This is a genomic window from Cellulomonas xylanilytica (assembly GCF_007989805.1).
Taxonomy (GTDB): domain Bacteria; phylum Actinomycetota; class Actinomycetes; order Actinomycetales; family Cellulomonadaceae; genus Cellulomonas; species Cellulomonas xylanilytica.
The window spans coordinates 225,381-450,616 of record NZ_BJUB01000002.1 but is presented as its reverse complement, the minus strand read 5'-3'; the positions used below and the strand labels follow the sequence as shown (position 1 = coordinate 450,616).

Sequence of the window (225,236 nt, the reverse complement as noted above, 5' to 3'; positions counted from 1 at the left end):
TGTCCCGCACCTGGCGCGTCCTGTACCGGGCGATGGACGGGAAGGCCGGGATGGCCGGCGCCGCCGCCTGGGGGTTCGCCGAGGCCGTCAGCTGGCCGGTGACGATGGAGATGTACCTGGCTGTCGTCGCCGTCGCCAACCCGCGCCGGATCCTGCCCGCGGCCGCCTGGCTGACCGCAGGGTCGGTCGCCGGCGTCCTGGTCACGTCCGAGCTGACCCGGCGCGGCCTGCGACCGCCCGCACCGCTGACCACGAGCACGATGCGCGACGCGGCGGCCCAGCACATGGCTGCCGGCGCCCGCGGCGTCTGGAAGCAGGCGGCGAACGGTGTCCCCGTCAAGCTCTACGCCGCCGCAGCCGGGGACGCCGGCATCCCGCGGATCCCGCTCGCGGTGCACACGGCCGGTGCCCGCGGTGCGCGTGCGGTGGCGATGGGCGCCGCGATCGGGGGCGCCGCCGTGGTCGGGCACCCCGTCCTGCGACGGTTCTACGTGCCGTACCTCGGGGTGCTCGGCGTGACCTACGCGGCCGGGCTGGCGCTCGTGATCCGCTCCTGGCGGCGCAGGGCATCGGGCTGATCGTCCGGCCGGCCGTCGGGACCGCCGTCGGCCGGCAGCGGCCTGACCAGCGCCACCACGGTGTGCACCAGCAGCACCACGAGCGCGATGTTGCGGGCGGCCAGCGTCAGCGTGACGGCCGGTCCGCCGGAGATCACCTCGGGGTAGAACCAGGGGAACACCACCTGGGTCGCCGCCGCGGTGCCCAGCACCAGCCACGCCGTCGTGCGCCAGCCCGGCAGCCGCAGCGCCAGGGCCACCGCCACGGGCGGTGCGAGCCAGCCGATGTACTGCGGCGACCCCACCTTGTTGAACACCAGCATGGCCAGCGTCAGCAGCAGAGCCCCGCGGACCAGCAGCTCCGTGCGCGCGATCCCGCCGGACCACATCCGCGCACCGAGCTGCTCACGGCGCCACCACAGCAGCAGGGCCGCCGCGCCGAGCGCGAGGAAGAAGAGTGCACCGAGCACGTCCGCCGCGCCCTGGGTGCCCGGGCCCGTGATCTCCCACGTGACGATCGGCTGGTTCAGGTACCGCGTGATCGACTCCGAGAACAGCCCGGCGACCAGCCACGGCGTGGCCCCCGGTGACTCGATCTGCAGCCCGCGGTCCTCCTGCTCGGTGAGGAACGACGAGACGTGCGGCAGACCGCCCAGCGCTGCCACCGTGCCGACGACCACGACGCTAACGATCGCCGCGGGCACCACCACGCTGCGCCACGGTCGGCGCACCGCGACGAAGAGGGCGATCAGCAGCGCGCCGGGCGCCACCTTGACCCACGCGGCTGCCGTGAGGAGGGCGGAGGTGATCCGCGGGTGGTTCAGCGCGATCGACAGGGCGACGACCACCACGGGCGCGATGACGGCGTCGAGACGACCCATCGCGACCGGTCCGAGGAGGACGAGGAAGGCGAGCCACCACCAGGCGCCGAGGGCTGTCGGGGGCTCCTGCGGCCGGTCGGGCCGGCGCGTGTGCAGCAGGAACGCGACCGCGACCGCGTCGAGCACGGTGATCATCAGCGCCCACACCGCCGGGTACGCGGAGCCGCCGCCGGACCCGCCGACCGCGGCGGCCAGCATCGGGATGATGGCCCCGGCCGGGTACACCCACGAGCCGGAGAGCACGGGCCACTCGCCCCGGTTGATGCCGAGCCACATCCAGTAGCGGTACAGGTCGAGGTCCCAGAACGCCTCCTGGGGGATCAGGACCAGGCCGACGAGCGCGAGCCAGCCGTGCACGAGGACGAAGGCGACCCAGACGGCCGTGGTGGAGTGCAGCAGGCGGCGGAGCAGCGCGACCTCCGAGGCAGTGGCCGGACGCGGCCGACGAGCGGGCAGGAGATCAGGCTAGCCCGCTCGTCGGCCTCGTCGTGGTGCTCCTGGCTGTGAGAATCAGCCGGCGCGGCCCGGTGTGGGCGGCAGCGGCACGGGGGCTGCGCCGCCGTTGCCCGTCGCCGGGAGCACCGCACCGCGGTTCTCACCGTCGACGTACTCGTCACCGGCGGGCGGGTCGTCGGGTGCCGGCGGAGCCTCCGGGGCCGTCTTGCTCACGGGGTCGGGCGTGGTGTCTGACTCGGTCATCGTCGACCTCCCTCGTCGTTCCGTGGTCGGTGACCACGGCGGAGATCCACGGTCGCACGGCCGCCATCGCCGCGCACGGCGAGCATCAGCCGGCGGCGGGGGTCTCCGTCACGGGAGCGACGACCTCGTCGAACGGGGTGCAGCCCGGGGGCGCCGCGAGGGGGACCGCGGGGTCGAGCGCGACCGTGTCGAGCGGCTTGAGCTCGGCGAACTCGGCACCCAGCGCCAGGTCGACGCTCGCGTCCGCCCGCGGGTCCAGCACGAAGACCGCTCCGTCGATGTGCGCCGCGAGGGTGTACGCCTGGACTGCGCCGGGGACGCCGAAGATGATGCGTGCCGTGCCGTCGTAGGTGGCCGCGGCGTTCTCCGCGGACGGGACGGCGAAGCCGCGCTCGACCAGGGACGCCGCCGTCGCACCGGCGAGGCCGACGCGCGTGGTGGCGTTGAAGACCTTCACACTGATCTGGTTGGCGGCGATGGGCAGCGCCCCGGCCGGGGGGCACGGGAACGGGTCCTGCGACGCGGTCGGCGAGGGCACGGCCTTGAAGTCGCGCGCGAACACCGGCAGGTTCAGGCTGCCCGTGAACATCGCCGCGGCACCGAGGCCGGCGAGCGCGAGGACCGCGAGGAGCACCCCGAAGATCACGGCCTGGCGCTCGTGCATGTGCCGTCGGCGCAGCTGCCGGGCGCGGTCCTGCTCGGTCACTTGATCACCAGCACCCGGGCGTGCAGCAGCGCGCGCTGGTGCAGCGCAGCCCGGACGGCCCGGTGCAGACCGTCCTCCAGGTACATCACGCCGCGGTACTGCACGACGTGCGCGAAGAGGTCGCCGTAGAACGTGGAGTCCTCCGCGAGCAGCGCGTCGAGGTCGAGCGTGCGCTTCGTCGTCACCAGCTCGTCCAGCCGCACCTGGCGCGGCGGCACCTCGGCCCACTGCTTGGCCGTCTCCAGCCCGTGCTCAGGGTAGGGCCTGCCCTCGCCCACCGCCTTGAAGATCACGGAGGGAGTCTAGGTGACGGTCCCGCCCCGCCGTGCCGCCGACGCGGGTGAGGTGGCGACGTCGTGCGGAGCCGGGCGGCGCCGCTCCGAGGATGGCCTGCTCCGCCGACCCTCCCCGAGATCGTCGCATCGCCCCGAGATCGGGGATACGCACCGTCGATCTCGTGCCGGACCCACGATCTCGCGGCACCTGGCGCCGCGCCCGAGCTCACCTCGAGGACGGGATCGGCGGCCGACGGGCATCCGAGTCGGGGGAGTCTGGATAGCGGTTTCCGTCGGCGGGAGCGCTCCCGACGACGGTATCCGGCGAATGTCGCAGCAAGGGTTGACTCGGGTGATTCAGGCGATACGGTCGTGGGCGGTCGGGGTCAAAGGCGCCCCCGGCTTTCCTCATCGGGAGCCACCCCTTCACCCCGTGGGGACGCCTAGCCGATTGAAAGGATTCAAGGATGAGTCTGACGCAACGCCGAGGACGGACGATCACCGCGATCGCCGGGTCCGTGCTGCTCGTCGGCACGCTGGCGGCGACCCCCGCCACCGCCGCGACCGGGACCGCCCCCGCCACGCTGAGCGGGCACGGACCCAGCAAGGGTCCCGACGGACTGACCCTCGAGCGCCTGGACCGGGGGCTCGTGGCCGCCGCCACGTCGGAGGGTGTGTTCCTGTCCTGGCGGCTGCTGGCCGGCGAGGTCACGGGCGCCACCGCGACCGGGCTGACCGGCCCCGACTTCGCGGTCTACCGCGACGGCACCCTGCTCGGCACGGTCACCGACTCCACCAACTTCGTCGACCCCGCCGGGACCACGGCCTCCCGCTACCGGGTCGCCGCCGTGGTGGACGGCGCCGAGGTCGACGGTGCCGAGGCGACGCCCTGGGCGCAGGCGAGCCTCGACATCCCGCTGCACAAGCCGGCCGACGGCGTCACCCCCGTGGGCGAGGCGTACACGTACGCGGCCAACGACATGTCGGTGGCCGACGTCGACGGTGACGGCCAGTACGAGTACATCGTCAAGTGGGACCCGTCCAACTCGAAGGACGTCAGCCAGGTCGGCTACACCGGCAACGTGTTCGTCGACGCGTACGAGCAGGACGGCACGCAGCTGTGGCGGATCGACCTGGGCGTGAACATCCGCGCAGGCGCCCACTACACGCAGTTCCCCGTCTACGACTACGACGGCGACGGCAAGGCCGAGCTCATGATGAAGACGGCCCCCGGCAGCAGGATCACCCAGTACGCGCCGGACGGATCCGTGGTCAGCGAGAAGTACATCGGGCTGCCCAGGCGCGACCGCGCCGCGGGCGTCACGGACACGACCGACTACCGGCTGAGCAAGCAGGGCTACTTCGACCACCTGGTCACGCTGCTCCAGGGCTGGAGCAGCCACCCGGAGGTCGTGGCGGGCCGCTGGCCGTCCACGGTCGAGGCGGCACTCGGCATCGCGCCGCAGTACGCGTACCCGCTCTCGTCCGAGGACGCGACGGCGCTCGCCAACTCCTTCATCGACGTCTACGCGCCCAGCCGCAGCGCCCGCAACGTGCTGCGCAACTTCGAGGGCTTCATCCTCGACGGACCGGAGTACCTGACGGTGTTCGCCGGGGCCACCGGCAAGGAGCTCCAGACCATCGACTACAAGCCGGGTCGCGGCGACGACGGGCTGCTGTGGGGCGACTACGCCATGTCCCGCATCGAGCCGGGCAACCGCGTCGACCGCTTCCTCGCCGGTGTCGCGTACCTCGACGGGCAGACGCCGTCGGCGATCTTCGCCCGCGGCTACTACACGCGCACCACGCTCGTCGCGTACGACTGGGACGGCAAGAAGCTCAAGGAGCGCTGGTACGTCGACTCGGGTCACGTCCCGCTGACCAACCCGTTCAACGACGGCCCGCACGGCCGCGACGGCACCGACCCGGTGTACGGGAAGCTCACGACGCAGGGCTTCCACTCGCTCTCCGCGTCCGACGTCGACGGTGACGGCAAGCACGAGATCGTCTACGGCGCCGCGACGATCGACGACGACGGCTCCGTGCTGTACTCGTCATTCGACACGCTCCCGGCCGGCAGCGCCGCACCGGGCGAGGTCGTCCGCCTCGGTCACGGCGACGCCATGCACGTCACCGACATCGACCCGGACCGCCCCGGCCTGGAGATCTTCACCGCGCACGAGGGTGGGACCTTCGCGCCCTACGGCATGGCGATGCGCGACGCCGGGACCGGCGAGGTCCTGTTCGGCGTGTACTCCGGCAGGGACACCGGCCGGGCGATGATCGGCGACGTGCTGCCGTCGGTGCGCGGCCAGGAGGCCTGGGCGAGCCTGCCCGGCGGCACCGACTCGCTCGGGCTGTACTCCGCGGCGGGCGTCGTCACCCCGGGGCCCATCCCGGGCACCAACATGAGCATCCGGTGGCTGCCGGACGGCACCACGCAGATCGTCAACGGCTCTGCCGCCCAGGACGTCACCATCGACGACTGGACCCGCGGGAACCAGCTCACCGCCACGGGGACGCGCTCGAACAACGGCACCAAGGGCAACCCGTCCCTGGTCGCGGACGTCCTGGGCGACTCCCGCGAGGAGCTGCTGGTCCGCACCGAGGACTCGTCGGCGATCCGGCTGTTCACCAGCACCGGCCTGAGCCACACGAAGATGTACACCCTCATGCACGACCCGCAGTACCGGGTCGAGGTCGCCCGTCAGCAGACGACGTACAACCAGCCGTCGTACGTCGGCTTCTACCTCGCCTCGGACACCGACTACACGCAGGTGCCCGTGCCGTCGTTCTACGCGCCGGGCAGCATCGACGCCCTCCGGGACGCCACCAAGGCCCAGATCGCCGGCGGTGCGGTCAAGGGTCTGGCAGCCGCCGGGCTGCTCGCCGCGGTCGAGGTGGCAGACAAGGCCGCCGACGCCGGCAACGAGAAGGTCGCCGTGAAGTCGTTGAAGGCGTACGTGGAGCTCCTCACGCCACGGACACGCCTGTCCACCGTCACCCCGGCCGCCCGGGCGATCCTCGGGTACCAGGCCAAGCAGGTGATCGCGATGCTCGACTGACACGTCGAGCATCGAGGGGTCGCGAGGGCAAGCGCGACCCCCGGGGCGCCGGTCGGGGTCACTACCGACCGGCGCCCTTCTGCGTGTCGCCAGGGCGACCGGCCGCCCGGTGCGGCGGAGTCTGTCCTCTGGCGCGAACACGCCGTGCCTGACGCGACAGCGCGCCGTGGTGGCGGTCATGGCGTGCTCGTCGGCGGGATGGACCGTCTGACCCGGACCGCCGACGACGAAGCCCCCGCCGCCCTCACAGGGGCGACGGGGGCTTCGAGGAGCCGAGGGTCAGACGCGGTAGAGCGCCGTCATCGGGCAGTTGAACGGGTCGCGGTCCGACTTCCCGACGGTGTTCAGGTACTTGACGATGATCGCGTACGAGCGCGGCAGCGAGACCTGGACGTAGGGGATGTTGTGCTCGCGGCAGTACGCCTCGACGATCGGCTTCGCGCGGCGCAGCGACGGGCGCGGCATCGACGGGAACAGGTGGTGCTCGACCTGGTGGTTGAGCCCGCCCATGAGCACGTCGACCCACTTGCCGCCGCCGATGTTCCGGCTGGTCAGCACCTGACGGCGCAGGAAGTCGAGACGCGAGTCCTTCGGGATGAGCGGCATGCCCTTGTGGTTCGGGGCGAACGAGGCACCCATGTAGAACCCGAAGACGCCCATCTGCACAGCCAGGAAGACCAGCGCGATCGGCCAGGACATGGTCAGGAAGACGAGGGCGGTGCCGCCGACGAGCCGGATGGTCATCATGACGATCTCGGCTGCGCGGTGCTCCAGCTTGTCCCGCGACGAGAGGCGCTTGATCGCGGCGACGTGCAGCGCGACACCCTCGAGGAACAGCAGCGGGAAGAAGAACCAGCCCTGGTGGTTCAGGTACCAGACCGACAGCTTCGACGTCCGCTTCGCGGCCTGGTCCGGCGTGAACGCCAGCGCCTCGATCTCGATGTCGGGGTCGGTGTCGATCTTGTTCGGGTTGGCGTGGTGGCGCGTGTGCTTGCGCTGCCACCAGCCGTGGCTCAGGCCGACGAACAGGTCGGCCAGCACGAGGGACGTCCAGTTGTTGGCGCGTCCGTCGGCGAAGATCTGGCGGTGCGCGGCGTCGTGGCCGAGGAACGCGATCTGGGTGAGGATCACGGCGGCGACGAACGCGACGGCGATCTGCCACCAGGAGTCGCCGACCAGGATGATCGTGGCGATCAGCCCGAGGACGGCCACGACGGCGGCGGAGAGCCGCACGGCGTAGTGCGCGGGGCGGCGCTTCATCAGTCCGGCGGCCTGGATGGTGCGCGTCAGCTCGGTGAAGTCGCTGACCGCGCGGTCGCGCGGTCGGGTGGGGGTGGGCGTGAGCGTCGAAGAGCTCATGGACATCCGTCCTGTCGGGTCGTGCAGAGCGCGGCGCGAGTTCGGTCGGTCGATGAGCAGATCGGAGGCGCCTCGGTGGTGATGCGACGAGACCCCGGCCGTGAGGCCGGGGTCTCGCGCGATGGAGCTATGAGCTCAGATCAGCTCAGAGAGGCGTGATGTTCGACGCCTGCGGGCCCTTGGGGCCCTGCGTGACCTCGAACTGGACCTTCTGGTTCTCCTCGAGCGTGCGGTAGCCGCTCGTCGTGATGGCGCTGTAGTGCGCGAAGACGTCGGGTCCGCCGTCCTCGGGGGCGATGAAGCCGAAGCCCTTCTCGGCGTTGAACCACTTCACGGTGCCAACAGGCATGATGCTCTCTTCTCTCACGTGCGGTATGGACAACTCCCGGATGACCGGGACCGGTATTCACGGTGTTCGTCGTCCGTCTCCGAGGTGGTCCTCGAGAACGTCCTGCCGGGTCTCCCCTGGCCGTCATGACAAGCGATTCACTGCGACTACAGGGACAACCGTACGGCACGACTGGCCCGACGGGAACGGGAGTGACGGATTCGGCGTGCCGACGCCGCCCAGAGTTCTTGCTACGTTCGCCCCGACGACGGCGCCCGGAGGGTCGATGACCGAGCATGACGACCGCTGCCCCTGCGGCACGGGAGAGACGTACGGCGAGTGCTGCGGCCGCTACCTGGCCGACGGCCGCCGAGCCCCGACCGCCGAGGCCCTGATGCGCTCGCGGTACACCGCGTTCGCGACCGGGGCCGCCCACTACCTGCTGGTCACGTGGCACCCGAGCACCCGGCCCGACCTGCTGGAGCTCGACGACGAGATGGCGTGGCACCGGCTCGACGTGGTGCGCGCCGACGCCGGCGGGCCGTGGGACGACGCCGGCACGGTCGAGTTCGTCGCGCACTACCGGCTGGACGACGGGACGGCGATCGGGCAGCGCGGCCGGCTGCACGAGACCAGCCACTTCGTGCGCGAGGACGGTCGCTGGCTGTACGTGGACGGCGGCATCGGGGCGTAGCCCGGCGAGCGGGATGTCGGTGCCGGGCGGCAGGATGCAGGGATGCTGCTGGCCGACCTGGCGACGACGTCGTCCGCCCTCGCGACGACCAGGTCGCGGCTGGCCAAGCGCGCCCTCCTGGTCGACCTGCTGCGCCGGACGCCGCCCGAGGACGTCGGGATCGTCTCGCGGTACCTCGGAGGCCAGCTCCGCCAGCGGCGGACCGGGCTCGGGTGGCGCTCCCTCGGCTCGCTGCCCACCCCGGCGCCCGAACCGTCCCTGACCGTCGTGGGCGTCGACGCGGTGTTCGAGCGGATGTCGCAGCTGGAGGGTCCTGGGTCGGTCCTCGCCCGCAACGCGCTCGCCGCCGAGCTGTTCGGTGCGGCCACCTCCGACGAGCAGCGGCTGCTGGGCGGGCTGGTGACGGGCGAGCTGCGGCAGGGGTCGCTGGATGCGCTCCTCCTGGATGCCGTCGCCGAGGCTGCGGGGATCCCGCCGGAGACCGTGCGTCGCGCGGCGATGCTCGCCGGGGACACCGAGCCGGTCGCGGTCGCCGCGCTCACGTCACCCGACCCGGTCGCCGCGCTCGCAGACTTCACCCTGGTCGTCGGACGTCCCGTGCGGCCGATGCTGGCGCAGTCGGCGCCGGACGTCGACGGCGCGTGGGCGAGCCTCGGACCGGGTCCGGTGGTCGTCGACTCCAAGCTCGACGGCATCCGGATCCAGGTCCACCGGCAGGGCTCCGACGTGCGGGTGTACACCCGGAGCCTCGACGACATCACCTCCCGGGTGCCGGAGATCGTCGCGGCCGTCCTCCAGATGCCGGCGTCCCAGCTGGTGCTCGACGGCGAGGCCCTCGCCGTCGGCCCGGACGGACGGCCGCGGCCCTTCCAGGAGACCGCGGCACGCTCCGCCACCAAGGACGCCGAGGTCGCCGCCGTGACCACGCTGACCCCGTTCTTCTTCGACGCACTGCACGTCGACGGCGTCGACCTGCTCGACGCCCCGCTCCTGCGCCGTCTCGACGCGCTCGACGCCGTCGCGGGGCCGTCGGTGGTGCACCGGCTGGTCACCTCCGACGTCGACGCTGCCCGCGGCTACTTCGCCGACGTGGTGCGCGCCGGCCAGGAAGGGGTCGTCATCAAAGCGGCCGACGCCCCGTACGAGGCCGGTCGACGCGGGGCCGCGTGGATCAAGGTCAAGCCGCGCAACACCCTCGACCTGGTCGTCCTCGCGGTCGAGCGAGGCTCCGGCCGGCGGCAGGGGTTCCTCTCGAACATCCACCTGGGAGCCCGGGACGGGGACGGCTTCGTCATGCTCGGCAAGACGTTCAAGGGCATGACCGACGCGATGCTCGCGTGGCAGACCGAGCGGTTCACCGAGCTGATGACCGAGGACGACGGCTGGGTGGTCACCGTCCGGCCCGAGCAGGTGGTCGAGATCGCGTTCGACGGGCTGCAGCGGTCGACGCGGTACCCCGGCGGGCTCGCGCTCCGGTTCGCGCGCGTGCTGCGCTACCGCGACGACAAGACCGCCGCCGAGGCCGACACCATCGAGACGGTCCGTTCGCTGGCCGGTGGCTAGTGCGTGCCGTCTGACGCGTCGTCAGTGGTCGGCGGGGCCGGGGGGACGTGCGTCCCGACGATCCGGTCAGTCGTCGTCCTCCGCCAGCGCGGTGACCTGCCAGGGTTCGCCGGGTCCGGGTCGGCGTGCGAGGCTCCCCGGCGGCATCTGAGCCAGCCCAGCGATCGAGCTGTTCTGCGCGATGGCGTGCCAGATGTGGGTGGCCACCGCGGCGCCCGGCAGGTTGGGATCGGAGACGCCGTCCCCGATCGCCCACGACCCGTCGGAGAAGTGGACCACCTCACGAGCGGGTTCCGTGCCGTCGAGCACCGTGCGCTGCACGACGGCGCCGAGGGCGTCCGGGAACCGGTGACCGTCGAACGGGAACGGCAGGGTCCGGAACATCTCACCGTCGCTCACCATGCCGTCAGCATCCCAGGGGCGTCCCGCCTCGTCGTGGACGTAGGCGCTCGGAGCTGCCGGGGCGAGGGCGCGCGGAGGGGACCGACCGACGGGATGATGCTGACCATGCACAGCGGGGAGCTGCAGGTGTCGGACGGCGGACGGGTCGGGATGATGGCGGGACGGTCGTGAGCCTGTTCCGGCGGCGGGTCGCGTGGACGCTCGCCGATGCCGCCGCGAGGCATGCGGCTGCGCCGGACACCTTCCGGGTCCCGAGCGACGACGCGACCGCGGCCGTCCAGGTGGGCGACCGGGTCAAGCTCGTCGTCGAGCCGGAGACGGGCCTGGCCGAGCGCATGTGGGTCACCGTGACGGCGGTGGACGAGGAGTCGCTGGAGGGAGTCCTGGCGTCCGACCCGGCGGAGCTGCGCGGGCTGCACGCGGGGGACACCGTGTCGTTCGAGCGGCGGCACATCGTGGCGATCAGTCGTCGTCCGGCCGGATCCTGAACGTGCGTCGGCCGTACTCGAGCCACACACCGAGGTAGGCCAGACCGCACAGCACGCCGACGACGGCGACGAGGGCGGCGCTGCCGTCCGCGGCGTCGACGACGAGGGCGCCCAGGGTGCCCGCCACCAGGGCGTTCACCACGTTGACGAACATCGACGTGCTGCCCAGGACGTGGCTGAGCGTGGACCGCTGCAGACCCATCGTGTAGGTGCCCATGAGACCGGCCCGGCCACCCTCGAAGGACGTCACCAGGTAGTCGGCCACGCCGGGGTCGATCGCGACGTACGCCGCTCGGACGCGGTTCATGCCGAGGATGAGGGCGCTGTCGTCGTGGCTGGCGTTCATGACGCGGACGCCGGTGAGCGTGCCGAGGATCAGCGCCGCGGACGCCAGCCCGATGGACAGCACGGTGAACCGCGTGCCGAACCCGGAGGCTTGCGCGACGAGCGCCAGCACCACGAGCGACGCCGAGATGACGGTCAGGTGGATCGTGATCCTGCTCATGACCTCGGACCACATGGTGCTGCGGGTGCCCAGCAGGCTCCAGTGCTCGGTGGCGAGGATCTGGGCGCGGACCGCCGGCGAGAAGGTGGACCGAGGGTCGGGCGAGGACATGGGGGTCTCCTTGCGCAGGTGGTCACCACGCTAGGGCTCGGCATCGCGGCCCGGAAGCAGTTACGTTCGGCCGGTGCCGACCACCGCCGAGCGTCTCCGATGAGCGCGGCGACCGTCGTCGGGGGTGGCCCCGCCGGGTTGATGGCCGCCGAGGTGCTGGCGCGCGCGGGCGTCGCGGTCACCGTGCACGACCGCATGCCGTCGCCGGCCCGCAAGCTCCTGCTCGCCGGGCACGGTGGCCTGAACCTCACGCACAGCGAGGATCGCGACGCCTTCCTGCCCCGGTACGGCACCTCGGCCGAGCGGCTGGCGCCGATGCTCGAGGTGTTCGGCCCCGACGACCTGCGGGACTGGTGCGCCGGTCTGGGTGAGCCGACCTTCGTCGGGTCGAGCGGGCGGGTCTTCCCGCGGTCGTTCCGTGCCACCCCGCTGGTCCGGGCGTGGCTGTCACGTCTGGCGGACCTCGGTGTGCGGATCGAGCGCCGGAGCCGCTGGACGGGCTGGACCGACGAGAACCTGAGCCTGACGGACGTCGACGGACGGCAGGACGACGTCTCCAGCGACGTGACGGTCTTCGCGCTCGGCGGTGCGTCGTGGCCGAGGCTCGGCTCGGACGGCGGCTGGGTCGGGACGTTCTCCGACCGGGGCGTCACCGTGGCACCCCTGCGACCCGCGAACGTGGGGATGCGCGTCGGCTGGTCGGCCCGGTTCGCGGACCGGTTCGAGGGGACGCCGCTCAAGCACGTCGCGCTGTCGGTCCGAGGCGACGGAGGCCCCGCGGTGCCCGGCGACGCGATGGTCACGCGCGCGGGCATCGAGGGGGGTCCGGTCTACGCGATCGGTGCCGCGATCCGTGGCGCCCTCGACCACGCGGGGGAGTGCGTCCTCGAGGTCGACCTGCGTCCGGCGCTGACGGTCGGCCAGCTCACGGAACGGTTGGAGCGTCGCCGGCCGAAGGACTCGGTGTCGAGCTGGCTGCGTCGGACGATCGGTCTGGACCCGGTCGGCGTCGCCCTCCTGCGGGAGTCGCACGACGCCGCGCTCCCGGCCCACCCGGCGACGATGGCCACCCGCGTGAAGTCCGTGCCGGTGGTGGTGACCGGCACGATGCCGATCGAGAAGGCGATCTCGTCCGCCGGGGGCATCGCGTGGTCGGAGGTCGACGACACGCTGATGCTCCGTCGGCTGCCCGGCACGTTCGTCGCGGGGGAGATGCTCGACTGGGAGGCGCCGACGGGCGGCTACCTGCTGCAGGCGTCGTTCAGCACCGGGGTCGTCGCCGCGCAGGGTGCGCTGGCGTGGCTGGAGCGCTGAGCTCAGCCGCACTCGTCGCAGACGCCCGTCGCGGGCAGCGTCATGAAGCACGTGGGGCAGGTCGCCGACGGTGCCTCCCGCACGGCGGTCGCACGAGCGACGGGCGTCCGCGGAGCCCGCGGCGCTCGCGCGGCGCGCACCGGCGCGGGCCGGACCGCGACCGCGGGCTCGGTCACGTCGAAACCCCGCTTGCGCAGGATCGCGACGGCACTGGCCGTGCTGCTGGCGAACTCCTCGGACGTGGCCAGGCGGCCTGTCGCGAACCGGTGCGCGACACCGACGACAGCCCGCAGGTCGTAGCTGCGGCCCTCGTGCACGACCGCGTAGCCGGGGAACGGCTCGAAGCCGTAGACGTCGAGGAAGCCCGTGCTGCCCCGCGAGTCGTACTCGGCGATCGCCTGGAGGACGTTCTGTCTCGACACGGAGGAGAAGGTGGCCACGCGACGAGCCTACGGCGAGGCGCTGTGCCCGTGACGGCTGGGTCGCGCAGCCCGATGACGTGGGCCTGGCAGGCCTTGCGGAGGGTGGGGCGCCGGTGGGAGCCTCCGCCCCGGAGCCCACCCCGGAACCAGTGGACGGACACGCATGTACGAGACCCACCCCGCGCTGGTGATCGGCGTCAGCCGCGGCAGGGTGCGCGTCACCCTGTTCCTCCTCGGGGTCTTCGGGCTGCTCCTGACGGTCGGCTCGGCGGTGTTCCTGGTGCAGGAGCTCCTCGGTGGCCGCACGGGTGTCTCCGAGTACTGGGGGTTCCGGTTCCCTTCGTGGCTGGGCTTCGCCGGCGGTGTCGTCGTCGGGGTCGCGGTGGCGTGGGACTCCTTCGCCACGTGGCGGGCGGCCGGTCCTGCGCACGGCGTGCTGGACTACGTCCTCGAGCCGACCGGGCTCCGGCTCGTCCACCACCGGCGCCTGCTCCGACGCCAGGAGCTGCTCGTCGAACGGGGCCAGCACCTCGTGCTCGACGCGACCCTGCTCTCGAGCCGTCGGGGCGGTCTGGAACGGTCGTACCGCATCGTTGTGTCGGCGCCCGGGGGGTCGTTCGCCTTCACCCAGGACGGCTACATCGAGAAGCTCTCGCTCGCCCCGCTGGAGCAGGCCGCCCGGCAGCTGGGCATCGAGGTGGTCACGACGGGAGCGGCGACGGAGATCCAGCGCACAGCAGGAGTCGTCTGACCTTCTCCGGACCTGAGGCTACGACGACGGGCCCGTGACCACATCGCTGCGGTCACGGGCCCGTCGGCTGCGCGGAGGATGGGGGATTCGAACCCCCGAGGGCTTTCACCCAACACGCTTTCCAAGCGTGCGCCATAGGCCACTAGGCGAATCCTCCCGGCCGACAGAGGATACCGGAGGTTCGGGCCAGGCCCGAATCGTCGGTCGTGCGCGGTACCGGCTCGCGGCCAGTCGGGTGACATAAGGTCCTCGCTCCCGGTCACGGTGGGCCGGATCACTACCGTCAGCGCATGCGACACCCCCTTCCCGCGCTGCTCGTCGCCGCCTCGGCGGTGCTCGGCGGGTGCTCGGACCTGCCGGAGATGACGTTCGACGACTACTGCAAGGACCTCGCTCTGGCGCTCGTCGCCGATGTGGCGGCGGAGGAGGTCGACGGGGGTGTCGAGGTCTCGTGGACGGACCCCCTGGACACGGCCGGTCGTCCGGCGGAGGGGTCCAGCTACTCGGTGTACCGGCGGGCGACCGACCGCGACCCCTGGGGCGAGATCGGCCAGGCGGAGTCCTTCGCGAACGGCGTCCGGGTGTCGTACCTGGACGCGCCGGGCCTGGAGGGCGCCGCGACCGTGGAGTACGCCGTGACGATGGAGGGCTGCGGCGAGGTCGTCATCACCGAGGACACGTCGGCGAAGGTGGCCGCTGCCCGGGCGACGGGCTGAGGCTGCTCACCGTTCGTCGACGGCCCCGAGCACCGGCTTGATGTCGACGACGGGCGTCCCGTCGACCGCCTCGCAGCCGGACACGTGCAGGAGCAGCCCGTCGACGCGCAGGAGCCGGACCCGGTGCAGGCCGATCGGGTTGGGCCGGTCGGGGGAGCGGGTCGCGAACACTCCGGTCTGGGGTCGCGTGGTGTCGCTGCGGGGGTGGACGGCGAGCGTCGTGCGGTCGGCGAGGTGGAACCAGGTGAGCAGCAGCAGCTCGTCGCCCGGGTGCAGGTCGGCGGCTGCTGCGGCGACGGACGGGTCGAGCTCGACGACGACGTCGGGTGCGCCCTCGTCGCCCTGCCGGACGGCGTCGGACGGGTCGGCGACCGGGCTGCGGACCCAGCCCACCGGGCGGAGCTCGGCGGCGGTCACAGGCTGAACCGCGCGACCTGGCGGATCTTGTTCGTGGCGTCCAGCGCCGCGACCTTGTAGGCCTCGGACAGGGTCGGGTAGTTCAGGACGGTGTCGACGAGGTAGTCGACGGTTCCGCCGCACGCCATGATCGCCTGGCCGATGTGCACGAGGTCGGTGGCGGAGGTCCCGAAGATGTGGACGCCGAGCAGCTCACGGGTCTCGGTGTGGACGAGCAGCTTGAGCATCCCGTAGGAGTCGCCGACGATCTGCCCGCGGGCGAGCTCCCGGTACCGCGCGACGCCGACCTCGTAGGGGACCGCCTCCGTGGTGAGCTCGGCCTCGGTGCGGCCGCAGTAGGAGATCTCCGGGATCGTGTAGATGCCGATGGGCTGGACCGACTGGAGCTCGCGGGCCGGCTCGTCGAACGCGTGGTACGCCGCCAGCCGCCCCTGGTCCATGCTCGTCGCCGCGAGCGCGGGGAACCCGATGACGTCGCCCACCGCGAAGATGTGCGGCACGTCCGTGCGGTACTGCTCGTCGACGGAGATGCGTCCGCGCGAGTCGGCCGACAGGCCCGCCGCGGACAGGTTCAGCGCGTCCGTCTGGCCCTGCCGGCCCGCGGAGTACATGACGGCGTCGGCGGCGATCCGCTTGCCGGACGCCAGCCGGGTCACGGTCCCGTGCGTGTTGCTGTCGACGCCGGAGACCTCCTCGCCGAACCGGAACGACACCGACAGGTCCCGCAGGTGGAACTTCAGCGACTCGGCGACCTCGGGGTCGCACATCTCGAGCATGGAGGGGCGCTTGTCGATGACCGTGACCCGTGTGCCCAGCGCGGCGAACATCGACGCGTACTCGATGCCGATGATCCCCGCGCCGACGACCACCATCGAGTTCGGCACCCTCTCCAGGGCGAGCACGCCGTCGGAGTCGAGGACGGTGCGCTCGTCGAACTGGACCGTCGTCGGCCGGTGCGGCTTGGACCCCGTGGCGACGACGACGAATCGTGCCGTGACCTGGGTGCGCCGGATGCCGTCGTCGTCGAGGACGCCGAGCGTGTGCGGGTCGAGGAACGAGCCGGTGCCGCTGAGGATGTCGACGTGGTTGCGCAGCAGCTGGGCGCGGATGACCTCGTGCTCGCGCCCGATGACGTGCTGGGTGCGCGCGAACAGGTCCTCCATCGTGATGTCGGACTTCACGCGGTAGCTGGCGCCGTAGACCTCGCGCTGCGCCATGCCGGTCAGGTACATCACCGCTTCGCGCAGCGTCTTGCTGGGGATCGTCCCGGTGTTCGTCGAGACGCCGCCCATCATGTGCCGGCGCTCGATGATGGCGACCTTGTGGCCCAGCTTGGCGGCGGCGATCGCGGCCTTCTGCCCGCCCGGCCCGGTGCCGACGACCACGAGGTCGTAGTCGTAGCGCGCGTCGGTCGCCCCCTCGGGCGGGGTCGGGTTCTCACCGGGGACGCCGTCAGTCGCCATGGAGGCAGTCTGCCCATCGCACGGGTCGGGGGCATCACGAGCAGGTGAACAGGCGGCGCCCGTCAGACGCTGAGCGTGCGGGTGTCCGCAGGCGCCTCCGGTGCCGCCACGCTCGGCTCCGCGGTCAGCTCGGCGGCGAGCGCGGTGGCGTCCCTGACGGCCACGTCGACGGCGCGGTAGGCCTGCTCCCCGGCGGCGGTCGTCGCGACGAGGTGGGCGAGCCCGAGCCAGCGCTGCACCGGGCTCTGGGTGACGGTCGCGCCGGAGATGCCGCGGACCTCCAGCACGTCGGTGCGTCGGACCACCGCGCCGCGTCGCAGGTAGAGGTGGTCGTCGACCAGGGCGTGCCCGAGCGCGCGGTACGCCGCCCGGCCCGCGAGCACGCACCCGGGAAGGAGCGCGACGGGCACCGCGAGCAGCCACACCGGCCAGGACCAGAGGACGGCCCCGATCCCGAGGATCCCGGCGACGACCGCGTCGGCGATGACCCAGCGGGCCACCGCCCGCCGTCGGGCGGCGGGCGGGTGCGTCACGAGCCGGACGGTGCCGTCGTCGAGCGCCGCCAGGACCGGGGTGCCCAGCAGGGTGTCCCCGAGGCGGACCGCCTCGTCGCGCGACGTCGTCGGCAGCATCGCCGCCGACTCGTTCATCGTCTGCCGCAGGCTGATGCCCGTCATGACCGGGCGGGCGAGCGCGCCGCCGAGCAGGCGGACGAGCGGCGACGCCGACAGGGTGATGCCACGCATCCGGGCGCGGTCGGCGGTGAAGGACCGCGTGGTGAACAGGCCGCGGGTCGCGACGAAGGTGCCGCCGGGCTCGCGCGCGAGCCGGTACCCCCACCACCCGGTCACGAAGGTCGTCGCCCCGGCGATCGCGCCGACGACGAGGAACGCCACCAGCCCGACGACGGCGGCGAACACCCCGAGGGCCGCGGCGGCGACGGCGACGCCGTTGGTGAGCCAGTCCCCGCGACCGATCGCCGACGCCATCCCGAACAGCGTCCCACCCACGGACACGGCGCCGACGAGGAGCCAGACCCCCGACATCGCGTAGACGACCCAGCCCCAGCGCAGCTCGACGATCGTGCCGTCGTCCTGCACCGGCGCGGTCGCCGTGCTGGGCGCGCGCTCGACCTCGTCGGCGATTTCCGCCTCGCGCACCAGCCGCGACCGCAGCGACGCCGCGACGGGTGCGCGCAGGCCGGCCAGCGCGACGCCGGAGGTCGGGTCAGCCATCAGGTTGCTGCCCGTCCCGACGGTCAGCACGGCCAGCCCGAGCAGGCGGTGGATGAGCGGGGCGGTGATGTCGACGGTGCGGATCCGGTGCAGGGGCACGGCGTGGGCGGAGCGGACGGCGAGGCCCTTGCGCACCTGCAGCTCGGTCGGGGTGATCCGGTAGCGGACCTTCCAGTACTTCAGCGCCTCGTTGGCGGGGTGGACCAGCGCGATCGCGGCGAACAGGGCCACGGTCACGCGCGCGGCCGTGTCGGTCTGGTCGAACAGCCACCACGCGACGGCCGCGGGGACCAGCCGGACGAGCGCGCCCAGGAACGCGGCGAGGACGATCCGCGGGTCGAGTCGCTCCCACGGGACCTCGGACTGCTCGGTCACGTCGCGTCGCCCTGCGTCTGCTCGGTGGCCGTGGTGAGGGCCGCGACGAGGTCGTCGGCCACGGTGGCGTCGAGGCCGTCGATGACGATCGCGCCCTGGGCCGACGCGGTGGTCACCGAGACCGCGGCGAGCCCGAACGCCTGGTGCAGCACGTTGCGCTTGGCCTCGACGGTCTGCACCCGGGACAGGGGAGCGATCCGCCACTCGCGACCCCACCACCCGGTCCGCGAGTAGACGGCCGTGTCGGTCGCCTCCCAGCGGTGGGTGCGGTAGCGCAGCCACGGCGCGACGACGACGCGGGGCAGGACGAGCAGCGCGACCAGGGCGCCGATGCCGAGGAACCAGGGGCGCACCGGCTCCCAGAGGAGCGCCGGGACGACCGCGACCACCACGACGGTGACCAGGGAGATCAGGCCCGACGTGAGCCAGTAGCGGACCGCGCGCGGGTCGACCTGGTGACGGGGCGGACGGGGCGGGGTGCCGGCTGGCGTGGTCATCGGGGTCCTCGGGGTGGGGGCCATGACTTCCCCAACGTCAGCCGACCCGACCCGGTTCCGGGCACGAGCGAGGCTGGGTTAGGCTTTTCCCCGACCCCTCGTGCGGCGTCATCTCGCTGAACTCCCCCAGGGCCGGAAGGCAGCAAGGGCAGGTGAGCTCTGGCGGGTGTGCGGGGGGTCCTTCTATGCCCGCAGGGCGAGGCGCGTGAAGGTCTGGGCCGCGCCGGCCTCGCGCTTGAGGCGGCGCACCAGCTGGTCCAGCGCTGCGGGGTCCGCGACGACGGCGTGCAGCAGGTAGTCGTAGGACCCGGTGACGTGCACGGCGTCGAGCACCTGCCCGAACCCGCGGGTGAGCGCGGCCGTGAAGCTCTCGTTGGTGGTGCCGTCGGCGAGGCGCACCTCGATGAACACCTCCAGGCCTGAGGGCGGCCCACCCGACGCCGTCGCGGCCGTGACGACGGTGAACCCGCGGATGGTCCCGGTCTCGACCAGCCGGCGGACGCGCTGCGCCGCGGCGTTGGCGCTCAGCCCGACGCGGGCGCCGAGCTCGCGGTAGGGCAACCGCGCATCTGCGGTGAGCTCGCGAAGGATGGCATCGTCGATGGCGTCCACACGGCGATCATCGCAGCCGGACGGCGACATCCGCAGGACCGGCGTGACCCGGTCGTGCCCACCCCCGACGCTGGGCCGGTGTCGTCACCTCTCCTGCTCGGCGTGCTGGCCGGCCTCGCGGTGGCCGTGCCGGTGGGACCGGTCGGCGTCCTGCTGCTGCGCACCGGCGTGGTCGACGGCCTGCGGGTGGCGGTCGGCGCGGCGTTCGGCGTGGCCACGGTCGACCTCGCGTACGCCGTCGTGGCGGTCACCGTCGGCACGCCGGTCAGTCGCGCGCTGGCCGGGCACGCCGGGCTCGTGCGCGGCGTCGGCGCGGTCGTGCTGGTCGTCGTCGGCGGTGTCGGGCTCGTCGCCTCGCTCCGGGCCGCCCGTCTCCCGCCGTCGGACCTCCCGGCAGGCGGCGGCTGGTCACCCCTCGGTGCCTACGCGCGGTTCGTCGGGCTCACCGCGGTCAACCCGACGACCGCGGTCACGTTCACGACCGTGGCGATCGGGCTGGCCCTGGGGGTCACAGGGACGGCGTCGGTCGCCGCGTTCGTCGTGGGTGCGGGGGCCGCGTCGCTCGCGTGGCAGCTGCTGCTCGCGGTCGGCAGCAGCGTCGTCGGCCACCGCCTCCCACCCCGGGCGCGCGTGGTCGCCTCGGTGGTGGGGGCGGGCGCGGTCGTCCTGGCCGGCGTCGCGATGCTGGTCTGATCAGGCCGACGCGCCCACCGTGGCGGTGACCCGCGCCAGCACGCGGCCGAGCAGGACGAGGTTGACGTCCGGCGCGCAGGTCACCACCAGCACGTGCAGGTCGTCGAGAGGCTGCGCGACGACGGTCGCCTCCCGGCCGCGCACGGTGATGGCATCGATCGCCCCCGTCGCCAGCGCCGTGCCTGTCCGGCGGGCGTAGGACACCGTCCCCGCGACGGCGGCCGCCACGGCGTCGGGGCCCTCGCCGGCCGGGTCGTCGCCGGGGTCGTCGAAGAACGGACGGCCGTCGGTGCGGACGACGCTCACGCGACGGATGCCGTCCATGTCCCGACGGACGCTCGCGGCGATCTGCAGGGCGTGCTGCCGGACGATCACGGGGTGCCTCTTCGACGCTCGGGGACGAGATGTCCCGCGGTGCCCGCGCGGTCGGCGCGGGCAGACGCGGATCAGATGGTGAGCGTGCGCTCGAGGTTCGACAGCTGGCGGCGGGCCAGGGCGAGGTTGGCGCGGCCCTTGTCCAGCACCAGGTAGAGGAACAGCCCGTTGCCGTCCGCGCCCTGGAGCAGGCGGATCAGGTGGTACTGCTGCCCGAGCGTGATGAGGATGTCCTCGATGCGGTCGTCCAGGCCGAGCGCGGCCATCGTGCGCAGCTTGGCGCGGATGACCTCGGTGTTGCCGGCTGCGGCGACGTCGAGGTCGACACCGGTGCCCAGGTGCCCGAGGGACATGCCGCTCTCGTAGTCGACGAGGGCGACGGCGGTCGCGCCGTCGATCTCGAGCGCGGTGGCGAGGGTCTGGTCGAGGGTCGTGCTCATGGGTGGGCCTGCTTCCGGTCGGTCGGGGCGTGGTCGCTGCGCCGGGCTCCGTCGATCGGCTTGCCACGACCGTACGATCTGGTTGAACCTTCACTCATTCGAGATGCGGTCTTCGGGATGGTTCGCACGATGACTTCGCCCACCCCGTCACCCGTCCGGCGTAGACGGCCCGTGGGACGTCCGCCTCAGGGGGCACACGGCGACCGACCGGCAGAGCCCGGGGGCCGATGCCGGACCCCCGCCGCGCCGGGCAGCCTGGGCCCATGAACACCGCCACCCCACGCCTGTCCGCCCGCGGCCTGGTCAAGCGCTTCGGCCCGACCACCGCGCTCGCCGGGGTCGACGTCGACCTCGCCGACGGTGAGTCGCTCGCCGTCATGGGACCGTCCGGCTCCGGCAAGTCCACGCTGCTGCACTGCCTCGCGGGCATCCTGCTGCCCGACTCCGGCACGGTCGCCCTCGACGGCCGGGAGGTGGGCGGCCTGTCCGACCGGGACCGCTCTCTCCTGCGACGTCAGCACTACGGCTTCGTGTTCCAGTTCGGGCAGCTGCTCTCCGAGCTGCCCGCGATCGAGAACGTGGCGCTGCCGGCGATGCTCCTGGGCACCCCGCGGAGGGAGGCCACCGATCTGGCGGGACGGTGGCTGGGGTCGCTCGGGCTCGCGGGCATGGAGGGCCGACGGCCCGGTGAGCTGTCCGGTGGACAGGCCCAGCGCGTCGCCGTCGCGCGGGCGCTGATCACGCGGCCCGCGGTGGTCTTCGCCGACGAGCCGACGGGCGCCCTCGACCAGAGCACGGGCCACGACGTCATGCGCATCCTCACCGAGACCACCAAGGCCGCGGGGGCGTCGCTCGTCGTCGTGACCCACGACGCACAGGTCGCGGACTGGTGCGACCGCCGCATCGAGGTCCGCGACGGCCTGGTGCGCCACACGGAGGCCGCCCGATGAACGCGGTCCTCGCCCTGGCGCCCCGGCTCCGGCGCGCGGGCGGCCGCGACGCGCGGGTCACGACGAGCCTCGCGATCACCGCGTTCGCCGTGACGACCGGCCTCACGCTCAGCGTGGTCGGCGGCCTCATGGGGTTCACCGAGCGCGCGGAGGTACCCGTCCCGGAGGGCCAGGGCGACGACGCCGGCGTCTACGTGATCCTGGCGTGGATCGCCGTGGTCCTCCTCGTCGTCCCCCTCATCACGCTGGCCGGTGCCGCCGCCCGCCTCGGCGTCGCCCGTCGGGACGCGCGCCTGGCCACCCTGCGGCTCCTCGGCGCGACGCCGCGCGAGGTGGTCGGCCTGACCGTCGCCGAGACCGCGTGGCAGGGCCTCGTCGGCGCGGTCCTGGGCATCCTGCTGTACGCCGCCCTGCTGCCGCTGTGCGCGCTGCTGCCCTTCCAGGGCACCACCTTCACCGTCGGCGAGCTGTGGGTCGGCTGGCAGGGGCTCGCGATCGCCGTCGTGGGCGTGCCGCTGCTGGCCGCCGTGTCCGGTGCGGTGTCGCTGCGGCGCGTGACGGTCTCCCCGCTCGGGGTCGCGCGACGGGAGACGCCGAAGGGCATGACGTGGCTGCGCCTGGTCGTCGCCGTCGTCGGGATCGGCATCTTCATGGTGATCAGCGCTGCCGCGGGCTCCCTCGGCGCCGCCTCAGCAGCCGCGCTCATCGGGGCGATGGCCGTCGGCTTCGCGACCCTCAACGCCGTCGGGCCGTGGGTCCTCGGGCTCGTCGGCAAGGTGCAGCTGCGCCGCGCGCGGACCCCCGCCAGGCTGCTGGCCGCGCGCCGGCTCCTGGACGACCCGAAGGCCGCGTGGCGGGTGGTCGGCGGGCTGGGGCTCGCGGGGTTCGTGGCCGGGGCGCTCGCGGTGCTGCCGTCGATCGTCGCCGTCGACATGTCCGACGACCCGAAGGGCGCGATGCTCATGGACGACCTGGTGACCGGCGCGATGGTCACGCTCGTCGTGGCCTTCCTGCTCGCCGCCGTGTCCGCGGGGATCGCGCAGGCCGCGTCCGTGCTGGACCGGCGCCGGGAGATCGCCCTGCAGAACCTGGCGGGCACGCCCGTCGAGCTGCACGACGCCGTCCGTCGGCGGACCGTGCTGGTGCCGCTGCTGTTCGTCGCCGTCGGGTCGGCGCTGACCGCCCTGGTCATGTTCTACCCGCTGCTGGGGCTGGCAGCCGTCTCCTCGCCGCAGGGTCCGCTCATGCTCGCCGCGTTCCTGACGGGCGGCTGCGCGCTGGTCTTCGCCGCGACGGAGACCTCCCGGCCGCTGCTGCGCTCGGTGCTGGCGGAGACCGTGGTGCGCGCCGACTGAGCGGCGGTCCGGTGCCCGTCGGGGCAGGGTGCCCGTCGGTTCCTTGACGACGCGTCGGCCCGGCGATGCACTGAACGAGGTCGCGGTCTGGTCGCACGGCAGGGGGCCTCTCGACATGACGCAGACGACGAGCTCGGGGATCGGCGCGCGGCTGCGTGCGCAGGTGCGCGGTCCGGTGTGGCAGGAGCACGACGACGGGTACGACGACGCCCGGCGCGTGTGGAACGGTGCGGTCGACCGGCGTCCCGCGGTGGTCGTGCGGTGCGTCGACGCCGCCGACGTGCGGACGGCACTGCTCGTCGCGCGCGACCACGGCGTCCCGCTGTCGGTGCGCGGCGGCGGGCACGACTGGGCCGGGCGGGCGCTGACCGACGGCGGTGTGGTGCTCGACCTGTCCGCGCTGCGTGACGTCGAGATCGACGCGGGCGCCGGCGTGGCAGCCGCGCAGGGGGGCGCGCTCGTCGCGGACGTCGTGGACCCGGCGGACGCGGTCGGCCTGGGCACCGCGACGGCGGTCGTGCGGACGGTCGGGATGGCCGGGATGACCCTCGCCGGAGGCTACGGCGGCCTGGTCGGGCGGTTCGGGCTCGCGCTCGACAACCTGCTGTCGGCCGACGTGCTCCTCGCGGACGGGACCCAGGTCGTCGCCGGGCCCACCGGGGACCCCGAGCTGCTCTGGGCTCTGCGGGGCGGCGGCGGGAACGTCGGCATCGTGACCGCGGCCCGCTACCGGCTGCACCCGCTGGGCCCGGTGCTCGGCGGCATGGTCCTGTACCCGAAGGAGCAGGCCGTGGGTGTCCTGCGCGGCTACCGCGAGGTGCTCGCCACGGCTCCCGACGAGCTCACCGTGATGGCCGGCTTCGTCGGCGGACCGGACGGCGGGGCCGCCGTGTACGTCGCGCCGACCTGGAGCGGGGACCTCGCCGCGGGCGAGGCGGCGGTCGCCCCGCTGCTCCGGCTCGGCACGCCCGTCGCCGGGGGAGTCGGCCCGATGCCCTACCCCGAGCTCATCCGGATGTTCGAGGCGGGGGCGCAGCCCGGTCAGCACTACGCGCTGGGGACCCGGTGGCTGCCGACTCTCACCGACGACGCCATCGAGGCGCTCGCCGAGGGGGCAGCGAGCTGGCTGTCGCCGTCCTCGCTGCTGGCGCTGCACCACTTCCACGGCGCCGCCACCCGGGTCGCCCCGGACGCCACCGCCTTCGCGCTGCGCCAGGAGCACGTCCTCGCCGAGGTGATCGCCGCGTGGCGACCCGACCCGGCCGGGAGTGGTCCCGCCCCGCACCATGCCTGGGTCGAGGGGGTCGCGGAGGCTCTCGAGCCCGGCGCGCTGCCCGGTGGGTACCCGAACATCCTCGGACCGGCGGACGCGGACCGGGTGCGGCTCGGCTTCGGTGCGAACGCCGACCGCCTGCTGGCCGCGAAGCGGCGCTACGACCCGGACGGGGTGCTCACGGCGATCGCTGCGATGTCGCCCTGAGAGAGGCGCCGTCTGTCGGCGCGGGCGTCTAGGGTTCGTGGCGTGACGACAGCCCTGTACCGCCGCTACCGGCCCGAGAACTTCGCCGAGGTGATCGGTCAGGACCATGTCACTGCACCCCTGCGGCAGGCGCTGCGCAGCGGTCAGGTCAACCACGCGTACCTGTTCTCCGGGCCGCGCGGCTGCGGCAAGACGACGTCCGCGCGCATCCTGGCCCGCATCCTCAACTGCGCGCAGAACACCGAGGAGAACCCGACCGACACCCCGTGCGACGTGTGCGAGTCGTGCGTGGAGCTCGCCCGCGGGGGACCGGGCAGCCTCGACGTCGTCGAGATCGACGCGGCCAGCCACGGTGGTGTGGACGACGCCCGTGAGCTGCGGGAACGCGCCACGTTCGCGCCCGCGCGGGACCGCTACAAGGTCTTCATCCTCGACGAGGCCCACATGGTCTCGAACCAGGGCTTCAACGCGCTCCTGAAGATCGTCGAGGAGCCCCCGCCGCACATCAAGTTCATCTTCGCGACGACGGAGCCGGACAAGGTCATCGGCACCATCCGCTCGCGCACCCACCACTACCCGTTCCGGCTGGTCCCGCCCGACGTGCTGGTGCCGTACCTGCAGCAGCTGTGCGACGCCGAGGGCGTGCCCGTCGCGCCCGGCGTGCTGCCGCTCGTGGTGCGGGCGGGCGGGGGATCCGTCCGGGACACCCTCTCCGTGCTCGACCAGCTGATCGCCGGCTCCGGTGGCGGCGAGCTCGGGTACGAGGGCGCCGCCGCGCTCCTCGGGTACACGCAGGCCTCGCTCCTGGACGACCTCACCGAGGCCATCGCCGCCCGCGACGGGGCCTCCGCGTTCCGGGTGGTCGAGCGCGTGATCTCCACCGGCCACGAGCCCCGGCGCTTCGTCGAGGACCTGCTCGAGCGCCTGCGCGACCTCATCGTCATCGCGGCCTCCGGCGACGCTGCCGACGCCGCCCTGCGCGACGTCCCCAGCGACCAGCTCGACCGCATGCGCCTGCAGGCCCGGCACCTCGGCGCCTCCGAGCTGTCGCGGTCGGCCGACCTGTGCAACGCCGCGCTCACCGAGATGACCGGCGCGACGTCCCCCCGACTGCACCTCGAGCTGCTCATGGCGCGGCTCCTGCTGCCCGCGGTCGAGGACAGCCGGTCCGGCTTCGGCGCCCGCCTCGACCGGCTGGAGCGCGGTCTGCCTGCCGACGGTGCTGCCGCCGTCCGGGTCCCCGTCGCCGGTCCGCCCGCTGCGCCGGTCGCTGCCCCCGCGCCCGCTCCCGTCGGCGCACCTCCGGTCGCCGCCCCTCCGGCCGCGGCCGCGCCCGCTGCGCCGCAGGACGCTCCGCCGCCCCAGGCGGCCCGACCGGTGCCCTCGCCGGTCGCCGACCCGCCGTCGCGTCCTCAGCAGGCCGACCAGGGTGAGGCCCCCTCGCGTCCGACGAGCACGGCGGGCACCGAGACCGACGCGCCCCTGACAGCCGCGGCGCCGGGCACCGTCGACGACGACAGCCCACCGTGGGACGTCGTCGCGCCGCCGGCTGCAGCGGGCGAGCGTCCTGCGCCGGCCGCGCAGGAGCCGGCGGTCGCCGCGTCGGCGCCCTCGGCCCGGACGTCTGCGCCGTCACCCACCGCCGCCCCCGCTCCTGCGCCAGCAGCCGCCCCTGCGCCCGCAGCCGCCCCTGCGCCCGCAGCCGCCTCCGGCCGCGCGAGCGGCGGTCCCGACACCGAGGTGCTGCGTCGCCGGTGGCCCGAGGTGCTCGAGACCGTCAAGGGTCTGCGGCGCGTCACGTGGGCGCTCATCGACCCCCGCAACGCCCAGGTGGCGGAGCTGGACGCCACGACGCTGAGGATCGCGTTCGACAACCCGGCGCTCGCCACCACGTTCCGCAACGGCGCCCACGCGGACGTCGTCGCACGGGCCGTGCGGGAGACGCTCGGCTTCGACGTGCGGGTCGAGGGCATCCTCGCGGAGCAGGCGACGTCCGCCCCGGCGCCCGCTGCGGCTGCGCCCCGACCGGCCGCCGACGAGCGCAGCAACCCCCGCGCGGTGACCCCGGCGGAGGCTGCGGCGTCGTGGGACGACGAGCCCCCGATGCCCGAGCCGCCCGACGACGAGCCCGGGGAGCCCGCGGTGCCGGACGCGCCTCCGCAGGACATCGCCCCGCCGGCACCGGGGACCGCTCGCGAGCGCGGGATGGCTGCGGCGCGGGAGTCGGCGTCGCGGTCGAACCCGAACGTCCCCGACGACCCGTCGCCGGACGACCCGGACATCACGACGTCGAGCCTGATCGGCGCGCCGCTGGTCGCGCAGATGCTCGGCGGCACGGTCATCGACGAGCAGCTGGACGACGGCACCTCCTGACATCGGGCGGTCGGCCGGGGGTGGCGTCCCGCGGCAGCGGACCGGTGACCCCGTAGGCTGACGGGGTGTACGAAGGCGCGGTCCAGGACCTGATCGACGAGCTCGGGCGACTGCCCGGGGTCGGTCCCAAGAGCGCCCAGCGCATCGCGTTCCACATCCTCTCGGCGGACCCGGCGGACGTCCGCCGCCTGTCCGACGCGCTGACCGAGGTCAAGCTCCGCGTCCGGTTCTGCGAGATCTGCGGCAACGTCGCGCAGGAGCCGCAGTGCCGCATCTGCCGGGACCCGCGCCGCTCCCCGACGTCGATCTGCGTGGTCGAGGAGTCGAAGGACGTCGTCGCCATCGAGCGCACCCGCGAGTTCCGCGGCAAGTACCACGTGCTCGGCGGCGCCATCAACCCGATCGCGGGCGTCGGACCGGACGACCTGCGCATCGCCGGTCTGATGACGCGCCTCGCGGACGGCACGGTCACCGAGGTCATCCTGGCCACGGACCCGAACGTCGAGGGCGAGGCGACCGCCACGTACCTTGCCCGGCTGCTCGTCCCGATGGGACTCACGGTCAGCCGGCTGGCATCGGGCCTGCCGGTGGGCGGGGACCTCGAGTACGCCGACGAGGTCACCCTCGGGCGGGCCTTCGAGGGCCGTCGACGGATCAGCGCGTAAGGGGAGACCGATGAGCACCACGGCTGACGCGGACCTGCGGGACATCGCCGACGCGGTCGCGTCGGAGGCACGCAGCTACCTGACGACCGTCACGGAGGTCGCGTCGGGGGCCAACCCGGACGCGTCCCTGCCGCTGCTGCTGCTCGCCGTGAGCGACATGCTCGCGGCCGGTGCGCGGCTCGGTGCCACCACCGACGTGGTGCCGTCCGAGCGGTTCGAGCCGGACGTCGGCCCCGACCCGGACGTCGAGCCGCTGCGTGCCAACCTGGCCAACGTGTTCGAGGGCATCGACGAGTACGCCGAGGTCGTCGACCCGCTGCTGGGCGTCGACGTCCAGCCCGCCTCCGTGTCGGGGGACCTCGTCGCGATCGCCGGGGCGCTGGCCCAGGGACTGCGGCACTACGAGTCCGGCGGGGTGCTCGAGGCGTTGTGGTGGTGGCAGTTCTCCTACCTGTCCGACTGGGGCGAGCGCGCGTCCAGCGTCCTGCGCACCCTGCAGACGATGCTGGCGCACCTGCGACTGGACGTGGAGGACGACGTCGCTGCCGAGGCGGAGTACGACGCCCTCCAGCCTTGAGCCCCAGCCCGTGCTGCAGGCTCAGCAGCCGAGGCGGGCGGCTGCGACGGCGACGTCGTCGTACCAGAGCGTGTCGGCGCCCTCGCCGTAGCTCTCCCAGCCGAGCCGCAGGTCGGTGAGGCGCGGCGCCCACGACCGGGCGTACCACTGGCGGTCGACGTCGTGCGTCGCGGTGCCGTCGGCGACGAGCCCGGCGACGGTGGACCCGTCGACCCAGGTGGTCAGACGCCCGGAGCCCTCGACGAGCAGCTCGACGCAGTGCCACGAGCCTGTGGGGAGCGCGGTGCTCAGGGAGACGCCGACCGGGCTCTGCTCGGGCAGGGTGGCGTCGTCCGACGACCGGTTCCACTGGAGCGCGCCGTTCTGGCCGCCCATCCGCAGGTCGCGACCCCCGTCGGCGGAGTCCTTCATGGCGAGGAACGTGGTGTGCGAGGTCGGCTGGGCGGTGGTGTGCCGGACGTAGAAGCGCACGTAGTAGGACTGCGGGAGCGTCGACAGGTCCGCGGCGGCCTGGGCGAACACGTGGTTGCAGTAGCCGGCCGTGCCGACGACCTTGAGCGAGCGGGTGCCCGAGTGCGCGACGGTGCTGTCGACCGACGCGGTTCCGGTGCCCGAGCAGTCGGGGTGCGTGACGGTCCACGGGCTGCTCAGCGCGGTACCGGTCTGCGACTCGAGGCCGTCGCAGAAGAGCGCGGTGCCGCAGTCGGGGTTGGGCGGGACGGTCGGTGTCGGGGTGGGCGTCGGCGTGACCGTCGGAGTCGGAGTCGGCGTCGGGGTCGGGGTGACGGTCGGCGTGGGTGTCGGCGTCGACGTGGGCGGTGGTGTGGGGGAGGCCGTCGGGGTCCCGCCGTTGCACGCGACACCGTTGAGCACGAAGTCCGTCGGCGCCGTGTTCGTGCCGCTGAAGGTGCCCTGGAACCCGAACGACGTGCTGCCGCCGGCCGGGATCTCGCCGTTCCACGCCGCGTTCGTCGCGGTCACGCTGGACCCGGTCTGCACCACGTTGGCGTTCCAGCCCTGCGTCACGCGCTGCCCGGACGGGAACGCCCAGGTGAGCGTCCAGCCGCGTGCGGCCTCACCGGGGCTGACGCGCACGTCGGCCGTGAACCCCCCTGGCCAGGAGTTCGCCGTCCACGTGACCTGACAGCCCGCGGCGGCCTGGGCGGTCAGCCCGACGAGGGTGCCGACCGAGGCCAGCACGGCGACGACGAGGGCGGTGAGTGCAGCGCGGACGCGCATGGTGGGTCCTCTCGGTCGCGCACCCGGCCCCCTGCGGACGGGTGTCGCTCTGGCAGCGTGGCGGCCTGTGCCGCTCGGCGGGAGATTCCCAAACGCTTCAGATGGGCGACGGCGATCCGGCATCTGAAACTCGGTGACCACCTGGTGGGCACGCACGTACACTCGCCCGGACCTGTCCCGAGCCCGCGAAAGAGCTCTCCCGTGGCCCTGATCGTGCAGAAGTACGGCGGTTCCTCCGTCGCCGACGCCAGCAGCATCAAGCGCGTCGCCAAGCGCGTGGCCGAGGCCAAGCGCGCCGGTCACGACGTCGTCGTCGTGGTCAGCGCGATGGGCGACACGACGGACGAGCTCATCGACCTGGCCCAGCAGGTCACGCCGCTGCCGCCGCAGCGTGAGATGGACATCCTGCTGACGGCCGGCGAGCGCATCTCGATGTCGCTGCTGGCGATGGCGATCCACAACCTCGGCGTCGACGCGAAGTCGTTCACGGGTCAGCAGGCCGGGGTGATCACGGACGAGGCGTACGGCAAGGCGCGGATCATCGACGTCACGCCGAGCCGCATCCGGGACACGGTCGCGCGCGGCTCGGTAGCCATCGTCGCCGGCTTCCAGGGTGTCAACCCGTCGACCAACGACGTGACCACGCTCGGGCGCGGCGGGTCGGACACCACGGCCGTCGCGCTCGCCGCGTCGCTCAAGGCCGACGTCTGCGAGATCTACACCGACGTCGACGGCGTGTTCACCGCGGACCCCCGGATCGTCCCGAGCGCGCGCAAGCTGGACCGGGTCAGCTACGACGAGATGCTCGAGCTCGCGGCCAGCGGCGCCAAGGTGCTGGTGCTGCGCTGCGTGGAGTACGCGCGGCGGTACGGGGTACCGATCCACGTGCGCTCGTCGTTCACCACTCATACGGGCACGTTCGTGACCGACAAGCCCGCCGCCGAAGGAGAGATTGTGGAACAGCCGATCATCGCCGGCGTCGCGCACGACCGGAGCGAGGCCAAGATCACGGTCGTCGGCGTGCCCGACGTGCCGGGCAAGGCCGCACGCATCTTCGAGGTCGTCGCCAGCGCCGGCGTGAACATCGACATGATCGTGCAGAACGTCTCGGTCGCGGCGACGGGCCTGACGGACATCTCCTTCACGCTGCCCGCCACGGACGGCGCGGCCGGCACCGCGGCGCTCAGCGAGCACCAGCCGGACATCGGCTTCCAGTCGCTGCAGTACGACGACACGATCGGCAAGCTCTCGCTCATCGGCGCGGGCATGAAGTCGCACCCCGGGGTCTCGGCACGGCTGTTCGCCGCGCTGTCGGACGCGGGCATCAACATCGAGATGATCTCGACGTCGGAGATCCGGATCTCCGTGGTCACGCGCGCCGACTCGCTCGACGAGGCGGTCCGCGCGGTGCACACGGCGTTCGACCTGGACTCCACGGAAGACGAGGCCGTCGTGTACGGCGGGACGGGACGGTAGGGACATGGGACTGAACATCGCCGTGGTCGGTGCCACCGGCCAGGTCGGCAGCGTGATGCGCCGGCTGCTGGAGGAGCGCGACTTCCCGGTCGCCTCGATCCGCTACTTCGCGTCCGCGCGCTCCGCCGGCACGACGCTGCCCTGGAAGGGCGCCGACGTCGTCGTCGAGGACGTCGAGACCGACCACCTCTCCGGCATTGACGTCGCCCTGTTCTCCGCGGGCGGCGCAGCCTCCAAGGTGCACGCGCCCCGGTTCGCCGCCGCGGGTGCGCTGGTCATCGACAACTCGTCGGCCTGGCGTCGTGACCCCGAGGTCCCGCTCATCGTGTCCGAGGTCAACCCGGGCGCACTGTCCGGCGCCGTCAAGGGCATCATCGCCAACCCGAACTGCACCACCATGGCCGCGATGCCGGTGCTCAAGGTCCTGCACGACGAGGCCCAGCTGACCCGCCTCGTCGTCTCGACGTACCAGGCCGTCTCCGGGTCGGGCCTGGCAGGTGCCGACGAGCTCGACAGCCAGATCCGCGCCGCCGTCGAGCAGGACACGCTCGCGCTGGTGCACGACGGGTCCGCCGTGACGCTGCCCGCGCCGGTGAAGTACGTCGCGCCGATCGCGTTCGACGTCATCCCGCTGGCCGGCTCGATCGTCGACGACGGCCTGAACGAGACCGACGAGGAGCAGAAGCTGCGGCACGAGTCGCGCAAGATCCTCGACATCCCCGGTCTGCTGGTGTCCGGCACCTGCGTCCGCGTGCCGGTGTTCACCGGTCACTCGCTGTCGATCAACGCCGAGTTCGCCCGTCCGCTCAGCCCCGAGCGCGCGGCCGAGCTGCTCGCCGACGCCCCCGGGGTCCAGCTGACCGACGTCCCGACGCCGCTGCAGGCCGCCGGGCAGGACCCGTCGTTCGTCGGCCGCCTGCGCCAGGACGAGGGTGTCGAGGGCGGTCGCGGACTCGCGCTGTTCATCAGCAACGACAACCTCCGCAAGGGCGCCGCGCTGAACGCGGTCCAGATCGCCGAGCTGGTCGCCGCCCAGCGCCTCACCGCCGTCTGACGCACCGCAACGTCCGCACTCCGGGGGGCTCCAACCCTCCGGAGTGCGGACGTTGCTGTCATTGGCGGTGCTGCGTCCGCACTCGAGCGGGTTCCAGGGCTCACGAGTGCGGACGCTACGTCCGCAGCATCGCGCGCTCCGGCGACCGGATCTGCGGACGCAGGCGGTGGCGACCCGGGACGTCCGCAGGTTCGAGCGTCCCGGCGACCGGATGTGCGGACGCAGCCGCACTGGGTCAGGCCAGGGCGCCGACCACGCCCGCCGCGGTGAGCAGGTCCGTGATGCCGAAGTCGTCGTCGGTGCCGTAGGTCGGGGTCCAGTCCGGGTCCTGCGACAGGTACGACGACGGGTCGCCGTCGATGAGGCCGTGGAAGACCTCGGCGACGATCCGCCCCCCGACCGGGCCGAGGTGCTGACCGTCGGCGCGGACGTCGGCCTCCCGGAGCACGTAGAACCACAGCGGCGTCCGCTTGTGCAGGCCGAACGGCTCGAGGTCGGCCAGCTCGCTCTCGTGCAGCGGGGTCTCCTGCATGGCGGCGGCGACGCGCTGCCCGGAGGGGACCTCCATCGTCAGGCCGCGGATCAGGTTGCGGATGGCGAGCGAGTCGGGCTCGTCGGACGGCTGGCCCAGTAGGTGGAAGAGGGCCGTCGAGAGCTTGGTGTCGATCCGCTTGTTCTTGCGCACCTGGCCGCCGCCGAAGTCGAAGAACGTCTGCCAGTCGATGAACCGTCGCGGTGCCCGGCAGCCGCCGCGCAGGTCGGCGGGGTCGGTGCCGGTGGCGGTGTGGTCGAAGATGACCGCGAAGAACTGGAGGGTGCGGTCGGTGGCCGAGGTGCCGAAGTTCGCGCGGTAGCTGGGTCGCACCTGCGAGTGCCCGAACCGGTAGGCCGCGACGGAGAACTCCACCGGGATGTAGGGGGAGTTGCGCCAGTCGTAGAACCTGCGGCCGTTCGCCACGATGTCGGCGACGAGCGCGTCGCCACAGGTCAGCGGCAGGAACTCGTGCAGGATCATCCACTGGTAGTGCCACCGGACGATGCGCTGCGCCTCGGCGAACAGCTCGCCGGGAGTGGCCAGCGGGCCGAGGTCGCCGCGGACGTCAGAGACCACCCGGTTGTGGAAGCGCAGGAACGCCAGGTGCAGCTGGTCGACGATGAGGTTCTCGTCGTTGCGCGGGTCGCCGATGAGCGCGGTGCCCTGGGTGTTGCGCGGCACGTCGAAGCGCTGGACGCCGTCGATGCAGACGGCCTCGGAGCCGACGTTGGGCTCGACCAGCATCGTGGTGCGCCCGTGGTCGACGCTCTGGTCGTAGAGGTGCGGTGACACGCCGGGGCCGCCGCCGTAGACGCTGTCCAGGTCGAGCGCCGGGATGCGGAAGTTGCGGAGCGACTCGGGGTCCTGGGTGCGAGCCAGGCTCGACGTCGGGTCGAACGTCATGTCGTGGTCGAGGAACTGCCCGAGGAACGTCATGCCGGCCGTGAGGCGCGGGTTGTCCGGGTTGTCGACGCTGAGCGTCGGGTCGACGATCAGCGCGAACGGGTCGGCGGTCGGGCTCTCGTTGGTGTCCATGATCCCGCCGGGCCTGCCCAGCTCGACGAGCGCGGCCCGGACGGTCGCGGTGTCGGCGGCGAATCCCGGGAGCGCCGGGAACAGGCGGCCGAAGCGGCCCTGGTCGTAGAACGTGGACTTCGGTGTCCGAATGCCCTGGTCGGCATCTCCGTGCGGCATGGCTCCCCCTCAGGCGTCACTGGTGGTCGTTCGGGAAGAGCGGCGAACGAGGACCGTGATACCCCTTGCGGGCGGACGCGGTCCTATGGTTAGTTGGTCAAGTAACGAACCCAAGAACGGAGGCGCGCGATGTTCGACGGGCGTGACCCCCTGTACGTGCAGATCGCCGACCAGATCCGGTCGGACGTGCTGACCGGAGCCCTGCGAGCGGAGGAACAGGTCATGTCGACCACGCAGTACGCGACGACGTTCCGCATCAACCCGGCGACCGCCGCGAAGGCGTTCACCGAGCTGGTCGACGAGGGCGTCCTCTACAAGCGCCGCGGCATCGGCATGTTCGTCGCGGAGGGCGCCCGCGAGCAGCTGCTCGCGCAGCGCCGGGCCTCGTTCTTCGCCGAGGTGGTCGAGCCCATGCTCGAGCAGGCGCGCGTGCTGGACATCGGTGTCGACGAGATCGTCGACAAGCTTCGTGAGAAGGAGGGACCGCGATGAGCGGCTTCGGCGTCGAGGTCCGCGACCTCACCGCCCGGTACGACACGACGGTCGCGCTCGACGCGGTGTCGTTCACGATCCGTCCCGGCGTCATCACCGGCCTGCTCGGGCGCAACGGCTCGGGCAAGACGACCGCGCTGTCGGTGCTCGCCGCGTTCCGGCGCGCGACCTCCGGCACGGTGCTGGTCGACGGCGAGGACCCGTGGGAGAACGAGCGGGTGCTGTCGGGCACGTGCCTGGTGCGCGAGAGCGGCGACGTCGCACTCGACCAGAAGCTCAAGGAGACCCTCGACTTCCTCGGCGACCGTCGGCCGCTGTTCTCCCGCGAGCTGGCGGACACGCTGATGGACCGCTTCGAGCTCGACCCGCTCACCAAGCCCAACAAGCTGTCCCGCGGCAAGCGGTCGGCGTTCGGGGTCGTCGTGGGGCTCGCCAGCCGCACGCCGCTGACGCTGCTCGACGAGGTGCACCTCGGCATGGACGCCCCGTCGCGGTACGCGTTCTACGACGCCCTGCTGACCGACTGGCTGGAGCACCCCCGAACGATCGTCCTGTCCAGCCACCTGATCGGCGAGGTCGAGCGGCTGCTCGAGGACGTGGTGGTCCTCGACCGTGGCACGGTGCTGACCGCGTCGGACGCGGAGACGCTGCGCTCGGGCGGTGTCACGGTCACGGGGCCGGCGGAAGCGGTCGAGGCCTTCGTCGTCGGCCGCCAGGTCGTCGCGCGCCAGCAGCTGGGCCGGACCGCCCAGGCCACCCTCGTCGGCGCCCGGGACGACGACGCGAGCCGCGCCCGGCAGCACGGGCTCGAGCTGGGCCCCGTCGCGCTGCAGGACCTGTTCGTCCACCTGACCGACCGCCCCGTCCCGGCCATCCCGGAGGAGTCGCGATGAGCATCGACACGGCACGCCGTCCCACCACCAGCTCCGTGCGCGCCACCGCGTCCTGGCTGCTCTGGATGAACCTCTACCTGGCGGCGTGGTTCTGGATCCTCGCGATCGTCGCGGTGACCGTCGGCCTCGTGGTCATCAACCAGGTGGGCGAGGTCAACAACAGCGTCCTGGCGTTCGCCCGGCAGGGTGCCGTCTGGTTCCCGTTCTCCGTGCTGATCGCCACCACGGCGGCGTACCTGCCGGTGCACATCGCAGCCGGTCTCACCCGGCGCAGCCTGGCGCTGGGGTCGTTGGTCGCCGCGACGGGCACGGCCCTCGCGTACGGGCTGGTCTTCACCGGTCTGCTGCTCGTCGAGCGCGCGGTCTTCGATGCGCTCGGGTGGCAGTGGCGGATCCTCGAGGACCTCACCCCTGCCGAGACCGAGCCTCTGACGATGCTCGTGGGCACCACGCTCCTGTTCGTGGTCGCCTACGTGTCCGGCCTGCTGGTCGGGATCACGTACCAGCGTGCCGGCGGTTGGTGGGGGACGGTGTCCCTGCCGCTGACCGCCGGGCCGATCCTCCTGGTCTTCGCCCTGTTCGCGCAGGACGCGGGACCGTTCTCGACCTCCGAGTGGTTCGGCGGCGACCAGCCGCTCCTCGTCGCCTCCTTCGCGGCCCTGCTGATCGCGGGAGCCATGGCGTTCGCCTTCGACCGCCTGACACGCGGCGCATCCGTCCCCAACCGCACCGCCTGACACCCCATCCCCGCTCCGGGACCGGCTCCGTGCCGCTCCCGTGGCACCGCACACCCTCGGGAAGGAACGACCCATGTCCGTCATCCAGGTCCAGAACCTGCACAAGCGCTACGGCAGCAAGGTCGCCGTCGACGACGTCAGCCTCGAGGTCCACCGCGGCGAGATCTTCGGCATCCTCGGCCGCAACGGGGCCGGCAAGACCACCACCGTCGAGATCATCGGGGGTCTGCGCGACGCCGACGGCGGCACCGTCCGCGTGCTCGGCCTCGACCCGGCGCGCGACCGCACCCGGTTGCGCCAGGTGGTGGGGCTGCAGCTCCAGGAGAGCCAGGTGCAGCCCAAGCTGGGCGTCCGCGAGGCCCTCGACCTGTACGCGTCGTTCTACCCCGACCCGGCCGACCCGGCGCAGCTGCTCGACGAGCTGGGGCTGACGGAGCGGGCGGACGCACGCTTCGAGCAGCTGTCCGGCGGCCAGAAGCAGCGGCTCTCGGTCGCGCTCGCCCTCGTCGGCAACCCGCAGGTCGCCATCCTCGACGAGCTCACCACGGGCCTCGACCCGCACGCCCGCCGGGACACGTGGGAGGTCGTGGAGCGCATCCGCGACCGCGGCGTGACGATCGTGCTGGTCACGCACCTGATGGAGGAGGCCGAGCGGCTCTGCGACCGCATCGCGCTCATCAACGCGGGTCGCGTGGTGGCGACGGGCACCCCGGCGGAGCTGGTCGCACGCGCGGCCTCCGACCAGGTGCTGCGGTTCCGTCCGTCGGCTCCCGTGCCCGTCGGTCTGCTGGAGCAGGTGGCCAGCATCACGCACGCCGACGACGGCACCATCGAGGCCCGCGGTCACGAGAACGTCGTCCAGGACGTCCTCGTCGCGCTGGCCCAGCAGGGCATCCGCCCCGAGAACCTGCGCCTCGAGCAGAGCTCCCTCGAGGACGCGTTCGTCGCACTCACCACCCCCCTGGAGGTCTGACCATGTCCACCACGACCCTCACGCGGACCTCCGGGTCCGGTGCCCTGTCCCGGCTCACCGCCGTCGAGGCCCGGCTGTTCCTCCGCGAGCCGTCCGGCGCGTTCTTCGCGGTCCTCTTCCCGGCCGTCCTGCTCACGGTGCTCGGCCTCGTGATGCCGTGGGCCGACCTGCCGTTCAACGACCAGGACCCGATCCTCAAGCAGATCAACGGCATCACCGGGTACGCACCGACGGTCCTGGCGCTCGCGGTGGCGACGGTGGGCCTGTCCGCCTACCCGCAGACCATCGCCGGGTACCGCGGCCGCGGGGTCCTCAAGCGGATGTCCACCACCCCGGTGCCGCCGTCGCGCATCCTGGTCGCCCAGCTGGCGGTCAACCTGGTGGCTCTGCTGGTGGCGGCCGTGCTGATGTTCGCGGCCGGCGCCCTGGTGGTCGGGGTCGCCGCACCGGCGGAGCCCCTGGTCCTGCTCGGCGCGTTCCTGCTCAGCGTGCTCTCGGCGTTCGCGGTCGGCTCGGTGATCGCGGCCCTGGCCCCGAACGCCCCCGCGGCGACGGCGTGGGGGATGTCGGTGTACTTCGTCTCGCTGTTCTTCGCGGGCGTCTGGCTGCCCCTGCCGCTGATGCCCGACGTCATCCAGACGATCGCCGGGTACACGCCGCTGGGCGCGGCCAGCGAGGCCATGGCCGCCGCCTGGTACGGGCAGCCGTTCGACGTCGCGCCGTTCCTGGTCATGGCCGCCTGGACGCTCGTGGCACTGCCGGTGTCGGCCCGCTTCTTCCGGTGGTCCTGACGACCATGTGGTCGCGCTCCCACCAGAATCGTTTAGGACCCTGGACGCTGGCTGTGCACCGCCGGAAAGTGGGCGCCGACCCGGCCGTCATCTGCCCGGAGGTCCGCGCCGCTGCGGACCGAACCGGCACCGTCGGCCAGTTCCTTCGCGCACCTCCGTCACCGCTCCCGCACGCCTGCGTGCGGGGCGCCGGGACGCACCCGCGACGTCGCGGGTGCGTTCCCGACAGCCAGAAAGGTACGAGTAGATGTCCTCATCGACCCGACGGCGAACTGCCTGGGTGGCCACGGCCACCCTGAGCGCAGCCTCGCTGCTGGCCATCTGCGGGGTCTCTCCCGCGATGGCCGCCCCCGCACCGGCCACCGTGACGGTGCCCGCTGCTGCTCCCGTGAAGGCCGCCGTGCCGGACGGGGAGTACGCCGAGCGCTTCCTCGCCCAGTACGACAAGATCAAGGACCCCGCCAACGGCTACTTCAGCGCGCAGGGCATCCCGTACCACTCCGTCGAGACCCTGCTCGTCGAGGCCCCCGACTACGGGCACGAGACGACCTCCGAGGCGTACAGCTACTGGCTGTGGCTCGAGGCGCTCTACGGGCAGATGACGCAGGACTGGGCACCTCTGAACCACGCCTGGGACACCATGGAGAAGTACATGATCCCGGGCTCGGTCGACCAGCCGACCAGCTCCTTCTACAACCCGAACTCGCCGGCCACCTACGCGCCCGAGTTCAACCACCCGAGCGGCTACCCGTCGCAGCTCAACAGCGGCATCACGGGAGGCACCGACCCGATCGGCGCCGAGCTCAAGTCGACGTACGGCAACTCGGACGTCTACCAGATGCACTGGCTCGCGGACGTCGACAACGTCTATGGCTTCGGCGCCACACCTGGCCCTGGCTGCACGCTCGGCCCGACCGCGACCGGCTCGTCGTTCATCAACACGTTCCAGCGTGGTCCGCAGGAGTCGGTCTGGGAGACCGTCCCGCAGCCCTCGTGCGAGGAGTTCAAGTACGGCGGCCCCAACGGCTTCCTGGACCTGTTCACCAAGGACGCCTCGTACGCGAAGCAGTGGAAGTACACCTCGGCGTCCGACGCCGACGCCCGCGCCGTCGAGGCCATCTACTGGGCCAACAAGTGGGCCACCGAGCAGGGCAAGCAGGCGGACGTCGCCGCGACGGTCGCCAAGGCCGCCAAGATGGGCGACTACCTGCGGTACACGCTCTTCGACAAGTACTTCAAGAAGGTCGGCTGCACGTCGCCGTCGTGCCCTGCGGGCTCCGGGCGTGAGGCCGCGCACTACCTGCTCTCCTGGTACATGGCCTGGGGCGGCGCGACCGACTCGAGCGCCGGCTGGGCGTGGCGCATCGGCTCCTCGCACGCGCACTTCGGCTACCAGAACCCGCTCGCTGCGTACGCGCTGTCGACCGACCCGGCCCTGACGCCGAAGTCGCCCTCCGCCAAGGCGGACTGGGCCGCCTCGCTGCAGCGCCAGCTCGAGTTCTACACGTGGCTGCAGGCGTCCAACGGTGGCATCGCCGGTGGCGCGACCAACAGCTGGGACGGCGCGTACGCGACGCCTCCGGCCGGCACGCCCACGTTCTACGGCATGGGCTACACCGAGGCGCCCGTCTACGTCGACCCGCCGTCGAACCGCTGGTTCGGCATGCAGGCGTGGGGCGTCCAGCGCGTCGCCGAGCTGTACTACGCCTCGGGCGACCCGAAGGCCAAGGCGATCCTCGACAAGTGGGTCCCCTGGGTCATCGCGAACGTCAAGACTGACGGCGCGAACTGGAGCGTCCCGAACGAGCTCAAGTGGACCGGCAAGCCGGACACGTGGAACGCAGCCTCCCCCACAGGCAACCCCGGCCTGACGGTCACGGTGCAGAACTCGGGCCAGGACGTCGGCGTTGCCGGCGACACCGCCCGTGCGCTGATCTTCTACGCCGCCAAGTCCGGCAACGTCGCCGCCCGCGACACCGCCAAGAACCTCCTCGACGCGATCTGGGACAACAACCAGGACCCCCTGGGTGTCTCGACCATCGAGACCCGTGGCGACTTCAAGCGGTTCGACGACAAGTACGTCCCGAACGGTGACGGCATCTACATCCCCTCCGGCTGGACCGGCACGATGCCCAACGGCGACGTCATCAAGCCCGGCGTGTCCTTCCTGGACATCCGCAGCTTCTACAAGAACGACCCGAACTGGTCCAAGGTCCAGACCGCTCTCGACGGTGGTGCGGACCCGCAGTTCCGCTTCCACCGCTTCTGGTCGCAGACGGCCGTCGCCGGCGCTCTCGCCGACTACGCGCGGCTGTTCGAGGGCACGACGCCCCCGCCGGTCGACACCGTGGCGCCGTCCGTCCCGACGGGTCTGCTCGGTGGCACCACGACCGCGACGACGGCCACGATCTCGTGGACGGCCTCGACGGACAACACCGGTGGCTCGGGTGTGGCCGGGTACGACGTCTACCGCGGCACGACGAAGGTCGGCAGCTCGACCACCACGTCGTTCACGGAGACCGGTCTGACCCCGTCCACGGCGTACGCGTACACCGTGCGGGCCAAGGACGTCGCGGGCAACGTGTCCGCCGCGTCGTCGGCCGTCTCGGTCACCACCAAGGCCACGCCGTCCGACACGACCGCGCCGAGCGTCCCCACGGGCCTCGTCGCGAGCGCGGTCACGCAGAACAGCCTCACGCTGTCCTGGACGGCGTCGACCGACAACGCGGGCGGGTCCGGCCTGGCCGGGTACGACGTGTACCGGGGCACCACGCGCGTCGGCTCCACCACGACGACGTCGTACTCCGACACCGGTCTCACGGCTGCGACGGCGTACTCGTACACCGTCCGGGCGAAGGACGTGGCGGGCAACGTCTCCGCCGCGTCGACCGCCCTGTCGGTGACCACGCTGCCGGGCACCACGCAGGACACGATCGCCCCGTCGGTGCCTGCGGGCCTCGTCGCGACGACCGTGACCGACTTCAGCGTCGCCCTCACGTGGACCGCGTCCACGGACACGGGCGGCTCCGGCCTGGCCGGCTACGACGTCTACCGGGGGACCACCAAGGTCGGCACGCCGACCGCGGCCTCCTACACGGACAGCGGCCTCACGGCGGCGACGGCGTACCAGTACACCGTCCGGGCACGGGACGTCGCGGGCAACGTGTCCGCCGCGTCGTCGGCCCTGTCGGTGACGACGAAGCCCACCACGTCGACCAGCTCCTGCAAGGTGACCTACACCGCGAGCAGCTGGAACACGGGCTTCACGGCCTCCGTCAAGGTGACCAACACCGGCACGACGGCGCTGAACGGCTGGAGCCTCGGCTTCTCGTTCGCCAACGGCCAGAAGGTCACGCAGGGCTGGAGCGCCGACTGGTCGCAGTCCGGCACGGCGGTCACGGCCAAGAACGCCGCCTGGAACGGCACTCTCGGTGCCGGCCAGTCGACGGACATCGGGTTCAACGGCTCCCACTCGGGGACCAACACCAACCCGACGGCCTTCACGCTGAACGGCGCGACCTGCGCCATCGGCTAGTCGCCTGACGAACGGGCCGGTCCTCTCCGGAGGGCCGGCCCGTTCCGCTGTCCGGGGTAGGGCAGACCCCACCCTGCCCTCGTGGGTGGTCAGGCTGTCTGCGGATCGGCCCCGAGCCCTAGCGTCACTGTCATGACCTCACCGACACCTCCGAGCAGCGCGTCCGACGACATCCGCGTCGTCGCTCCCGCGTTCGCCGACCTGCGTGCGCTCGCCGCCGCACCCGTGTCCGTGGCGACGTGGCGGGGCATCTCGCAGATCGTCGTCGGCTCGTTCGTCCTCCTCGTCGCGGCGATCGCCTTCACCGTCGCGCTCTCGCTGTCCCTGTCGCTGCTCGTGCTGTTCGTGGGCATCCCGATGCTCGTCGCGACGCTGTGGGCGTGCCGGCCGTTCGCCGCCGTCGAGCGGGCCCGTCTGCACGCCCAGCTCGACGTCACCATCCCGGCGCCGACGTACCCGCGCCGCGACGGTGTGTGGGCCTCGTGGTGGGCCGTGCTGTCCGACGGCCGCACGTGGGCGCACGTGGCCTACCTGGTGGTCGCCGGGCTGCTGCTGACGGCCCAGGGCATCGCCGTGACGTTCGCCGCCGGCTTCGCGCTCGGCGGGCTCGTGTACCCCGTCGTCGCTCTGGCCGCGGGGCTGACCGGGCCGCCGATCCCGCTGGTGCTCATGGTCCCCGCCGCGCTCCTGTGCGCGTGGGTCGCGGCCATCACGGTCCAGGCGGGGTCGCTCGCGATCGTCCGCCTCGGGCGGTCGCTGCTCGGGTCGTCGCCCCGCGCCGAGGCGGTCGAGCTGGCGCGGCAGGCGCAGGCGCGCGCCGCGCAGGCCGAGGGGCGGGCGGTCCAGCTGACCGAGACCCGTACGGCCGCCGTGGGTGCCGCCGACGAGGAGCGCCGCCGCATCGAGCGGGACCTGCACGACGGTGCGCAGCAGCGGCTCGTCGCGCTCGGCGTGGAGCTGGGCTCCGCCCGGCGGAAGGCGTCGAGCGACCCCGAGGCGGCAGCCGCCCTGGAGCACGCGCACCGCGAGGTCAAGGAGACGCTCGCCGAGCTGCGCGACCTGGTCCGCGGCATCCACCCGGCGGTCCTCACCGACCGCGGTCTCGACGCCGCACTGTCCGCGCTGGCCGCCCGCAGCCCCGTCCCGGTCCGCGTCGACGTCCCTGAGCCGCCGTCGTTGAGCCGGGCCAGCACGGCCGCGCAGGCTGCCGCGTACTTCGTCGCCGCCGAGGCCCTCACCAACGCCGCCAAGCATGCGCAGGCCCAGGCGGTGACGGTCACGGCGACGGTCGCCGGAGAGAACCTGCGCCTCGTCGTCGCCGACGACGGCCGCGGGGGAGCTCGTGCGACGCCCGGCAGCGGGCTCGACGGACTGCGCAGCCGTGTCGCCGCCCTGGACGGCACGTTCGACCTGGACAGCCCGGCCGGAGCCGGCACACGACTGACCGTGGAGGTGCCGTGCGCATCGTGATCGCGGAGGACTCGGTCCTCCTGCTGGACGGCCTCACCCGGCTGCTCGCCGCCGAGGGGCACGACGTCACCGGCTACACCACCGCCGACGAGGTCGTCGCCGCACTCGGCCCGTCCGCCGCCGTCCCCGACATCCTGGTCACCGACGTCCGGATGCCCCCGTCGCACACCGACGAGGGCCTGCGCGCCGCGGTGCACCTGCGCAGCCTGCACCCCCGGCTGCCCGTGCTGGTCCTGTCGCAGTACGTGGAGCAGCGGTACGCCCGCGAGCTGTTCGCCAGCGACGTGCGCGGCCTCGGCTACGTGCTCAAGGACCGCGTGGCGGACGTGGACGAGTTCCTCGACGCCCTCGGCCGGGTGGCGGGCGGCGGCACCGTGATCGACCCCGAGGTCGTCGCCCAGATCCTCGCCCGGGCCCGACGGTCGGGCCTCGAGACCCTCACCCCGCGCGAGCGGGACGTGCTCGGCCTCATGGCGGAGGGCCGCTCCAACGCGGCGATCGCCGACCGCCTCGTCGTCGGGCTCCCCGCCGTCGAGAAGCACGTGACCTCGATCTTCACCAAGCTCGACCTCCCGCAGGCCGCCGACGACCACCGCCGCGTGCTCGCCGTCCTGCGCTGGCTCGAGCACGAACCCACGAACGGAGAACGACCATGACCGACACCCTGGAACGGCCGGTCGGCCCCCCGAACCCTGCGCCGAGCCCGACCCCGCGCGGCCCCGGCGCACGCGCCCTGACCTGGGTGGGCGGCATCGTGGGTGGCGTCCTGCTCCTGTCGGGTGCCTACAGCGCCGTGGACCTGCTCGCGATGGGGTCCGAGGGGGCCACGACCGTGGCCGAGTCGGCCACCTACGACGGTGCGCCCGTGGTCGAGCTCGTCGCCGACGGGCACGTCACGGTGACCACCGGCGGCGACCGCGTGGAGGTCGACCGGACGTCGCGGACGGTCCTGTCCACGGCGACCTACCGGGTCGACGAGTCCTCCGACCGCCTGCGCGTGAGCTACCGGTGCGAGTGGTGGCGGCCCGGCTTCTGCTCGGCGTCGCTCGACGTGACCGTCCCGGACGGCACCTCGGTGATCGTGCGTGCCCTCGACGGCACCGTGACCGCCACGTCGCTGCGCGGACCCCTGGACGTGCACGTCAGTGACGGCTCGGTGGACGTCTCCGAGATCGACGGCGACGTCACGGTCCGGTCGGCCGACGCCCGCACGTCGGTCAGGGACGTCCGCGGGACGGTGGACGTGAGCTCGGCCGACGGCCCCATCGAGATCTCCGACGTGTCCGGGGACGTCACCGCGCAGTCCAGCGACGGCCGGACCGAGATCTGGGACGCGCGGGCGAACATCGACGTCCGCTCGAGCGACGGGGGCGTCACCGTGCATGGCACGGGGAGGCCGGTCGCGCTCGACATCACCACCGCGGACGGCCGGCAGACGGTCGAGGGGGCCGTCGATCCCACCTCGCCGATCCACGTCCGGATCGACACGGTCGACGGGTACGTGGAGTACCTGGGCCCGCGCGGCTGACCGCACGAGAAAGGCCCCTGATCAGCAGATCTGCTGATCAGGGGCCTTTCTCGTCTGTCGGGGTGGCGGGATTCGAACCCACGACCTCTTCGTCCCGAACGAAGCGCGCTACCAAGCTGCGCCACACCCCGTGGAGCCTGGCAAGGATAGCCGACGACGGGGCGTGGGACGAAACTGGATCAGGGCGCGACGAGTGTGAGCAGCGTCGCCTCGGGGCGGCACGCGAACCGCACGGGGGCGTACGGCGACGTCCCGAGCCCTGCGGACACGTGCATCCAGGTCGAGCCGGCGCCCCCGGGCTGGTCCGGGCGCGGGCCGGGCCACCCGTGCAGACCCTTGGCCCGGCGGGTGTCGAGGTCGCAGTTGGTCACCAGGGCGCCCCAGAACGGCAGGGCCAGCTGGCCGCCGTGCGTGTGCCCGGCGATCGCCAGGTCGACGTCGTCCTCGTGCATCGCGTCGAGGACCCGCCGGTAGGGCGCATGCGTGATGCCCAGGTGCAGGTCGACGGGGGTCGGGCCGGTCCGCGCGTCGTCGGCGTCACCGGCGTCGGGGAACCGGTCGCGGTCCAGGTGCGCGTCGTCCGTGCCCACCAGGGACAGCACCCGGCCGTCGACCTTGAGCACGTCCCGGCGGTTGGTCAGGTCGATCCAGCCCGCCGACCGGAAGCGGGACGTCAGCTCGCGCCACGGCAGCTCCGGAGGGGTCTGCGCAGGACGTCGCCGGGCGTCCGGCAGGAGGTACCGGGCCGGGTTCTTGGGTGCCGGGGCGATGTAGTCGTTGGAGCCGAGCACGAACGCCCCGGGCACCGCGAGGTGCGGCTCCAGGGCCTCCAGCAGCGCCGGCATCGCCTCGAGGTGCGCCCAGTTGTCGCCCGTGTCGACGACCATGTGCGGGTCCAGCGAGGCCAGGTCCTTGACCCAGTCGACCTTCCGGCGCTGACCGGGCGTCAGGTGCAGGTCCGACAGGTGCAGGATGCGCAGCGGGTCCTGGCCGGCCGGGAGCACCGGCACGGTGACCTGCCGCAGCGTGTACCAGCGCACCTCCACCAGCGAGGCGTACGCGAGCGCGCCCGCGCCGGCGAGCGCGACCGCTCCCGCCGTGCGGGCGACGTCGGACGTCGAGATGCCCACTAACCGTTGCCGTTGTTGCCGTTGCCGTTACCGCGGCCACCGCCGTCGCCACCGCCGCCGCCGCCGCCACCCGGCCCGCCCGGAGCGGGCTGACCCTGGCCGGGGGCCGGACCGGCGGGCGCCTGACCGTTGGACAGCGTGAGGACGATGGTCGTGCCGCGCGTCGCGGTGCCCGACGAGCTCTGCGACACCACGTTCCCCGCGGGGAGGTTCGAGCCCACCTGGGTCGGGTCGATGCTGGAGCTGAAGCCGGCCTGCTGGAGGATCGCGCGTGCGTCACCCTCCGACCTGCCGACGACGGACGGCACGGGCACCCGCTCGCCGAAGACGAGCTTGTCGTCCGGAGCCCCGAAGCCGGGGTTCTCGACGCCGGCGAGGGCCTGGTCGGTGAACCGCTTCCAGGTCGGTGCCGCGATGGTGGACCCGAAGGTGTACCGGACGAACTTCCCGTTGATGGTCATGTTCTGCACCGGGGTGGGCGCCTGCGAGAAGCCCACCCACACCGCGGTCGCCAGCAGCGGCGTGTACCCGACGAACCAGGTGTCCTCGTTGCGGGTCGTCGTGCCCGTCTTGCCGGCGGACGGGTAGGACGGCGCGCCGACCGACTTGGCGGTGCCCTTCCACACGTTGCCCAGGGCGAAGTTCATGGTATTGGCGTACTTCGGCTCGATCGCCTGGGCGCAGTTGGCCTGCGGGATCGGCAGCTCGGCGCCGTCGGCGTTCTGCACGCTGGTGATCGCGATCGGCTTGCAGTAGACGCCGCCCGACGCGAAGGACGCGAAGGCCGCGGCCATCGAGAGGGGCGCCACGGAGTCGGTGCCGATGACGTTCGAGGGGTTGACCGACGGCGAGCTCGTGCCGTCCGCCTTCGGCTTGGCCGTGTGCATGCCCAGCGCCTCGGCGCCCTTCATGATGTTGCACATGTCGAGCTGCGTGGCCATGGTCAGGTAGGCGAGGTTCACGGAGTTCTGCGTGGCGTTGGCCACCGACATCATCCCGGAGCCGGGCTCGGAGTTCCCGACCTTCCACGGCACGTTCGGGCCCTTCTGGCCGCACGTGACGAACTGGTTCTCGTTCAGCGTGCGCTCGGTGCCGTTGACCTGGTCGTTGAGGCTGTGGCCCTGCTTGAGCCACTCGAGCAGGGTGAACGGCTTGAACGTCGAGCCGGGGGCGAACCCGCCCGAGCCGCCGTACGCGCCGTCGGTGTTGAAGTTGACGGACTCCTCACGCGACCCCGGCGTCGCCGCCGCGGCGTAGATCCGGTTCTGCGCCATCGCCAGGATCTTGCCGGTGCCCGGCTGCACGGTGACGATCGCGCTGGCGACACCCGACGGGTCGTCGACCGGGATGCCGTTCTTCACCTCGGTGTCGGCCAGCGTCTGCAGGTTCGGGTCCAGCGTCGTGGTGATGGTCAGACCGCCCTTGTACAGGAGCCCGACCCGCTCGTCCCGCGTGGCGCCGAAGGCCTCGTCGTTGGCGATGACCTTGGTGACGAAGTCGCAGAAGTAGCCGGAGCCGGCGATGACGTCACCGGCCGCGACGCAGCCCTGCTTCAGCGGCGTGATGCGCATGGTGTCCGGCAGGGGGGTCGCGATGCCGGCGGCGTACTCCTCGTCGGTGATGAAGCCCTGCTCGTTCATGAGCTTCAGCACGCGGTCCCGACGCGTCTGCGAGGCCTCGGGGTTGAGCACCGGGTCCCACTTGGTGGGGCTCTGGGTCACCCCGGCGATGGTCGCGGCCTCGATGTAGTTCAGGTCGAGCGCGGGCTTGCTGAAGTAGTACTGCGCAGCGGACTCGGCCCCGTACACCGACGCCCCGAACGGCGCGATGTTCAGGTACTTCTCGAGGATCTCTTCCTTGCTCATCCGCTTCTCGAGGGCGATGGCGAGCTTGGCCTCGCGCAGCTTGCGCGCGTACCCCTCGGTGCCGGTCGCCCCGCGGGCCGCCTGGAGGGCCTCGAGCTTCTCGGCCTCGGTCTCCTTGCTGAGCGCCTCCTCGATGAGGACGTTCTTGATGTACTGCTGCGTGAGCGTCGAGGCGCCCTCCTGGCCGCCGTCCTCGTCCGTCTGGTTCTTGACGAACGCGCGGAGCATGCCGGTGGGGTCGACGCCCACGTGCTGGTAGAAGCGCTTGTCCTCCGTCGCGATGACGGCCTGCTGCAGCAGGGGCGAGATCGACGCGAGCGGGACCACGACCCGGTTCTGCGTCCAGAACGTCGCCAGCAGGCGGCCGTCCGCCGCCTTGATGACCGACTTCTCGGGCAGCGCCTTCTCGGTCTCCGCGAGCTCGGTCGGCAGGTCGTCGAAGGCGGTGACGGTCATGTCCGTCACGCCGTTGGCAACAGCGACCCCGGGCAGGACGAGACCGGCGGCGAGCACCCCGGACACGCCCGCGACGAGCGCGAACGTGAGCAGGAGGGCGATCGCCTGGAAGACGTTGACCTGTCGGCCGCGCTGGCGCGCAGGGTTCGGCATGCCGTCAGGGTAGTCGGACGCCCTGTCAGCACCCCGCGGGAAGGGCTCGCGGCGCCCCGACCTGCACCGGACCTGCACATCGGGCTGGGCGGGCGCTGACCCGGTCATCCGTCCATCTGACGGAATGACCCGAACGGAGTCTCGCCAGGAAGGTGCTCCTACCAGTAGTTTCCCGGCAGGACTCGGGTGCGGATGCCACGGCACGCCCCCCTCGGCGTGCTCGGGAGGACATGAGTGACCACGGTCGCGCAGGACACGCACTGGACAGCGCTCGCAGCGTGCGGGACGGGCAAGGTCGCGCCCGACGCGCTCTTCGTCGAGGGCGCTGCCCAGCGTGAGGCGCGCACGGTGTGCACCGGCTGTCCCGTGCGGCTCTCCTGCCTCGCCGACGCGCTCGACAACCGGATGGACTTCGGCGTCTGGGGCGGGATGACCGAGCGTGAGCGCCGGGCCCTGCTCCGCCGGCGCCCCGAGGTGCGCTCCTGGCGCAACGAGCTCGTGGGGACGGACGTCGTCGAGGTTCTGTGAGAGCGCTCCGACGCGGCGCGGGGCTTTAAGGTGACCCCCATGGCCACACAGTGGGAGTACGCGACGATTCCGCTCATCATTCACGCCACGAAGGCGATCCTCGACCAGTGGGGCGCTGACGGCTGGGAGCTCGTCCAGGTGATCCAGGGACCCGACGCCGGCCTCGTGGCCTACCTCAAGCGGCCCAAGGAGTCCTGATGGGTGCCGCAGCGCGGCTCGCCGAGCTGGGGCTCGAGCTGCCCGAGGTGGCTCTTCCGCTGGCGGCGTACGTGCCGGCAGTCCGGTCCGGCGCCTACGTCTACACGTCCGGGCAGCTGCCGCTGGTCGGGGGTGTGCTCCAGGCCACCGGGAAGGTGGGCGTCGGCGACGGGCTGGTCACGCCGGACGACGCGGCCGGGTACGCGCGGACCTGCGCGCTGAACGCGCTGGCCGCGGTCGCCGCGGTGGTCGCCGCCGAGGGCGGACCGCAGGGCGCCGACGCGCTCGACCGGATCGTGCACGTCACCAAGGTCGTCGGCTTCGTGGCCAGCGACCCGGCGTTCACCGGTCAGCCCGCGGTGGTCAACGGCGCCAGCCTGCTGCTGCACGCCGTCCTGGGTGACGCGGGCGTGCACGCGCGCTCGGCCGTGGGCGTGGCCGTGCTGCCGATGGACGCACCGGTCGAGGTCGAGATCGTCGTCGAGACCGCCTAGCGGGCCCTGCGCTCCAGGCGCTCGACGTCCAGGAGCACGACCGCGCGGCCCTCGCGGCGCACCCAGCCGCGGGCGGCGAAGTCGGCGAGGGCCTTGTTCACGGTCTCCCGGGACGCGCCGACCAGCTGCGCGAGCTCCTCCTGCGTGAGGTCGTGCGCGACCCGGATCCCCTCGTCGACCTTCTCGCCGAAGCGGGTCGACAGGTCCAGCAGCGCCTTGGCGACGCGGCCGGGCACGTCCGAGAACACCAGGTCCGCGAGCGCCTCGTTGGTGCGGCGCAGCCGACGGGCCAGCGCCTGGAGCAGGTGCTGCGCGACGGTCGGCTTGTCCTGGAGCCAGCGGATCAGGTCGCCGTGCCCGAGCTCGAGCACCACGGCGTCGGCGACGACGGTCGCGGTCGCCGTGCGGGGGCCCGGGTCGAAGAGGCTCAGCTCGCCGAACATCTCGCCCGGCCCGAGGACGGCCAGCAGGTTCTCGCGGCCGTCGTTCGAGCGGCGGCCGAGCTTGATCTTGCCCTCGCGGACCACGTACAGCCGGTCGCCCGGCTCACCCTCCTGGAACAGGGCGTCGCCGCGCGCGATCTCGATCGGCTTCATCGTCGCGACGAGCGTCTCGGACGCCTCCGGGTCGAGCCCGGCGAACAGCGGCGCCGACAGCACGATGTCGTCCTCCACGGGGACACCTCACCTCTCTGGCCGCACCCGGTTCAGCCCGGTGGCGGCAACGTTCACGACGGAGTCGGTCGGACCGGACGCTGGTCAGCGACGTGATCCGCACCCAGTCTGCCCCATGGCGGGTGTCATCCGCGGCCCAGCGACTCCCGCAGACCGGTGACGACGACGCCGGGGTCCGCCGCGAGGCGGGCGATGAGCCGGTCGGTGGCCCGCGTGAGGGCGTCGTCCACGCCGGCCGCGTAGGTCGACAGCTGCTCGTCGAGGGCCCTCAGCTCGCCCAGGCTCCCCACCGCGTCCGTCCCCGCGTCGAGCACCGCGGCGAGGGCAGCGGGGCGCGGGACGTCGAGACCCACGTCGAGCGGGAGCTGGAAGGCCATCTCCTCGCCCAGCGTCTGCGGGCGGGCCGCCTGCGCGACGGCCAGGTCGAGGCGGGCGCGCACGAGCCGGCGCCACCAGGCGACCCGAGCACGCTCGGCGCGCAGCGCACGCCGGTCGAGGCGGAGATCGTTGACCCGTTGCTCGACGGGTGACGTCATGGGGCAGGTCCTCCTCGGACGGGCACCTCGAACGGGTGCCGTGGGTGGATTCGGCCCGGTACGGGTCGACCTTGAGCGGACCGGCCCGGCTGGCCCCGCAGATCACCCCAAGGGAGCAACGCCGCAGGTCAGAGGCACCCCGTACGGGTGTGGGCGACGCGTCGTAGGCTGCCACCCGTGACCCCAGCAGACAGCGTTCCGGACAGCGTGCCGGGCGACGAGTCGCCGCTCGCGCGCACGCGACGCGCCCGCCGGGTCGACCGCGCCCTGGCGGTGCGCTACCCCGACGCGCACTGCGAGCTGGACTTCACGTCCCCGTTCGAGCTGCTGGTCGCCACCGTGCTGTCGGCCCAGACCACGGACGTCCGCGTGAACCTGACGACGCCGATCCTCTTCGCGCGCTACCCGGACGCCGCGGCGCTCGCGGCCGCGAACCCCGAGGAGGTCGAGGAGATCCTGAAGCCCACCGGGTTCTTCCGGGCGAAGACCAGGTCGGTCATGGGGCTGTCGCAGGCCCTCGTCGAGCGCTTCGGTGGCGAGGTCCCGGGGCGGCTGAAGGACCTGGTGACCCTCCCGGGCGTGGGCCGCAAGACGGCCAACGTGGTGCTCGGCAACGCGTTCGGCATCCCCGGCATCACCACCGACACGCACGTCATGCGGCTCTCCAAGCGGCTCGGCTACACCACGAGCGACGACCCGCTGGTGGTCGAGCAGGAGCTCGGCGCGCTGCTGCCGCGCCGGGACTGGACCATGGCCTCGCACCGGCTGATCTTCCACGGGCGCCGGACGTGCTTCGCGCGCAAGCCGGCCTGCGGGGCGTGCCCGGTCGCGTCGCTGTGCCCGTCGGCGGGCATCGGGGAGATCGACCCGGTGAAGGCCGCGGCCATGGTGAAGCCCTGAGGGCTCAGAGCGGCTCGATCTCGCCCAGCCACGTCAGCAGCAGGTCGGTCACGCGCTCCGGGGCCTCCTCGGCGGGGTAGTGCCCGGCCTGCGGCAGCAGCTCGAACTGGTAGCGCGAGGCCACCAGCGCAGTCGTGTCCTTGGACAGTGCCGCCCGCGACGCGGGACGCAGCCCGTCCCGGCCGCCGTGCACCTGCAGCACGGGGACCGGCCGGGTGCGCTCCTGGAGAGCCGCGTGGTACCGGCGGCCGTCCGGACGGGGCATGGACCGGACCATCCAGCGCAGCTGCTCCATCTGGCTGTGGGCGGCGAAGGGCACGCGCGCCGCGGAGCTGTAGGTCGCCTCGGCACGGGCGTCGAGCCAGCCCGGTGCGCCGCCCCACTCGCGCAAGATCCGGGCCACCAGGTCGCCCTCCATCAGCGCCTGCTCCGGGAAGGACGGCAGCTGCACGAACGCCAGCCGCCGCAGCGCCGACGGGCGGACGGCCGCGCGGGGGTGCCCGCGGGTGTCCAGCGGGTGCGGCGCGGCCAGGGCGGCGACCGCACGGACCCGGTCGGGCTGCAGGCCGGCCATGGCCCACGCGATCTCGCCGCCGGTCCCGCTGCCGACGATCACCGCGTCCGCGGCGCCGAGGGACTGGATGACGCCGGCGACGTCCGCTGCCAGCGTCGGCACGTCGTACCCGACCGGAGGCTTGTCGGAGCCGCCGGTGCCACGCACGTCCATGGCGGCCACGCGGTAGCCCGCCTCGGCGAGCGCGGGCAGCTGGTGGCGCCACGCCCACCAGAACTGCGGGATGCCGTGCAGGAGGACGACCAAGGGGGCGTCGCGGTCGTCCGGGCCCGCGACGGCCACGTGGAACCGGGCGCCGTTCGCGGCCACGTACCGGTGCTCCCAGGGGCCGTCGATGAGGAGCGAGGCGGAGTCGACGGTGCTCATCGGAGCCGAACCTACCCGGTCTGGTCCGCCTCGCGTGAGGCCTCGCCCGCCACGCGGGCGTGATGTCGGTCGCGCTGGTTCAGGGCGACGCCGCCGAGGACGGCCGCGACGAGGGACGCGGCGAGCACCGAGACCACGACGTGCTCGTCGTGCACGCTGCCTGCGCCGAACGCCAGCTCGCCCACCAGCAGGGACACGGTGAACCCGATCCCGCCGAGCAGACCGACGGCTCCGACGTCCGCCCAGCCGAGACCGGGCGCGAGCGAGGCGCGCGTGAACCGGGCGACCAGCCACGTGGCGCCGAGGATGCCGAGGGGCTTGCCCACCACCAGGCCGAGGGCGACGCCCTGCGCCACCGGGTCCGCGAACGTGGTCTGCACGGTGCCGAGGCTGAGGGTCACGCCCGCGGCGAACAGCGCGAAGACGGGCACCGCGAAGCCGGCGGAGAGCGGCCGCCACACGTGCTCCCACCGCTCGGCGAGCGACTCCTCCGGCAGCGCGTCGAGCCGGAGGGCCCGCCGGGTGGCTTCCGGCGTGGCGGGGACGACGAGGCCGAGCGCGACGCCGGCGATGGTCGCGTGGACGCCGGACGCGTGCACGGCCGCCCACGCGATCACGCCGAGCGGCACCAGGAGCCACCCGCTGGCCCATCCCCGCCGGATCAGGAGCGCGAACACCACGACCGTCGCGGCGCCGACACCGAGCCACGGCAACGAGACCGACTCGGTGTAGACGGCGCCGATGACGATGATCGCGAGCAGGTCGTCGACCACTGCCAGGGTCAGCAGGAACGCGCGCAGCGCGTTGGGCAGGCTCCGCCCGACGATCGCGAGCACGGCCACCGCGAACGCGATGTCGGTCGCGGTCGGGACCGCCCACCCGCGCGCGTTCCCGTCGGGAGCGGTCAGGTTGACGGCGAGGTAGAAGGCGGCCGGGACGAGCATGCCGCCGACGGCCGCGACGATCGGCACCACGGCCGTGCTGAGGTTGCGCAGCTCACCGGCGACGATCTCGCGCTTGAGCTCGAGCCCGACGACGAAGAAGAAGATCGCCAGCAGCCCGTCGGTCGCCCACGCGGCCACGGTGAGGTCGAGGTGCAGGGCGGCGGGCCCGATGACCGTGTCCGAGACCGCGGTGTACGACGCCGGGGCGACGTTCGCCCAGAGGAGGGCGACGACCGTGCCCGCGAGCAGCAGGGCGCCCCCGACGCGCTCGCCGCGCAGGGTGTCGAGCAGGTTGCGCTCGGAGCCGGGGGACAGGGCCGAGAACAGGCGGCTGGTGGGCGTCGACATGGTGACCTTCCGGGCAGGCTGACGGGACTGCCGACCAGGCTTCCCGGCTCACCGGAGGACACGCTACGCGTCCGCGGGCTCCGGGACCTCGTTGCGTCCGTCCACCGCGCCGCGGCGGTCCTTCGGCGGGTCGAACCGGTAGCCGACGTTGCGCACCGTGCCGATGAGCTGCTCGTGCTCGGGCCCGAGCTTGGCGCGCAGGCGGCGCACGTGCACGTCGACCGTCCGGGTGCCCCCGTAGTAGTCGTAGCCCCAGACCTCCTGCAGCAGCTGGGCGCGCGTGAACACGCGCCCCGGGTGCTGAACCAGGTACTTGAGGAGCTCGAACTCCTTGTAGGTCAGGTCGAGCGGCCGACCGCGCAGCCGGGCCGTGTAGCCGCCGGCGTCGATGGTCAGCTCGCCGGAGGAGATCTCCTGCGGCGCGTCGTCGTACCCGGCGGTGGCCGCGCGCTCCATGACCAGCCGGAACCGCGTCTCCACCTCGGCCGGGTTGGCCGTCTCCAGGATGATGTCGTCCGCGCCCCACTCGGCCGTGACGACCGTGAGGCCGCCCTCGGTGAGCACCAGGATGAGCGGGACGGTCAGGCCGGTGGCGCGCAGCAGCCGACAGGTGGTCCGGGCGGTGACCAGGTCACGCCGGGCGTCGAGCACGACGATGTCCGCGTCCGGTGCGTCCACGAGAGCCGACGGTTCCACGGGAAGCACACGGACGCGGTGGGACAACAGACCGAGGGCCGGGAGCACCTGGGCGGAGCCCCCGGACGCTGGAGTGAGCAGCAGCAGATCTGCCACCTGGGACCTCCCCGCGTGCGAGTGGGGGCAACGGTACCGCGCGACCCGAGCAGGCTGCGCCCACGGGTCGGGTGATGGCACGGGCGACCACGGCGGGGGACGGGTTTGCGCCGGTCGGATCGCGTCGGGATGCGACAATCGGCGGCGTGCTCCTCCCCTCCCTGCCGACCGCTCGCGTGCGCATGTGCCCGGTGACCCCGGACGCGGGACGGTAGGAGGACCCATGCAGCTCGCCACCAGGGCGGTCGTCACGGCCGTCCTCGCCGCCGCCGTGGCCGTCGCCGGGTACCTCGGCGGCCTGCCGCTGAGCGCCACCGCGGCCGTGCTCGCGCTGCTGCTGGCCCTCGGCTGGCCGGCGCTCGCGGGCCTCCCGTTCAAGCCCGGCTCCGCCACGGTCGTGGCGCTGGGCGGCGTCGGGGCCGTCGCCGTCGTCCACCTCACCGAGACGCCGCCCTACCTGCGGTACCTGCCGGTCGTCTTCGCGGCCGCGATCCTGCTGGCGTTCGTCAACGAGCTCCTGCGCCGCGACGGCCGCACCCGGCTCGTCGAGTCGGTGTCCGGGACGGTCGCGGGCACGCTCGTCGCGGTCGCCGTGGCGGGCTGGGTCGCCATCGGCCGGACGCCCGGTGGTGAGCCGATCGTCGTCGTCGGCGCCCTCGCGCTCGCCGTCGGCTCCGTCGTGGTCGTGCTCCACCTGCGGCCGTGGGTCGGTGCGCTCGCCACCGCGGGAGCAGCGGCCGGCGCCGGTGCGCTCGGCGGGGTGCTGCTCCCGGCGATCGACCCGCTCGCGGGAGCCCTGCTCGGGCTCGCGGTGGGGGTGCTCGTCGCCACGCTGCACGCGCTCTTCGACCAGCTGCCCGCGCTCGAGCGTCGCTGGCCGTCGCTCGCGGCCGTGACGCTGCCCGTCACGGTCACGGGCATCCTCGTGTACGTCGTCGGCCGGGTGCTGGTGGGCTGAGGCGCGGACCGGGCAGCGGACTAGTAGACGAGCGCCTGGGCCCGTTCGGCCAGGGACTCCTCCACGAACACGGCCGCACCGGCGATCCGCACGCCCGGCAGCACGTGCTCCGGACCGATTCCCCGGCGCGCGGCGCACTGCGTGCACACCGTCACGCGGCCACCCTCGAGCACCACCTCCAGCAGCTCGCCCAGCGGGGTGGCGTGCTCGAGGACCAGGTCCGCCGCGCGCCCCGGCAGGGCGAACCACGCGGACTCGCCCGTGAGCCACAGGCTGACGTCCGCACCGGCCGCGACAGCCGCCGCCGCCACGGTGAACGCCTGGTTGGTGGCCTCCGGACGCTCGGTGCCGGACGTGGTCTTGATCACCAGGGGACGTGGCGTGGGACTCATCGGAACAGGTTAGGGGCCTCCGCTCGTTAGGATCGTCGGCATGACTGGGCTCGAGATCTTCTTCATCGGCCTGCTGGTCGCGGCGACTCTGGTGATCGGCTGGTTCTCCGTCTTCGTCGTGTACCGGCTCTACAAGGGCCAGCGCTGACGTCTTGCACTGAAGCTGGGAGGCTCCATGCCGTTCGTGCTCGACCCCGACGGTCTCGCTCCTGAGGTGTACCCGCTGGCCTGGCTGGTGGGTACGTGGCGCGGTGAGGGTGTCGTCGACTACCCCGGCATCGACGAGGCGACGTTCACGCAGGAGATCGTGATCGCCAGCGACGGCGGACCGTACCTGTCCTACACCTCGACCGTCCGGCTCGTCGTGGCGCCGACCAGCACGGCGGCGCTCGAGGACGAGCCCGAGGCGCCGGTCTGGCAGACCGAGTCCGGCTACTGGCGCATCCCGCCCGAGCGGCCCGCCGACTGGGGCCTGACCGAGGACCAGCACGCCGTCGAGCTCCTGGTCGCCGACCCGTCCGGGCACGTCGCCGTCTACATCGGCGCGGTGGGCAAGGGCCGCATCGACCTGGTCAGCGACGCCATCGTGCGCACCGCCTCCGGGGCCGACGTCAGCGCCGGCAAGCGCCTCTACGGCCTGGTCAACGGCGAGCTGATGTGGGCGCACGACATCGCCGCGTTCGGTCACCCCATGCAGTCCTACGCCTCCGGCCGCCTCGCGCGCGTCGAGGCCCTCACCGACGACGAGGCCTGATGACCACCGACGTCCCTGTCGAGGTGCCGGCTGCCCACGGCGAGCCCCCGCGGCACGTGAGTCCCCTGCTGGCCCGCCGCGGCGCGGTCCGGGGTGCGGGGCCCGACGACGGCGTCGCCTGGCACTACGGCGACCCGACGGCGGAGCAGCGCGCGCTGTCCCGCGGCGGTGCCGTGGTGGACCAGTCCCACCTGGGCGTCGTGACCGTCACCGGTCCCGACCGCCTCACGTGGCTGCACTCGATCACCACGCAGGAGCTGACCGCGCTGCCGCCGCGGACCTCGACCGAGCTCCTGGTGCTCAGCCCTCAGGGTCACGTCGAGCACGCGGCCGGGGTCGTCGACGACGGCGAGACCACCTGGCTGATCACCGAGACGCCGGTCGGGCTGGCCGCGTGGCTGAACCGGATGAAGTTCATGCTCCGCGTCGAGATCGTCGACGCGACGGACGACTGGGCCGCGATCGGCGAGCCGGTCGACGCGGAGGGCGCGCCCGACGAGCCGATCACCTGGCGGGACCCGTGGCCGACCACCGCGCCGGGCGGCACCCGGTACGGGCCGGCCGACGACGAGCACCCGGGCGCCGACCGCGACTGGCGGCTCGTCCTGGTCCCGCGCGACCGGCTGGTCGACGAGGTGCGCGCGCGGGAGGCCGCCGGCTGGCCGCTCGTCGGGACCTGGGCCAGCGAGGCCGCCCGCGTCGAGGCGTGGCGCCCGCGCGCGTCCCACGAGGCCGACCACCGGACCATCCCGCACGAGCTCGACTGGCTGCGGACCGCGGTGCACCTGACCAAGGGCTGCTACCGCGGGCAGGAGTCCGTGGCGCGCGTGCACAACCTGGGCCGGCCGCCGCGCCGCCTCGTGATGCTGCACCTCGACGGGTCCGGGCACCTGCTGCCCGAGCCCGGTTCCGCGGTGCACGACGTGGTCCGCGGCGCCGACTCGCAGGAGCCGGGCCGGGTGGTCGGGCACGTCACCACGGTCGCGCGCCACCACGAGCTGGGGCCGGTCGCCCTGGCGGTGGTGAAGCGCTCGGTGCCCGCCGACGGTGAGCTGGTGGTCGAGTCCGAGGCCGGTTCCGTCGCGGCCGGGCAGGAGCAGATCGTGCCGGGTGACGGGGTGTCCGTCGACCGGCCCGCCGCCCGTGGACCCCTGACCCGCGGCCTGGGGCAGCACCCGAGCCTGTGAGCAGCCCCGACTCCCGCCCTCGCGTGGTGGTCGAGGTGCGGGTCCGGCAGGGGCTGGCACGGGTCCGGGCGGCGTGGTTCCCGATCCTGCAGGCGTCGATCGCAGCGGCGATCGCGTTCGCGATCGCCAGGTACGCGTTCGGGCACCCGTACCCGTTCTTCGCGCCCGTCAGCGCCTGGGTCGCGCTGGGGTTCACCACAGACCGGTCGGTGCGGCGGGTCGCGGAGCTGGCCGTCGGCGTGGCGATCGGGGTGGCGCTGGGCGACCTGCTGGTCCACCTCATCGGCAACGGCGCCTGGCAGGTGGCCGTGGTCCTGTTCCTGGCGGCGATCATCGCGCGGTTCATCGACCGCGGGCAGATGCTCACCACGCAGGCGGGCGTGCAGGCGCTGGTCATCGTGGGACTGCCGGCGATCTCGGCGACCGGTGGACCCGTCGGCCGGTGGATCGACGCGGCCGTCGGCGGGGCGGTCGCGCTCGCGGTCGCGCTGCTGACCCCGCGCGACCCGCGCCGGCACACCCGGATGCTGGCCCAGGCCGCGGTGGAGGACCTCGCGGGGGTGCTCCGCATCCTGGCGCGCGGTCTGCGGACCGGGTCGACGGCCGACGTCGAGGACGCGCTGGTGCGCGGGCGGGCGTCGCAGCCCGCGCTCGACGAGTGGTCCGAGACGGCGACGAGCGCCGGCGAGCTGGCTCGCGTCTCGCCGACCATCCGCAAGCACCGCGAGGAGCTGGCGCGGCACGCCGCGACCGCGGTCCTGGTCGATCGGGCGATGCGCAACGCCCGCGTGCTGGCACGGCGGTGTCTCGCGGCCGTCGAGGCGCAGACGCACGACATGACGACGGTCGCCGAGCAGGTGGAGGCCACCGCGCGGGCGGTCGACGAGCTCGCCGCGGCCCTCGGCGCGGGCCGGGACCCGGAGCGTGCCCGGACGCTGCTCCTGGCGGTCTCCGGCGCCCTGGACCCCTTCCGGCTGGCCGCGCGCGACTGGCAGGTGCAGAGCCTGGTGCTGCTGCAGCGCTCGCTCGTCGTCGACCTGCTCGAGGCGGCCGGCGTCGACCCGCAGGACGCCCGGGAGTCCCTGCCGGAGATCTGACCTGCGGAGCCGCCCGGTTCGGTACGGTCGCTGCGTGGACGTCCCGGTCAGCGCCTTGCGCGCGGAGCTCAGGCAGTGGATCGAGGCCGCACGCGCCGGCGAGGACGTGGTGATTACCGAGCGCGGGATCCCCGTGGCCCGGCTGAGCGGCATCGAGGCCGCGGACCTGCTGACGCGCCTGGAGCGGGACGGGCTGCTCACGCCGGCCACCACGGCACGGCCGGCCGCACGGTCCACGGAGCGCGGCCCGGCGGCGGCCAAGGGCGGGGTCTCCGACCTGGTCCGCCGGCTGCGGCGCTGAGATGGCGGTCGTCTACCTCGACACCAGCGCGCTGGTGAAGCTGTGCGTCGCCGAGCCCGGGTCCGTGCTGGTGGCGGCCCTGTGGGACGGCGCCGACCTCGTGGTCACGTCCCGGCTGGCGGACGCGGAGGTGCGCGCGGTGCTCGCCGGGGGCAGGCGCGCGGGACGGCTCGACGAGGACGCCGCCGCGGACGCGCTCGCCGCGTGGGAGCGGCTGTGGCCCGGGCTGCACCTGCTCGAGCTGCGGGACGTCGTGACGGCGTCGGCCGCGGCGCTCGTCGGCCGGCACCCGCTGCGCGCCGCCGACGCCCTGCACCTCGCGTCCGCCCTGCAGCTGCGGTCGCCCGACCTCGTCGTCGCCGCCTGGGACGAGCACCTCGCCGCCGCGGCACGGGCCGAGGGCCTGCTCGTGGTCCCGTGATGTCTCGTAGGCTCACCCCGTGATCGCGAGCGCGCAGGTCGTCATCTTCTTCGTCTTCTACATCGCCATCTTCGGGCTGAGCCTGTGGGCTCTGATCGACCTGCTCCGGCGGCCGGCGAACGCGTTCCCGCAGGCGGGGAAGCGGACCAAGGGGTTCTGGGGTGCCATCGTCGGCGTCGCCACGGCGGTGTCGTTCAGCGTCATCCCGATCCCCGGCGTCCCGCACCTCCCGTCGTTCCTCGCGCTGCTCGCCGCGGTCGGCGCCATCGTGTACCTCGTGGACGTCAAGCCGGCCGTGACGCCGTACTCCGGCCGCCGCCGCGGACCCCGCGGACCGAGCGGCCCCTCCGGCGGCTGGTGACCGTGGCGGACATCGGCACCGCCGCCGTCCCGCTGGCGCGGGTTCAGCGCGGCGGCCTGGTGGAGTCCGTGCACCTCGGCCACGTCGTGGTGCTCGCACCGGACGGGTCGGAGCGGCTCGCTCTCGGGGACCCCGACGCCACGATCTGGGCGCGGTCGTCGCTCAAGCCGCTGCAGGCGGTCGCGATGCTGCGCGCCGGGCTGGACGTCGACGGCGCCGAGCTCGCCCTCGTGTGCGCCAGCCACAACGCCGAGCCCGCGCACCTCGACGTGGTCCGCGGGATCCTCGCGACCGCGGGCCTGGGTCCCGACGACCTGCGGAACACCCCCGACTGGCCCCTGGACCCCGACGCGTCGTGGCGCTGGCGTGCGGACGGGCACGGCACCGAGCCGCTCACCCAGAACTGCTCCGGCAAGCACGCGGGGATGCTCGCGACCTGCGTCGCCGCGGGCTGGTCGACGCGCGACTACCTCGACCCGGCGCACCCGCTGCAGTGCGCGACCCGGGAGGTCGTCGCCGAGCTCACCGGGGTACCCGTGGAGCTGGCGACCGTCGACGGCTGCGGTGCTCCGCTGTTCTCGACCACGCTGCGCGGGCTCGCCCGGTCGTTCGCGGGCCTCGCGTCCGGCACCGGGCCGTCACGTCGCGCGGGGCAGGCGATGGCGGCGCACCCGTGGCACGTCGCGGGCACCGGACGGGACGCCACGCGGTTCATGGAGGCGGTCCCGGGTCTCGTCGCCAAGGACGGTGCCGACGGCGTGTACGCCGCCGGGCTGCCGGACGGGGGAGCGGTCGCGCTGAAGATCGCCGACGGGTCGTCCCGGCCGCGGCCCGCGGTCCTCGCGGCGGCGCTCACCGTGGCGGGCGTCGACCCGGCTCTCGTCGAGGCCGTCGCCCTGACCCCGGTCCTCGGCCACGGTCGAGCCGTCGGCGAGGTCGTCGCGACCTTCGGCGCATGAGGGCCGTCGTCCAGCGCGTCACGCGCGCGTCCGTGACGGTCGACGGCGTCGTCGTCGGCGCGATCGACCGGCCGGGGCTGGTGGCGCTGGTCGGTGTCACCCCGGGCGACGGGGCCGCGCAGGTCGAGCTGGTGGCCCGCAAGATCGCCGAGCTGCGCATCCTGCGCGACGAGCAGTGCGCGGTGGACGTGGGCGCCCCGGTGCTCGTCGTCAGCCAGTTCACGCTCTACGCCGACACCCGCAAGGGCCGTCGGCCGACGTGGAACGCCGCGGCCCCCGGACCCGTCGCGCAGCCGCTGGTCGAGGCCGTGGTCGACGCGCTGCGCGCCCGCGGTCTCGAGGTGGCCACCGGCGTGTTCGGTGCCGACATGGCGGTGGAGCTGGTCAACGACGGACCCGTGACGATCCTGCTGGAGTTGGCGCCCGACGCCTAGGCGCGCTCGCAGCGGCTGGTCGAGACGCTCAGCACCTCCATGCCGGGCGGTGGCGTCGGCGGGTCCGCGATGATCGGGTCGGCGACGTCGGTCAGTCGGACACCGAAGTCGTCCCGGCAGTACGTGCCCGCGCCGAGCGACTCCCACCCGCGGACGACGAGCTCGGTGCCCACCTGGTCGCTCGCGGTGGCGGAGTCGAGCACCGCGTAGAGGTACGTCACCTGGGAGCACTCCTGCAGGCACAGGGTGTTCTCGACGCTGGACACGGTCAGCAGCTGGCCGCCGGTCGCCACGGGCAAGGACGCACCGACGCTGGTCATGCGAGCCAGGCTCGGTCCGCCCAGCCCGCCCAGGACGAACCCGACGACGACCAGGACCACCGTCGCGCCGGCCATGATCCACCGGCGGCCGGGGGCGCGGCGGACCAGGAACCAGGTGGGGAGCAGGGCGACCAGCATCGCCGCGATCGCGATCGCGGTGCTCGCGGCGGTCCCGGTCTCCCCGGTGACGAGCAGCGGAGCGCCCACCAGCACCGTCCACACGGTCCAGACGGCGAGCACGCCGACTCCGCGGAGCACCCACCTGCCGGCCGTCGCCCGCCGCTCGTCGCCGGCGGGCGGCGTCACCATCGTCGCCACCACGGCACTCCCTCCCCGGCCGCGACCGCGCGGCAGCACTGATGCCCGCCCGCGCGATCGGTGCTCCGCGGGCCCGACGGAACATACCGAACCAGGACGAACGCCGTGCCGGGTGCGACTCCGCAGCAAACCACCCGAAATGATTCAGCAGGGCGCGGATCCTGCTGCCTCCGCATCCGGGCGCCCGTGTGTGGCGTCGGGGTGAAGCCGAGGCCGCCGCCGCCCGCCGTTCGAGTGGTACGGGGGCGATGTCCGGCCATCGGGGGGTGGCTGCTGCTTCGGTGTGCACGCGCCCGTCACGACCTGACGCCGGTGCTCACGTCCGAGAGGGAGAAGTGATGACAACGACAACGGCGTCGGCTTCGCAGGTACGAGCGGGTGGCTGGGTGCTCCGCGGGGTGCTCGTGGTTCTCAGCTGGGCGGTGTGCGTGTTCGTGGTCGCGACCGTCGTGCAGTCGACCGGGACGGCCGGATCCGCCTCGGGCCGCTGGGTCAGCGCGCTCGCCGTCCTGGTCGCTCTGGTCCCGACGTGGTTCCTGGTGCGGCGTGCACGGGTGCGGTGGTGGCTGATGCTGGTCGCCGTGATCGTGCTCGTCGCGGCCGGTCTGGGCCTGGGGCGGTTGGCCGGACCGAGCCTGGCGCGGATGTCGAGCGTCGGGTCGTCGCTGCCGATGGCTGCCGGCGCTCAGCTGCTGACGACGTCGAGCTCGGAGCGGACGTGGTGTGCGGGGGAGTGCTCGAGGGTCACGTACGTGTACGCGGTGCCGGACTTCGACGCGGCGAACGTCGAGGTCGCGCAGGCGCTCGTCGCCGAGGGGTGGGCGCCCGGTGAGCCCGGTCGGTTCTGCCGGGACGGGCTCGGGGTGAATGTCACGCCGGATGACGGGCCGGACGTCGACCGAGCACCGGAGGTCCCGTCGGGGACGGCGCTGCTGAGCATGACCACGTCCGTCTGCGACGGCTGAACCGACGCGGAGAGGGCGACACGGAGAGGGCCCCTCGGAGTAAGCGTCCGAGGGGCCCTCTCGTGCGTCGCAGGTCTTCCGTCACCGGCGGACCGGTGACCGACGCCGCGCTGACGGTGCGGCTACGTCCCGGCACCCGGTTCGCCGCCGACACGGTCACCCCGAGGGGTTCCGGCACCGACGACCCGCCGCGAGCGGGACGACTGCGAGCTCCCGACCGGTTCCCTGACGTCCCCCGCGTCGTCATCCGCGGGTCGTCGTGTTGCCACGACGAGATGGTCGTCAGCTCTCCGTTCGGTCCGACATCCACAGCTCTGTCCCCACCGGCGCCACGCCCCGGAGGGTGCTTCTGCGCCGCCTGCTCGCCGCCCCGGAGGGCCTCGTGCGTCGAGGCTCCGGCCCTGTCCAAGTCGCCTCCACCCGGTCCACGCGATCTCCGAAGAGGCCACCTGACCTGCGGTTTCGGTCTCCCTGGGAGGGATCCTTCGCCTGCGGTTCTCGATCTGTCGATCTCGATGTGAGATTTCTAACCCTTGTCGGTAGGGGGCCACAAGGGCTTACCGGAGCTTTCTTTGTCCACCGCGTTGTCCACAGCGTCATCCACAGGTTCACCTGCGCAAACGTCCGGTGAACACAGGGGTGTGGACGAAAGATGTGGACGGCGCGCGCGTCGTTCACCCGTCCGGCTGCGGCGCCCTTGTACCCTGGGAACCGGTGAAGGCCCCTCGGAGTAAGCGTCCGAGGGGCCTTACCCATGTCCGTGGGTCACGATGGCTCGATGAAGCTCGAGGCCGTCCTCGGTGACATCACCACGCAGGACGTCGACGCCGTCGTCAACGCGGCGAACTCGTCCCTGCTCGGCGGCGGAGGGGTCGACGGTGCGATCCACGCGGCCGCGGGGCCGGAGCTGCTGGCGGCGTGCCGCGAGCTGCGCCGGACCGCGCTGCCGGACGGGCTGCCCGTCGGGGAGGCCGTCGCGACGCCCGGCTTCCGACTGCCCGCGCGCTGGGTGATCCACACGGTCGGCCCCAACCGGCACCGCGGGCAGACCGATCCCGCGCTCCTGTCCTCGTGCTTCACGCGGTCGCTCGACGTGGCCGACGGGCTCGGCGCGTCGAGCGTCGCGTTCCCCGCGGTCAGCGGCGGCGTCTACGGCTGGGCGATGGACGAGGTGGCGCGCATCGCGGTCGAGGCCGTCCGCGGCGGGGTGACCGGGATCGAGCGGGTCCGGTTCGTCCTGTTCTCGCCGGATTCGCTCGACGCCTTCCGGACGGAGCTGGACCGCGCGTAGCGTCACCGGCATGCCCGATCTGCTGCCGGCGCTGCCGGACTCCGAGTTCCGTCGTGTGCTGTGCGTCGTCGCCCACCCCGACGACGTGGAGTACGGCACGTCGTCCGCCGTCGCCGTGTGGACCGCGCGCGGCGTCGAGGTCGCCTACCTGGTGCTCACCCGTGGGGAGGCCGGCATGGACGCGTCCCCGCCGGACCGCACGCGCGAGATCCGCACGCGCGAGCAGATCACGGGGTCGGCCGCCGTCGGGGTCACCGACGTGCGGTTCCTGGAGCACCCCGACGGCGTGCTCGAGTACGGCCTGCCGCTGCGACGGGACATCGCCCGGCGGATCCGCGAGTACCGGCCCGACGTGGTGCTCACCGGGTCGTGGGAGATCGAGTTCGTCGCCGGGCTGAACATGGCCGACCACCGGGTGGCCGGGCTGGCGACGCTCGACGCGGTGCGCGACGCCGGCAACCGGTGGGTGTTCACCGAGCTCCTCGACGACGACGGCCTCGAACCGTGGCAGGTCCGCTGGTTCCTCGTCAGCGGCGACCCCCGGGCGACGCACGGGGTGGAGGTCACCGACGAGGCCCTGCAGGCCGGCGTCGCGTCGCTGGAGGCGCACGAGGAGTACCTCGCGGGACTGCCCGGGCACCCGGCGCCGAAGGACATGCTCCCGATGATCGCCGGCCTGCAGGGACGTGCCATGGGGGTCGAGCACGCGGTCCTGTTCCGCGCGTACGACCTCCAGGCCCCGCCGCCGCTGTTCGACTGACCTACGCGCGGGCGCGCGCCGGGCTCACCGCCTGCTGCGGGTCGAGGGTGACCTCCGTGGTCGCGCGGCGCCGCATGACCACCTTGTCCAGCTCCGCGACGAGCGGCAGCAGGAGCGCCAGGCCGATGCACGCCAGCCACTGCGGGCCGGACAGCGGCTGCGTGGTGAGCCAGCCCTGCAGGAAGCCCAGCTCGGTGGCCAGCACCAGGAGGATCACCGGGACCGAGAGCACCTTCACGGCGGTCAGCAGGGGAGCGGCGAGGCCGGACTCCGGCTCGCGCCGCAGCACGAGCCCCGACAGGACCGAGCCGAGCCCCATGACGACGAACGCCATCGTCATCGACGCGGTCGGGCGGTCCGCGGCGGGCGTGTCCGGGCCGAGCACCAGCGGGATCGCCGACGCGACGCACAGGACCAGGCCGTAGGCGATCCAGCGGCGCACCGCGTGCGGGTTGCTGATGCCCAGCTTCGGGTCGCGCGGTGCCCGGTCCATGATCCCCGGGCCCACCGGGTCGAGCATGATCGCGATCACCGGGAACACGCAGACGAAGAAGTTGAGGAACAGCACCATCATCGGCGTCATCGCGACGCCGTCGGCGATGTCGAACACGCTGGCCGCCAGGAACAGCACGACCAGGCCGATGAGCTGGCTCATCTGGAAGCGGATGTACGCGGTGATCTTCTGGTAGATGCTGCGGCCCAGCTCCACGGCGTGCACCAGGGTGCTGAAGTTGTCGTCGGTCAGCACCAGCCGGGCCGCCTGCTTGGTGACCTCGCTCCCGGAGCCCATGGCGACGCCGATGTCGGCCTGCTTGATCGCGGCGGCGTCGTTGACGGCGTCGCCGGTCATGGCGACCACGAGTCCCTGCTGCTGCATGAGCTGGACCAGCCGGAGCTTGTCCTCGGGCGTCACGCGGCCGAACACGTGCAGGTTCGGCAGCCGCTCGAGCAGCTCCTCGTCCGTGAGGGCCGCCAGCTCGGGTCCGCTGATCGCCCCCGGGCCCAGGCCCAGCTGCCGGCCGATCGCGCTCGCCGTCACCGCGTGGTCGCCGGTGATCATGCGGACCTCGATGCCCGCCTTCAGCGCGATCTCCACGGCCACCTTGGCGGTCGGGCGCAGGGGGTCGACGATGCCGACCAGGCCGACGAACACGAGCTTCTCGACGTAGGACATCGGGTCCGCCACCAGCGCCGACTCGTCGGCCGGCTCGAGGAACCTCGTCGCGAACGCGAGCGTGCGCAGGCCCTGGTCGGCGAGCCGCTCCATCTCGGCCTCGATGTCGGCGCGCATGTCCTCCAGCGGGACGGTCTGGCCGGGACCGGCGAGGGCGTGCGTGCAGCGCTGCAGCACCACGTCCGGGCCGCCCTTGACCACCTCGACCAGCGACCGGTCGCCACGCCAGGGGAGCCAGTGCGCGGTCGCCATGAACTTGTACGCCGAGTCGAACGGGACCTCCGCCACGCGCGGGTAGGTGCGGCGGCTCTCCTCCGCGTCGATGCCCAGCTTCGCGGCGAGCACCACCAGCGCGGCCTCCGTCGGGTCGCCGATGACGGCGCCGTCGTCGGACACGGTCGCGTCGCTGGCCAGGCACAGGCCGTACGCCAGGGGAGTCAGGTCCGGGACCTCGGTGCCGGCGGCCTGGAGGATCTGGCCGGTCTTCGCGTACCCGCTGCCCTCGACGGTGAAGTGCTGCCCCACCGTGTACAGCGCGGTGACCGTCATCTCGTTCAGGGTCAGCGTGCCGGTCTTGTCGGAGTTGATCGAGCTGGTCGCCCCGAGCGTCTCGACGTCGTTGAGGTTGGCGACGACGGCCTTCGCGTCGGCGAGCTGCCGTGCCCCGTACGCGAGCATCGCCTGCACGAACGTCGGCAGGCCGGTCGGGATGGCGGAGATGGCGACCGCGGTGGCCAGGAACAGCAGGTCGCTCGGGGACTGGCCGCGCGCGATGCCGATGACGACGATGACGGCGACCGCGCTCCACGCGATGATGCCGAGCACCTTGGTCAGCTTGTCGAGCTCGCGCTGCAGCGGGGACTTCGTCTTCTCCACCGACGAGAGCAGCGTGGCGATGTTGCCGATCTGCGTCGTCATGCCCGTCGCTGTCACGAGCATCGTGCCCGTGCCGCGCGTCACCGACGTGTTCTGGAACGCCATGTTGGCCCGGTCGCCGAGCGGCACGTCGTCGTCGGCCAGCGTGTGCACGTCCTTGCCGATCGGGGTGCTCTCGCCCGTCAGCGCCGCCTCCTGCGTCTCCATCGTGGCGGTGCGCAGCAGCCGACCGTCGGCGGGCACGATGTCGCCGGCCTCGAGCTCGACGATGTCGCCGGGCACCAGGTCGTGGGCGGGGATCTGCACCAGGGCGCCGTCGCGTCGCACGCGGGACTGCGGTTCCTGCATCGTCGCCAGCGCGTCGACGCTCTTGCGCGCGAGCATCTCCTGGCGGGCCCCGATGACGACGTTCACCACCACGAGGAACCCGACGATCAGCGCCGTCGACCCCTGGCCGATGGCCGCGCTCACCGCCGCGACGGCGATCAGCATGATGTTCATCGGGTCGCGCAGCTGCTCGAGGACCACGGACCACACGGACGGCGGCGCCTGCGCGGTGAGCGTGTTCGAGCCGTACCGCTCCCGTCGGGCCGAGACCTCGGCCGTCGACAGGCCCGTGGTCGGGTCGGTGCCGAGCTGTGCGGTGGCCGCCTCAGGGTCGAGCGCCCACCAGCGCGTGACCGGTGCGGTGGTGGACGGGGGTGCAGCGATCTGGGTCACGGGTGCTCCTGAGCCGCGTTCGGGTGCCCACCAGGGGCCCTTGGTCCGACGCTAGCGCGAGATGCCCGGATCGAGGACGATCCGGGCATCTCGTTTCTGACGTCAGGCCGCGGGGACCGGGACCTTCTCCTCCACGGGCGTCGGCTCCGGCTGCCTGCTCAGCGCGCTGGGCCACCACATCGCCTTGCCGATGTCGAGGTTCAGGGCCGTGACCAGCACGGACCTGACCACCAGGGTGTCCAGCAGCACCCCGAACGCGACCGCGAACCCGATCTCCGCGAACGCCACCAGGGGCAGCGTGCCGAGCACCGCGAACGTGCCCGCGAGGACCAGGCCGGCCGACGTGATCACCCCGCCGGTGGCCGCGAGGCCGACCAGCGAGCCGCGGTGGTGCCCGAGCCGGATCGCCTCCTCCCGCACGCGGGTCATGAGGAAGATGTTGTAGTCGATCCCCAGCGCGACGAGGAACACGAAGACGAACAGCGGGAAGGACGTGTCGGCACCGGCGTAGCCGAAGACGTACTTGAACACCAGGGCGCTGACGCCGATCGCCGCGCCGAACGAGAGCACGACCGTCCCCATGAGGACCAACGGGGCCAGGATCGACCGCAGCAGGACCACGAGGATGAGGAACACGACCAGCAGGATGATCGGGATGATCAGCCGGTTGTCGTCCGCCGACGCGCGCTGCACGTCGAGGTTGACCGCCGTGGTGCCGCCGACCAGCGCGTCCGCCCCGGGCACCGGGTGCACGGCGTCCCGCACGCGGTCGACCGTGTCGTACGCGTCGTCGCTGTCCGGCGCCGACGTCAGGGTGCCCTCGATGTAGGCGAGGCCGTCCTTCACGACGGGCTCCGTGATGCTCGTCGGGTCGATGCCCTCGACCTCGGCGAAGACCGACGCCACCTCGGTGGCCTGGTCCTCGTTCGCGATGACCGCCACGGGCGAGCCCGCGCCGCCGGGGAAGTGCGCCGAGAGCACCTTCTCGCCCTCGATCGACGGCTGCGTCCCGCGGAACGACTCCTCGGTGGTCAGGCCGGTCGCGTTGAGCGCGACGATCCCCAGGCACGCCACGGCGAGGATGGCCGACGTCCCGATCCAGGTCGCGCGGGGGCGACGCTCGATGCGACCGCCGACCCGGGCCCAGAAGCCGTGCTCGGACGGCTCGTCGTCGCCGAGCTTCGGGGTGCGCGGCCAGAAGATCCACCGGCCGCACGTGACCAGCAGCGCCGGCAGCAGGGTCAGCATGACGAGCACCGCGACGCCGACGCCGATGGCCGCGACCGGACCGAGGCCCGCGGTCGAGTTCATGGTCGCGAACAGCAGGCACAGCATGCCGATGGCGACCGTGGCGCCGGACGCGATGATCGCGGGGCTGGCGCGGTGCAGGGCCAGGGCCATGGCCTCGTGCCGGTCGCCGTGCTTGCGCAGCTCCTCCCGGTAGCGCGCGACGAGCAGCAGGGCGTAGTCCGTCCCCGCGCCGAACACGAGCACGGTCAGGATGCCGGCGCTCTGCGCGTTGACGGTGAGGTCGTAGTTGTCCGCGAGCAGGTAGATCAGTGCCTGCGAGACGGTGAGCGCGACGCCCGCCGAGAGGACCGGCAGGAGCCAGAGGATCGGGCTGCGGTACGTGATGAGCAGGATGACGATCACGACGGCCACGGCCGCGTACAGCAGGGTGCCGTCGATGCCCTCGAACGCGGCGGAGGAGTCGGCGGCGCTGCCGGCCGGTCCCGTGACGTAGACGTCGAGCCCGTCCGGGCCGTCCTCCGCGGTGGCGCGCAGGTCGTCGACCGCGTCGGCGGCGAGGTTCCAGCCGTCCGATCCGAGGTCCAGCGGGACGATGATCTGCACCGCCTCGCCGTCCTCCGACGGGATCGGGCCGATGACGTCACCGTCGAGGGTGTCGAGCGAGCCGAACTCCGCGGCGTCCGCCGCCACGGCCGCCAGGTCCTCGGGCGTGAGGCCGGCCGGGCGCTCGTAGACGATGACCGCGGGGATGGTGTTGGAGGACACGAAGCCCGTCGCGACGTCGAGCACCTCCGTGGACTCGGCGTTGGCGGGGAGCCAGGACTTCGCGTCGTTGTCCTGCGCACCCGTCAGCTTGCCCGCGAGCGGGCCCAGGAGTGCGACGACGACGAGCCAGAAGACGATGACGGCGAACTTGAGGTAGCGGTGGGTGATCCATCCGGCGACCTGAGACATGGGTGTGTCCTCATGTAGGGGTGTCGACGACGACAGGAAGGTGCGGCGGTCGCGACGGGAGATACATCGTCGGGAGCCGTGTCCGATATGTGAACGACCCTAGGATTCCGCCGTCGTCAGGCACAGGGATATAGGGGAGACCCCCGAGTCGTCCCTCAGGCTGCCCTCAGGTAGCACTCAGGGTGGCCACCGCACGGTCGACGTCGGCGGCGTCGTTCCAGACGTGGAACGCCAGGCGGACGCCGCCTCCTCGACCGGCCGCACGGGTGCCCTGCGCCGCGAGCAGCGCGCGCCGGGAGCCCGCCGGGTCGTCGGGCAGCCGGACGATCGCGCTGCCGCCCGGTGGCAGGCCGACGCCCGCCCGGAACGCGTCGGCGAGCCCGACCGTGTACCGGTGGACGTCGTGGACCGGCGCAGCCGCGAACAGCTCGAGCGCGGGCACCGTCCCCACCCAGCACAGCCACGCGGGGGAGACGTCGAGGCGCCTCGCGTCCGTCGCCAGTGCCATCCGCGGGCCGTACACCGACGACCAGATCTCGTGGCCCGCGTACCAGCCTGCGCTCGTCGGACGCAGCCGGTCCAGCACCTCGGGCCGGACGGTCTGGAAGGCGGTGCCGCGCGGGGCGGACAGCCACTTGTACGACGAGCACACCGTCACGTCGAACAGGGCCGCGTCCACCGGGAACCAGCCCGCCGCCTGCGTGACGTCGCAGACCGTCAGGCACCCGGCCGCGGTGGCCGCCGCGCGGACAGCCTCGACGTCGGCCACGCGTCCGTCCACCGACTGCACCAGCGAGAACGCGACGACGTCGGTCGACGGCCGGATCTCGTCGGCCAGGGACTCCAGCGGCACGGTCCGGACCGTCACCCCGCGGTCCGCGTGCGCCAGGAACGGGAACACGACCGACGCGAAGTCGCCGTCGACCGTCAGGACCTCGGCACTGTCCGGCACGCTCGCCGCGACCACCCCTACCAGCACCGACGCCTGCGAGCCGACCGCCACCCACGTCGGGTCCACCCCGACCAGCCGCGCGTACGCCGCGCGCGACGCCGTGACGGCCTCGTCATACACCGCGAGGTCCGCCCGGCCCGCCTGCCACGTGTCGAGCGCCGCGTGCATCGCCTCCGCGGTCGCTCGGGCCGGCAGCCCGCACGTGGCGGCGTCGAGGTAGCCGGGCACGGGGGAGAAGGCGGCGCGCAGCGTGTCGAGCGGGTCCATGGGGTCGATCGTCTCGCACCCGTCCGTGACCCGGCGTCAGCCGAGCGTGGTGATCCAGTCGCGGACCGCGTCGGCGACCGCGGCGGCGCTCGTCGGCAGGTGCGGGCCGGGCAGGAAGACGGTCGTGACCGGGCCGGGGACCGCGGCGAGGTGGGCGGTCAGCTCGTCCGGGGAGCCGAACGGGTCGGTCGAGCCGGAGACGGCCAGGAGCGGCACCCGGATGTCCGGCAGGTGCGCGATGCGGAGGGTGTCGGGGCGACCCGGCGGGTGCAGCGGGTAGGAGAGCAGGACCAGACCGGCAGCCGGCAGGCCCGCGGCGACGGCCATCGAGCACATCCGTCCGCCGAACGAGCGGCCGCCGAGCACCAGGGCGTCCGTGCCGACCCCCAGCGACTCCGCGAACGCCTCGGCCTGCGCCCGGACCTCCGCGATCGCCGGGGCCGCGGTCTTCGGCAGGTCGAGCCGGAGCACCGGCAGCGGCGCCACGGCCTTCTCGACGGCGACGAGCGGCGCGCCGTCGCGGCTCCCGCCGAAGCCGGGGGTCAGCAGCAGGCCGGCGACCATCAGGCGAGACCGAGGACCGAGCGGATGGTGCGGACCACGCCGTTGGCGTTGTTCGAGGGTGCGACGAACCGTGCGTGCGCCCGGACCTCGGGGTGCGCGTTGTCCATCGCGAACGAGAACGACGCCGCGTCCAGCATGCCGACGTCGTTGAAGTAGTCGCCGAACGCCATCGTCTGGTCGGCGGTGATCCCGAGCGCCTCCTGGACCGCGCGCAGGGCGTGCCCCTTGTCGGCCGTCGGGCTCATGACGTCGACCCAGTGCTCGCCCGACACCAGGGCGTCGAACCGCTGCAGCAGCGGACCGGCTCCCGTCGCGGCCGCGCCGAAGTCGTAGACCGCGACCTTGAGCACCTCGTCCTCGACCGTGGTCAGGTCGTCGACCACCGCGAGCCTCGCGTAGTACGGGCGCGCCTGGTCGAGGAAGGCGTCGTCCGTCCGCTCCACGTACGCCGACCGCTTGCCGCACAGCACCGTGCCCAGGTCGAGGTGGGTCGCCGAGCGGACCGTGGCCACGACGTCGCGCGCGGTGCCCAGGTCCAGCGCGTCGACGCTGAGCTCGTCGCCGTGCTGCACCACGTACGAGCCGTTCTCCGCGATGTAGACCAGCTCGTCCCGGCCCAGCTGGCGGTGCAGCGTCGCGTACTGCCGGCCGCTCGCCGGGCAGAGCAGGATGCCGCGGCCGGCCAGCTCGTCCAGCAGCGGCCAGAAGTCGTCGTGGATCCGCTTCTCGTCGTCCAGCAGCGAGCCGTCCATGTCCACCGCGATCAGCCGGATGTCGGGGACGGTGTCGAAGAGGGGAGGTTCCACAAGAACGATCTTCTCAGCCGGCCGCGGCGGGCGAGGTGCCGTCCGGGCTGCGTAGGAACAGCATGCCGACGCCCGTGACCGCAGTCATCGCCATGGCGCCGTGACCTCACCGGCCACGGCTGCGGGCACGGCCACGGGCACACCTGCGTCGCACGGATCAGCAGGTCGGCGGAACGGGAGGCCGGGCCGCTCCGCCCGACCTCCCGTCCGTGTGTCAGCGGTGACCGTGCTTCCGTTCGAGGTCGACCGTCCACACCTCCCCGCCGAGCGTGACCACGTACGCCTTGCCGCGAATCACCTGGAACGACACCGGCTGGTCCAACCCGTCGGCGACGACCTCGAGCGAACCGTGCCGGCCGACCGCGAGGAGCTGTCCGGTGTCGGGTGCGGCGGGGGACCCCTCAGGGCCACCCAGCGGCCAGACACCCTGGGCCAGCGCGTACAGCTGGTGCCCGCGACCGAGCTTGACGTCGACCATCAGCGGTGCCCCCGACGCGACGGTCGTCGCCGTCGTGGACCACGGCCCGAACGCGACGACCTTGCCGTCCGCGGGAAGGTGCGGGACCGGCCCGGCCTGAGCCATGAACACCGTCCGGCCGTGGACGGCCATCCCCGTCGGCACGATGTTCCCGAACGCGATCTGCACCGCGACCGACCCGTCGAGACCCACCCGGTAGACCCGGTTGTGGTGGCCGTCGGTGACGAGGAACCCACCCTTGTACGGCTCGAACGCGAACTGCACCCCGGTCGCGACGAAGAAGTCCGTGGTCGGCGGGTTCGCCACGACGAAGGCACTGAGGTCGGCGATCACTGTGAAGCTGCTCGGGCCGTCGACCCGGTAGATGCCGTTGACCGTCCCGGGGGCGCCCTGGACGTCCTCGGTGGCGAAGCCGACCAGCACGTACGCCGTGCCGCGCACGAAGGCCACGTCGTAGGCGCCTCCCCCCAGCGGCGTCGTGGGCAGACCGGACGCGACGACGGTCACCTCACCGGTGCGCGGGTCGATCCGCGAGACCTCACCGACCACCGGCTCGGTGACGTACAGCGCGCCGTCCGGCCCGACCGCGCTTCCCCAGGCGCCGGACAGGTCGCTGGTCAGCAGCCTCACCTCCGGCGTCGGTGGGGGTCGGTGCGCAGACGCCGCGGACGGTGTCAGCACCAGCAGCAGGACGGTGGACAGCAGGACAAGAGCTCGTCGGGGACCCATGGGACCCCTCCCCTCGACAACTTTCTCGGGACTCGTGCGTGTCGGGTCTGCTCGGGGCAGCGGCATGGTCGCCCCTGCGCGCCCGGATGCCCTCTCGGTGCTCATCGACGCTAGACCCGGGTGCCCGGGCGATCCATGACCCCGGGCAACCGGGGCGGTCGTCACGCCTGCGGCGAACACGGGCAGTCCAGGCACCACCCCGCAGTTAGCATCGAACAACGCCGCCCCGTCGACCCCCGGTGCGCCAGCCAGGGGAGCCGGCACGCAGCTCGTGAGGAGTGCACATGTTCGAGAGATTCACGGACCGAGCCCGTCGCGTGGTCGTCCTTGCCCAAGAAGAGGCACGGATGCTCAACCACAACTACATCGGGACGGAGCACATCCTCCTGGGCCTGATCCACGAGGGTGAGGGTGTCGCCGCCAAGGCTCTGGAGTCGCTCGGCATCTCGCTCGAGGCCGTCCGCGCCCAGGTGCAGGAGATCATCGGCGAGGGCCAGCAGGCTCCGTCGGGCCACATCCCCTTCACCCCGCGCGCCAAGAAGGTCCTCGAGCTGTCGCTGCGCGAGGCGCTCCAGCTGGGACACAACTACATCGGGACCGAGCACATCCTGCTGGGCCTCATCCGTGAGGGCGAGGGCGTCGCCGCCCAGGTCCTCAACAAGCTGGGCGCGGACCTGAACCGCGTGCGCCAGCAGGTCATCCAGCTCGTCTCCGGCTACCAGGGCAAGGAGCCCGTCGCCGCCGGCGGTCCGCAGGAGGGGCAGCCCTCGGGCAGCGCCGTCCTCGACCAGTTCGGCCGCAACCTCACGCAGGCTGCGCGCGACGGCAAGCTCGACCCGGTCATCGGGCGCGAGAAGGAGATCGAGCGGGTCATGCAGGTGCTGTCCCGCCGCACCAAGAACAACCCCGTCCTCATCGGGGAGCCCGGCGTCGGCAAGACCGCCGTCGTCGAGGGCCTCGCGCAGGACATCGTGCGCGGCGACGTGCCCGAGACGCTCAAGGACAAGCAGCTCTACACGCTGGACCTGGGCGCGCTCGTGGCGGGTTCCCGCTACCGCGGTGACTTCGAGGAGCGCCTGAAGAAGGTGCTCAAGGAGATCCGCACCCGCGGCGACATCATCCTGTTCATCGACGAGATCCACACCCTCGTCGGGGCAGGTGCCGCCGAGGGCGCCATCGACGCCGCGAGCATCCTCAAGCCGATGCTGGCGCGCGGCGAGCTGCAGACCATCGGTGCCACCACGCTCGACGAGTACCGCAAGTACGTCGAGAAGGACCCGGCCCTGGAGCGTCGCTTCCAGCCGATCCAGGTGGCCGAGCCCAACCTGCAGCACGCGATCGAGATCCTCAAGGGTCTGCGCGACCGGTACGAGGCGCACCACCGCGTGTCCATCACGGACGCCGCGCTGGTCGCCGCCGCCACCCTGGCGGACCGGTACGTCAACGACCGGTACCTGCCGGACAAGGCGATCGACCTGGTCGACGAGGCCGGCGCCCGCCTGCGCATCCGCCGCATGACGGCTCCCCCGGAGCTGCGCGAGCTCGACGAGCAGATCGCCGAGACGCGCCGCGACAAGGAGTCGGCGATCGACGAGCAGGACTTCGAGAAGGCAGCCCGTCTCCGCGACGCCGAGAAGCAGCTCGGTCTCAAGCGCGTGGAGAAGGAGAAGGCCTGGAAGTCCGGCGACCTCGACGCGGTCGCGGAGGTCGACGAGGAGCTCATCGCCGAGGTGCTGGCCATCGCCACGGGCATCCCGGTGTTCAAGCTCACCGAGGAGGAGTCCAGCCGCCTGCTCCACATGGAGGAGAACCTGCACAAGCGGGTCGTCGGCCAGGACGCCGCCATCAAGGCGCTCTCGCAGGCCATCCGTCGTACGCGTGCGGGCCTCAAGGACCCGAAGCGTCCCGGTGGGTCGTTCATCTTCGCCGGCCCCACGGGCGTCGGGAAGACCGAGCTGGCCAAGGCGCTCGCGGAGTTCCTCTTCGGCGACGAGGACGCGCTGATCCAGCTCGACATGTCCGAGTTCTCGGAGAAGCACACGGTCTCGCGGCTGTTCGGCTCGCCCCCCGGCTACGTCGGGTACGACGAGGGCGGTCAGCTCACGGAGAAGGTCCGTCGCAAGCCGTTCTCGGTGGTCCTCTTCGACGAGGTCGAGAAGGCGCACGCGGACATTTTCAACTCGCTGCTGCAGATCCTCGAGGACGGTCGCCTGACCGACTCGCAGGGCCGGGTGGTCGACTTCAAGAACACCGTCATCATCATGACCACGAACCTCGGCACCCGGGACATCGCCAAGGGCCTCATGACCGGCTTCCAGGCCGGCGGGGACCTGTCGACGTCGTACGAGCGCATGAAGTCCAAGGTCAACGACGAGCTCAAGCAGCACTTCCGGCCTGAGTTCCTCAACCGCGTGGACGACGTGGTCGTGTTCCCGCAGCTGTCCCAGCCGGAGATCTTCCAGATCGTCGACCTCATGGTCGCCAAGCTGGCCAAGCGTCTGCGGGACAAGGACATGGACATCGAGATCACGTCCGCGGCCAAGAAGCTGCTGTCGGAGAAGGGTTACGACCCGGTCCTGGGTGCTCGGCCGCTGCGCCGGGCCATCCAGCGGGACATCGAGGACGCACTGTCCGAGAAGATCCTGTTCGGCGAGCTCAAGGCCGGCCAGAAGGTGATCGTGGACGCCGAGGGCGAGGGTCTGCTCGGGGAGTTCATCTTCCGGGGCGTCCCCCGTGGGGCGCACCCCGCGGAGCCGGTCGCGGTCGGCGCGGCGTCGTCGTACGGCACGCCGAGCTCGGGCACCGACCTGCCCGCGGCGGGCCCGACCATCAGCGACGGCGGCACGGGCACCCTGCCCCAGGTGGGCTGACCCGCACAGCACGCGACGAACGCCCCGGCCCAGTGGACCGGGGCGTTCGTCGCGTCCGGGCGCGCGGAGACCTGCGCCCGGGACGAGCGCGTGGTGCGTCGAGCTCGTCACTGCCGAACGCGTCGATTGCCGCCGTACTGGTTGCCGGCAGCCTGGCGCGCCGCTCGCAGCCGAGCTCGTCATGTGCAGCCGAACTCGTCCATTGCAGCCGAACTCGTCCGTTGCAGCTGACGAGCTCGGCGCCGAGTGACGAGCTCGCGGCGGTGGCGCGCGGCGCGGGGCTGGTGGGGCGGGGGTGGGAGGCGGATGGCAGGGTGGGTGCATGCCTGGACGACGACGCCTGCCACGGTCCACCCCGGAGGAGCAGGGGGTCGACCCGCGGGCGCTCCTGCGGCTGGTCGAGGCCCTCGACGGCTGGCCGGAGCTGCACTCGGTGATGGTGGTGCGGCGCGGGTCGGTCGTCGCGGAGGGGTGGTCGGCGCCGTTCGGGCCCGAGCGGCTGCACGAGCTGTACTCCCTGAGCAAGAGCTTCACGTCCACGGCAGTCGGGTTCGCGGTCACCGAGGGCCTGGTCGGCGTGGACGACCTCGTCCTCGACCACTTCGCCGACGAGGCACCGGCTGACCCGGACGAGAACCTGCGGCGGATGCGGGTCAGGGACCTGCTGACGATGACCACGGGGCACGCGGACGACCCCACCCAGCGGGTGAACGCGACGGGCGACTGGGTGCGGGCGTTCCTGGCGGAGCCCGTGGAGCACGAGCCCGGCACGTTCTTCGTCTACAACACGGCGGGCACGCACATGCTCGCGGCCCTGGTGCAGAAGGTGACCGGCCAGCGTCTGCTCGACTACCTCGGCCCGCGGCTGCTCGAGCCGCTCGGCATCGAGGGGGCGACGTGGCTGCAGTCGCCGACGGGGGTCGACGCCGGGGGCACCGGGATGTCGGCGACCACCGAGGACATCGCGGTGTTCGGCCAGCTGTACCTGCAGGACGGGATCTGGGACGGGAGCCGGGTGCTCCCCGAGGGCTGGGTGGGCGAGGCGACGCGCGCTCAGGTGCCCAACGACACCAACCCGGACATCGACTGGGCGCAGGGCTACGGCTACCAGTTCTGGCGCGGGCGGCACGGCAGCTACCGGGGCGACGGCGCCTTCGGCCAGTTCTGCGTGGTGCTGCCCGAGCAGGACGTCGTGGTCGTGACGACGTCGGGGGTCGGCGACATGCACGGCCAGCTCGCGCTCGTCTGGGAGCACCTGCTGCCCGGCTTGTCCGAGGCTCCGCTCCCGGAGGACCCCGACGGTCGGCGCCTGCTGGCGGACCGGCTGGGGACGCTGCGTCTCGACCCCCCGCACGGCGCTCCGACCTCTCCCACGGGCAGTCGTCTGCACGGCCGGACCATCACGTTCGAGCCGAACACCCTCGGCATCCGCAACGCCGTCCTCGAGACGGCCGACGGGCACGACCGACTGACGGTCGACCACGAGGAGGAGACCGTGATCGTCTCGGTCGGGCACGCCGAACCGGTGCTGACCCGGACGACCGCGCGCCGCCGCATCCCGGAGGACGTGCTGGTCAGCGGCGCGTGGACGACGCCCGACACCTACGTGCTGACCGCCCGGTTCGTCGAGTCGCCGTTCGTCGTGACGCTCACGGCGACGGTCACCGACGACGACGTCGTGGTCGACGGCGGGTTCAACGTGGCGTTCGGGCCGACGGCCTTCCCGACGCTGGTCGGCAGCGTCGTGCCGGCCGAGGAGGTCTGGGTGGGCTAGCTCAGCTCGAGGACCGTCCACCAGTCGTTGACGTCGCGCTTGCGGAAGCCGGTGACCTCCTGCTGACCGGCGGTGAGCCGCGGGTCGGACGCCCGGTGGGAGTGCAGAGCCGTGTCCGTCGCGACGTGCACCAGGCGGACCCGGGCGCCGGCGGTCCACGGCCGGGCGTCGACGACCTCGACCCGCCAGTCCGCGGAGGCGTCGGCCGTGTCCGAGGCGCTGACCTGCTGCTGCTGCGAGAGCGGTGACCGCACCCCGGCGGTGCTGCGGAGCCACCGGCCGGTGGAGACGTGCCGCAGGCGGACGACCGACCCGTCGTGCAGGTCGGTGCCGGCGGGTGTGCCGGCGGTCCCGACCAGCAGCCACCGGTCGTTGTCGTCGGACCCGGCGAAGCAGGTGACCTGCTGGAGGCCGTCGGATCCGGGGTGGGTGTAGGGCAGGTCGTGGGAGTGCAGGGTCAGCCCGGTCCAGACGTGGGAGAGCTTGACGGTGTCACCGGTGGACACGGGGGCCTTGCCGTCGGGCGCCTTCTTGGTCAGGACGCGAGGCCGGCGCGGGGTGTAGTCCTGCAGGAAGAACCCCCGCCAGGTCGGGCCGTTGGATGCGGTCCAGTCGTGCTGGTCGGCCTCGGACGTGAGCGTCACCGCCTTGCGGGGCGAGTTGCTGTCGTGGATGAGCACCGTGGTGCGGCCGGTGGCGCGGTCCTGCTCGTAGCCGTACGCGACGACCTGGTGGTTGTCGCCGATCGCGGCGAGGTTGCGGGCGACGACCAGGCCGAGGACGACGGGCCGGCCGGCGTCGATCGAGGCGATGAGGCGGGGCAGCTCCTCCTCCTTGGTCCAGCGCGTCACGCCCTTGAACACCCACGTCTCGTCGTCGGAGTGCATGGACCACGTGACGAACTTGGCCGCGGAGCCGGTGAAGAACGAGTCCCGCAGGCGCTGGGTGAACAGCTGCGCCAGCCAGTGGCCGTCCGGCGGGACGCGGCTGGGAGCCCAGAGGTCGGAGCGCCACGTGGGGACGGGCTGACCGGCGAGGAAGTAGTCGAGGGCCGCGTACGCCATCCCGCCGCACCGGCCGGCCGTGGTGATCTTCGCGCCGTTGGGCAGCGTGAGCACCTCGTTGACGAACGCGTTGGAGAACGCGAAGCCGTGGGTGGCGGGGTCGAACCCGACCGCCCGACCCGTGAGGACCTGCTCCGGCATCGCCATCCCTCTCGTCCCTGCCAACCGCACGTCCGCGTGCGGCACCCTCGTGTCGAGGGTGACATGAAGGAGTGGACGGGGCTGGGTGAGATACACAGGGTGACTCACAGGCTGGTGCACTCGGGGGACCTAGGTCCCTACGTCGCAGGGATCCCACGATCGATGATTATGTCACTTCGCACTTCTCATCGACGTAAGGACGCACGCACATGCCTGCACGCTTCAACCCTGCTCCCGGCTGGCCGGCGGCTCCCGACGGGTGGACCCCCGAGCCCGGCTGGAGGCCGGACCCTAGCTGGCCGGCCGCACCGCACGGGTGGCAGCTGTGGATCGACGATGCGACCGCAGCTCCGACCGAGCCGGTCGGCCTGTCGCACGGCGCAGCTCCCTCGGTGGTCGCCGCGAGCGGGTTGCAGCGGCCTTGGTTCAAGAAGAAGCGCTTCATCATTCCGATCGGCCTCGTGGTGCTGAGCATCGTCATCGGATCGCTCAATGGCGGCGACGAGCCGGCCAGCGAGTCAACTGGTCCGGTCGCCGCCGGCGCAGTGGAGCAGACGGCACCCGAAGGGCCGTCTGCCGAGGAGCTCGCGGCCGAAGAGGAGGCGGATCGAGTCGCCGCCGAGCAGAAGGCTGCGGAGGACGCAGCGGAGGCCGAGGCCGACCGGGTTGCCGCCGAGCAGGAGGCGGCTGCCGCTGCAGCAGCCGAAGCCGCCAAGGGCACCGTTTCCCAGCAGAACGCGTATAGGTCGGCCGAGTCCTACCTGAGCTTCACCGCCTTCTCTCGCGCCGGCCTCCTCGGCCAGCTCACGAGCGAGTACGGCGCAGGCTTCCCCGCTGCTGACGCCGAGTTCGCCGTCGCCCGCCTGGAGGCCGAGGGAGGAGTGGACTGGAACGCCGAGGCGGTCGAGGCGGCGAAGTCCTATCTCGAGTTCACGTCCTTCTCGCGGCAAGGGCTGCTCGACCAGCTCACGAGCGAGTACGGCGCGCAGTTCACACCCGAGCAGGCCGAGTACGGCGTGAGCCAGACGGGTCTCTAGCCGGCCGGTGCCGAACCGAGGTGCTGCCATGCAGCGTCTCGGCCTCGCCGTCGCAGTCGGCTCGGTCACGGCGGCCGCCGACGGCCCGGGCCGTCGGACCGGGGCCGTCGGTGCAGCTGTGGTGGTCAGCCTCCGTAGCCGTCGGACGGGATCCCCGTCGAGACGAGTGGGGGCGCGTCCCGGCCCGTGCGGACCGGGACGCGCGAGGGGAACTACGGGATGAGGGTGTAGCTCGCGTCCAGCACGGCGCCGGCCCACGGCTTGTACAGGTCGTAGCCGCGGGGGTTGCACTGCAGACCGCCGTTGATGCAGTGCTCGGTCAGCGCCTGGAGCACGGCCGGGTCCCACGCGTTGAAGAAGTCGTAGTGGAACGAGAAGCCGCGACCGCTGGAGAACCGGACGTCCGACATGTTCCCGTCGGCCGGCCACGACAGCTTGAACTCGATCATCGGCACCGCGACCGGGTGGCTCGCGGTGCACTCACCGTTGACGGGGTAGGCCATGTGGCTCTTGTGGTTGGCCGAGTCGAGGTTGACGCCGTCCCAGCAGCTGGGTGCCTGGTAGCGGACGTTCAGCTGCGACCCGATGGGGCAGCTGGCCGGGATGTCCCAGTTGAACGAGCTGTTGCCGCACTCGAAGCCCTCGACCGCACCGGGGGCCGTCCGGAACTCCTCCTTGGTCGCCGTCATGCTGCCGACGAGGTAGCGCAGACCCTGCGGGAACGGGACGACCTTCTTGTAGTCGATGATCCCGGCCTTGTAGTAGATGGTCTGCTCGGTGCCGGCGACCACCTTGTTGTCGCCGCGCAGGAGGGTCGGGAACCAGTACGCCGACTCGTCCTGCGGGACCGTGCAGCTGGTGCTGTTCGCGGCCAGCAGCGACGCCGTGGTGGTGTTCGCGTTGGTCGAGCGGTTGCCCATGAACGTGTGGCTGTGCGACGCGCCCGCCTGGCCCGGGTAGACGATCGGGTCGTCGTTCAGCGTGTGCGTCGGGGTGCAGTTCGCCTGGAACTCGTGGTGCGTGACCGACGTGTCGGCGCCGGGCGGGGCCGGCGGCAGCGGCTTCGGCGTGTGCGGCGGCGTCGTGCCGCCACCCGTGCCGAGCACCGCGAGGTCCCACAGCGAGTAGCCGTAGCCCGTGCCGCGCGCCGTGAGGTTGAGCCGCAGGTACCGGCCCGTGCCCGGCGCGGCGACCGTCTGGTTGCCGCCGGTGCCGTTGGTGACGGTCGCGACGGTGGTCCAGGTGGTGCCGTTGGGGGAGAGCTGCACCTGGAAGGCCTTGGCGTAGGCCGCCTCCCAGCGCAGCTCGACGCGGTCCACCGTGGCGGTGCCGCCCAGGTCGACCTGGATCCACTGCGCGTCGGAGAACTGGCTGGCCCAGCGGGTGCTGCCGTTGCCGTCGACGGCCTTGGACGCGGTGAAGTCCGGGCCCTCCGCCGACGAGGACGTGGCCAGCTTTCCCTGGGAGATGTTGACGGGTGCGGCGCTCGCGGACGATGCGACCGCCACTCCGAGACCGGTGGCGACCAGCACCGCGGACAGGGCCGCGGCAAGCCAGGCCCGGGCCTTCCGCGAGCGTGGTGCAGGGAGATGGGTGGGCATGGGGATGACACTCCTTCGTGGGCGTGTCCCGCCGGACGCACGACTGTGCGGACGACGGCGTGGAGGGGGCACGGATGCCCCGCGAGGTGCCCAGAGGAGGTGCGACGATGCGCACGACCCTCTGGCGTCATCGGCTCTGTGAGGGGTTGGCCGAGGGTGGTGCCCGGGGCGGGTGGCCGCCCGCCCCGGGCACGTCACATGCTCAGGAGTAGATCCCGAGCTCGTACAGCGAGTAGCCGTACGCCGTGCCGCGGGCTGTCCCGTGCACCCGCACGTAGCGGGCCGAGCCGGCGGTGTTCAGGGTGTCGACGTTCCCGTCGCCGGCGGTCACGGTGGTCAGCGTCGCCCACGTGGTCCCGTCGTTCGACGTCTCGATGCGGTAGCCCTTGCCGAACGCCGACTCCCACACGAGCTGGACCGACGAGAACGACCGCACGGAGCCCAGGTCGACCTGGAGCCACTCGTCGTCGGACCAGCTGCTCGCCCAGCGCGTCGCGTAGTCGCCGTCGGTGGCCTGGCCCGCCGTGAAGTTCCCGTTGTACGGGTCGAACGACGACGCCGTGGCCGGTCGGCCCTGGGCGATGTTCGTCCCGTTGACGGCCGGCGGGACCACGCGGAACGACCGCGTCTCGACGCCGACGTTGCCCTTGCCGTCCTCGGCGAACACGTAGACCTTCCAGACGCCGAGCGTCTGCGGGGCCGTCACCGAGAACGTGCTGCCGCTGCGCGTGAACGTCGCGGGGGCCAGGCCACCCGAGTCGTTCACGTACTTGCTGTTCAGCAGGACGTTGTAGGTGATCGGGTCACCGTTCGGGTCGCTCGCCGCCGCGTTGACGGTGAACGTCGAGCCGGCCACGACGCTGCCGCTGTTCGGCACGGTCATCGAGCTGAACGTCGGGGGAGTGTTGACCCCCGCCGCCCCGGCCGAGCCGCCGTACGCCTTGGCGATCGCGTAGTACGACAGGCGCTTGTTGTTGCCCGGCTTCACGTTGAACCAGATGCCGCCGAAGTCGCCCTCGTTGCCGTAGTGGAACAGCGTGGCGCCGAGCGCGACGCCCGGGTGCGCCTTGATGCAGTCCCACGCCCGCGTGTAGCCCGCCGCGTTCTGCTGGTCCGTGCCCTGGTCGGGCACGCCGTTGGCGTCGTCGGGAACCTCCCACTCGCCGGCCGGGCCACCCTCGGTGATGAGGTACGGCTTGGTGTAGCCGCCGGCGATCCACGTCGCCTTGGCGTCGCACACGGCGTTGTAGGCGTTGAGCCCGTACAGGTCGAGGTCCGGAGCGTTCGCCTTGTAGTACGGCCACGCGCCGGTCCAGGCGTCGGTCGACGTCACCGGGTGGTTGGGGTCGATCTGGTGGATCCGCTTGGCGGCGTCGTTGACGAACGTCGCGTAGGCGGCGCGCTGCGCCTCGAGCTCGGCGCCCGAGAAGCAGCTCCCCAGACCGAGGAGGGACTCGTTGCCGACGTTCCACATGAGCACGCCCGGGTGGTCCTTGTACGCGGTGACCCAGGTGACGATGTCGTTCATCGAGCTCGCCTTGTACGTCGCGTCCGTGACGTAGTTCGGGCAGCCGCCCGAGCCGGGACCGCCGCCGGGGGCGAGCCAGAAGCCCGCGACCGTGCGCATGCCCGCGGCGGCCGCCGCGTCGAGCAGGACCTTGGAGCCCGCGTCCGTGCCCCAGGTGCGGATGGTGTTGACGCCCATCGCCTTGAGGTTGGCGGCGTGCTGCGGGAACTCGGCCGGGGCCGGGCCCCACGTCATGCCCTTGGTCACCCAGTTCTGCCCGTTCACCAGCAGCGACCAGCTGCCCTGGCTGCCTGCGATGCGAACCTTGCCGTCCGCGGGTCCCGTCGGGTCCGTGGGATCGGGGGTGGTCGTGCCGGTCGTGCGGACGGCGACCTCCCAGAGCGAGAACCCGTAGCCCGTGCCTCGGGTCTGCAGGTCCAGCCGCAGGTAGCGCGCGGTGCCGGTCAGCGTGATCGACTGCGTGCCGCCCGTGCCGGTGGAGACCGTCGACAGCGTCGTCCACGTCGTGCCGTTGGTGGAGCCCTGGACGCGGAACGCCTTGCCGTACGCGCCCTCCCAGCTCAGCGTGACGTTGCAGACCGCCTGGCTCGAGCCGAGGTCCACCTGCCACCACTGGTTGTCCGCGAACGTGCTGGCCCAGCGCGTGCCGGCGTTGCCGTCGACCGCGAGGCCGGCCGCCGTGCCCGCGCCCTGCTCGGACGACGAGGCCGTGGCCGTCTTGCCCTGCGCGACGTTCGTCGTCCCGCACGTGCCCGTCGTCGGCTGCGTCCCGCCGGTGGTGCCGTAGACCTGCACCTCCCACAGCGAGTAGCCGTAGCCGGTGGCGCGCTTGGTGCCGAGCACCTGCACGTACCGGCCGCTGCCGGTCACGTCCAGCGTCTCCTTGCCACCCTTGCCGGTGGTCGTCGTGTAGATGCTGGTCCACGACGTGCCGTTCGCCGACGTGCGGATCTGGTACCCCGACCCGTACGCCGCCTCCCAGCTCAGCACCACCTGGTCGACCTGCGCGGTCGCCCCCAGGTCGATGGTCAGCCACTGCGCGTCCGACGGCGTGCTCGCCCAGCGGGTGCCGGCGTTGCCGTCCACCGCGGCGGACGCGGGGGTGTAGTCGGCGTTCTCGGTGGAGGACGCCGTGACGGTCCTGCCCTGCGACAGCAGGACGGGCTCGGCCTGCGCGGCGGCGGCGGGGATGCCGATGCCCGCGGCGACCAGGGCGGCGGCGAGCAGGACGCCCAGCAGGCGCCGGCTGCGGCCGGGGGGTGGGGCGGTCCTGGCGGGGGGATGGGTGGTGGTGTCGAACACAGGGGTCTCCTCCGGGGCTGGGCCCGTGGCAGGGGACGGGAGGTCGGTCCGCAGTCGACCTCGTCGTCGATCCGGTGCGCCGGGCGTGCAGTTCGTCGTCGAGCTGGGCCGGTAAATCTGGGAGAGCGCTCTACCGCCAGAACCGCGTTCGGGACGGCGACGTCGTGCTGTGGGCTGGGGATGGTGCCCTCGTTGGCTCCCGGGACGGACCGTATACCCGATCTCACCCGCTCGCCTAGTGCCGATGACGGGAGAAGCGGCCGCCGTGACGCCGAGCGGCACACAGATTGCGCGAGAGCGCTCTCCCGTCCTGGTAGCCTGGCACGCATGGCAGACGAGCCCGATCCGGCGAGGCCAGACGCTGCCGCGCCCGGGCGAGCAGCGACCATGGAGGCCACACCGCCGACGGGTCTGGGCGTCGTCGCGACCGCGCACGACGGGGGGCCGACAGGACCGCCCGAGCGCGCCCGCGCCGCCGGTTCCGGGGCACCGACCCTGGAGGACGTCGCCCGCGTGGCCGGCGTCTCGCGAGCGACGGTGTCGCGCGTCGTCAACGGGCAGCGCCGGGTCGCCGCCGAGATCCAGGCCGTCGTCCGCGAGGCCATCGCGACCACCGGCTACGTGCCCAACCTGGCCGCGCGGTCGCTGGTCACCCGGCGGACCGGCGCCGTGATCGTCGTCGTCTCCGGCGTCGAGGAGCAGGGCTCACCGTCGACCATCGACTTCGCGGACCCGTTCTTCGGACGCGTCGTCGGTGGCATGCTGCGGGCGCTGCGGCCTCGGGACGTCGACCCGATCCTCATGCTCGCCGAGACGGACTCCGACCGCGCCCGCGTGCTGTCGTCGCTGCGCAACGGGAACGCGGACGGCGCCCTGGTGGTCTCCACCCGCGGCGACGACCCGATGCCCCGCCTGCTCGTCGAGGCCGGGCTGCCCGCCGTCGTGTTCGCGCGCCCCGGCCGGCCCATCCCGCTCAGCTTCGTCGACGTCGCCAACCGCGACGGCGCGCGGCTCGCCGCCGAGCACCTCGTCGCCCGCGGGTGCCGGCACGTCGCCGCGATCTCCGGTCCGCTCGACGTGCCGTCCGCGCAGGACCGGCTGTCGGGGTTCCAGGACGCCATGGCCCGGCACGGGCAGGCCTTCGTCCCGACCGTCGGGGGCAACTTCACGTACGAGAGCGGGGTCGCCGCGATGACGTCCCTGCTCGACGGGTACCAGGACCTGGACGGGGTCTTCGCGTCCAACGACCTCATGGCCCTGGGCGCCATCGAGGCGCTCCAGGCTGCGCGGCGGCGGGTGCCCGACGACGTGCGGGTGGTCGGGTTCGACGACAGCTCGCTGGGCGCCCTCTCGCGCCCCGCCCTCACGTCCGTGCGCCAGCCCATCGAGGAGATGGCCGCGGAGATGGCCCGCATCCTGCTGGACACCATCGCCGACCCGGGCCGCCGCGTGACGTCGACGATCTTCGAGCCGACCCTCCGCATCCGCGACAGCGCCTGACACCCACCCGCGAGCCCGGACGTCCGAGACGTGGCTGCCGGAGCGCTCACGTCCTCGGACGTCCGCAGATGGGAGCCTCAGGACAGCTGAATCCGCGGACGTTCGCTCGTCGGGGTGGCAGCGTCCGCAGGTTCGAGCGTCAGGACGACCGGATGTGCGGACGTTGCGGTGCACCGCCCAAGGTGAGCGAAGACAGCGCGACGCCCGCGCGGCCGAGCGGAGGGGGGCTCGGTGCGCGGGCGTCGCGGTGGGGAAGGGATCAGCCGCCGATGGCAGCCTCGACCTCCATCGTGTACTGCTTGGCCGCGTCGGCCGGGCTCAGGCGGCCGAAGAGGACCTCCTGGTTGATGCGGCGCGTGATCTCCGCGACCTCACCGGCGCCGACGGGCGGGACGGGCGGGCCGTCGACGATCTCGTCCTCGAGGTCGGCCAGGAACTCGGCGGCCTGCTTGTCGGTGGGCGAGAACTTGTCCTGCACCGCGGCGCGGACGTCGGTGTTGGCCGGCAGGCCACGGTCGGAGAGCAGGATCTCGCCGGCGGCAGGGTCGTTGAGCAGGAAGTCGACCAGGAGCGCGGACTCCTCCGGGTGCTCGGACTTCGCCGAGATCGAGTAGTACATGGCCGGCTTGAAGTACATGCCGGTCCGCTCCTCCTCCGACTCGCCGGGGACGCGGAGCAGCTTGAGCTCCTTGCCCGACGCGTTGGTGATGGCGGTCAGCTGGTTGGTCCAGAACCACGCCATGGCACCGGTGCCGGTACCGACGAGGGACTGCTCCGGACCGCCCGCGTCGACCTCGATGGTCTTGGCGGCGTCGGGCTGACCGCCACCGGCCTGCAGGTCGAGCGAGTACTGCCACCACTCGGCGAGCGTCTTCTCGTCGTACCCGAGCTTCTGGTCGTCCGTGTACAGGGACTCACCGCGCTGGCGGGCGAAGATCGAGAAGCCGGGCTCGTTGAAGCCGTAGTCCTGCGCGCCGTAGATCGTGCCGCCGGTCTTGGCGGTGATCTCGTTGGCGATCTCGACGTACTCCTCCCACGTCCACGTGGTGTCGTCGGGCATCTCGATGCCCGCGGCCGCGAAGGCGGCGGGGTCGGCGATGATCGAGTACGCGTTGACACCGGTGGCCACGCCGTACAGCGCGTCGTCGATGGTGCCGGACTGCAGCACGTTCTCGTCGATCTTGGACGTGTCCACGCCGAGCTCGTTGATGTCGGCAAGGACCCCGCGCGAGGCGTAGTCGTTGAGGAACCGCTCCTCCTGCGTGATGACGTCGGGTGCGTCCCCACCGGCGACGGCGGTGCCCAGCTTGTCGAAGTAGCTGTTCCAGTCGGTGTAGTCCGGGACCACGGTGATGTGGGGGTACTTCTCCGTGAACTTGTCCAGGACCTGCTGGGTCAGCTCGTGGCGGGTGTCGGAGCCCCACCAGGAGAAGCGGATCTCGACGGGCTCGGGCGGACCCGACGACGTCGGGTCGGCGGCCGGGTCATCGGTCGAGCCGGCGCAGGCGGTGAGGGCCAGGGCCGCGACGGCCAGCAGGGCACCGACGCGGAGGGACGGACGGGGGCGGCGCATGGTTCTCCTTGGTTGACGAGGACGACGGTGTGCTGTCAAGGCCTGATGAGGAACGGTGCAGGGTCGGACTACTTGATGCCCGTCGTCGCGATCCCCTTGACCAGGTACTTCTGGCCGAACAGGAACGCGAGGAAGACGGGGATGAGGGAGACGATCGACATGGCGAACATCGGGCCCCACGAGCTGGCGCCTGTGGAGTCCAGGAAGGTGCGCAGTGCAACCGGAGCGGTGTACATGTCCGGTCTGACGAGGAAGATCAGTTGGCTGAAGAAGTCGTTCCACGTCCAGATGAACGTGAAGATCGCCGTGGTGGCCAGGGCCGGCAGGGAGAGCGGGAGCATGATCCGCAGGTAGATGCGGCCGTGCCCGCAGCCGTCCAGGCGCGCTGCCTCGTCCAGCTCCCGGGGGATGCCGCGGAAGAACTGGACCATGAGGAAGATGAAGAACGCGTCCGTGGCCAGCAGCTTCGGGACGATCAGCGGCAGGAACGTGTTGATCCAGTCCAGCCGCGCGAACAGGATGTACTGCGGCACGATGATCACGTGGATCGGCAGCATGATCGACATGAGCATGACCGCGAACCACAGCTTGCGGCCCCGGAACTCCAGCCGCGCGAACGCGTAGGCCGCCATCGAGCACGCGACCAGGTTGCCCAGCAGGGACCCGAGGACGATGGCCGCGGAGTTCAGCAGGTAGCGGCTGAACGGGTACTGCAGCGCGTTCCAGCCCTCGGAGTAGTTGGTCCAGTCGACCTCGGAGGGGATGAGGGACACGTCCCGGAAGATCAGGTCCGTGGGCTTGAAGGAGCTGACCAGCAGCCAGATCAGCGGGTAGAGCATCAGCGCGCACAGCGCGATGAGACCCAGGTGCTTGAGCGCGGAGCGCCTGCGGTCCGGCCAGGGGGACCGGTGACGCAGGGGCGGTGCCTCGTCGGCCAGCGCGGTGATCCGCTGGGCGGGTGAGGGGGCGTCGGTGGGCGTCGTGGTGCGCACGTGGACCTCAGTCATCGTAGAAGACCCAGAACTTGGAGGCGAAGAAGTTGATCAGGGTCATCACGGCGACGATGAGCACCAGCAGCCACGCCATGGCGGAGGCGTACCCCATGTCGAAGGCCGTGAAGCCCTTCTGGTACAGGTAGAGCGTGTAGAACATCGTCGAGTCGGCCGGCCCACCGGTTCCGCCGGAGACGACGAACGCCTGCGTGAAGCTCTGGAAGGCCCCGATCACCTGGAGCACCAGGTTGAAGAAGATGATCGGCGTGAGCAGCGGCAGCGTGATGGAGCGGAACTTGCGCACCACGCCGGCACCGTCGATCGCCGCGGCCTCGTAGTACATCTCCGGGATCTGCCGCAGGCCGGCCAGGAAGATGATCATCGGTGCGCCGAACGTCCAGATGTGCAGCAGGACGAGGGTGTACAGCGCGGTGTCCGGGTCGGACACCCAGCCCTTGCCCTGGATGCCGAAGAGGGCGAGGAACTCGTTCACCAGACCGTCGATGCCGAACACCTGGCGCCACAGGATGGCGACGGCGACCGAGCCGCCGAGCAGCGAGGGCAGGTAGAGGACCGAGCGGTAGAACGGCAGGCCCTTCATGCCGCGGTCCAGGATCAGCGCGAGCGCCAGGGCGGCGAGGAGCTGCAGCGGCACCGCGGTGAACACGTACGTGAACGTCACGCGCAGCGAGTTGAGCAGCCGGGGGTCCTCGAACAGCCGCGTGTAGTTCTCCAGGCCGGTCCACTGCGGAGGCTGGAGCAGGTTGTAGTCCGTGAAGGACAGGTAGCCCGATGCGATCATCGGGCCGATCGTGATGAGCCCCAGGCCCAGGAACCAGGGCGCTAGGAAGACCGCTGCGGCCTTCCCGTCCCCGTTGCGCAGGCCCCGCCGCGAGGGCGCGGTCTTCGCGCCCTTGGCAGTCCTGCGCAGCTCTGTCACTACGGACATGTCGTCGATCACCTCACTGTGTTCGCGATAAGGAATCGGTGAGAAACCGGTTCCTCGGTCGGTACCGTAGCACTCGTGATGAGGGTTGGGAACCGGTTTCCCGTGGTGTATGTTCGGCGCGGAGCCGCCCCTTCTCTGGTGGCTCGAGGGTGACCGCGGGAGGCTGCAGTGACGCAGAACGGGTGGACGCGTACAGCGTCGACCATCGCCGAGGTCGCGCACGCCGCGGGCGTGTCGCGGGCGACGGTCTCCCGGGTCATGAACGGGCGAGCCACGGTGGACCCCGAGCTGGCCGCGCGCGTCCGTGAGGTGGCCGAGCAGCTCCACTACCGGCCCAGCAACACGGCACGCAGCCTCTCCCTCGGACGGACCAACACGGTCGCCGTGGTGGTCCCCGACCTGGCCAACCCGATGTTCCAGCAGGTCCTGCGCGGGGTCGCCTCCGCTGCGGCCGAGGAAGGTTACCGGGTCCTCGTGGCGGACACCGCCGAGCACGCTGCTGACGAGGAGCGCATCGCTCTCGACGCCCGGCTGCGCTGCGACGCGCTCGTCCTGGTCTCCCCGCGCATGCCCGAGCAGACGCTGCGCGCGCTGCTGCCCGAGATCCGCCCGGTGGTCGTCGTCAACCGGGCCGCCGACGGCACCACGCCGACGCTCGCCATCGACTACGCCGCCGGCATCGACCAGATCGTCGAGCACCTCACCGGCCTCGGCCACCGGCACCTGCTGTACCTGGCCGGGCCCACCGACAGCGCGTCGCACGGTGCACGGCTCGACGCGCTGCGCGTCGCGGCGGCCCGGCGTGAGGACGTGCGGCTCTCCGAGCGGCCCACCGGGTCGTCGGTCGAGGCCGGGTACGCCGCGGCGCAGGACGTCCTGGCGTCGCGCGCCACGGCGATCGTCGCCTACAACGACCTCGTCGCGTTCGGCCTGCTCGCGCGCCTCAACGAGCTGGGGGTGGCCGTGCCGGGCGACGTGTCCATCACGGGTTTCGACGACATCGAGCTCGCCCGGTTCGCGACGCCGTCGCTGACCACCGCGACCGTCCCGCAGGCCGAGCTGGGCCGCCAGGCCTGGGCGCACCTGCGCTCCCTGGTCGGCAGCGAGACGCTCGACCCGACCCCGCCCCTCATCGAGCCCGTCCTCGCCGTCCGAGCCAGCACCGGCCCTGTCCCGCCCGCCGCCCGGCTCGGACGCCGCGCGGCGTCGGACCCGGTCGAGCCGGAGGTGCCGCACCTGACCGCGGCGGCCTGGACCTCGGAGAAGGGCGCCTACCTGCTCAGCGGGGCCGCCCGGGACGGTGCGGCCGTCCCTCTCGTGCGGTACGTGTCGGGTGAGCGGCTCCCACGTGTGCACGCCCCCCGCCCGTACCTGCACCCCGTCCACTCGGCGGCGGGCACCGCCCTCACCGAGACGAGCCCGGTGGACCACCGCCACCACTACGGCGTGTCCATGGCGGTGCCCGTGGTGAACGGCACCAACTACTGGGGCGGTCGCACGTTCGTGCGTGACGAGGGCCCCACCCTGCTGCCCAACCACGGTCGCCAGGTCAGCTCCGGCACGCGCGTGGACGACGACGGCGCCACCCTCGTCGACGCGGTCGAGTGGTGCGACGAGCGCGACCGGCCGCTGCTCACCGAGGACCGGCGGCTGTCCGCGGCGCCCCTGGCGGACGGTCGCGGGTACGTGCTGCGCTGGTCCAGTGTGCTGCACGCCGCGCACGGTCCGCTGCGCATCGAGAGCCCCGGCACCAACGGGCGGCCGAGCGCCGGGTACGGCGGCATCTTCTGGCGGCTCCCGTCGGCGGACGTCACCACCGTGCTCGGTGCCGGCCTCGTCGGCGAGGAGGCCGTGCACGGCAGCCTGTCGCCGTGGCTCGCGTTCGTCCAGCGGCGCGAGGGAGCGACCACGACGGTCCTGCTCGTCCAGGACCCCGCCCGCCTGCGGCCGTGGTTCGCCCGCGTGGCCGAGTACGTCGGGGCAGGCCCCGCGCTCGCCTGGGACACGGTGGTCGACGTGACCGAGGGTGACCGGCTCGAGGTCGGGCTCGCCGCGGTCGTGGTCGACCGTGCGCTCGGCGCCGACGAGGCGGGACGGCTCGCGGCGCAGGCGTGGGGATGACCGTGCGCACGGCCCGTCACGCGCCGGAGACCGCGACGACCGCCGCCCCGCCGACCATCGCGGTGGTGGGCATCCACGGCCACGGCGCCTCGCACGTCCGCAAGGTCCAGGACCTCCAGGAGCGCGGCCTCGCGACCCTGGCCGCCCTGGTCGACCCGCGCCCCGCCGACGGCGACGTGCCGTGGTACCCGGACCTCGACACGCTCCTGGCCGAGGCGCGCCCGGACGTCGTCGTCATCGCGACGCCGATCCACACCCACCTCGCGCTCGCCTCCGCTGCCCTGCGGGCCGGCTGCGACGTGCTCCTGGAGAAGCCGACCACCGCGTCGCTGGCCGAGCACGCCGAGCTGCTCGCCGTCGTCGAGGAGACCGGGCGGCTGTGCCAGGTCGGGTTCCAGACCTTCGGGTCGGGCGCGGTCGACGAGGTCGCACGCATCGTGGCCACCGGGGAGCTGGGGGAGATCACCGGGGTCGGCGCCGTCGGCACGTGGGTGCGCACCGCCGCCTACTACCAGCGTGCCCGGTGGGCCGGCCGGCGCACGCTCGACGGGGTCGAGGTGGTCGACGGGGTCGTCACCAACCCGCTCGCGCACGCGATCGCCACGGCGCTGCTGCTGGCGGGAGCGCGGACCACGCAGGACGTCACCGACGTGCGGCTCGACCTGCACCGGGCGCACCCGATCGAGGCCGACGACACCTCCGCCGTGGTGGTCGAGACGACGGCGGGCATCCGCGTCGCCGCGGGACTGACGCTCTGCGCACCCGAGCGGTCACCGGCGCGCATCACCGTGCGCGGGACGCTGGGCACCGCGACGCTCTTCTACGAGACCGACGAGCTCGAGGTGTCGTCCCCGCGCGGCACGCGGCGGATCCGGTGCGGCCGGGTGGACCTGCTGGCCCAGCTGCTGACCGCCCGCGCGCACCCGCCCGTCACCCTGCGCTGCTCGGTGGCCGACACCGGGGCGTTCCTGCGGGTGCTCGAGGCGGTGCGGACCGGGCCCGACCCGGCGCCCGTGCCCGACGCGTTCGTCACGTGGGTGGGTGAGGCCGGGGACGCGCACCCCGTGATCGCCGACGTCGAGGCGTGGTGCGCACGCGTCGCCGACGAGGGGGCGACGTTCACCGAGCTCGGGGCCCCGTTCGCCGGAGGGCACGCGTCGTAGGCTCGGTCGTCGTGATCCTCCGTGACTACCGCGAGTCCGACGGGCCCGCGACGCTCGACGTCTTCCTGCGCGCCGTCCGGCTGACCGCCGCGCGCGACTACACGCCCGAGCAGGTCGCCGCGTGGGCGAGCGACGAGATCGACCCCGCCGCGTGGTCGGACCGGCGAGCCGGCGCGCGCACCCGGGTGGCGGAGGTCGACGGCCGCGTGGCCGGCTTCACGGACGTCGACGAGCGCGGCTACGTCGACATGATGTTCGTCGACCCGGCGTTCGCCCGTCGTGGGGTGGCGTCGGCGCTGCTGGCGTGGGCGACGACGACCGCGACGGAGCTGGGCGCGGTCGAGCTGAGCACGCACGCGAGCCTGACCGCACGCCCGTTCTTCGAGGCGCACGGGTTCGTCGTCGTGGTCGAGCAGCGGCCGGTGCTGCGCGGCGTCGAGCTCACGAACTTCGTGATGCGCCGGGCACTGGTCGCCTGAGACGTCTACGCCACCGGCCCGACCTGCGGCACCATCGGAGCATGTCCGGACGGTGGCGGCAGGGCGCGGTGCTCGTGGTGGCTCTCGCGCTCGCGGGCTGCAGCGCCGGCGGGCCGGCGCCGGAGCGGTCCAGCACGCCGACGCCCGTCCCGTCGGACCTGCTGGCCGGGGTCGGCGTCGAGGTCCGGCAGGGCAGGAGCACGTGGGCGCAGCGCGTGGTGCAGGTGCGGGTGACCAACGGCGGGCCGGGTGACCTCTCCGTCACGGGCGTGCGGCTGACGACGCCCACCGTGGACGGGGTCGCGGGCACCGACAAGGGCCGGATCCTGCGGGCCGGCGTGGATCGCGACTTCTCGGTGGCGCTGGGGGACCCGGTCTGCGACGGCGCGGCCGGGGGTGCGGCGCGCGCCGAGGTCGACCTGACGGACGACGCGGGCGGCCGGTCGACGATCGTCGTGGAGCCGACGGACCCGCAGGGGCACCTGGCGCGGATCCACGGCGAGGACTGCGCCGGGGTCGCGGTGGCCGAGGGCGCGACGCTGACGCTGGCGGACGCGATCACCACGACCGACGTCGGTGGGACGCTCGCGGCGAACGTCGTGCTCGGGGTCGAGCCGGTGGCCGGCGGGCCGAGGGTCGAGGTCACGCAGGTGGACCGGACGGTGCTGTTCGCGCCGCCCGGGGGAGCGGTGAGCTGGCCGGTCACGCTGGACACGGCGAGCGGCGAGGGCCAGGTCGTGCTGCCGGCGGTCGCGGGTCGCTGCGACCTGCACGCCGTCGCCGACGACAAGCGAGGCACGTTCTTCGGGGTGCACACGCGCGTGGACGGGGTGGAGCAGCCGGTGTTCTACCTGGCGTCCAGCGAGGCGTTGCGGTCGGCGCTGTTCGAGTTCATCCGCACGGCCTGCGGGAGCCCGTCGTCCGGATGACCGCCGGACGATCTCGGAAAGCACGACGGCGAGCGCTTTCCCCAGTTTGCCGGAATCTCTTGCGCAACCCCGTCGCGGGTCTGTAGGAATGACCCTGCGCGGCCGGATGAATCGTTACAAGCCCCTTGCACAGCCCGGTCGGCACGGCTCTCAACGATGAGAAAGGCCACCATGCGTCTGTACCGAACCCCTGCCTTCCTCGCGGCCGCGGCCCTCGCCGTGGCGGCGTTGCCGTTCGCAGCAGCACCCGCGTCCGCGGCCGGGCAGGACTACCTGTTCGACTTCGAGTGCGCGGGCAACCCCACCGCGCCCGGCTACACGCCGGTCTACGCCAACACCGCCTACAGCGCGTCCACCGGCTTCGGCTTCACCGTGCCGCTCGCCGCCAACGCGTGCCGCGACCGGGGCGGTGACGACCTCGCCCTGCGCGACTTCGTCCTGCCGCCGACGACGGGCTCGACCTTCGTCGCCGACGTCCCCGACGGCACCTACACGGTGATCCTGCGCACGGGCGACGGGATCGCGACGAGCAACACCGGCGCGACGGTCGGCAGCGTCGCGGTGCCGGCCCGGCGTGCGGACTCCGGGGTGGTCGACGAGCGCGTGGTCGACGGCGTGCAGGTCACGGGCGGGCAGCTCTCGATCACCGTCAGCGGCTCGTCGGCCCGCCTCAACTCGATCCAGATCCTGCAGCCCGTCGCGTCGCCGACCGGGCTGGCGGCGGCCGTGACCGCGACCGCGTCGGAGGCCTCCGTCGGCCTGACCTGGGCGGTCGTCGACGGCGCGGCGGGCTACCGCGTCTACCGCTCCGAGGCGGGCGGCACCGCCGTCGCCGTCGGCACGGTCGACCCGGCGAGCCCCACCTGGACCGACACCGACGTCCAGCTGGCGGAGGAGTACACCTACGCGGTGAGCACCGTCGGCGCGACGGGGCGCGAGAGCGCTCGGTCCGCGGAGGTGACGGCGACGGTCGTCGACCCCGCCGTCGCACCCCCGGCCGCCCCCACCGGGTTGACCGGCGCGTGGGCCGACGACGGCGTCGCCCTCACGTGGTCCGCCGGGCCCGGCGCGGTCGCGTACGACGTCTACCGCGCACGCTCCGGCTTCGACCCGGTCGTCGTCGCCCGCACCAGCGAAGACAGCTGGACGGACACCACCGCCCAGGCGACCGTCGACTACGACTATCGGGTCGCGGCGGTCGGACCGGGCGGTCGTTCCGCGGCTTCCTCGACCATCGCCGTTCCCCGGTCCGTGCAGTTCGTGCGCGAGGCCGAGCGGCTGGACCGCTCGCCCGTCGCGGTGGCCACGGACGGCGGCGTCTACGTCGGCTGGCGCCTGCTCGGTCTGGACGAGCAGGACCTCGCGTTCCACGTGTACCGCGACGGGAAGCGCGTCACGACGGAGCCCGTCACCGGCAGCACCAACGTGCTCGACCCTGCGGGCACGGCGACGTCGACCTACCGGGTCAGCACGGTGTTCGCCCCGATCGAGCGCTGGGCCACGACCGAGTTCGAGGTGTGGGACCAGCAGACGCTCGACGTGCCGATCAGCAAGCCCGCCGACGGCACCACCCCCGCAGGTGACGCGTACTCCTACCGGGCCAACGACGCCTCGATCGGGGACCTCGACGGGGACGGCCAGTACGAGATCGTCCTGAAGTGGGACCCCACCAACTCGAAGGACAACTCGCAGGCCGGCTACACCGGGAACGTGTACGTCGACGCGTAGGAGCTGGACGGCACGCAGCTGTGGCGGGTCGACCTCGGGCGCAACATCCGCGCCGGCGCGCACTACACGCAGCTGCAGGTGTTCGACCTGGACGGTGACGGCACGGCGGAGGTCGCCATGAAGACGGCGGACGCCACCGTCGACGGTGCCGGCACGGTCATCGGTGACGCGGCGGCCGACCACCGCAACTCCTCCGGGTACGTCCTGGCGGGCCCAGAGTTCCTCACGGTCTTCGACGGGGCCACCGGGGCGGCGGTCGACACGATCGACTACACCCCGCCGCGCGGCAACGTCGGCGCGTGGGGCGACACCTACGGCAACCGGGTCGACCGGTTCCTGGCCGGGGTCGCGTACCTCGACGGCCAGCACCCGAGCCTCGTCGTGAGCCGGGGCTACTACACACGCGCCGTCGTCGCGACGTACGACTTCGACGGCACCTCGCTGACGCCGCGCTGGACGTTCGACTCCGACGTCGAGGGCAGCCAGTACCGCGGCCAGGGCAACCACAACCTGTCCGTGGCGGACGTCGACGGGGACCAGAAGGACGAGATCGTCTTCGGGTCCATGACGATCGACGACGACGGCACCGCGCTCTACACGACCGGCCTCGGGCACGGGGACGCGCTGCACGTGTCGGACCTGGACCCGTCGCACCCCGGCCTCGAGGTGTTCGCCGCGCACGAGGACATGGCGTCCTCGCGCAACCGCGGTGCCACGTTCCGGGACGCCGCTACGGGCACCGTCCTGTGGTCGATCCCGGCCACCCGGGACACCGGTCGTGCGGCGGCGGGGGACATCGACCCCCGGCACCCCGGCGCGGAGGGCTGGGCGGTCGGCGGCGACGCCGCGTGGAACTCGCCCGTGGGCGAGCTGCGGACGGCGAAGGGCGAGCTGCTGTCGACGTCCATCCCGGCGGCGAACTTCCTCACCTGGTGGGACGGTGACCTGCTGCGGGAGATCGGCGACCACGACTACAGCGAGGCGACCGGCGCGGGCGTGCCGACGATCGACAAGTGGAACTGGGAGACGTCGCAGCCGGAGGAGGTCTACCGGGCGACCGGGACGCTGACCAGCAACTCGACCAAGGGCAACGTCGCCCTGCAGGCGGACCTGTTCGGCGACTGGCGCGAGGAGATCGTCACGCGTCTCGACGACTCGTCGGCCCTGCGGATCGCGACGACGGTGGACCTCACCGACCACCGGCTGCGCACCCTGCAGTCCGACCCGGTGTACCGCCTCGGTGTGGCCTGGCAGAACACCGCGTACAACCAGCCGCCGCACACGTCGTACTTCCTGGGTGAGGGGATGGCGACGCCCCCGGCGCCGAGCATCGCCTACACGCAGCCGCTCCCCGTGGGCGACCGCGTGCCCGGACCGGCCACGGGCAAGCCCGCCGCCGGCGTGCTCTCCAGCGACAACTGGGACGGCGACGGCACCTTCAAGGTGACGATGAACCAGTGGTGGGGGCAGAACGCGCAGTCGGTGACGTTCTACGAGAACGGCGTCGCGCTGGGCACGCAGGACCTGCTCGACGCGACCCCGGGCGCGCAGTCCGCCACCCTCCAGGTGGCCGGGCGGACGAACGGCACGTACGTCTACACCGCCGTGCTCACCAACCAGCACGGGAGCACGACGACCTCGGCGCTCACCGTGACGGTGGACAGGGCCAACCCCGCCACCCCGGTGCTGAGCCACGACAACTGGGACGGTGACGGCACCTACACGCTGACCACCAACCTCTGGTGGGGGACCAACGCCACCGAGTACCGGCTGTACGAGGACGGCGTGCTCATCGACACGCAGTCGCTGGTCGCGAACGGGTTCAACGCCCAGCAGGCCGTGACCACGGTGACCGGGCGGTCGGCCGGGACGCACGTGTACCGCGCCGAGCTGTCCAACCCGCAGGGCTCGAGCACCAGCCCGGAGGTGAAGGTCAAGGTCACGCGCTGACCTGCACGACACGACGGCGGCCCTCCTCACGAGGACCGCCGTCGTCGTCTGCCCGGCAAGGTCCGCGCACCTACGGCTCACGACCTCTACCTGCGCGGACGTCCGGTCGGCGCATGTGACGGGGGTCGCTCCCGCCGGTGCTCAAGGAGGGTCGGGGACGGGTCGATCGGGGGGTATGAGCACCCGAAGCACCCGACGCCTGTCCCTCGCGACCACCCTCGTCCTCGGGCTCGTCGCCCTGTCGCTGGCGGCATGCTCGGCCGGGTCGCCCGCGTCGGCGCCCGCCGCGGCCGTCACCGTGGGCGCACCCGTCGAGCCGTCGCCGAGCCGGACGACCGCACCGGTCGAGCCGGGCGAGGCATCCGCGACGCCCGGCTCCGTCGAGACCTTCACGATGCCCGAGCTCGTGGGCGTCAACCTGCAGCGGGGCCAGGACATCCTCCGGGAGGCCGGCGCCTCCCTGCTGGACCACACGGACGCGTCCGGGCTCGAGCGCGACCAGGTCAACGACTCCAACTGGCGGATCTGCACGCAGGACCCCGCCGCGGGCGTCCTCGTCCCGGTCGAGACGAGGGTGACCCTCGCCGCCGTGAAGGTGGAGGAGATCTGCCCGTGAGTGCTGGTACCTCCGGGGGCTGACCGGTCCGTCGGCTGCCCTGGCCGTCCGCTCAGGGGAGCCGGACGTGCTGCGGGCCGAGCTCCTTCACCGTGGAGACGCCGAGCAGGGCCATGGTGCGGCGGATCTCGCGGTCGAGAATGGCCACGGCGCGGTCGACGCCGCGTTCGCCGCCGGCCATGAGTCCGTAGAGGTAGGCGCGGCCGATCAGGGTGGCGTCGGCGCCCAGGGCGAGGGCGGCGATGATGTCGGCGCCGGACAGGATGCCGGTGTCGACCCAGACCTGGGTGCGGTCCCCGACGGCCTCGGCGACGTCGGGCAGCAGGCGCAGCGGGACGGGGGCGCGGTCCAGCTGGCGGCCGCCGTGGTTGGACAGCACGACCGCGTCCGCGCCGGCGTCGGTGACCCGGCGGGCGTCCTCGACGGTCTGGATGCCCTTGATGATCAGCGGGCCGTCCCAGGAGGCGCGGATCCACTCCAGGTCCGCGATGGTCATGGTGGGGTCGAACAGCTTGTCCAGCAGGTCCGCCACGGTCCCCGACCAGCTGCTCAACGACGCGAAGGTGAGCGGTTCGGTGGTGAGCAGGTTCATCCACCACGCGGGGTGGGTCGCGGCGTCCACGACCGTCTTGACCGTCAGGGCCGGGGGGATGGAGAAGCCGTTGCGGGCGTCGCGCAGCCGGGCCCCGGCCACCGGGACGTCGACGGTCAGCATGAGCGCCTCGTACCCGGCGGCCTTGGCGCGGGCCATGAGGTCCTCGCCGGCGGAGCGGTCCTTCCACACGTACAGCTGGAACCACTTGCGTGCGTCGGGCCCTGCTGCCGCGACGTCCTCGATGGAGGTGGTGCCCATGGTGGACAGCGCGTACGGGATGCCGCGACGCTGCGCGACCCGCACGACGGCTCGCTCGCCCTCGTGGTTCATCATCCGCGTGAACCCGGTCGGCGCGAACGCGAACGGCAGGGCCGACGGGGTGCCGATCATGTCGGTGGTCGGGTCGACGTGGGACACGTCGTGCAGGATCGAGGGCTGGAACTCCAGCTCCCGGAACAGGTGCCGCGCGCGGCGCAGGCTGATCTCCGCTTCGGCGGCACCGTCGGTGTAGTCGAACACCGACCGCGGGGTCCGCTTGCGGGCGACCGTGCGCAGGTCCGCGATCGTCAACGCGTCCGCCAGGCGCCGCTCGGTGCCGTTCAGCACCAGGGGCTTGGGACGCATCAGCGGCTTGAGCTCGGACCACGAAGGGATCTGACGGTCGGTCACCGGGGGCTCCTGGATGTGTGGCTCGTCGTCGGGCAGCACGGAGATTGAAACGATACACTTTCTGGCTGGCCCCCGCTCCCAGCGGGGTGCAACCTGGATCGAGTGTGGCACCGCAGCCGCGACGGCAACGCGTTTGTAACGATTCAGCGCGATCCGTTGACAGTCGCTCGAACGCTCGCCTAACGTCCGGAATGCGCTTTCACACCCCGAGCAAGGAGGCTCAACGACGATGAAGCGAACACTCTGGAAGACAGCCGCAGTCGCGGCCGTCGCCGCCCTCGCCCTGACCGCCTGCTCCTCCGGCGACTCCGGCGAGAGCGAGCCGACGTCCAGCTCCACCGGCCCCGACACGTCCCCCGTCACCCTGAACTTCACGTGGTGGGGCAACGACGACCGGGCCGCCCGGTACAACGAGGCCCTCGAGCTCTTCAAGGAGAAGTACCCGTACATCACGGTCCAGACCAGCTTCGCTGCGTTCCCGGACTACTGGACGGCACGCTCCACCGAGGCCGCCGGCCGCGCACTGCCGGACGTCATGCAGTTCGACCTGTCGTACCTGCGTGAGTTCAACCAGAACGGCCAGCTGCTCGACCTGCAGGAGTGGGTGGACAACGGCACGATCGACCTCGGCGGCTTCGACGAGACGCTCACCACGGCGGGCGTCCTCGAGGACAAGATGATCGGCATCCCGACGTCGACCAACACGTTCGCCATGTTCCAGAACCCCAACGTGATCGAGCAGACCGGGGCGACGTTCCCCGACGAGGCCGAGTACACGTGGGAGGACTACAACGAGTTCATCGCCGAGGTCTCCGAGGCCGGCGAGAAGACGGCCGACGGCTACGGCCTGTACGGCGCCGTCGACTACACCGGCACCTTCTGGTTCTTCATCCAGTGGCTGCTGCAGAAGGGCATCACGCCCTTCGAGGACGACGGCACGTTCGGCTTCGACGAGGCCGAGATCGTCGAGTTCCTCGACCTGACCGCCGACCTGCGGGCCGACAAGCTGGTCTACCCCGTCGACCGCAACGTCTCCCTCGCACCCAAGGGCGGCTTCACGGTCAACGAGACCGCGAGCGAGATGAGCTGGGACAACTTCCTGGCCGGCTACGTCGCCGACTCCGGCACGGACAACCTCGCCATGGCGCAGATCCCGTCGATCGAGCCGGGCGAGAAGGCCCTGTTCTTCAAGCCGTCGATGCTGCTGTCGTCGGGCGCCAACACCAAGTACCCCGAGCAGGCCGCGACCCTGATCAACTTCCTGCTCACCGACCCCGAGGTCGGCCGGATCTTCGGCACCTCGAAGGGCGTCCCCGCCGACGACGAGCAGCGCGCCGCCGTCGACACCACCGAGGGCAGCGTCGACGCCCAGGTGATCGCGTACGAGGAGAAGGTCGCCGAGCAGGTGACCGAGTCCACCCCGATCCCCGTCAAGGGCTTCGGGACGATCGAGTCCAAGTGGCGGACCCTGGCCGAGGAGCTCGGCTACGGCACCATCACGCCCGAGGACTTCGCGGAGCAGTGGTTCGCCGAGGCGGAGCTCTCCACCCAGTGACGCGGTGGTGGGCCGCCTGCTCGCGGGCGGCCCACCCCCCGCACGCGGTCCCTGAGACCGCTCGTACATCGCAACCGACGAACGGATCACGCTCGTGACCCTCACTGCCGAGGCTCCGACGACGGGCACCTCGACCGCCGCCCACACCGCCGCTCGCAAGCGCCGGAAGCGGTCCGAGTCCCTGGCCGGCTACGCCTTCCTGAGCCCCTGGCTGCTCGGGTTCGTCCTGCTCACCGCGGGTCCCATGATCGCCTCGCTGTACCTGGCGTTCACGAACTACAACCTCTTCGCGCCGCCGGAGTGGATCGGGCTGGAGAACTTCACACGACTCTTCAGCGACCCGAACTACCAGCAGGCGTGGAAGGTCACGCTCACGTACGTCGTGCTGGGGACGCCGATCAAGCTGCTCGCAGCACTGGCGGTGGCGATGCTGCTGAACAACGCGTTCAGCGGCAAGGGGTTCTACCGGTCCTCGTTCTACGCACCCTCGCTGATCGGGGCCTCGGTCTCCATCGCGATCGTGTGGAAGGCGATGTTCATCGACAACGGCATCGTCGACCAGGTCCAGCAGTTCTTCGGCTTCCAGGCCGGCGGCTGGGTCGGTGACCCGTCGCGCACCATGCCGATGCTCATCCTGCTGACCGTCTGGCAGTTCGGGGCGCCCATGGTCATCTTCCTGGCCGGGCTCAAGCAGATCCCGAGCGAGCTCTACGAGGCCGCGTCGGTCGACGGCGCCGGAGCCTCGCGCAAGTTCCTCAAGATCACGCTGCCGATGCTGTCGCCGGTCATCTTCTTCAACCTGCTGCTCGAGATGATCCACGCGTTCCAGATCTTCGCGTCGGCGTTCATCATCTCCAACGGCACCGGCGGCCCCGCGCGGTCGACCCTCTTCTACACGCTCTACCTCTACTTCCGCGGCTTCCAGGACTTCCAGATGGGCTACGCCTCGGCGATGGCCTGGATCCTCGTGATCGTCGTCGGCGCACTCGCGGCGGTCTTCTTCTGGAGCTCGAAGCGCTGGGTCCACTACTCCGGGGAAGGAAAGTGATGAGCACCATGAGTACCGTCACCTCGACTTCCGACCACATCGTCAGCTCGCACGACAGTGCCCAGCTGCGCAGGTCGACCAAGAACCGCAAGCGTGGCCGGGCACTGGTCTTCCACGTGAGCTCGCTCGTGCTGGTCGCGATCGTGCTCTACCCCGCGGTGTGGATGCTGATGTCCTCGTTCAAGCCGTCCAGCGAGATCGTCGGCAACGTCAGCCTCATCCCCACCGACTTCACGGTCGCGAACTTCCAGAAGGCCATCGAGGGGATCGGCGGCGTCTCGTTCTGGACGTTCTTCACCAACTCCGTGATCCTGGCCGTCGGCTCCGTCATCGGGATCACGCTGTCCTGCTCGATCAGCGCCTACGCGTTCGCCCGGATCGACTTCCCCGGCCGGAACGTGTTCTTCGCCCTCATGATCGGCACGCTCCTGCTGCCGTTCCACGTGGTGATCATCCCGCAGTACATCGTCTTCAACCGGCTCGGCCTGGTGGACACGTTCATCCCGCTGCTGATCGGCAAGTTCCTGGCGGCCGAGGCGTTCTTCGTGTTCCTCATGGTCCAGTTCATGCGCAACCTGCCGCGTGAGCTCGACGAGGCCGCCCGCATCGACGGCGCCGGGCACGTGCGGATCTTCCGGTCGATCATGCTCCCGCTGATGAAGCCCGCCCTGGTCACCAGCTCGATCTTCGCGTTCATCTGGTCCTGGAACGACTTCTTCGGACCCCTGCTCTACCTGAAGAAGCCCGACCTCTACTCGCTGCCCATCGCGCTGCGGCTCTTCGTCGACCAGACGACGACCTCCGACTACGGCGCGCAGATGGCCATGGCCGTCCTCGCCCTGGTCCCGGTCATGCTCTTCTTCCTCGTGTTCCAGCGCTACCTCGTCGAAGGCGTGGCGACGCAGGGGCTCAAGGGCTGATGGGCGGCGTTTCCGCAGGGCGCCAGGAGCATGTCAGCCTGGGAGGCATGAGCACCCCGCTTCCCGACGACGACTCCCGTCGCCCTGCGGACCCGTCCCCGGGTCCCGACGACGACGCCACGCCCGGTCCCGACGAGAAGCCGCTGCTCGGCGGCGGACGGTTCGGGCTGTTCAGCGAGGCGCTCCTGGTCGGCCTCGGCGTCTCGGTGCTCAGCCTCCCGATCATCACCGCCGTCCCCGCCCTCGCCGCCGGCGTGTCCCACGTGCGCCGGCACCTCGACGGCCGGCCCGACACCATCGCGGTCCTCTGGGAGGACTTCCGGGCTGCCTGCCGGGGCGTCTGGCTGGTGTCGATCGGCATGCCCGTCCTCCTGTTCGTCCTGCTGTTCAACCTCCAGCTCATCGGCGCCGGCGGGATGCCCGGCGGGGCCGGCGTGCGGATCGCGACCGTCTTCCTCGTCGCCGTGCTGCTCGTCATCGTGCTCCGGTCCGCGGCCGGGTGGTCGCCCGGTGCCCGGTGGGGAACCGTCGTGCAGACCGCCGCCAAGCGCGCCGGCGACGACCTCACCGGCACGTTCCTGCTCATCGTCGCCCTCGGCCTGTGCGCCGTCATGGTCTGGATGCTCGCGCCGCTCGCCGTGATCGTCCCCGGCCTGCTGTCGCTCGCCGTCGTGGCCATCGAGCACCGGGCGTCGGTCCGCCAGGGCTGAGCGCTCAGGGCAACCTCGTGACGAACCCCTGGATCGCGGCCAGGGCGTCCTGGGCCGCGGCCGTGCCGAGGTGGAACTGGAACTGGTGGCCGACGGGTTCGTGGTCGGCGTCGAACAGCAGCGTCTCGTGCGGGATGCCCAGCCGCTCCAGGGTGGCGATCAGCGAGAGCGTGTGACCCAGGGCGGGGTCGGCGTTGCCGCACGAGACGAGCGTCGGCGGGAAGTCGGCGGTGAGGTGCTCGACGACGGAGATGCCGGAGAAGCGCGGGTCGTCGAGGTAGTCGAGCGTGCCGGTGAACGACCGCATCACCGAGTCGACGAACCAGCGGTTGCGGCCGCGCAGCCCGCGCGCGAGCGACATGTCGAACACGCCGCAGAAGAGCACGGTCCCGACGACCTGGTCGGGCGTGATGCGCGGGTGGGCGTCGATCGACGCGGCATACGCGGGGCTGGTCACCATGCCGGCCACCTGGGCGCTGATCTGCGCGCCCGCCGAGTCGCCGGCCAGGACGAGGCGCTGCGCGTCGACGCCGAGCTCGTCGGCGTGCTCCGTCAGGTAGGCGAGCGCGTCGAGCAGCTGGAACGCCGCGGTCGGGTAGGTGGCCCGCGGTGAGATGGAGTAGCCCACGCCGACCACGGTGCAGCCCCCGCCGGCGATGACGCGCAGGTAGTTGGCGATAAGGTCCTTGCTGCCCGACAGCCACGCGCCGCCGTGCACCCAGACGATGGTCGGCAGGCCCGTGCCCGGGGAGGTCGACCGGTGCACGTCGAGGCGGGCGTCCGGATCGCCGGCGCGGTAGGGGATGTCCAGGGTGGAGACGACGTGCCCCGGCACGAACGGCGCGGTCGCGGTCAGCCGCTCGGCGCCGTTGCGGTCGAACCGGCGGCGGAACACGACCGATGCCGGCTTCGGGCTCAGGCGCGCGGCGATCCCGAAGCCGACCAGACCCGCCGCGAGGAGCCCGATCAGCCAGCCGGCCGCGAGCCCGAGGCGTCTCATCCGTCGATGGTCGCACCACGTCCGGCGGGATCGGCTCAGGCGCGGGTCGGCGTCCCCGGCGTGACGGTCACGACCGCGCCCCGACGGGCCGTCAGTGGATCTCCTCTGTGCAACTTCTGGTCCACCGCTTAGGCTGTCTCCTGACGGACAACGCTTTCCCGACGTCCGTCGCAACGAGGCGACGACAGACACCGAGGACACCTGTGAGCGACCAGAACCCCACCGCACCGCGTCCCGCATCGAGCAGCAGCACCGTCGCGGGCGAGGGCGTCATCCCCGAGTTCGCCCCGGCGCCGGAGGGCCAGCACCGCCGCTACGCCGTGGCCGGCACCGGCCACCGGGCGGGCATGTACGTCGACGCGATCCTCGGGGAGCACGCCGACGTGGCGACGCTCGTCGCGCTGCTCGACACCAACCCGGGCCGCATGGCGCACTACGAGGCGGTCGCCTCCGAGGCGCTCGGTCACGCGGCGGACCTGCCGCAGTACGCGCCCGACGGCCTCGAGAAGATGATCGCGGAGCAGTCCGTCGACGTGGTCGTCGTGACCGCGCCCGACCACGCGCACGCGGAGCTGGTGGCGCGCGTCCTGGCCGCGGGGGCCGACGTCGTCGTCGAGAAGCCGCTGACCATCGACCGGCCCGGCTGCCGGCGGATCACGGGCGCGGTGGCCGAGACGGGCCGCGACGTCGTCATGACCTTCAACTACCGGTACGCACCGCGGAACTCGTCGCTGCGCCAGGTCATCGCGTCCGGCGAGATCGGCCAGGTGACCTCCGTGCACTTCGAGTGGGTGCTCGACACCGTGCACGGCGCCGACTACTTCCGCCGCTGGCACCGCGACAAGAAGAACTCCGGCGGGCTGCTGGTGCACAAGTCGAGCCACCACTTCGACCTGGTCAACTGGTGGCTGGGCGACGTGCCGTCGCGCGTCTACGCCCGCGGCGGCCTGAAGTTCTACGGCGACCGCAACGCCGCCGACCGCGGCCTGGGCGCCCGGCCGGCCCGCGGGACCGGCGTCGTCGGCGACCCGTTCACGCTGGACCTGACCAACGACCCCCGGCTCAAGTCCCTCTACCTGGACGCGGAGGAGCACGACGGCTACCTGCGCGACCAGGACGTGTTCGGCCCCGGCATCACCATCGAGGACAACCTGTCGCTGCTGGTGGACTACCGCCGCGGCGCCACGCTGACCTACTCGCTGAACGCGCACAGCCCCTGGGAGGGGTACCGCGTCAGCGTCAACGGCACCGCCGGACGCGCGGAGCTCGAGGTCGTCGAGCGCGGCGCGATCGCGCTGGACGACGAGGGCAACGCGCTGCTGGACCCGTCGGCCACGCCCACCTCGCTCGGCGACGCGCTGCGTCCCGAGGGGGAGCGGCTGCTGGTGCAGAAGCACTGGGAGCGGGCCGCCGAGTACCCCATCCCCGACGGCATCGGCGGGCACGGCGGCGGTGACGCGATCCTGCTCAAGGACGTGTTCCGACGACACCTGCGCGTCTCCGAGGACGCGCTCGGCCGCCCGGCGGGGTACCTCGACGGGCTGCGGGCGGTCTCCGTCGGCATCGCGGCCAACCAGTCGCTGGTCACGGGCCTGCCGGTGATGATCGCGGACCTGGACCTGGGCGCCTCGCTCGAGGCGGACCTGTGACGGTCTCCGCCCTGCACGACGTCGGCCGCGCCGTCGACGTCGTCGCCGACGGCACCACCCTGGCGCAGTACGTCTACGTCCCCACCGACGTGCAGCTGGAGAGCCCGCGGCCCTATGTGCACCCGGTCCGCACGCGCGGCGGGGACCTGGTCACCGCCTTCCGCCCGCACGACCATGTCTGGCACAAGGGCATCGCGTGGTCGCTGCCGGTGGTCGGCGAGCACAACTTCTGGGGCGGGCCCACCTACGTGCACGGCCAGGGCTACGTGCAGCTGGAGAACGACGGGTCGATGGACCACGTCGCGCTGACCGACCTGCGGGTCTCCGCGGACCGGGTCGACCTCACCCACACCCTCGCCTGGCACACGCAGCAGGGTGCGCACGTGATCGACGAGCAGCGCACCCTCGGGTTCGTGGTGCCCGCTGGTCGCGACGACGCCTGGGTGCTGACGTTCGAGACGACGATGACCAACGTGTCCTCCGACGACCTGACGATCGGCTCGCCCACGACGCGCGGCCGCGAGAACGCCGGCTACGGCGGGCTGTTCTGGCGCGGGCCGCGGTCGTTCACGGGCGGGACCCTGCTCGCCCCCGACTTCTCCGGAGGGGAGGAGGCCCGGGGCAGCCGCGGACCGTGGATGGGCTTCGTCGGCAAGCACGACGACACCGGCGGCGCCTCGACCGTCGTCATCGTCGACGGCACGGACAACCCGTCGCACCCGCCGCAGTGGTTCGCCCGCACCGAGCAGTTCGGCTGCCTCAACCCCGCGCCGTTCTTCTCGACCGAGGTCCCGTTCGCTCCCGGGGACACCCTGCGGTTCCGGTACGCGGTGGTCATCGCCGACGGAGCAGCCGATCCGACGTCCGCCGCCGCCCTCGCGGCTCTGGGCAGCTCCGTGTGAGCGGGATACTGACCGGATGAACGGACTTCCCGGCGGTGTCTCGGTCAGCCACCTGCGCGTCTACGACTGGCCCGCCGCCGACGGCGTGGGTGTGGCCGGCAGCGGCTCGCCGCACCTGCACGTCGTCTCGTCGGAGGCGTACGTCGTCCTCGCCGGGACCGGCTCCGTCCACACGCTGAGCCAGTCGGGCTTCACGGTGCACCCGCTGCGCCCCGGGTCGATCGTGTCGTTCGGCCCCGGGGTGGTGCACCGCGCCGTGAACGACGGCGACCTCGAGGTGCTCGTCCTGATGTCCAACGCGGGCCTGCCGGAGGCCGGCGACGCCGTCCTGACCTTCCCGGCCGCTGTCCTTGCCGACCCGGCCGCCTACCGCGAGGCCGCGACGCTGCCTGGGCCCGGCGCGTCCGACGACGAGCTCGCCGCCGCCGCGCGCCGCCGCCGTGACCTCGCGCTCGAGGGGTACGCCGAGCTCGGTGCCGCCGTCGACCGCCTCGGTCCCGCCGCCCTCAAGCCGCTGCACGACGCGGCCACCCGGCTGGTCCGGCCGTTCGCGCCGCGCTGGCAGGAGACGTGGACGCGCAACGTCTACCCGCAGAACGAGGACACCGCGGCCGCCCTCGAGGGTCTGTTCCGCGGAGTCGCCCCGCACCTGGCGCGCGGCTCGGTCTCCGGGGTCGACGCCAACCCGGCCCCGCGCCGCTACGGCATGTGCGGCCGCCTGCAGACGTGGCCCACACCGGTGTGACCGACCCTGCCGGGCGCCGAGCTCGTCACCTGGCGGCGAGCTCGTCCGTCGCAGCAGACGAGCTCGGCCGCGCGTGACGAGCTCGGCGAGGCGTCGGACGGGCGGCGCAGACCTGGCCGTCCGTGCGTCACGATAGGGACCCGACCACCGACCGCGGAGAGTTGATGAACACGCAGCACCGCTTCAGTCGCGTCGACACGTTCATGCGGCACAAGGGCCCCGCGGAGCTCCTCTACGGAGCGCTCGTCTCGAGCGTCGTCCTCGCCGCGACCAGCGCGGGTGCTGAGTCCGGCGAGATCGTCATCCTGGCCACCGCACTCATCTCCGTGACGTACTGGCTCGCGCACGTCTACGCCGACGCCATCGGCGGCCGGTTCGACGACGTCGACCACACCTCCGGTCATCGCCTCAAGCACGCGCTGCGGAACAACACCGGCGTGCTGCTGGGCAGCCTCCCGGTGCTCGTCGTGTTCGGGGTCGGTCGGCTGTTCGGCATGGGAGTCGTCGACGCCGCGTTCCTGTCCCTCTGGTTCACGGTGGCGATGCTCACCTCCGTTGCCGCTCTCGCCGCCCACCGCGCGGGCGTCCGCGGCGCAGCGCTCGTCGGCGAGAGCCTGCTGGCCGGGGCGTTCGGGCTGCTGGTGATCGTGCTGAAGTACATGCTCAACCACTGAGCGGCTACTTCGCTTGGTCATAGCTGTCCACCACCGCCACGTTCAGCGCGAAGTCCACGGGCGTGTCGCCGAACAGCAGCCGCCCCGCCTCGACGGCGGACTCGCGCACGGCGACCGCCACCTGGTCGGCGACCTCGGCAGGCGCGTGCACCATCACCTCGTCGTGCAGGAAGAACACCAGGTGCGGCCGACCGTCGACGGCCAGCAGCCGGCGCCGCAGCGACGCCATCCAGCACAGCGCCCACTCCGCAGCCGTGCCCTGGACGATGAAGTTCCGCGTGAACCGCCCCCAGTCCCGTCCGCGTCGCCGTGCGGCCCGGACGTCGTCGGCCCCCGCACCCTCCGCCGACGCCGCGGCGAGCTCAGCCTGCCACGCGGCGTCGGGCCGCGGTGACGTGCGGCCCAGCCACGTCGAGACGACGTCACCCCGCTCACCAGCACGGGCCCCCGCCTCGACCAGGGCGACCGCCCGCGGGTACGCACGGGTCAGGCGCGGCATGAGCACGGCCGACGGGCCGGTGGTGGCGCCGTAGATCGCGCCGAGCATCGCGTACTTGGCCTCGGACCGGGTCTCGACGATGCCCGCGTCCACCACCCCCTGGTACAGGTCCGCGTGCCGCCCCGCCGCCGCCATGGCGCCGTCTCCCGACATCGCGGCGAGCACCCGGGGCTCCAGCTGCGCGGCGTCGGCGACGACGAGCTTCCACCCCGGGTCGGCCCGCACCGCGCCACGGATGCTCGCGGGCAGCTGCAGCGCGCCACCGCCGCTGGTCGCCCAGCGCCCGGTCACCACACCCCCGGGCACGTAGTCCGGCCGGAACCGGCCGTCGTGCACCCACGCCTCCATCCAGGCCCAGCCGTTCGCGCTGAGCAGGCGGGCCAGCTTCTTGTACGCGAGCAGCGGCTCCCGCACCGGGTGCTCCAGCGCCTTGATCTCCCAGGTGCGCGTCGACTCCACGTCGCACCCCGCCGACCGCAGCCCTCGCAGCAGGTCCGGCTGCGAGTCGAGGTTCAGCGACGGCTGACCCAGCGCCGCCCTGACCTCGTCGGCCAGAGCCTCCAGCTTCGGCGGTCGCCCTGACCGGGGCCGCGCCCCGAGCATCTCCGTCAGCAGCGCGTCGTGCGCCTCGACGCTCCACGGCATGCCGTCGTGCTGCATCTCCGCCGCGATCAGCGCCCCCGTGGACTCCGCGGCCAGCAGCAGCCGCAGCCGACCCGGCTCGTCCGCACCCGCGACGGCCGCGAGCTGGCTGCGCAGCTCGTCCAGCGGATCAGCAGGGGCCGCTACCTCGGCGTCGTCGAAGAGGCTGCCCTCGACTGGCGGCGGAACCCGAGGCCCGTCCCACGGCCCGGCCGGAGCCGCCGCTAGCGTCGACCCCTGCGAGTAGACGCTCCGCCGCAGGATCGCGTGACAGAGCCGCAGATCATGGCACCGCTCGACCCGCACACCTGCAGCCAGCAGCGGCGGGTAGCGGCGCGACGTGTCGTCCCAGACCCATCGCGGCCGACCCAGCTCGCGCTCACGAACGAGCTCAGGGAGGTCCTCGGCGGCGACGATCTCCGACCCGAGCGGTTCGCCCTGGTCCGTCAGCGACTGCAGCTCCAGGACGCCGGGGCGCGCCGGGTCGTCGAGGAGCAGCAGCAAGGACACGGCTCATTGTGGCTGGAGGTTCCGACACTCCGGGCGGTGGAGACACCCACCTGCGTCACGCCCCTCGACTCGGCACGGGCGCAGCCCGGTCGCTCAGCGCCGCGAGCTCCGCATCGCTGCCCTCACCGTCACGGCCGACCCGTCCGGCGCCGTCCCTGCCGCCAACGACGAGTACTCGTCGGACCCCACCGCGTACACCGCCAACCGGCCGTCGGCGTCGGCGTGGATGCCCCAGCCGTACCGCTTGCCGAGGTCGCTGGAGCGCAGGCAGGCGTGGGACTTCGCGTAGAACGTCGCCCACTCGTCGGCCGAGGACGCGTCGACGTCGTGGCGGGATGCCCACACCTGGAAGATGACGTCCGAGGACCGCAGGGCGTAGGGGTCGGACGCGATGAGGGAGTAGGTCGCGGCGGCGATGGTCGTGCCGGTGGGTTCCACGCCGGCGACGGCGCGGGTGTCGGGTGCGACGGTGATGAAGGTGGACGTGTAGTCGACGCTCTCCATGCGAGGAGACGCTAGACGTCGGCACCCACAGGCACGCGGTGCATCGGGAAGATCCACGGCCCGGCGTCGGGAGGCCCGAGGGGCACGCGCGACTTCACGGGGTTGTAGCCGAGGGCGGAGTAGTAGGCGACGTTGTCGGGCTTGGTGGTCTCCAGGTAGGACGGTCCGCCGTGGCCGTCGACGAGCCCGAAGACGGCTGCCATGAGCTTCTTCCCGCGGCCTGCCCGCTGCAGGTCGGGCCGCACACCGAGCGCCTCGACGTACCAGGCGTCGCACGGCACCCCGGCGGAGGTGACGTCGCCGAACTTGATGATGCCGAGGCTGTGCTCGCGGGTGTTGGCGGCTATGCGCACGATGCGGAACGCCTGGCGCCACCAGCGGGCGGGGGTCATGGGGTAGGCGCCCGGCGGGTAGAGCGCGATCGCGCCGGTCACCGCGCCGTCGAGACGGGTCACGAAGGCGTGGCCGTGCTGCACCGAGTCGGCCAGGGTCATGCGGTACAGGGCGCGCAGCTCGCGTTCCCGACGGGCGCGGACGGGGAACAGGTGGACGAATCCGGGGTCGTCGGCGAGCGCCGCTGCCAGCACCGTCGCTGCTTCCGCGATGCCGGACGGGTGCAGCGGCTCGACGACGTCGGGGGGCGGGGAAGCGGACATGTCGCGCATCCTCTATGGGACATGCGTCCAGATGCAACCCCTGACTGACACCGGTCATGGGCCGTCTGACCTGCGAGAACGCTTACGAGGCGGTCAGTGCGTCCTTGAGTTTCACCCGCCCACCGCTGCGCAGGACGGCGTTGGAGTAGATGCGGCCGGCGAGCCAGACGAGCACCGGGATGAGCGCCAGCGAGATCCCGAGCGACACGGCGACCTCCCACGGCGCGACCTCGCCGAGCGCGATCCGCATGGGCATGAGCATCGGTGCGCAGAACGGCACGAAGCTGAGCCACACCACGAGCGGGTTGGTGGGGTCCCAGGGCGCGATGCTGACGCCGACCAGGTACGGGATCATCATCAGGGTCATGATCGGCGCGGTCACCGAGCCGACGTCCTCCTGCCGGGACACCAGCGCGGCCAGCGCGGCGAGCGCGAGCGCGTACATCGTGAACCCGACGACGAACCAGATGATCACCCACAGCGCGGTGGCGCCGAGGTTGATCGAGCTGGTGTCGACGAGCCCGAGGGCAGCCGCCGTGCCCGTGCCCGCCGCCACGACGAGCACCACCTGCGTCAGGCCGATCACCCCGATGCCGAGCACCTTGCCGGCCATGAGCTGCCACGGCCGCACGGTGGCCAGGAGCAGCTCCACGACGCGCGACGACTTCTCCTCGACCACGCCCTGCGCCACCAGCTGCCCGGCGGTCATCAGCGAGATGAACAGCAGGATGCCCGCGACGAACCCCGCCACGACCTGGGCGCTGTCCTGCTCCGGCTCGGGCTCCAGCGCCGTGACGTCGGCCTCCGCCTGCGCGATCGCGCGACCGACCTCGCCGGGGTCGCCGCCGAGGTCGGTGACGGCGGACGACAGGGCCTCCTGCTGCGCCAGCGAGGCGAACACGGGTGTCAGGGAGTCGGACAGGGACGTGTGCACGGTGACGGTCAGCGGGTCCGTGCCCGTGACGACGGCGCTGAGCGTGCCGTCCTCGAGGAGCGCCTCGGCGTCCTCGGCGGAGTCGACCTCCTGCGTCTCGATGGTCGTGCCCGTCACGGCTCCGATCGCGACGACCTGCTCCGCGATGCCGGCGGCCTCGGGCGTCACGCCGACCTGCTGGGCGGAGTCCGACTGCGAACCGACGATGTTGAGCAGGACCCCGCCGAGCACCACCGCGGCGACGAGCGCGATCGTGGTCCAGACGAAAGCCTTGGAGCGGATCCGGGTGGTGATCTCGCGCCCCGCGATGAGCCGGATGGCGGCGCCGTTCGAGATCTCGACGACGGTCGGACGGGGGTTCATGCGGACACCGTCTCTCGCTCGGTCGCGGCAGCGTCGGCGTCGGTGGTCACGACGTGCCGGTACAGCTCGGTCAGGGACGGGCGCAGGAGGCTGAACTCGTGCACCGGGCCGGCCGCCATGGCCGCGCGCAGGATCTCCTGGTCGACGGCGTCCGCGGACTGCCCGCGCACCTCGACCACCGACCGCCGGCCCTCCGTCGAGACGACGTGCGCCGACGGCACCGCGGTGATCCACGACGACGGCGGCGGTCCCTCGACCACCCAGCGCCGGTCGTCGGTCCGGCGCAGCTCCTCGATGCCGCCGAACTTCACCATCGACCCGCTCTTGATGATCCCGACCCGGTCGCACAGCGACTCGACGAGCTCGAGCTGGTGCGACGAGAACAGCACCGGCACGCCCGCGGCGGCCTGGTCGCGCAGCACGCCGCTCATCACGTCGACCGCGACGGGGTCCAGGCCGGAGAACGGCTCGTCGAGGACCAGGATGTCGGGGGAGTGCACGAGCGCCGCAGCCAGCTGGACGCGCTGCTGGTTGCCCAGCGACAGCTTCAGGATCTCGTCACCGCGTCGCTCCGCGATGCCCAGCACCTCGGTCCAGTGCTCCATCGCGGCTTTGGCCGACGACGCGTCCAGCCCGTGCAGCCGTGCGAGGTAGACCAGCTGGTCGCTGACCTTCATCCGCGGGTACAGGCCACGCTCCTCGGGCATGTATCCGATGCGCTGCCGCACGGCCAGGTCGATCGGCCGGCCGTCCCAGCGGACCTCGCCGGAGTCGGCCTCCAGCACGCCGAGCACGATCCGCATCGTCGTCGACTTGCCGGCGCCGTTGGAGCCGACGAAGCCGACGATCTCCCCGGCCTGCACCTCCATCGACAGGTCGCGCAACGCGCGGACCTCGCCATACGTCTTGTGGAGGGACTCCATCGTCAGTGCACCCATGGCGCCCATCGAAGCATCTGTCGGTGGCCAGACCTAGTCTGCGGAGCGTGCACCACCTCACTCGTGCCGGCGCCCGCCGCATCGCCGTGCGTGCGCAGCGGCTGACGGCGGACCGCCCGACGGACGTGCACGACACCGTGCGCGACCTGGGGCTCCTGATCCTCAACCCCACCGCCGCGATCGCGCCGAGCGCGGACCTGGTCCTGTGGAGCCGGATCGGGTCGGCGTACGACCCGCGCGAGCTCGAGGACGCGCTCGACCAGCAGTCGATCCTCGAGTACCGCGGCACGCTCCGCGTCGCCGACGACCTGGCGCTGTACCGCGCGGAGATGGCGGCCTTCCCCGGCACGGGGGACCGCGTCAAGGACTGGCAGCGGTCCAACCGGCAGTGGGTCGCGGACAACGAGGGCTGCCGGCAGGACATCCTCGAGATCCTGCGCGCCGACGGGCCGCTGCCGATCAGCGCGCTGCCCGACACGTGCGTCCGGCCGTGGAAGTCGACCGGCTGGAACAACAACCGCAACGTGCAGATGCTGCTGGGCATCATGGTGCAGATGGGGGACGTCGCCCCCGCCGGAGGCACCGGACGGGACCGGCTCTGGGACCTCGCCGAGCGCGTCTACCCGCAGGACCCGCCCGTCCCGCTGGAGGAGGCCTTCCGCATCCGCGACGAGCGGCGGCTGGTGGCGCTCGGCATCGCCCGGACGCGCGGACCCGAGCAGCCGGTCGAGCCGGTCGACGTCGGCGAGGTCGGTGAGCCGGCGGTGATCGAGGGCGTCCGGGGCGCCTGGCGGGTGGACCCGGCACAGCTCGACGCCCCGTTCGAGGGGCGTGCGGCGCTCCTCTCGCCGTTCGACCTGCTGCTGCACGACCGCAGGCGCATGACGGACATCTTCGAGTTCGAGTACATCCTCGAGATGTTCAAGCCGGTCGCCGCACGCCGCTGGGGCTACTTCGCGCTGCCGGTGCTCGTCGGCGACCAGCTGGTGGGCAAGGTCGACGCGACCGCCGACGTCAAGGCCGGGGTGCTGCGCGTGCACGCCGTGCACGAGGACCAGCCGTGGAGCGCCGACGCGCGCGCCGCGGTCGACGCGGAGATCGAGGACCTCGCGCAGTGGCTGGAGCTCGACCTCGTGCGGCCGAGCGGCGGAGGGTCCGCCGGCCGGTCGCGCTGACCGGCGAGCCGGCCCTCCGTCCCCGTCGGCCCGGGGGAACGGCGGACCGGGCCGACGGGTGCGTCGCCCCCCGTCAGCCCTCGGGCGTGACCGCGGATGACGGCCCGGCGGCCGATGGACGCCTCGCGGTCAGACCTCGCGAACCACGGCGACCCCGCCTGCCGGGATGGCGACGGTGTCGCGCACCAGCTCGTCGCGGAGCAGCTCGTGCCCCGATGCCGGCACCGTGACCTCGTCGGCGGAGTGGTTGAGGAGGAACAGCCAGGAGCGCCCGTCGTCGGCGACCCGCCGCACCACCTCGACGCCCTCGGGACCCGGCGTGAGCCCGGCCTCCGCGATCAGCGCGTCCGTCACGCCCTGCAGCCCGTCGGCGTCCAGGCGCGTGCCCAGGTACCAGGCGGCTCCCGAGCCGACGGCTCGCCGGGTGAGCGCGGGCCAGCCCGCCAGGTCGCCGTCGGCGAACGTGCGGACGGCCTCGGTGCCGGGGGACAGGTGCGTCTGCTCGGACCACACGTCGGCGGCCGTGCCGTCGTCGAGGGTCAGCGTCTCGCCGTCCTGCAGCGCCCAGAACTCCTCGGTGCGCACGCCGAGCAGCTCCCGGAAGGCCCCGGGGTACCCGCCGAGGCGGATGTGGTCGTGCTCGTCGGCGATGCCCGAGAAGTACGTGACCAGCACGGACGCACCACGCTCGGCCGCGCGGGCGATGTTCGCCGCGTCGGCGTCCGCCACCAGGTACAGCCCCGGCACGACGACCAGGTCGTACCCCGAGAGGTCCGCCGACGGCCGCACGACGTCCACCGTGACGTTCCGCTGCCACAGCGCGCGGTAGTGGGCGAGCACCCGGTCCGGGTAGGTGACCGCGGCCGAGGGGTGGCTGTCGAGCTCGGTGCCCCACCAGGCGGGGTAGTCGAAGACGATCGCCGCCCGCGCGCGGACCCGGCTGCCCTCGACCTCGCTGAGCGCCGTCAGAGCGGACCCGAGCGCGACCGTGTTGCGCCACACGTCGGTGTCGGTCCCCGCGTGCGGCAGCATCGCCGAGTGGAACTTCTCCGCCCCCGCGGCGGACTGCCGCCACTGGAAGAACATCACCGCGTCGGCGCCGCGGGCCACGTGCGCCAGCGAGTGCCGGATCATCTCGCCCGGGCGCTTGGTGCGGTTGCGCGGCTGCCAGTTGACCGCGCTCGTCGAGTGCTCCATCAGCATCCACGGCTCGCCACCGGCCACCCCGCGCGACAGGTCGGCGCTGAACGCCAGCTCGACGTGCGCCTCCGGGTCGTGGGCGCGCGTGTAGTGGTCGTTGGCGATGACGTCGAGGTCGTCGGCCCAGGAGAAGTAGTCCATCCACTTCGTGCCCGTCGACAGCATGAGGTTGGTCGTCGTCGGCACGTCCGGGGTGACCTCGCGCAGCACGTCCCGCAGCGCGCGGTAGTGCACCAGGAGCTCGTCGGAGGAGAACCGCGCGAAGTCCAGCTGCTGCGTCGGGTTCGGGTACGTCGGTGCGCTGCGCGGCGGCAGCACCTCGTCGAAGTCGTCGTACCGCTGCGACCAGAACGCGGTCCCCCAGGCGGCGTTGAGCGCCTCGACGGTGCCGTAGCGGTCCGCCAGCCAGCGCCGGAACGCGACCGCGGCATCGTCGGAGAAGTCGTGCGGGACGTGGCAGCCCAGCTCGTTGTCCACGTGCCACAGCGCCAGGGCGGGGTGCGTCCCGTACCGCTCCGCCATCGTCCGCGTCATCCGCAGCACGTACTCGCGGTACGCGGGCGACGACACCCGGTACGCCTGCCGACCGCCCGGGTGCAGCACCGTGCCGTCCGCCAGCTCCGGCAGGAACTCCGGGTGCTTGCGCGTGAGCCACGGCGGCGGGCTCGCCGTCGCGGTGGCCAGCGCGACCTTGATGCCCGCCCCGTGCAGCCGGTCGAGGACGTCGTCCAGCCACTCGAACTCGAACTCGCCCTCGCGGGGCTCGAGCTGCGCCCAGCTGAAGATGCCGACGCTGACCAGCGTGACGCCGGCCTGCTGCATGAGCTCCACGTCCTCGATGCGGGTGGCCAGGGGCCACTGCTCGGGGTTGTAGTCGCCGCCGTACTGGATCATCGGGTCCTCGCCGCTCGTCGTAGGTCTAGGTCGGGATCAACACGTTCATCTGGGCCGCACCGGACGTCCGCAGATCCGGTCGTCGGGACCCTCCATCGTGCGGACGTCCCGGTGGATGGAGTGCCGACGTCCGCAGATCCGGTCGTCGGGACGCTCGATCGTGCGGACGTCCCGTCGCCGCCTTCGACGACGTCCGCACTCGTGCGTGTTCCAGCCCCGTCGAGTGCGGACGTTGGACGCATGGGGGCGGTCATGCCGGGCGGAGGTCCTCGATGCCGTGCAGGAAACCGTCGCGCAGGGTGCTGCCCGGGGCCAGGTCGGCCTTGGTGACCGGGCGCCCGAGGGACGCGGACGCGTAGATGGCGGTGACCAGCTCCAGCGACCGGTGCGGGTCCGCGGCGACCGCGGGCAACGGTTCGCCCGAGCGCAGCGCCGCGTAGACCGCCCGCAGCAGCGGGGTGTGGCCGGAGGGCTCGTCGTCGGCCGGCAGCGCCCACGACGACGGCGCCGCGTCCGGCTCGCCGCCGGTGCGGGCCGGCGCGGGGGTCAGCGTCCACGCGCGGGCGTCGTGGCCGTAGAGGTGCTCGACCTCGACCGTGCCGAGCGAGGTGTCGACCCGTACGTAGCTGACCTGGCGCGGCGACAGGGCGGTGGTCAGCACGGACACGATCGCGTCGTTGGCGAACCGGATGACCGCCGTCGACGTGTCCTCCGTCTCCAGGTCGCGGTCCAGCCGGAATGCGCGCGCGTCGACCTCGGCCCACTCGCCCAGCAGGAACGCGAGCAGGTCGAGCTGGTGGATGCCCAGCCCGAGCAGCGGCCCGCCGCCCTCGGTCGCCCACTTCCCGCGCCACGGCACCGCGTAGTAGTCCTCCTGCTTGCGGTACCAGAGCGTGTGGCAGACCCCGACGAGCGGACGTCCGAGCGTGCCGTCCGCCAGCAGCCTCTGCACGTGCCCGACGGCCGTCCCGGTGCGCTGCTGGAACACCACCGCGTACTCGCGGCCGACCTCGCGGGCGACCTCGAGCACCGCGTCCAGGTCGGCCAGCGACAGGACGGGCGGCTTCTCGCAGACCACGTGCGCTCCGCCGCGCAGGGCGGTGATCGCCTGGTCCTTGTGCAGGCCGGGCGGGGTGCACAGGTGCACGACGTCGACGAGCCCGGCCGCGAGCAGGTCGTCGAGGCTGTCGTACCGGCCGGCCACGTCGAACTCGTCGGCGAACGCGTCCCGCACCGCCGGGTTGGGGTCGGCGACGGCGACGACGTCGGCCAGCGGGTCGGCTGCCAGGACCCCCGCGTGGGCGTGGGCGATCGCCCCCGTCCCCACGATGGCGACCCTCAGCATGCCCTGCTCCGTCACGTCCGGCTCCCTTGCCTTCATGAATCGATCCAATGCCACGGTAAGCGCTTGCTTCGTGATCCGTCCATCGCGCCCAGCACCGACCAGCCTGCCCGGCCTCGTTCCTCCGGGCCGAACTCGTCCGTGGCAACCGACGAGTTCGGGCGGGCGGTACGAGCTCGGCGGAGGGTGGCGGACTCGCCGGCGGCGAACGGTGTGGCGTGCTCAGGCCGACGGGTCCGACGAGCCGCGGACCACCAGCTCGGGCTGGAACTGGACGCGCTGGTGCTGGAACGCCGCGCCCTCGGACCGCTGGCGCAGCAGCAGGTCGGCGGCGGTCCAGCCGAGCTGGTGGGTCGGCTGGCGGACGGACGTCAGCGGCACGGTGAGCATCGACGCGAAGACGACGTCGTCGTACCCGACGACGGCCATCTCGGCGGGGATCGCCACACCGTGAGCGCGCAGCGCGCGCAGGGCGCCCAGCGCGGTGAGGTCGTTGACGCAGAACATCGCGGTGGGCCGGTCGCCGTCGGCATCGAGGAGCCGGTTGACCCCGTCTTCACCGCCCTCGGCGTTCAGCGACCCGATGGTGATCTCGACGAGCGACGCCGCCGGGTCCAGCCCGGCGTCGGCCAGCGCGGCGAGGACGCCCTCGCGGCGGTCCACGCACTGCTTGATGGTGAGCGGCCCGTTGAGGAACGCGATGCGGGTGTGGCCCAGGCTGACCAGGTGCTCGATCGCCAGGGCGCCGCCGCGCACGTCGTCGACCGCGACCGACGAGATGTCGTCGACGGGCGACGTGGTGTCGAGCAGGACGACGTCGATGCCGCGGTCGCGCAGCGCCAGCAGGCCGTCGAGCGAGCCGGCGGACGGCGTGACCATGACGCCCTGCACGCCGTGCTCCTCGAACAGCCGCAGGTACCGGGCCTCGCGCTCCGGGTCCTCGTCGGAGGAACTGAGCATGAGCGTGTACTCGTCGGCGGCCAGCCGGTCCTCGACGCCCCGGGCGACCTCGGTGAAGAACGGGTTGGCGATGTCGAGCACGATGGCGCCGACGGTCTGGATGGTGCCCGCGCGCAGCTGCCGCGCGGAGGCGTTGCGCACGAACTGGAGCTCCTCGATGGCGACGAGGACGCGGTCGCGCGTGCTGTCGCTGACCTGGTCGGGACGGTTGAGGACGTTGGAGACGGTGCCCACCGACACCCCGGCCCGCTTGGCGACGTCCGTGATGGAGGGCCGGCGGTCCGCGCGTCCCCGTGTCGTCGTCGACATCGACCGTCGTCCTCTCCGTCGAACCCATCGAGCGTGCGCCCGATGGTAGTTGCCCGGCGACGACCGTCGTGGGTGCCTCGCTGCACCGTGACTCTTGTGGCGGGCCGGGCCTACGCGTACGGTGCAGGGTAATGAATCGATTCACGATTCTCAAGGCCGGGCTGACGCGACGGCGTCCGCGGCTCTACTCTTGACAGTGCGGTAAACGCTTACTTAGAGTGCGTGAATCGTTTCAACGTCGAATCGAGGAAGGTGCCGCATGACCCGCGTGTGCTTCGTGTCCCGCGTCCGGCCCGACCGGCTGGACGAGTACCGGACCCGGCATGCCGCCGTGTGGCCCGAGATGCTCGAGGCGCTGCGGGACACCGGCTGGCGGGACTACTCGCTGTTCCTGTCCGGTGACGGCCTGCTCGTCGGCTACCTCGAGACCGACGACTACGCCGCCGCTCAGGAGGCCATGACCCGCACCGCGGTCAACCCGCGCTGGCAGGCTGAGATGAGCGAGTTCTTCGTCGACGACGGCAACCCGGACGAGGGCTTCCAGGTCCTCGACGAGGTGTTCCACCTGGAGGACCAGCTGCGCGCGGCCGGCCTCGCCACCCACCCCCAGGAGCTTCCCGCATGACCATCCACGATGTTTTGAGGCAGCAGACGATCGAGCTCCCCTCCTGGGCGTTCGGCAACTCCGGCACCCGGTTCAAGGTGTTCGCGCAGCAGGGCGTGCCGCGCGACCCGTACGAGAAGATCGCCGACGCCGCGCAGGTGCACCGGTACACGGGCGTCGCGCCGCGGGTGAGCCTGCACATCCCGTGGGACCTGGTCGACGACTACGACGACCTCGCGCGCCACGCCAAGGAGCAAGGCGTCACCATCGGGGCGATCAACTCGAACCTGTTCCAGGACGACGACTACATGCTCGGCTCGCTGACGCACCCGTCGGCGACCGTGCGGAAGAAGGCCGTCGCGCACCACCTGCAGTGCATCGACGTCATGCGCGCCACGGGGTCCACCGACCTCAAGCTCTGGCTGCCCGACGGGCTGAACTACCCCGGTCAGGACTCGCTGCGCGCCCGGCAGGACCGGCTCGCGGACTCCCTCGCCGAGATCTACGCGGCGCTCGACCCGAACCACCGGCTGATCCTCGAGTACAAGTTCTTCGAGCCCGCGTTCTACGCCATGGACATCCCCGACTGGGGCACGTCGCTGCTGCACTGCCTGGCGCTCGGGGACCGCGCGATGGTCGTCCTCGACACCGGGCACCACGCGCCGGGGACCAACATCGAGTTCATCGTCGCCCAGCTGCTGCGGGCCGGCCGGCTCGGCGCGTTCGACTTCAACTCGCGCTTCTACGCCGACGACGACCTCATGGTCGGCTCGGCGGACCCGTTCCAGCTGTTCCGGATCATGCACGAGATCGTGCAGTCGGGAGCCCTGGCACCGGACTCGGGGGTCAACTTCATGCTCGACCAGTGCCACAACATCGAGCCGAAGATCCCCGGGCAGATCCGCTCGGTCATGAACGTCCAGGAGGCCACCGCGAAGGCGCTGCTGGTCGACGCCGACGCGCTGCTCGAGGCGCAGACGTCCGGTGACGTGCTGGGTGCCAACGGGCTGGTGATGGACGCGTACAACACGGACGTGCGGCCGCTGCTCGCGGAGCTGCGGGAGTCGCAAGGGCTCGACCGCGACCCGATCGGGGCGTACAAGGCGTCGGGGTACGCGGAGAAGATCGTCGCCGAGCGCGTCGGCGGCACACAGGCGGGATGGGGAGCATGAGCGTCGCTGAGGAACTGGTCGCACGGTCGAACCGGTTGGGTGCGGACCCACGGACGACCAACTACGCGGGTGGCAACACGTCGGCCAAGGGCAGCGCCACGGACCCGGTGACGGGTTCGGACGTCGAGCTGCTCTGGGTGAAGGGGTCCGGGGGTGACCTGGGCACGCTGACCGAGAAGAACCTGGCGGTGCTGCGCCTGGATCGCCTGCGTGCGCTGGTCGACGTCTACCCGGGCGTGGACCGCGAGGACGAGATGGTCGCGGCGTTCGACTACTGCCTGCACGGCAAGGGGGGTGCGGCGCCGTCGATCGACACGGCGATGCACGCTCTGGTCGATGCGGCGCACGTGGATCACCTGCACCCGGACTCGGGGATCGCGTTCGCGACGGCGGCCGACGGCGAGAAGCTCACGCAGGAGGTGTTCGGGGACACGGTGGTGTGGGTGCCGTGGCGTCGGCCGGGGTTCCAGCTGGGGCTGGACATCGCGGCGATCAAGGCGGCGAACCCGCAGGCGATCGGCTGCATCCTGGGCGGGCACGGCATCACCGCGTGGGGTTCGACGTCGGCCGAGGCGGAGGAGCGGTCGCTGCACATCGTGCGGACCGCCGAGGAGTACATCGCGTCGAAGCTCTCGGAGGGCCCGCACCCGTTCGGTGAGGTGGTGAACGCTCCGCTGGGCGACGAGCAGCGTCGGGCTCGTGCCGCCGCGCTGGCGCCGGTGATCCGCGGGCTGGCGTCGACGGACAAGCCGCAGGTCGGCCACTACACCGACTCGTCGGTGGTGCTGGACTTCGTGTCGCGCGAGGCGCTGGGCCGGCTGGCCGAGCTGGGCACGTCGTGCCCGGACCACTTCCTGCGCACCAAGGTCAAGCCGCTGGTCGTCGACCTGCCCGGCGACGCCCCGATCGAGGAGGTCGTGGGTCGCCTCAAGGAGCTGCATGCCCTGTACCGGGCGGACTACCAGGGCTACTACGACCGCAACGCCACCGAGGACAGCCCGGCGATCCGCGGTGCGGATCCGGCGATCGTCCTGGTCCCGGGGGTGGGGATGTTCTCCTTCGGCAAGGACAAGCAGACCGCCCGCGTGGCCGGGGAGTTCTACGTCAACGCGATCAACGTGATGCGCGGCGCCGAGGCCATCAGCACCTATGTGCCGATCGACGAGGCCGAGAAGTTCCGCATCGAGTACTGGGCCCTCGAAGAGGCCAAGCTGGCCCGGATGCCGAAGCCCAAGCCGTTGGCCACCCGGGTCGCGCTGGTCACCGGGGCCGGGTCGGGCATCGGGCGGGCCATCGCCGAGCGGCTCGCCGCCGAGGGTGCCTGCGTGGTCATCGCGGACCTGAACCTGGAGGGCGCGTCCGAGGTTGCCGCCTCGTTGGGTGGTCCGGACGTGGCGATCGCCGTGCAGGCCGACGTGACCTCCGAGGACGACATCGCCCGCCTGATCGCCGAGACGTCCCTCGCGTTCGGTGGCGTGGACCTGGTGGTGAACAACGCGGGTTTGTCGATCTCCAAGCCGCTGCTGGACACCACGGTCAAGGACTGGGACCTGCAGCACGACGTGATGGCCCGCGGCTCGTTCTTGGTCGCCCGTGAGGCGGCCCGGGCGATGATCGCCCAGGACATGGGCGGCGACATCGTCTACATCGCCTCGAAGAACTCCCTGTTCGCGGGCCCGAACAACATCGCCTACTCCGCGACCAAGGCCGACCAGGCTCACCAGGTCCGCCTCCTGGCCGCCGAGCTCGGCGCGCACGGGATCCGGGTCAACGGGGTCAACCCCGACGGGGTGGTGCGCGGGTCGGGGATCTTCGCCGGCGGCTGGGGCGCCCAGCGCGCCGCGACCTACGGCGTGCCGGAGGAGGAGCTGGGTGCCTACTACGCGCAGCGCACCCTGCTGAAGAAGGAGGTCCTGCCCGAGCACGTCGCCGCGGCCGTGTTCGCGTTGACCGGACCCGACCTCGTCCAGACCACCGGCCTGCACGTCCCGGTCGACTCCGGCGTCGCGGCAGCCTTCCTGCGGTGAGCCGGTCGGTGCTCGAGAACGGCACGTCCCGACGAGCGCGGCAGCTCCGACTGCCGCGCTCGTCGCGGACCGTCGCGGCTGGGAAGGTCAGGGGATGATCGCCGTCGCAGTCGCCAGGGTGGCCTGGTGAGCGCCTTCGCAGCGGTCGACCTCGGCGCCTCGTCGGGACGCGTCATCGTCGGGACCGTCGACGACGGGCGGGTGAGCCTGCACGAGGTCAACCGGTTCCCCAACGGTCCCGTGCCCGTGGCGGGCTCCCTGCACTGGGACGTGCTCGGGCTGTACCGCGGCGTGCTCGACGGGCTCCGGGCGGCGGGCCGCGAGGCCGGGGCGCTCAGCGGCGTCGGCATCGACTCGTGGGCTGTCGACTACGGGCTGCTGGACGACGACGGCGCGCTGCTGGGCAACCCGTTCCACTACCGGGACGCCCGCACGGACGGCGTGCCCGACAAGGTCTTCACGGCGATCCCCGCGACCGAGCTCTACGCCCGTACGGGTCTGCAGGTCCAGCCGTTCAACACGGTCTTCCAGCTGGTCGCCGCCCAGGGCACCGCCGCGCTGGCGGCGGCCCGGACCGCGCTGCTGGTCCCGGACCTCCTGGGCTACTGGCTGACCGGGGCGCGCGTCGCCGAGGTCACCAACGCGTCGACCACCGGCCTGCTCGACGCGACCACGCGGACGTGGGCGACGGACCTGGCGGAACGGCTCGCCGTCGACAGCAGCATCCTCCCGCCGCTGCTCGACCCCGGCGCCCTGCTGGGTCACGTGCGCGCGGACGTCGGGCTGCACGGGGCGGTGCCGGTGTGGACGGTGGGGTCGCACGACACCGCGTCGGCCGTCGTCGCGGTGCCCGCCGTCGGTGACGACTTCGCGTACATCTCCTGCGGCACCTGGTCCCTGGTGGGGCTGGAGCTGGAGAGCCCGGTGCTCACCGAGGAGAGCCGCGCCGCCAACTTCACCAACGAGGCCGGGGTCGACGGCACCGTGCGGTACCTGCGCAACGTCATGGGGCTGTGGGTGCTCCAGGAGTCCATCCGCACCTGGAACGAGGCCGGCCTCCCCGCGGACCTGCCCGACCTGCTCGCGGCGGCGGCGCGCGTCCCGGCGCTCACCACGGTGGTCGACCTCGACAGCCCGACGTTCCTGCCTCCGGGGGACATGCCGGCCCGGATCGCCGACGAGGCCGCGCGGACCGGGCAGACGCCGCCGCAGTCCCAGGCCGAGACGGTCCGGTGCATCCTCGACTCGCTCGCGCTGGCGTACCGGCGGGCGGTCCGGCAGGCCGCCGCGCTCGCGCACCGGGACGTCTCGGTGGTGCACGTGGTCGGCGGGGGAGTGCGCAACGAGCTGCTCTGCCAGCTGACGTCGGACGCGACGGGCCTGCCGGTGGTCGCCGGGCCGGTCGAGGGTGCGGCGCTGGGCAACGTGCTCGTCCAGGCGCGGGCGGCCGGCGTGCTGTCCGGGGGTCTGCGGGAGCTGCGGGCCGTCGGAGCGCGGGGTCTGGAGCTGCGCCGGTACGAGCCGGGCGCGACGGGCGGGCCGTCGGACCGGCAGTGGGCCGCGGCAGCGTCCCGGATCGCCCGCGACGACCGCTGACGACGGGACCGTGCGCTCGGCCCGGAACCGAGCCGATCGCCCGGGCCACCGGCGGCCCGGTCACGGGACGGTGCCCTCAGCCGAGCGTCGCGGCGACGACGAGCAGCACCGGGACGCACAGGACCGTCGTCGCCAGGCCCGCGTCGCGCGCGAGGGCCTCACCGTGCCGGTACTGCATCGCGTAGACGAGGACGTTCTGCGCGGTGGGTAGCGCCGCCATCGCGACGACCGCCAGGAGCGCGTGCGGCGGCAGGCCCAGGGCCGTGCCCAGCCCCCAGGCGATCAGCGGGTGCAGGACGGTGCGCAGGCCGACCGCGAGGGCCAGGTCGGCGCGCGGTGCCGCGCTGTCGACGGTCCGGGGGATGGCGAGAGACATCCCGAACGTCAGCAGCGCGAGCGGCGCGGCGGCGGCACCGACCAGCCGGAACGGCTCGTACACGACCTCGGGCAGGGACCAGGGCAGGGCGGCGAGGACCAGGCCGAGGAGCGTGCCGACGATGATCGGGTTGCTGACGGTGCGGCGCAGCACGGACCCGCCGCGCGATCCCCGGTCCAGCACCGCGAACGCGACGGGCGCCAGCACCAGGAGCTGGAACAGCAGCGTCGGCACCACGGCGACCGCGTCGTCGAGCAGGTAGACGGCCAGCGGCAGGCCGACGTTGCCGGCGTTGACGTACGACGAGGCGAGCGTCCCGACGGTCACGTCGGCGGACGACCGGCGCAGCGCCAGCCGCAGGACGAGCACCGCGACGAGCGCGACGAGCACCGTGGAGGTCCAGGTGACGACGGCCTGGCGGGACAGCAGCAGGTGCAGGTCGGCGTGCGCGACGGTCGTGAGCAGCAGTGCCGGGGTGGCGACGGCGAACACGACCCGGGCGAGCACGGGTGCGGCCCGCTCGCCGAGAACGCCGCGGCGGGCGAGCAGCCAGCCGAGCGCGACGACGGCGCCCATGGTCCCGAGCGCGGTGACGACGGCGCCCATCAGGCCACCGGTCGGCGTCGCGGGATCACGCAGCCGATCCTTCCAGGCTCAGCGACGGGCGATGTCGAGCCCGAGGTGAGCCCGCTGCAGGCCGGACGTGCGCAGCCGGCGCAGGTCCGTCGCGTTGTCGTACATGAGCTGGGTGTGGAAGTAGTTGACGTGCTCGAGCACGGCGAGCACCCAGAAGACGAGCCCGGCGATCGCCTCGTCGGCGGGACCGTTCACCACGGCGACGACCAGGGGCGGCAGCGCGACGGCGAGCAGCACGGGGTTGAGCCACCGCAGGACGGCGTAGACCTGCATCCCGCGCGGCGCTGCCGGCCGGCGCAGCTTCAGCAACCAGTACACGGACCCCTGGAGCAGCACGAACAGCGCGAGCGCGGTGCCGAGCACGTTGGCCGGCGACAGCGGCAGCCCGATCAGTCCGTACGCCACCCAGGGCAGGACGACGATGCTGACCAGCTCACCCGTCGCCAGGGACCAGAGCCGTCGGCGGACGGGTCGAGGCGTCGTGCGAGGCATCGTTCGAGCGTAGGCGGCGCCTGTCGCCGGAAAGCGCTTGCCTGCAGCCGGTGCACCGTGGCACGATCGTCTGCGACGCGCAGGTCAGACGCGCGTCCCGCACACGGAGGTAGGGCAACGATGCCGGCAGTCGCACTGGTCACCGGGGGCAATCGGGGGATCGGCCTCGGAATCACGCAGCGGCTGCTCGCCGACGGCTTCGCAGTCTCGATCCTCGCCACGCGCGAGGAGCCGACCGAGCTGCTCGAGTCGCTCGACGCACCCGGCAGGGTCCGCTACGTGCGCGGTTCGGTCGCCGACCTCGAGGACCACGCCCGGTTCGTCGACGACGCGGTCGAGGCCTGGGGTCGCCTCGACGTGCTCGTGAACAACGCCGGGGTCGCTCCCAGCGTGCGGGCGGACCTCCTCGAGGCCGGCGCCGAGAGCTTCGACCGGGTGCTCGGCATCAACCTGCGCGGTCCGTACTTCCTGACCCAGACGTTCGCCAACCGGGTCATCGCGCTCGGCGCGTCGTTCGAGGACCGACCGCGGGCGACCGTCGTGAACGTCTCCTCTATCTCCGCCACCACCGTCTCCACCAACCGCGGCGACTACTGCGTCTCCAAGGCCGGCGTCGCCATGGCCACGCAGCTGTTCGCTGTGCGCCTCGCGCCCGAGGGGATCGTCGTCTACGAGGTCCGGCCCGGCGTGATCGCCACCGACATGACCGCCGGCGTCACCGAGAAGTACGACGCCCTGATCGCCGACGGCCTGGCGCCCATCAACCGCTGGGGCCGGCCGGCCGACGTCGCCGGCGCCGTGTCGATCCTGGCCTCGGGCCAGACCCCGTACTCCACCGGCGAGGTGTTCCACGTCGACGGCGGCATGCACATCCCGGTGCTGTGATGACGACTCTCCAGGGCGTGCCCGTCGTCACCGTCAACACCGTCGTCGTCGGCACCGGCTCGGCCGGCTTCTGCGCAGCCGACCGCCTGTGGGAGCTCGGCCAGACCGACGTCGTCATGGTCGCCGACAAGGTGAACGCGGGCTCGTCACGCAATGCCGGCTCGGACAAGCAGACCTACTACAAGCTCACGCTCTCGGGCGGCGACGGCGACTCCGTGCGGGAGATGGCCGAGACGCTGTACTCCGGCGGAGCCATGGACGGCGACAACGCGCTCGCCGAGGCGGCCCTGTCCGCGCGAGGCTTCCTGCGCCTGTGCGACCTGGGCGTGCCGTTCCCGCAGAACCGGTACGGCGAGTTCATCGGCTACAAGACCGACCACGACCCGCGCCGTCGCGCCACGTCCGTCGGCCCGTACACCAGCCGGTCGATGGTCGAGCAGCTCGAGAAGAAGGTCCACCGCAACGGCACCACGATCTACGACGAGTGCCGCGTGGTCGACGTGATCGTCGATGACGGCAAGGTGGCCGGGCTGCTGGTGCTCCGGACCGATGTGCCGCACGACGGGGTCGAGAGCCCGTTCCTGCTGTTCCGCTGCACGAACATCGTCTACGCGACCGGCGGACCGGCCGGGATGTACGCGACCCGCGTCTTCCCCAACGGTCAGTGGGGTGCGTCGGGGGCGGCGTACCGCGCGGGGGTGCACGGCAAGAACCTCACGGAGTGGCAGTTCGGGCTGGCCTCGACGCACCCGCGCTGGAACGTGTCCGGTACGTACATGCAGGTCATCCCGGCGTTCATCTCGACGGACGCTTCGGGAGAGGACCCGCGCGAGTTCCTCACCGAGGCGATCCCCGACTACGGGCAGCTCATGTCGCTGGTGTTCCTCAAGGGGTACCAGTGGCCGTTCGACATCCGGAAGGCCCTCGACGGGTCCTCGCTGATCGACCTGCTCGTCTACCGCGAGACCGTCCTGCGCGGACGACGCGTGTTCCTCGACTTCCGCCGGAACCCCGTCCACCAGGAGTTCGACCCGTCGGCGCTGAGCCCCGAGGCGTACGAGTACCTCGACCGCGCCGGCGTCCTGTTCGGCACGCCCATCGAGCGGCTGCGGCGGATGAACGAGCCCGCGTACCAGTTCTACCTGGGCAAGAACCCCTACGTGGACCTCGAGACGACGATGCTCGAGGTGGACGTCTGCGCGCAGCACAACAACGGCGGGCTGGTGGTCGACGCCTGGTGGCAGTCGAACATCGAGGGCTTCTTCCCCGTCGGCGAGGCCGGCGGCGCGCACGGCGTCTACCGGCCCGGCGGCGCGGCGCTGAACAGCGGCCAGGTCGGCGCGACCCGTGCGGCACAGTTCATCGCGGCCCGGCGCACCTCCGAGCCTGTGCCGTTCGACGACGTGGCGGCTCCGGTGCTCCAGGCCGCGGTCTCGCTCGTCGATGCCGCGTCGTCGCGGGCCGCGTCCGGGATCCCCGACAACACCGGCGACCTGCTGCGCGAGGTGCAGGTGCTCATGAGCGCGAAGGCCGGGCCGGTCCGGTCCGCCCAGTCCATCGACGAGGCGCTCGTGCAGGTGCACGAGTGGCTCTCCACCTACGAGTCGACGGTCTCTGCGGACGCCTCGTCGCGCCGCTCCATCAACCGCACCTTCCTGGTCCGCGACATCCTGACCAGCGCGTACGTGTACCTCTCGGCCATGGCCGACTACGTCGCGCACGGCGGCCGGTCGCGCGGCTCGGTGCTCTACACGGACCCGTCGGGGAGCATCCCGCACGGCCTGACCGAGCTCCCCGACGTCTTCAGGTTCACGCTCGACGGCGGTGCGCTCGACGACGAGGTCCAGGAGACGTCGTGGGTGCCCGCCGACGGGTTCGCCCCTGTGGTGCCGCGTGCCGCGGACGACCCCGCCGGCGAGCCGGTGTTCCGCTGGCGTCCGCGCCGGCCGATCCCCGAGGACGACGACTTCTTCGAGAACGTCTGGCGGGAGTTCCGCGAGCACGGGAACATCCACTGATGCGCGTCGCCCTGCCGGACCCTCGGGTCGAGATCCGCGGGGCGGCGTGGGTGCAGGACGGACTACCGCACCGGCTGCCCGCCTGGGCCCGGGCGCAGTTCTCCGACGACTTCATGGCGATGGTCGAGGCGCAGCCGTCCGGCGTCCGGCTGCGCCTGCGGACCGCCGCACGGACGGTGCTGCTGGAGGTCGTCGTCCTGCGCGTGGCCGTCGACCCCGCGCCGCCCGGTGACCCGCAGCCCTACGACGTGGTCGTCGACGGGGCGGTCGTCCCGCAGCCCTCGGCCTCCGCGTCGCACGCTGGGGTCATCGCGCTCGAGCCGCTCGCGCGGACGACCACCGAGCGGCCCGGACCGCCGGGCGTCGTCGACCTGGTGCTCGGCGGTGACGGCAGCGTGGAGCGCGACGTCGAGATCTGGCTGCCGCCGGGGGAGACCACGCGGCTCGTCGCGCTGACCGCCGACGCGCCCGTGTCCGCGCCGCGACCGGTCACGGCGCCGCGGTGGGTCCACCACGGCTCGTCGATCAGCCACGGCGCCGGCGCGTCGTCGGCCCTCGGTGCGTGGCCCGTGGTCGCCGCCCGCGCCGCCGGGCTGGATCTGGTCAACCTCGGCTTCTCGGGCAACGCGGTGCTGGACCCGTTCGTCGCGCGCGCGATCCGTGAGCAGCCGGCCGACCTCGTCACCCTCAAGCTCGGCATCAACGTGGTGAACCACGACGCGATCCACCTGCGGGCCTTCGCGCCCGCGGTGCACGGCTTCCTCGACACCATCCGGGACGGTCACCCGACCACTCCGCTGGTGGTCGTGTCACCCCTCCTGTGCCCGCTGGTGGAGACCATTCCGGGCCCGACGTCGCTCGACCCGGCCGACCCGTCGGTGTTCCGCACCACCGGCCACGCGTTCGAGGTGGCCGACGGCAAGCTCACCCTCACGGTGATCCGGTCCCTGCTGCGCTCCGTGGTCGAGGCCCGCGCCGACGACGCGCTCACCTACGTCGACGGCACGTCCCTGTACGGCTGGCCCGACTGGGACGACCTCCCCATGCGCGACCTCATGCACCCCGACGCAGAGGCGCACCGGCTCGTCGGGAAGCGGTTCGCCGCCGTGCTGCGGAGCGTGCTCGCGTAGGTCAGACCTGGTCGAAGATGCGTCGACGCGCCGCCGTGAGCTCGTCGGCGCTGATCAGCCCACGGTCGTGCAGGTCGTCTGTCTCGGCCAACCGTGACTCGACCGTCCGGCCCGCGCTCGGTGACCGCCCCGCGGCGTGGCCGGGCTCGGGAGCGAGCCGGCGTGCGACCACGGCCGCCAGCACGACGGCGACCAGAGCGGCGGCCATGATCCCCATCAGCGTGACCTCCACCAGCAGCGAGCCTCCGAACACGGGGGGACCTCCTGTCGACGTGAGCCGACCGTAGCGCCGGAGACGGTGCCCGGACCAGACCCTCAGAGGTGAGGGAGCACCAGCCGCACGTAGCGGTCCGCGAGCGTCGCGACCGTCTCGTCGCCCGGGGTGTCCCAGATCGACTGGTTGAAGATCTCCACCTCGACGTCACCGGTGTAGCCCGTCTCGGCGACCCACCGCGTGATCGTGGCGAAGTCGATGTACCCGTCGCCCACGTGACCGCGGGAGAGCAGGGCGTCGGAGGCCAGGGGCAGCGTCCAGTCGCACACCTGATAGCTCGCGATCCGTCCGGCAGCGCCGGCGCGGGCGATCTGCCGCTGCAGGTCCGGGTCCCACCACACGTGGTACGTGTCGACCACGACGCCGACGACGTCCGCCGGGTACGGCTCGGCGATGTCGAGGGCCTGACCGAGCGTCGAGATGACCGCGCGGTCCGCGGCGAAGATCGGGTGCAGCGGCTCCAGCACCAGCCGGACGCCGTGCCCGGCCGCGAACGGCGCGAGCTCCCCGATCCGGTCCGCCACCCGGCGACGTGCCCCGACGACGTCGCGGCCGGCCGTCCCCGGCAGCGCCGGTCCGCCGGGCGCGCTGGCGGCGGGCAGCCCGCCGACGACCATGATGAGCTCGCGCGTGCCGAGCGTCGCCGCCTCCACGATCGCGCGGCGGTTGTCGTCGAGCGCGGCCGTCGCGGCGGCGTCGTCGTCCGCGGTCAGGAACCCGCCGCGGCACAGCGACGACACCCGCAGCCCGGCGTCCGCGATGATCCGGGCGGACTCGGCGACACCGGTCTCCTGGACGCGGTCACGCCACACGCCGATGGCCGGCAGCCCCGCGCGCACGGCGCCGTCCACGGCCTCGCGCAGCGTCCACTGCTTGGTCGTCGCCGTGTTCAGCGAGAGCCGAGCCAGGTCCGCGTGCGTCGAGGTCACAGCTGGCTCCGCCGCCGTCGGCGCCGTCACAGCGTGATCGTCGGGACGTCGAGACGCCGGCCCTCCGCCGACGACTGCAGGCCCAGCTCGGCCAGCTGCACGCCGCGCGCGGCCGACAGCAGGTCGAACCGGTGGGTGCGCCCGGCGACGACGTCGCGCAGGAACTCCTCCCACTGCAGCTTGAAGCCGTTGTCCAGGTCGCCGTTGGCCGGCACCTCCAGCCACTGGTCGCGGAACGACTCCGTGACGGGCAGGTCCGGGTTCCACACGGGCTTCGGGGTGTGCACACGCTGCTGGGCGACGCACTTGTTCAGCCCGGCGACCGCCGAGCCGTGCGTGCCGTCGATCTGGAACTCCACCAGCTCGTCGCGGTACACGCGCACCGCCCAGGACGAGTTGATCTGCGCGACCACCGGGTCGCCGCCGGGCGTCTCGATCTCGAAGATGCCGTACGCGGCGTCGTCGGCGGTGGCGTCGTACGCCTTGCCCTGCTCGTCCCAGCGCGTCGGGATGTGCGTCGCGGTCTGCGCGTTCACCGTCCGGACCGTGCCGAGGATGCCCTCGAGCACGTAGTTCCAGTGGCAGAACATGTCGACGACGATGCCGCCGCCGTCCTCCTTGCGGTAGTTCCAGCTGGGGCGCTGGGCCTCCTGGCCGTCACCCTCGAACACCCAGTAGCCGAACTCCCCGCGCAGCGACAGGATCCGGCCGAAGAAGCCCTCGTCCACCAGCCGGCGCAGCTTGACCAGCCCCGGCAGGTACAGCTTGTCGTGCACCACGCCCGCCGTGACACCGGTGCTCTCGCGCAGGCGTGCCAGGTCGATCGCCTCGGCCAGCGTCTCGGCCGTCGGCTTCTCGGTGAAGATGTGCTTGCCGGCCTTCATGGCGGCCGTGAGCGCCGAGTACCGGCGGCTGGTCACCTGGGCGTCGAAGTAGATGTCGACCGTGGGGTCGTTGATGACCGCGTCCGCGTCCGTCGTCCAGTGCTCCACGCCGTGCAGCTCGGCCAGCTCGCGCACCTTGTCGGCGTTGCGGCCCACGAGGATCGGCTCCACCTGGACGCGCGTGCCGTCCTCGAGCGTCACGCCGCCCTGGTCGCGGATCGACAGGATCGAGCGGACGAGGTGCTGGCGGTAGCCCATCCGGCCGGTGATGCCGTTCATCCCGATGCGCAGGGTGCGGGTCGTCATGAGTGCTCCGAGTGTTCTGGACCGCGGTGTCGGTCGGAGGAGGGAATGCGCTTTCCAGCGTAGCGCACCGAGGTGCTGACGCGTCAAGAGGTCGGTGTCGAATGGTGCTCGCGGCAGGTTGCGCCGAGACCCCGCATCCGCCGCGCGAACCCGCCGCGGGCCGGATCTGACGGGGCGTCCGCCCTCGTGGCTCGGCCGTCGGGCCTGCGATCGAGCCCTACGCCCGGATCGTCACCAGCTCGGCGACAGCCCTGCGCACCGCCGACCGGAACGCGTCCGACCCGGCCAGGTCGTCACCGAAGACTGCCCGGACGTCGAGCATCCGGTCGGCCAGCGAGTCGAGAGGACCGGCGGCAGCAGCCGCAAGGGCGGGCGCCAGCGGGTCGTCGAGCGTCACCGGCCGGCCGTCGACCTCGAGCTCGCCCTGCGAGGCGGCCCGGACGTAGGCGATCCAGGCGGCGACGGTCGTGGCGGCGGCAGTGGGGACCGACCCGCCGGCGAGCCGGTCCCGGACGGTGCCGAGGAGCCGCTGCGGCAGCTTCTGCGACCCGTCCATGGCGACCTGCACGGTGGTGTGCCCGGTGTTCGGGTTGGCGAACCGGGTCAGGACGTCGTCCCGGTACTGCTCCAGGTCCATGCCGTCGGGGGCGACGAGCGTGGGCAGGACGTCCTCGTCGACGAGTGCCCGGACGGTCGCCTCCAGGGTGGGGTCGGCGACGGCCTGTGCGATCGTCGCGTGGCCGCGCAGCGCGCCGAGGTAGGCGAGGGTCGAGTGGCTGGCGTTGAGCACGCGCAGCTTGGCGCGCTCGTAGGGTGCGACGTCGGCGGTCAGGATGGCCCCGACGCGCTCCCACGCCGGACGCGGCCCGGCGAACGTGTCCTGGATGACCCACTGCGTGAACGGCTCGCCGATCACCAGGCCCGCGTCGCTCAGTCCGAGGAGCGACTGAGCCTCCGCGCGGTGCGCGTCGGTGGTGGCGGGCACGATCCTGTCGACCATCGTCCCCGGGAAGCGGACAGAGGTCTCGACCCACCCGCGGAGCCGGTCACCGTGTGGGACGGCATCGAGGGTGGCGGCGACGAGCGCGGCGAGGACGGCTCCGTTGTCGGCGAGGTTGTCGCAGCAGACCACCGTGAGGTTGCCCGCGTCCTGCCGCTCACGCAACGCGAGTCCGCGCAGGAGCAGGCCGAGCGGGGAACGGGCCGGGATGTCGGTGCCGCCGCCGCGCAGCTCGGTGGCCAGGGCCTCGAGGTCGGCCGCCAGGTCGGGGTCGGCCAGGTCCGGGCCGCCGTCGGCTGCCCGGCGGTATCCCTTCTCCGTCACGGTCAGGGTCACGACGTGCGTGGTCGGCGCGGCGATGGTCGAGAGCACCCGGGAGGTGTCCGTGCCGGGGAACGCCACGTCGCGCAACGACCCGACCAGCCGCAGCGACGTCTCGGTGCTGCCCTTGGTCAGGACGCCGTAGAGGCCGTCCTGCGGCGCGAGCTGGTCCACGACGCGGGCGCTGCGCTGGGTGACGCCGAGGATGCCCCAGCGGTTCTCGCCCGTCGCCGCCGCGGCATCCTCCGTGAACACCGCCTGGTGCGCCCGGTGGAACGCGCCGAGCCCGAGGTGCACCAGCCCGACGCTGACGTCCGCGGGGTCGACTGCGGGCGCCCGCACGCCGGACGGCAGCGGGGTGCCGTGCAGGGTCGCGCGGGAGAGCCTGGGCGCGCCGGCGGAGGGCGTCATCCGCCGGCCACCGACGACTGCGCGGGCGCCACGCCCGTGGACGCGCGGACCACCAGCTCGACCCCGATGAGGACCGACGCGGGGGGAGGTGTCGCACCGATGGACCCCACCGTGATCGCCGGAGTCCCGTGCTGCGCCCGCTCGGCTGCGGCGAGGCCGGCCGCGATCGCCGACTCGGCCGCCGTCGGGACGGAGCCCGCCTCGATCAGCAGGTCGACCGCCGCCCGACCGAGGCGGGCAAGCGGGACGGTGACGGTGGTGAGCGTCGGCGAGACGAGGGTCGCCGCCGGGATGTCGTCGTACCCGACGACCGAGACGTCCTCGGGGACGCGCACGCCACGGGCGCGCAGCCTGCTCAGGATGCCGAGCGCGAGGAGGTCGTTGTGGGCGAGGACCGCGGTGACGCCGCTCGCAGCGACGAGGTCTCCTGCTGCGACGCCGCCGCCGAACAGCGGAGGGAAGTGTCCGAGGTCGACGACGTCGATGCTGCGCAGTCCGTGCGATGCGTGCTCGAGCCCGCGCCTCCGCTGCGCGTCGGACCACGAGCCGACGGGGCCGCCGGCGTAGCCGATGCGACGGTGCCCGAGCGCGTACAGGTGCGTGACCGCCTGGCGGATGCCGTCGGTGTTGTCGATGACGACGGACGGCAGCCCGCCGTGCAGCCGGTTGACGAGCAGCAGGGGGACGTCGTCGTCCAGCACGTCCCGGCCCAGCCGGTCGAGCTCCGCGTCGGTCATCCGCGGTGAGCACAGGATGACGCCGTCCACCTGCGCACCGAGGTGCCCGACGAGCTCGCTCTCGAGGCGGGGGTCCTCCTCCGCGTCTGCGACGAGCAGCGCGAAGCCGAGGGCGCGTGCGCGCGCCTGCACGCCCTTGGCGACGGCGGCGAAGAACGGGTTCTCCAGGTCCGGCACCACCAGGCACAGGTTCCCGGTGCGACCGGTGATCAGCTCCCGGGCCGCCCGGTTCGGCCGGTAGCCGAGCTCGCGGGCGACCTGTTGGACGTGCTCGCGGCGGGCGGGGGCGACCAGGTCGGGCGCGCTGAGCGCCCGGGAGGCCGTCGCCGGTGAGACGCCCGCAGCCCGTGCGACATCGCGCAACGTGACCACCACAGTCCCTCCTCGTCTCGACCCCCGGATGAATGAATGCGATTTCAGCACGCGGCGTTCGTGCCTCGCAAGTGGCGTCCCGACATGCGGGATGTGCGCCATCGTGGGCTTGTGGTCAGCGCGTCCACCTGCTTGGCTTCGATGAATACGTTTGCACGACGCGTCATCGAAGAACCCTTCGGCGGGCGTGACGGCTGCTTCCGAGGAGGATCGATGGCGAGCGAGACCGGGTGGTCGTTGCACCCCGACCGGGCGTTGCCCAGCGACCCCGTCGTGCGGCCGATCGCCCGCGAGATCCTCGCGGCGACGGCGACGCTGCCGATCGTCTCCATGCACGGCCACGTCGACGCCGGCCTGCTGGCGCGCGACGAGCCCTTCGCGGACCCGGCGTCCCTGCTGGTCACGCCGGACCACTACCTGGTGCGCATGCTGGTGTCCCAGGGCGTGTCCCATGACGCGCTGGGCGTGCCCCGGCGGGACCGGCCGGGGGTCGTCGCGGACCCGCGCGAGGTCTGGCGGACGTTCGCGACGCACTGGCCGCTGTTCCGCGGGACGCCGACGCGCTACTGGCTCGAGCACGTGCTCGTCGAGGTGTTCGGGCTCGACGAGCGACCGTCGGCCGACTCTGCCGACCGGCTGTTCGACCTCCTGTCCGAGCGTCTGGAGAAGCCGGCCTCCCGGCCGCTCGCCCTCTTCGACGAGTTCGGCATCGAGATCCTGGCCACCACCGACGCGGCGACCGCCACGCTCGCGGACCACGCCGACCTGGCGGAGCGCGGCTGGGGTGACCGAATCGTGCCGACGTTCCGGCCCGACGCGCTGCTGCACGTCGACCGTCCCGGCTGGCAGGCGGACGTCGCCCTGCTGGAGGAGCGGTCCGGCGTCTCGATCAGCGGGTACCGCGACCTGCTGCGCGCGCTCGAGGAGCGTCGGCGCGTGTTCATCGCGGCCGGCGCCCGCGCCACGGACCACGGGCACCTGTCCGCGGACACCACCCCGCTGAGCGATGCGGAGGCCGAGCGGATCGTGTCGGCGGCCCTGCGCGGTGACGTCAGCGCCGCGGACGCGCAGACGTTCTCCGGTCACATGCTGTTCGAGATGGCCCGGATGTCTGCCGAGGACGGCCTCGTGATGCAGCTCCACCCGGGGGTCCTTCGCGACCACGACCCCGCGGTCGCCGAGCTGCGCGGTCCGGACGTCGGCTACGACATCCCGGTGACCACCGAGTACGTGCGCGCCCTGCGCCCTGTCCTCGAGGCGTTCGGCCACCACCCCGGCCTCCGGCTGGTCCTGTTCACGGTGGACGAGGACACGTTCAGCCGCGAGCTGGCCCCGATCGCGGGCGTCTACCCGGCCGTGCGGCTCGGTGCGCCGTGGTGGTTCCTCGACACCCCGGACGGCATGCGGCGGTTCCGGGAGGCGGTCACCGACACCGCCGGGTTCGCCAACACGACCGGGTTCGTCGACGACACGCGCGCCTTCTGCTCGATCCCCGCGCGGCACGACCTGGCCCGGCGGATCGACGCGGGGTTCCTCGCGCGGCTCGTCGCGGAGCACCGGCTCGACCTGGACGAGGCGGTCGAGACGGCCGTCGGCCTCGCCTACCGCATCCCGCGCGAGGCGTATGCTCCCCCGAAGACGGCAAACGCTTTCCCGCATCTGAGCGGGTCCGAGCACGGTGCGAAGGAGCACAAGTGAGCGACATCCTGGAGCGCCTTGCGGCGCACCGCCTGGTCCCCGTCGTCGTCATCGACGACGCCTCGCACGCCGACGCGCTGGCGCAGGCTCTCGTCGACGGCGGGCTCCCGGTGGCCGAGGTCACCTTCCGGACGTCCGCCGCGGCCGACGCGATCCGCGCCATCGCCGCGCGGGGCGACGTCCTCGTGGGTGCCGGCACGGTGCTCACCCCGGCCCAGGTCGACGCTGCGGTCGCCGCGGGCGCGTCCTACGTCGTGTCGCCCGGCACCAGCCGGGCGGTCGTCGAGCGCTGCCAGGAGCACGGCATCCTGGCGCTGCCCGGCGCGGTCACGGCCACCGAGGTGCAGGCCGCCCTCGAGCTGGGTCTGACCACCGTGAAGTTCTTCCCGGCCGGCACCTCCGGCGGTGCCAAGGCGGTCGCCGCGCTCGCGGCTCCGTTCGGGGACGTCGGGTTCGTGCCCACCGGTGGCATCGGACCCAGCAACCTGGCCGAGTACCTGGCGCTGCCCGCCGTCCGGGCCGTCGGCGGCTCCTGGATGGTTCCGCGCGACCTCATCCGCGGCGGCGACCTCGACGCCGTCCGCGACCTCACGGCCGAGGCCGTGAGCCTCGTCGCCCACCCCTGACCTCGATCGCGAAGGAACATCGCTCATGTCCGACCTGGTCATCCGCCCCGCGGGCGAGACACGCTACGACGCCGTCTCCCTCGGCGAGGTCATGCTCCGCCTCGACCCCGGCGAGGGCCGCATCCGCACCGCCCGGTCGTTCCGCGCCTGGGAGGGCGGTGGCGAGTACAACGTCTCCCGCGGCCTGCGACGCGCGTTCGGGCTGCGCACCGCGATCGTGACCGCGCTCGCGGACAACGAGGTGGGGCGGCTGGTCGAGGACCTCATCCTCACCGGCGGGCTCGACACCCAGTTCATCCAGTGGGTGCCCTACGACGGCATCGGGCGGCAGGTCCGCAACGGGCTCAACTTCACCGAGCGCGGCTTCGGGGTCCGCGGAGCCGTCGGCGTGAGCGACCGCGGGCACACCGCGGCGGCGCAGCTGGCCCCCGGGGACGTCGACTGGGAGCACCTCTTCGGCGAGCTCGGGGTGCGCTGGTTCCACACGGGCGGCATCTTCGCGGCCCTGTCCGACAGCGCGGCGGAGACGGTGATCGAGGCGGTCACGGTCGCGCGCAAGCACGGCACGATCGTCAGCTACGACCTCAACTACCGGCCGAGCCTCTGGAAGGCCGTCGGTGGCCAGGCCCGTGCGCAGGAGGTCAACCGGGCCATCGCGCCGCACATCGACGTGATGATCGGCAACGAGGAGGACTTCACCGCCTCGCTCGGCTTCGAGGTCGAGGGCGTCGACGAGAACCTGTCGGCCCTGGAGCTCTCGTCGTTCGCCGCGATGATCGACCGCGTGGCCGAGACGTACCCCAACTTCCAGGTCATCGCGACGACGTTGCGCACGGTGCACTCGGCGACCGTCAACGACTGGGGCGCGATCGCCTGGTCGAAGGGCACCGGCCTGGTCAGCGCCACGCACCGGGAGCGGCTCGAGATCCTCGACCGCGTCGGCGGCGGGGACTCGTTCGCCTCGGGCCTCGCGTACGGCCTGCTCGCGGGCGAGGACCTGCAGACCGCAGTCGAGTACGGCGCCGCCCATGGCGCCCTCGCGATGACGACCCCCGGCGACACCACCATGGTCAGCAAGGCCGAGGTGCTCAAGCTGGCCGGCGGCGGCGGAGCCCGCGTCGACCGCTGACCACGGCCTCGACGTGCGCGACCCCTCGGCGTAGGTCGCCACGCCGAGGTGGACCGACGGGCGCGTGCCCATGCACTCGTGGTGCACTTGGGCCAGCAACCGCACTCTCAGCACGACCCCCGGAGGTACCCCATGAGCCACTCGACGCTGCCGTCCGCGATGCCCGGTGCATCGCTGGAGCTGGACCCCGAGGGGCAGCTGCTGTGCCCGAGGTGCCGGGCGACGACCCTCGACGTCTCGGGGATCGACCAGGTGGGTGGCATGCCGTGGGTGAACCACGTCCTCGTGTGCCGGACGTGCGGCGTCACGTCACGGCTGGCACTGGTCGGTGCCTTCGGACGCACGGTCCTCCGCTGGCTCGACGACTGAGCTGGCTCGACGACGGAGGCTGGCTCGACGACTGAGTGCGTAGCGTCCCAGACCGACGGCTCCGCGGCCGGGTCGCGGCGCGGGCGACGGCTCGGCCGGTCAGGGCGCCGGTGACTCGGTGGCCGTGATCGTCCACGAGCCGACGGGTGCATAGGTCGAGTCGGAGATCGTCTCGCCGGACCCGGGCTCCAGCGGGTAGTGCTTCACGTTGCCCGCCCAGTAGCGCAGGATCCGGCCGAGCTCGTCGAGGGGCGCGTCAGCGACGGCGCCGGCGGACAGGTCGACCTCGAGCACGAACTTCATGGCGGGACCTCCTGAGGGATGGGTCTCCGACCGTACGTCCGCACCGGGGCCGCAGGTGTCCGCGTCTGGGAGAAGGCGGTGCGTCCGGGCGTCGGGAGGCTCGGTCCCGGCTCGGCGTTCGACGGACCGGGCCGTCAGGGACTGCAACCACCGTCCGGCGGTAGGGACGTGCGACGAGGTCAGGTGACGGCGCCGAGCTGCCAGGGGACGAACTCGTCGGACCCGAGGTCGAGCTCCTCGGAGACGGTCTGCCGGCCGGACGCGACGGCGATGATGAGCTCGAACAGCTCGTCACCGACGGAGGCGACGGTCGCGGTGCCGTCGACGATGCGTCCGGCGTTGAGGTCCATGTCCTCGGTCATCCGCAGGTAGGTGGCGGTGTTCGTCGCGACCTTGATGGACGGGGTGGGCTTGCAGCCGAGGACGGAACCGCGACCGGTGGTGAACACGACGACGGTGGCGCCGCCGGCGACGAGCCCGGTGACGGAGACGGGGTCGTACCCGGGGGTGTCCATGAAGGTGAAGCCGCGTGCGGTGACGGGCTCGGCGTACTCGTAGACCTCGACGAGCTCCGCGGTGCCGCCCTTGGCGACGGCGCCGAGCGACTTCTCGAGGATGGTGGTCAGGCCGCCGGCCTTGTTGCCCGGCGAGGGGTTGTTGTCCATGGTGCCGCCGCCGGCCGCGGTGTAGCCCTTCCACCAGTCGAGCCGGTCGAGGAGCTTCTGCCCGACGTCACGGGAGACGGCTCGGCGCAGCAGGAGGTGCTCGGCGCCGAACACCTCGGGGGTCTCGGCGAGGATCGAGGTGCCGCCGCGGGCGACGAGCTGGTCGGACGCGTGGCCGAGCGCGGGGTTGGCGGTGATGCCGGAGTAGCCGTCGGAGCCGCCGCAGTTCAGGCCGAGCATCAGCTCGGAGACGGGTGCGGGGGTGCGCCGCTGGGCGTCGATCGCCGGGAGCATCTGCTCGATGGCCTCGACGCCGGCGCGCACGGTGCGGCGGATCCCGCCGGTCTCCTGGATGACGAGCGTGGTGACGGGCTTGTCGGTGGGCAGGTCGAGGCCGTCGAGGAGCGACTCGGCGGGGATCATCTCGCAGCCGAGGCCGAGGACGAGCAGCCCGGCGATGTTGGGGTGGTCGGCGTAGCCGCGCAGGGTGCGCCGGGTGATCTGGGCGCCCTCGCTGGTGGGCACGAGGCCGCAGCCGGTGTCGTGCGTGAGGGCGACGACGCCGTCGACGTGCGGGTAGGCGTCGAGGACGCGGCCGCGGAACTGGTCGGCGATGAGCCGGGCGGTGGACGCGGAGCAGTTCACGGAGGTGACGATGCCGACGTAGTTGCGGGTGCCCCAGCGGCCGTCGCTGCGCGCGTACCCGTCGAAGGTGCGGACGGGACCCGGAGGCGTCGGCAGGGTGACGCGGGCGGTGCCGAACTCGTAGGCGCGCTCGTCGTCGTCCATGCCGAGGTTGTGGGAGTGCACGTGGTCGCCGACGGCGATGTCCCGGGTGGCGCGGCCGATCGACTGCCCGTACTTGTGCACGGGGGACCCGGCGGGGACGGCGCGTACGGCGAGCTTGTGGCCGCGGGGGACGCTCTGGGTGACGACGAGGGTGTCGAGCTGGGTCCCGGACTGCAGGTCGCGCGTCGCCACGCCGACGTCGTCGTCGGGGCGCAGCACGAGAACGCAGTCGGCCAGGCTGAGCGTCGTCGTCACCCCCGCAGGATACCGCTTTCCCGGCTTCTGCACCGGCGTGCCCACCCCGATCTGGCCTGCAATGACGGGCAAGCGCCTACCCTCCTCACCATGGCTGCTTCCGTGACGCTCAGTGACGTCGCCCGCGAGGCCGGGGTCTCGCTGGCCACCGCCTCCCGCGCGATCAACGGCAGCGCCAACCGCACCGTGCGCGCCGACCTGCGGGACCGCGTGCTGGCGGCGGCGGCCCAGCTCCGGTACACCCCGGACGCCAACGCGCAGGCGATGGCTCGCGGCCGCACGACGTCGCTCGGTCTCGTCGTGCACGACATCGCCGACCCGTACTTCTCCTCGATCGCCGCGGGTGTCGCGCGCGCGGCCGACCGTGCGGGTCTGCAGGTGACCCTCGCGAGCACCCAGCACGACCCGAGCCGCGAGAGCGGGCTGGTCGACCTGCTGAAGCGGCAGCGTGCGCGGGCGATCGTCATCGCGGGAGGCCGCCTGGACGACGAGGCCACCAACGACGAGCTCCGCGCGGCCCTGGCCGACTACCGGTCGGTCGGGGGGTCGGTGGCTCTGATCGGTCAGCCGATCCTGGGCGTCGACAGCATCGTCGTCGACAACGCCCAGGGCGCCGGTGACCTGGCCAAGGCGTTGCACGGACGCGGGTACCGCCGGTTCGCGATCCTCGCCGGCCCCGCCGACCACCTGACCGCGTGCGAGCGCCGGGACGCGTTCCGCGGTGCGCTCGCGGAGCTGGGCAGCCCGGTGCCGGACGACGCGGTCATCACGAGCACGTTCACGCACGAGGGCGGCGAGGACGCCATGCGGGCCTTGCTGCGCCGCGGCGAGCTGCCGGAGCTGGTGTTCGCCGTCAACGACGTCATGGCGCTCGGCGCGCTCGCGGCCGGTCGCGAGGCGGGGATCCGGGTACCGCAGGACGTGGCCCTCGCCGGCTTCGACGACATCTCCACGCTGCGTGATGTCGTCCCGGCGCTGACGACGGTCCGGATCCCGCTGGTGGACGTCGGGATCGCCGCGACCGAGCTCGCGCTCGCGGACGCGTCCGACGAGCCGCGCCTCACGCACGTCCCGACGCAGGTGGTCCTGCGCGACTCGACGCCCGGCCTCTAACGCTTCCCGGGCGGCCAGACGCCCGTCGCGGAGTCCTCGAGCCCGAGCAGGTGGGTGGCCATCCGCAGGCGCGCCCGGTCGGGGTCGTGGGCGGCGACGGCCGCGAGGATCGCCTCGTGCTCGACGAACGCGCGGTCCTCCGCGCCCTCGTCGCAGAGCCCGCGCCACAGCCGGGTCCGGGACGCCCGCCCCGCGAGGCCCACGACGAGCGCCGCGAGGACGGGGTTCCCGGACGCCCGGGCGACCTCCTCGTGGAAGGCGAGGTCCACGTCGACGAGCCGCTCGTGGTCGAGAGGCACGTCGACGAGCGCACGCGCCGTCTCGTCGAGCACGGCGCGCAGGCGCGCGAGGCAGTCGTCGTCGGCGTGCAGCGCGGCCAGCCCGGCGGCCTCGGTCTCCAGCAGGCGCCGGACGGTGTGGAACGCGGCGGCGTCGTCCTGCAGCTCGGCGACGAAGCCGACGGGGGCCAGCAGCAGGGCCGGGTCGAGCGTCGTCACGTAGGTGCCGTCGCCGTGCCGGGACTCGAGGATGCCGAGGGTCCCGAGCGCGTGGACGCCCTCGCGCAGGGAGCCGCGGGAGACGCCGAGGGTGGCGGCCAGCTCTTTCTCGGCGGGCAGCCGCTGCCCTGCCTGGAGTCGTCCGTCGAGGATCATCTGCTTGACCCCGTCGACGACGTCGTCGGAACGTGACACGGAGCGAACCTACGCGGTCGCGCGGTCAGAACGCGTCGAACGGGAGCCCGTACACCTGGGTGGCGGTGCCGCCGAGCACCGCGGCGCGGTCGTCGTCGGTCAGCTGGTCGACGGTCGAGCGCAGCCCGTGCCACACCTGTGCGTAGGAGTCGCCCTCGAGCAGCGCGTACGGCCAGTCGCTGCCGAGCATGAGCCGGTCGGGGCCGAACACCTCCAGCGCGCGGTCGACGGCGGGCCGCAGGTGGTCCGGGGTCCAGCCCGCGCCGGCGGCGGTGGTCAGCCCCGAGAGCTTGGCGACGACGTTCGGCAGCTGCGCGACGGCGCCGAGCAGGGCGGACCAGCGCGTCCAGCCGTCACGGTCCCCGGCCCGCAGCGCAGCCAGCGGGGGAGCGCCGAGGTGGTCGAGGACGACCGTGAGCTTGGGGTGGTTCTCGGCGAGCGTCGCGACGTGCGCCAGGGCCGTGGGCGTGTGCGCGGTGAGGTCCAGCGTCAGCCGCCGCTCGGTCAGGAGCGTCAGGCTGTCGTCGACGGCGGAGTCGAGGAGCCAGTCGGGATCCCTCCCGTCATGTCCCCGATGGCCGATCCCGACGATCGGCTCACGCCGCCACTTGTCCAGCTGCGTGGCGGCGTCGTCGGGCGCGTCGAGGGGGACCCACGCCACGACGCCGGCGACCCGGGAGGACGACAGCGCCTGGAACAGCATGAGCTCGGAGTCCGCGCGGTTGTCCGCGGCCTGCACGAGGACCACCCAGGCGACGTCCTCGTCGGCCAGCTGGTCCTCGATGTCCGGGACCCGGTACGTGCGGTGCACAGCCGCGTTCTCCGCGGTCATCCAGGGGTAGTGCACCGTGTCCGGGTTCCACACCTGAAGGTGGGCATCCACGACGTTGGGCATGAAACGGACCGTAGCAGTGGTCCGATGTCTCTGCGCTGGTAGGGGACCCTCAGCGTCGATCCCTCATCGAATCCTCATCGACCCGCGAAGTCATCGGAGGACTTGGCGTCACCGGCCGACGGCGTAGCCCTGCATCCCCCGCGCGTTCGCCGCCGCCACGAGCAGCCCGTCCGGCCGCACCCCGGCCGCGCTGAGCCGACCGAGCTCCCACGGCCCGACCACCTCCACGTCGTGCCCCCGGTCCGCGAGCTCGTCCAGCACGTCGGCCCCGAGGCGGGACTCGGCGACGAGCCCGCGCGGCGTGTGGGTGCGCGGGTAGAACGATCCGGGCACGTGGGTCGAGTGCCACATCGGCGCGTCGATCGCGGCCTGCAGCCCCGCCCCACCGACGAGGTGGCGCAGCAGGAACGGGACGGTCCACTGGTCCTGCTGGTCGCCGCCGGGGGTGCCGAACGCGACGCCGGAGCCGTCGTCGTCGAGCAGCAGCGCCGGGCTCAGCGTCGTCCGCGGGCGCTTGCCGGGGGCCATGCTGTTGGGCAGTCCGGGCTCGAGCCAGAACATCTGGGCGCGGGTCGGCAGGGCGAACCCGAGGCCCGGGACCACAGGGCTGGACTGGAGCCAGCCGCCCGACGGGGTCGCCGAGACGCGGTTTCCCCAGCGGTCGACGACGTCGACGTGGCAGGTGTCGCCGGGGCTCAGCCCCTGGGGTGACACGGTGGGCTCGCCGACGCCGGGGGCCGATCCCGACCGGGCTCCGGACAGGGCGGTGGCGACCCGAGGCGCGCGGCCGTCCGGTGAGCCGGGCGCCAGGCCGTCGGCGGCGGTCCGTCCGACGAGCGCGGCGCGTGCCGCGGCGTACTCCGGCGACAGGAGCGCGGCGAGCGGGACGTCGTCCACGTCGCCGTACCAGGCCTCCCGGTCGGCGAACGCGAGCTTGGCCACCTCGGTGACGACGTGCACGAGCTCGACGGTGTCGTTGGTGCGCACGAGGTCCCCGACCCCGAGCGCGTCGAGCATCGCGAGCTGCTGCAGGAGCACCGGGCCCTGCCCCCAGGCGCCGGTCTTGTGCACGGTCCGGCCGGCGAACCGCAGGGACGTGGTGGGCTCCTCGGTCGCGCGCCAGCCGGCGAGGTCGGAGGCGCGCAGCAGCCCGGTGTGCGGCCGGCCGGACGAGTCCTGCACGGCGGTGCCCGACTGGAACGCGTCGACGGCCTCGGCGACGAAGCCGTCGTAGAACGCGCGGCGCGCGGCCTCGATCTGCGCCTCGCGGGAGCCGCTGCCCGCCAGCAGGCGCTCGAACGTGTCCGCCAGCGCGGGGTTGGCGAACCGGCCGCCCGGCGCCGGGACCTGTCCGTGGGGAAGGTAGACCGCGGCGGACGTGGGCCAGTGCTCGGTGAAGAGGGGCGCGACGGTCTCGATGGTGCGGGACGCGGCCCGGACCAGCGGGTAGCCGTCGCGCGCGTAGCCGATGGCCGGTCCGAGCACGTCGGCGAGGGGGAGCGTGCCGTACCGCGCGAGCAGGTCCAGCCAGGCGCCGAACGCCCCGGGGACCACGGCGGCCAGGTGCCCGGTGCCCGGGACGAGGTCCAGGCCGAGGTCCCGGTAGGCGTCGATGGTCGCCGCGGCGGGCGCCGTGCCCTGCCCGCAGATCACGAACGTGTGCCCGTCGCTCGCGCGGTGGCCGATGATCGGGGCGTCGCCGCCCGGGCCGTTCAGGTGCGGCTCGACGACGCTCAGCGTGAGCCCCGCGGCGACCGCGGCGTCGAACGCGTTGCCGCCGGCCTCGAGCGTGCGCATGCCGACCGACGACGCGAGCCAGTGTGTCGAGGCGACCATGCCGAAGGTCCCGACGAGCTCGGGGCGGGTGGTGAACACCTCTCGATCTTGCCTCACGGGACCGCCCGAGGCACCGGCGCGGCGCCGCGTCGGTGCCTCCGGCGACGACAGTTGCGGAGACGTCCCACGGAGTCATAGGGTCCTGCGACTGGCGTTGATACGTGTCAACGCGGGTGGGGATGCCGGCGATGCGATGAGGAGCGGGTCAATGAGGACCAGCAGACGCGTGATCGGGGCGCTCAGCGCGCTCGCGGTCGCAGTGACGACGATGGTGGCCGCGGCCGCGGGAGCGCAGGCTGTCGGGCCCGACCGCCTGCCGCTGACCATCACGAACTCCAGCGGCCGCGGTGAGGCGGTCTACGTCTACGTGCTCGGCACCAACCTGAGCACGGGCCGGCTCGGCTACGTCAACGCGGCCGGCACGTTCACCGCGTGGCCCGCGGGCTCCAACCCGCCGTCGGCCGCGCCCGACGTCGCCATCGCCGGACCGGGCAACGGCGGCAGCACGACGGTCCAGGTTCCGCGCGGCATCTCCGGGCGCGTGTACTTCTCGCTGGGGCAGAAGCTGAAGTTCTTCCTGACGCCCGACGGGCTCGTGCAGCCGGCGCCGTGGGCGAGCGGGGACGCCAACCACCAGATCCTGTTCGACTGGAGCGAGTTCACCTACAACGACGCCGGGCTGTGGCTGAACAGCTCGCAGGTCGACATGTTCGCGGTGCCGCACACCGTCACCGTCACGGGCGCGCAGGGCACCCGGCGGACCGGCGACCTCGTCGCCAACGGCCGCGACAACACCATCAACCAGATCGCCGCGCAGCCCGGGTGGGGCAACACCGTCGTGCGCCGGTCCGACGGCACCGTCCTGCGGGTGCTCGCCCCCGGCAAGGCGGCGGGTGCGGGCCTGATGAGCGCCACCTACCTCGACTCCTACATCGCGTCGGCGTGGAACGCCTACACCGGCAAGACGCTCACGGTCGTGCCGTTCGGCGACCAGCCGAACCTCAGGTACTTCGGCCGGACCTCGGGCACGACGATGCGGTTCACCAACGGGGCAGGCCAGCAGGTCGCGTCGTTCAACCGGCCCAGCAGCGCCGACGTGTGGGGCTGCGACGGCGCCCTGCACGCGCCCAACGACCAGGTCGTCGGGCCCATCGCCCGCACCCTGTGCGCGGCCCTCAACCGTGGCACGCTCGGCACGATCGACACGCAGCCGAGCACCGACGCGTCGGCGTTCTACAAGAGCAACCCGACCAACCAGTACGCGCGGATCGTGCACGCCAACATGGCCGACGGGAAGGCGTACGCGTTCGCGTTCGACGACGTCGGCGCCTTCGAGTCCCTGGTGCACGACGGCTCCCCGTCGGCGGCCGGGCTGATCATCCAGCCCTTCACCGGTGGTGGCACGACGAACCCGCCGCCCACCGGGAGCGGCAGCGCCCTGGTGAACGCCAACGGCATGTGCCTGGACAACAGCGCGCAGAGCACCGCCGACGGCAACAAGATCCAGATCTGGGGCTGCAACGGCACGGTCGCCCAGAAGTGGACGTTCGTGGAGGCCGGCACCACGCTGCGCGTCCAGGGCAAGTGCCTCGACATCACCGGCGGCGGCACCGCCAACGGCACCAAGGTCCAGCTGTACAGCTGCAACGGCACCGGCGCGCAGGTCTGGCTCCCGCGCAACGGCGGCTACTACAACCCCGCGTCGAACCGGTGCCTGGACAACCCGGCGCACTCCACGACGCCCGGCACGCAGGCCCAGATCTGGGACTGCAACGGCGCAGACGCACAGAAGTGGCGGCTGGGCTAGACCCCGCCCTCGAAGCCCAGCTGTCGCCACGCCTCGTACGTGGCGACAGCTGCGGCGTTCGACAGGTTCATCGACCGCCGGCCGGGGAGCATCGGGATGCGCACCTGCGCGGTGATGCGGGGGTGCTCCAGCACGTCCGCGGGCAGCCCGGTGGGCTCCGGGCCGAACAGGAGCACGTCGTCCGCACGGTACGCGAGGTCGGTGTGGTGCTGGGTCGCGTGCGTCGTGAAGGCGTAGACCCGGCCCGGGACCGTGTCGAGCAGGGCGTCCCACGAGGGGTGCACCACGACGTGCGCGAGGTCGTGGTAGTCCAGCCCGGCCCGGCGCAGCTTGGCCTCCGACAGGTCGAAGCCGAGCGGCTCCACCAGGTGCAGCGTCGACCCTGTGCCGGCCGCCAGGCGGATGGCGCTGCCGGTGTTGCCGGGGATGCGGGGCTCGAAGAACGCGACGTGCAGCACGGGCCGATCCTACGGATAGCGTTGTCTCATGCCTGTTCCTGAGCCCTTCGTCGCTGACGCCACGCGCTACGACTCGATGACCTACCGCCGCACCGGCCGCAGCGGCCTCGACCTGCCGGCGCTGTCGCTGGGCCTCTGGCACAACTTCGGCGACACGACGCCCCTGGACACCCAGCGGGCCGTGCTGCGCCGCGCGTTCGACCTCGGCATCACGCACATCGACCTGGCCAACAACTACGGCCCGCCCTACGGCTCCGCCGAGGAGAACTTCGGCCGCGTGCTGGCGTCCGACCTGCGCCCGTACCGCGACGAGCTCGTCATCTCCTCCAAGGCCGGCTACGACATGTGGCCCGGCCCGTACGGCGACGGCGGCTCGCGCAAGTACCTGCTCTCGTCGCTCGACCAGTCGCTGCAGCGGATCGGCGTCGACTACGTCGACATCTTCTACTCCCACCGCCCCGACCCGTCGGTGCCGGTCGAGGAGACGATGGGCGCCCTGCACACCGCCGTGACCAGCGGCAAGGCGCTGTACGCCGGCATCTCCAACTACACCCCCGCGCAGACCCGGGTGGCGCAGCAGGTGCTCGCCGACCTGGGCACCCCGCTGCTCATCCACCAGCCCAGCTACTCGATGTTCAACCGGCACATCGAGAACGTGGCCGACGGCCAGACCGAGAGCCTGCTCGACGTCGTCGGCGAGCTGGGAATCGGGACCATCGTGTTCTCCCCGCTGGCGCAGGGCCTGCTCACCGGCCGCTACCTGTCCGGCGACGTGCCCGCCGACTCCCGCGCGGCCGTCGGCCACTTCCTCAAGCCGTCGGCCCTGTCGGAGACCTACCTGTCGCGCGCGCGGGCGCTGAACGAGATCGCGTCGGGCCGCGGTCAGTCCCTCGCGCAGCTGGCCCTCTCCTGGGTGCTGCGCGACGACCGGATCACCTCCGCGCTCGTCGGCGCCAGCTCGGTCGCCCAGCTGGAGGACAACGTCAAGGCGCTGACCGCCCCGGCGCTGACCCCGGACGAGATCGCGTCGATCGAGCCACACGCGATCGACGGCACCGGCCGCTGACCCACCGCGAGATCGTGGGTCCGGCGCGAGACCGTGGGTGCGCACCCACGATCTCGCGCCGAAGCCACGATCTCGGCTCCCCGCACCCGCGCGCTGACCTGACCCGCCGCGGCCCTTCCCGCGAGAGCGTGACTTTGCGACGAGAACGGCAGTTCGAACGCACGCTCTCGTCGCACAGTCACGTCCTCGCGGACGCGAGGGGTGACGGGCAGATCGGCCGGGGCTGGGTCAGGGGTGCGGCAGCCGCGCTGCCAGCCACGTCAGCTGGCGAGCCGTGTGGTGGGCCTCGCCGCCCTCGTGGTGGTTGTACGGGTAGACGGCGATCTCGGCGTCGCCGCCGTAGACGTTGTGCGCGGCGAAGACGCCCGACGGCGGGCAGATCGTGTCGCGCAGGCCCGTCGCGAACAGGGCCGGGGCGGTCGCGCGGCGGGCGTGGTGGACGCCGTCGACGTACGAGAGGGTCCGGAGCACCTGCTCGTCGGCGCCACGGTGGACGGCGAGGTAGCGGACGATCTCGCCGTACGGGTCCGCGTCCGTGATCGCGAGCGCGCGGGGGATGTCGCACAGGAACGGTGCGCTGACCATGACGGCGGCGAGGTCGCTGGCCAGCCCGGCGACCGCGAGCGCGATGCCACCGCCCTGGCTGTTGCCGACGACCGCGACGGGCGGCACGGTCCCGCCGGACGGGCCGGCACCACGGGTGGACGCGTCCGGCGCCGGGCCGTCAGGACGGTGGGTGCCTGCGGTGGACGGGGGCGTCGTCGCCACGGCGGCCGGGAGGGCGCGGGCGGCGTCGACGGCGCGGACGGCGTCGGTGAGGACCCGACGGTAGTAGTACGTGGCGGGGTCGAGGATGCCGCGCGTGACGAAGCCGGGGGTGGCCGGGTCGGAGCCGACGGGGTCCGGGGTGTCGCCGCCGGAGCCGTACTGGGAGCCCTGCCCGCGGGTGTCCATGAGCAGGTGCGCGCACCCGGCGACGGGCCAGGTCAGCCGCTCCTGCGGCAGCCCGCGGCCGCGGCCGTACCCGAGGTACTCGACGACGGTCGGCAGGTCACCGGTGACGCCGGCGGGGCGGGTGTACCAGGCGCGCACCGGGTGCCCGTCGAACCCGGCGAAGGTCACGTCCCAGGTGTCGACGAGCGCGAGCCCGGTCGCGACGGGGACGACGTCGACCAGCACGTCGTGCGTGCGGGCCTGAGCCAGCGACGAGGCCCAGAACGGGTCGAAGTCGGGAGGCTCGGGGGAGTCGGAGCGGTAGCGCTCGAGCCGGTCGAGCGGGAGGTCGAACAGCGCCACGGTCAGACCACCGTCGGCGGGGGTGCGGTGCTCTCGCGGATCACCAGCTCGGTGCCCAGCTCGATGCGCGGGTTGGCCGGTGCCTCGCCGCGTGCGGTGGCGAGCACCATCCGGGTGGCCGTGGCGGCCATCTCGTAGAGCGGCTGGTGGATGGTGGTGAGCGGGGGGCCGATCCACTCGGTGACGGGCAGGTCGTCGTAGCCGACGACGGACAGGTCCTGCGGCACCCGCAGACCCAGCTCGCGGGCGGCGCGGAGCACGCCGAGGGCCTGGAAGTCGGACCCGGCGAAGATCGCGGTGGGCCGGTCGGGGCGGTCGAGCAGGTCCATGCCGTGCGTGTAGCCGCCGCCGACGAAGAAGTCGCCGTACCGGACGAGCCCCGGGTCGACGGCGACGCCGGCCTCGTCGAGCGCGGTGCGGTACCCGTCGATGCGGGCACGGCTGCACAGCACGTCGACCGGGCCGGAGATGACGGCGACCTTGCGGTGGCCGAGCCCGAGCAGGTGCCGGGTCGCCGCGAGGCCGCCGGCCCAGTTGGCGGAGCCGACCGTGGGCACGCCCGCGGGCTGCTCACCGGCGGTGTCGACGACGACGAACGGGATCGACCGGGTCTCCAGCTGGCGGCGCTGCGCCGGGTCCAGGTCGGACAGGACGAGGATGACGCCGCGCGGCCGGCGAGCCAGCACATCGTCGAGCCACTCCTGGCGCGGCCGGTGCGCGCCGCCCAGCTCGGAGAGCACGACGCCCAGGCGCTCGGGCCCGGCGACGGACTCGACGCCCTTGATGATCTGCACGGCCCAGCCGGCGTCGAGCTCGTGGAAGACGAGGTCGAGCAGTCCCGGTCCGGTCTGGGAGCGGCCACGGCGGCGCCGGTACTGGTGGCGGTCGATGACCTCCTCGACGCGGGCCCGGGTGACGGCGGCGACGTCGGTCCGGCCGTTGAGCACCTTGGAGACGGTGGGGATGGAGACGCCGGCCTCAGCGGCGATGAGCGCGATCGTCGCGGTGCTGGTGGGCACCTCGGCCTCCACGACGTCGTCGTCGGGTGCGGCGGCGTTCTCGGCGCTGGTGGTCGTCATGAGGGGTCGTCCCGGTCTGCTCGTCGCAACTATCGGGCCGAACGTAGCACTGACCAGGGACGCGGCCCACCAACGTCCGGGATCTCATCCGCCGCCCAGTGCGGCCCTGAATGAGAAACGTTTGCCAAAGTTCCCAGGCGGATTGCCAGTTCTCACGAAGCCGCCTAACGTCCGTCACCGGCAGATATCGACAAAGCAGTCGATACTTTCGGCCCTCACAAGGCTGTGAGACGGGAGGTGGACAGGTCACATGGCATGGCAGGAACCCACACTGGACAGCACCACGCAGGCCCACGTCGGTGACCTGGTCGCCCGGATGACCCTCGAGGAGAAGCTCTCGCAGCTCGTCGGCCTCTGGGTCGGCGCCGACGCGAGCGGAGCCGGGGTCGCACCGCACCAGTCGGAGATGACCGACGACGGACTGAGCTGGTCCGAGGTCATCCGCGACGGACTGGGCCAGCTGACCCGGCCGTACGGGTCGGCTCCCGTCGACCCCGCCGCCGGTGCGCGGTCGCTGGCCGCGTCGCAGGCGGAGATCGTCGCCGCGAACCGGTGGGGCATCCCCGCCCTCGTGCACGAGGAGTGCCTCGCCGGGTTCGCCGCCTGGGGCGCCACCGCCTACCCCGTCCCGCTGTCCTGGGGAGCGAGCTTCGACCCGGACCTGGTCGAGGAGATGGCCGCCCGGATCGGCGCGTCGATGCGGGCCGCGGGCGTGCACCAGGGGCTCGCCCCCGTGCTGGACGTGACGCGCGACTACCGCTGGGGCCGCACCGAGGAGACGATCGGCGAGGACCCGTACCTCGTCGGCACCGTCGGCACCGCCTACGTGCGTGGGCTCGAGGGTGCGGGCGTCGTCGCCACCCTGAAGCACTTCGCGGGCTACTCGGCCAGCCGTGCGGGCCGCAACCTGGCGCCCGTGTCCATCGGCCCGCGTGAGCTCGCCGACGTGATCCTGCCGCCGTTCGAGATGGCGGTCCGCGACGGCGGCGCACGCTCCGTCATGCACTCCTACGCGGAGCTCGATGGCGTCCCCTCGGCGGCGGACCACACCCTCCTCACCACGATCCTGCGCGACCGCTGGGGGTTCACCGGCACGGTCGTCGCCGACTACTTCGGCATCCGGTTCCTGCAGACCCTGCACGGCGTCGCGGGCTCCGAGGGGGAGGCGGCGGCGCTCGCGCTCGCGGCCGGCGTCGACGTGGAGCTGCCCAGCGTGCACTGCTACGGCGAGCCGCTGCGCGAGGCGCTGGCCCGCGGCGAGGTGGACGAGGGCCTCGTGGACCGGGCTCTGCGCCGGGTCCTGACCCAGAAGGCCGAGCTCGGCCTGCTCGACGCCGGCTGGTCACCGCTGGCGGACGCCGACCCGGTCCTGGACGACGAGGGGAGCCGGGACGTCGCGCTGCGCCTGGCCCGGGAGTCGGTCGTCCTGCTGACCAACCCCGCGGGCGCCCTCCCGCTGCGTGCCGGGGCGAAGGTCGCCCTCGTCGGACCCCTCGCGGACGACCCGATGGCGATGCTGGGCTGCTACTCGTTCCCCGCGCACGTCGGCGTGCACCACCCGGAGCGCGGGCTCGGGATCGAGATCCCGACGGTGCTCGACGCGCTGCGCGCGACCGGCACGCACGTCACGCACGCCCGCGGCTGCGACGTGACGGACCCCTCCCGGGACGGCTTCGACGCCGCGGTGGCCGCCGCCCGGGACGCCGACGTCTGCGTCGTCGCGGTCGGCGACCGTGCCGGGCTGTTCGGCCGCGGCACGTCGGGCGAGGGCTGCGACGCGACCGACCTGCACCTGCCGGGCGTCCAGGCCGACCTGGTGCGTGCGGTGCTCGACACCGGCACGCCGGTGGTGCTGGTGCTCCTGACCGGCCGCCCGTACGCCGTCGGACCGCTCGCCGCCGACGCCGCGGCCGTCGTGCAGGCGTTCTTCCCGGGGCAGCTCGGCGGGCAGGCGCTCGCCGAGGTGCTCACGGGCGCGGTGTCGCCGTCGGGCCGCCTGCCGGTCAGCATCCCCGCGGACGCCTCCGGTCAGCCCGGCACCTACCTGTCGGCACCGCTGGGCCGACGCTCCGGGGTCTCGTCGGTGGACCCGACCGCGGCGTTCCCGTTCGGCCACGGCCTGTCCTACACGTCCTTCTCCTGGTCGGCCCGCGCCACCAGCGACGACTGGGCCGTCGACGGCGACGCCGAGGTCGAGGTGCTCGTCACCAACACCGGGGACCGGCCCGGCGCCGACGTCGTCCAGCTCTACCTGCACGACCCGGTGGCCCAGGTGACCCGGCCTGTCGTGCGCCTCGTCGGCTACGCGCGCGTGCACCTGGAGCCGGGGGAGTCGGCCCTGGTCACGTTCACCGTCCCCGCCGACGTCACCGCGTTCACCGGGCGGTTCGGCGCACGGATCGTCGAGCCGGGGGACGTCGAGCTGCGGGTGGCGCGGTCCAGCGCCGACGACAGCGACGCCCTGGCGCTGCGGCTCGTCGGCGACCTCCGGACCGTCGACCACACGCGGCGGCTGACCACGCACGTCTCGGTCGTCCCGTTGCATGCGATGGAGGTGACGAACGCATGAGCCTGCAGGAGCCCGCCGTGGCGGACCCGGTCGCGCCGGTGGCGGCCATCGCGCCGGCCGTCACGGGCCCGACGCCGAAGAAGAAGAAGCGGCCCCGCAAGGAGTCCTGGGTCGCGCACGACGGCTCGGTCATCCCGGCCGCCCACCTCTCCTGGCGGACCGCGCTGCGCAAGGACTGGCGGCTGTACTCGTTCCTCGTGCTGCCGCTGCTGTTCCTGCTGGTCTTCCGGTACGTGCCGATCCTGGGGAACGTCGTGGCGTTCCGCCGGTTCCGTCCCGGCGGCAGCATGTTCGGCGACGAGTGGGTGGGCCTCTACTACGTCCGCATGTTCATCAACGACCAGCAGTTCTGGCACGCGTTCACCAACACGGTGATCATCGGGGTGCTCACGCTCCTGATCGTGTTCCCGCTGCCGATCATCCTGGCGCTGATGCTGAACGAGGTGCGGTCACGCCGGTTCAAGCGGAGCATCCAGACGATCTCCTACCTGCCGCACTTCATGTCCGTCGTCATCGTCGCGGGGGTGGTGTTCCAGCTCACCGCGGTGAACGGCACCGTGAACCAGATCATCGAGGCGGCCGGCGGGCAGGCCATCACGTTCATGCAGGAGCCGTCCTGGTTCCGCACGATCTACCTGACGTCCGAGGTCTGGCAGACGGTCGGCTGGGGCACGATCCTCTACCTCGCGGCGCTCACGACGATCGACGAGCAGCTCTACGAGGCGGCGCGGATCGACGGCGCCAACCGGTGGAAGCAGACCTGGCACATCACCCTGCCGGGCATCCGGCCGACGATGATCGTGCTGCTCATCCTCAACGTCGGGACGTTCATGGCGGTGGGCTTCGAGAAGATCCTGCTGCTGTCCAACCCGCTGATCTACTCCACGGCCGACGTCATCTCCACCTACCTGTACCGCGTCGGCATCGTGTCCAACTCGATCAGCTACGCCACCGCGATCGGCCTGTTCGAGGCGATCATCGGCGTGACGCTGATCCTGTCGGCCAACGCGATCTCCCGGAAGACCGTGGGGGCGAGCCTGTGGTGACCACCGACCTCGCCAAGCCGACCGGGACGACGGGCACCGTCGTCAAGGACAGCGCGGGTTACCGGACCTTCCGCTGGGTCAACGCCGCGGTCCTGATCCTCGTCGCGGCCCTCGTCCTGTACCCGTTCGTCAACATCGTCGCCCAGGCGTTCAGCTCCGAGGGCTACATCAACTCGGGACAGGTCAACCTGATCCCGCGCGGGTTCAACGTCACCACGTTCCAGGTGGTGTTCGGCGACTCGATGTTCTGGCGCAACTACCGCAACACCGTCCAGTACACGGTGATCGCCACGGCCATCGCCATGGCGCTGACCACGACGTACGCGTACGCGCTGTCCAAGCACAAGCTCAAGGGCCGCAAGTTCTTCATCGGGGTGGCCGTCGCCACCATGTTCTTCAACGGCGGCCTGATCCCGAACTACATCCTGATCAGCGAGCTGGGCTTCCGGAACACCCTGTGGGCGATCGTCCTGCCCAACGCCATCAGCGTGTTCAACCTGCTGGTCATGAAGTCGTTCTTCGAGAACTTCCCCAGCGAGCTCGAGGAGGCCGCCTCGATCGACGGGATGAGCACCTACGGCGTGTTCTTCAAGGTGGTGCTCCCGCTGAGCAAGGCCGTGGTGGCCACGATGCTGCTGTTCTACGCGGTCTCGTTCTGGAACGGCTGGTTCGGGGCGTTCCTCTACCTCGACGACCCGAAGCTCTACCCGGTCACCGTGTACCTGCGGAACCTCATGGCCGGCGTCACGTCGGGCACCTCGATCCAGGGCGGGTCGACGGACAACATGACGCAGATCGCGGCCAACGTGCAGTCCGTGACGATGCTCCTCACGGTGCTGCCCATCATCTGCCTCTACCCGTTCCTCCAGAGGTACTTCGTGTCGGGCGTGATGCTCGGCGCGGTCAAGCAGTAACCCCATCCACCACGTTCTCAACGAGGAGAAGTCATGCGCTCAACCAGGAAGCGCGTCGGGGCTGCGGCGTCGGTCGCGGTGCTCGCGCTCACGCTCACGGCGGCGTGCTCGTCGGGCGGCGACGCGGCCGACGAGCCGTCCGCCAGCAGCAGCGGGATACCGGACGCGCAGCGCGTCGGGGCGATGGAGGACTTCGAGGCGGGCACCGAGTTCGTCGCCACCGAGCCGGTGACGTTCAGCGTGCTCTACCGCGACCACCCCAACTACCCGCTCAACGAGGACTGGTTGTTCTTCTCCCAGCTCGCCGAGAAGAACAAGGTCGACTTCGACCTCACCAGCGCCCCCCTGAGCGACTGGGACGCCAAGAAGTCGCTCGTCATCAGCTCCGGCGACGCGCCCGACCTCATCCCGGTCACGTACTCGGGCCAGGAGACGCAGTTCGTCTCGGGCGGGGCGCTGCTGCCCATCAGCGACTACGTCCAGTACATGCCGAACTTCCAGCAGAAGATCGAGGACTGGGACCTGCAGCCGTACCTCGACAACCTCGAGCAGGCCGACGGCAAGTACTACATGCTGCCGGGCCTGTACGAGTCGCCCCAGCCGCAGTACTCGATCGCGGTCCGCCAGGACGCGTGGGAGAAGGCGGGCATCACCGACGACCCCGAGACGTGGGACGACCTCAAGGCGGACCTGGAGAAGCTCAAGGCGGCGAACCCGGGCGTCTGGCCGATGTCCGACCGCTGGTCGACGACCAACGACAGCCCGCTGGGAGCCACGCTGAACATCGCGGCCCCCAACTTCGGCACCATCGCGGGCTGGGGCTTCGGCAACGGCCTCTGGTACGACCAGGACGAGAAGACGTTCCAGTACGCGCCCACCACGGACGGCTACAAGGAGCTCGTCGGGTACTTCGCCTCGCTGGTGGAGGACGGCCTGCTCGACCCCGAGTCGCTCACGCAGGACGACGCGACGGCCATCCAGAAGTTCGGCAGCGGCCAGTCGCTCGCGATCTCCGGCAACACCCAGGAGGTCACGACGTACAAGAAGACCTTCACCGACGCCGGCAACACCGAGGCCGCCGTCCACCTCATCCGGGTGCCCGAGGGCCCCGCAGGAGACAACGTGGCGGGGGGCAGCCGGGCCGCGTCCGGCTTCATGCTCTCCTCCGAGGCGGCGGAGAACCCGAACTTCCTCGCGCTGCTGCAGTTCGCCGACTGGCTGTACTACTCGGACCAGGGCCTCGAGTTCGCCAAGTTCGGCGTCGAGGGCACCACGTTCACCAAGGACGGTGAGACCCGCACCCTCGCAGCGGACGTCGACTGGAACGGGGTCAACCCGGCCGGCACCAAGAAGCTGAACGCGGACTTCGGGTTCAGCAACGGCGTGTGGTCGCTGGCGAACGGGTCGACGGACAGCTTGATCTCCGGCCTGAACACCGAGGCCGCCAACACGTTCGTCGAGTCGATGTCCGACAAGGAGGAGCTGCCGCTGACGCCGACCGCGCCGCTCGACGAGATGCAGCAGGAGCAGGTGACGCTCTGGCAGTCGGCCCTGAACGACTCGGTCACGCAGAACACTGCCGCGTTCATCGTCGGCAAGCGTCCGATGTCCGAGTGGGACGCCTGGATGACGGAGCTCAAGGGCCTGAACGTCGACCAGTACGTCGACACGTACAACCAGGCGCTCGCTGCCAAGGGCTGAGCACACCACCGGCCGGCCCCGCGCTCCTCGCGCGGGGCCGGCCCGTCCGCGGAGAGTCATGACGAACCAGATCCTGTACGGCGGCGACTACAACCCGGAGCAGTGGGACCCCGAGGTCTGGGACGAGGACGACGCGGCCTTCGGCCTCGCCGGCATCACCACGGTGACGCTCGGGGTGTTCGCGTGGGCGCACCTGCAACCCGCCGAGGACCGGTACGACTTCTCCCGGCTCGACGCGATCGTCGAGCGCGCGACCGCGCAGGGGCGCTCGATCGTGCTGGCGACACCGAGCGGGGCGATGCCGCCGTGGCTCGCCCGCGCGCACCCCGACGCGTGCCGGGTCGACTTCGAGGGCCGCCGGCACGTGTACGGCCAGCGGCACAACCACTGCCCGTCGTCGACCGCGTTCGCGCGGCTGTCGGTGGCGCTCGCGGGCCGGCTGGCCGAGCGGTACGGCGACAACTCCGCCGTGGTCGCGTGGCACGTCGGCAACGAGTACGGCGGCGCCTGCTACTGCGAGGAGTGCGCCGCGGCGTTCCGCGTCTGGCTCCGCGAGCGCTACACCACCCTCGACCGGCTCAACGACGCGTGGAACACCACCTTCTGGTCGCACACGTTCACGGACTGGGAGGAGGTCCAGCCGCCGACGGCCCTCTCCGAGCACTGGCGCGGGCCGAACCACACGGCGTTCCAGGGCATCACGCTCGACTACCGGCGCTTCATGTCGGACGCGCTGCTCGGCGGCTTCCTGGCGGAGAAGGCGGCCATCCGCGCGCACGTCCCGGACACACCGGTCACCACGAACCTCATGGGCCTCTACCAGCCGGTCGACTACCACCGCTGGGCCGAGCACCTCGACGTCGCCACGTGGGACAACTACCCGCCCGAGGACCCGTCGCCCCTGCGCACCGCGGCCCGGATGGCCCTCGCGCACGGGGCGATGCGCGGGCTGCGGCGGGGCGCGCCGTTCTGGGTGATGGAGCAGACGCCGTCCACGACGGCCAGCCGCGACGTCAACGCCGTGAAGCGGCCCGGCGTCCTCGGGCTGTGGACCTGGCAGTCCGTGGCGCACGGCGCCGACGCGACCCTGTTCTTCCAGCTGCGCCAGTCCCGCGGCGCCTGCGAGAAGTACCACGGCGCCGTCCTCGACCACGCGGGCCGCACGGACACCCGGGTGTTCCGCGAGGTGGCCGCCCTGGGTGCGCAGCTGGCGGGCCTGGGGGACGCGACGCTCGGCGCCCGGACGCCCGCGCGGGTGGCGCTGCTGCTCGACTGGGACTCCTGGTGGGCGGTCGAGATGTCCGACGGGCCCAACCGCAACGTCCGCTACCTCGACGTGCTCACCAGCTACCACCGCGCGCTGTGGAACCAGAACGTGCTCGTCGACGTGGTGCCGGTGACCACGGACCTCGACGGGTACGACGTCGTCGTCGCGCCCCTGCTGCACCTGGTGAAGGGGGACCTGGCCGCGCGGCTGCGGTCGCTGGTCGAGCGCGGGGGGAGCGTTCTGACGACGTTCCTGTCGGGCCGGGTCGACGAGGACGACAACGCGTTCCTCACGGACGCGCCCGGCCCCCTGCGCGACCTGCTCGGGCTGCGCGTGGAGGAGACCGACGCGCAGCAGCCGTCGGTGGTCAACCCGGTCACGCTCGACGGGGTGGCCCACGAGGCGCGCCACGTCTTCGAGGTGGTGGTCCCCGACGAGGCGACGACCGTGGTCGCGACGTACGGCGCGGACTTCTACGCGGGCACTCCCGCGATCACGCGCGCCCAGCACGGCGACGGCGAGGCCTGGTACGTCGCGACGGCACTCGACGACGCCGGTGTCGCGGACGTGGTGCGGCGCGTCGTCGACCGGCACGGGCTCCTGGGACCGCACGCCGGCGACGAGGGTGTCGAGGTGGTCGACCGCGTCTCGCCCGAGGGCGTCCGCCACCGGTTCGTCCTGCACCACGGCGCCCACCCGGTGACCCTGACGTCGGAGGTCTCCGGCACCGACCTGCTGACCGGTCGCGCCGTGGCCGCCGGTGACCCCCTGACCCTCCGGCCGAACGAGGTGCTCGTCCTCTCATGAACAACCGCGTCGACATCCCCTCCCAGCCCTCTGGTCCTCTGCCCGCCGCGTGGCGCGAGTGCGTCGGCACCGGCCGCCTCAACCTCGCCCTGCGCGCCGACTACCAGGAGTCCGCCGCGTTGGTGCAGCGCGAGATCGGGTTCCGGTACATCCGCGGCCACGGCCTGCTGTCCGACGACATGGGGGTGCTGCGCCAGTCCGAGGGTGTCACCCGGTACACGTTCACCTACGTCGACCAGGTGGTCGACTCGTGGCTGCGGATCGGCCTCAAGCCGTTCCTCGAGCTCGGCTTCATGCCGTCGGCGCTCGCGTCGGGGGACCAGACGGTGTTCTGGTGGAAGGGCAACGTCACGCCCCCGCGCTCGCACGACGAGTGGGCCGCGATGGTCCGCGCGGTGCTGCGCCACCTGATCGACCGCTACGGGCTGGAGGAGGTCCGGACCTGGCCGATCGAGGTGTGGAACGAGCCGAACCTCGACGTGTTCTGGGAGGGCGCCGACCAGGCCGCGTACTTCCGGCTGTACGAGGCGACGGCCCGCGCGGTGAAGGACGTCGACGCGTCCCTGCAGGTCGGTGGCCCGGTCCTGTCGCCGGGGTCCGACGAGTGGTGGGCGCCCTTCGCCGACTTCGTCGCGTCGCGGGACGTGCCCATCGACTTCGTCAGCCGGCACGCGTACTCGTCGGGACCTGCCCAGCCCGTGCCGTTCGGGGTCTACCAGACGTTCGAGCGGCCGCAGACGCTGCTCGACCAGTTCGACGCCCCGCGCCGGCACCTGGCCGGGACCCCGCTCGCGGGGCTGCCCGTGCACATCAGCGAGTTCAACACCTCCTACCGCCCGGACAACCCGGTCCACGACACGGCCTGGAACGCCGCCTACCTGGCACCCGTCCTCGCCGGCGGCGGGGACCTGGTCGAGTCGTTCTCGTACTGGACGTTCTGCGACGTGTTCGAGGAGGCCGACATCCCGACGTCCCTGTTCCACGGGGGCTTCGGCCTGCTGACCCACCGCCAGGTGCGCAAGCCGACCTACCACCTGTACGCGTTCCTGGCCCGCATGGGTTTCTCGGTGCTGGCCCGCGGCGACGACCACCTCGTGTGCCGGGACGACGACGGACGCGTGACGGTCCTCGCGTGGCAGCCGGTCGGGGGTTCCGATGACGGTCCCTACGGCTCCGCGCCGGCCACCCACGAGGTGCGGTTGCGGCTCCCGGTCGGCTCGGACGTGGCGGTCGTCCGGCGCTCGGTGAACGAGACCGAGGGCAACGCCTGGTCGGCCTGGCGGGAGCTCGGCCGGCCTCGGAACCCGTCCGAGCGCGTGCTCGACCTGCTGCGCGACGCGTCCGCGCCCGCGGTACGGCACTCCTCCCTGACCGCCGAGAACGGCTACGTGGACCTGGATCTGGTGCTCGGGCAGCACGAGGTGACGCTGGTCGAGCTCCTGCCGGTGACCCCCGACGAGCACCCCGGGCTGGACGACCGACGGCTGCTCGGGCAGGACGTGATGGGATGACCGCCATGACGACGAAGCCGGACGACGAGATCGGCACCGGCCCTCTCGCGCGCTGGTCCGCTGTCGTCTACTGGTTCCTCGTGGTCGAGGCGATGCTGGTCCTGACGTCCGCACCGGGCCTGGTGCTCCTGCAGCTGCTCGACCGGGACGTCAGCAACATCCCGCTGGTCGCCCTGGCGTGCGTGCCGGTGGGCCCGTCGGTCGCGGCGGCGCTGTTCGCGTGGCGGGTGTTCGCGCGCGACCGCGACCTGTCCCCGGCACGGCACTTCTGGCGCGGGTACCGGCTCGACGTCCTCGACGTGCTCCGCTGGTGGGTGCCGACGCTCGCCGTGCTCGCGGTGGTCGCGGTCAACCTGACGCACCTGGGCGCCGCGGGCATCCCGCCGGTCCTCGGCGTCGCGCTCGGGGCGATCGCGCTGCTGCTCCTGCTCTGGTCCGGGCACGCGCTGGTGCTCAGTGCGCTCTTCTCTTTCCGTACCCGCGACGTCGCCCGGCTCGGGGCGTACTACCTGGCGGGCAAGCCGCTGGTCACGCTCGGGCTCGGGTCGGTGCTCGTCCTGACGGCAGCGGCGGCCTACGCGTCCGACTGGCTCCTCGTCCTGCTCGCCGCCCCGCTGACCTACCTCTACGCGCGCACCGCCGCACCCGTCGTCGCGGCCGCGGAGGCGCAGTTCACAGCCTGACCACCGTCTTGCCGGTGGTCTCGCCGCGCATCATCGCCAGGAACGCGTCGACCGCGTGGTCGAGGCCGTCGACGACGGTCTCGTCGTACGCGACCTGACCCGACGAGAACCACTCCCGCATGTCCGCGAGGAACGCGGGGTAGTGCTGCAGGTGGTAGGGCACGGTGAACCCGCGCAGCATCAGACCCTGCTGGATGATCCGCGCCAGGTTCCGCGGCCCCGGCTGCGCCTCCGTGTCGTTGTACCCGGAGATCGCCCCGCACAGGGCCACGCGACCGTCCCGGTTCAGCGTGCCGATGGCCGCCTCGAGGTGCGCCCCGCCGACGTTGTCGAAGTAGACGTCGATCCCGTCGGGCGCGGCCGCCCGGAGCTGTCGGTAGACGTGACCGTCCTTGTAGTCGAACGCGGTGTCGAACCCGTACCGCTCCTGCACCAGCGCCACCTTCTCCGGCGACCCCGCGGACCCGATCACCCGCGACGCACCCTTCAGCCGCGCGATCTGCCCGACGACCGACCCCACCGCACCCGCAGCCCCGGACACGAACACGACGTCACCGGGCCGCATCTGCGCGATCTGCAGGAGCCCGAGGTGCGCGGTGAACCCGGTCAGACCGAGCACCCCGAGGTACGCCGACAACGGGACGCCGTCGTCCACCACCCGGAACTGCCCGGCGTCACCCTGAGCGACGTCCCGCCAGCCGAGGTCGTGCGTGACGGTGGCGCCGACGGGCACGTCCGCCGACGTCGACGCGACCACCTGCCCGACCGCGCCGCCCGTCATCGTCGCGTCCAGGGCGAACGGCGCCACGTAGGACTCCGCGTCGTTCATGCGGCCGCGCATGTACGGGTCGACGGACAGGAACGCGTTGGCCACGCGCACCTGGTCCTGCCCGAGCTCGGGCAGCTCGACCGTCACGGTGCGGAAGTCCTCGGGCACGGGCCACCCCTGCGGCCGGCGGACGAGCTGGACCTGGGTGCTGGTCGTCATGCGTCGAGTCTGGGCCGAGACGCCACGGCCCGCCCGCTCAAGTGCTGCCCGGAAACCCCCGATCAGCGAGGTGTCGGCCGACTAGTGTCGGCCTCGCGACGCCGCTCCGACCCTGTGCGGCCTTCTGAGGAGCACACCATGACCGCCGGCCTCGCAACCCATCGCCACCGCACGCTGCGACGCCTGCTCGCGCTCGTGGCCGTCGTCGTGACGACCATCGGGACCGCCACAGCCGGCGCGGCCGTCCCCACGGTGGAGCGGGCAAACACGGACACCGTGCTCGTCGCCTCGGCGCACGCCGTGGTCGCGGGAAGCCCGGTGGTGTTCACCGCGACCGTCTCGTCCGCGGCGCCCATCCCGACGGGCAGCGTGACCTTCCGGATCACCGGTCGCGCTGACCAGACGCTCCCGCTGGTCGACGGCGTCGCGCAGGTGCAGGTCGACGGACTTCCCGTCGGGGACTACAGCGCCTCGGCCTGGTACCTCGGAACAGACGACCTGCAGCCATCCATCGGGACGTCGCACGGGTGGGTCCTCGAACCCGTGGCCCCGGTCGTCACCAAGGTCTCGAAGATGGTCGTCGCCAACCGGGTCGAGGAGATCGACCTCAGCGGATCCCATCTCGCCGGCGCCACCAAGGTCACGTTCGGTGGGCTGGCCGGGAAGATCTACGAGTCGTGGGACACCATCTCGCTGCGTGTCGACATGCCTGCCGTGGCACCTGGTCTGGTCCCCGTCGTCGTGACGACGCCGGCCGGTCGGTCGAAGCCGTTCCTCCTGGAGGTTGTCGACGCGAGCGCCGGACTGGTCTCGCGCACACCCGTGCGCCTCGACACAGACCAGCGCATCGGCTACGCGCCGACGTGCGTCCAGGTCGCCGGGACGAGCGTCGTCCCGTCGGGAGCGGCTGCGGTGACCCTGAACGTCACCACCTGGGGAGCCTTCGAGCCCGGCTACGTCGTCGTCTACCCGGACATCCGGTACCCGTTGGGCCTGCCGACGACGTCCACGGTGAACTTCGAGCCCGGACGGGACGTCGCGAACGCTGCCTTCGTCCCCCTGTCTCCCGACGGCCGGATCTGCTTCCGGGTCGAGGGCCTGTCCGCTGTCGTGCTGCTCGACGTCACCGGCTTCACGATGCCGGGCTCCGGTGTCGAGCTCCTGAGCCCGGTCCGGCTCCTGGACACGAGGTCCGGGTTCGACGCCGTCGGAGAGGTGCAGGGGGCGGTGTCCTCGGGCACCGTCCACACCGTGCAGGTGGGCGGCAAGGCGGGGGTGCCCGCGAACGCGACCGCAGTCATCCTGAACGCGACCGTCACGGGGACCACGGCACCCGGCAACCTGCGCGTCTTCCCCGCGGGGACCCCCGTGCCGAACGCGTCGGTCGTCAACTACGCACCGTGGCGGGACAAGGCGAACCTGGCGATCGTTCCGCTGTCCCCGTCCGGGCAGATCTCGTTCCTCTCCGACGCCGGGGGCTCCACCGCGCACGTGATCCTCGACGTCGCCGGCTACGTCACCGCCGGAGGCCGGTACCGGGGCGAGGCGCCCGTCCGCGTGCTCGACACGCGACCCGGGCCGGGACAGGTCGGCTCGATCGCCGGTTCGGTGCAGGCCGGCACGCCCTACACGGTCACCCTGCCCAGCGCGATCGTCCCGGCCAGAGCGACGTCGGTGGTCCTCAACGTCACCGCGATCGCGCCCACCTCGCTCGGCAACCTGCGGGTGTACCCGAGCGGATCGGGTGTGCCCAACGCGTCGACGATCAACTACATCCCTGGACGGGACATCCCCAACCTCGTGGTGGTCGACCTGCCGGACACCGGCCCGGCGACTGTGACCCTGTACTCGGACATGGCGCCCGGCGGCACGGTCCACGTCGCTGCCGACGTCGCCGGGTTCGTGGTCGCTCCCTGACCGATGCTTTCCGCGTAGTCCGCCAGGTCCCACGAGCGCACACGTCGCCGCGCGCGATGCCCTAGGGTCGGCTCCGCCGAGCCACCGTCGAAGGAGCGCCCCATGAGCCCCGCACCCGTGCACCACCGACTCCGGGCGCTGCGGCGCGTCCTGGCGGTCCTCGGCATCGCCGCGCTCGCCGTCGCCGGCGCCGTGCAGCCGGCCACCGCGGCGGCCGGCTCCGCCCTGATCACGACCACGACCGTGGCGAGCGTCCCGGAGGCGGTCTTCGTCGGGGACCCGGTGACGGTCACCGTGACGGTCTCGGCGGCCGAGGGTGTCCCGACCGGCAGCGTCGGCATCTCTCTGGACTTCGGTGCGCTGACTCCCGTCCCCCTCGTGGACGGCACCGCGTCACTGACGCTGGAGGACGTCGGCGTCGGGCAGCACCACATCTGGGCCGACTACGCGGGCGACGGCGGCTTCGGTCCGTCGTTCCAGACCTCCGTGCTGGAGCTCTGGGTGATCCAACGTGTCGCGCCGACCGTCTCGGCCGTCCAGCCCGCCGTCCTGCCGTCCGACCACGACGTCCGTATCTCCGTGATCGGGTCGTACCTCGCGGGCGCCACGAGCGTCACCTTCGGCGGCGTTCCCGGTACCAACCTCGCCGTGACATCGACCGGCAGGATCGACGTCGACATCCCCCGGCACGCCGCGGGCACGGTCGACCTGGTCGTGACCACGCCCGCCGGGACGTCGGCGGGTGTCCCCGTGCAGTTCGTCGACACGCGCGCCGGCATCGTGTCCACGGTGCCCGTGAGGATCCACGACTCCTGGGCGTACCCGTCGTCGCCGAGCTGCCTGCAGGTGGGGGAGACGAACGGCGTCCCCGCCGGCGCCACCGGCGTGGTCCTGAACGTCACGGTCATCGCCCCGTACGGGCCGGGCAACCTCGTCGTCTACCCAGACCGGGGTCCGCTCGGGCCGGTCCCGACGGCCTCCACGGTGAACTTCGAGTACAACCGCGAGGTCGCGAACGCCGCCTTCGTCGCGCTGCCCGACAACGGCAGGATCTGCTACGACGCCCGAGGCTTCGGTGGCGCCCGCGTGCTCCTCGACCTGACGGGCTTCGTGATGGAGGGCTCCGGCATGGAGCTGCAGGACCCTGTCCGGCTCCTCGACACCCGGCCCGGGCCGGCTCAGGTCGGTGACGTCTCGGGGCCTGTGCCGTCCGGTGTCGTGCAGACCGTCCAGGTCCGTGGCAAGGCAGGGGTGCCCGCCGATGCCACGGCGGTGATCGTCAACGCCACGGTCACCGGCACCGTCGGCCCGGGGAACCTGCGGATCTACCCCGCGGGGACAGCGGTCCCGAACGCGTCGGTCGTCAACTACGCGCCCGGGTACGACAAGGCGAACCAGACGATCGTGCAGCTGTCGTCGTCCGGAAAGCTCTCCTTCCTCTCCGACGCCGGCGGGTCCACCGCGCACGTCATCCTCGACGTCGTCGGCTACGTGACCGACGGGGGCGTCTACCGCGGCCAGACGCCGACCCGCGTCGTCGACACCCGTGGGGGGCAGTGGCAGGTCGGCCCGACGAGGGGGGCGCTGCGGGCGCTGAGGGCTCACACGGTCACGCTGCCCAGCGAGATGGTCCCGGCCGGGGCGACCTCGGTCGTCCTCAACGTCACGGCGATGGCGCCCAGCGGCCTCGGCAACCTGCGGGTGTACCCGACCGGTTCTGATGTTCCCAACGCGTCCACGGTCAACTACATCCCGAGTCGTGACATCCCCAACCTGGTGGTCGTCGACCTGCCGGACTCCGGCCCGGCGACGTTCAGGGTGTACTCCGACATGGTCGCCTACGGCAGCGTCTGGCTCGCCGCCGACGTCGCCGGGTTCGTCGTCGCTCCCTGACGCGCGCCGCGCCCTTCACTGCCGAGACGCTCGAAGGAGCACCAGCATGAACCCGACCGCCACGCATCGACGCCTGTCGCTGCGCCGCGTCCTCGCGGTCGTCGGCGTGGCCGCGGTCGCGGTCGCGGGCATCGTGCAGCCGGCCACGGCTGCGGACGACCCCGCTCTCGTCGAGACGGCGACGTTCATGACGTATCCGCGGGCGACGTTCGTCGGCGACGCGGTGACGGTCACCATCGACGTCCGGTCCGAGGAGGGCGTCCCGACGGGAACGGTCGACGTCTCGCTCGACCTCGGTCCGGCGACCTCCGTCCCCCTCGTCGACGGCACGGCGTCGCTGACGTTCGACGACCTGGACGTCGGGTCCTACCGCATCGAAGCCTGGTACCCCGGTGACGGTCGGTTCGGTCCGTCGGGTCAGTCCTTCGGGCAGTCGTTCGCCGTGGTCGCTCGCACCGCTCCGGTCGTTTCCAGCGTGCGGCCGACGGTCCTGCCGGCCCGCCGCGACCAGCGCGTCGACATCGTCGGCTCGCACCTCGGGGGAGCCACGAGCGTGACGTTCGGCGGAGTGCCCGGAACCGGCCTCATCTCGTCGGACCGCTCGATCTCCGTCTATGTCCCGAAGCTTGCGGCGGGCACGGTCGACGTCGTGGTGACGACGTTGGCCGGCACGTCGAACGCCGTCCCGGTGCAGCTCGTCGACACGGAGCCGGGAATCGTGTCCCGGGTCCCGGTGCGGATCCTCGACGTCTGGGCGGACAGCGCGCAGGCCTCGAGGTGCCTGCAGGTGGGCCAGACGAACGGTGTCCCCGCCGGCGCCACTGGGGTCGTGCTGAACGTCACCGCCATCGCGCCGTACGGCTCCGGGCACGTCGCGGTCTACCCCGAGGGGACCACGCTCACGCCGGTCCCGACGACCTCCACGGTGAACTTCGAGGTGGGCCGTGAGGTCGCCAACTCTGCCTTCGTCGCGCTGTCCGACAGCGGCAGGATCTGCTACCACGCCCGAGGGGTGGCGGGCGCCCGGGTACTTCTCGATCTGACCGGCTTCGTCATGGGGAGCTCGGGCGTGGTGCTGGCGGATCCGTTCCGGATCCTCGACACCCGGTCCGACACCGGTCAGATCGGTCCCGTGTCGGGGCCGGTGCCCTCGGGCGCCGTGCAGACCGTCATGGTGCGTGGCGAGGGCTGGGTGCCGAACGACGCGCTGGCCGTGATCCTCAACGCGACGGTGACGGGGACCACCGGCCTGGGCAACCTGCGCATCTTCCCGGCCGGGACGCCGGTGCCCAACGCGTCGGTGGTCAACTACGCCCCCGGCAACGACAAGGCGAACCAGACGATCGTGCAGCTGCCGTCGTCGGGGGAGGTCTCGTTCGTCTCCGACGCCGGCGGGTCCACCGCGCACGTCATCCTCGACGTCGTCGGCTACGTGACCGCGAGGAGCCCGTACCGGGCCACGACGCCGACCCGTGTCCTCGACACCCGTCCCGGCGGTGGGCGTGTCGGCACGGTCGCCGGGCCGCTCCAGGCGAAGAAGGAGTACACGGTCGAGCTTCCCAGCACGCTCGTGCCGGCCGGGGCGACCTCCGTGGTCCTCAACGTCACCGCGATCGCGCCGAGCAGCCTGGGCAACCTCCGGGTGTACCCCGGCGGGTCAGGTGTTCCCGACGCGTCGACGATCAACTACATCCCCGGACGGGACATCCCCAACCTCGTCGTCGTGGACCTGCCGGACACGGGCCCGGCAACCGTGACGATGTACTCCGACACGGCACCGGGGCACACCGTGCACGTGGCCGCCGACGTCGCCGGGTTCGTCGTCGCACCCTGACGGGTGAACCCTGCCCACGGACGGCATCGCCGCCGACGGCGTGGTCGATCTCTGGCCCGTTGCCGGCCCGTCAGTAGATCGTGCGGCCCGTCGCGTCCGGGATGCCGGAGCGGCGGAAGAACGCCGACCGCAGCTGGTCGCGCCATTCGCGGGCGCTGCGCTCCTGCTCCGCCAGCCGCTGCGTGACCCGGTCGAACAGCGCGTCCGGCACTCGTCCCCGGACCTGCTCCCATGCCGACGCCATCCGCACGACCTCGTCGTACCCGTCCGCGTGGGTGTCGTAGATGTGCTGGACGACGGTCGACCCGCTGTGCAGGACGTGGGTGTACGGGACGTGGTGGAAGAACAGCAGCAGCTCGTCCGGGCACGTCTCCACGGACTCGTAGACGTCCCGCCACGGGGCCGCGTACTGGCCGGTGAAGCCGGTGCCGGTCGCGCGCGTGCGGTCGACGCCGATGCCGTCGCGGTCGGCGAAGTGGTACGTGCCCCAGGCGGTGTACTCGTAGCCGTCGACGTCGGGGCCGTAGTGGTGGCCGGGTCGCACCATGAACCCCACGCCGAGCGGGGCGGTGTACCGCTCGTAGGTCCGCCACGAGTCGTCGAGGACCGCATGCACCGCGGCGCGGACGGCCGGGTCGTCGCCGAACGTCAGGCCGGCCCACTCGTCGAGGATCGCGAGCGGGTCGTGGGCTCCCCATGCCAGCCGCGCGAACGCGTAGAGGTTCGCCTGCGCGAGCGGGTGGCCGGTCCAGAACTCGTCGGTGCCGACGTTCGAGACGGCGACGAGCCCCGCGGGTCGACCCTCCGGCAGCCCGGCGGCGACGTCCCCGACCGTGCGCCCGTCCTCGGCCAGCCGGAACGCGAGGATCTGCTCCCACTGCGGCCCGAGGTAGACCGCGTGCTGCTGCTGGCCCGTGTACTCCTGCGTCACCTGCAGCTCGACGGCGAGCCGTGTCCGGGGCATGCCAGCGATCACGGGAGAGACCGGCTCACGGGTCTGGAAGTCCATCGGGCCGTACTTGACCTGCAGGACCACGTTGTCGTCGAACCGGCCGTCCAGCGGCGTGAAGTGGTCGTGCGCGGCCCGGGCCCGGTCGGTGGACCGGTCCCGCCAGTCCTGGTGGTGGTCGTAGACGAACGCCCGCCAGAACACCGTGCCGCCGAACGGTGCGAGCGCCCGGGCCAGCAGGTTCGCGCCGTCGGCGTGGTCGCGGCCGTACGCGAACGGACCCGGCTGGCCCTCCGAGTCCGCCTTCACGACGAACCCGCCGAAGTCCGGGACCGTCTCGTAGACGCGGCGGACCGCGGACGCCCACCAGTCCTGCACCGCCGGGTCCAGCGGGTCCGCCGTGGGGAGGCCGCCGACGGTCAGCGGCGCCGCGAAGCTCGCGGACAGGAACACGCGGATTCCGTGCGGCCGGAAGACGTCGGCCAGCCGGGCGACGTCGTCGAGGTGGTCCGTCAGCAGCCGGGCCTCGGTCGCGTGCACGTTGACGTTGTTCAGGCCGACCGCGTCGATCCCGACGGACCCGAGCAGCCGCGCGTACCGGGCCACCCTCGACAGGTCGTCGCGGACGCGGCCGTCGGTGTAGAAGATCGACCCGCCCGCGTACCCGCGCTCCACCTGGCCCATGACCGGGTGCACGGTCATGTTGTCCCAGTGGTCGAGCATGCGGATGCCGTTGACCGGCTGGTCCCGCACCACCTGGTGGGACCCCGAGAAGGCGTCCTCGCCCCGACGGACCAGCGCGTGCAGCCCGTACAGGAGGCCTGCGGCGTCGGCTGCCACGACGACCGTCGTGCCGTCCTGCCGCTCGACCGTGAACGCCCCAGACCTCATCGGTGCGTCCGCGCCGAGGACGAACCCGCCCTCGAGCGCCGCCTGCACGGCCGGCTCGGCGCCCACCTGCCCCCCGCTCCCGAGGATGGCGAGGACCACGTCGCTGGCGAGCACCTCGTCGACGCTCACGGGTGCGGTCACCAGGTGACCGCCGAACCGCGCCGTGGCGGCCGCCACCTCCGCGACGACCGTCCCGGCGACCGGTCCGGCGTCCGGTCCGACGGCGACGAGCACGCGTCGCGACCCCAGCGCCCGGAACGCCTCGTCGGGCAGCCACATCGGGTGCACGCCCGTCACCAGTCGTGCACCGTGCCGTCCTTGAGCCGGTTGAACGGCAGGTACGCCGCCTGGTACGGGTAGCGCGCGGCCGCGTCGTCGTCGTAGGTGACGCCCAGGCCGGGCACCTCACCGGGGTGCAGGTAGCCGTCCTCGAAGGTGAACGTCTGGCGGAACACCTCGTCGGTGCGCGACCCGTGCTGCATGTACTCCTGGATGCCGAAGTTGTGGATCGCGAGGTCGAGGTGCAGGGCGGCGGCCATGCCGACCGGGGAGATGTCCGTCGGCCCGTGGATGCCGGACTTGATCTGGTACTGCGCGGCGAAGTCGAGGATCTTGCGCAGGGCGCTGATGCCGCCGGTGTGCGTGACGGCCGACCGCACGTAGTCGATGAGCTGCTCGCGCACGAGGGTCTGGTAGTCCCACACGGTGTTGAACACCTCGCCGATGGCCAGCGGCGTGGTGGTGTGCTGCCGGACCAGCCGCAGCGCCTCCTGGTTCTCCGCGGGCGTGCAGTCCTCGAGCCAGAACAGGTCGTACGGTTCCAGGTCCTTGCCCAGGCGGGCGGCCTGGATGGGGGTCATCCGGTGGTGCCCGTCGTGCAGCAGGGGCAGCTCGGGGCCGAACTCGTTGCGGACCGCCTCGAAGACCGTGGGGATGTGCCGCAGGTAGGCGCGGGTGTCCCAGTCCTCCTCGGCCGGCAGGGGAGCGCGCTGGGCGGGCTCGTAGTCGTAGCGGCCCGATGAGGACGGCTGCGCGGCCACCCCGTAGACGGCGTCGATGCCCGGCACCGAGGTCTGCACGCGGATGGAGCGGAAGCCCTGCTCCTGGTGCTTGCGTATCGAGTCGAACAGCTCGGGCAGGTCCCGGCCGCTCGCGTGCCCGTACGCCATGATCCCGGTCCGGCTGGCGCCGCCGAGCAGCTGGTACAGCGGCAGCCCGGCGACCTTGGCCTTGATGTCCCAGAGCGCCACGTCGACCGCGGCGATCGCCGCCATGGTCACCGGCCCGCGCCGCCAGTACGCGGAGCGGTAGAGGAACTGCCAGGTGTCCTCGATGCGGTGCGCGTCCCGGCCCAGCAGCAGCGGCACCACGTGGTCGGACAGGTAGGACGCCACGGACAGCTCTCGGCCGTTCAGCGTCGCGTCGCCGAGCCCGACCACGCCGTCCTCGGTCGTGATCCGCAGCGTGACGAAGTTGCGGTCCGGGCTGCTGACGAGCACCTCGGCGGACCGGATCGCGGTCCCGCTCGCCGCCGGGGCGAGGTCGCTCGGTGCGGTGTCGGGCTGGTCCGTCGGCATGCCTGCTCCGTCCCGCCGACGACGTCGTCGGCGCTGCTGTGCTTCCTCGCGTCCCCACCTCTGCGGTGGGCGGCGCCGTGCGTGCGGTCCACCGTAGGCGGTTCCGGCCGATACGGGCAAACGTTTGCCGATGGTTGCCATCCGACGCGTCGACCGCCACCATGGGACGGCGCCGGGCCGGTCGGCCCGCCGGACGCCGATCGCTCGACGAGGACCGATGACGAGGCCACCCACTCTCCGCGACGTCGCGGCCGCCAGCGGCGTCGCCATCTCGACGGCGTCCCGCGCGCTCACCAAGCCCGGCCGGGTCAACGAGCGCACCGCGACGCGCGTCCGGGAGGCCGCACGTGAGCTCGGGTACGCGCCCAGCCCGACGGGCCGTGCCCTGAGCTCCGGCCGCACCCGGATGGTCGCCCTCCTCGTGCCCGACGTCACCAACCCCTACTTCTTCGGCATCGTGCGCGGCACAGCGGCCCGCCTCCGCGCCGACGGCTACGTGCACGTGCTGGTCGACGCCGAGGAGTCGGTCGAGGCCGAGGAGCGTGCGCTGCGCGCGCTGCGGCCGACCGTCGACGGGGCCGTCCTGGCGGCGTCCCGGCTCGACGACGACCGCCTGACGTCCTGGTCGCACGAGTTCCCGATGGTCACCGTGAACCGTCCCGTCCCCGACCAGTCCGGGGTCCTCGTCGACACCGCGGGAGGCACGGGTCAGGCGCTCGCCCACCTCGCCTCGCTCGGGCACCGCCGCGTCGCCTACGCGGGCGGCCCGCGCGCGTCCTGGTCGGACCGCCGCCGGCGCGCGGTCCTGCGCACGGCGGCCAAGCGCCTCGGCGTCGAGGTCGTCGGGCTCGGCCCGTTCGTCCCCCGCCGCGAGGACGGCGCCGCCGCCGCCGACGCCGTCCTGCACGCCGAGGTCACCGCCGTCCTGGCGTTCGACGACCTGCTCGCCTTCGGGATCCTCGATCGGCTGGCCGAGCGCGGGGTCGACGTCCCGGGCGCCATGAGCGTCGTCGGCTGCGACGACGTCTTCGGTGCCGACCTCGTCCGGCCCGGTCTGACGACGATCGCCGCGCCGCTGGAGCGCGCCGGCCACGCGGCCGCCGACCTCCTGCTGGCCAGGCTGGACCCCACCCACCCGGGCGGCTCGGTCACGGTGGAGCTCCCCACTCACCTGGTCGTCCGCGGCTCCACCGGCCAGGCCCCGCTCCGCGTGGTCCGCTGACCCGCCGCACCACCAAGCCCCACCACCCGCCGCGCGCTCGCCACCCGCCGCGCGTCGTGACCGGGTTCCCTGCGTCGCGTCGTCGACCCTGCCACGAGGTCGGCACTGGGAGACGAACGCGTGAGTTGCAACTGCCGACCTCGTCGTGAAGTGCCGTTCTCGCTGGCACCGCCCGAAACGGTCGCCGGAATTCCCCACGACCGGACGGGCCCAGCCCCGCGAGGATGCGCGGATGCTTCCCCTCAGCGAGATCGCCCGCGTCGGCGCCACCGTCGACGCGTCCTGGCGCAGCCCGGTGGCCGACGAGGTCGCGGCTGCCTGGGGGATCGCCCCGGGCGAGGCCCGATGGCTCCGTTCCAGCGCGACGCACGTGTTCGTCGTCCCCGCTGACGTCGACGCGCGCGGCGCTCTGTTCGTGCGCTTCGTCCCGGCGTCGCTCCGCACCGTCCGGGACCTGGCGGCGCCGGCCCGCCTGCTCGCCGCGTGGTCCGTGCACGGCTGCACCGTCGCCCCCGTGCCGTCGACGGCCGGCCGGCTCGTCGAGACGGTGCCCACCGCGCTCGGCCCCGTGCACGCCACGGTCGTCCGTGCCGCGCCGGGGGAGGAGGTGACGCTCGACGACCTGACACCGCCGCTCGCGCAGTCCTGGGGAGCGTCTCTGGCGCGCCTCCACCGCGACGCACCGGCCCTGGCCGCCGCGGACGAGCCGCCGCCCCTGGACCTCGCCGTGCTCGGCGACGACCCCGTCCTGCACGCTGCCGCGCACGCCGTCCTCGACGACGCGTCGCTGCTCGGGTCGCCCCGGGGCACCCTGCACGGCGACCTCGAGCTGGACAACCTTCGATGGGCCGACGGTCGGCCCGTCGCGTTCGACGCGGACGAGGCGCGTACCGGCCCGTTCGTCCAGGACGTCGCGGCGGCGGTGCGCGACCTGCTCGGTGACACGCCCGGCAGCGTCGAGCACCCGGAGCTGCTCGCGGACTTCATCGCCGGCTACCGGGAGGTACGCCCCCTGTCCGACGCGGACGTGTCCGCGCTGGAGCTGCACAGCGCCGCGGTCGCGGTCCGCCTGCTCGTCTCGATCGCGCACGTGGCGGCCGACCCGGCACCCGACGAGGCGCCGTGGTCGGCGGACCTGCGCGCCTCCGTGGTCGAGCACCGGCGCCGGTTGCGCGCCCGCGTGCTGGCCGCCACGGTGGGCCGATGACGATCACCGAGGTCGACCTCACCCACCTGCGGCGCGCTGTCGACCTCGCCCGCGAGGCCCTCGACGACGGCGACGAGCCGTACGGCTCCGTCCTCGTCGACCCCGCCGGCACGGTCCGGTTCGAGGACCGCAACCGCGTCAAGGACGGGGACGAGACCCGGCACCCCGAGCTCGAGATCGCCCGCTGGTCCGTGCACCACCTGACGCCGGAGGAGCGCGCCGCGTCCACCGTCTACACGTCCGGCGAGCACTGCCCGATGTGCGCGGCCGCCCACGCCTGGGTCGGCCTCGGCCGGATCGTGTACGCGTCGTCGTCGGCCCAGACCGCCGGCTGGCGCGCCGAGTGGGGCGTCCCCGCGGGGCCCGTCGCCGCCCTCCCGATCGCCACGGTGGCGCCGGGGCTGCCGGTCGAGGGGCCGGTGCCCGAGCTCGCCGACGAGGTCCGCGAGCTCCAGCGCCGCCGGTACGGGGCCTGATCAGGCGACGTCGTCGCTCGACCAGCCGAGCGAGTCGGCCTCGGCCTCGCCGGCCGTCGGGCCGGAGCGCGATCACGACGCGCTCGAGCCGCGATCCCGCTCGTCCATGGAGGAGCCGGAGCGCGATCACCACGCGCTGCTGGCCGCGCTCCCGCTCGTCCACGAACGTGCCTGAGCGCGATCACGAAGCGCTCGAGGTCGTGATCCCGCTCGTCCACGGAAGAGCCCGAGCGCGATCACGACGCGCTCGAGGCCGTGGTCCTGCTCGTCCGGAGAGGAGCCGGTCCGGTCAGGCGGGCTCGGGGACCCCGTTCAGGGCCGCCAGCAGTCCGGGGCCGTGCCGTTCCAGCTTGGTGGCTCCCACCCCGCTGATGCCGCCCAGCGCCTCCAGCGACGTGGGCCGCTGCGTCACCACCTCGCGCAGGGTCGCGTCGTGGAACACCACGTACGCCGGCACGCCCTGCTCCTTGGCCACCCCGGCGCGCCAGGCCCGCAGCACCTCGAAGAGCTCGAGGGCGTCGTCCGAGAGGTCGGCGGCGGCCGTCGGCCGGCTGGAGCGGGAGCCGCGCGTCCGCACGACCTTCTCGGTCTCCCGCCGCAGCCGTACCTCGCGCGCACCGCGCAGCACGTCCGCGCTGTCGGGCGCGAGCCGCAGCGTGCCGTAGCCGTCGGTGTCGACGCCGAGCAGCTCCATGGCGAGCAGCTGCCGGACGACGCCGCGCCACTCGCCGTCGGACAGGTCCTGGCCCACACCGAACGTGCTGAGCGACTCGTGGCCGAGCTGCGTGACGCGGGGTGTGACCTTGCCGCGCAGGATGTCGACCAGGTGCCCGACGCCGTACCGCTGCCCGCGCTGCTCCAGCCGGACGACCGTCGACAACAGCTTCTGCGCCGCGACGGTGCCGTCCCACGACTCGGGAGGAGTCAGGCACGTGTCGCAGTTGCCGCACGCCTGGGACGGCTGACCGAAGTAGTTGAGCAGCTGCACCCGGCGGCACGACACCGTCTCGCACAGCGCGAGCATGGCGTCCAGGTGCGCGGTGAGCCGGCGCTTGTGCGCGGCGTCGCCCTCGGACGTGTCGATCATGCGGCGCTGCTGCACGACGTCCGCGAGCCCGTACGCGAGCCAGGCCGTCGACGGCAGGCCGTCACGACCGGCGCGGCCGGTCTCCTGGTAGTAGCCCTCGACGGACTTGGGCAGGTCCAGGTGTGCGACGAACCGGACGTCGGGCTTGTCGATGCCCATGCCGAACGCGATGGTCGCGACCATCACGATCCCGTCCTCGCGCAGGAACCGCGACTGGTTCCTCGCGCGCACCTGCCGGTCGAGGCCCGCGTGGTACGGCAGCGCCGGGACTCCGTGGTCCACCAGGAACTGCGCGGTCTGCTCGACCGAGTTCCGCGAGAGGCAGTAGACGATGCCGGCGTCGCCCTCGTGCTCGGTGCGCAGGAGGTTCAGCAGCTGGTCGCGCGGCTTGTCCTTGGGGGCGATCCGGTACTGGATGTTGGGCCGGTCGAAGCTGGCGACGAAGTGCCTGGCGTCCCCGAGCTGCAACCGCTGGGCGATCTCGGCGTGGGTCTGCTCGGTGGCCGTGGCCGTCAGCGCGATCCGGGGCACCTCGGGCCAGCGCTCGTGCAGCATCGACAGCTGCAGGTAGTCGGGCCGGAAGTCGTGCCCCCACTGGGAGACGCAGTGCGCCTCGTCGATGGCGAACAGGGCGACGGTGCCGCGGTCCAGCAGCTCGACCGTCTCGGGGACCCGCAGCCGCTCGGGAGCCAGGTACAGCAGGTCCAGCTCACCCGCGAGGTAGGCGTCCTCGACCTTGCGCCGCTCGAACGACTGCTGCGTCGAGTTGAGGAACCCGGCCCGCACACCCAGCGCCGACAGGGCGTCGACCTGGTCCTGCATGAGGGCGATCAAGGGGGAGACCACGACCCCCGTGCCCTCCCGCACCAGCGCCGGGACCTGGTAGCACAGCGACTTGCCGCCGCCCGTGGGCATGAGCACCAGGGCGTCGCCGCCGCGGACGACGGTGTCGATGATCTCGGCCTGCTCGCCGCGGAAGGCGTCGTACCCCCACACGCTGTGCAGCACCTCGGCCGCGGCGGCCAGCGCCGCCTCCGGGTCGAGCGTCTGCGCCACCTGACGGGGGATGTCGGGGCGGGCAGCGGGCGCGCGCCGGGGGATGCCCGACCGGTCACGTCGCTCCGCCGCGGGCAGCGCGCGCGGGTCGTCCTGCTCGGGGGGCGGGGCGTCGTAGAACGGGTCGAACGGAGGCTCCTCGTCGAGAGGCCAGTCCGGTACGTCGCCACCCCAGCCGTCAGTCACGCGGCACACCCTACGTCCGACCGCCGACGTCCCGGGTGGTTCCTCCACAGTGCCGCGCACAGTGCCGCGCAACGGTCCTTGCTCGTCCGTAGGGTGGGCGCATGGCAACCGCACTCATCACCGGCGCGTCCGCAGGCCTGGGCCTGGAGTTCGCCTGGCAGCTGGCCACGGCCAGGCACGACGTCGTCCTGGTCGCCCGGAACGAGGAGCGGCTGACCCGCCTCGCCGCCCAGCTCGAGGCCGCCGCCGGGATCCGCGCCGAGGTGCTCGTCGCCGACCTGTCGGACCGCGCGGACGTCGAGCGCGTCGCCGACCGGCTGCGGGCCACCGAGCGCCCCGTCGGGCTGCTGGTGAACAACGCCGGGCTGGGCCTCAACCAGCGCTTCGTGCCCGGGGACCTGGCCGCCGAGGAGTCGGCGCTCGCGGTCATGGTCACCGCGGTCATGGTGCTGTCGCACGCCGCCGCCGGCGCGATGGTCTCGCGAGGCCGGGGGGCCATCCTCAACGTCGCGTCCGTCGCCGCGCTGCTCACCTCGGGCACGTACTCGGCGCACAAGGCGTGGGTCCGCGTGTTCACCGAGAGCCTCGCCGTCGAGCTGCGCGGCACCGGCGTCACCGCCACCGCCCTCAACCCGGGCTTCGTGCACACCGAGTTCCACGAGCGCGGTGAGATCGACATGACCGCGTACCCCGAGATCGCGTGGCTGAACGCGGAGGACGTGGTGGCGACCGGCCTCGCCGACGTGCGCCGCGGCGCCGTCCTGTCGACCCCCAGCCTGCGCTACCGCACGCTGTCGGCGGTCGCGCGGGTGGTCCCGCGCTCCGCCGTCCGCGCGTTCGGCCGCTACCGTCGCGCCTACCAGGGTCAGGACACGGACGCCCCGACCGTCGGCTGAGCCGGTGAGCGGGTGAGCGGGTGAGGGACACCCGCCCGGTACCCTGGCCGCCGTGACCCACGACCTCTCCGCGACGCCCCGCGAGCAGCTGCTCGACCTCATCCGGACCCTCGCGGTCGTGCACGGGAAGGTCACGCTGTCCTCCGGCCGTGAGGCCGACTACTACGTCGACCTGCGCCGCGTCACGCTGCACCACCGCGCCGCCCCGTTGATCGGGCACCTGCTGCTGGACCGGCTCGAGGAGGTCGGCCTCGGCACGGCGGAGATCGACGCGGTCGGCGGGCTGACGCTCGGCGCCGACCCCGTGGCGACCGCTCTGCTGCACGCCGCCGCGTCCCGCGGTCAGGACCTCGACGCGTTCGTCGTCCGCAAGGAGGCCAAGGCGCACGGCATGCAGCGTCGCGTGGAGGGCCCCGACATCGCGGGCCGCAAGGTCGTGATCCTGGAGGACACGTCGACGACCGGCGGGTCGCCCATCACGGCGATCGAGGCGGCGCGGGAGGCGGGCGCCGAGGTGCTGGGTGCCGCGGTCATCGTCGACCGGGCGACCGGTGCGCAGGCCAAGATCGAGGCGCTCGGCGTGCCGTACCACTACCTGTTCAGCCTGTCCGACCTCGGCCTGGCCTGATCCCACGATGGGCGACGTATCGTTCGGGCTGCTGGTCGTCCTCGGCGGGGTCGTCATGCTCGGCCTGGCGGTCGCCGGCTTCTGGGTGCAGAAGAAGCGGCACGAGCGGTTCCGGGGCTGGGCGCTGCGCAACGGCTGGACCTACGCGCAGTCCGAGCGGTCGCTGGTCGACCTCTCGCGGGGGCAGCCCTTCGGGCAGGGGAGCAGCCGTCGCGCCATCGAGGTGCTGCGCGGCACCTACGACTCCCGGCCCGCGCTGTCGTTCACCTACGTCTGGACCACGGGGAGCGGGAAGAACAAGAGCACCCACCACGCGCACGTCGTCGCGCTGGCCCTGCCGACGTACCTGCCGACGGTCGAGGTGACGCCCGAGGGGCTCGGTGCCCGATTGGCCAAGCTGGTCGGTGCGCAGGACGTCCAGCTCGAGTCCGACGCCTTCAACCGCGCGTACCGGGTGGCGGCGCGCGACCAGCGGACGGGCCACGCGATCCTCCACCCGCGCCTGATGGAACGGCTGCTGCGTCCCGACGCCCTCGGTACCGCCTGGCGGATCGACGGCACGTGGATCCTGTCCTGGGCGTCGGGGACCACCGACCTCGACCGCCTGGCGTCCCGGCTCGGTCTGCTCTCCGCCGTCGCGCGGTCCGTCCCGCGGCACGTCTGGCTGGACCACGGCCACGACCCGCTGGCGCCGGCCGGGAACGTCGATCCCGACGCTACGATCGTCTGACCTGCCCGACCGCTGAGAGGCCCAGCCGTGACCACCGGTGTCATCGTCCTGATCGTGATCGCAGTGATCGTCGTGATCGCCCTCGTCTGGGGCGTCGCCACGTACAACGGCTTCGTCCGGCTGCGGAACCTGGTGCAGGAGGCGTGGCGGCAGATCGACGTCGAGCTGCATCGTCGCCACGACCTGATCCCGAACCTCGTCGAGAGCGTCAAGGGGTACGCCGCCCACGAGCGCGGCGTCTTCGACGAGGTGGCTCGTGCCCGCGCCGCTGCCGCCGGACCCGCGTCGGGCCCGGCCGAGCAGGCCGCGCAGGAGAACCAGCTCACGCAGGCCCTGGGCCGGCTGTTCGCCGTGGCGGAGGCGTACCCGGTGCTGCGGGCCAGCGAGAACTTCCAGCAGCTGCAGGCGGAGCTGACCAACACCGAGGACCGCATCGCGGCGGGGCGCCGGTTCTACAACGCGAACGTCCGGGAGCTCAACACCAAGGTCGAGACGTTCCCGCCGAACATCATCGCGAACATGTTCCACGTCGAGCGGGCCGAGTACTTCGAGGTCGAGGAGCCCAGCATCCGGGCGGCTCCCGAGGTGAGCTTCTGAGGCTTCACCACCTCAGCTCGACGACGCCCGTCCTGCCCAGCAGGTCGGGCGTCCGTCGTCGGAGCGCGGTCAGACCCGCTCGATGAGGTCCTGCACGGAGTCGAGGATCTCGGTGGGCCGGAACGGGAACGCCTGCACGTCGGCCAGCCGGGTGGACCCGGACAGCACCAGGAACGTGCGCAGCCCGGCCTCGATGCCGGCGACGACGTCGGTGTCCATCCGGTCGCCCACCATGACGGTGGTCTCCGAGTGCGCGTCGATCCGGTTGAGCGCCGAGCGGATCATCATCGGGTTGGGCTTGCCGACGAAGTAGGGCTGACGGCCCGTGGCGGCGCTGATCATCGCGGCGACCGCGCCGGTGGCCGGCAGGTCCCCGTCGGCGGACGGGCCGGTGACGTCGGGGTTGGTGGCGATGAACCGGGCGCCGCCCTGGATCAGGCGGATGGCCTGCGTGATGGCCTCGAACGAGTACGTGCGCGTCTCGCCGAGCACCACGAAGTCGGGCTGCGCGGCGGTCAGCGTGTAGCCGGCCTCGTACAGCGCGGTGGTCAGCCCGGCCTCGCCGATCACGTAGGCGGAGCCGCCGGGCATCTGGTCGGTGAGGAACTGGGCGGTGGCCAGCGCCGAGGTCCAGATGGCGTCCTCGGGGACGTCGATCCCGGAGGCGGCGAGCCGGGCGCGCAGGTCCCGCGTGGTGAAGATCGAGTTGTTCGTGAGGATGAGGAACGGGCGGTCGCCGTCGCGCAGGGCCTTCACGAACTCCGCGGCACCGGGCAGCGCGGTGCCCTCGTGCACGAGGACGCCGTCCATGTCGGACAGCCAGGAACGAATTGCGCGGATCTCCCCGTGCCTCTGGTGCGTCACGCCCCGAAGGCCTTGCGCTCGACCTCGTCACGCTCGGCCTGCTCGTCGTACCGCTCGTCGCGCTCCTCCGGCTGGCCACCCTTGCGACGGGCGCGCAGCAGCTCGACGCCGATGGGGATCACCGAGAGGCCGACCACGACGATCAGCAGGATCTCGATGTTCTCCTTGATGAACGTGAAGTTGCCCAGCCAGTAGCCGAGCAGCGTCACGCCGACCGCCCACAGCAGCGCGCCGATCACGTTGTAGGTGACGAAGTAGCGGTAGCGCATCCCGCCGACTCCGGCGGCGACGGGTGCGTAGGTGCGCACGATGGGCACGAAGCGGGCGACGATGATCGTGCGGCCGCCGTACTTGTCGAAGTAGGCGTAGGTCTGGTCGATGTACTTCTTCTTGAAGAAGCGCGAGTCCGGCTTGTTGAACACCTTTGGCCCGACGGTCCGTCCGATGAGGTAGCCGGTCTGGTCGCCGAGGAACGCGGCGGCGAACAGCACCAGGCAGAGCACCCAGATGTTGATGTCGAGCGAGTCCTGCGCCACCAGGGCCCCGGCGGTGAACAGCAGCGAGTCGCCAGGGAGGATGGGGAACAGCAGCCCCGTCTCGATGAAGATGACGAGCGCGATGCCGATGAGGGCCGCGGTCCCGAACGACTCGATCAGGTGGTCGGCGTTCAGGAAGTCGGGCCCGAGGGCGGCGATCGGTCCGGCGGCCGTGAGGGCGGTCGTCATCAGCATGTGCCCAGAGTACGGGGCGGGTGACGAGCGACCCGTGGGCCATGTGTGCGGACTTCGTGCATCGAGGTGCTGAACAATGGCGCCGTGCGGGCCACAGTGAAGGATGTCGCAGCCCGGGCAGGGGTGTCGCCGAAGACCGTCTCCAACGTGATCCACGGCGTCGTGTACGTGCGCCCGGAGACGCGTGAGCGGGTGGAGCGTGCCCTGGCGGAGCTGGACTACGTCCCCAACCTGGGCGCGCGCGGGCTGCGCAACGGCCGGTACGGGCTGATCGCGCTGGCCCTGCCGGACCTGTCCACGGCGTACTCGGCCGAGCTGGCGCACCACTTCGTCGAGGAGGCGCACTCGCGAGGCTGGTCCCTGCAGATCGAGGAGACGGCGTCAGAGCCAGGCCGCGAGCGCGACCTGCTGTCCCGCGCGCGGTCGCACCTGGTCGACGGTCTGGTGCTCAACCCGGTCTCCCTCGCGGACTCCGCCGTCCCGGCGGTGCCGGGGCCGCTGCCGCCGACCGTGCTCATCGGTGAGGTCGTCCAGGACCGGGCCGACCACGTGGGCGTGGACAGCGTGCAGGCGTCCCGGGACATGACGGAGCACCTGCTGGCGACGGGCCGGCGCCGGATCGCCGCGGTGGGCACGCCACCGGTGGGCGTGGAGTCCGCGGCGGCCCGGCAGCGCACCGAGGGGTACCGGGCGGCTCTTGCGGCGGCCGGTGCGACGCACGACCCTGAGCTCGAGGTCCCCGTGCACCACTGGACGACCGAACGCGCGGTGGAGGCCACGCGGGCCTACCTGGCGCGGCACCCGGTGCCCGAGGCGTTCCTCTGCTTCACGGACTCGATGGCGCTCGGCGTGCTGAACGTCCTGTGGGAGCGCGGGCTGCGGGTGCCCGACGACGTCGCGGTGGCGGGGTTCGACGACGTCGCCGCCGCCCGGTACGCCGTGCCTCCGCTGACAACGGTGGCGTTCGACCTGCGCGGGTACGCGGTGGCCGCGCTGGACCTGCTGAGCGAGCGCATCGCCGAGCCGGACCTGCCCCCGCGGCAGCTGGTGTACCCCCACCGGATCGTCGTCCGGGCCAGCACGGGCTGACGTCCTGGCTGGTCAGGGGCGTCTTCGTCCTTCGGTGTGCGGCGTGGTTCTAACGATGTAATGATGCGAACCGGACACGGCGACGACGCCGTTCCCGGCTACCGACGACGACGTCGGACGTGTCTCACGAAGGAGTGAGGGCATGGCATCGCACCACCTCGCGCGGCCGCGCACCGCCGCCGCAGGCCCACCGACCAGCCCCGGTCCGGGCATCACCCGTCGCCAGATGCTCCTGGGCTCGCTGGCGGCAGTCGGCGGCGTCGCTGCCGCCTCGTCGCTCGCCGGCTGCTCACCGGCGACCGCATCGGCCGCCGGCGTCAACGAGCTGGCCTACTGGCACCTGCTCAGCGGCGGAGACGGCATCAACATGGCGGGCCTCGTCGAGGACGTCAACGCGATGGACCACGGCTACCAGGCCACCCAGACCGTGCTGGCCTGGGGGGCGCCGTACTACACCAAGCTCGCCATGGCGAGCGTCGGCGGTCGGTCGCCCGACGTCGCGATCATGCACGCGTCACGCGTCGCGGGGTACGCACCCGGCGGGCTGCTCGACCCGTGGGACCTCGACCTGCTCGCCGAGTTCGGGGTGCAGGAGTCGGACTTCCTCGAGCGCGTGTGGGCCAAGGGCGGGCTGGAGGGCGAGCAGTTCTCCATCGCGCTCGACTCGCACCCGTTCGTCATGATGTACAACCTCGACGTCGCCGAGCAGGCCGGGGCGCTCGGCCCCGACGGGCAGCTGGCGCCGATCGAGAGCCCGGAGCAGTTCCTCGAGGTCGCCCGTGCGATGCAGGCAGTCACGGGCAAGCACGGCCTGTCGTACGGCTACCTGGGCGACGGCGCGCAGATGTGGCGGCTGTTCTACACGTTCTACAAGCAGCACGACGCGGAGTTCGACCTGTCCGGTCCCCGGGCCGAGGTCGACCAGGACGCCGCGGTGGCGTCGCTCGAGTTCATCCAGCAGCTGCTCGACGGCACCATCGCCACCCAGAGCGGTGACTACGGCACCGCGGTCTCGGAGTTCATGTCCGGCGAGAGCGGGCTGTTCTTCACCGGCGTGTGGGAGCTGCCGACCGCCATCAACTCGGGGCTGCGGTTCGACGCCCAGCCGATCCCGACGCTGTTCGGCACACCTGCCGCCTACGCCGACTCGCACGCGTTCACGCTGCCGCACCAGTCGAGCCCCGACCCCGAGCAGCGGCGGGCCAGCTATGAGTTCGTCGCCGACCTGCTGAAGAACTCGTTCGGGTGGGCCGAGGCGGGGCACATCCCCGCGTTCCAGCCCGTCGTGCAGAGCCCCGACTACCAGAACCTCATCCCGCAGGCCCACTACGCGCCGGCGGCCGAGATCCTCAACTACGACCCCGAGGCGTGGTTCACGGGATCGGGCAGCGACTTCCAGAACTACTTCCTGGAGACCGTGCAGGGCGTGTACCTCAACGGCTCCGACCCCGCGGACGGCTTCAACGCGTTCGTCCGCCGCGTCAACGTCCAGCTCGACAAGCCGAACCCGGTGTGACCCCGAAGGAGCCGACCGTGTCTTCTGCAACCGTCGATGTCACCGGCGCCCCGCCGCGCACCACGTCGCCCGACGAGATCAGGCGCGGGGAGCGGGAACGCCGAGCCCGTGACAACCGCATCGGCTGGGCGTTCGTCGCCCCGTTCGTCGTCGTCTTCGTGATGTTCCTGATCTGGCCCCTGGTCCACGGCTTCTACCTCAGCTTCACGGCGGAGAGCATCACCGGCGCCGGTGGCGAGCTGATCGGCTTCGACAACTACGCCGAGGCCCTGCGCGACCCGATCATGTGGCGCTCGCTGCTGAACACCCTGTGGTTCACGGTGCTGTCGACCATCCCGCTGGTGATCGTCTCGCTGATCCTCGCCCTGCTCGTGCACCAGGGGCTCCCGGGCCAGTGGCTGTGGCGGCTCTCCTTCTTCATGCCGTTCCTGCTGGCGTCCACGGTCGCCGCGCAGTTCTGGATCTGGATGTACAACCCGCAGCTGGGCCTCGTGAACTACGTGCTCGGGGCGGTGGGTGTGGAGCAGATCGCCTGGCTGCAGGACCCGCAGTGGGCGATGCTCGCGGTCGTCGTCATGACGCTCTGGTGGACCGTCGGCTTCAACTTCCTGCTCTACCTGACGGCGCTGCAGAACATCCCCGAGCAGCAGTACGAGGCGTCCGCGCTGGACGGGGCCGGCCGGTGGCGGCAGCTGCGCTCCATCACGATCCCGCAGCTCGGCCCGACGACCGTCCTCATCGTGATCCTGCAGATCCTGGCGTCGCTCAAGGTCTTCGACCAGATCTACATCATGACCCAGGGCGGACCCGGCGGTGCGACCCGCCCCGTGGTCCAGTACGTCTTCGAGAGCGGGTTCACCGGCTACCGGTTCGGGTACGCCTCGGCGATCGCCTACATCTTCTTCGCCCTCATCGTCATCATCTCGATCGGCCAGATGCGGCTGACGACCCGGAGGAGTGCGTGATGACCACCGCCGTGCAGAGCACCCAGCCTCAGCCCGCACCGGTCGGCCCTCGCGGTCCCCGTCGGCCGCGCGGCCGCTTCGCCGACAAGGCCGGGCTGCGGACCGGCGAGCGCTTCGTGAGCCCCGGCCGCATCGGCGCCATCGTGGCCCTGGTCGTCCTCGCCGTGGTGTGGCTGCTGCCCTTCCTGTGGGCCGTCGCCACGTCGTTCAAGACCGAGACGGCGGCGGCAGCGACGCCCGTGACGTGGCTGCCCCCCGACGGCTTCACGACGGAGGCGTACGAGAGGGTCCTGAACGAGGGGAACATCCCGCTGTGGACCTGGAACAGCCTGGTCACCGCGGTGGCGATCACGATCATCACGGTCGTGGTGACGGCCCTGGCCGCCTACGCGTTCTCCCGGCTCGACTTCACCGGCCGGCGCTGGCTGTTCTGGGGGATCATCGCGTCGATCATCATCCCGCCGCAGGTGCTCATCGTCCCGCTGTTCTACGAGATGCTCACGCTCAACCTGATCGACACCTACTGGGCCGTGATCCTGCCGCAGACGGTCCACCCGGCCATGGTGTTCATCCTGAAGAAGTTCTTCGACCAGGTGCCCGTCGAGCTCGAGGACGCGGCCCGGATCGATGGTGCGGGACGCCTCCGGGTGTTCTGGTCGATCCTGCTGCCCCTGTCCCGGCCGATCCTCGCGGCCGTCTCGATGTTCGTGTTCATCGCGGCCTGGAACAACTTCCTCTGGCCGTTCATCGCGACGAGCGACGCGACGCTGATGACGCTGCCCGTCGGCCTGCAGACGGTGAAGAGCGCGTACGGCCTGCAGTACGCGCAGGTCATGGCCTCGGCCGTGCTCGCGGCGCTGCCGCTGGTCGTCGTCTTCCTGTTCTTCCAGCGCCAGATCATCAAGGGCTTCGCCACGACCGGCTTCGGCGGTCAGTAACACCCGCACACCGAGACATCCAAGGAGCTCCATGTCCCGCGCACGTGTCACCCTCGACCGCGACTTCGTCGTCGGGCCCGTCCCTCGCCGGATCTTCGGGTCGTTCGTCGAGCACATGGGCCGGTGCGTCTACACCGGCATCTACGAGCCCGGCCATCCCGCGGCCGACGAGCAGGGCTTCCGGCGGGACGTCCTGGACCTGGTCAAGGAGCTGGGTGCGACCGTCATCCGGTACCCCGGCGGCAACTTCGTCTCCGGGTACAAGTGGGAGGACGGCGTCGGCCCCGAGCGACCGCGTCGTCTGGACGGTGCCTGGCACACGGTCGAGACCAACGCGTTCGGCCTGCACGAGTTCGTCGACTGGGCACGGGTGGCCGGCGTCGAGGTCATGGAGGCCGTGAACCTGGGCACCCGGGGCGTCGAGGAGGCGCGCGCTCTCGTCGAGTACGCCAACCACCCCGGCGGCACCGAGCTGTCCGACCTGCGCCGCAAGAACGGCCACGAGGACCCGTTCGACATCCGCCTGTGGTGCCTGGGCAACGAGATGGACGGTCCCTGGCAGATGGGTGCCAAGACGGCCGACGAGTACGGCCGGCTGGCGCAGGAGGCGGCCAAGGCCATGCGCCTGGTGGACCCCCGCATCGAGCTGGTCGCGTGCGGCTCGTCGAACTCCGGGATGCCGACGTTCGGCGCGTGGGAGCAGACGGTGCTCGGGCACACGTACGAGCAGGTCGACTACATCTCGCTGCACGCCTACTACCAGGAGCACGACGGCGACCACGCGAGCTTCCTGGCCAGTGCCGTGGACATGGACTACTTCATCGAGTCCGTGGTCGCCACGGCCGACGCCGTCCGGGCCAAGGGCAAGCACAAGAAGCACATCAACCTGTCGTTCGACGAGTGGAACGTCTGGTACCAGCGGGGCAAGGACTCCCTGGACCAGCCGCACGTCATCGAGCGCGAGGGAGTGTGGCGGGAGCACCCGCGGATCATCGAGGACGAGTACAACGTGACCGACGCCGTGGTCGTGGGCACGTTCCTCAACTCGCTGCTCCGTCACGGCGACCGGGTGACGGTGGCCAACCAGGCGCAGCTGGTCAACGTCATCGCGCCCATCCGCTCCGAGGAGGGCGGCCCGGCGTGGCGGCAGTCGATCTTCTGGCCGTTCGCGCGGACGGCGGCGCTGGCCCGCGGGGTCATCCTGCGGACGGCGGTGACCTCGGACCGGTACGACACCACCGTGTTCGACGCCGTGGACCTGGTCGACGTGTCGGCCACCTGGGACGAGGAGCAGGGCCGCGTGGCGCTGTTCCTGGCGCACCGGGGTCTCGACGAGGACGCGGAGGTCACGGTCGACCTGCGCGGCTGGTCCGCGGGCCAGGTCGCCCGCGCCGAGGTGCTGACCGTGCCCGAGGGCGGTGACCGGCACACCACCAATGCGCAGGACGCGCAGGACCGGGTCGGCCTGCGTCCGCTCGAGGGCGTGCAGACCGACGGCGGCACCGTGACCCTGCGGCTGCCTCCGCTCTCCTGGGCGGTCGTGGAGCTGGAGGTCACGCGCGCCTGACCGGGTGCGGCGACCCGGCCCGGGCGGGTCCCGGGTCGGTCGCCGCTACCGTGGCGCCCGTGGACGAGGAGCGCGCAGAGGTCGGGGTCGGCCCGTGGGTGGGCGAGTGGCCCTCGGATGCGCGGTACGACCCCGCACTCCTCGCCGAGGGCGACCGCCGCAACGTCGTCGACCGGTACCGCTACTGGACGGTCGAGGCGATCGTCGCCGACCTGGACACCCGCCGGCACCCCTTCCACGTGGCGATCGAGAACTGGGCGCACGACCTCAACATCGGCTCGGTCGTGCGGACCGCGAACGCGTTCCTGGCGGCCGAGGTGCACATCGTCGGCAACCGCCGCTGGAACCGCCGGGGCGCCATGGTGACCGACCGGTACCAGCACGTCCGGCACCACCCGACCGTCGAGGACCTGGTCGCCTGGGCGGCCGGGGAGGGGCTGCCGGTCCTCGGCGTCGACAACCTGCCGGGCTCGGTGGCCCTGGAGGGCTACCCGCTGCCGCGCGCGTGCGTCCTGCTGTTCGGGCAGGAGTCCGTCGGGCTGTCGGACGCCGCCCGCGCCGCCGCCGTGGACGTCCTGCACATCGCCCAGTTCGGCTCCACCCGCTCGATCAACGCCGGTGCGGCGGCTGCGATCGCCATGCACGCCTGGGTCGCGCAGCACGCCTGAGGGGTGGGACGGGCGGCGGCGCGGATGCGCAGCCGTGCCAGAATCTTTCTGATACCGCCCCCCTACGCGCAGGAGATGCTGCAGATGGCCATCGCCACCCCCGAGGTCTACGCCGAGATGATCGACCGGGCGAAGGCAGGCAAGTTCGCCTACCCGGCCGTGAACGTCACGTCGTCCCAGAGCGTCACCGCCGCGCTGCAGGGCTTCGCCGAGGCGGAGTCCGACGGCATCATCCAGGTGTCCGTCGGCGGCGCCGAGTACGCGGCCGGCTCGACCGTCAAGGACCGCATCGCCGGCTCGCTCGCCCTCGCCGCGTACGCGGCCGAGGTGGCCAAGGGCTACCCGGTCACCGTCGCGCTGCACACCGACCACTGCGCCAAGCAGAACCTGGACTCCTGGGTCCGCCCGCTGCTCGCGCTCGAGATCGAGCAGGTCAAGGCCGGCAAGCTCCCCACGTTCCAGTCGCACATGTGGGACGGCTCGTCCGTGCCGCTGGACGAGAACCTGGTCATCGCCGAGGAGCTCCTCGAGCTCTCGGTGCAGGCCCGCACGATCCTCGAGATCGAGGTCGGCGTGGTCGGTGGCGAGGAGGACGGCCACACCGCCGAGATCAACGACAAGCTCTACACCACGGTCGAGGACGGCCTGGCCACGGTCAAGGCGCTCGGTGCGGGCGAGAAGGGCCGCTACCTGACGGCCCTCACGTTCGGCAACGTGCACGGCGTCTACAAGCCCGGCGCGGTCAAGCTGCGTCCGTCGATCCTCGCCGAGATCCAGAAGGCCGTCGGCGACGCCATCGGCAAGGAGAACCCGTTCGACCTGGTGTTCCACGGTGGCTCCGGCTCGACCGAGGCCGAGATCGCCGAGGCCGTCGACAACGGCGTCATCAAGATGAACATCGACACGGACACGCAGTACGCGTTCAGCCGTCCGGTGGCGGACCACTTCTTCCGCAACTACGACGGCGTGCTCAAGGTCGACGGCGAGGTGGGCAACAAGAAGGCCTACGACCCGCGCGCCTGGGGCAAGCTCGCCGAGGCCGGCATGGCCCAGCGCATCGCGGAGGCCTCGCGCCAGCTCCGCTCGGCCGGGCACACGCTCGGCGCCTGACGCCGACCACGAGGAAGGCCCCGGACATCGTGTCCGGGGCCTTTCTCAGTTGGTGCTCTCTCCGACCGGTTGGAACCCGGCCTCGTCACCTTCGACGACGTCCAGGAGCTCACCGATCCGCGTGACCTCGAGGAGGAAGCGCACGGTGGGCGGCACCCGCAGGAGGCGCACGCGGTGCTGGGACCGGATGGAGAGGCGCGCCAGGAAGGCCACCCCCGACGAGTCCATGAACGTGACGTGGTGGGCGTCGACCTCGATGGGCAGGCCGACCTGCTCGGCCTCCGCCGTCGCCTCCTGCAGCTCGGGACCGAGGTCGGCGTCGACCTCGCCCGAGAGCACGATGCGGGTGGCGTCCGTCCCCACGATGACCTGGACCGCTCCGGGCTCGCCCACGATCGCGGCACCCTGGTCGGCCTGCGAGACGTCCGCAGGCCCGTCGGGGATCGTGCTGTTACCGTCGCGCACGGCGCTCCTTTCAGCTACTTCCGCCAGGCCCGCGCCGCTTCTCGACTACTTGCCTGTTCGGAACGCTAGACGATCGGAGGTGGTGGTGGTCAACTCCCACGCCTCACCCCTTCCGGATCAGGCCCTCGCCGAGGTGCGGGACCGGGCCCTCAAGTCCACTTCCGTGCCGATGGCCCTGCTGGATGCGGCGGGGACGAATCTGCCCGTGATCTGGGTGAACGACGCGTTCGAGCGGGTCACCGGCTACGGCGTGGAGGAGGCGCGGAGCCGCCAGACGGCTGTGCTGGACGACACCCCGTTCCACCAGGACGACATCGCCCGTCTGGCGGACGAGCTGCGAGCAGGGCGGGAGATCGCGCACACGATCGTCCTGCGGCGCGCGGACGGCACCCGGCTGGCGTGCCGCGCGCACCTGTCCCCGGTCCGCGACGCCGGTGACGGTGCGCTGACCCACTGGGTCGCCGCGCTCCAGGACCTCACCGAGCAGCTCTCGCACGACGCCGAGCAGGCCGCGATGGTGGAGACGGAGCGGCGCGAGCGGCGCAGCCTCGGCCTCATCGCGCAGGTCTCGGACCTCCTGATGGACGTCGACGACCCGCACGCCCTGCGGGAGATCGCGACCATCCTGCGCCGGGCCGTCGTCGGCTGGGCGGCGTTCTACCTCAACGACGGCGGCCTGCGCGTCGCCGACGGGATCGACGCGGGACGCCCGCCCACGGGGAAGGGCTCGCGGCACGGGGACGTGCAGGCGGTGGGGGAGGTGGGGCCCGACGTGGTCCAGCAGCTCCTCGACGCCGAGATCGACCGGCCGGTCGAGCTCGCGCTCGGCGGCTCCTACGGTGACGGCAGCGCGTCGGCGTGGCTCGCGCAGCAGGCCGACGCCCAGCTGGGTCCCGCCGATGACGCCACGGAGCGTTCCGTCCTGGTGTTCCCGCTGCCCGGCCGCCGACGGGTGCTCGGGGTGCTGGTCGTGCACCCGCACGGCGGCCACGGGCTGCGTGATCTCGAGCCGTCGGTGCGCACCGTCCTGGACCTCACGGCCCGCCGCGTCGGTCTCGTCATCGACAACGCCCGCCTCTACGACCGCGAGCACCGGCTTGCGGAGACGCTCCAGCGGGCCATGCTCCCGGAGCAGGCCGAGGTCGACGGCCTGGACGTGTGGACGTACTACGCGCCCAACTCGGAGAACGCCCAGGTGGGCGGCGACTGGTACGACGTGCTGCAGGTCAGCCAGGACGTGATCGGCGTCGTCATCGGGGACGTCGTCGGGCACGACGTCGAGGCGGCGGCGTCGATGGGCCAGCTGCGCTCGGTCGTCCGCTCCTACATCTTCGACATCACGACGCCCGGTCCGGTGCTGGAGCGGGTCGACCAGCTGGTGGCCGGCATGCGGGTGCCGCGCCCGGCGGGACTCGTGCTGTCCACGCTGACCCGGTCCGAGCAGGTCTGGCGGCTGGAGTACTCGCGGGCGGGTCACCTCCCCGCGCTCCTCGTCCGCGCGGGCGTGGTCACCCAGCTCGACGCCGCCGGGGGTCCGCTGATCGGCTTCGGGGGCGTGCCCCGGACCACCGGCACGGTCGAGCTGGAGCCCGGCGACGTCGTCGTCTACTACACCGACGGCCTGATCGAGCGGCGTGACCGCGGCCTGCGGGACGGGCTCGCCGCCCTGTCGGCGGTGGCCGCGGCCGTCACCGCGCGGGACGCCGCGGGGGTCGGTGAGGAGCTGCTGTCCCGGCTCGCGGACCACCCCGAGGACGACGTCGCCGTCGTCGTGGTCCGTGTGCCGTCGCCGCTGGACACCGCCGAGCGCACGCGCAGCCCCCGCCGGCGCCGGTGGTCGCTGCCGAGCGAGGCGGCGTCGATCGGTCGCGCGCGGCACGCCGTGGTGCGGACCTGCCAGGCGTGGGGGATCGAGGACGCCGCGAACGCCGAGCTGGTGGTCTCCGAGCTCGTCGCGAACGCCGTCCTGCACGGGTTCGGGCACGTGTCGCTGCAGCTCTACGACACGGGTGACGGCCTGCGCATCGAGGTCGAGGACGCCAACCCGGCACCGCCGGTCACCACGGACGGGCACCCCGGGCGGGTCGGGGGCTTCGGCATGCAGATCGTCGAGCGGCTGGCCGACTGGGGCTGGCGGCAGTCGCGCGGCGGCAAGCTGGTGTGGGCGAAGGTGCGGCCGGGGTCGCTCCCGGCAGGTGGCCGCTAGGCGGGAGCGGAGGCGCCGTCGGGACGGCGGAAGTCCGACTGCTCGACGCCCGACTCGCACCGGTGGTCGGTGTCGATGCGGAACAGGTCGAGCGCGCCGCAGATCTCGATGACGAACAGGTCCCGCGGGTCCGCGCCGCGCAGGACGGTCGCTCCGCCCCGCTTGCGGCCGGCGTCCGCCAGCGAGATGAGGAAGGCGGCGCCCGTCGAGTCCATGAACGTCACGCGGCACATGTCGACGACGACGAGCTGGCGGCGCAGGCCCACGACGCGTGCGGCGATCTCCGGGAACTGGTCGCGCTCGGCAAGGTCCAGATCGCCGGCGACGGTCAGGGTCGTCGTCGTCGAGGAGGTGGAGATCTCGATCATGGGCACCCTGTCTGGAGGGGGGAGGTGCAAGCCGAACGGTGGTCCAGGTCGGCGGAACGACTGTAGTCGCGCTCCCAGAGCCGTGCCACCGAGGCACACTGGGCGCATGAGCCACGAGAACCTGCTGGACGGTCCCGCCCCGACCCTGCTGCCCGCCGACGGCCCGGACGCCGACGCCCGCGCCGCGCTGAGCAGCGGCTCCACCCCGCGCGAGGCGGTTCCCGCGGCACCGGCGGCCTCGATCCTGTGGGCCCTGCTGGCCGAGAACGCCCTGGCCAACGACGGCGACCCGGTGGCCGCGTACGCCTACGCCCGCACGGGGTACCACCGCGGTCTGGACGCGCTGCGCCGCGCCGGCTGGCACGGCCGCGGGCCGATCCCCGCGGACCACGCCCCCAACCAGGGGTTCCTGCGGTCGCTGCTCGCGCTCGCGGAGGCCGCGGAGGCCATCGGCGAGTCGGAGGAGGCGACGCGCTGCGAGACGTTCCTCGTCGACAGCGGCACCTCGGTCGAAGAGGTCGCGAACCTGCGGTGACGTGAGCCGACCGGATCGGGATCTGCACGATCCGGTACCCTCTCGGAGTACTGGGTCACTGCCGCCCGGTGCGTGCGCCCGGCAGCCGGAGCGCACCGTAGGCAGGGTGAGAGTGGTGATCTGGATGCCGGCCGTCGTGGTGCTCGGAGCTCAGTGGGGCGACGAGGGCAAGGGCAAGGCGACCGACCAGCTCGGCGCGCGGACCGACTACGTCGTGAAGTTCAACGGCGGGAACAACGCGGGCCACACGGTGGTGATCGGTGGCGAGAAGTACGCCCTGCACCTCCTGCCGTCCGGGATCCTGTCGCCCGGCGTCGTCCCCGTCATCGGCAACGGCGTCGTCGTGGACATCGAGGTGCTGTTCGAGGAGATCGACGCGCTCGAGGCCCGCGGCGTGGACACGTCGGCCCTCAAGGTCTCGTCGGCGGCCCACGTGATCGCCCCGTACAACCGCACGCTCGACAAGGTCACCGAGCGGTTCCTGGGCAAGCGCCGCATCGGCACCACCGGCCGCGGCATCGGCCCCGCGTACTCCGACAAGATCAACCGCGTCGGCATCCGCATCCAGGACCTGTTCGACGAGAAGATCCTGCGGGAGAAGGTCGAGGGCGCCCTCGACCAGAAGAACCACCTGCTGGTGAAGGTCTACAACCGCCGGGCCATCACGGTCGACGAGACGGTCGACGACCTGCTGCGCCACGCCGAGCGCCTGCACCCGCTGGTCGCCGACACCCCGCTCCTGCTGAACACCGCGCTCGACGAGGGCAAGACGCTCGTCTTCGAGGCCGGCCAGGCCACCATGCTCGACGTCGACCACGGCACGTACCCGTTCGTCACGTCCTCGTCGGCCACGGCCGGCGGCGCGTGCACGGGCTCGGGCGTGGGCCCGACGAGGATCGACCGCGTGGTCGCCGTCGCCAAGGCGTACACCACCCGCGTGGGCGAGGGGCCGTTCCCGACGGAGCTCCTCGACGACGACGGCGAGTGGCTGCGCCAGACCGGCGGCGAGTTCGGCACCACGACCGGGCGCCCGCGCCGCACCGGCTGGTACGACGCGGTCGTGGTCCGCTACGCCAGCCGCGTCAACGGGCTGACGGACCTGGTGGTCACCAAGCTCGACGTGCTGACCGGCCGGGACAAGATCCCCGTGGCCGTGGCGTACGACGTCAAGGGCCGCCGGTTCGACGAGATGCCGTACGACCAGTCGGACTTCCACCACGCGACGCCCGTGTACGAGTACCTCGACGGCTGGTCGGAGGACATCTCCGGGGCGCGCGAGTTCGACGACCTGCCGGCCGCGGCGCAGCGCTACCTGCTGCGGCTGGAGGAGATCTCGGGTGCCCGGATCTCCTCGATCGGCGTCGGACCGGGCCGCGAGGCCACGATCGTCCGGCACGAGCTGCTCAGCTGACGTCGCCCGACACGCGGGCGTGCAGGTGCATGTCGTGCCAGCCGTCCGCGTGCAGGGCGTCGCCCCGCTTGGTGCCCTCGAGCCGGAAGCCGGCTCGGGTGGCCACGGCGCACGACGCGGGGTTGTCGACCGAGTGGTCGACCTCGATCCGGTGCAGGCCGAGGGTGTCGAACGCCCACGCGCCCAGGGTGGCCAGCGCGGTGGTGGCCACGCCACGGCCGCGTGCCTGCGGCAGCACCCAGTAGGAGACGTCCGAGCGACCGTCACCGTGGTCGAGCGACCGCAGGCTGATCTGGCCCACGACCTGGTCGGCGAGCGCCAGGGCCCAGCCCGCGCCGGTCTCGGCGTGCCAGCGGCCTGACCACGACGCGATCCACGCGCCGGCCTCGTCCGCGTCCATCGACCGGGCGTGCCACCGCCGGATGTCGGGGTCGGCGTAGGCCGCGACCACCGCCGCGGCGTCGTCGGCGTGCCACGGGCGGAGCCGCAGACCGCCGGCGTCGAGCACCGGCTGGGTCAGGTCGCGCAGGGTCCCGGGGGCGATCGCGGGCGAGGTCAGGCGGGGCACGCGGTCAGTATGCCGAGTCAGACGCGTGCCGGTGCCGGTTCGGCGGAGGTCACGGGCAGCTTCAGCTCGGCGACCATCCGCTGACGGACGACCGCCACCGGGTAGGCGATCCCGGCCAGGCACAGCGCGGTCGCGCCGACGAACACGGCGGGCAGGCCCCAGCGCTCGGCGACGAGCCCGCCGAGCAGCGCCCCGACGGGCATGAGCCCGTAGGCCAGGGTCCGGCTGGCCCCGCCGACCCGGCCGAGCATGCCGGGCGCGACCATCCGCTGGCGCATCGACTGCGAGATGACGTTGCCGTTGGTGTTGAGGAAGCCGAGCAGGAGCACGGCGACCGCGATGGCGGGCACGGTGGGCACCAGCACGGGGACCAGGAGGAGCAGGGTGTTCAGGGTCCAGCAGCCCAGCAGGAGGCGGACCTCGGGGATGCGACGGCCCAGCGGCTCGGCGGCCAGCGAGCCCAGGACCGCACCGACCGCCAGCCCGGCGACCACCAGCGGGTACTGCGCGGGCTCGAGGCCGACGCGCGACCCGGGTCCCACCATCCAGAGCACGAACACCGCGAAGTACCCGGTGTTGGCCATGTTCATGACGCTGCCGGCCACCAGCAGCGGCCGCAGCACCGGGTGCCGGACGAGGAAGCGGACCCCCTCCCGCACCTCGACCGTCGCCGAGCGCTTCTCGGTCGCCGCGTGCTTGTAGGAGCCCGGGATCCGGGTGGCGATCAGCAGCAGCGCGGCGACGCCGAGGCCCGCCGGGATGCCGAACACCCACCCGGCGCCGAGCGCGAGCACGGCGCCGGCCACCGGTCCGCCGACGAAGGACGCCATGACCTGCTGCGCAGCGAGCGTGCGACCGTTCGCCGCGTCGAGGCGGGAGCGGGGGACGAGGTCCGGGACCATCGCGGAGCCGGCGAGGTCGACCACCACGTCCGTCACGCCGTAGAGCAGGACGATCACCGTCAGCGCGGGCATGGTCATGCGCCCGGTCGCCACCAGCCAGACCGCGATCCCGAGCAGCACCGCGCGGGCGGCCAGGCCGGCCACCTGGGTGTGCTTGCGGTCGCGGCGGTCGACCAGCACCCCGGCGGCGAGCCCGAGCACGAGCCACGGGAGCCACGCGGCGGCGGTGAGCAGCGCGATCTGGCTGGGGGAGCGGGTGAGGGTCAGCGCGTACAGCGGGACGCCGGTCTGCACGATGCCGTCGCCGAGGTTCGCCATCCCGGTCGCCGTGAGGTGTGCGGCGAACCGGCGGCCGAGGGGCTCCCGCGTGGCGGCCTGCTCGCTCATGGCGCTCTCCCGGTACGATCGACAAGGAAACTCTGCAAAGACAACTCTGCAAAGGTAACTCTGCGAATGACCGAGAGCAACCCCCTGCCGTTCCGCGCCCGCGCCATCGGACCGGAGGAGCTCAAGGCGCTGGCCCACCCGCTGCGGATGGCGATGTACGACTACCTCTCCGAGCACGGGCCCGCCACGGCCAGCCAGCTGGGCCGGCACCTGGGGGAGAGCAGCGGGCAGACCAGCTACCACCTGCGGCAGCTGGAGAAGCACGGCTTCGTCGAGGACGACCCCGCGCACGAGCGCGGCCGGGACCGGTGGTGGCGCTCCGTCGGCTACAGCGTCGACGGCCGGGACATGCTCCGGGACCCCCGCACCGCGGACGCGGCGAACGCACTGCTCCAGGGGGTCGTCGCCGAGCGGGCCAAGGTCCTGCAGCGGTGGCTGTCCACGGGGGACACCCCGGAGTGGGAGGCCGCCTCGCTCAACGACTCGTCCACCGGCGACCTCACGCTCGAGGAGTTCCAGGGGGTGGTGCTCGCCGTCCAGGAGGTCGTCGACGGAGCCCTCAAGAGCGCGAAGGCCCGCAAGGCTGCCGGGGACACCGAGGGGCGCCGGCGGGTGCGTCTCTACTTCGACGCCCTCCCGCTGCCCCGCGACGATGACGCGTGAGTTGTGCAGATCGAAAGAACTGCGGATGTTTCACGTCTGAGGTGATGGAATCCACGGGCATACGGGTCCACGGTGGAAGGACTGGATCCTTTCCCGGAGGTCGTCATGACGCTCGTCGAGCACTATCCCCTCCTCACCGTCCCTGCGGCGCCCGGCAGTCACCGGCACCGCGCCCTGCACGCCTGGGTCGGGGCGGTCGCGGCGCTCACGGAGCCGGACGACGTCGTCTGGGTCGACGGCTCCGCCGAGCAGGCGGCGACGCTCGTCGAGGGGATGGTCGAGGCGGGCACGCTGATCCGGCTGGACGAGGAGCTCCGACCCGGCTCCTACCTGGCGCGCTCCGACCCCTCGGACGTCGCCCGTGTCGAGGACCGCACGTTCATCTGCTCGGTCGACCCGGACGACGCCGGGCCCACCAACCACTGGCGCGAGCCGCACGTCATGCGCGCCGAGCTCGCCGGGGTGTTCGACGGGTCCATGCGCGGGCGGACCATGTACGTCGTCCCCTTCTCGATGGGCCCGCTGGGCGGACCGATCTCGCAGCTGGGCGTGCAGATCACCGACTCGCCGTACGTCGTGGTGAGCATGCGCGTGATGACCCGCGTCGGCACACCCGTGCTCGACCTGCTGGGGACCGACGGCGACTTCGTCCCCGCCGTGCACTCCGTCGGGGCACCGCTCGGTCCTGAGGGCGACGACGTCCCGTGGCCGTGCAACGAGACGAAGTACATCGTGCACTTCCCCGAGACCCGCGAGATCTGGTCGTACGGCTCCGGCTACGGCGGCAACGCGCTGCTGGGCAAGAAGTGCTTCGCCCTGCGGATCGCGTCCGTCATGGCCCGCGACGAGGGCTGGTTGGCCGAGCACATGCTGGTGCTGCGCGTGACGTCCCCGACCGGACGCGTCTCGCACGTCGCCGCGGCCTTCCCGTCCGCGTGCGGCAAGACCAACCTCGCGATGCTCCGGCCGACCATCCCCGGCTGGACCGTCGAGACGATCGGCGACGACATCGCCTGGCTGCGACCGGGCGGGCCGGGCACCGACGGCCGGCTGCGCGCCATCAACCCGGAGGCCGGGTTCTTCGGTGTGGCACCCGGCACCGGGCAGGCCACCAACCCCGCCGCCATCGCGACGCTCGCGCACGACGTCATCTTCACCAACGTCGCGCTCACCGACGACGGGGACGTGTGGTGGGAAGGGCTCACCGACACCCCGCCCGACCACCTCACCGACTGGCGCGGCGAGGACTGGACGCCGGCCTCCGGCACCCCGGCCGCCCACCCGAACAGCCGGTTCACGGTCGCCGCCGACCAGTGCCCGACCATCGCCGACTCGTGGGACTCGCCCGAGGGGGTGCCCATCGACGCCATCTGGTTCGGCGGCCGCCGGGCCACGAACGTGCCGCTCGTCGCGCAGGCGCGGGACTGGGCGCACGGGGTCTTCCTCGGCGCGACGATCGCGTCCGAGCAGACCGCGGCCGCCGAGGGACCCGTCGGGACGCTGCGTCGCGACCCCTTCGCCATGCTCCCGTTCTGCGGCTACAACATGGCCGACCACTGGGGCCACTGGCTCCGCCTCGGCGCGCAGCTGTCCGCCCGCGGCATCCCGCTGCCGGCGATCTTCGGCGTCAACTGGTTCCGCAAGGGCACGGACGGGTCCTACCTCTGGCCGGGGTTCGGGGAGAACGCCCGGGTGCTGGCCTGGGCGCTGCAGCGGCTCGACGGGGCGGTGGAGGGGACCGACTCGCCGCTGGGGGTGCTGCCCGCCGACGGTGAGCTGGACCTGCGCGGGCTGGACCTGCCGCCCGGCACGTTGGAGCAGCTGCTCGCGGTCGACCCCGAGGCGTGGCTGGCGGAGTGCGACCTGACCGAGGAGTTCTTCGCGCAGTTCGGCGACCGGCTGCCCGTCGCGATGGTGGACGAGCTGGACGCGCTGCGGGTGCGGCTGCGCTCGGCGGGCTGATCCGGCGGCCGTGTCCACGGTCGACGTCGCGTCTGCTCTCCGGACGCGACTGTCGGTAGGCTCCCGGCACGTGAAGATCCTCGTCGTCGGCACCGGTGCCCGTGAGCACGCGCTGGCGCGCGCGCTGTCCCTCGACCCCGCGGTGACCGCGCTGCACGCCGCCCCGGGCAACCCGGGCATCGGGACGCTCGCCACGCTGCACGCCGTCGACCAGCTGGACGGGTCCGCGGTCGCGGCGCTGGCCACCTCGCTGGCGGTGGACCTGGTCGTCGTCGGCCCGGAGGCTCCGCTGGTCGCGGGTGTCGCGGACGCCGTGCGCGCGGTGGGTATCCCCGTGTTCGGCCCGTCCGCAGCGGGCGCCCGGCTCGAGGGCTCCAAGGCGTTCGCCAAGGAGGTCATGGCCGCCGCGGGCGTGCCCACGGCCGAGCCGCGGGTGGCGACGACCGTCGAGGAGGCTGCCGCAGGTCTGGATGCGTTCGGCGCGCCCTACGTCGTGAAGGACGACGGCCTCGCCGCGGGCAAGGGGGTCGTCGTTACCCACGACCGCGCCGAGGCGCTGGCCCACGCGCAGGCGTGCCTGGCCAAGGCCGACGGGCGCGTCGTCATCGAGGACTACCTCGACGGCCCCGAGATCTCGCTGTTCGTGCTGTCGGACGGCGTCGACGTGGTGCCGCTGGTCCCCGCGCAGGACTTCAAGCGCGCGCACGACGGCGACGAGGGCCCCAACACCGGCGGGATGGGTGCCTACTCGCCGCTGCCCTGGGCTCCCGCGGACCTGGTCGACGAGGTGGTGGAGCGGGTGGCGCGCCCGACGATCGCCGAGATGGCGCGTCGAGGCACGCCGTTCTCGGGCGTCCTCTACGTCGGGCTCGCGCTGACGTCGTCCGGGCTGAAGGTGGTCGAGTTCAACGCCCGGTTCGGCGACCCGGAGACGCAGGTCGTGCTCGCGCGCCTGGCGACGCCCCTGGCCGCCGTGCTGCTCGCCTCGGCGACGGGGACCCTCGGCACCCTGCCTCCCCTGCAGTGGCGCGACGACGCCGCCGTGACGGTCGTCATCGCCTCGGGGGGCTACCCCGGGGCCGTGCGGTCCGGCGACCCGATCACCGGGACCGAGGACGCCGAGGCGCTGCCCGGCGTGCACGTCCTGCACGCCGGCACCGCCCTGCAGCAGAACGCCGCCGGCGACGACGACGACGCGATCGACGGAGCCCACCTCGTCGCGGCGGGCGGTCGCGTGCTGTCCGTCGTCGGCGTCGGCCCCGACCTCGCCGCCGCCCGAGCCGCCGCCTACGCGGGCGTCCAGCAGATCGAGCTGCCGTTCTCGCACCACCGCTCTGACATCGCCGCCCAGGTGGCGGACCTCCCGCTGGTCTGAGGTCGCGTAGGGCATCATCGCCGCATGGGCACCTCCGAGTTCGTGTACGGCGACGGCAGGTGGGGAGGGGACGCAGACGTCGTCCCCAGCCTGCGCATCGAGGTCCAGGACGGCGACATCGCGACCGTCGAGTACCGCCCGGCGCCGGACGGTCTCGGCCGGTTCTACCTGGGTTTCCAGCCGCGGGACTTCTTCGACGACCCGGCGGAGAGCGAGCCGGTCGACCTGGCTGCCGAGGCGGAGGCGTTCGCCGAGTGGGCCCTGCTGGTGGGCGCCGTCGACGTCGAGGCGAAGCACGTGCGACGGCTGCTGGCCGAGGAGCACGTGGACGAGCCGGAGGACACGTTCGTCGAGGAGACCGTGGAGCGCCTGGTGCGGCTGGTCGGGCTGCCCATCCCCGACGGCCTCGAGGGCGGCGACGACCTCGTGTGATTCGGGCACACTGTGCCCGTGACCTCTCACCTCCCCGGCTGGACGCACACCTACTCCGGCAAGGTCCGCGACCTGTACGTGCCGGACGGCTCGCCCTCGACGGCGGCGCACGGGGACGTCGTCCTCGTCGTCGCCAGCGACCGGGTCTCCGCGTTCGACCACGTGCTCGACCCCGGCATCCCCGGCAAGGGCGTCGTGCTCACGCAGCTGAGCCTGTGGTGGTTCGAGCAGCTGGCGGACCTGGTGCCCAACCACGTGGTGTCGACGGACGTCCCGGCGCAGGTCGCCGGGCGCGCGATGGTCTGCCGCCGCCTCGAGATGTTCCCTGTCGAGTGCGTCGCGCGCGGCTACCTGACCGGGTCGGGGCTCGCGGAGTACCGGGTGTCCGGGTCGGTGACCGGCATCCCGCTGCCCGCGGGGCTGGTCGACGGGTCACGGCTGCCGGAGCCGATCTTCACGCCGGCCACGAAGGCGGAGCTGGGCGAGCACGACGAGAACGTGCCGTTCGAGACGGTGGTGGGAGTGGTCGGCGCCGACACCGCGGCGACGCTGCGGGAGCTCACGCTGGCGGTGTACGGGCGCGCCGAGGCGATCGCGCGCGAGCGGGGGGTGATCCTGGCCGACACCAAGCTCGAGTTCGGCACCGACCCGACGACCGGCGCGATCACGCTGGGCGACGAGGTGCTGACGCCCGACTCCTCGCGGTTCTGGCCGGCGGACCTGTGGCAGCCCGGTCGCGCGCAGGCCAGCTTCGACAAGCAGTTCGTCCGGGACTGGCTGACGTCACCGTCGTCCGGGTGGGACCGTGCCTCCGACTCGCCGCCGCCGTCCCTGCCCACGGACGTCGTCGCCCGCACCCGCGACCGCTACCTCGACGCCTACGAGCGGCTCACCGGGGCGTCGCTGACGGTGTGACCTTTCGCTCATCGGGGACCCGGGGAGGACCGGGCAAGAGAGGTTAGGCTTCCCTCATTCCGACGTCGCCCGCTTCGCCGTGGTGGCCGTCCCCGAACGAATGGGAGCACCCGTGCGCATCGCCCGTCGCGCGGCAGCCGTGGCATCCGCCTCTGCCGTCGCCCTCACCCTCGCCGCCTGCGCAGGCGGCGCCGACGACCCCGCTGCGGAGCCCACCTCGAGCGGGTCGGCGACCAGCGACGACATCTTCCCGGTCTCCATCGACTCGACGCTCGGCACCGCCGACATCGAGGCGAAGCCCGAGCGCGTCGTGACGCTCGGCTGGGGCGCCGCGGACATCGCCCTCTCGCTGGGCACCGTGCCGGTCGGCATCGAGGAGGACACCTGGGGCGGCGACGCCGACGGGTACCAGCCCTGGTTCCGCGACGCCGTCGAGGCCGAGGGCGCCGAGCTGCCCGAGACCATCGCGATGTACCCCGAGCTGGACGTCGACGCGATCATCGCGCTGGAGCCGGACCTCGTGCTCGCCCCGCAGTCGGGCCTGGAGCAGGACGTCTTCGACCAGCTCTCCGCGTTCGTGCCGGTCGTCGCCTACCCCGGCGCACCGTGGCAGACGTCGCTCGAGGACCAGGTGACCATCGCCGCCGAGGCGCTGGGTGTCCCCGAGAAGGCCGACGCGCTGCTCGAGGAGCGGCAGACCGCGATCGACGCCGCCGCTGCCGAGCACCCCGAGCTGGCCGGCCTCTCGTTCGCCTACGTCTACGGCGGCGACCAGCCGGGCGCCCTGTCCGTGTACCTGCCCGGCGACCCGCGCGTCGAGCTGCTGACCGGCCTCGGGCTCGAGCTCGCCCCGTCCGTCTCGGCGCTCTCGGCCTCGCCGGGGACGTTCGTCAGCACCCTCGGCCTGGAGAACGCGGACCAGCTGAACGACGCGGACCTGCTCTTCACGTGGTTCAACAGCGCCGACGAGCAGGCCGCCACCGAGGCGCAGCCGCTCTGGGCGCAGATCCCGGCGTTCGCCTCCGGCGCCTACGTCCCGATGCTCGACCCGCAGCTCGGCATGGCCGTCTCGGTGGCCACGCCGCTGAGCGTGCCGTGGGCCATCGACGCGTACGTCCCGCTGATCACGGCGGGCGCGGAGAAGGTCCAGGGCTGACGCCCACCCCCGCTGCGCCGTGAGCACAGCCGTCGCGCAGGCCCCGCACACCACCGGTGCGCGGGGCTCGCGCGCGCTCGTGCTCGGGCTCGGCCTGGTCGCCGCGCTCCTGCTGCTCGTGCTCGTCCTGGGGCTGAGCATCGCCGTCGGGGCCAAGCCGGTGCCGCTCGCCGACGTGTGGTCGGCGTGGCGGGACCCGGACGGGTCGTACGTCTCCACGGTGGTCGCGTCACGCGTCCCGCGCACGCAGCTCGGCCTGCTCGTCGGGGCGGCGCTCGCCGTGGCGGGCGTGGTGATCCAGGGGCTGACCCGCAACCCCCTCGGCGACCCCGGTCTGCTCGGCGTGAACGCGGGGGCGTCCGCGTCGCTCGTGGTCACCGCCGCGGTGCTGGGCGGCGCGGCCGGCCGGACCGTGTGGGCCGCGGTCCCCGGTGCCCTACTCGCCGCGGCTGCGGTGTACCTGATCGGTTCGGGGGGCCGACGAGCCACGCCCGTGCGGCTCGTCCTGGCCGGCGCGGCGGTGTCGGCGGTGCTGGTGGCCCTCGTCGAGGCCATCACCCTGGCCGACCCGGAGGTGTTCGACACCTACCGCTCGTGGGTCGTCGGCTCCCTGGCGGGACGGCCGCCGTCGACCGTCGGCTCCGTGCTGCCGTTCGTCGTCGTCGGCCTCGTCGTGTGCCTGCTCCTCGCCCGGCCGCTCAACGCCCTGGCCCTCGGCGACGAGGCCGCGACCTCCCTCGGGCTGCGCGCCGGGCGGACGCGCCTGCTCGGTGCCGCCGGCGCCACCCTGCTGTGCGCCGCGGCGGTGGCGGCCGTCGGGCCCATCGCGTTCGTCGGCCTGGCGGTGCCGCACGTCGTGCGGTCGTTCACCGGGTCCGACCACCGCTGGCTCCTGCCCTACTGCCTCGTGCTCGGCCCGGTCCTCCTGCTCGCCGCCGACGTGGTCGGTCGCGTGGTCGCCCGCCCCGGGGAGCTGCCCGTCGGTGCCGTGACGGCGTTCGTCGGGGCGCCGTTCCTGATCATGGCCGTGCGCCGGGGACGGGTGGGGCTGTGAGCGCGCCGGAGGGCGGGGTCGCCCGCAGGCGCGCGAGCGGGTGGGCACTGTGAGTGCCCCACCTGTGAGCGCGCCCGCCGTCCTGTCGCTCGGGCCGTCCGTCGTCGTGCGCTGGCGGGGGCGACCCGTCGTCGTCTGCGTCGCCGCGCTCGTGGTCATGCTGGTCGCCATGCTCGTCACGCTCTCCGCCGGCCGCCTGGGCATCTCGCTGGCGGAGCTGCCGGGGGTCGTCGCCGGCAGCGGGTCGCGCGCACAGGAGTGGGTGCTGTGGACCAGCCGGCTGCCGCGGCTGCTCGTCGGGGCCGCCGCCGGTGCGGCGTTCGCGGTCTCCGGGGCGGTGTTCCAGTCGGTGACGCGCAACCCGCTGGGCAGCCCCGACGTCATCGGCCTCGGTGCGGGCGCCGCAGCGGGTGCGGCGGCCGCGGGGCTCGTGTGGCCCGGCGTCGTCCCGGTCCCCGTCGGCGCGCTCATCGGTGCCGGCATCGCGATCGGCGCGGTCTACCTGGGCTCCGGGGCGGGGTTCCGGGCGCCGCTGCGGATGGTGGTCGTCGGCATCGCCGTCGGCGCGATGTCGCTGGCCTTCGTGCAGCTCGCCCTCGCACGCGCGACCCGCGAGGACGCGCAGGTCCTCGCCGCCTACCTCAACGGCAGCCTCGCGGCGCGGGCGTGGTCGGACGTCCTCCTCGTCGTGGCCGCGCTGGTCGTGCTGCTGCCCGTGGCGCTCGTGCTGACCCGGCCGATGCAGCTGGTCGAGATGGGCGACGAGGTCGCCGTCGCGGTGGGCGTGCGAGCGGACCGGGTGCGCACCTGGGCGGTGGTCGTCGGTGTCCTGCTCACCGCGGCGGCCGTCACCGTGAGCGGGCCCATCGCGTTCGTCGCGCTGACCGCCCCGCAGATCGCCCGTCGGCTGACCCGGTCCACCGGACCCGGTATGGTCGCCGCCGCGTGCTGCGGTGCCGCGGTGCTCGTCGTGGCGGACCTGGTCGCCCAGTACGCCGTGCCGGGCGTCGTCTACCCCGTGGGTGTGGTCACCGCCGCGCTCGGCGGCGTGTACCTCGCGTTCCTGCTGGTCCGCGAGTGGAGGAGGAGCCCCGCGTGAAAGGTCCGCCGCTGGAGGCCGAGGACCTGACCCTCGCCTACGACCAGCTCGTCGTCGCCCGGGACCTGTCCGTGCAGATCCCGCGCGCGTCGTTCACCGTGATCATCGGTCCCAACGGCTGCGGCAAGTCGACGCTGCTGCGGGCCCTCGGTCGCACGCTCAAGCCGCGCTCCGGGCGGGTGCTGATCGACGGCGTGCCCATCGCGTCCCTGAAGAGCAAGGACGTCGCCCGCCGGCTCGCGCTCCTGCCGCAGAGCCCGATCGCGCCCGAGTCCATCACCGTCGGCGACCTCGTCGCCCGCGGCCGGTACCCGCACCAGGGGATCCTGCGGCAGTGGTCCGCCGCCGACGCCCGCGCGGTCGCGGACGCGCTCGACGCCACCGAGGTCGCCGACCTGCGCGACCGGTACGTCGCCGAGCTGTCCGGCGGGCAGCGCCAGCGCGTGTGGCTGGCCATGGCGCTCGCGCAGCAGACCGACCTCCTGCTGCTCGACGAGCCGACGACCTTCCTCGACATCGCCCACCAGTTCGAGGTCATGGACCTGTGCGCGCGGCTGCACGAGGACGGCCGCACGCTCGTCGCGGTCCTGCACGACCTCAACCAGGCCGCCCGGTACGCCACCCACCTGATCGCGATGAAGGCCGGCGCCGTCGTCGCCGAGGGCCCGCCCGCCGACGTCGTGACCGAACCGCTCGTGCGGGAGGTGTTCGGGCTCGCGTGCCGCGTGGTGCCGGACCCGGAGACCGGGACGCCGATGGTCGTGCCGGCCCGCCGGGACGCGCACGTCCGGCACGTCCGCTAGAGCCGGATCTGCTCCAGGGCGGTCACCGCGGCCCAGCGCGCCCGGTCCGACCGGGCGCCGACCGGGGCGAGCACGTCCGCGTCGACCAGCGGACCGAGGTCGATCCCGGTGAGCTCCTGGACGTCCGCGACGGGCACCTGGAACGTCCGGAACGGCTCCAGGTCGGGTACCTCTACCTGCAGGGTCCGGACGAACGGCTTCTGGTCCAGCACGAACGCGGTCGCACGCAGGTCCTCCGCCGACGCCCACGCCGCGACCTTCCAGAACCTCCGGGGGATCTGGACGCCGCGGTAGACCGGGTCGTCGTCGGCGAGCACCGGCCCGGTCAGCACCGACAGCCGGTGGCCGTACGCCCGGGCGTACTCGAGCACGTGGTCCTCGAGACCGACCCAGAGCAGCTCGCCCTGGTTGAACGCGGACGCCTGCGGGGCGGCGTTCGGGTAGGCGAACGTGTCGAAGTTCGCCTGCCGAGCCGTCACCAGGTCACCCCAGACCGGGTCCCGACGGCGCACCAGGTGCCCGCGGTCGAGGTCGTTGCGCGCGTACAGCTCCGGACCGGCCTGCTCGTCCGCGGGGACGCGCGGGTCCAGGTGCCAGTCGTCGCCGCGCTCCAGGTCCACCAGCTGCGCACCGTCGATGTTCACCGCGGTGGCCGCCGCCAGCCGCCGCGCCGGGTCGAGGAGCACGGTGAAGTGCGTGGACGGGAGCGTTCGCACGGTCTGCGACGGGACCGGGAGCGGCACGGACGCCCCGAGGAACGATGGGTCGTATCCCGCTGCCTGGCTCATAGGGTCCTCACATGCGGACCGTACCGACCACCCCTGACGTCCTGCTGCGCGATGCTCGCCTGGTGGACGGCGACGGGCCGGTCGACGTGCTCCTGCGCGACGGTCGCGTCGCCGCGGTCGGCCCCCGCCTCGACGCCGACGCCCCGCAGGTGCGGCTCGAGGGTCGCTGGCTCATGCCGGGCCTCTGGGACGCGCACGTGCACCTGACCCAGTGGGCGCTGGCCCGGTGCCGGCTGGACGTCTCCGGGGCCACGTCCGCCGCGCACGCCGTGTCGCTCGTCGCCGCGGCGCCACCTCCGCCGGCCGGGACCGCGCTCGTCGGCTTCGGGTTCCGCGACGGCCTCTGGCCCGACGTCCCGACGTCCGCCCTCCTCGACGCCGCCGTCGGCGACCTGCCCGTCGTCCTCGTCTCCGGCGACCTGCACTGCGCCTGGGTCTCCACGGCCGGCCTCCGGTTCCTCGGCGTGGGCGAGCACCCGACCGGGCTCCTGCGGGAGTCCGAGTGGCTGCCCCTGCAGGGTGCGGTCGACCACGTGCCCGACGACGTCGCCGACGCCCTCGTCGACGACGCCTGCGCCGCGGCCGCGGCCCGCGGGGTGGTCGGCGTGGTCGACCTCGAGCTCGCCGACAACGTGCACGTCTGGCGTCGTCGCGTCGCCGCCCGGCCCGCCCGCCTGCGCGTGCGGGCAGGGGTGTGGGAGGACTTCCTCGACCGGGTGGTCCGCGAGGACCTGCACACCGGTGACACCATCGCCGGGCTCGTGAGCCAGGGGCCGCTCAAGGTCATCACCGACGGCTCCCTGAACACCCGCACCGCCTACTGCCACGACCCGTACCCCGGCCTGACCGGTCCGCTCGCCCGCGGGGTCCTGTCGGTGCCGCCGTCGCGGCTGGCTCCGCTCATGGCGCACGCCACCCGGCACGGCCTGCGCTGCGCGATCCACGCGATCGGCGACGCCGCGAACGCCCTGGCCCTCGACGCCTTCGCGTCGTCCGGCGCCGCCGGCTCCGTCGAGCACGCCCAGCTGGTGTCCTGGGAGGACGTCGAGCGGTTCGCGGCGCTCGGCGTGGTCGCCAGCGTGCAGCCCGAGCACGCCATGGACGACCGCGACGTCGCCGACCGCTACTGGGACGGTCGTACCGACCGCGCGTTCGCGTTCGGGTCGCTGCACCGCGCGGGCGTCCGGCTGGCGCTCGGGTCCGACGCGCCGGTCGCCCCGCTGGATCCGTGGGTCGCCGCCGACGCCGCCGTCACCCGGTCCCGCGACGGGCGCGCCGCCTGGCACCCGGAGCAGGCGCTCGACCGCCGGGTCGCGCTGGAGTCCTCGGTCGACGGCCACGGGCTCACGGTGAACCCCGGCGCGCCGGCGGACCTCGTCGTCCTCGATGCCGACCCGCTCACTGCGCCCCTCCGGGCGATGTCGGTGGCGGGCACGCTCGTCGCCGGCGGGTGGACGCACCGCGCGTTCTGACCGTGCGGGGACCACGACCGCACCCGAGTCAGGATCGGACGACCGCGACCACGAGCCGCACCCCGTCCGGCGGCGCCCCGGCGTCGGCGAGGATGAGACTCATGCGTGCCGTGGTGATCTCCGAGTTCGGCGTCCTCCCGACCGTGCGCGACGTCCCTGCGCCGGCCTGTCCCGACGACGGCGTCGTCCTGCGCGTCACCGCGACCGGCGTCTGCCGGTCCGACTGGCACGGCTGGCAGGGGCACGACGACGACATCTCGCTCCCGCACGTCCCCGGGCACGAGCTGGCGGGGGTCGTCGCCCAGGTCGGTCCGTCGGTCCGGTCCTGGGCGCCCGGCGACCACGTCACCGTGCCGTTCGTGTGCGCGTGCGGCACGTGCGCGGCGTGCCTCGCGGGGGAGCAGCAGGTCTGCGAGCGGCAGCGCCAGCCCGGGTTCACCGACGACGGCTCGTTCGCCGAGCTCGTGGCCGTCTACCACGCCGACGTCAACCTGGTCCGCCTCCCGGACGGCATGTCCCCGGTCACGGCCGCGGGCCTGGGCTGCCGGTTCGCGACCGCCTACCGGGCCGTGACCGTCCACGGACGCGTGCGGCCGGGCGACTGGGTGGCGGTGCACGGCTGCGGTGGCGTCGGGCTGTCCGCGGTCATGGTCGCCGTCGCGGCCGGTGCTCGCGTCGTCGCGGTCGACGTGTCCCCTCAGGCCCGCGACGCAGCAGGGTCGATGGGTGCCGAGGTCGTCCTCGACGGCACCGGGGACGTCGCCGCGCAGGTCCACGAGGTGACCGGTGGTGGTGCGGCCGTCTCGCTCGACGCCCTCGGCAGCCGCGCCACGGCCGCAGCGTCGGTCCTGTCGCTGCGCCGGCGCGGCCGGCACGTGCAGGTCGGCCTGCTGCTCGGCGGCGACACCGCCCCTCCGCTGCCCATGGGCCGGGTGATCGGGTGGGAGCTCGAGGTGTACGGCAGCCACGGCATGGCGGCCCACGAGTACCCCGCGATGCTCGCCCGCATCGCGTCCGGCGAGCTCGACCCGTCCCGACTGGTCGGGCGCACGATCGGGCTCGACGAGGCGCCCGCCGCGCTGGCGGCCCTGGGCGAGGGGGCGGGCGGTCCCGGGATGACGGTCGTCGTCCCCTGACGAGGACCGGTCAGGAGCGGGGAGCGCCGGACGTCGGTTCGGGGACCACCTGCGCGTCGACGCCCGCCGGCGGGAGCACCAGCTCGGCACTCGCAGCCGTCGCGGCGTCGGCAGCGCGGCGCCGCGCGGCACCCCACTGCGTGAGCCCCACCCCCGCGAGCACGATGGCGCCGCCCACCGGCTCGTACCAGTGCAGCCCTTCGTGCAGGACGAGGACGCCGAGGGTCGTCGAGACCAGCGGGATCACGTAGGTGACGCTGGCCGTGACCGTGGCACCGGCGGCCTCCAGGACGCGCCAGAACAGCACGTACGCCAGGCCCGTGCCGCCCAGGCCGAGCGCGAGCAGCGCCAGGGCCGGTGCGGGGGCGACCGGGGCGAGCAGCGGGGTGGAGACCGCGAACGGCAGGATCACGACGGCACCGACAGCCAGCTGGATGGCGGGCAGCGCGACGGTCGACAGGCCCGTGCTGGTGAGCCGACGGCGGCTCCACGCGTTGCCGAGGCCGTAGCAGAACGTCGCACCGAGCAGCATCAGGCCGCCCACCAGGTCGATCGCGCCCGAGTTCCACACGCCGAGCAGCACCGCGATCCCGCCGAAGCCCAGCACCAGCCCGCCGACCTGCACCCGGTCGGGCCGCTCGCTGGGCAGCAGGAGCGCGACGAACACCGCCGTGAACAGCGGGGTCGTCGCGTTGACCAGTCCCGCCAGCACGGAGGTGACCCGCTGCTCGGCGAGCGCGAAGAGCACGAACGGGATTGCCGTCATGATCGCGCCGACCATCACGAAGTCACCGATCCGCCGCCGCTCGACGCGCACGCGCTCACGCCGGATCAGCAGGATCACGGCGAGCAGCGCGAACCCGATGACGATCCGGCCGAAGGCCACCTGCGTCGGCGCGAAGGTCTGCAGCGCCGTGGCGATGAACAGGAAGCTGCAGCCCCACAGCACGGCGAGCAGGAGGTAGGGGCCGATCCAGCTGCGGGTCGACGGTGCAGGAGAAGTCACCCGCGCATCATCCCCCGGACCACTGACACACGAAGCATGCCGTCGATGAGGCGCCTGACCAGGCATGACGCGAGGAATCACCAGGAAGCTCGTCGACGAACCCTTGCACTCATAGATCGTCACGCGATATATATCGCTCGTGGCATTCCGGATGAGCGAGCAGGCGTACCTCGTCCTGCTCGCGCTGGCGGAGGAGCCGCGCCACGGCTACGGCATCGTGCAGGCGGTCACGGCCATGTCGGACGACCGCGTCCGGCTCGGCGCCGGCACGCTCTACGGCATCCTCGACCGGCTGGTCGAGGCCGGCTACACGGAGGCGTCGGGCGAGGTCGTCGTCGACGGTCGCCTGCGGCGCTACTACCGGCTCAACCCTGACGGCATGGCAGCCCTCGCCGCCGAGACCGCCCGCCTGACCGACCTCGCCTCGCTCGCCCGCCGCGTGCTCGCCGCCCGCCCGTCGTCCCGTCCCGCTCTCGGATCGGCGTGATGCGCGGCCTCGAGCGGTCCGCCGCCTTCTGGCTGCGCGCCTACCCTCCGGCCTGGCGGGAGGAGCGTGCCGACGAGGTCACCGCCGTCCTCCTCGATCTCGCGCCCGACGGCGCGCGACGGCTGGACGCTCGCACGGCCCTCAACCTGCTGCGCGGCGGAGTCGCGACGCGGTGGCGCCAGACCCCGCCCGTGCACGTGTACCTGGCCTACCGGATGTTCGACGTCCGCGTGCCGGTGCAGTACCGCGAGTGGGTGCGTCAGGACATCACCGGGCCGGGGCACCTCCGTCGCAACCTGTCGGGACGCCTCTGGCTGTTCGTCTTCACGATGTACAACGGCATCGCGGCAGGGTTCCCGGCGGCGACCGTGCTGTGGTGGACCGCGATGGCGGTCGCCCTCACCGCCTGTCTCCTGCTGGTCCGTCCTGAGGTCGCGGTCCGCCGCCGGCTGCAGCGCCACGTGCGACGCAGGGCGCGCGACGAGCCGCGCGACGTCGGCGGGTACGTCTGGGTGCGGCGACCGCGCGAGCGGGTGATGGCCGAGCCCGGTGCTCGGGTGCTGGTGGTCCTCCTGGCCGTCGGTGCGGTGGCGTGGTCGGTCGCGGCCGTCCTGGCGCCGACCCGCCTGAGCGCCGTCTCGTGCGGGCCCGCGTGCTCCGAGCTCGTGGCCGTGCCCCGCGACGCGCAGCTGCTCGTCACGGCTCCGCTGGCGGCCGCCGCGGCCGTCGGTCTCGCGGTCGCCGTCGCGGTGGCCCGCCGCTGCCGACGCCTCCTCGCGGCGGCTCCCGCCCAGCCCGCGCGCCGGCTCGTCGGCCTCGCACCGCACGCCGGCATCGCCGTGGCGCTGTGGACGGTCGTGATCGTCGCCGCCGCCCTCGCGGAGGTGACGGGGGAGTGGGTCCTGTCGCTGTCCGCGCTCGCCGGTCCGGTCTGCCTGGTCCTCCTCCCGTCCGCGCTCGCGGTCTGGTGGCACGCCCGCACGTGGGGCGGTCTCGCCCTCGTCGACCTGTGCCGCGTGGCCTGGACCGGTCGCCCGGTCACGGTGGACGAGCTCGACACGGACCTCGTCCGGGCCGTGGCCCTGGAGGCCCGATGACCACCATCGACCCCCGTTTCGAGCGGTCCGTCCGGCGCTGGCTTCGGGCGTACCCGCGGCGCTGGCGGCTCCGCCGGTCCGACGAGGTGGTCGCGCTGCTGGCCGACCTCGCCGCCCCGGGCGCGACGCGCGTTGACCTGCGGACGGCCGCGGGGCTGGTCCGCTCGGGCTGGGCGACGCGTGCGCGGACCCGGCCACCACTGCGGCACGCGCTCGCGTACCGGTTGCTCGACCGTCGCGTCCCTACGCGCTACCGGGGCTGGGTCCGGGACGACCTGGAGGGGGCGAACGCCCCTGTCCGCGTGCTCGTCACGGTGGCGGTCACCTACGCGGTGATCTCGGTGCTGCTGCCGCTGGTGACGGGTGAGCGCCCGCGCCCGCCGTCGTCGCTGACCGGGGCGGTCCTGATGGGGATGGCCACGGGGCTCCTGTCCCGTGGTCCGTGGCAGTTCCGCAAGCAGGCCCGCAAGCACCTCGTCGCGGAGCCGGGTGAGGAGCTGACCTCCGACAGCCTGCTGTTCGGCATGGTGATGCGCGACCGGCTGACGGCCCGCGGGACCGTGGGGACGGGCGTCGTGGCGGTGGCAGCCGTGGGTCTGGCGGCGGTCGCTGCCTGTCTTTTGGCTCCGACGCGCCTGGCGACCGGGGCGTGCGGTCAGGGATGCGTCGAGACCGTCAGCCGAACGCGCGACGGCGTCTCGCCCGCCCTGCTCGCGGTGCTCGCCGCCGCGCTCGTCGTCGGTGTCCTCGCGTCGGTGCTCTCCCGTCGCCGCCTGCGCCGGCTGGTTCCCCTCCGGCCCGCGCAGCACGCGCGGCGCCTGATCCGGCCGAACTCGCGCCATGCCCTTCTCGTGGGGATGATCAGCGCCTACTTCTTCGGGCTCGCCTGGGTGGAGGGCACGGGCCGAGCCGATCTCTTCCTGTGCGTCGGGGTCGCGGTCGCAGCGCTGCTGGTCCTGCCGGCGCTGCTGGTGGCGTGGCGTGCCGCCCGCTCCGGCCCCGACGACCTCGCGCTCGTCGACGTGCTGACGATCGCCCGGACGGGACGGCTCCGGGCCGTCGACACCTACCGGGAAGGCCTCGTCCCCGCCCTGGTTCCCACCGACTGAGCGCGTGCACGGAGGCCGTCGGCGCACTCGCTAGAATCGCCGCGACCCCCCACCGCCGCGCGAACACCTGGAGCCCTTTCGTGGGACGAGTCGTCGTCGATGTCATGCCGAAGCCCGAGATCCTCGACCCGCAGGGCAAGGCCGTCGCCGGCGCCCTGCCGCGGCTCGGGTTCGGGCAGTTCGCGTCTGTCCGTCAGGGCAAGCGGTTCGAGCTCGAGGTCGACGGGCCGGTGACCGAGGAGATCCTCGCGGCGGCCCGCGAGGCCGGCGAGCACGTGCTGTCGAACCCGGTCATCGAGGACGTCGTCGCGGTCTACGAGGACACCCAGGCATGACCCGGGTCGGTGTGGTCACCTTCCCCGGCACGCTCGACGACCGGGACGCCGCCCGCGCGGTCCGCCTCGCCGGTGGGGAGCCGGTCGCGCTCTGGCACGGCGACGCCGACCTGCAGGGCGTCGACGCGGTGGTCCTGCCCGGCGGGTTCTCGTACGGCGACTACCTGCGCGCCGGCGCCATCAGCCGGTTCGCGCCGGTCATGGGCGAGATCGTCGACGCGGCGAACAAGGGGCTGCCGGTCCTGGGCATCTGCAACGGGTTCCAGGTCCTCACCGAGGCGCACCTCCTGCCGGGCTCGATGATCAAGAACGACCACCTGCACTTCGTGTGCCGCGAGCAGGTCCTCTCCGTCGACAACGTCGACACGGCCTGGACCCGCGACTACACGGCGGGCGAGCACATCACGATCCCGCTGAAGAACCAGGACGGCCAGTACGTCGCCGACGAGCACACGCTCGACGAGCTCGAGGGCGAGGGCCGCGTGGTGTTCCGCTACCAGGGCTGGAACCCGAACGGGTCGCGCCGCGGCATCGCGGGCATCTCCAACGCGGCGGGCAACGTCGTCGGCCTGATGCCGCACCCTGAGCACGCGGTCGAGTCCGGCTTCGGCCCGGACGGTGCGAACGGCCCCCGCACCGGCACGGACGGCCTGCGGTTCTTCACCTCGGTCCTGCACGCGCTCGTCGGCTGAGCGTTGACCACCAGCATCACGCGCGTCGACTGGGACGACCCGGACGCCGCCCGGCTGCGGGCCGCCCAGCAGGCGGAGCTGCGCGACCGGTACGGCGAGGACGACATCGGCCACGAGATGACGGGCGACGAGATCGCCGACGTCGTGCTCGTCCGGGTCGACGGGGAGGCGGTCGCCACCGGGGCGCTTCGGGACCTCGGCGACGACCCGACGTACGACGCCGTCCCACCGGGAACCGGCGAGCTCAAGCGCATGTACGTGCTGCCCGAGCACCGTGGTCGGGGGTACTCCCGGCTTGTGCTGTCCGAGCTCGAGAACCTTGCCGCCGCCTCGCACGGCTGGCGCAGGCTCATCCTCGAGACGGGGGTGCTGCAGCCGGAGGCCATCGGTCTGTACCTGCGGGCGGGCTACCTCCCGATCGAGAACTACGGCGAGTACGTCGGCGTCGCGGACTCGCGCTGCTTCGCCAAGGACCTCGTCCCGACGCCTCGCGCACCGCGGCCGGGCGAGCGCCCGACGGTCACGATCACGCGGACGCACTGGTCCGACCCGGTCGCCGCCGCGCTGCGCTTCGCGATGTGGCTCGACATCGAGGTGCGGTACCCGGAGATCGTCGCGCGCACGCCGGGCGGTTTCGAGGCGGACGACCCGGCGCAGGGCGTCGGCGCCCTGACCACGCTCCTCGCGTGGGTCGACGGCCACCCGGTCGCCTGCGCGACGCTGCGCGCCGCTCGTGAGGGCTACCCGGCCGGGTCGGGCGAGCTGAAGAAGGTCTGGGTCGACGAGGCCGCGCGCGGCTCGGGTGCGGCCCGCGCCCTGCTCGAGGCCGTCGAGGACGACGCCCGCGCGCGTGGGCTGACGAGCGTGGTCCTGCAGACGGGGATCCGGCAGCCCGAGGCCGTCACGCTGTACCTGTCGGCCGGCTACCGCCCGGTGCTGCCCTTCTTCGACTTCACCGGGGACGCCCTGTCGCTCTGGATGGCCAAGGACGTCTGAGCGCGCAGCCGCGCGACCTCCGCGAACCGCATCCAGTGGTCCTCCGCCGACGCGGGCAGCGCGACCCAGTCGTAGAAGTACCGGTCGCCGTCCCCGGGCGCCCACACCGTCGCGCCCGGCAGGGCCAGGGCCTCGGCGTGCTCGGCGCTGTCCCGGCCGAGCTTCAGCGCCAGCCGGTCCCCACCGACGTGCGCGGCGAACATGGTCGACCCGACCTTGAGGATCGGTCGCCCCATCATCTGCGCGCGCGTGGCACCGCGGGCGACCAGGTCGTCGGCCATCGCGTCGTAGTCCGCCCCGGTCATCCCCCGAGCATGCAGCATCCCTCCGACATGCTTACGGTGGCCGGGCCGCCGCGGTCAGCAGCCCCGCGGGGTGCCTGGTCGAGGAGGACGCATGACGCACGACGACGACATCGCCACGGTGGCCGGTCTGATCAAGGACGCGAAGATCGCGATGCTCACCACGGTGGGCGCCGACGGCTCGCTGGTGAGCCGGCCGATGGGTGTGCAGGACGTGGACTTCGACGGGGACCTGTGGTTCTTCGCGGACGCGGACAGCCACAAGGTGCACGAGATCGAGGCGGGCAGCCCGGCCAACGCCGCGTTCGCCGACTCCACCGCGTGGGTCTCGGTGTCGGGCCCGGCCGAGGTGGTCCGGGACGTCGCCAAGAACCGCGAGCTCTGGGGCGCGACGGCCGAGGCGTGGTTCCCCGACGGGCCGGAGACGCCCGGCCTGGTGCTGGTCGTGCTGCACGGGCAGACCGCCGAGTACTGGCACGCCAAGGGCGGGCGCCTCACGACGGCGTTCAGCCTGGTCAAGGCCAAGGTGACGGGCGAGCGCTACGACGGTGGCGAGAACGAGACGGTGCAGCTCTAGCCTGCGAGCGTCCCCAGGGCCTGGGCGAGGTCGTCGATCAGGTCCGCAGGATCCTCGAGCCCGACCGACAGCCGCACGGTCGACTCGGCGATGCCGACCGCCGCGCGCCCCTCGGGGCCGAGCTTGCGGTGCGTCGTCGTCGCCGGGTGCGTGACCAGCGACTTGGCGTCGCCGAGGTTGTTGGAGATGTCGACGATCCGCAGCGCGTCCAGGACCCCGAACGTCACCTTCTTGGCCACGTCGGGTGTCGCGCCCTCGGGCACGGCCAGGTTGAACGTGACGACGGTCCCGCCGCCGGACTGCTGCGCGCGCGCGAGGGCGTGCTGCGGGTGCGACGGCAGGTACGGGTAGCGGACGAGCGAGACGCCGGGCTGCTGCTCGACCCAGGTCGCCACCTGCAGCGCGGACGCGGTCTGGTGCCGGACGCGCAGCGACAGCGTCTCCAGGCCCTTGAGCAGCACCCACGCGTTGAACGCCGACAGCGACGGGCCGGTGTTGCGGATGAGCGTCTGCACCGGTCCGTGGACGTACTCGTCGGTGCCGAGGATCGCGCCGCCGAGCACGCGCCCCTGCCCGTCGATGTGCTTGGTCGCGGAGTACACGACGACGTCGGCGCCGAGCTCCAGCGGCCGGGACAGCACGGGCGTGGCGAAGACGTTGTCGACGATGACCGTCGCGCCGGCGGCGTGCGCCAGCCTGCTGACGGCCGCGATGTCGACGAGGTCCTGCATCGGGTTGGACGGCGTCTCGAAGAACACGACGTCGGCCGGGGTGGCCAGCGCGGCCGCCCACTGGTCGAGCTCGTGCCCGTCCACGTAGTCGGTCCGCACGCCCCACTTGGCCAGGATCTCCTCGAAGATCACGACGGTGGACCCGAACAGCGCCCGGGCGGAGACGATGCGGGAGCCGGACTCCACCAGGGCGGCGATCGCGGTGAACACCGCGGACATGCCCGACGCGGTGGCGAACGCTGCCTCGGCGCCCTCGAGCAGGCGCAGCCGCTCCTCGAAGGTGGACACCGTCGGGTTGCCGTAGCGGGAGTACAGGAACCGGTCGGCCTCGCCCGCGAACGCTGCCTCGGCCTGCGCGGCGGAGGAGTAGACGAACCCCTGCGTCAGGAACAGCGCCTCGGACGTCTCCTGGAACTGGCTGCGCACCAGCCCGCCGCGCACCGCGAGGGTGTCGGGCCGCAGGTCGGTGCCGGGGGAGCGCCGGTCGTCCCAGTCGCCCGGACCGGGGACGTGCGGGGCGCTCACGCCTGCCGCCAGGGCAGGCCGGCGGCACGCCAGCCCGAGTGCCCGCGGTGACCGTCCGGCCCGACGTCGCCCTCGAAGCCCTCGAGCACGTTGTACGCGGGTCCGAGCCCCGCCGCGGTCGCGGCCTGCGCGGCGGCGACCGACCGCACACCGGAGCGGCAGAGGAACACGACCGGCCGCCCGGCCGTGACGCCGGCCTCGGCCAGCTGCTTGAGGAACTGCGGGTTCGGACGTCCCGACGGGTAGGAGACCCACTCGACCAGGGCGGCGCGCCCGTCGATCGGCGCGGAGTCGGGGATGCCGACGTAGCGCCACTCGGCGTCCGTCCGGACGTCGACGAGCACGGCCTCCCCGTCGGACGTCAGGAGGTCCCAGGCCTGCTGCGGGGTCAGGTCGCCGGCGTAGCTCATACGGGCCTCGTCTCGTGAATGGCGGCGGCGGGCAGGACCAGGGCCTGCGCGACGATGACGTGCTCGCCGTCGAACGTCGCGGCCGGGCTGCCGTGCTGCAGGTAGCCGTCGTCGAGCAGCGCGCTGACGCGGTCGCAGAACGCGGCGTCGTCGGGGCCGGTCAGCAGCCGGTAGCGCCGGCGCTCCGGTGGGACAGCCGTCATGTTCTCGCCTCCATCGGTCCTGGCGGTAGCACCCTCGGCCGGGCACAGGTGCCCGCGGGTTGCTGCGGCGTCGTCGAGCCAGATCTCTCAGCCGCTCTGGATGGTGCGGCGATGCTACGCGGGGCGACGCCCGCCCTCCAAGTGATGGACATGGCGTCCCGGCAGGCGAGACGGTTCGCGCACCGCGTTGACAGGCCGCCGGACGTCCCGGGACCCTCGTCACAGGTCATGAGCGCCAGCGTCAAGCCCCGGCTCGCTGGCCGGCAACCCTCCTCCGCGGTGGGGTGCCCCGGGTGACGACCTGGCCGTGCCCCGTCCGGGACACGGCAAGCGCGGGGTTCCACCGGTGCCGGTGTCCCCCCGGAACGTGTCGGAGGACCATCATGACCGTCATCGCCGAGCGCCTCTCGTGTGCTTCCGTCGACGAGGTGGGCGCCCTGCTCCCGGTCGTCGGCGGCACCACCACCGTCCCGCTGGTCGACGGCTCGCAGCGCGTCTACGCCAACCTGGACTACGCCGCCAGCGCCCCGGCCCTCGAGGCCGTCGCCGCCCGCGTGACGGAGGTGCTGCCGCTGTACGCGTCGGTGCACCGCGGCGCGGGGTACCTGTCGCAGGTGTCGACGGCCCTGTACGAGTCGGCCCGCCAGACCGTCGCGCGGTTCGTCGACGCGCGTCCCGACGACGTCGCGATCATCACGCGCAACACCACCGACTCGCTCAACCTGCTGGCCGGGGTGGTCCCCGACGGCGGCCGCGTCCTCGTGCTGGACGTCGAGCACCACGCGAACCTGCTGCCGTGGGTGCAGTCCAGCGAGCGGCACGGCAACCGCACGACGATCCTGCCGATCCGGAGCACCGTCGCCGCGACGCTGGACGCGCTGCGCGACGAGCTCGCGCGCCAGCCGTACGCGCTGGTCACGGTCACCGGCGCGTCCAACGTCACGGGCGAGGCGCTGCCGATCGACCGGGTCGTCGCGCTCGCGCACGCCGAGGGTGCCCGCGTGGCCGTCGACGGCGCCCAGCTGGTCCCGCACCGCGGCTTCTCGCTGGCCGCCACCGGCGCCGACTACGTCGCGTTCTCGGGGCACAAGACGTACGCGCCGTTCGGTGCGGGGGCGCTCGTCGGCCGCCGCGACTGGCTCGACACGGGCACGCCGTACCTCGCAGGGGGAGGTGCGGTGCGCGACGTGCGCGCCGACCGGACGGTCTGGCAGCCCGCTCCGGCGCGGCACGAGGCCGGGTCGCCGAACGTCATCGGCGCCATCGCCCTCGCGGAGGCCTGCGACCAGCTCGCCGCGCTGCCGGCCGGTGCGCTGGCCGCGCACGAGGAGGCGCTGCGTGAGCGGCTCGTCTCGGGCCTGGCGGGCATCGACGGCGTCGAGGTCGCGCGCATCTGGCCGGACTCGGAGGCGCCCGTGGGCGTGCTGACGTTCACCGTGCCGGACCACGACCCCGGTCTCGTCGCGGCCTTCCTCGCCGCCGAGCACGGCATCGGGGTGCGCGACGGGCGCTTCTGCGCGCACCCGCTGCTGGCGCACCTGGGCGCGACGGGCGGCGCGATCCGCGCGTCGGTGGGCGTCGGCACGACGAGCGAGGCGGTCGACCGCCTCGTCGCCGCGCTCGCTGCCTACCTCTCCGCCGGTCCGACCGTCCGCTACGAGGTCGTGGACGGCTGCTGGGCGGTCGTCGAGGACACCCGCCCCCTGCTCGCCGTCCACGGCCTGGACCACCTGGCGGCCACGGCCGCCGCAGCCTGCGGCCCGGCCCTGGACGACTGAGGACCTGGTCGGCGCCCACACAGCGCCCCGCCCGCCCGCGGCGACCGCGTCCACCGTCGCCGCGCGTCGAGCTCGTCACTGCGGGTCGAGCTCGTCCGCTGCAACAGACGAGCTCGGCGGCAACAGACGATCTCGGCGGCAACAGACGAGCTCGGCGGCAACAGACGATCTCGGCGGCAACAGACGATCTCGGCGGCAACAGACGAGCTCGGCGGCGACCGACGAGTTCGGACGTGGTCGACGACTCCGGCGGCAGCCGACGGTCGAGGATCGGGCGGGTGGTCGACCGGCTCCGGGTGCATCCCGCGGCGGCGTTCCGGACGAAGAGGACACAAGGCACCCCACCGGGTGCCCGCGCGGTGCGGCGCAGGGGCGCCGGCCGTGACCGTCGTCCGTAGGAGCCACCATGAGGATCCGTCGCACGCTCTCCGCCCTCGTCGCTGCCGGTGTCGCCGCCGGTGTGGGACTCGCCGTCGCCCCGGCGGCGAACGCTGCTCCTCCCACCGGGACGTCCAGCCTCGCTGCCCTGCTCGCCTCGGACGGCGACACGTTCGACCGCAGCTGGCGGGACTTCGACATCCTCGACCAGGCCGTCGGCGCGGTCCTCGCCGCCAAGCCCAGCAGCCCGGTCGCGGTCCTCGCGGACGGCACAATCCCGCTGACCGCGTTCGTGCCGAACGACCGCGCGTTCCAGGTGCTGGCCAAGGACCTGACGCACCGCTGGTACGGCAGCGAGCAGGAGGTCCTGACGGCGCTCGCCGGCGCGGTCGGCATCGACGCGATCGAGCAGGTGCTGCTCTACCACGTGGTCCCGGGCGCGACGATCGACTCGGGCACGGCGCTGGCCAGCGACAACGCGGCACTGACCACCGCCCAGGGCGGGACGTTCACGGTCGACGTGCTCTCGAAGCGCTGGGGCATCGTCAAGCTGCGCGACCAGGACCGCAACGACCTGAACCCGTTCCTGATCCCCGGTCAGCTGGACCTGAACGCGGGCAACGTGCAGATCGCGCACGCGATCACGTTCGTCCTGCGTCCGATCGACCTCTGATCCTCGGCTGACGGGGCCGGTCGAGGGTCGGGTCGTGCCAGGATCTGCGGATGCTGCACGACCTGACCCTCGAGGGCCACGGCACCCGACTGGTCCCGTTGGCGGACGAGCACGCCGAGCCGCTGTCCGCGTTCGTCGACGACCGCCTGTGGGCCGGGATGTCGTCGCCGACCCCGTCCACGCCGGAGGCCATGCTCGGCGAGATCCGGGCGGCTCACGAGGCGCCGGCCCGCCTGGCGTTCACGGTCCTAGACGGCGCGACGGGTGTCGTCCGCGGCTCCACGTCGTTCTACGACTGGGACCGACGGATCGGCCGCGTGGAGATCGGCTACACGTACTACGACCCTCGCTGGTGGGGCACGTCGAACAACCCCGCGTGCAAGCTGCTCCTGCTCACGCACGCCTTCGAGACCTGGGGCTCCGCCCGTGTGGCGTTCCGGGCCGACGCGCGCAACACCCGTTCGATCGCGGCGATCCGCCGCCTCGGCGCGGTCCCGGAGGGCGTCCTGCGCAGCCACCGGCTGGCCCCGGACGGCACCCGCGGCGACAGCGCGTACTTCTCGGTCCTGGCCGACGAGTGGCCCGCCGTCCGCGCCGGGCTGGAGGCCAGGCTCAGCGCAGGGGAGTGACGAGCGGTCAGCGCAGCGGCGTCACCGACCCCGTGAGGTGCGGCTTGCCGGACCGGGCGTCCCACCCGGCGAACGTGAAGCCGTCGGCCGCACGCGCGACCCGCACGGTGACGGTCCCGGGCAGGAGCACCGGCTTCACGAACTCGGCGGACCACTCGAACGCGTCCCCGCGCTGGGCGCCGACGTCGGCGAGCGCGCGCGACGCGGTGTACATGCCGTGCGCGATGGCCCGCGGGAACCCGAGCGCCTTGGCGGAGAGAGCGGACAGGTGGATCGGGTTCCGGTCGCCGGACACGGCCGCGTACCGGCGTCCGACGTCGCCGTCGAGCTTCCAGCGCCCGGTGGGCGTCGGTGGCACGAACGACGCCGACGGCTCGTCGACGGACCCCGCCAGGTGCACGCCACGGGCCAGGTACGTCGACACCCCGCGCCAGGCGACCGCACCGTCGGCGGACACCTCGGTGACCAGGTCCACCTGCGTCCCGGACCGGTGCGGCCGCAGGTCGGCGGAGGTGGCGCGCACGTCGAGGACGTCGTCGAGCGCGAGGGGCCGGAGCTGGGTCACGCGGTTGGCCAGGTGGACCAGCCCGACGAGCGGCAGCGGGAAGTCGGGCCGGACCATGAGCGCGGTCGCCACCGGGAACGCCAGGACGTGCACGAACCCGGCGGGGAGCGCGTCGGACGCGGACTCCCCGAGCAGGTGCTGGTAGCCGGTCAGGTGCTCCGCCGACGCCCGCACGCCCCGGACCACGTAGTCGACGTCGGGAAGCGTCGTCGGCCCCGGCCGCACGCGCCGGGCCAGCGAGAGCCCGGCGCCGCGCGCGTACAGCCCGCCCAGCGACGGGACCTCGGGCAGGACGACCGTCGCCGTCACTGGCCCACCAGGTTCTGCCCGCACACGCGCAGCACGCGTCCGACCACACCACCGGCGGCGGGGGAGGCCAGGAACGCCACGGTCTCGGCGACGTCCACCGGCTGGCCGCCCTGCTGCAGCGAGTTGAGCCGGCGCGCCACCTGCCGCGTGACGGCGGGGATGCGCGCGGTCATCTCGGTCTCGATGAACCCGGGAGCGACCGCGTTCGCGGTCCCGCCGAACGCGGTGAGCAGCGGCGCGGTCGCGCGGACCATGCCGATGACCCCGCCCTTGGACGCGGCGTAGTTGGTCTGACCACGGTTGCCGGCGATCCCCGACGTGGAGGCCAGCGAGACGACCCGCGGCGCGTCGGTGAAGTCGCCGGACGTCAGCAGCGCCTCGTTGATCCGCAGCTGTGACGCGATGTTCACGGCGAGCACGGAGTCCCAGGTGTCGGGTGCCATGTTGGCCAGCAGCTTGTCGCGCGTGATCCCGGCGTTGTGCACGACGATGTCGAGCCGTCCGTGCCGCTGGAGCGCGTGCTCGAGGATGCGCGCTCCGGCGTCCTCGGCGGTCACGTCGAGCTGCAGCGCGGTGCCGCGGACGCGGTTCGCGACGGTCGCCAGCTGCTCGCCGGCGGCCGGGACGTCGACCGCGATCACGGTCGCGCCGTCACGGGCCAGCGTGTCGGCGATCGAGGCGCCGATGCCGCGGGCCGCCCCGGTGACGACGGCGACCCGGCCGGCGAGCGGCCTCTCCCAGTCGTCCGGCAGGGCACCCGCCGACGAGTCGATGGTGAGCAGCTGCCCGTCGACGAACGCGGACTTGGTGGACAGGAAGAACCGCAGGGCGCCGACGACGGACGGGGCCGTGACGGGGACGTCCTCGGCGAGCACGATGCCGTTGCCGGTCGACCCGCCGCGCAGCTCCTTGGCCACCGACCGCAGCATCCCGTCGACACCCTGGCGTGCGGCGGCGACGGCGGGGGCGTCGTCCGGCCGCGACGCACGGGAGACCGTGACGACGCGTGCACCCTTCGGGAGCGTCTTGAGCACGCCACCGGCGGCCAGCACGGGGTCGGACAGCTGGTCGGGGTGCGTCAGCTCCGTGAGCGCGAGGACCACCGCCGAGTAGCGCGTCCCGGGGGTGGCGTGCCGGTGCACGTCGAGGTCCCAGTCGGACGACAGGAGACCGGCGAGCGCGTCGGACTGGGCGCCCCGACCCAGCACCAGCACCGCGCCCTGGAGCAGCGGCTGCCCGGGCTCGTACCGGCGCAGGGGGGACGGCTGGGGGAGCCCGAGCTGCTTGGCGATCTTCTTCGTGACGCCGCTGTTGACCAGGTTCAGGTAGGTGTCGCTCATGGTCAGGCCGCCTCGAGGATCGCGGTGAGGCCCAGCCCGCCGGCCGCGCACACGGACACCAGCGCGCGCACCGGCCGGTCGGAGCCGGACTCCGCCTTGCGCCGGTGCAGCTCCTTGCTGATGGTCGCGATGATCCGCCCGCCGGTCGCGGCGAACGGGTGCCCCGCGGCCAGCGACGAGCCGTGCACGTTGAGCTTCGCGCGGTCGACGGTGCCGAACGCGCCGTCGAGCCCGAGCCGCGTACGCCCGAACTCCTCGGACTCCCACGCGGCCAGCGTCGTCAGCACGGTCGCCGCGAACGCCTCGTGGATCTCGACGTAGTCGAGGTCGTCCAGCGTCAGCCCGTTGCGGGCCAGCAGGCGCGGCACCGCGAACGCGGGGGCCATCAGCAGGCCGTCGTCGCTGTGCACGAAGTCGACCGCCCCGGCCTCGGCGTCGACCACCGACGCGAGCGGGACGAGGTCGTGCTCGGCGGCCCACTCGGCCGAGCCCAGCAGCACGGTGGAGGCGCCGTCGGACAGCGGCGTCGAGTTGCCCGCCGTCATCGTCGCGGGCGTGTCCAGGCCGAGCCCGAAGGCCGGCTTGAGCTTGGCCAGCTTCTCCAGGGAGGAGTCGGCGCGCAGGTTGGCGTCGCGGGTCAGGCTGCGGAAGGGGGTGACCAGGTCGTCGAAGAACCCGGAGTCGTACGCGGCGGCGAGGCGCTGGTGGCTGGCCAGGGCGACCTCGTCCTGCGCGGCCTGGCTGATCTCCCACTGCGCGGTGGTCAGCGCCTGGTGCTCGCCCATCGACAGGTGCGTGCGCGGCTCGCCGGTGTTCGGGGCGGACGGCGCGAGGTCCTTCGGACGGATCTTCGA

At 72.6% G+C, this 225,236-nt stretch carries 205 protein-coding genes, 2 tRNA genes, 1 other RNA gene, 1 pseudogene and 2 riboswitches (2 of these 211 cut by a window edge); of the genes and pseudogenes, 124 read left to right on the top strand and 85 right to left on the bottom strand.

Translation table 11 applies throughout. The annotated features are described in order from the left end of the window. Positions 1–578: the final stretch of a lysophospholipid acyltransferase family protein gene (locus CXY01_RS04965; protein WP_146925938.1), read on the top strand. It extends 643 nt beyond the left edge of the window; 578 of the gene's 1,221 nt are visible here — the last part of the coding sequence; its start codon lies off the left edge, out of view; the stop codon is at positions 576–578. Here the strand turns inward: CXY01_RS04965 and CXY01_RS04960 are convergent. The 4 genes from CXY01_RS04960 to CXY01_RS04945 form a co-directional block, all read right to left on the bottom strand. Next, positions 521–1,795 carry a glycosyltransferase 87 family protein gene (locus tag CXY01_RS04960; protein ID WP_146925937.1) on the bottom strand — a complete coding sequence of 425 codons (1,275 nt, stop codon included), beginning with the start codon at positions 1,793–1,795 and terminating at the stop codon, positions 521–523. The genes CXY01_RS04965 and CXY01_RS04960 overlap by 58 nt on opposite strands. 153 nt (positions 1,796–1,948) lie before the next feature. Beyond that, entirely contained in the window at positions 1,949–2,137 is a 189-nt protein-coding gene (locus CXY01_RS04955) for a hypothetical protein (RefSeq protein WP_146925936.1), read from the bottom strand. Between the two features lie 85 nt (positions 2,138–2,222). Beyond that, positions 2,223–2,843 carry a LytR C-terminal domain-containing protein gene (locus tag CXY01_RS04950; protein WP_146925935.1) on the bottom strand — a complete coding sequence of 207 codons (621 nt, stop codon included), beginning with the start codon at positions 2,841–2,843 and terminating at the stop codon, positions 2,223–2,225. Beyond that, complete coding sequence (locus CXY01_RS04945) at positions 2,840–3,136, bottom strand: type II toxin-antitoxin system VapB family antitoxin (protein WP_055919049.1); 297 nt, start codon at positions 3,134–3,136, stop codon at positions 2,840–2,842. The genes CXY01_RS04950 and CXY01_RS04945 overlap by 4 nt, the downstream gene beginning before the upstream one ends. A 449-nt stretch (positions 3,137–3,585) precedes the next feature. Between CXY01_RS04945 and CXY01_RS04940 the strand changes: the two genes are divergently transcribed. After that, complete coding sequence (locus tag CXY01_RS04940) at positions 3,586–6,183, top strand: rhamnogalacturonan lyase (protein ID WP_146925934.1); 2,598 nt, start codon at positions 3,586–3,588, stop codon at positions 6,181–6,183. 279 nt (positions 6,184–6,462) lie between these two features. On the opposite strand, the gene CXY01_RS04935 is transcribed toward CXY01_RS04940, so the two are convergent. After that, the gene (locus CXY01_RS04935) at positions 6,463–7,542 is read right to left on the bottom strand and encodes a fatty acid desaturase family protein (RefSeq protein WP_146925933.1); all 1,080 of its coding nucleotides are present in this window, start codon (positions 7,540–7,542) and stop codon (positions 6,463–6,465) included. A 145-nt stretch (positions 7,543–7,687) separates the two neighbouring features. Then, on the bottom strand, positions 7,688–7,891 hold the full coding sequence (locus tag CXY01_RS04930; protein WP_028049733.1) for a cold-shock protein: 204 nt from the start codon (positions 7,889–7,891) through the stop codon (positions 7,688–7,690). Between the two features lie 265 nt (positions 7,892–8,156). Here CXY01_RS04930 and CXY01_RS04925 point away from each other — a divergent pair, with 265 nt between their 5' ends. Both CXY01_RS04925 and CXY01_RS04920 read left to right on the top strand, forming a co-directional pair. After that, a complete protein-coding gene (locus CXY01_RS04925) occupies positions 8,157–8,564 on the top strand; it encodes a YchJ family protein (protein ID WP_146925932.1) in 408 nt (135 codons plus the stop codon). A gap of 42 nt (positions 8,565–8,606) precedes the next feature. Then, a complete protein-coding gene (locus tag CXY01_RS04920) occupies positions 8,607–10,127 on the top strand; it encodes an ATP-dependent DNA ligase (protein ID WP_146925931.1) in 1,521 nt (506 codons plus the stop codon). 66 nt (positions 10,128–10,193) lie between these two features. Here the strand turns inward: CXY01_RS04920 and CXY01_RS04915 are convergent, their stop codons facing one another. Beyond that, positions 10,194–10,529 (bottom strand): hypothetical protein, encoded by a 336-nt coding sequence (locus CXY01_RS04915; protein ID WP_146925930.1) that lies wholly within the window; start codon positions 10,527–10,529, stop codon positions 10,194–10,196. A 167-nt stretch (positions 10,530–10,696) separates the two neighbouring features. Between CXY01_RS04915 and CXY01_RS04910 the strand changes: the two genes are divergently transcribed. After that, positions 10,697–11,017, top strand: a complete 321-nt coding sequence (locus tag CXY01_RS04910; protein WP_146925929.1) for a DUF2314 domain-containing protein — start codon at positions 10,697–10,699, stop codon at positions 11,015–11,017. On the opposite strand, the gene CXY01_RS04905 is transcribed toward CXY01_RS04910, so the two are convergent. Then, a complete protein-coding gene (locus CXY01_RS04905) occupies positions 10,992–11,633 on the bottom strand; it encodes a hypothetical protein (protein WP_146925928.1) in 642 nt (213 codons plus the stop codon). The two genes, CXY01_RS04910 and CXY01_RS04905, sit on opposite strands and share 26 nt — an antisense overlap. Before the next feature lie 99 nt (positions 11,634–11,732). Here CXY01_RS04905 and CXY01_RS04900 point away from each other — a divergent pair, with 99 nt between their 5' ends. Continuing rightward, positions 11,733–12,947 carry a BaiN/RdsA family NAD(P)/FAD-dependent oxidoreductase gene (locus CXY01_RS04900; RefSeq protein WP_146925927.1) on the top strand — a complete coding sequence of 405 codons (1,215 nt, stop codon included), beginning with the start codon at positions 11,733–11,735 and terminating at the stop codon, positions 12,945–12,947. A 2-nt stretch (positions 12,948–12,949) separates the two neighbouring features. Here CXY01_RS04900 and CXY01_RS04895 read toward each other — a convergent pair whose 3' ends face one another. Continuing rightward, the gene (locus tag CXY01_RS04895) at positions 12,950–13,387 is read right to left on the bottom strand and encodes a ScoMcrA-related endonuclease (protein WP_146925926.1); all 438 of its coding nucleotides are present in this window, start codon (positions 13,385–13,387) and stop codon (positions 12,950–12,952) included. 145 nt (positions 13,388–13,532) lie between these two features. On the opposite strand from CXY01_RS04895, the gene CXY01_RS04890 reads away from it, so the two are divergent. Continuing rightward, complete coding sequence (locus CXY01_RS04890) at positions 13,533–14,120, top strand: hypothetical protein (RefSeq protein ID WP_146925925.1); 588 nt, start codon at positions 13,533–13,535, stop codon at positions 14,118–14,120. Between the two features lie 72 nt (positions 14,121–14,192). On the opposite strand, the gene CXY01_RS04885 is transcribed toward CXY01_RS04890, so the two are convergent. After that, positions 14,193–14,277: transfer RNA gene (locus CXY01_RS04885), tRNA-Ser, on the bottom strand. A gap of 133 nt (positions 14,278–14,410) precedes the next feature. Between CXY01_RS04885 and CXY01_RS04880 the strand changes: the two genes are divergently transcribed. Then, on the top strand, positions 14,411–14,836 hold the full coding sequence (locus CXY01_RS04880; protein ID WP_146925924.1) for a hypothetical protein: 426 nt from the start codon (positions 14,411–14,413) through the stop codon (positions 14,834–14,836). Positions 14,837–14,842: 6 nt separating this feature from the next. Here CXY01_RS04880 and tsaA read toward each other — a convergent pair whose 3' ends face one another. The 4 genes from tsaA to CXY01_RS04860 all read right to left on the bottom strand — a co-directional run bounded on the left by tsaA (position 14,843) and on the right by CXY01_RS04860 (position 18,823). After that, positions 14,843–15,253 carry a tRNA (N6-threonylcarbamoyladenosine(37)-N6)-methyltransferase TrmO gene (gene tsaA, locus CXY01_RS04875; RefSeq protein ID WP_146925923.1) on the bottom strand — a complete coding sequence of 137 codons (411 nt, stop codon included), beginning with the start codon at positions 15,251–15,253 and terminating at the stop codon, positions 14,843–14,845. Then, positions 15,250–16,716, bottom strand: a complete 1,467-nt coding sequence (sthA, locus tag CXY01_RS04870; protein WP_146925922.1) for a Si-specific NAD(P)(+) transhydrogenase — start codon at positions 16,714–16,716, stop codon at positions 15,250–15,252. Before sthA ends, tsaA begins: the two co-directional genes overlap by 4 nt. 62 nt (positions 16,717–16,778) lie before the next feature. Next, positions 16,779–18,326: a PH domain-containing protein gene (locus CXY01_RS04865; protein ID WP_146925921.1), complete on the bottom strand. Its 1,548-nt coding sequence runs from the start codon at positions 18,324–18,326 to the stop codon at positions 16,779–16,781. Continuing rightward, positions 18,323–18,823 carry a PH domain-containing protein gene (locus CXY01_RS04860; RefSeq protein WP_146925920.1) on the bottom strand — a complete coding sequence of 167 codons (501 nt, stop codon included), beginning with the start codon at positions 18,821–18,823 and terminating at the stop codon, positions 18,323–18,325. The genes CXY01_RS04865 and CXY01_RS04860 overlap by 4 nt, the downstream gene beginning before the upstream one ends. A gap of 89 nt (positions 18,824–18,912) precedes the next feature. On the opposite strand from CXY01_RS04860, the gene ffs reads away from it, so the two are divergent. Continuing rightward, positions 18,913–19,009, top strand: an RNA gene (gene ffs, locus CXY01_RS04855) — signal recognition particle sRNA small type. On the opposite strand, the gene CXY01_RS04850 is transcribed toward ffs, so the two are convergent. After that, complete coding sequence (locus CXY01_RS04850) at positions 19,007–19,435, bottom strand: Lrp/AsnC family transcriptional regulator (protein ID WP_146925919.1); 429 nt, start codon at positions 19,433–19,435, stop codon at positions 19,007–19,009. The genes ffs and CXY01_RS04850 overlap by 3 nt on opposite strands. Positions 19,436–19,513: 78 nt before the next feature. Here CXY01_RS04850 and CXY01_RS04845 point away from each other — a divergent pair, with 78 nt between their 5' ends. Next, a complete protein-coding gene (locus CXY01_RS04845) occupies positions 19,514–20,128 on the top strand; it encodes a LysE family transporter (RefSeq protein WP_186813293.1) in 615 nt (204 codons plus the stop codon). Here the strand turns inward: CXY01_RS04845 and CXY01_RS04840 are convergent, their stop codons facing one another. Both CXY01_RS04840 and CXY01_RS04835 read right to left on the bottom strand, forming a co-directional pair. Beyond that, positions 20,129–20,503 carry a roadblock/LC7 domain-containing protein gene (locus CXY01_RS04840; RefSeq protein WP_146925917.1) on the bottom strand — a complete coding sequence of 125 codons (375 nt, stop codon included), beginning with the start codon at positions 20,501–20,503 and terminating at the stop codon, positions 20,129–20,131. Positions 20,504–20,574: 71 nt separating this feature from the next. After that, entirely contained in the window at positions 20,575–20,943 is a 369-nt protein-coding gene (locus CXY01_RS04835) for a hypothetical protein (RefSeq protein ID WP_146925916.1), read from the bottom strand. Between the two features lie 263 nt (positions 20,944–21,206). Between CXY01_RS04835 and CXY01_RS04830 the strand changes: the two genes are divergently transcribed. The 6 genes from CXY01_RS04830 (at position 21,207) to CXY01_RS04805 (ending at position 28,343) form a co-directional block, all read left to right on the top strand. Further along, positions 21,207–21,893 carry an ABC transporter ATP-binding protein gene (locus CXY01_RS04830; RefSeq protein WP_146925915.1) on the top strand — a complete coding sequence of 229 codons (687 nt, stop codon included), beginning with the start codon at positions 21,207–21,209 and terminating at the stop codon, positions 21,891–21,893. After that, positions 21,890–23,248: an FtsX-like permease family protein gene (locus CXY01_RS04825; protein ID WP_146925914.1), complete on the top strand. Its 1,359-nt coding sequence runs from the start codon at positions 21,890–21,892 to the stop codon at positions 23,246–23,248. Before CXY01_RS04830 ends, CXY01_RS04825 begins: the two co-directional genes overlap by 4 nt. Positions 23,249–23,363: 115 nt before the next feature. Further along, on the top strand, positions 23,364–24,728 hold the full coding sequence (locus CXY01_RS04820; protein ID WP_146925913.1) for an FAD-binding oxidoreductase: 1,365 nt from the start codon (positions 23,364–23,366) through the stop codon (positions 24,726–24,728). A 42-nt stretch (positions 24,729–24,770) separates the two neighbouring features. Beyond that, a complete protein-coding gene (locus CXY01_RS04815; protein WP_146925912.1) occupies positions 24,771–27,101 on the top strand; it encodes a DNA polymerase III subunit gamma and tau in 2,331 nt (776 codons plus the stop codon). A 65-nt stretch (positions 27,102–27,166) separates the two neighbouring features. Further along, positions 27,167–27,766 (top strand): recombination mediator RecR, encoded by a 600-nt coding sequence (recR, locus tag CXY01_RS04810; RefSeq protein WP_146846750.1) that lies wholly within the window; start codon positions 27,167–27,169, stop codon positions 27,764–27,766. A gap of 10 nt (positions 27,767–27,776) precedes the next feature. Beyond that, complete coding sequence (locus CXY01_RS04805; protein ID WP_056593607.1) at positions 27,777–28,343, top strand: DUF5063 domain-containing protein; 567 nt, start codon at positions 27,777–27,779, stop codon at positions 28,341–28,343. A gap of 21 nt (positions 28,344–28,364) precedes the next feature. On the opposite strand, the gene CXY01_RS04800 is transcribed toward CXY01_RS04805, so the two are convergent. Then, entirely contained in the window at positions 28,365–29,582 is a 1,218-nt protein-coding gene (locus CXY01_RS04800; RefSeq protein WP_146925911.1) for a cellulose-binding domain-containing protein, read from the bottom strand. Between the two features lie 201 nt (positions 29,583–29,783). On the opposite strand from CXY01_RS04800, the gene CXY01_RS04795 reads away from it, so the two are divergent. After that, the gene (locus tag CXY01_RS04795; protein WP_146925910.1) at positions 29,784–31,058 is read left to right on the top strand and encodes an aspartate kinase; all 1,275 of its coding nucleotides are present in this window, start codon (positions 29,784–29,786) and stop codon (positions 31,056–31,058) included. Positions 31,059–31,062: 4 nt separating this feature from the next. Then, a complete protein-coding gene (locus tag CXY01_RS04790) occupies positions 31,063–32,112 on the top strand; it encodes an aspartate-semialdehyde dehydrogenase (RefSeq protein WP_146925909.1) in 1,050 nt (349 codons plus the stop codon). Between the two features lie 235 nt (positions 32,113–32,347). On the opposite strand, the gene CXY01_RS04785 is transcribed toward CXY01_RS04790, so the two are convergent. Then, positions 32,348–33,841 carry a peroxidase family protein gene (locus CXY01_RS04785; protein ID WP_146925908.1) on the bottom strand — a complete coding sequence of 498 codons (1,494 nt, stop codon included), beginning with the start codon at positions 33,839–33,841 and terminating at the stop codon, positions 32,348–32,350. Between the two features lie 129 nt (positions 33,842–33,970). Here CXY01_RS04785 and CXY01_RS04780 point away from each other — a divergent pair, with 129 nt between their 5' ends. The 9 genes from CXY01_RS04780 (at position 33,971) to CXY01_RS04740 (ending at position 44,260) form a co-directional block, all read left to right on the top strand. Next, positions 33,971–34,333 carry a GntR family transcriptional regulator gene (locus CXY01_RS04780; protein ID WP_146925907.1) on the top strand — a complete coding sequence of 121 codons (363 nt, stop codon included), beginning with the start codon at positions 33,971–33,973 and terminating at the stop codon, positions 34,331–34,333. Next, positions 34,330–35,226: an ATP-binding cassette domain-containing protein gene (locus CXY01_RS04775; protein WP_146925906.1), complete on the top strand. Its 897-nt coding sequence runs from the start codon at positions 34,330–34,332 to the stop codon at positions 35,224–35,226. The genes CXY01_RS04780 and CXY01_RS04775 overlap by 4 nt, the downstream gene beginning before the upstream one ends. Further along, the gene (locus CXY01_RS04770; RefSeq protein WP_146925905.1) at positions 35,223–35,963 is read left to right on the top strand and encodes a hypothetical protein; all 741 of its coding nucleotides are present in this window, start codon (positions 35,223–35,225) and stop codon (positions 35,961–35,963) included. The genes CXY01_RS04775 and CXY01_RS04770 overlap by 4 nt, the downstream gene beginning before the upstream one ends. 73 nt (positions 35,964–36,036) lie before the next feature. Then, a complete protein-coding gene (locus tag CXY01_RS04765) occupies positions 36,037–36,936 on the top strand; it encodes an ABC transporter ATP-binding protein (protein WP_146925904.1) in 900 nt (299 codons plus the stop codon). 2 nt (positions 36,937–36,938) lie between these two features. Then, entirely contained in the window at positions 36,939–37,727 is a 789-nt protein-coding gene (locus CXY01_RS04760; protein WP_146925903.1) for an ABC transporter permease, read from the top strand. A 247-nt stretch (positions 37,728–37,974) separates the two neighbouring features. Continuing rightward, on the top strand, positions 37,975–41,262 hold the full coding sequence (locus CXY01_RS04755) for a glycoside hydrolase family 48 protein (protein WP_146925902.1): 3,288 nt from the start codon (positions 37,975–37,977) through the stop codon (positions 41,260–41,262). 132 nt (positions 41,263–41,394) lie between these two features. Beyond that, positions 41,395–42,732 carry a sensor histidine kinase gene (locus CXY01_RS04750; RefSeq protein WP_146925901.1) on the top strand — a complete coding sequence of 446 codons (1,338 nt, stop codon included), beginning with the start codon at positions 41,395–41,397 and terminating at the stop codon, positions 42,730–42,732. After that, positions 42,720–43,388 carry a response regulator transcription factor gene (locus tag CXY01_RS04745; protein WP_146925900.1) on the top strand — a complete coding sequence of 223 codons (669 nt, stop codon included), beginning with the start codon at positions 42,720–42,722 and terminating at the stop codon, positions 43,386–43,388. The genes CXY01_RS04750 and CXY01_RS04745 overlap by 13 nt, the downstream gene beginning before the upstream one ends. Beyond that, positions 43,385–44,260, top strand: coding sequence for a DUF4097 family beta strand repeat-containing protein (locus tag CXY01_RS04740; protein ID WP_146925899.1), 876 nt, complete (start codon positions 43,385–43,387; stop codon positions 44,258–44,260). The genes CXY01_RS04745 and CXY01_RS04740 overlap by 4 nt, the downstream gene beginning before the upstream one ends. 57 nt (positions 44,261–44,317) lie before the next feature. On the opposite strand, the gene CXY01_RS04735 is transcribed toward CXY01_RS04740, so the two are convergent. From CXY01_RS04735 to CXY01_RS04725, 3 genes are all read right to left on the bottom strand, one after another. Further along, positions 44,318–44,391 (bottom strand) — tRNA-Pro (locus tag CXY01_RS04735). A gap of 48 nt (positions 44,392–44,439) precedes the next feature. Then, positions 44,440–45,390 carry a metallophosphoesterase gene (locus CXY01_RS04730; protein WP_371862748.1) on the bottom strand — a complete coding sequence of 317 codons (951 nt, stop codon included), beginning with the start codon at positions 45,388–45,390 and terminating at the stop codon, positions 44,440–44,442. Next, entirely contained in the window at positions 45,390–47,864 is a 2,475-nt protein-coding gene (locus tag CXY01_RS04725; protein WP_146925898.1) for a transglycosylase domain-containing protein, read from the bottom strand. Before CXY01_RS04725 ends, CXY01_RS04730 begins: the two co-directional genes overlap by 1 nt. 234 nt (positions 47,865–48,098) lie before the next feature. Between CXY01_RS04725 and CXY01_RS04720 the strand changes: the two genes are divergently transcribed. The 3 genes from CXY01_RS04720 to CXY01_RS04710 are packed head-to-tail and all read left to right on the top strand — an operon-like array spanning position 48,099 to position 49,084. Then, positions 48,099–48,392: a WhiB family transcriptional regulator gene (locus CXY01_RS04720; protein ID WP_146925897.1), complete on the top strand. Its 294-nt coding sequence runs from the start codon at positions 48,099–48,101 to the stop codon at positions 48,390–48,392. A gap of 39 nt (positions 48,393–48,431) precedes the next feature. Continuing rightward, positions 48,432–48,590, top strand: coding sequence for a Sp36 family protein (gene sp36, locus CXY01_RS04715; RefSeq protein ID WP_146925896.1), 159 nt, complete (start codon positions 48,432–48,434; stop codon positions 48,588–48,590). Further along, a complete protein-coding gene (locus CXY01_RS04710; RefSeq protein ID WP_146925895.1) occupies positions 48,590–49,084 on the top strand; it encodes a RidA family protein in 495 nt (164 codons plus the stop codon). Before sp36 ends, CXY01_RS04710 begins: the two co-directional genes overlap by 1 nt. Here the strand turns inward: CXY01_RS04710 and CXY01_RS04705 are convergent. Further along, entirely contained in the window at positions 49,081–49,758 is a 678-nt protein-coding gene (locus CXY01_RS04705) for a Crp/Fnr family transcriptional regulator (protein WP_146925894.1), read from the bottom strand. The genes CXY01_RS04710 and CXY01_RS04705 overlap by 4 nt on opposite strands. A gap of 125 nt (positions 49,759–49,883) precedes the next feature. Next, on the bottom strand, positions 49,884–50,294 hold the full coding sequence (locus tag CXY01_RS04700) for a hypothetical protein (protein ID WP_146925893.1): 411 nt from the start codon (positions 50,292–50,294) through the stop codon (positions 49,884–49,886). 168 nt (positions 50,295–50,462) lie between these two features. Here CXY01_RS04700 and nth point away from each other — a divergent pair, with 168 nt between their 5' ends. Beyond that, positions 50,463–51,194: an endonuclease III gene (gene nth / locus CXY01_RS04695; RefSeq protein WP_371862752.1), complete on the top strand. Its 732-nt coding sequence runs from the start codon at positions 50,463–50,465 to the stop codon at positions 51,192–51,194. 4 nt (positions 51,195–51,198) lie between these two features. Here nth and CXY01_RS04690 read toward each other — a convergent pair whose 3' ends face one another. The 3 genes from CXY01_RS04690 to CXY01_RS04680 form a co-directional block, all read right to left on the bottom strand. Next, positions 51,199–52,134 (bottom strand): alpha/beta fold hydrolase, encoded by a 936-nt coding sequence (locus CXY01_RS04690; RefSeq protein WP_146925892.1) that lies wholly within the window; start codon positions 52,132–52,134, stop codon positions 51,199–51,201. 11 nt (positions 52,135–52,145) lie between these two features. Further along, positions 52,146–53,426 (bottom strand): Na+/H+ antiporter NhaA, encoded by a 1,281-nt coding sequence (nhaA, locus tag CXY01_RS04685; protein ID WP_146925891.1) that lies wholly within the window; start codon positions 53,424–53,426, stop codon positions 52,146–52,148. 63 nt (positions 53,427–53,489) lie between these two features. After that, positions 53,490–54,218, bottom strand: coding sequence for a winged helix-turn-helix transcriptional regulator (locus tag CXY01_RS04680; protein WP_056593539.1), 729 nt, complete (start codon positions 54,216–54,218; stop codon positions 53,490–53,492). A 223-nt stretch (positions 54,219–54,441) separates the two neighbouring features. On the opposite strand from CXY01_RS04680, the gene CXY01_RS04675 reads away from it, so the two are divergent. Continuing rightward, positions 54,442–55,176, top strand: a complete 735-nt coding sequence (locus CXY01_RS04675) for a hypothetical protein (RefSeq protein ID WP_146925890.1) — start codon at positions 54,442–54,444, stop codon at positions 55,174–55,176. Positions 55,177–55,196: 20 nt separating this feature from the next. Here CXY01_RS04675 and CXY01_RS04670 read toward each other — a convergent pair whose 3' ends face one another. Beyond that, entirely contained in the window at positions 55,197–55,568 is a 372-nt protein-coding gene (locus tag CXY01_RS04670; protein ID WP_146925889.1) for a DsrE family protein, read from the bottom strand. Positions 55,569–55,743: 175 nt separating this feature from the next. On the opposite strand from CXY01_RS04670, the gene CXY01_RS04665 reads away from it, so the two are divergent. The 8 genes from CXY01_RS04665 to dtd are packed head-to-tail and all read left to right on the top strand — an operon-like array spanning position 55,744 to position 61,082. Then, a complete protein-coding gene (locus CXY01_RS04665) occupies positions 55,744–56,322 on the top strand; it encodes a heme-binding beta-barrel domain-containing protein (protein ID WP_146925888.1) in 579 nt (192 codons plus the stop codon). Next, positions 56,322–57,509 carry a CAF17-like 4Fe-4S cluster assembly/insertion protein YgfZ gene (ygfZ, locus tag CXY01_RS04660; RefSeq protein ID WP_146925887.1) on the top strand — a complete coding sequence of 396 codons (1,188 nt, stop codon included), beginning with the start codon at positions 56,322–56,324 and terminating at the stop codon, positions 57,507–57,509. Before CXY01_RS04665 ends, ygfZ begins: the two co-directional genes overlap by 1 nt. Continuing rightward, positions 57,506–58,606 carry an FUSC family protein gene (locus CXY01_RS04655; RefSeq protein ID WP_146925886.1) on the top strand — a complete coding sequence of 367 codons (1,101 nt, stop codon included), beginning with the start codon at positions 57,506–57,508 and terminating at the stop codon, positions 58,604–58,606. Before ygfZ ends, CXY01_RS04655 begins: the two co-directional genes overlap by 4 nt. A gap of 34 nt (positions 58,607–58,640) precedes the next feature. Next, positions 58,641–58,907 carry a type II toxin-antitoxin system Phd/YefM family antitoxin gene (locus CXY01_RS04650; protein WP_146925885.1) on the top strand — a complete coding sequence of 89 codons (267 nt, stop codon included), beginning with the start codon at positions 58,641–58,643 and terminating at the stop codon, positions 58,905–58,907. A gap of 1 nt (position 58,908) precedes the next feature. Then, positions 58,909–59,328 carry a type II toxin-antitoxin system VapC family toxin gene (locus CXY01_RS04645; RefSeq protein WP_146925884.1) on the top strand — a complete coding sequence of 140 codons (420 nt, stop codon included), beginning with the start codon at positions 58,909–58,911 and terminating at the stop codon, positions 59,326–59,328. A gap of 19 nt (positions 59,329–59,347) precedes the next feature. Then, a complete protein-coding gene (locus tag CXY01_RS04640) occupies positions 59,348–59,689 on the top strand; it encodes a DUF2516 family protein (RefSeq protein WP_146925883.1) in 342 nt (113 codons plus the stop codon). Positions 59,690–59,691: 2 nt separating this feature from the next. Beyond that, entirely contained in the window at positions 59,692–60,648 is a 957-nt protein-coding gene (locus tag CXY01_RS04635) for an asparaginase (RefSeq protein ID WP_246125036.1), read from the top strand. Continuing rightward, positions 60,645–61,082: a D-aminoacyl-tRNA deacylase gene (dtd, locus tag CXY01_RS04630; RefSeq protein ID WP_146925881.1), complete on the top strand. Its 438-nt coding sequence runs from the start codon at positions 60,645–60,647 to the stop codon at positions 61,080–61,082. Before CXY01_RS04635 ends, dtd begins: the two co-directional genes overlap by 4 nt. On the opposite strand, the gene CXY01_RS04625 is transcribed toward dtd, so the two are convergent. Further along, positions 61,079–61,720, bottom strand: a complete 642-nt coding sequence (locus CXY01_RS04625; protein ID WP_146925880.1) for a hypothetical protein — start codon at positions 61,718–61,720, stop codon at positions 61,079–61,081. The genes dtd and CXY01_RS04625 overlap by 4 nt on opposite strands. 338 nt (positions 61,721–62,058) lie before the next feature. Between CXY01_RS04625 and CXY01_RS04620 the strand changes: the two genes are divergently transcribed. From CXY01_RS04620 to CXY01_RS04610, 3 genes are all read left to right on the top strand, one after another. Beyond that, a complete protein-coding gene (locus CXY01_RS04620) occupies positions 62,059–62,685 on the top strand; it encodes a hypothetical protein (protein ID WP_146925879.1) in 627 nt (208 codons plus the stop codon). A gap of 778 nt (positions 62,686–63,463) precedes the next feature. Beyond that, a complete protein-coding gene (locus tag CXY01_RS04615) occupies positions 63,464–63,976 on the top strand; it encodes an O-acetyl-ADP-ribose deacetylase (RefSeq protein ID WP_146925878.1) in 513 nt (170 codons plus the stop codon). Between the two features lie 10 nt (positions 63,977–63,986). Further along, complete coding sequence (locus tag CXY01_RS04610) at positions 63,987–64,736, top strand: PIG-L deacetylase family protein (RefSeq protein ID WP_146925877.1); 750 nt, start codon at positions 63,987–63,989, stop codon at positions 64,734–64,736. A 1-nt stretch (position 64,737) separates the two neighbouring features. Here the strand turns inward: CXY01_RS04610 and CXY01_RS04605 are convergent, their stop codons facing one another. The 6 genes from CXY01_RS04605 to CXY01_RS04580 all read right to left on the bottom strand — a co-directional run bounded on the left by CXY01_RS04605 (position 64,738) and on the right by CXY01_RS04580 (position 73,507). After that, positions 64,738–67,506 (bottom strand): cation-translocating P-type ATPase, encoded by a 2,769-nt coding sequence (locus CXY01_RS04605; RefSeq protein WP_146925876.1) that lies wholly within the window; start codon positions 67,504–67,506, stop codon positions 64,738–64,740. 102 nt (positions 67,507–67,608) lie between these two features. Further along, complete coding sequence (locus tag CXY01_RS04600) at positions 67,609–69,711, bottom strand: MMPL family transporter (protein ID WP_146925875.1); 2,103 nt, start codon at positions 69,709–69,711, stop codon at positions 67,609–67,611. Positions 69,712–69,877: 166 nt separating this feature from the next. Next, a complete protein-coding gene (locus CXY01_RS04595; protein ID WP_146925874.1) occupies positions 69,878–70,930 on the bottom strand; it encodes an aminotransferase class V-fold PLP-dependent enzyme in 1,053 nt (350 codons plus the stop codon). Positions 70,931–70,966: 36 nt separating this feature from the next. Continuing rightward, a complete protein-coding gene (locus CXY01_RS04590; protein WP_146925873.1) occupies positions 70,967–71,494 on the bottom strand; it encodes an alpha/beta hydrolase family protein in 528 nt (175 codons plus the stop codon). Further along, positions 71,494–72,300 (bottom strand): Cof-type HAD-IIB family hydrolase, encoded by an 807-nt coding sequence (locus tag CXY01_RS04585; protein ID WP_281285291.1) that lies wholly within the window; start codon positions 72,298–72,300, stop codon positions 71,494–71,496. The genes CXY01_RS04590 and CXY01_RS04585 overlap by 1 nt, the downstream gene beginning before the upstream one ends. A gap of 214 nt (positions 72,301–72,514) precedes the next feature. Beyond that, positions 72,515–73,507: a ScyD/ScyE family protein gene (locus tag CXY01_RS04580; protein WP_186813292.1), complete on the bottom strand. Its 993-nt coding sequence runs from the start codon at positions 73,505–73,507 to the stop codon at positions 72,515–72,517. Between the two features lie 284 nt (positions 73,508–73,791). Here CXY01_RS04580 and CXY01_RS04575 point away from each other — a divergent pair, with 284 nt between their 5' ends. Further along, positions 73,792–76,377, top strand: a complete 2,586-nt coding sequence (locus CXY01_RS04575; protein ID WP_146925871.1) for an ATP-dependent Clp protease ATP-binding subunit — start codon at positions 73,792–73,794, stop codon at positions 76,375–76,377. Between the two features lie 322 nt (positions 76,378–76,699). Next, positions 76,700–78,151 (top strand): serine hydrolase domain-containing protein, encoded by a 1,452-nt coding sequence (locus CXY01_RS04570; RefSeq protein WP_146925870.1) that lies wholly within the window; start codon positions 76,700–76,702, stop codon positions 78,149–78,151. Here the strand turns inward: CXY01_RS04570 and CXY01_RS04565 are convergent. Beyond that, entirely contained in the window at positions 78,148–79,362 is a 1,215-nt protein-coding gene (locus CXY01_RS04565) for an MIR domain-containing protein (RefSeq protein ID WP_146925869.1), read from the bottom strand. The two genes, CXY01_RS04570 and CXY01_RS04565, sit on opposite strands and share 4 nt — an antisense overlap. 203 nt (positions 79,363–79,565) lie before the next feature. Between CXY01_RS04565 and CXY01_RS04560 the strand changes: the two genes are divergently transcribed. Beyond that, positions 79,566–80,393: an Ltp family lipoprotein gene (locus CXY01_RS04560; protein WP_146925868.1), complete on the top strand. Its 828-nt coding sequence runs from the start codon at positions 79,566–79,568 to the stop codon at positions 80,391–80,393. 212 nt (positions 80,394–80,605) lie between these two features. Here the strand turns inward: CXY01_RS04560 and CXY01_RS04555 are convergent, their stop codons facing one another. Both CXY01_RS04555 and CXY01_RS04550 read right to left on the bottom strand, forming a co-directional pair. Beyond that, positions 80,606–81,994 (bottom strand): DUF1996 domain-containing protein, encoded by a 1,389-nt coding sequence (locus CXY01_RS04555; RefSeq protein WP_146925867.1) that lies wholly within the window; start codon positions 81,992–81,994, stop codon positions 80,606–80,608. 202 nt (positions 81,995–82,196) lie between these two features. Further along, on the bottom strand, positions 82,197–84,824 hold the full coding sequence (locus tag CXY01_RS04550) for a discoidin domain-containing protein (protein WP_222594487.1): 2,628 nt from the start codon (positions 84,822–84,824) through the stop codon (positions 82,197–82,199). Between the two features lie 387 nt (positions 84,825–85,211). Here CXY01_RS04550 and CXY01_RS04545 point away from each other — a divergent pair, with 387 nt between their 5' ends. After that, the gene (locus tag CXY01_RS04545; RefSeq protein WP_146925866.1) at positions 85,212–86,324 is read left to right on the top strand and encodes a LacI family DNA-binding transcriptional regulator; all 1,113 of its coding nucleotides are present in this window, start codon (positions 85,212–85,214) and stop codon (positions 86,322–86,324) included. A gap of 259 nt (positions 86,325–86,583) precedes the next feature. Here the strand turns inward: CXY01_RS04545 and CXY01_RS04540 are convergent, their stop codons facing one another. The 3 genes from CXY01_RS04540 to CXY01_RS04530 all read right to left on the bottom strand — a co-directional run bounded on the left by CXY01_RS04540 (position 86,584) and on the right by CXY01_RS04530 (position 89,838). Then, positions 86,584–87,897: an ABC transporter substrate-binding protein gene (locus CXY01_RS04540; RefSeq protein WP_146925865.1), complete on the bottom strand. Its 1,314-nt coding sequence runs from the start codon at positions 87,895–87,897 to the stop codon at positions 86,584–86,586. A 68-nt stretch (positions 87,898–87,965) separates the two neighbouring features. Next, positions 87,966–88,904, bottom strand: coding sequence for a carbohydrate ABC transporter permease (locus CXY01_RS04535; protein WP_146925864.1), 939 nt, complete (start codon positions 88,902–88,904; stop codon positions 87,966–87,968). Continuing rightward, positions 88,897–89,838 (bottom strand): carbohydrate ABC transporter permease, encoded by a 942-nt coding sequence (locus CXY01_RS04530; RefSeq protein WP_146925863.1) that lies wholly within the window; start codon positions 89,836–89,838, stop codon positions 88,897–88,899. The genes CXY01_RS04535 and CXY01_RS04530 overlap by 8 nt, the downstream gene beginning before the upstream one ends. 168 nt (positions 89,839–90,006) lie before the next feature. Between CXY01_RS04530 and CXY01_RS04525 the strand changes: the two genes are divergently transcribed. From CXY01_RS04525 to CXY01_RS04495, 6 genes and pseudogenes are all read left to right on the top strand, one after another. Continuing rightward, on the top strand, positions 90,007–91,959 hold the full coding sequence (locus CXY01_RS04525) for a DUF6807 family protein (RefSeq protein WP_146925862.1): 1,953 nt from the start codon (positions 90,007–90,009) through the stop codon (positions 91,957–91,959). Next, complete coding sequence (locus CXY01_RS04520) at positions 91,956–93,122, top strand: Gfo/Idh/MocA family protein (protein ID WP_146925861.1); 1,167 nt, start codon at positions 91,956–91,958, stop codon at positions 93,120–93,122. The genes CXY01_RS04525 and CXY01_RS04520 overlap by 4 nt, the downstream gene beginning before the upstream one ends. An 11-nt stretch (positions 93,123–93,133) precedes the next feature. Beyond that, positions 93,134–93,601 (top strand): GNAT family N-acetyltransferase, encoded by a 468-nt coding sequence (locus CXY01_RS04515; RefSeq protein WP_146925860.1) that lies wholly within the window; start codon positions 93,134–93,136, stop codon positions 93,599–93,601. Between the two features lie 41 nt (positions 93,602–93,642). Beyond that, positions 93,643–94,530, top strand: coding sequence for a hypothetical protein (locus CXY01_RS04510; RefSeq protein ID WP_146925859.1), 888 nt, complete (start codon positions 93,643–93,645; stop codon positions 94,528–94,530). Between the two features lie 156 nt (positions 94,531–94,686). Continuing rightward, a pseudogene (locus tag CXY01_RS21380) lies at positions 94,687–98,208 on the top strand (rhamnogalacturonan lyase family protein). Positions 98,209–98,383: 175 nt separating this feature from the next. Further along, the gene (locus CXY01_RS04495) at positions 98,384–98,824 is read left to right on the top strand and encodes a hypothetical protein (protein WP_146925856.1); all 441 of its coding nucleotides are present in this window, start codon (positions 98,384–98,386) and stop codon (positions 98,822–98,824) included. A 52-nt stretch (positions 98,825–98,876) separates the two neighbouring features. Here CXY01_RS04495 and CXY01_RS04490 read toward each other — a convergent pair whose 3' ends face one another. After that, a complete protein-coding gene (locus CXY01_RS04490) occupies positions 98,877–100,088 on the bottom strand; it encodes an alpha-hydroxy acid oxidase (protein ID WP_146925855.1) in 1,212 nt (403 codons plus the stop codon). Between the two features lie 229 nt (positions 100,089–100,317). Between CXY01_RS04490 and CXY01_RS04485 the strand changes: the two genes are divergently transcribed. The 4 genes from CXY01_RS04485 to CXY01_RS04470 all read left to right on the top strand — a co-directional run bounded on the left by CXY01_RS04485 (position 100,318) and on the right by CXY01_RS04470 (position 104,321). Beyond that, the gene (locus CXY01_RS04485) at positions 100,318–101,643 is read left to right on the top strand and encodes an ABC transporter substrate-binding protein (RefSeq protein WP_146925854.1); all 1,326 of its coding nucleotides are present in this window, start codon (positions 100,318–100,320) and stop codon (positions 101,641–101,643) included. 94 nt (positions 101,644–101,737) lie between these two features. After that, entirely contained in the window at positions 101,738–102,691 is a 954-nt protein-coding gene (locus CXY01_RS04480; RefSeq protein ID WP_146925853.1) for a carbohydrate ABC transporter permease, read from the top strand. An 8-nt stretch (positions 102,692–102,699) separates the two neighbouring features. Beyond that, positions 102,700–103,611 (top strand): carbohydrate ABC transporter permease, encoded by a 912-nt coding sequence (locus CXY01_RS04475; protein WP_146925852.1) that lies wholly within the window; start codon positions 102,700–102,702, stop codon positions 103,609–103,611. Positions 103,612–103,658: 47 nt separating this feature from the next. Then, the gene (locus tag CXY01_RS04470) at positions 103,659–104,321 is read left to right on the top strand and encodes a hypothetical protein (protein WP_146925851.1); all 663 of its coding nucleotides are present in this window, start codon (positions 103,659–103,661) and stop codon (positions 104,319–104,321) included. Between the two features lie 4 nt (positions 104,322–104,325). On the opposite strand, the gene CXY01_RS04465 is transcribed toward CXY01_RS04470, so the two are convergent. Next, on the bottom strand, positions 104,326–105,321 hold the full coding sequence (locus tag CXY01_RS04465) for an alpha/beta hydrolase (RefSeq protein WP_186813291.1): 996 nt from the start codon (positions 105,319–105,321) through the stop codon (positions 104,326–104,328). Positions 105,322–105,524: 203 nt separating this feature from the next. Between CXY01_RS04465 and CXY01_RS04460 the strand changes: the two genes are divergently transcribed. From CXY01_RS04460 to CXY01_RS04445, 4 genes are all read left to right on the top strand, one after another. Next, positions 105,525–106,970, top strand: coding sequence for a Gfo/Idh/MocA family protein (locus CXY01_RS04460; RefSeq protein ID WP_146925849.1), 1,446 nt, complete (start codon positions 105,525–105,527; stop codon positions 106,968–106,970). Then, positions 106,967–107,872, top strand: coding sequence for a DUF6807 domain-containing protein (locus tag CXY01_RS04455; RefSeq protein ID WP_146925848.1), 906 nt, complete (start codon positions 106,967–106,969; stop codon positions 107,870–107,872). The genes CXY01_RS04460 and CXY01_RS04455 overlap by 4 nt, the downstream gene beginning before the upstream one ends. A gap of 16 nt (positions 107,873–107,888) precedes the next feature. After that, a complete protein-coding gene (locus tag CXY01_RS04450; RefSeq protein WP_146925847.1) occupies positions 107,889–108,617 on the top strand; it encodes a cupin domain-containing protein in 729 nt (242 codons plus the stop codon). A gap of 164 nt (positions 108,618–108,781) precedes the next feature. After that, a complete protein-coding gene (locus CXY01_RS04445; protein ID WP_146925846.1) occupies positions 108,782–109,291 on the top strand; it encodes a hypothetical protein in 510 nt (169 codons plus the stop codon). 4 nt (positions 109,292–109,295) lie between these two features. Here CXY01_RS04445 and CXY01_RS04440 read toward each other — a convergent pair whose 3' ends face one another. The 5 genes from CXY01_RS04440 to CXY01_RS04420 form a co-directional block, all read right to left on the bottom strand. After that, positions 109,296–110,936 (bottom strand): bifunctional 3'-5' exonuclease/DNA polymerase, encoded by a 1,641-nt coding sequence (locus CXY01_RS04440; RefSeq protein WP_146926097.1) that lies wholly within the window; start codon positions 110,934–110,936, stop codon positions 109,296–109,298. Positions 110,937–111,035: 99 nt separating this feature from the next. Continuing rightward, positions 111,036–111,446, bottom strand: a complete 411-nt coding sequence (locus CXY01_RS04435; RefSeq protein ID WP_146925845.1) for a DUF6157 family protein — start codon at positions 111,444–111,446, stop codon at positions 111,036–111,038. Positions 111,447–111,457: 11 nt separating this feature from the next. Beyond that, positions 111,458–112,102 carry a GNAT family N-acetyltransferase gene (locus CXY01_RS04430; RefSeq protein WP_246125035.1) on the bottom strand — a complete coding sequence of 215 codons (645 nt, stop codon included), beginning with the start codon at positions 112,100–112,102 and terminating at the stop codon, positions 111,458–111,460. A gap of 82 nt (positions 112,103–112,184) precedes the next feature. Further along, the gene (locus tag CXY01_RS04425; RefSeq protein WP_146925843.1) at positions 112,185–113,399 is read right to left on the bottom strand and encodes an ABC transporter permease; all 1,215 of its coding nucleotides are present in this window, start codon (positions 113,397–113,399) and stop codon (positions 112,185–112,187) included. Continuing rightward, positions 113,396–114,337, bottom strand: a complete 942-nt coding sequence (locus CXY01_RS04420; protein WP_146925842.1) for an ABC transporter ATP-binding protein — start codon at positions 114,335–114,337, stop codon at positions 113,396–113,398. Before CXY01_RS04420 ends, CXY01_RS04425 begins: the two co-directional genes overlap by 4 nt. 47 nt (positions 114,338–114,384) lie before the next feature. Here CXY01_RS04420 and CXY01_RS04415 point away from each other — a divergent pair, with 47 nt between their 5' ends. Beyond that, entirely contained in the window at positions 114,385–115,512 is a 1,128-nt protein-coding gene (locus tag CXY01_RS04415) for a DNA glycosylase AlkZ-like family protein (RefSeq protein WP_307724381.1), read from the top strand. Positions 115,513–115,641: 129 nt separating this feature from the next. Here the strand turns inward: CXY01_RS04415 and CXY01_RS04410 are convergent, their stop codons facing one another. The 3 genes from CXY01_RS04410 to CXY01_RS04400 all read right to left on the bottom strand — a co-directional run bounded on the left by CXY01_RS04410 (position 115,642) and on the right by CXY01_RS04400 (position 120,217). Then, positions 115,642–117,606, bottom strand: a complete 1,965-nt coding sequence (locus CXY01_RS04410) for a beta-galactosidase (protein ID WP_146925841.1) — start codon at positions 117,604–117,606, stop codon at positions 115,642–115,644. Between the two features lie 250 nt (positions 117,607–117,856). Next, entirely contained in the window at positions 117,857–118,966 is a 1,110-nt protein-coding gene (locus tag CXY01_RS04405; RefSeq protein WP_246125034.1) for a Gfo/Idh/MocA family protein, read from the bottom strand. Positions 118,967–119,170: 204 nt separating this feature from the next. Then, positions 119,171–120,217, bottom strand: coding sequence for a LacI family DNA-binding transcriptional regulator (locus CXY01_RS04400; protein ID WP_146925839.1), 1,047 nt, complete (start codon positions 120,215–120,217; stop codon positions 119,171–119,173). 259 nt (positions 120,218–120,476) lie between these two features. Here CXY01_RS04400 and CXY01_RS04395 point away from each other — a divergent pair, with 259 nt between their 5' ends. The 4 genes from CXY01_RS04395 (at position 120,477) to CXY01_RS04380 (ending at position 125,616) form a co-directional block, all read left to right on the top strand. Further along, positions 120,477–120,842, top strand: coding sequence for an L-rhamnose mutarotase (locus CXY01_RS04395; RefSeq protein ID WP_146925838.1), 366 nt, complete (start codon positions 120,477–120,479; stop codon positions 120,840–120,842). Beyond that, positions 120,839–121,993: an L-rhamnose isomerase gene (gene rhaI, locus CXY01_RS04390; RefSeq protein WP_146925837.1), complete on the top strand. Its 1,155-nt coding sequence runs from the start codon at positions 120,839–120,841 to the stop codon at positions 121,991–121,993. The genes CXY01_RS04395 and rhaI overlap by 4 nt, the downstream gene beginning before the upstream one ends. After that, a complete protein-coding gene (locus CXY01_RS04385; RefSeq protein ID WP_371862747.1) occupies positions 121,990–124,020 on the top strand; it encodes a bifunctional aldolase/short-chain dehydrogenase in 2,031 nt (676 codons plus the stop codon). Before rhaI ends, CXY01_RS04385 begins: the two co-directional genes overlap by 4 nt. 126 nt (positions 124,021–124,146) lie before the next feature. Then, positions 124,147–125,616, top strand: a complete 1,470-nt coding sequence (locus CXY01_RS04380) for a rhamnulokinase (protein WP_146925835.1) — start codon at positions 124,147–124,149, stop codon at positions 125,614–125,616. Positions 125,617–125,692: 76 nt separating this feature from the next. Here the strand turns inward: CXY01_RS04380 and CXY01_RS04375 are convergent, their stop codons facing one another. Beyond that, entirely contained in the window at positions 125,693–126,598 is a 906-nt protein-coding gene (locus CXY01_RS04375; protein WP_146925834.1) for an AEC family transporter, read from the bottom strand. A 48-nt stretch (positions 126,599–126,646) separates the two neighbouring features. Further along, the gene (locus CXY01_RS04370) at positions 126,647–127,120 is read right to left on the bottom strand and encodes a hypothetical protein (RefSeq protein ID WP_146925833.1); all 474 of its coding nucleotides are present in this window, start codon (positions 127,118–127,120) and stop codon (positions 126,647–126,649) included. Positions 127,121–127,240: 120 nt separating this feature from the next. On the opposite strand from CXY01_RS04370, the gene CXY01_RS04365 reads away from it, so the two are divergent. The 3 genes from CXY01_RS04365 to CXY01_RS04355 are packed head-to-tail and all read left to right on the top strand — an operon-like array spanning position 127,241 to position 131,153. Continuing rightward, positions 127,241–128,005 (top strand): 3-ketoacyl-ACP reductase, encoded by a 765-nt coding sequence (locus CXY01_RS04365; protein ID WP_146925832.1) that lies wholly within the window; start codon positions 127,241–127,243, stop codon positions 128,003–128,005. Beyond that, positions 128,005–130,023, top strand: a complete 2,019-nt coding sequence (locus CXY01_RS04360) for an FAD-dependent oxidoreductase (protein ID WP_146925831.1) — start codon at positions 128,005–128,007, stop codon at positions 130,021–130,023. Before CXY01_RS04365 ends, CXY01_RS04360 begins: the two co-directional genes overlap by 1 nt. Beyond that, a complete protein-coding gene (locus CXY01_RS04355) occupies positions 130,023–131,153 on the top strand; it encodes an SGNH/GDSL hydrolase family protein (RefSeq protein ID WP_146925830.1) in 1,131 nt (376 codons plus the stop codon). Before CXY01_RS04360 ends, CXY01_RS04355 begins: the two co-directional genes overlap by 1 nt. Position 131,154: 1 nt before the next feature. Here the strand turns inward: CXY01_RS04355 and CXY01_RS04350 are convergent, their stop codons facing one another. The 5 genes from CXY01_RS04350 to CXY01_RS04330 all read right to left on the bottom strand — a co-directional run bounded on the left by CXY01_RS04350 (position 131,155) and on the right by CXY01_RS04330 (position 136,387). Then, positions 131,155–131,406, bottom strand: a complete 252-nt coding sequence (locus CXY01_RS04350; protein ID WP_146925829.1) for a hypothetical protein — start codon at positions 131,404–131,406, stop codon at positions 131,155–131,157. A 62-nt stretch (positions 131,407–131,468) separates the two neighbouring features. Further along, positions 131,469–132,356, bottom strand: a complete 888-nt coding sequence (locus CXY01_RS04345; RefSeq protein ID WP_146925828.1) for a sugar phosphate isomerase/epimerase family protein — start codon at positions 132,354–132,356, stop codon at positions 131,469–131,471. A 26-nt stretch (positions 132,357–132,382) separates the two neighbouring features. Further along, positions 132,383–133,546 carry a Gfo/Idh/MocA family protein gene (locus CXY01_RS04340; RefSeq protein ID WP_146925827.1) on the bottom strand — a complete coding sequence of 388 codons (1,164 nt, stop codon included), beginning with the start codon at positions 133,544–133,546 and terminating at the stop codon, positions 132,383–132,385. Positions 133,547–133,763: 217 nt separating this feature from the next. Beyond that, a complete protein-coding gene (locus tag CXY01_RS04335; RefSeq protein WP_146925826.1) occupies positions 133,764–135,278 on the bottom strand; it encodes a mannitol dehydrogenase family protein in 1,515 nt (504 codons plus the stop codon). Then, positions 135,275–136,387, bottom strand: coding sequence for a LacI family DNA-binding transcriptional regulator (locus CXY01_RS04330; protein WP_246125032.1), 1,113 nt, complete (start codon positions 136,385–136,387; stop codon positions 135,275–135,277). The genes CXY01_RS04335 and CXY01_RS04330 overlap by 4 nt, the downstream gene beginning before the upstream one ends. Before the next feature lie 213 nt (positions 136,388–136,600). Here CXY01_RS04330 and uxaC point away from each other — a divergent pair, with 213 nt between their 5' ends. The 4 genes from uxaC to CXY01_RS04310 all read left to right on the top strand — a co-directional run bounded on the left by uxaC (position 136,601) and on the right by CXY01_RS04310 (position 140,209). After that, complete coding sequence (gene uxaC / locus CXY01_RS04325) at positions 136,601–138,085, top strand: glucuronate isomerase (RefSeq protein ID WP_146925824.1); 1,485 nt, start codon at positions 136,601–136,603, stop codon at positions 138,083–138,085. Then, positions 138,082–138,711: a bifunctional 4-hydroxy-2-oxoglutarate aldolase/2-dehydro-3-deoxy-phosphogluconate aldolase gene (gene eda, locus CXY01_RS04320; RefSeq protein ID WP_146925823.1), complete on the top strand. Its 630-nt coding sequence runs from the start codon at positions 138,082–138,084 to the stop codon at positions 138,709–138,711. The genes uxaC and eda overlap by 4 nt, the downstream gene beginning before the upstream one ends. Before the next feature lie 25 nt (positions 138,712–138,736). After that, on the top strand, positions 138,737–139,840 hold the full coding sequence (locus CXY01_RS04315; RefSeq protein WP_146925822.1) for a sugar kinase: 1,104 nt from the start codon (positions 138,737–138,739) through the stop codon (positions 139,838–139,840). 132 nt (positions 139,841–139,972) lie between these two features. After that, positions 139,973–140,209, top strand: a complete 237-nt coding sequence (locus CXY01_RS04310) for a hypothetical protein (RefSeq protein WP_146925821.1) — start codon at positions 139,973–139,975, stop codon at positions 140,207–140,209. A 99-nt stretch (positions 140,210–140,308) separates the two neighbouring features. Here the strand turns inward: CXY01_RS04310 and CXY01_RS04305 are convergent, their stop codons facing one another. Both CXY01_RS04305 and CXY01_RS04300 read right to left on the bottom strand, forming a co-directional pair. Further along, the gene (locus tag CXY01_RS04305; RefSeq protein WP_146925820.1) at positions 140,309–140,512 is read right to left on the bottom strand and encodes a hypothetical protein; all 204 of its coding nucleotides are present in this window, start codon (positions 140,510–140,512) and stop codon (positions 140,309–140,311) included. A gap of 179 nt (positions 140,513–140,691) precedes the next feature. Further along, positions 140,692–142,221: a UxaA family hydrolase gene (locus CXY01_RS04300; RefSeq protein WP_146925819.1), complete on the bottom strand. Its 1,530-nt coding sequence runs from the start codon at positions 142,219–142,221 to the stop codon at positions 140,692–140,694. A 90-nt stretch (positions 142,222–142,311) separates the two neighbouring features. Between CXY01_RS04300 and CXY01_RS04295 the strand changes: the two genes are divergently transcribed. Beyond that, positions 142,312–143,334, top strand: a complete 1,023-nt coding sequence (locus CXY01_RS04295; protein ID WP_146925818.1) for a LacI family DNA-binding transcriptional regulator — start codon at positions 142,312–142,314, stop codon at positions 143,332–143,334. On the opposite strand, the gene CXY01_RS04290 is transcribed toward CXY01_RS04295, so the two are convergent. The 3 genes from CXY01_RS04290 to CXY01_RS04280 form a co-directional block, all read right to left on the bottom strand. Further along, a complete protein-coding gene (locus tag CXY01_RS04290) occupies positions 143,331–144,026 on the bottom strand; it encodes a FadR/GntR family transcriptional regulator (RefSeq protein ID WP_146925817.1) in 696 nt (231 codons plus the stop codon). The two genes, CXY01_RS04295 and CXY01_RS04290, sit on opposite strands and share 4 nt — an antisense overlap. A gap of 25 nt (positions 144,027–144,051) precedes the next feature. Continuing rightward, positions 144,052–144,921: an amidohydrolase family protein gene (locus CXY01_RS04285; protein ID WP_146925816.1), complete on the bottom strand. Its 870-nt coding sequence runs from the start codon at positions 144,919–144,921 to the stop codon at positions 144,052–144,054. 108 nt (positions 144,922–145,029) lie between these two features. Beyond that, complete coding sequence (locus CXY01_RS04280) at positions 145,030–146,757, bottom strand: gamma-glutamyltransferase family protein (protein ID WP_222594491.1); 1,728 nt, start codon at positions 146,755–146,757, stop codon at positions 145,030–145,032. Between the two features lie 208 nt (positions 146,758–146,965). Here CXY01_RS04280 and CXY01_RS04275 point away from each other — a divergent pair, with 208 nt between their 5' ends. Next, positions 146,966–148,564: a glycoside hydrolase family 64 protein gene (locus tag CXY01_RS04275; protein WP_146925814.1), complete on the top strand. Its 1,599-nt coding sequence runs from the start codon at positions 146,966–146,968 to the stop codon at positions 148,562–148,564. Here CXY01_RS04275 and CXY01_RS04270 read toward each other — a convergent pair. After that, positions 148,561–149,022, bottom strand: a complete 462-nt coding sequence (locus CXY01_RS04270) for a tRNA (cytidine(34)-2'-O)-methyltransferase (RefSeq protein WP_146925813.1) — start codon at positions 149,020–149,022, stop codon at positions 148,561–148,563. The two genes, CXY01_RS04275 and CXY01_RS04270, sit on opposite strands and share 4 nt — an antisense overlap. Positions 149,023–149,050: 28 nt before the next feature. Here CXY01_RS04270 and mgrA point away from each other — a divergent pair, with 28 nt between their 5' ends. Then, positions 149,051–150,088, top strand: coding sequence for an L-glyceraldehyde 3-phosphate reductase (mgrA, locus tag CXY01_RS04265; RefSeq protein WP_146925812.1), 1,038 nt, complete (start codon positions 149,051–149,053; stop codon positions 150,086–150,088). Between the two features lie 228 nt (positions 150,089–150,316). Here the strand turns inward: mgrA and CXY01_RS04260 are convergent, their stop codons facing one another. Next, positions 150,317–151,384: an acetylxylan esterase gene (locus CXY01_RS04260; protein WP_146925811.1), complete on the bottom strand. Its 1,068-nt coding sequence runs from the start codon at positions 151,382–151,384 to the stop codon at positions 150,317–150,319. Between the two features lie 2 nt (positions 151,385–151,386). Continuing rightward, positions 151,387–152,463, bottom strand: coding sequence for a LacI family DNA-binding transcriptional regulator (locus CXY01_RS04255; RefSeq protein WP_146925810.1), 1,077 nt, complete (start codon positions 152,461–152,463; stop codon positions 151,387–151,389). Positions 152,464–152,713: 250 nt separating this feature from the next. On the opposite strand from CXY01_RS04255, the gene CXY01_RS04250 reads away from it, so the two are divergent. The 7 genes from CXY01_RS04250 to CXY01_RS04220 are packed head-to-tail and all read left to right on the top strand — an operon-like array spanning position 152,714 to position 162,961. Next, positions 152,714–155,032, top strand: coding sequence for a beta-xylosidase/alpha-l-arabinosidase (locus tag CXY01_RS04250; RefSeq protein ID WP_146925809.1), 2,319 nt, complete (start codon positions 152,714–152,716; stop codon positions 155,030–155,032). Next, the gene (locus tag CXY01_RS04245) at positions 155,029–156,078 is read left to right on the top strand and encodes an ABC transporter permease (RefSeq protein WP_246125030.1); all 1,050 of its coding nucleotides are present in this window, start codon (positions 155,029–155,031) and stop codon (positions 156,076–156,078) included. Before CXY01_RS04250 ends, CXY01_RS04245 begins: the two co-directional genes overlap by 4 nt. Continuing rightward, a complete protein-coding gene (locus CXY01_RS04240; RefSeq protein WP_146925808.1) occupies positions 156,072–156,992 on the top strand; it encodes a carbohydrate ABC transporter permease in 921 nt (306 codons plus the stop codon). Before CXY01_RS04245 ends, CXY01_RS04240 begins: the two co-directional genes overlap by 7 nt. Before the next feature lie 33 nt (positions 156,993–157,025). Beyond that, positions 157,026–158,693 carry an ABC transporter substrate-binding protein gene (locus CXY01_RS04235; RefSeq protein WP_146925807.1) on the top strand — a complete coding sequence of 556 codons (1,668 nt, stop codon included), beginning with the start codon at positions 157,026–157,028 and terminating at the stop codon, positions 158,691–158,693. A gap of 58 nt (positions 158,694–158,751) precedes the next feature. After that, positions 158,752–160,767 (top strand): beta-galactosidase, encoded by a 2,016-nt coding sequence (locus CXY01_RS04230; protein ID WP_146925806.1) that lies wholly within the window; start codon positions 158,752–158,754, stop codon positions 160,765–160,767. Further along, positions 160,764–162,278 (top strand): GH39 family glycosyl hydrolase, encoded by a 1,515-nt coding sequence (locus tag CXY01_RS04225; protein ID WP_146925805.1) that lies wholly within the window; start codon positions 160,764–160,766, stop codon positions 162,276–162,278. Before CXY01_RS04230 ends, CXY01_RS04225 begins: the two co-directional genes overlap by 4 nt. 5 nt (positions 162,279–162,283) lie before the next feature. Beyond that, positions 162,284–162,961, top strand: a complete 678-nt coding sequence (locus CXY01_RS04220) for a DUF624 domain-containing protein (protein WP_222594484.1) — start codon at positions 162,284–162,286, stop codon at positions 162,959–162,961. Here CXY01_RS04220 and CXY01_RS04215 read toward each other — a convergent pair. Then, positions 162,951–163,949 carry an NADP-dependent oxidoreductase gene (locus CXY01_RS04215; protein WP_146925803.1) on the bottom strand — a complete coding sequence of 333 codons (999 nt, stop codon included), beginning with the start codon at positions 163,947–163,949 and terminating at the stop codon, positions 162,951–162,953. The two genes, CXY01_RS04220 and CXY01_RS04215, sit on opposite strands and share 11 nt — an antisense overlap. 138 nt (positions 163,950–164,087) lie before the next feature. On the opposite strand from CXY01_RS04215, the gene CXY01_RS04210 reads away from it, so the two are divergent. The 3 genes from CXY01_RS04210 to CXY01_RS04200 all read left to right on the top strand — a co-directional run bounded on the left by CXY01_RS04210 (position 164,088) and on the right by CXY01_RS04200 (position 169,593). Further along, positions 164,088–165,866: an Ig-like domain-containing protein gene (locus CXY01_RS04210; RefSeq protein WP_146925802.1), complete on the top strand. Its 1,779-nt coding sequence runs from the start codon at positions 164,088–164,090 to the stop codon at positions 165,864–165,866. Positions 165,867–165,968: 102 nt separating this feature from the next. Next, positions 165,969–167,759, top strand: a complete 1,791-nt coding sequence (locus CXY01_RS04205) for an Ig-like domain repeat protein (RefSeq protein WP_146925801.1) — start codon at positions 165,969–165,971, stop codon at positions 167,757–167,759. A 46-nt stretch (positions 167,760–167,805) separates the two neighbouring features. Next, positions 167,806–169,593, top strand: a complete 1,788-nt coding sequence (locus CXY01_RS04200; RefSeq protein WP_186813290.1) for an Ig-like domain repeat protein — start codon at positions 167,806–167,808, stop codon at positions 169,591–169,593. A gap of 70 nt (positions 169,594–169,663) precedes the next feature. On the opposite strand, the gene CXY01_RS04195 is transcribed toward CXY01_RS04200, so the two are convergent. After that, positions 169,664–171,730, bottom strand: a complete 2,067-nt coding sequence (locus CXY01_RS04195; RefSeq protein ID WP_307724380.1) for an alpha-glucuronidase — start codon at positions 171,728–171,730, stop codon at positions 169,664–169,666. Further along, positions 171,727–173,010 carry a D-mannonate dehydratase ManD gene (gene manD, locus CXY01_RS04190; RefSeq protein WP_246125028.1) on the bottom strand — a complete coding sequence of 428 codons (1,284 nt, stop codon included), beginning with the start codon at positions 173,008–173,010 and terminating at the stop codon, positions 171,727–171,729. Before manD ends, CXY01_RS04195 begins: the two co-directional genes overlap by 4 nt. 217 nt (positions 173,011–173,227) lie before the next feature. On the opposite strand from manD, the gene CXY01_RS04185 reads away from it, so the two are divergent. The 3 genes from CXY01_RS04185 (at position 173,228) to CXY01_RS04175 (ending at position 175,915) form a co-directional block, all read left to right on the top strand. Then, complete coding sequence (locus tag CXY01_RS04185) at positions 173,228–174,232, top strand: LacI family DNA-binding transcriptional regulator (protein WP_146925799.1); 1,005 nt, start codon at positions 173,228–173,230, stop codon at positions 174,230–174,232. Between the two features lie 232 nt (positions 174,233–174,464). Beyond that, positions 174,465–175,439: a phosphotransferase enzyme family protein gene (locus CXY01_RS04180; RefSeq protein ID WP_146925798.1), complete on the top strand. Its 975-nt coding sequence runs from the start codon at positions 174,465–174,467 to the stop codon at positions 175,437–175,439. Beyond that, a complete protein-coding gene (locus CXY01_RS04175; RefSeq protein WP_146925797.1) occupies positions 175,436–175,915 on the top strand; it encodes a nucleoside deaminase in 480 nt (159 codons plus the stop codon). Before CXY01_RS04180 ends, CXY01_RS04175 begins: the two co-directional genes overlap by 4 nt. A gap of 289 nt (positions 175,916–176,204) precedes the next feature. On the opposite strand, the gene recQ is transcribed toward CXY01_RS04175, so the two are convergent. Continuing rightward, the gene (recQ, locus tag CXY01_RS04170; protein WP_146925796.1) at positions 176,205–178,244 is read right to left on the bottom strand and encodes a DNA helicase RecQ; all 2,040 of its coding nucleotides are present in this window, start codon (positions 178,242–178,244) and stop codon (positions 176,205–176,207) included. A gap of 101 nt (positions 178,245–178,345) precedes the next feature. Between recQ and CXY01_RS04165 the strand changes: the two genes are divergently transcribed. Genes CXY01_RS04165 through CXY01_RS04150 form a run of 4 tightly spaced genes read left to right on the top strand, consistent with a single transcriptional unit; the run spans position 178,346 to position 181,095 of the window. Further along, on the top strand, positions 178,346–179,140 hold the full coding sequence (locus tag CXY01_RS04165) for an SDR family NAD(P)-dependent oxidoreductase (protein ID WP_146925795.1): 795 nt from the start codon (positions 178,346–178,348) through the stop codon (positions 179,138–179,140). Between the two features lie 52 nt (positions 179,141–179,192). Further along, the gene (gene pyrE / locus CXY01_RS04160; RefSeq protein WP_146925794.1) at positions 179,193–179,768 is read left to right on the top strand and encodes an orotate phosphoribosyltransferase; all 576 of its coding nucleotides are present in this window, start codon (positions 179,193–179,195) and stop codon (positions 179,766–179,768) included. Between the two features lie 7 nt (positions 179,769–179,775). Beyond that, entirely contained in the window at positions 179,776–180,498 is a 723-nt protein-coding gene (locus tag CXY01_RS04155) for a type III secretion system chaperone family protein (protein WP_146925793.1), read from the top strand. Between the two features lie 54 nt (positions 180,499–180,552). Continuing rightward, positions 180,553–181,095, top strand: coding sequence for a LemA family protein (locus CXY01_RS04150; RefSeq protein ID WP_246125027.1), 543 nt, complete (start codon positions 180,553–180,555; stop codon positions 181,093–181,095). Between the two features lie 69 nt (positions 181,096–181,164). Here the strand turns inward: CXY01_RS04150 and CXY01_RS04145 are convergent, their stop codons facing one another. Together CXY01_RS04145 and CXY01_RS04140 are read right to left on the bottom strand one after the other, a co-directional pair. Beyond that, positions 181,165–181,905, bottom strand: a complete 741-nt coding sequence (locus CXY01_RS04145) for an HAD-IIA family hydrolase (protein WP_146925791.1) — start codon at positions 181,903–181,905, stop codon at positions 181,165–181,167. A gap of 50 nt (positions 181,906–181,955) precedes the next feature. Then, entirely contained in the window at positions 181,956–182,690 is a 735-nt protein-coding gene (locus CXY01_RS04140) for a VTT domain-containing protein (RefSeq protein ID WP_146925790.1), read from the bottom strand. An 84-nt stretch (positions 182,691–182,774) separates the two neighbouring features. On the opposite strand from CXY01_RS04140, the gene CXY01_RS04135 reads away from it, so the two are divergent. From CXY01_RS04135 to fbaA, 7 genes are all read left to right on the top strand, one after another. Then, positions 182,775–183,779: a LacI family DNA-binding transcriptional regulator gene (locus tag CXY01_RS04135; protein WP_146925789.1), complete on the top strand. Its 1,005-nt coding sequence runs from the start codon at positions 182,775–182,777 to the stop codon at positions 183,777–183,779. 142 nt (positions 183,780–183,921) lie between these two features. Next, entirely contained in the window at positions 183,922–185,295 is a 1,374-nt protein-coding gene (locus CXY01_RS04130) for an extracellular solute-binding protein (RefSeq protein WP_146925788.1), read from the top strand. 17 nt (positions 185,296–185,312) lie between these two features. Beyond that, positions 185,313–186,260 (top strand): carbohydrate ABC transporter permease, encoded by a 948-nt coding sequence (locus CXY01_RS04125; protein ID WP_146925787.1) that lies wholly within the window; start codon positions 185,313–185,315, stop codon positions 186,258–186,260. Continuing rightward, entirely contained in the window at positions 186,260–187,198 is a 939-nt protein-coding gene (locus tag CXY01_RS04120; RefSeq protein WP_146925786.1) for a carbohydrate ABC transporter permease, read from the top strand. The genes CXY01_RS04125 and CXY01_RS04120 overlap by 1 nt, the downstream gene beginning before the upstream one ends. 31 nt (positions 187,199–187,229) lie before the next feature. Further along, positions 187,230–188,765, top strand: a complete 1,536-nt coding sequence (gene arfA, locus CXY01_RS04115; protein WP_146925785.1) for an arabinosylfuranosidase ArfA — start codon at positions 187,230–187,232, stop codon at positions 188,763–188,765. A 59-nt stretch (positions 188,766–188,824) separates the two neighbouring features. Continuing rightward, positions 188,825–189,433 (top strand): TrmH family RNA methyltransferase, encoded by a 609-nt coding sequence (locus CXY01_RS04110; RefSeq protein WP_246125025.1) that lies wholly within the window; start codon positions 188,825–188,827, stop codon positions 189,431–189,433. 84 nt (positions 189,434–189,517) lie between these two features. After that, the gene (gene fbaA, locus CXY01_RS04105) at positions 189,518–190,543 is read left to right on the top strand and encodes a class II fructose-bisphosphate aldolase (protein ID WP_146925783.1); all 1,026 of its coding nucleotides are present in this window, start codon (positions 189,518–189,520) and stop codon (positions 190,541–190,543) included. Between the two features lie 45 nt (positions 190,544–190,588). Here the strand turns inward: fbaA and CXY01_RS04100 are convergent, their stop codons facing one another. Next, positions 190,589–191,008: an STAS domain-containing protein gene (locus CXY01_RS04100; RefSeq protein WP_246125023.1), complete on the bottom strand. Its 420-nt coding sequence runs from the start codon at positions 191,006–191,008 to the stop codon at positions 190,589–190,591. Positions 191,009–191,087: 79 nt separating this feature from the next. On the opposite strand from CXY01_RS04100, the gene CXY01_RS04095 reads away from it, so the two are divergent. Next, a complete protein-coding gene (locus tag CXY01_RS04095) occupies positions 191,088–193,214 on the top strand; it encodes a SpoIIE family protein phosphatase (RefSeq protein WP_307724379.1) in 2,127 nt (708 codons plus the stop codon). Here CXY01_RS04095 and CXY01_RS04090 read toward each other — a convergent pair. Beyond that, on the bottom strand, positions 193,211–193,582 hold the full coding sequence (locus tag CXY01_RS04090) for an STAS domain-containing protein (RefSeq protein ID WP_146925781.1): 372 nt from the start codon (positions 193,580–193,582) through the stop codon (positions 193,211–193,213). The genes CXY01_RS04095 and CXY01_RS04090 overlap by 4 nt on opposite strands. Positions 193,583–193,688: 106 nt before the next feature. On the opposite strand from CXY01_RS04090, the gene CXY01_RS04085 reads away from it, so the two are divergent. Both CXY01_RS04085 and CXY01_RS04080 read left to right on the top strand, forming a co-directional pair. Then, entirely contained in the window at positions 193,689–194,117 is a 429-nt protein-coding gene (locus tag CXY01_RS04085) for a DUF3151 domain-containing protein (RefSeq protein ID WP_146925780.1), read from the top strand. A 124-nt stretch (positions 194,118–194,241) separates the two neighbouring features. Beyond that, positions 194,242–195,528, top strand: coding sequence for an adenylosuccinate synthase (locus CXY01_RS04080; RefSeq protein ID WP_146926091.1), 1,287 nt, complete (start codon positions 194,242–194,244; stop codon positions 195,526–195,528). Here CXY01_RS04080 and CXY01_RS04075 read toward each other — a convergent pair. Both CXY01_RS04075 and CXY01_RS04070 read right to left on the bottom strand, forming a co-directional pair. Next, positions 195,521–196,096, bottom strand: a complete 576-nt coding sequence (locus tag CXY01_RS04075) for a GNAT family N-acetyltransferase (RefSeq protein WP_146925779.1) — start codon at positions 196,094–196,096, stop codon at positions 195,521–195,523. The two genes, CXY01_RS04080 and CXY01_RS04075, sit on opposite strands and share 8 nt — an antisense overlap. Positions 196,097–196,113: 17 nt before the next feature. Further along, positions 196,114–197,385, bottom strand: coding sequence for an MFS transporter (locus CXY01_RS04070; protein ID WP_146925778.1), 1,272 nt, complete (start codon positions 197,383–197,385; stop codon positions 196,114–196,116). Positions 197,386–197,451: 66 nt separating this feature from the next. Between CXY01_RS04070 and CXY01_RS04065 the strand changes: the two genes are divergently transcribed. The 9 genes from CXY01_RS04065 to CXY01_RS04025 all read left to right on the top strand — a co-directional run bounded on the left by CXY01_RS04065 (position 197,452) and on the right by CXY01_RS04025 (position 206,844). Next, on the top strand, positions 197,452–198,048 hold the full coding sequence (locus CXY01_RS04065) for a helix-turn-helix domain-containing protein (protein ID WP_146925777.1): 597 nt from the start codon (positions 197,452–197,454) through the stop codon (positions 198,046–198,048). A 105-nt stretch (positions 198,049–198,153) separates the two neighbouring features. Then, complete coding sequence (locus CXY01_RS04060) at positions 198,154–200,010, top strand: phosphoenolpyruvate carboxykinase (GTP) (protein WP_146925776.1); 1,857 nt, start codon at positions 198,154–198,156, stop codon at positions 200,008–200,010. A gap of 70 nt (positions 200,011–200,080) precedes the next feature. Beyond that, positions 200,081–201,385: a phosphoribosylamine--glycine ligase gene (purD, locus tag CXY01_RS04055; RefSeq protein ID WP_146925775.1), complete on the top strand. Its 1,305-nt coding sequence runs from the start codon at positions 200,081–200,083 to the stop codon at positions 201,383–201,385. Positions 201,386–201,409: 24 nt separating this feature from the next. Further along, positions 201,410–201,817, top strand: coding sequence for a hypothetical protein (locus CXY01_RS04050; protein ID WP_146925774.1), 408 nt, complete (start codon positions 201,410–201,412; stop codon positions 201,815–201,817). Positions 201,818–201,835: 18 nt separating this feature from the next. Beyond that, positions 201,836–202,732 carry a phosphoribosylaminoimidazolesuccinocarboxamide synthase gene (locus CXY01_RS04045; protein WP_246125020.1) on the top strand — a complete coding sequence of 299 codons (897 nt, stop codon included), beginning with the start codon at positions 201,836–201,838 and terminating at the stop codon, positions 202,730–202,732. 112 nt (positions 202,733–202,844) lie between these two features. Then, the gene (locus tag CXY01_RS04040; RefSeq protein WP_146925772.1) at positions 202,845–203,888 is read left to right on the top strand and encodes an ABC transporter substrate-binding protein; all 1,044 of its coding nucleotides are present in this window, start codon (positions 202,845–202,847) and stop codon (positions 203,886–203,888) included. Positions 203,889–203,907: 19 nt separating this feature from the next. Continuing rightward, positions 203,908–204,942, top strand: coding sequence for a FecCD family ABC transporter permease (locus CXY01_RS04035; protein WP_146925771.1), 1,035 nt, complete (start codon positions 203,908–203,910; stop codon positions 204,940–204,942). A 64-nt stretch (positions 204,943–205,006) separates the two neighbouring features. After that, positions 205,007–206,041, top strand: a complete 1,035-nt coding sequence (locus CXY01_RS04030) for a FecCD family ABC transporter permease (protein WP_246125018.1) — start codon at positions 205,007–205,009, stop codon at positions 206,039–206,041. Continuing rightward, the gene (locus tag CXY01_RS04025) at positions 206,038–206,844 is read left to right on the top strand and encodes an ABC transporter ATP-binding protein (RefSeq protein ID WP_186813289.1); all 807 of its coding nucleotides are present in this window, start codon (positions 206,038–206,040) and stop codon (positions 206,842–206,844) included. Before CXY01_RS04030 ends, CXY01_RS04025 begins: the two co-directional genes overlap by 4 nt. On the opposite strand, the gene CXY01_RS04020 is transcribed toward CXY01_RS04025, so the two are convergent. Next, a complete protein-coding gene (locus CXY01_RS04020) occupies positions 206,841–207,632 on the bottom strand; it encodes a DNA/RNA non-specific endonuclease (RefSeq protein ID WP_146925769.1) in 792 nt (263 codons plus the stop codon). The genes CXY01_RS04025 and CXY01_RS04020 overlap by 4 nt on opposite strands. A gap of 11 nt (positions 207,633–207,643) precedes the next feature. Between CXY01_RS04020 and CXY01_RS04015 the strand changes: the two genes are divergently transcribed. Further along, on the top strand, positions 207,644–209,104 hold the full coding sequence (locus CXY01_RS04015) for an amidohydrolase (protein ID WP_146925768.1): 1,461 nt from the start codon (positions 207,644–207,646) through the stop codon (positions 209,102–209,104). 101 nt (positions 209,105–209,205) lie between these two features. Beyond that, the gene (locus CXY01_RS04010; RefSeq protein WP_146925767.1) at positions 209,206–210,240 is read left to right on the top strand and encodes a zinc-dependent alcohol dehydrogenase family protein; all 1,035 of its coding nucleotides are present in this window, start codon (positions 209,206–209,208) and stop codon (positions 210,238–210,240) included. Positions 210,241–210,250: 10 nt separating this feature from the next. On the opposite strand, the gene CXY01_RS04005 is transcribed toward CXY01_RS04010, so the two are convergent. Then, the gene (locus tag CXY01_RS04005; protein WP_186813288.1) at positions 210,251–211,246 is read right to left on the bottom strand and encodes a DMT family transporter; all 996 of its coding nucleotides are present in this window, start codon (positions 211,244–211,246) and stop codon (positions 210,251–210,253) included. Positions 211,247–211,385: 139 nt separating this feature from the next. Here CXY01_RS04005 and CXY01_RS04000 point away from each other — a divergent pair, with 139 nt between their 5' ends. The 6 genes from CXY01_RS04000 to CXY01_RS03975 all read left to right on the top strand — a co-directional run bounded on the left by CXY01_RS04000 (position 211,386) and on the right by CXY01_RS03975 (position 215,962). Next, positions 211,386–211,733 carry a PadR family transcriptional regulator gene (locus CXY01_RS04000; RefSeq protein ID WP_246125016.1) on the top strand — a complete coding sequence of 116 codons (348 nt, stop codon included), beginning with the start codon at positions 211,386–211,388 and terminating at the stop codon, positions 211,731–211,733. Next, a complete protein-coding gene (locus CXY01_RS03995) occupies positions 211,733–212,830 on the top strand; it encodes a hypothetical protein (RefSeq protein WP_146925765.1) in 1,098 nt (365 codons plus the stop codon). Before CXY01_RS04000 ends, CXY01_RS03995 begins: the two co-directional genes overlap by 1 nt. Beyond that, entirely contained in the window at positions 212,827–213,939 is a 1,113-nt protein-coding gene (locus CXY01_RS03990) for a hypothetical protein (RefSeq protein ID WP_146925764.1), read from the top strand. The genes CXY01_RS03995 and CXY01_RS03990 overlap by 4 nt, the downstream gene beginning before the upstream one ends. 80 nt (positions 213,940–214,019) lie before the next feature. After that, a complete protein-coding gene (gene purS, locus CXY01_RS03985; protein WP_056593189.1) occupies positions 214,020–214,274 on the top strand; it encodes a phosphoribosylformylglycinamidine synthase subunit PurS in 255 nt (84 codons plus the stop codon). Beyond that, positions 214,271–214,966: a phosphoribosylformylglycinamidine synthase subunit PurQ gene (purQ, locus tag CXY01_RS03980; protein WP_146925763.1), complete on the top strand. Its 696-nt coding sequence runs from the start codon at positions 214,271–214,273 to the stop codon at positions 214,964–214,966. The genes purS and purQ overlap by 4 nt, the downstream gene beginning before the upstream one ends. A gap of 3 nt (positions 214,967–214,969) precedes the next feature. Further along, a complete protein-coding gene (locus CXY01_RS03975) occupies positions 214,970–215,962 on the top strand; it encodes a GNAT family N-acetyltransferase (protein ID WP_222594482.1) in 993 nt (330 codons plus the stop codon). Here the strand turns inward: CXY01_RS03975 and CXY01_RS03970 are convergent. Beyond that, positions 215,890–216,267: a hypothetical protein gene (locus CXY01_RS03970; protein WP_146925762.1), complete on the bottom strand. Its 378-nt coding sequence runs from the start codon at positions 216,265–216,267 to the stop codon at positions 215,890–215,892. The two genes, CXY01_RS03975 and CXY01_RS03970, sit on opposite strands and share 73 nt — an antisense overlap. A gap of 91 nt (positions 216,268–216,358) precedes the next feature. Here CXY01_RS03970 and CXY01_RS03965 point away from each other — a divergent pair, with 91 nt between their 5' ends. Continuing rightward, positions 216,359–216,841 (top strand): pyridoxamine 5'-phosphate oxidase family protein, encoded by a 483-nt coding sequence (locus CXY01_RS03965; RefSeq protein WP_146925761.1) that lies wholly within the window; start codon positions 216,359–216,361, stop codon positions 216,839–216,841. On the opposite strand, the gene CXY01_RS03960 is transcribed toward CXY01_RS03965, so the two are convergent. Genes CXY01_RS03960 through CXY01_RS03950 form a run of 3 tightly spaced genes read right to left on the bottom strand, consistent with a single transcriptional unit; the run spans position 216,838 to position 218,710 of the window. Next, positions 216,838–218,097, bottom strand: a complete 1,260-nt coding sequence (locus tag CXY01_RS03960) for an O-succinylhomoserine sulfhydrylase (RefSeq protein ID WP_246125014.1) — start codon at positions 218,095–218,097, stop codon at positions 216,838–216,840. The genes CXY01_RS03965 and CXY01_RS03960 overlap by 4 nt on opposite strands. Next, entirely contained in the window at positions 218,094–218,507 is a 414-nt protein-coding gene (locus CXY01_RS03955) for a rhodanese-like domain-containing protein (protein WP_146925760.1), read from the bottom strand. Before CXY01_RS03955 ends, CXY01_RS03960 begins: the two co-directional genes overlap by 4 nt. Next, on the bottom strand, positions 218,504–218,710 hold the full coding sequence (locus CXY01_RS03950) for a DUF1737 domain-containing protein (RefSeq protein ID WP_146925759.1): 207 nt from the start codon (positions 218,708–218,710) through the stop codon (positions 218,504–218,506). Before CXY01_RS03950 ends, CXY01_RS03955 begins: the two co-directional genes overlap by 4 nt. Before the next feature lie 7 nt (positions 218,711–218,717). Continuing rightward, positions 218,718–218,817: riboswitch (SAM riboswitch) on the bottom strand. A 117-nt stretch (positions 218,818–218,934) separates the two neighbouring features. Next, positions 218,935–219,049, top strand: a riboswitch (SAM riboswitch). 44 nt (positions 219,050–219,093) lie between these two features. On the opposite strand from CXY01_RS03950, the gene CXY01_RS03945 reads away from it, so the two are divergent. The 3 genes from CXY01_RS03945 (at position 219,094) to CXY01_RS03935 (ending at position 222,168) form a co-directional block, all read left to right on the top strand. Further along, complete coding sequence (locus tag CXY01_RS03945; RefSeq protein ID WP_146925758.1) at positions 219,094–220,488, top strand: aminotransferase class V-fold PLP-dependent enzyme; 1,395 nt, start codon at positions 219,094–219,096, stop codon at positions 220,486–220,488. Positions 220,489–220,894: 406 nt separating this feature from the next. Continuing rightward, complete coding sequence (locus tag CXY01_RS03940; protein ID WP_146925757.1) at positions 220,895–221,539, top strand: fasciclin domain-containing protein; 645 nt, start codon at positions 220,895–220,897, stop codon at positions 221,537–221,539. Between the two features lie 50 nt (positions 221,540–221,589). Further along, complete coding sequence (locus CXY01_RS03935) at positions 221,590–222,168, top strand: GNAT family N-acetyltransferase (protein ID WP_146925756.1); 579 nt, start codon at positions 221,590–221,592, stop codon at positions 222,166–222,168. 7 nt (positions 222,169–222,175) lie between these two features. Here CXY01_RS03935 and CXY01_RS03930 read toward each other — a convergent pair whose 3' ends face one another. The 3 genes in view from CXY01_RS03930 to CXY01_RS03920 are tightly spaced (at most 2 nt apart) and all read right to left on the bottom strand, a layout consistent with a single transcriptional unit that may run on beyond the window. Continuing rightward, a complete protein-coding gene (locus CXY01_RS03930) occupies positions 222,176–223,042 on the bottom strand; it encodes a MaoC/PaaZ C-terminal domain-containing protein (RefSeq protein WP_146925755.1) in 867 nt (288 codons plus the stop codon). After that, the gene (locus tag CXY01_RS03925) at positions 223,039–224,382 is read right to left on the bottom strand and encodes a 3-oxoacyl-ACP reductase (RefSeq protein WP_146925754.1); all 1,344 of its coding nucleotides are present in this window, start codon (positions 224,380–224,382) and stop codon (positions 223,039–223,041) included. Before CXY01_RS03925 ends, CXY01_RS03930 begins: the two co-directional genes overlap by 4 nt. 2 nt (positions 224,383–224,384) lie before the next feature. Beyond that, a protein-coding gene (locus CXY01_RS03920; RefSeq protein WP_146925753.1) for an acetyl-CoA C-acetyltransferase crosses the window boundary here: on the bottom strand, positions 224,385–225,236 show its 3' portion. Its footprint extends 480 nt past the window's final position; 852 of the gene's 1,332 nt are visible here — the last part of the coding sequence; its start codon lies off the right edge, out of view; it ends in the stop codon at positions 224,385–224,387.

Excerpts from the sequence above, each read along its gene's own strand:
- CXY01_RS04955 (WP_146925936.1), bottom strand. The coding sequence starts at position 2,137 with ATGACCGAGTCAGACACCACGCCCGACCCCGTGAGCAAGACGGCCCCG.
- CXY01_RS04940 (WP_146925934.1), top strand. The coding sequence starts at position 3,586 with ATGAGTCTGACGCAACGCCGAGGACGGACGATCACCGCGATCGCCGGG.
- CXY01_RS04935 (WP_146925933.1), bottom strand. The coding sequence starts at position 7,542 with ATGAGCTCTTCGACGCTCACGCCCACCCCCACCCGACCGCGCGACCGC.
- CXY01_RS04930 (WP_028049733.1), bottom strand. The coding sequence starts at position 7,891 with ATGCCTGTTGGCACCGTGAAGTGGTTCAACGCCGAGAAGGGCTTCGGC.
- CXY01_RS04925 (WP_146925932.1), top strand. The coding sequence starts at position 8,157 with ATGACCGAGCATGACGACCGCTGCCCCTGCGGCACGGGAGAGACGTAC.
- CXY01_RS04920 (WP_146925931.1), top strand. The coding sequence starts at position 8,607 with ATGCTGCTGGCCGACCTGGCGACGACGTCGTCCGCCCTCGCGACGACC.
- CXY01_RS04915 (WP_146925930.1), bottom strand. The coding sequence starts at position 10,529 with ATGGTGAGCGACGGTGAGATGTTCCGGACCCTGCCGTTCCCGTTCGAC.
- CXY01_RS04905 (WP_146925928.1), bottom strand. The coding sequence starts at position 11,633 with ATGTCCTCGCCCGACCCTCGGTCCACCTTCTCGCCGGCGGTCCGCGCC.
- CXY01_RS04900 (WP_146925927.1), top strand. The coding sequence starts at position 11,733 with ATGAGCGCGGCGACCGTCGTCGGGGGTGGCCCCGCCGGGTTGATGGCC.
- CXY01_RS04890 (WP_146925925.1), top strand. The coding sequence starts at position 13,533 with ATGTACGAGACCCACCCCGCGCTGGTGATCGGCGTCAGCCGCGGCAGG.
- CXY01_RS04880 (WP_146925924.1), top strand. The coding sequence starts at position 14,411 with ATGCGACACCCCCTTCCCGCGCTGCTCGTCGCCGCCTCGGCGGTGCTC.
- sthA (WP_146925922.1), bottom strand. The coding sequence starts at position 16,716 with ATGGCGACTGACGGCGTCCCCGGTGAGAACCCGACCCCGCCCGAGGGG.
- CXY01_RS04860 (WP_146925920.1), bottom strand. The coding sequence starts at position 18,823 with ATGACCACGCCAGCCGGCACCCCGCCCCGTCCGCCCCGTCACCAGGTC.
- CXY01_RS04835 (WP_146925916.1), bottom strand. The coding sequence starts at position 20,943 with ATGAGCACGACCCTCGACCAGACCCTCGCCACCGCGCTCGAGATCGAC.
- CXY01_RS04830 (WP_146925915.1), top strand. The coding sequence starts at position 21,207 with ATGAACACCGCCACCCCACGCCTGTCCGCCCGCGGCCTGGTCAAGCGC.
- CXY01_RS04825 (WP_146925914.1), top strand. The coding sequence starts at position 21,890 with ATGAACGCGGTCCTCGCCCTGGCGCCCCGGCTCCGGCGCGCGGGCGGC.
- CXY01_RS04820 (WP_146925913.1), top strand. The coding sequence starts at position 23,364 with ATGACGCAGACGACGAGCTCGGGGATCGGCGCGCGGCTGCGTGCGCAG.
- CXY01_RS04805 (WP_056593607.1), top strand. The coding sequence starts at position 27,777 with ATGAGCACCACGGCTGACGCGGACCTGCGGGACATCGCCGACGCGGTC.
- CXY01_RS04800 (WP_146925911.1), bottom strand. The coding sequence starts at position 29,582 with ATGCGCGTCCGCGCTGCACTCACCGCCCTCGTCGTCGCCGTGCTGGCC.
- CXY01_RS04790 (WP_146925909.1), top strand. The coding sequence starts at position 31,063 with ATGGGACTGAACATCGCCGTGGTCGGTGCCACCGGCCAGGTCGGCAGC.
- CXY01_RS04785 (WP_146925908.1), bottom strand. The coding sequence starts at position 33,841 with ATGCCGCACGGAGATGCCGACCAGGGCATTCGGACACCGAAGTCCACG.
- CXY01_RS04780 (WP_146925907.1), top strand. The coding sequence starts at position 33,971 with ATGTTCGACGGGCGTGACCCCCTGTACGTGCAGATCGCCGACCAGATC.
- CXY01_RS04775 (WP_146925906.1), top strand. The coding sequence starts at position 34,330 with ATGAGCGGCTTCGGCGTCGAGGTCCGCGACCTCACCGCCCGGTACGAC.
- CXY01_RS04770 (WP_146925905.1), top strand. The coding sequence starts at position 35,223 with ATGAGCATCGACACGGCACGCCGTCCCACCACCAGCTCCGTGCGCGCC.
- CXY01_RS04765 (WP_146925904.1), top strand. The coding sequence starts at position 36,037 with ATGTCCGTCATCCAGGTCCAGAACCTGCACAAGCGCTACGGCAGCAAG.
- CXY01_RS04760 (WP_146925903.1), top strand. The coding sequence starts at position 36,939 with ATGTCCACCACGACCCTCACGCGGACCTCCGGGTCCGGTGCCCTGTCC.
- CXY01_RS04755 (WP_146925902.1), top strand. The coding sequence starts at position 37,975 with ATGTCCTCATCGACCCGACGGCGAACTGCCTGGGTGGCCACGGCCACC.
- CXY01_RS04750 (WP_146925901.1), top strand. The coding sequence starts at position 41,395 with ATGACCTCACCGACACCTCCGAGCAGCGCGTCCGACGACATCCGCGTC.
- CXY01_RS04740 (WP_146925899.1), top strand. The coding sequence starts at position 43,385 with ATGACCGACACCCTGGAACGGCCGGTCGGCCCCCCGAACCCTGCGCCG.
- CXY01_RS04725 (WP_146925898.1), bottom strand. The coding sequence starts at position 47,864 with ATGCCGAACCCTGCGCGCCAGCGCGGCCGACAGGTCAACGTCTTCCAG.
- sp36 (WP_146925896.1), top strand. The coding sequence starts at position 48,432 with ATGGCCACACAGTGGGAGTACGCGACGATTCCGCTCATCATTCACGCC.
- CXY01_RS04710 (WP_146925895.1), top strand. The coding sequence starts at position 48,590 with ATGGGTGCCGCAGCGCGGCTCGCCGAGCTGGGGCTCGAGCTGCCCGAG.
- CXY01_RS04700 (WP_146925893.1), bottom strand. The coding sequence starts at position 50,294 with ATGACGTCACCCGTCGAGCAACGGGTCAACGATCTCCGCCTCGACCGG.
- CXY01_RS04690 (WP_146925892.1), bottom strand. The coding sequence starts at position 52,134 with ATGAGCACCGTCGACTCCGCCTCGCTCCTCATCGACGGCCCCTGGGAG.
- nhaA (WP_146925891.1), bottom strand. The coding sequence starts at position 53,426 with ATGTCGACGCCCACCAGCCGCCTGTTCTCGGCCCTGTCCCCCGGCTCC.
- CXY01_RS04675 (WP_146925890.1), top strand. The coding sequence starts at position 54,442 with ATGCAGCTCGCCACCAGGGCGGTCGTCACGGCCGTCCTCGCCGCCGCC.
- CXY01_RS04670 (WP_146925889.1), bottom strand. The coding sequence starts at position 55,568 with ATGAGTCCCACGCCACGTCCCCTGGTGATCAAGACCACGTCCGGCACC.
- CXY01_RS04665 (WP_146925888.1), top strand. The coding sequence starts at position 55,744 with ATGCCGTTCGTGCTCGACCCCGACGGTCTCGCTCCTGAGGTGTACCCG.
- ygfZ (WP_146925887.1), top strand. The coding sequence starts at position 56,322 with ATGACCACCGACGTCCCTGTCGAGGTGCCGGCTGCCCACGGCGAGCCC.
- CXY01_RS04645 (WP_146925884.1), top strand. The coding sequence starts at position 58,909 with ATGGCGGTCGTCTACCTCGACACCAGCGCGCTGGTGAAGCTGTGCGTC.
- dtd (WP_146925881.1), top strand. The coding sequence starts at position 60,645 with ATGAGGGCCGTCGTCCAGCGCGTCACGCGCGCGTCCGTGACGGTCGAC.
- CXY01_RS04620 (WP_146925879.1), top strand. The coding sequence starts at position 62,059 with ATGACAACGACAACGGCGTCGGCTTCGCAGGTACGAGCGGGTGGCTGG.
- CXY01_RS04615 (WP_146925878.1), top strand. The coding sequence starts at position 63,464 with ATGAAGCTCGAGGCCGTCCTCGGTGACATCACCACGCAGGACGTCGAC.
- CXY01_RS04610 (WP_146925877.1), top strand. The coding sequence starts at position 63,987 with ATGCCCGATCTGCTGCCGGCGCTGCCGGACTCCGAGTTCCGTCGTGTG.
- CXY01_RS04600 (WP_146925875.1), bottom strand. The coding sequence starts at position 69,711 with ATGTCTCAGGTCGCCGGATGGATCACCCACCGCTACCTCAAGTTCGCC.
- CXY01_RS04595 (WP_146925874.1), bottom strand. The coding sequence starts at position 70,930 with ATGGACCCGCTCGACACGCTGCGCGCCGCCTTCTCCCCCGTGCCCGGC.
- CXY01_RS04590 (WP_146925873.1), bottom strand. The coding sequence starts at position 71,494 with ATGGTCGCCGGCCTGCTGCTGACCCCCGGCTTCGGCGGGAGCCGCGAC.
- CXY01_RS04580 (WP_186813292.1), bottom strand. The coding sequence starts at position 73,507 with ATGGGTCCCCGACGAGCTCTTGTCCTGCTGTCCACCGTCCTGCTGCTG.
- CXY01_RS04575 (WP_146925871.1), top strand. The coding sequence starts at position 73,792 with ATGTTCGAGAGATTCACGGACCGAGCCCGTCGCGTGGTCGTCCTTGCC.
- CXY01_RS04570 (WP_146925870.1), top strand. The coding sequence starts at position 76,700 with ATGCCTGGACGACGACGCCTGCCACGGTCCACCCCGGAGGAGCAGGGG.
- CXY01_RS04565 (WP_146925869.1), bottom strand. The coding sequence starts at position 79,362 with ATGGCGATGCCGGAGCAGGTCCTCACGGGTCGGGCGGTCGGGTTCGAC.
- CXY01_RS04560 (WP_146925868.1), top strand. The coding sequence starts at position 79,566 with ATGCCTGCACGCTTCAACCCTGCTCCCGGCTGGCCGGCGGCTCCCGAC.
- CXY01_RS04555 (WP_146925867.1), bottom strand. The coding sequence starts at position 81,994 with ATGCCCACCCATCTCCCTGCACCACGCTCGCGGAAGGCCCGGGCCTGG.
- CXY01_RS04545 (WP_146925866.1), top strand. The coding sequence starts at position 85,212 with ATGGAGGCCACACCGCCGACGGGTCTGGGCGTCGTCGCGACCGCGCAC.
- CXY01_RS04540 (WP_146925865.1), bottom strand. The coding sequence starts at position 87,897 with ATGCGCCGCCCCCGTCCGTCCCTCCGCGTCGGTGCCCTGCTGGCCGTC.
- CXY01_RS04535 (WP_146925864.1), bottom strand. The coding sequence starts at position 88,904 with ATGACTGAGGTCCACGTGCGCACCACGACGCCCACCGACGCCCCCTCA.
- CXY01_RS04530 (WP_146925863.1), bottom strand. The coding sequence starts at position 89,838 with ATGTCCGTAGTGACAGAGCTGCGCAGGACTGCCAAGGGCGCGAAGACC.
- CXY01_RS04520 (WP_146925861.1), top strand. The coding sequence starts at position 91,956 with ATGACCGTGCGCACGGCCCGTCACGCGCCGGAGACCGCGACGACCGCC.
- CXY01_RS04510 (WP_146925859.1), top strand. The coding sequence starts at position 93,643 with ATGTCCGGACGGTGGCGGCAGGGCGCGGTGCTCGTGGTGGCTCTCGCG.
- CXY01_RS04495 (WP_146925856.1), top strand. The coding sequence starts at position 98,384 with ATGAGCACCCGAAGCACCCGACGCCTGTCCCTCGCGACCACCCTCGTC.
- CXY01_RS04485 (WP_146925854.1), top strand. The coding sequence starts at position 100,318 with ATGAAGCGAACACTCTGGAAGACAGCCGCAGTCGCGGCCGTCGCCGCC.
- CXY01_RS04475 (WP_146925852.1), top strand. The coding sequence starts at position 102,700 with ATGAGTACCGTCACCTCGACTTCCGACCACATCGTCAGCTCGCACGAC.
- CXY01_RS04470 (WP_146925851.1), top strand. The coding sequence starts at position 103,659 with ATGAGCACCCCGCTTCCCGACGACGACTCCCGTCGCCCTGCGGACCCG.
- CXY01_RS04465 (WP_186813291.1), bottom strand. The coding sequence starts at position 105,321 with ATGAGACGCCTCGGGCTCGCGGCCGGCTGGCTGATCGGGCTCCTCGCG.
- CXY01_RS04450 (WP_146925847.1), top strand. The coding sequence starts at position 107,889 with ATGAACGGACTTCCCGGCGGTGTCTCGGTCAGCCACCTGCGCGTCTAC.
- CXY01_RS04445 (WP_146925846.1), top strand. The coding sequence starts at position 108,782 with ATGAACACGCAGCACCGCTTCAGTCGCGTCGACACGTTCATGCGGCAC.
- CXY01_RS04435 (WP_146925845.1), bottom strand. The coding sequence starts at position 111,446 with ATGGAGAGCGTCGACTACACGTCCACCTTCATCACCGTCGCACCCGAC.
- CXY01_RS04430 (WP_246125035.1), bottom strand. The coding sequence starts at position 112,102 with ATGTCCGCTTCCCCGCCCCCCGACGTCGTCGAGCCGCTGCACCCGTCC.
- CXY01_RS04425 (WP_146925843.1), bottom strand. The coding sequence starts at position 113,399 with ATGAACCCCCGTCCGACCGTCGTCGAGATCTCGAACGGCGCCGCCATC.
- CXY01_RS04420 (WP_146925842.1), bottom strand. The coding sequence starts at position 114,337 with ATGGGTGCACTGACGATGGAGTCCCTCCACAAGACGTATGGCGAGGTC.
- CXY01_RS04410 (WP_146925841.1), bottom strand. The coding sequence starts at position 117,606 with ATGATCCAGTACGGCGGCGACTACAACCCCGAGCAGTGGCCCCTGGCC.
- CXY01_RS04400 (WP_146925839.1), bottom strand. The coding sequence starts at position 120,217 with ATGTCGACGACGACACGGGGACGCGCGGACCGCCGGCCCTCCATCACG.
- CXY01_RS04395 (WP_146925838.1), top strand. The coding sequence starts at position 120,477 with ATGACCCGCGTGTGCTTCGTGTCCCGCGTCCGGCCCGACCGGCTGGAC.
- rhaI (WP_146925837.1), top strand. The coding sequence starts at position 120,839 with ATGACCATCCACGATGTTTTGAGGCAGCAGACGATCGAGCTCCCCTCC.
- CXY01_RS04385 (WP_371862747.1), top strand. The coding sequence starts at position 121,990 with ATGAGCGTCGCTGAGGAACTGGTCGCACGGTCGAACCGGTTGGGTGCG.
- CXY01_RS04375 (WP_146925834.1), bottom strand. The coding sequence starts at position 126,598 with ATGGGCGCCGTCGTCACCGCGCTCGGGACCATGGGCGCCGTCGTCGCG.
- CXY01_RS04370 (WP_146925833.1), bottom strand. The coding sequence starts at position 127,120 with ATGCCTCGCACGACGCCTCGACCCGTCCGCCGACGGCTCTGGTCCCTG.
- CXY01_RS04365 (WP_146925832.1), top strand. The coding sequence starts at position 127,241 with ATGCCGGCAGTCGCACTGGTCACCGGGGGCAATCGGGGGATCGGCCTC.
- CXY01_RS04360 (WP_146925831.1), top strand. The coding sequence starts at position 128,005 with ATGACGACTCTCCAGGGCGTGCCCGTCGTCACCGTCAACACCGTCGTC.
- CXY01_RS04355 (WP_146925830.1), top strand. The coding sequence starts at position 130,023 with ATGCGCGTCGCCCTGCCGGACCCTCGGGTCGAGATCCGCGGGGCGGCG.
- CXY01_RS04340 (WP_146925827.1), bottom strand. The coding sequence starts at position 133,546 with ATGACGACCCGCACCCTGCGCATCGGGATGAACGGCATCACCGGCCGG.
- CXY01_RS04335 (WP_146925826.1), bottom strand. The coding sequence starts at position 135,278 with ATGACGCCCTCCGCCGGCGCGCCCAGGCTCTCCCGCGCGACCCTGCAC.
- uxaC (WP_146925824.1), top strand. The coding sequence starts at position 136,601 with ATGGCGAGCGAGACCGGGTGGTCGTTGCACCCCGACCGGGCGTTGCCC.
- CXY01_RS04315 (WP_146925822.1), top strand. The coding sequence starts at position 138,737 with ATGTCCGACCTGGTCATCCGCCCCGCGGGCGAGACACGCTACGACGCC.
- CXY01_RS04310 (WP_146925821.1), top strand. The coding sequence starts at position 139,973 with ATGAGCCACTCGACGCTGCCGTCCGCGATGCCCGGTGCATCGCTGGAG.
- CXY01_RS04305 (WP_146925820.1), bottom strand. The coding sequence starts at position 140,512 with ATGAAGTTCGTGCTCGAGGTCGACCTGTCCGCCGGCGCCGTCGCTGAC.
- CXY01_RS04295 (WP_146925818.1), top strand. The coding sequence starts at position 142,312 with ATGGCTGCTTCCGTGACGCTCAGTGACGTCGCCCGCGAGGCCGGGGTC.
- CXY01_RS04285 (WP_146925816.1), bottom strand. The coding sequence starts at position 144,921 with ATGCCCAACGTCGTGGATGCCCACCTTCAGGTGTGGAACCCGGACACG.
- CXY01_RS04280 (WP_222594491.1), bottom strand. The coding sequence starts at position 146,757 with ATGGTCGCCTCGACACACTGGCTCGCGTCGTCGGTCGGCATGCGCACG.
- CXY01_RS04275 (WP_146925814.1), top strand. The coding sequence starts at position 146,966 with ATGAGGACCAGCAGACGCGTGATCGGGGCGCTCAGCGCGCTCGCGGTC.
- mgrA (WP_146925812.1), top strand. The coding sequence starts at position 149,051 with ATGCCTGTTCCTGAGCCCTTCGTCGCTGACGCCACGCGCTACGACTCG.
- CXY01_RS04255 (WP_146925810.1), bottom strand. The coding sequence starts at position 152,463 with ATGACGACCACCAGCGCCGAGAACGCCGCCGCACCCGACGACGACGTC.
- CXY01_RS04250 (WP_146925809.1), top strand. The coding sequence starts at position 152,714 with ATGGCATGGCAGGAACCCACACTGGACAGCACCACGCAGGCCCACGTC.
- CXY01_RS04245 (WP_246125030.1), top strand. The coding sequence starts at position 155,029 with ATGAGCCTGCAGGAGCCCGCCGTGGCGGACCCGGTCGCGCCGGTGGCG.
- CXY01_RS04235 (WP_146925807.1), top strand. The coding sequence starts at position 157,026 with ATGCGCTCAACCAGGAAGCGCGTCGGGGCTGCGGCGTCGGTCGCGGTG.
- CXY01_RS04230 (WP_146925806.1), top strand. The coding sequence starts at position 158,752 with ATGACGAACCAGATCCTGTACGGCGGCGACTACAACCCGGAGCAGTGG.
- CXY01_RS04225 (WP_146925805.1), top strand. The coding sequence starts at position 160,764 with ATGAACAACCGCGTCGACATCCCCTCCCAGCCCTCTGGTCCTCTGCCC.
- CXY01_RS04220 (WP_222594484.1), top strand. The coding sequence starts at position 162,284 with ATGACGACGAAGCCGGACGACGAGATCGGCACCGGCCCTCTCGCGCGC.
- CXY01_RS04215 (WP_146925803.1), bottom strand. The coding sequence starts at position 163,949 with ATGACGACCAGCACCCAGGTCCAGCTCGTCCGCCGGCCGCAGGGGTGG.
- CXY01_RS04210 (WP_146925802.1), top strand. The coding sequence starts at position 164,088 with ATGACCGCCGGCCTCGCAACCCATCGCCACCGCACGCTGCGACGCCTG.
- CXY01_RS04205 (WP_146925801.1), top strand. The coding sequence starts at position 165,969 with ATGAGCCCCGCACCCGTGCACCACCGACTCCGGGCGCTGCGGCGCGTC.
- CXY01_RS04200 (WP_186813290.1), top strand. The coding sequence starts at position 167,806 with ATGAACCCGACCGCCACGCATCGACGCCTGTCGCTGCGCCGCGTCCTC.
- manD (WP_246125028.1), bottom strand. The coding sequence starts at position 173,010 with ATGCCGACGGACCAGCCCGACACCGCACCGAGCGACCTCGCCCCGGCG.
- CXY01_RS04185 (WP_146925799.1), top strand. The coding sequence starts at position 173,228 with ATGACGAGGCCACCCACTCTCCGCGACGTCGCGGCCGCCAGCGGCGTC.
- CXY01_RS04180 (WP_146925798.1), top strand. The coding sequence starts at position 174,465 with ATGCTTCCCCTCAGCGAGATCGCCCGCGTCGGCGCCACCGTCGACGCG.
- CXY01_RS04175 (WP_146925797.1), top strand. The coding sequence starts at position 175,436 with ATGACGATCACCGAGGTCGACCTCACCCACCTGCGGCGCGCTGTCGAC.
- CXY01_RS04165 (WP_146925795.1), top strand. The coding sequence starts at position 178,346 with ATGGCAACCGCACTCATCACCGGCGCGTCCGCAGGCCTGGGCCTGGAG.
- CXY01_RS04155 (WP_146925793.1), top strand. The coding sequence starts at position 179,776 with ATGGGCGACGTATCGTTCGGGCTGCTGGTCGTCCTCGGCGGGGTCGTC.
- CXY01_RS04145 (WP_146925791.1), bottom strand. The coding sequence starts at position 181,905 with ATGGACGGCGTCCTCGTGCACGAGGGCACCGCGCTGCCCGGTGCCGCG.
- CXY01_RS04140 (WP_146925790.1), bottom strand. The coding sequence starts at position 182,690 with ATGCTGATGACGACCGCCCTCACGGCCGCCGGACCGATCGCCGCCCTC.
- CXY01_RS04130 (WP_146925788.1), top strand. The coding sequence starts at position 183,922 with ATGGCATCGCACCACCTCGCGCGGCCGCGCACCGCCGCCGCAGGCCCA.
- CXY01_RS04120 (WP_146925786.1), top strand. The coding sequence starts at position 186,260 with ATGACCACCGCCGTGCAGAGCACCCAGCCTCAGCCCGCACCGGTCGGC.
- arfA (WP_146925785.1), top strand. The coding sequence starts at position 187,230 with ATGTCCCGCGCACGTGTCACCCTCGACCGCGACTTCGTCGTCGGGCCC.
- fbaA (WP_146925783.1), top strand. The coding sequence starts at position 189,518 with ATGGCCATCGCCACCCCCGAGGTCTACGCCGAGATGATCGACCGGGCG.
- CXY01_RS04090 (WP_146925781.1), bottom strand. The coding sequence starts at position 193,582 with ATGATCGAGATCTCCACCTCCTCGACGACGACGACCCTGACCGTCGCC.
- CXY01_RS04085 (WP_146925780.1), top strand. The coding sequence starts at position 193,689 with ATGAGCCACGAGAACCTGCTGGACGGTCCCGCCCCGACCCTGCTGCCC.
- CXY01_RS04080 (WP_146926091.1), top strand. The coding sequence starts at position 194,242 with ATGCCGGCCGTCGTGGTGCTCGGAGCTCAGTGGGGCGACGAGGGCAAG.
- CXY01_RS04070 (WP_146925778.1), bottom strand. The coding sequence starts at position 197,385 with ATGAGCGAGCAGGCCGCCACGCGGGAGCCCCTCGGCCGCCGGTTCGCC.
- CXY01_RS04065 (WP_146925777.1), top strand. The coding sequence starts at position 197,452 with ATGACCGAGAGCAACCCCCTGCCGTTCCGCGCCCGCGCCATCGGACCG.
- CXY01_RS04060 (WP_146925776.1), top strand. The coding sequence starts at position 198,154 with ATGACGCTCGTCGAGCACTATCCCCTCCTCACCGTCCCTGCGGCGCCC.
- CXY01_RS04050 (WP_146925774.1), top strand. The coding sequence starts at position 201,410 with ATGGGCACCTCCGAGTTCGTGTACGGCGACGGCAGGTGGGGAGGGGAC.
- CXY01_RS04020 (WP_146925769.1), bottom strand. The coding sequence starts at position 207,632 with ATGAGCCAGGCAGCGGGATACGACCCATCGTTCCTCGGGGCGTCCGTG.
- CXY01_RS04015 (WP_146925768.1), top strand. The coding sequence starts at position 207,644 with ATGCGGACCGTACCGACCACCCCTGACGTCCTGCTGCGCGATGCTCGC.
- CXY01_RS04010 (WP_146925767.1), top strand. The coding sequence starts at position 209,206 with ATGCGTGCCGTGGTGATCTCCGAGTTCGGCGTCCTCCCGACCGTGCGC.
- CXY01_RS03995 (WP_146925765.1), top strand. The coding sequence starts at position 211,733 with ATGCGCGGCCTCGAGCGGTCCGCCGCCTTCTGGCTGCGCGCCTACCCT.
- CXY01_RS03990 (WP_146925764.1), top strand. The coding sequence starts at position 212,827 with ATGACCACCATCGACCCCCGTTTCGAGCGGTCCGTCCGGCGCTGGCTT.
- purQ (WP_146925763.1), top strand. The coding sequence starts at position 214,271 with ATGACCCGGGTCGGTGTGGTCACCTTCCCCGGCACGCTCGACGACCGG.
- CXY01_RS03970 (WP_146925762.1), bottom strand. The coding sequence starts at position 216,267 with ATGACCGGGGCGGACTACGACGCGATGGCCGACGACCTGGTCGCCCGC.
- CXY01_RS03965 (WP_146925761.1), top strand. The coding sequence starts at position 216,359 with ATGACGCACGACGACGACATCGCCACGGTGGCCGGTCTGATCAAGGAC.
- CXY01_RS03955 (WP_146925760.1), bottom strand. The coding sequence starts at position 218,507 with ATGAGCTACGCCGGCGACCTGACCCCGCAGCAGGCCTGGGACCTCCTG.
- CXY01_RS03950 (WP_146925759.1), bottom strand. The coding sequence starts at position 218,710 with ATGACGGCTGTCCCACCGGAGCGCCGGCGCTACCGGCTGCTGACCGGC.
- CXY01_RS03945 (WP_146925758.1), top strand. The coding sequence starts at position 219,094 with ATGACCGTCATCGCCGAGCGCCTCTCGTGTGCTTCCGTCGACGAGGTG.
- CXY01_RS03940 (WP_146925757.1), top strand. The coding sequence starts at position 220,895 with ATGAGGATCCGTCGCACGCTCTCCGCCCTCGTCGCTGCCGGTGTCGCC.
- CXY01_RS03935 (WP_146925756.1), top strand. The coding sequence starts at position 221,590 with ATGCTGCACGACCTGACCCTCGAGGGCCACGGCACCCGACTGGTCCCG.
- CXY01_RS03925 (WP_146925754.1), bottom strand. The coding sequence starts at position 224,382 with ATGAGCGACACCTACCTGAACCTGGTCAACAGCGGCGTCACGAAGAAG.